This window comes from Pseudomonas alkylphenolica (assembly GCF_000746525.1).
In the GTDB taxonomy this organism is placed as follows: domain Bacteria; phylum Pseudomonadota; class Gammaproteobacteria; order Pseudomonadales; family Pseudomonadaceae; genus Aquipseudomonas; species Aquipseudomonas alkylphenolica.
This window is the reverse complement of the sequence record NZ_CP009048.1, coordinates 4,639,681-4,865,422: the sequence shown is the minus strand read 5'-3', so window position 1 is coordinate 4,865,422 and position 225,742 is coordinate 4,639,681. Positions and strand designations below refer to the sequence as shown.

216 protein-coding genes, 1 tRNA gene and 4 pseudogenes (2 of these 221 running past the window's edge) are annotated in these 225,742 nt (G+C 59.2%); 114 read left to right on the top strand and 107 right to left on the bottom strand.

Translation table 11 applies throughout. The annotated features are described in order from the left end of the window. Both PSAKL28_RS22315 and PSAKL28_RS22310 read left to right on the top strand, forming a co-directional pair. Nucleotides 1-342 carry the final stretch of a c-type cytochrome gene (locus PSAKL28_RS22315; RefSeq protein ID WP_038614598.1) on the top strand. Its footprint begins 450 nt before the window's first position, so only the last 342 of its 792 coding nucleotides appear in the window; the start codon falls outside the window, past its left edge; its stop codon occupies nt 340-342. Further along, nucleotides 332-787 carry a DUF411 domain-containing protein gene (locus PSAKL28_RS22310; protein ID WP_038614597.1) on the top strand — a complete coding sequence of 152 codons (456 nt, stop codon included), beginning with the start codon at nt 332-334 and terminating at the stop codon, nt 785-787. The genes PSAKL28_RS22315 and PSAKL28_RS22310 overlap by 11 nt, the downstream gene beginning before the upstream one ends. A gap of 71 nt (nt 788-858) precedes the next feature. On the opposite strand, the gene PSAKL28_RS22305 is transcribed toward PSAKL28_RS22310, so the two are convergent. From PSAKL28_RS22305 to PSAKL28_RS22290, 4 genes are all read right to left on the bottom strand, one after another. Next, on the bottom strand, nt 859-1,191 hold the full coding sequence (locus tag PSAKL28_RS22305; protein WP_038614596.1) for a DUF2790 domain-containing protein: 333 nt from the start codon (nt 1,189-1,191) through the stop codon (nt 859-861). A 435-nt stretch (nt 1,192-1,626) separates the two neighbouring features. Then, a complete protein-coding gene (locus PSAKL28_RS22300) occupies nt 1,627-2,754 on the bottom strand; it encodes a Fic family protein (protein ID WP_257011828.1) in 1,128 nt (375 codons plus the stop codon). Between the two features lie 333 nt (nt 2,755-3,087). Then, the gene (locus PSAKL28_RS22295) at nt 3,088-3,744 is read right to left on the bottom strand and encodes a hypothetical protein (RefSeq protein ID WP_038614593.1); all 657 of its coding nucleotides are present in this window, start codon (nt 3,742-3,744) and stop codon (nt 3,088-3,090) included. A 12-nt stretch (nt 3,745-3,756) separates the two neighbouring features. Beyond that, nucleotides 3,757-4,494: a HupE/UreJ family protein gene (locus tag PSAKL28_RS22290; RefSeq protein WP_038614592.1), complete on the bottom strand. Its 738-nt coding sequence runs from the start codon at nt 4,492-4,494 to the stop codon at nt 3,757-3,759. Between the two features lie 511 nt (nt 4,495-5,005). Between PSAKL28_RS22290 and PSAKL28_RS22285 the strand changes: the two genes are divergently transcribed. The 5 genes from PSAKL28_RS22285 (at nt 5,006) to PSAKL28_RS28620 (ending at nt 7,919) form a co-directional block, all read left to right on the top strand. Continuing rightward, nucleotides 5,006-5,323, top strand: a complete 318-nt coding sequence (locus tag PSAKL28_RS22285; protein WP_038614591.1) for a metal-sensing transcriptional repressor — start codon at nt 5,006-5,008, stop codon at nt 5,321-5,323. 7 nt (nt 5,324-5,330) lie between these two features. Next, complete coding sequence (locus tag PSAKL28_RS22280; protein ID WP_038614590.1) at nt 5,331-6,467, top strand: nickel/cobalt efflux protein RcnA; 1,137 nt, start codon at nt 5,331-5,333, stop codon at nt 6,465-6,467. 12 nt (nt 6,468-6,479) lie between these two features. Next, a complete protein-coding gene (locus tag PSAKL28_RS22275; protein ID WP_038614589.1) occupies nt 6,480-6,917 on the top strand; it encodes a YqaA family protein in 438 nt (145 codons plus the stop codon). Then, nucleotides 6,917-7,657: a TraX family protein gene (locus PSAKL28_RS22270; protein WP_051939532.1), complete on the top strand. Its 741-nt coding sequence runs from the start codon at nt 6,917-6,919 to the stop codon at nt 7,655-7,657. The genes PSAKL28_RS22275 and PSAKL28_RS22270 overlap by 1 nt, the downstream gene beginning before the upstream one ends. Nucleotides 7,658-7,787: 130 nt before the next feature. Beyond that, complete coding sequence (locus tag PSAKL28_RS28620) at nt 7,788-7,919, top strand: YHYH domain-containing protein (RefSeq protein WP_096335688.1); 132 nt, start codon at nt 7,788-7,790, stop codon at nt 7,917-7,919. A gap of 44 nt (nt 7,920-7,963) precedes the next feature. On the opposite strand, the gene chrA is transcribed toward PSAKL28_RS28620, so the two are convergent. From chrA to PSAKL28_RS22240, 6 genes are all read right to left on the bottom strand, one after another. Further along, the gene (gene chrA / locus PSAKL28_RS22265) at nt 7,964-9,319 is read right to left on the bottom strand and encodes a chromate efflux transporter (RefSeq protein WP_257011912.1); all 1,356 of its coding nucleotides are present in this window, start codon (nt 9,317-9,319) and stop codon (nt 7,964-7,966) included. A 193-nt stretch (nt 9,320-9,512) separates the two neighbouring features. Then, a complete protein-coding gene (locus PSAKL28_RS22260; protein ID WP_038614588.1) occupies nt 9,513-9,974 on the bottom strand; it encodes a methyltransferase family protein in 462 nt (153 codons plus the stop codon). Nucleotides 9,975-9,978: 4 nt separating this feature from the next. Next, on the bottom strand, nt 9,979-10,647 hold the full coding sequence (locus PSAKL28_RS22255) for a DsbA family protein (RefSeq protein WP_038614587.1): 669 nt from the start codon (nt 10,645-10,647) through the stop codon (nt 9,979-9,981). Continuing rightward, a complete protein-coding gene (locus PSAKL28_RS22250) occupies nt 10,644-11,078 on the bottom strand; it encodes a disulfide bond formation protein B (protein WP_038614586.1) in 435 nt (144 codons plus the stop codon). The genes PSAKL28_RS22255 and PSAKL28_RS22250 overlap by 4 nt, the downstream gene beginning before the upstream one ends. A gap of 9 nt (nt 11,079-11,087) precedes the next feature. Then, nucleotides 11,088-11,519: a copper chaperone PCu(A)C gene (locus PSAKL28_RS22245; protein WP_038614584.1), complete on the bottom strand. Its 432-nt coding sequence runs from the start codon at nt 11,517-11,519 to the stop codon at nt 11,088-11,090. A 26-nt stretch (nt 11,520-11,545) separates the two neighbouring features. Then, nucleotides 11,546-12,364: a cation efflux transmembrane domain-containing protein gene (locus tag PSAKL28_RS22240; RefSeq protein WP_084589139.1), complete on the bottom strand. Its 819-nt coding sequence runs from the start codon at nt 12,362-12,364 to the stop codon at nt 11,546-11,548. Nucleotides 12,365-12,431: 67 nt separating this feature from the next. On the opposite strand from PSAKL28_RS22240, the gene PSAKL28_RS22235 reads away from it, so the two are divergent. After that, nucleotides 12,432-12,875, top strand: a complete 444-nt coding sequence (locus PSAKL28_RS22235) for a MerR family transcriptional regulator (protein ID WP_051939528.1) — start codon at nt 12,432-12,434, stop codon at nt 12,873-12,875. Between the two features lie 4 nt (nt 12,876-12,879). Here the strand turns inward: PSAKL28_RS22235 and PSAKL28_RS28335 are convergent, their stop codons facing one another. The 3 genes from PSAKL28_RS28335 to PSAKL28_RS22220 all read right to left on the bottom strand — a co-directional run bounded on the left by PSAKL28_RS28335 (nt 12,880) and on the right by PSAKL28_RS22220 (nt 16,128). Beyond that, on the bottom strand, nt 12,880-13,059 hold the full coding sequence (locus tag PSAKL28_RS28335; protein WP_038614583.1) for an ATP-binding protein: 180 nt from the start codon (nt 13,057-13,059) through the stop codon (nt 12,880-12,882). 545 nt (nt 13,060-13,604) lie between these two features. Continuing rightward, a complete protein-coding gene (locus PSAKL28_RS22225) occupies nt 13,605-14,279 on the bottom strand; it encodes a heavy metal response regulator transcription factor (RefSeq protein ID WP_038614581.1) in 675 nt (224 codons plus the stop codon). 505 nt (nt 14,280-14,784) lie between these two features. Continuing rightward, entirely contained in the window at nt 14,785-16,128 is a 1,344-nt protein-coding gene (locus PSAKL28_RS22220; protein WP_038614579.1) for an OprD family porin, read from the bottom strand. Nucleotides 16,129-16,527: 399 nt separating this feature from the next. Between PSAKL28_RS22220 and PSAKL28_RS22215 the strand changes: the two genes are divergently transcribed. The 5 genes from PSAKL28_RS22215 (at nt 16,528) to PSAKL28_RS22195 (ending at nt 23,665) form a co-directional block, all read left to right on the top strand. Beyond that, a complete protein-coding gene (locus PSAKL28_RS22215; protein WP_084589138.1) occupies nt 16,528-17,808 on the top strand; it encodes a TolC family protein in 1,281 nt (426 codons plus the stop codon). A gap of 217 nt (nt 17,809-18,025) precedes the next feature. Further along, complete coding sequence (locus tag PSAKL28_RS22210; RefSeq protein ID WP_038614578.1) at nt 18,026-19,615, top strand: efflux RND transporter periplasmic adaptor subunit; 1,590 nt, start codon at nt 18,026-18,028, stop codon at nt 19,613-19,615. A gap of 14 nt (nt 19,616-19,629) precedes the next feature. After that, complete coding sequence (locus PSAKL28_RS22205) at nt 19,630-19,971, top strand: P-II family nitrogen regulator (protein ID WP_038614576.1); 342 nt, start codon at nt 19,630-19,632, stop codon at nt 19,969-19,971. 11 nt (nt 19,972-19,982) lie between these two features. After that, complete coding sequence (locus PSAKL28_RS22200; RefSeq protein ID WP_038614575.1) at nt 19,983-23,105, top strand: efflux RND transporter permease subunit; 3,123 nt, start codon at nt 19,983-19,985, stop codon at nt 23,103-23,105. A gap of 236 nt (nt 23,106-23,341) precedes the next feature. Further along, nucleotides 23,342-23,665, top strand: a complete 324-nt coding sequence (locus PSAKL28_RS22195; protein WP_038614574.1) for a DUF2790 domain-containing protein — start codon at nt 23,342-23,344, stop codon at nt 23,663-23,665. Between the two features lie 733 nt (nt 23,666-24,398). On the opposite strand, the gene PSAKL28_RS22190 is transcribed toward PSAKL28_RS22195, so the two are convergent. The 9 genes and pseudogenes from PSAKL28_RS22190 to PSAKL28_RS27530 all read right to left on the bottom strand — a co-directional run. Further along, nucleotides 24,399-24,614: a hypothetical protein gene (locus tag PSAKL28_RS22190; protein WP_038614573.1), complete on the bottom strand. Its 216-nt coding sequence runs from the start codon at nt 24,612-24,614 to the stop codon at nt 24,399-24,401. Between the two features lie 600 nt (nt 24,615-25,214). Then, a complete protein-coding gene (locus PSAKL28_RS22185) occupies nt 25,215-26,633 on the bottom strand; it encodes a heavy metal sensor histidine kinase (protein ID WP_038614572.1) in 1,419 nt (472 codons plus the stop codon). Further along, complete coding sequence (locus tag PSAKL28_RS22180) at nt 26,630-27,304, bottom strand: heavy metal response regulator transcription factor (RefSeq protein WP_038614571.1); 675 nt, start codon at nt 27,302-27,304, stop codon at nt 26,630-26,632. Before PSAKL28_RS22180 ends, PSAKL28_RS22185 begins: the two co-directional genes overlap by 4 nt. A gap of 908 nt (nt 27,305-28,212) precedes the next feature. Continuing rightward, entirely contained in the window at nt 28,213-28,467 is a 255-nt protein-coding gene (locus PSAKL28_RS22175; RefSeq protein ID WP_038614569.1) for a YebG family protein, read from the bottom strand. Nucleotides 28,468-28,578: 111 nt separating this feature from the next. After that, nucleotides 28,579-29,937 (bottom strand): tyrosine-type recombinase/integrase, encoded by a 1,359-nt coding sequence (locus PSAKL28_RS27435; protein WP_084589136.1) that lies wholly within the window; start codon nt 29,935-29,937, stop codon nt 28,579-28,581. Next, on the bottom strand, nt 29,930-30,448 hold the full coding sequence (locus PSAKL28_RS27805; RefSeq protein WP_157687067.1) for a hypothetical protein: 519 nt from the start codon (nt 30,446-30,448) through the stop codon (nt 29,930-29,932). The genes PSAKL28_RS27435 and PSAKL28_RS27805 overlap by 8 nt, the downstream gene beginning before the upstream one ends. Then, nucleotides 30,445-32,553, bottom strand: coding sequence for a hypothetical protein (locus PSAKL28_RS27800; protein WP_157687066.1), 2,109 nt, complete (start codon nt 32,551-32,553; stop codon nt 30,445-30,447). The genes PSAKL28_RS27805 and PSAKL28_RS27800 overlap by 4 nt, the downstream gene beginning before the upstream one ends. Further along, nucleotides 32,546-34,822: a hypothetical protein gene (locus PSAKL28_RS27795; RefSeq protein WP_157687065.1), complete on the bottom strand. Its 2,277-nt coding sequence runs from the start codon at nt 34,820-34,822 to the stop codon at nt 32,546-32,548. Before PSAKL28_RS27795 ends, PSAKL28_RS27800 begins: the two co-directional genes overlap by 8 nt. Nucleotides 34,823-34,903: 81 nt before the next feature. Next, nucleotides 34,904-34,999: pseudogene (locus PSAKL28_RS27530) on the bottom strand (YebG family protein); the annotation flags it as partial. A gap of 237 nt (nt 35,000-35,236) precedes the next feature. On the opposite strand from PSAKL28_RS27530, the gene PSAKL28_RS22160 reads away from it, so the two are divergent. The 8 genes from PSAKL28_RS22160 (at nt 35,237) to alaC (ending at nt 43,777) form a co-directional block, all read left to right on the top strand. Further along, nucleotides 35,237-35,743, top strand: coding sequence for a disulfide bond formation protein B (locus tag PSAKL28_RS22160; protein WP_038614565.1), 507 nt, complete (start codon nt 35,237-35,239; stop codon nt 35,741-35,743). A 564-nt stretch (nt 35,744-36,307) separates the two neighbouring features. Then, nucleotides 36,308-37,252, top strand: coding sequence for a ubiquinol oxidase subunit II (cyoA, locus tag PSAKL28_RS22155; protein WP_038614564.1), 945 nt, complete (start codon nt 36,308-36,310; stop codon nt 37,250-37,252). A gap of 3 nt (nt 37,253-37,255) precedes the next feature. After that, the gene (gene cyoB, locus PSAKL28_RS22150) at nt 37,256-39,274 is read left to right on the top strand and encodes a cytochrome o ubiquinol oxidase subunit I (RefSeq protein ID WP_038614563.1); all 2,019 of its coding nucleotides are present in this window, start codon (nt 37,256-37,258) and stop codon (nt 39,272-39,274) included. A 3-nt stretch (nt 39,275-39,277) separates the two neighbouring features. After that, complete coding sequence (locus PSAKL28_RS22145; RefSeq protein ID WP_026001353.1) at nt 39,278-39,907, top strand: cytochrome o ubiquinol oxidase subunit III; 630 nt, start codon at nt 39,278-39,280, stop codon at nt 39,905-39,907. Further along, nucleotides 39,908-40,240 (top strand): cytochrome o ubiquinol oxidase subunit IV, encoded by a 333-nt coding sequence (gene cyoD, locus PSAKL28_RS22140; RefSeq protein ID WP_038614561.1) that lies wholly within the window; start codon nt 39,908-39,910, stop codon nt 40,238-40,240. Between the two features lie 11 nt (nt 40,241-40,251). Further along, a complete protein-coding gene (cyoE, locus tag PSAKL28_RS22135; RefSeq protein ID WP_038614560.1) occupies nt 40,252-41,139 on the top strand; it encodes a heme o synthase in 888 nt (295 codons plus the stop codon). A gap of 150 nt (nt 41,140-41,289) precedes the next feature. Then, nucleotides 41,290-42,417 carry a hypothetical protein gene (locus PSAKL28_RS22130; protein WP_038614558.1) on the top strand — a complete coding sequence of 376 codons (1,128 nt, stop codon included), beginning with the start codon at nt 41,290-41,292 and terminating at the stop codon, nt 42,415-42,417. A gap of 145 nt (nt 42,418-42,562) precedes the next feature. Next, nucleotides 42,563-43,777, top strand: coding sequence for an alanine transaminase (alaC, locus tag PSAKL28_RS22125; RefSeq protein ID WP_038616947.1), 1,215 nt, complete (start codon nt 42,563-42,565; stop codon nt 43,775-43,777). 211 nt (nt 43,778-43,988) lie between these two features. On the opposite strand, the gene PSAKL28_RS27790 is transcribed toward alaC, so the two are convergent. The 7 genes from PSAKL28_RS27790 to PSAKL28_RS22090 form a co-directional block, all read right to left on the bottom strand. Beyond that, nucleotides 43,989-44,972 (bottom strand): hypothetical protein, encoded by a 984-nt coding sequence (locus tag PSAKL28_RS27790; protein WP_157687064.1) that lies wholly within the window; start codon nt 44,970-44,972, stop codon nt 43,989-43,991. Next, nucleotides 44,969-45,901, bottom strand: a complete 933-nt coding sequence (locus tag PSAKL28_RS26570; protein ID WP_257011827.1) for a hypothetical protein — start codon at nt 45,899-45,901, stop codon at nt 44,969-44,971. The genes PSAKL28_RS27790 and PSAKL28_RS26570 overlap by 4 nt, the downstream gene beginning before the upstream one ends. An 81-nt stretch (nt 45,902-45,982) precedes the next feature. Further along, nucleotides 45,983-46,912: a hypothetical protein gene (locus PSAKL28_RS26565; protein ID WP_257011826.1), complete on the bottom strand. Its 930-nt coding sequence runs from the start codon at nt 46,910-46,912 to the stop codon at nt 45,983-45,985. 81 nt (nt 46,913-46,993) lie between these two features. After that, the gene (locus PSAKL28_RS27430; protein ID WP_084589135.1) at nt 46,994-47,932 is read right to left on the bottom strand and encodes a hypothetical protein; all 939 of its coding nucleotides are present in this window, start codon (nt 47,930-47,932) and stop codon (nt 46,994-46,996) included. Continuing rightward, nucleotides 47,923-50,616: a toxin VasX gene (locus PSAKL28_RS22100; protein ID WP_038614555.1), complete on the bottom strand. Its 2,694-nt coding sequence runs from the start codon at nt 50,614-50,616 to the stop codon at nt 47,923-47,925. Before PSAKL28_RS22100 ends, PSAKL28_RS27430 begins: the two co-directional genes overlap by 10 nt. Next, a complete protein-coding gene (locus PSAKL28_RS22095; RefSeq protein WP_051939521.1) occupies nt 50,613-51,179 on the bottom strand; it encodes a DUF4123 domain-containing protein in 567 nt (188 codons plus the stop codon). Before PSAKL28_RS22095 ends, PSAKL28_RS22100 begins: the two co-directional genes overlap by 4 nt. Next, complete coding sequence (locus tag PSAKL28_RS22090; protein WP_038614554.1) at nt 51,176-53,215, bottom strand: type VI secretion system Vgr family protein; 2,040 nt, start codon at nt 53,213-53,215, stop codon at nt 51,176-51,178. The genes PSAKL28_RS22095 and PSAKL28_RS22090 overlap by 4 nt, the downstream gene beginning before the upstream one ends. A 315-nt stretch (nt 53,216-53,530) precedes the next feature. Between PSAKL28_RS22090 and PSAKL28_RS22085 the strand changes: the two genes are divergently transcribed. The 3 genes from PSAKL28_RS22085 (at nt 53,531) to PSAKL28_RS22075 (ending at nt 55,118) form a co-directional block, all read left to right on the top strand. Beyond that, nucleotides 53,531-53,908 (top strand): YkgJ family cysteine cluster protein, encoded by a 378-nt coding sequence (locus tag PSAKL28_RS22085; protein WP_038614553.1) that lies wholly within the window; start codon nt 53,531-53,533, stop codon nt 53,906-53,908. A 92-nt stretch (nt 53,909-54,000) separates the two neighbouring features. Then, complete coding sequence (locus tag PSAKL28_RS22080) at nt 54,001-54,561, top strand: GNAT family N-acetyltransferase (protein ID WP_038614551.1); 561 nt, start codon at nt 54,001-54,003, stop codon at nt 54,559-54,561. Nucleotides 54,562-54,563: 2 nt separating this feature from the next. Beyond that, complete coding sequence (locus PSAKL28_RS22075) at nt 54,564-55,118, top strand: hypothetical protein (protein WP_038616937.1); 555 nt, start codon at nt 54,564-54,566, stop codon at nt 55,116-55,118. Here the strand turns inward: PSAKL28_RS22075 and PSAKL28_RS22070 are convergent. Beyond that, complete coding sequence (locus tag PSAKL28_RS22070; RefSeq protein WP_038614550.1) at nt 55,115-55,594, bottom strand: DMT family transporter; 480 nt, start codon at nt 55,592-55,594, stop codon at nt 55,115-55,117. The two genes, PSAKL28_RS22075 and PSAKL28_RS22070, sit on opposite strands and share 4 nt — an antisense overlap. 89 nt (nt 55,595-55,683) lie before the next feature. Between PSAKL28_RS22070 and PSAKL28_RS22065 the strand changes: the two genes are divergently transcribed. Together PSAKL28_RS22065 and PSAKL28_RS22060 are read left to right on the top strand one after the other, a co-directional pair. Beyond that, nucleotides 55,684-56,586, top strand: coding sequence for a LysR family transcriptional regulator (locus PSAKL28_RS22065; RefSeq protein ID WP_038614549.1), 903 nt, complete (start codon nt 55,684-55,686; stop codon nt 56,584-56,586). Between the two features lie 165 nt (nt 56,587-56,751). Next, nucleotides 56,752-57,135 carry a lysozyme inhibitor LprI family protein gene (locus tag PSAKL28_RS22060; protein WP_084589134.1) on the top strand — a complete coding sequence of 128 codons (384 nt, stop codon included), beginning with the start codon at nt 56,752-56,754 and terminating at the stop codon, nt 57,133-57,135. Nucleotides 57,136-57,141: 6 nt separating this feature from the next. Here the strand turns inward: PSAKL28_RS22060 and mnmH are convergent, their stop codons facing one another. After that, nucleotides 57,142-58,248 carry a tRNA 2-selenouridine(34) synthase MnmH gene (mnmH, locus tag PSAKL28_RS22055; RefSeq protein ID WP_038614548.1) on the bottom strand — a complete coding sequence of 369 codons (1,107 nt, stop codon included), beginning with the start codon at nt 58,246-58,248 and terminating at the stop codon, nt 57,142-57,144. Next, nucleotides 58,248-59,282 carry a selenide, water dikinase SelD gene (gene selD, locus PSAKL28_RS22050; RefSeq protein WP_038614547.1) on the bottom strand — a complete coding sequence of 345 codons (1,035 nt, stop codon included), beginning with the start codon at nt 59,280-59,282 and terminating at the stop codon, nt 58,248-58,250. The genes mnmH and selD overlap by 1 nt, the downstream gene beginning before the upstream one ends. A 123-nt stretch (nt 59,283-59,405) precedes the next feature. On the opposite strand from selD, the gene PSAKL28_RS22045 reads away from it, so the two are divergent. Genes PSAKL28_RS22045 through phnE form a run of 4 tightly spaced genes read left to right on the top strand, consistent with a single transcriptional unit; the run spans nt 59,406 to nt 62,636 of the window. Continuing rightward, nucleotides 59,406-60,260 carry a putative selenate ABC transporter substrate-binding protein gene (locus PSAKL28_RS22045; RefSeq protein ID WP_038614546.1) on the top strand — a complete coding sequence of 285 codons (855 nt, stop codon included), beginning with the start codon at nt 59,406-59,408 and terminating at the stop codon, nt 60,258-60,260. Next, nucleotides 60,257-61,051, top strand: coding sequence for a phosphonate ABC transporter ATP-binding protein (locus PSAKL28_RS22040; RefSeq protein ID WP_038614545.1), 795 nt, complete (start codon nt 60,257-60,259; stop codon nt 61,049-61,051). Before PSAKL28_RS22045 ends, PSAKL28_RS22040 begins: the two co-directional genes overlap by 4 nt. Continuing rightward, the gene (locus PSAKL28_RS22035) at nt 61,045-61,872 is read left to right on the top strand and encodes a PhnE/PtxC family ABC transporter permease (RefSeq protein WP_038614544.1); all 828 of its coding nucleotides are present in this window, start codon (nt 61,045-61,047) and stop codon (nt 61,870-61,872) included. Before PSAKL28_RS22040 ends, PSAKL28_RS22035 begins: the two co-directional genes overlap by 7 nt. Then, a complete protein-coding gene (gene phnE, locus PSAKL28_RS22030; protein ID WP_038614543.1) occupies nt 61,869-62,636 on the top strand; it encodes a phosphonate ABC transporter, permease protein PhnE in 768 nt (255 codons plus the stop codon). Before PSAKL28_RS22035 ends, phnE begins: the two co-directional genes overlap by 4 nt. Nucleotides 62,637-62,733: 97 nt before the next feature. Here phnE and PSAKL28_RS22025 read toward each other — a convergent pair whose 3' ends face one another. From PSAKL28_RS22025 to PSAKL28_RS22015, 3 genes are all read right to left on the bottom strand, one after another. Continuing rightward, nucleotides 62,734-63,210: a GNAT family N-acetyltransferase gene (locus PSAKL28_RS22025; RefSeq protein WP_038614541.1), complete on the bottom strand. Its 477-nt coding sequence runs from the start codon at nt 63,208-63,210 to the stop codon at nt 62,734-62,736. 36 nt (nt 63,211-63,246) lie between these two features. Continuing rightward, entirely contained in the window at nt 63,247-63,507 is a 261-nt protein-coding gene (locus PSAKL28_RS22020; protein WP_051939519.1) for a DUF3077 domain-containing protein, read from the bottom strand. 93 nt (nt 63,508-63,600) lie between these two features. After that, nucleotides 63,601-63,822, bottom strand: a complete 222-nt coding sequence (locus tag PSAKL28_RS22015) for a hypothetical protein (RefSeq protein WP_038614540.1) — start codon at nt 63,820-63,822, stop codon at nt 63,601-63,603. 380 nt (nt 63,823-64,202) lie between these two features. Here PSAKL28_RS22015 and PSAKL28_RS27785 point away from each other — a divergent pair. After that, nucleotides 64,203-64,334: pseudogene (locus PSAKL28_RS27785) on the top strand (helix-turn-helix domain-containing transcriptional regulator); the annotation flags it as partial. Nucleotides 64,335-64,405: 71 nt separating this feature from the next. Here PSAKL28_RS27785 and PSAKL28_RS22010 read toward each other — a convergent pair. The 5 genes from PSAKL28_RS22010 to PSAKL28_RS21990 all read right to left on the bottom strand — a co-directional run bounded on the left by PSAKL28_RS22010 (nt 64,406) and on the right by PSAKL28_RS21990 (nt 68,028). Beyond that, nucleotides 64,406-64,792, bottom strand: a complete 387-nt coding sequence (locus tag PSAKL28_RS22010) for a hypothetical protein (protein WP_038614539.1) — start codon at nt 64,790-64,792, stop codon at nt 64,406-64,408. Between the two features lie 47 nt (nt 64,793-64,839). After that, the gene (locus PSAKL28_RS22005; RefSeq protein ID WP_038614538.1) at nt 64,840-65,229 is read right to left on the bottom strand and encodes a hypothetical protein; all 390 of its coding nucleotides are present in this window, start codon (nt 65,227-65,229) and stop codon (nt 64,840-64,842) included. A 23-nt stretch (nt 65,230-65,252) separates the two neighbouring features. Then, nucleotides 65,253-65,642, bottom strand: coding sequence for a hypothetical protein (locus tag PSAKL28_RS22000; protein ID WP_038614537.1), 390 nt, complete (start codon nt 65,640-65,642; stop codon nt 65,253-65,255). Continuing rightward, nucleotides 65,639-66,994, bottom strand: a complete 1,356-nt coding sequence (locus PSAKL28_RS21995) for a hypothetical protein (protein WP_038614536.1) — start codon at nt 66,992-66,994, stop codon at nt 65,639-65,641. The genes PSAKL28_RS22000 and PSAKL28_RS21995 overlap by 4 nt, the downstream gene beginning before the upstream one ends. A 164-nt stretch (nt 66,995-67,158) precedes the next feature. After that, on the bottom strand, nt 67,159-68,028 hold the full coding sequence (locus PSAKL28_RS21990) for a LysR substrate-binding domain-containing protein (protein ID WP_038614535.1): 870 nt from the start codon (nt 68,026-68,028) through the stop codon (nt 67,159-67,161). A gap of 132 nt (nt 68,029-68,160) precedes the next feature. Between PSAKL28_RS21990 and PSAKL28_RS21985 the strand changes: the two genes are divergently transcribed. Genes PSAKL28_RS21985 through PSAKL28_RS21970 form a run of 4 tightly spaced genes read left to right on the top strand, consistent with a single transcriptional unit; the run spans nt 68,161 to nt 72,394 of the window. Next, on the top strand, nt 68,161-69,213 hold the full coding sequence (locus PSAKL28_RS21985; protein WP_038614534.1) for an agmatine deiminase family protein: 1,053 nt from the start codon (nt 68,161-68,163) through the stop codon (nt 69,211-69,213). A 4-nt stretch (nt 69,214-69,217) separates the two neighbouring features. After that, on the top strand, nt 69,218-70,126 hold the full coding sequence (gene aguB / locus PSAKL28_RS21980; RefSeq protein ID WP_038614533.1) for an N-carbamoylputrescine amidase: 909 nt from the start codon (nt 69,218-69,220) through the stop codon (nt 70,124-70,126). 1 nt (nt 70,127) lies between these two features. Next, entirely contained in the window at nt 70,128-71,231 is a 1,104-nt protein-coding gene (locus PSAKL28_RS21975; RefSeq protein ID WP_038614532.1) for an extracellular solute-binding protein, read from the top strand. Nucleotides 71,232-71,272: 41 nt separating this feature from the next. Further along, on the top strand, nt 71,273-72,394 hold the full coding sequence (locus PSAKL28_RS21970; protein ID WP_038614531.1) for an agmatine deiminase family protein: 1,122 nt from the start codon (nt 71,273-71,275) through the stop codon (nt 72,392-72,394). Nucleotides 72,395-72,396: 2 nt separating this feature from the next. Here PSAKL28_RS21970 and gabP read toward each other — a convergent pair whose 3' ends face one another. Continuing rightward, nucleotides 72,397-73,806, bottom strand: a complete 1,410-nt coding sequence (gabP, locus tag PSAKL28_RS21965; RefSeq protein ID WP_038614530.1) for a GABA permease — start codon at nt 73,804-73,806, stop codon at nt 72,397-72,399. Between the two features lie 362 nt (nt 73,807-74,168). Here gabP and PSAKL28_RS27190 point away from each other — a divergent pair, with 362 nt between their 5' ends. Next, on the top strand, nt 74,169-74,360 hold the full coding sequence (locus tag PSAKL28_RS27190) for a DUF4223 family protein (protein ID WP_075226586.1): 192 nt from the start codon (nt 74,169-74,171) through the stop codon (nt 74,358-74,360). Nucleotides 74,361-74,573: 213 nt separating this feature from the next. Here the strand turns inward: PSAKL28_RS27190 and PSAKL28_RS21960 are convergent. After that, nucleotides 74,574-74,658 (bottom strand) — tRNA-Leu (locus PSAKL28_RS21960). A 108-nt stretch (nt 74,659-74,766) separates the two neighbouring features. Between PSAKL28_RS21960 and queA the strand changes: the two genes are divergently transcribed. The 6 genes from queA to PSAKL28_RS21930 all read left to right on the top strand — a co-directional run bounded on the left by queA (nt 74,767) and on the right by PSAKL28_RS21930 (nt 80,848). Further along, nucleotides 74,767-75,816: a tRNA preQ1(34) S-adenosylmethionine ribosyltransferase-isomerase QueA gene (gene queA, locus PSAKL28_RS21955; protein ID WP_038614529.1), complete on the top strand. Its 1,050-nt coding sequence runs from the start codon at nt 74,767-74,769 to the stop codon at nt 75,814-75,816. Between the two features lie 14 nt (nt 75,817-75,830). Continuing rightward, a complete protein-coding gene (tgt, locus tag PSAKL28_RS21950) occupies nt 75,831-76,946 on the top strand; it encodes a tRNA guanosine(34) transglycosylase Tgt (protein WP_167335154.1) in 1,116 nt (371 codons plus the stop codon). A gap of 46 nt (nt 76,947-76,992) precedes the next feature. Beyond that, nucleotides 76,993-77,328: a preprotein translocase subunit YajC gene (gene yajC / locus PSAKL28_RS21945; protein ID WP_010223473.1), complete on the top strand. Its 336-nt coding sequence runs from the start codon at nt 76,993-76,995 to the stop codon at nt 77,326-77,328. A gap of 63 nt (nt 77,329-77,391) precedes the next feature. Beyond that, the gene (gene secD / locus PSAKL28_RS21940; RefSeq protein ID WP_038614527.1) at nt 77,392-79,257 is read left to right on the top strand and encodes a protein translocase subunit SecD; all 1,866 of its coding nucleotides are present in this window, start codon (nt 77,392-77,394) and stop codon (nt 79,255-79,257) included. Nucleotides 79,258-79,266: 9 nt separating this feature from the next. Beyond that, on the top strand, nt 79,267-80,178 hold the full coding sequence (gene secF, locus PSAKL28_RS21935) for a protein translocase subunit SecF (RefSeq protein WP_038614525.1): 912 nt from the start codon (nt 79,267-79,269) through the stop codon (nt 80,176-80,178). Between the two features lie 121 nt (nt 80,179-80,299). Next, complete coding sequence (locus PSAKL28_RS21930; protein WP_038614524.1) at nt 80,300-80,848, top strand: glycine zipper 2TM domain-containing protein; 549 nt, start codon at nt 80,300-80,302, stop codon at nt 80,846-80,848. A 149-nt stretch (nt 80,849-80,997) separates the two neighbouring features. Here PSAKL28_RS21930 and suhB read toward each other — a convergent pair whose 3' ends face one another. Then, nucleotides 80,998-81,816 carry a type III secretion system regulator SuhB gene (gene suhB / locus PSAKL28_RS21925; RefSeq protein WP_038614523.1) on the bottom strand — a complete coding sequence of 273 codons (819 nt, stop codon included), beginning with the start codon at nt 81,814-81,816 and terminating at the stop codon, nt 80,998-81,000. 145 nt (nt 81,817-81,961) lie between these two features. Here suhB and trmJ point away from each other — a divergent pair, with 145 nt between their 5' ends. The 22 genes from trmJ to PSAKL28_RS21815 all read left to right on the top strand — a co-directional run bounded on the left by trmJ (nt 81,962) and on the right by PSAKL28_RS21815 (nt 101,537). Continuing rightward, complete coding sequence (gene trmJ, locus PSAKL28_RS21920; protein WP_038614521.1) at nt 81,962-82,735, top strand: tRNA (cytosine(32)/uridine(32)-2'-O)-methyltransferase TrmJ; 774 nt, start codon at nt 81,962-81,964, stop codon at nt 82,733-82,735. Continuing rightward, nucleotides 82,736-83,518, top strand: a complete 783-nt coding sequence (gene cysE / locus PSAKL28_RS21915; RefSeq protein ID WP_038614520.1) for a serine O-acetyltransferase — start codon at nt 82,736-82,738, stop codon at nt 83,516-83,518. 153 nt (nt 83,519-83,671) lie between these two features. Next, complete coding sequence (gene iscR, locus PSAKL28_RS21910; protein WP_038614519.1) at nt 83,672-84,163, top strand: Fe-S cluster assembly transcriptional regulator IscR; 492 nt, start codon at nt 83,672-83,674, stop codon at nt 84,161-84,163. Nucleotides 84,164-84,205: 42 nt separating this feature from the next. After that, nucleotides 84,206-85,420 carry an IscS subfamily cysteine desulfurase gene (locus PSAKL28_RS21905; RefSeq protein WP_038614518.1) on the top strand — a complete coding sequence of 405 codons (1,215 nt, stop codon included), beginning with the start codon at nt 84,206-84,208 and terminating at the stop codon, nt 85,418-85,420. A gap of 46 nt (nt 85,421-85,466) precedes the next feature. Beyond that, nucleotides 85,467-85,853: a Fe-S cluster assembly scaffold IscU gene (gene iscU / locus PSAKL28_RS21900; RefSeq protein WP_002552476.1), complete on the top strand. Its 387-nt coding sequence runs from the start codon at nt 85,467-85,469 to the stop codon at nt 85,851-85,853. Between the two features lie 28 nt (nt 85,854-85,881). Then, a complete protein-coding gene (gene iscA / locus PSAKL28_RS21895) occupies nt 85,882-86,205 on the top strand; it encodes an iron-sulfur cluster assembly protein IscA (RefSeq protein ID WP_038614517.1) in 324 nt (107 codons plus the stop codon). 8 nt (nt 86,206-86,213) lie between these two features. Further along, a complete protein-coding gene (gene hscB / locus PSAKL28_RS21890) occupies nt 86,214-86,735 on the top strand; it encodes a co-chaperone HscB (RefSeq protein ID WP_038614515.1) in 522 nt (173 codons plus the stop codon). Between the two features lie 42 nt (nt 86,736-86,777). Next, on the top strand, nt 86,778-88,640 hold the full coding sequence (gene hscA / locus PSAKL28_RS21885) for a Fe-S protein assembly chaperone HscA (RefSeq protein ID WP_038614514.1): 1,863 nt from the start codon (nt 86,778-86,780) through the stop codon (nt 88,638-88,640). Between the two features lie 3 nt (nt 88,641-88,643). After that, nucleotides 88,644-88,985, top strand: coding sequence for an ISC system 2Fe-2S type ferredoxin (fdx, locus tag PSAKL28_RS21880; RefSeq protein WP_038614513.1), 342 nt, complete (start codon nt 88,644-88,646; stop codon nt 88,983-88,985). 12 nt (nt 88,986-88,997) lie between these two features. Next, a complete protein-coding gene (gene iscX / locus PSAKL28_RS21875) occupies nt 88,998-89,198 on the top strand; it encodes a Fe-S cluster assembly protein IscX (protein WP_010223458.1) in 201 nt (66 codons plus the stop codon). Nucleotides 89,199-89,289: 91 nt separating this feature from the next. After that, the gene (gene ndk, locus PSAKL28_RS21870) at nt 89,290-89,715 is read left to right on the top strand and encodes a nucleoside-diphosphate kinase (RefSeq protein WP_038614512.1); all 426 of its coding nucleotides are present in this window, start codon (nt 89,290-89,292) and stop codon (nt 89,713-89,715) included. A gap of 28 nt (nt 89,716-89,743) precedes the next feature. Then, nucleotides 89,744-90,889, top strand: coding sequence for a dual-specificity RNA methyltransferase RlmN (rlmN, locus tag PSAKL28_RS21865; protein WP_038614511.1), 1,146 nt, complete (start codon nt 89,744-89,746; stop codon nt 90,887-90,889). 13 nt (nt 90,890-90,902) lie between these two features. Beyond that, the gene (gene pilW / locus PSAKL28_RS21860; protein WP_038614510.1) at nt 90,903-91,661 is read left to right on the top strand and encodes a type IV pilus biogenesis/stability protein PilW; all 759 of its coding nucleotides are present in this window, start codon (nt 90,903-90,905) and stop codon (nt 91,659-91,661) included. Then, nucleotides 91,661-92,698 (top strand): RodZ domain-containing protein, encoded by a 1,038-nt coding sequence (locus PSAKL28_RS21855; RefSeq protein WP_038614508.1) that lies wholly within the window; start codon nt 91,661-91,663, stop codon nt 92,696-92,698. Before pilW ends, PSAKL28_RS21855 begins: the two co-directional genes overlap by 1 nt. Nucleotides 92,699-92,701: 3 nt before the next feature. Continuing rightward, a complete protein-coding gene (gene ispG, locus PSAKL28_RS21850) occupies nt 92,702-93,811 on the top strand; it encodes a flavodoxin-dependent (E)-4-hydroxy-3-methylbut-2-enyl-diphosphate synthase (protein WP_038614506.1) in 1,110 nt (369 codons plus the stop codon). A 24-nt stretch (nt 93,812-93,835) separates the two neighbouring features. Next, nucleotides 93,836-95,125, top strand: a complete 1,290-nt coding sequence (hisS, locus tag PSAKL28_RS21845) for a histidine--tRNA ligase (protein WP_038614504.1) — start codon at nt 93,836-93,838, stop codon at nt 95,123-95,125. Nucleotides 95,126-95,164: 39 nt separating this feature from the next. Continuing rightward, entirely contained in the window at nt 95,165-95,806 is a 642-nt protein-coding gene (locus PSAKL28_RS21840; protein ID WP_038614502.1) for a YfgM family protein, read from the top strand. Further along, nucleotides 95,799-96,950 (top strand): outer membrane protein assembly factor BamB, encoded by a 1,152-nt coding sequence (bamB, locus tag PSAKL28_RS21835; RefSeq protein ID WP_174446949.1) that lies wholly within the window; start codon nt 95,799-95,801, stop codon nt 96,948-96,950. Before PSAKL28_RS21840 ends, bamB begins: the two co-directional genes overlap by 8 nt. Before the next feature lie 116 nt (nt 96,951-97,066). After that, nucleotides 97,067-98,527, top strand: a complete 1,461-nt coding sequence (gene der, locus PSAKL28_RS21830; protein ID WP_038614501.1) for a ribosome biogenesis GTPase Der — start codon at nt 97,067-97,069, stop codon at nt 98,525-98,527. Nucleotides 98,528-98,674: 147 nt separating this feature from the next. Beyond that, the gene (locus PSAKL28_RS21825) at nt 98,675-99,823 is read left to right on the top strand and encodes a pyridoxal phosphate-dependent aminotransferase (protein WP_038614499.1); all 1,149 of its coding nucleotides are present in this window, start codon (nt 98,675-98,677) and stop codon (nt 99,821-99,823) included. Beyond that, complete coding sequence (locus tag PSAKL28_RS21820) at nt 99,811-100,602, top strand: amidohydrolase (protein ID WP_038614498.1); 792 nt, start codon at nt 99,811-99,813, stop codon at nt 100,600-100,602. The genes PSAKL28_RS21825 and PSAKL28_RS21820 overlap by 13 nt, the downstream gene beginning before the upstream one ends. A 281-nt stretch (nt 100,603-100,883) precedes the next feature. Further along, complete coding sequence (locus tag PSAKL28_RS21815; protein WP_038614497.1) at nt 100,884-101,537, top strand: hypothetical protein; 654 nt, start codon at nt 100,884-100,886, stop codon at nt 101,535-101,537. Nucleotides 101,538-101,631: 94 nt separating this feature from the next. On the opposite strand, the gene PSAKL28_RS21810 is transcribed toward PSAKL28_RS21815, so the two are convergent. Further along, nucleotides 101,632-104,184, bottom strand: coding sequence for a PepSY domain-containing protein (locus PSAKL28_RS21810; RefSeq protein ID WP_038616929.1), 2,553 nt, complete (start codon nt 104,182-104,184; stop codon nt 101,632-101,634). A gap of 105 nt (nt 104,185-104,289) precedes the next feature. Then, the gene (locus tag PSAKL28_RS21805) at nt 104,290-106,581 is read right to left on the bottom strand and encodes a TonB-dependent receptor (protein ID WP_038614495.1); all 2,292 of its coding nucleotides are present in this window, start codon (nt 106,579-106,581) and stop codon (nt 104,290-104,292) included. Nucleotides 106,582-106,801: 220 nt separating this feature from the next. Between PSAKL28_RS21805 and PSAKL28_RS21800 the strand changes: the two genes are divergently transcribed. Together PSAKL28_RS21800 and PSAKL28_RS21795 are read left to right on the top strand one after the other, a co-directional pair. Next, nucleotides 106,802-107,482: a Fe2+-dependent dioxygenase gene (locus tag PSAKL28_RS21800; protein WP_038614493.1), complete on the top strand. Its 681-nt coding sequence runs from the start codon at nt 106,802-106,804 to the stop codon at nt 107,480-107,482. A gap of 3 nt (nt 107,483-107,485) precedes the next feature. Then, the gene (locus tag PSAKL28_RS21795) at nt 107,486-108,244 is read left to right on the top strand and encodes a tetratricopeptide repeat protein (protein WP_038614492.1); all 759 of its coding nucleotides are present in this window, start codon (nt 107,486-107,488) and stop codon (nt 108,242-108,244) included. A gap of 72 nt (nt 108,245-108,316) precedes the next feature. Here the strand turns inward: PSAKL28_RS21795 and PSAKL28_RS21790 are convergent, their stop codons facing one another. Next, entirely contained in the window at nt 108,317-109,480 is a 1,164-nt protein-coding gene (locus PSAKL28_RS21790) for a type III PLP-dependent enzyme (RefSeq protein WP_036993923.1), read from the bottom strand. Between the two features lie 658 nt (nt 109,481-110,138). Here PSAKL28_RS21790 and PSAKL28_RS21785 point away from each other — a divergent pair. From PSAKL28_RS21785 to PSAKL28_RS21775, 3 genes are all read left to right on the top strand, one after another. After that, nucleotides 110,139-110,627, top strand: a complete 489-nt coding sequence (locus PSAKL28_RS21785) for an RNA polymerase sigma factor (protein ID WP_038614490.1) — start codon at nt 110,139-110,141, stop codon at nt 110,625-110,627. A gap of 17 nt (nt 110,628-110,644) precedes the next feature. After that, a complete protein-coding gene (locus tag PSAKL28_RS21780; protein WP_038616927.1) occupies nt 110,645-111,619 on the top strand; it encodes a FecR family protein in 975 nt (324 codons plus the stop codon). 109 nt (nt 111,620-111,728) lie between these two features. Next, a complete protein-coding gene (locus tag PSAKL28_RS21775; RefSeq protein ID WP_038614489.1) occupies nt 111,729-114,182 on the top strand; it encodes a TonB-dependent siderophore receptor in 2,454 nt (817 codons plus the stop codon). Nucleotides 114,183-114,281: 99 nt separating this feature from the next. Here PSAKL28_RS21775 and PSAKL28_RS21770 read toward each other — a convergent pair whose 3' ends face one another. From PSAKL28_RS21770 to PSAKL28_RS21755, 4 genes are read right to left on the bottom strand one after another with little or no spacing between them, the layout of a single operon-like run. Then, nucleotides 114,282-115,436: an osmoprotectant ABC transporter ATP-binding protein OsmV gene (locus PSAKL28_RS21770; RefSeq protein ID WP_038614488.1), complete on the bottom strand. Its 1,155-nt coding sequence runs from the start codon at nt 115,434-115,436 to the stop codon at nt 114,282-114,284. Then, nucleotides 115,433-116,086, bottom strand: coding sequence for an ABC transporter permease (locus tag PSAKL28_RS21765; RefSeq protein ID WP_038614486.1), 654 nt, complete (start codon nt 116,084-116,086; stop codon nt 115,433-115,435). Before PSAKL28_RS21765 ends, PSAKL28_RS21770 begins: the two co-directional genes overlap by 4 nt. After that, nucleotides 116,083-116,991, bottom strand: a complete 909-nt coding sequence (locus PSAKL28_RS21760) for a glycine betaine ABC transporter substrate-binding protein (RefSeq protein WP_038614484.1) — start codon at nt 116,989-116,991, stop codon at nt 116,083-116,085. Before PSAKL28_RS21760 ends, PSAKL28_RS21765 begins: the two co-directional genes overlap by 4 nt. A 14-nt stretch (nt 116,992-117,005) precedes the next feature. Next, nucleotides 117,006-117,692: an ABC transporter permease gene (locus PSAKL28_RS21755; protein WP_167335153.1), complete on the bottom strand. Its 687-nt coding sequence runs from the start codon at nt 117,690-117,692 to the stop codon at nt 117,006-117,008. Between the two features lie 487 nt (nt 117,693-118,179). Here PSAKL28_RS21755 and PSAKL28_RS21750 point away from each other — a divergent pair, with 487 nt between their 5' ends. The 3 genes from PSAKL28_RS21750 to PSAKL28_RS21740 all read left to right on the top strand — a co-directional run bounded on the left by PSAKL28_RS21750 (nt 118,180) and on the right by PSAKL28_RS21740 (nt 120,499). Beyond that, complete coding sequence (locus PSAKL28_RS21750) at nt 118,180-118,497, top strand: type II toxin-antitoxin system RelE/ParE family toxin (RefSeq protein ID WP_257011825.1); 318 nt, start codon at nt 118,180-118,182, stop codon at nt 118,495-118,497. Beyond that, the gene (locus tag PSAKL28_RS21745; RefSeq protein ID WP_038614479.1) at nt 118,481-118,810 is read left to right on the top strand and encodes an XRE family transcriptional regulator; all 330 of its coding nucleotides are present in this window, start codon (nt 118,481-118,483) and stop codon (nt 118,808-118,810) included. The genes PSAKL28_RS21750 and PSAKL28_RS21745 overlap by 17 nt, the downstream gene beginning before the upstream one ends. A 105-nt stretch (nt 118,811-118,915) precedes the next feature. Continuing rightward, the gene (locus PSAKL28_RS21740) at nt 118,916-120,499 is read left to right on the top strand and encodes a peptide chain release factor 3 (RefSeq protein WP_038614477.1); all 1,584 of its coding nucleotides are present in this window, start codon (nt 118,916-118,918) and stop codon (nt 120,497-120,499) included. A gap of 61 nt (nt 120,500-120,560) precedes the next feature. On the opposite strand, the gene PSAKL28_RS21735 is transcribed toward PSAKL28_RS21740, so the two are convergent. The 13 genes from PSAKL28_RS21735 to PSAKL28_RS21675 form a co-directional block, all read right to left on the bottom strand. Continuing rightward, a complete protein-coding gene (locus PSAKL28_RS21735) occupies nt 120,561-121,637 on the bottom strand; it encodes a polyamine ABC transporter substrate-binding protein (RefSeq protein ID WP_038614475.1) in 1,077 nt (358 codons plus the stop codon). A 54-nt stretch (nt 121,638-121,691) separates the two neighbouring features. Then, nucleotides 121,692-122,033 (bottom strand): cupin domain-containing protein, encoded by a 342-nt coding sequence (locus tag PSAKL28_RS21730; protein WP_038614473.1) that lies wholly within the window; start codon nt 122,031-122,033, stop codon nt 121,692-121,694. 32 nt (nt 122,034-122,065) lie between these two features. Further along, nucleotides 122,066-123,472, bottom strand: coding sequence for an NAD(P)/FAD-dependent oxidoreductase (locus PSAKL28_RS21725; RefSeq protein ID WP_038614471.1), 1,407 nt, complete (start codon nt 123,470-123,472; stop codon nt 122,066-122,068). Nucleotides 123,473-123,536: 64 nt separating this feature from the next. Then, on the bottom strand, nt 123,537-124,346 hold the full coding sequence (locus PSAKL28_RS21720; RefSeq protein WP_038614469.1) for a helix-turn-helix domain-containing protein: 810 nt from the start codon (nt 124,344-124,346) through the stop codon (nt 123,537-123,539). An 88-nt stretch (nt 124,347-124,434) separates the two neighbouring features. Further along, nucleotides 124,435-125,403 (bottom strand): peptide ABC transporter ATP-binding protein, encoded by a 969-nt coding sequence (locus PSAKL28_RS21715; RefSeq protein ID WP_038614467.1) that lies wholly within the window; start codon nt 125,401-125,403, stop codon nt 124,435-124,437. Then, nucleotides 125,403-126,371 (bottom strand): ABC transporter ATP-binding protein, encoded by a 969-nt coding sequence (locus PSAKL28_RS21710; RefSeq protein ID WP_038614465.1) that lies wholly within the window; start codon nt 126,369-126,371, stop codon nt 125,403-125,405. Before PSAKL28_RS21710 ends, PSAKL28_RS21715 begins: the two co-directional genes overlap by 1 nt. Nucleotides 126,372-126,381: 10 nt before the next feature. Beyond that, nucleotides 126,382-127,311 (bottom strand): ABC transporter permease subunit, encoded by a 930-nt coding sequence (locus tag PSAKL28_RS21705; RefSeq protein WP_038614462.1) that lies wholly within the window; start codon nt 127,309-127,311, stop codon nt 126,382-126,384. Between the two features lie 10 nt (nt 127,312-127,321). After that, nucleotides 127,322-128,332 (bottom strand): ABC transporter permease subunit, encoded by a 1,011-nt coding sequence (locus tag PSAKL28_RS21700; RefSeq protein ID WP_038614460.1) that lies wholly within the window; start codon nt 128,330-128,332, stop codon nt 127,322-127,324. A gap of 74 nt (nt 128,333-128,406) precedes the next feature. Continuing rightward, nucleotides 128,407-130,002: an ABC transporter substrate-binding protein gene (locus tag PSAKL28_RS21695; RefSeq protein WP_038614458.1), complete on the bottom strand. Its 1,596-nt coding sequence runs from the start codon at nt 130,000-130,002 to the stop codon at nt 128,407-128,409. Nucleotides 130,003-130,077: 75 nt separating this feature from the next. After that, nucleotides 130,078-131,403 carry an OprD family porin gene (locus PSAKL28_RS21690; protein WP_051939517.1) on the bottom strand — a complete coding sequence of 442 codons (1,326 nt, stop codon included), beginning with the start codon at nt 131,401-131,403 and terminating at the stop codon, nt 130,078-130,080. Nucleotides 131,404-131,623: 220 nt separating this feature from the next. Then, nucleotides 131,624-133,216, bottom strand: coding sequence for an ABC transporter substrate-binding protein (locus PSAKL28_RS21685; RefSeq protein WP_038614453.1), 1,593 nt, complete (start codon nt 133,214-133,216; stop codon nt 131,624-131,626). 251 nt (nt 133,217-133,467) lie between these two features. Next, a complete protein-coding gene (locus PSAKL28_RS21680; RefSeq protein WP_038614450.1) occupies nt 133,468-135,093 on the bottom strand; it encodes an ABC transporter substrate-binding protein in 1,626 nt (541 codons plus the stop codon). Between the two features lie 310 nt (nt 135,094-135,403). Beyond that, nucleotides 135,404-136,114 (bottom strand): SIMPL domain-containing protein, encoded by a 711-nt coding sequence (locus tag PSAKL28_RS21675; protein ID WP_038614448.1) that lies wholly within the window; start codon nt 136,112-136,114, stop codon nt 135,404-135,406. A gap of 202 nt (nt 136,115-136,316) precedes the next feature. Between PSAKL28_RS21675 and PSAKL28_RS21670 the strand changes: the two genes are divergently transcribed. The 4 genes from PSAKL28_RS21670 (at nt 136,317) to PSAKL28_RS21655 (ending at nt 140,672) form a co-directional block, all read left to right on the top strand. Next, nucleotides 136,317-137,573, top strand: coding sequence for an ATP-binding protein (locus tag PSAKL28_RS21670; RefSeq protein WP_038614446.1), 1,257 nt, complete (start codon nt 136,317-136,319; stop codon nt 137,571-137,573). Beyond that, complete coding sequence (locus PSAKL28_RS21665) at nt 137,573-138,133, top strand: response regulator transcription factor (RefSeq protein ID WP_038614443.1); 561 nt, start codon at nt 137,573-137,575, stop codon at nt 138,131-138,133. Before PSAKL28_RS21670 ends, PSAKL28_RS21665 begins: the two co-directional genes overlap by 1 nt. Before the next feature lie 172 nt (nt 138,134-138,305). After that, on the top strand, nt 138,306-139,247 hold the full coding sequence (locus tag PSAKL28_RS21660; protein ID WP_038614441.1) for an AEC family transporter: 942 nt from the start codon (nt 138,306-138,308) through the stop codon (nt 139,245-139,247). A gap of 51 nt (nt 139,248-139,298) precedes the next feature. Then, a complete protein-coding gene (locus tag PSAKL28_RS21655; RefSeq protein WP_038614439.1) occupies nt 139,299-140,672 on the top strand; it encodes an amino acid permease in 1,374 nt (457 codons plus the stop codon). A gap of 22 nt (nt 140,673-140,694) precedes the next feature. Here PSAKL28_RS21655 and PSAKL28_RS21650 read toward each other — a convergent pair whose 3' ends face one another. From PSAKL28_RS21650 to gatC, 6 genes are all read right to left on the bottom strand, one after another. Beyond that, complete coding sequence (locus tag PSAKL28_RS21650) at nt 140,695-141,072, bottom strand: carboxymuconolactone decarboxylase family protein (RefSeq protein ID WP_038614437.1); 378 nt, start codon at nt 141,070-141,072, stop codon at nt 140,695-140,697. A 10-nt stretch (nt 141,073-141,082) separates the two neighbouring features. Beyond that, nucleotides 141,083-142,126 carry a calcium/sodium antiporter gene (locus PSAKL28_RS21645; RefSeq protein WP_084589133.1) on the bottom strand — a complete coding sequence of 348 codons (1,044 nt, stop codon included), beginning with the start codon at nt 142,124-142,126 and terminating at the stop codon, nt 141,083-141,085. Nucleotides 142,127-142,188: 62 nt separating this feature from the next. Continuing rightward, complete coding sequence (locus tag PSAKL28_RS21640; protein ID WP_038614435.1) at nt 142,189-142,560, bottom strand: septal ring lytic transglycosylase RlpA family protein; 372 nt, start codon at nt 142,558-142,560, stop codon at nt 142,189-142,191. A gap of 101 nt (nt 142,561-142,661) precedes the next feature. Beyond that, on the bottom strand, nt 142,662-144,107 hold the full coding sequence (gene gatB / locus PSAKL28_RS21635) for an Asp-tRNA(Asn)/Glu-tRNA(Gln) amidotransferase subunit GatB (protein WP_038614433.1): 1,446 nt from the start codon (nt 144,105-144,107) through the stop codon (nt 142,662-142,664). A gap of 11 nt (nt 144,108-144,118) precedes the next feature. Continuing rightward, nucleotides 144,119-145,570, bottom strand: a complete 1,452-nt coding sequence (gene gatA, locus PSAKL28_RS21630; RefSeq protein ID WP_038614431.1) for an Asp-tRNA(Asn)/Glu-tRNA(Gln) amidotransferase subunit GatA — start codon at nt 145,568-145,570, stop codon at nt 144,119-144,121. A 16-nt stretch (nt 145,571-145,586) separates the two neighbouring features. Next, the gene (gene gatC / locus PSAKL28_RS21625; protein ID WP_038614429.1) at nt 145,587-145,874 is read right to left on the bottom strand and encodes an Asp-tRNA(Asn)/Glu-tRNA(Gln) amidotransferase subunit GatC; all 288 of its coding nucleotides are present in this window, start codon (nt 145,872-145,874) and stop codon (nt 145,587-145,589) included. A 203-nt stretch (nt 145,875-146,077) separates the two neighbouring features. On the opposite strand from gatC, the gene mreB reads away from it, so the two are divergent. From mreB to tldD, 8 genes and pseudogenes are all read left to right on the top strand, one after another. Then, entirely contained in the window at nt 146,078-147,115 is a 1,038-nt protein-coding gene (gene mreB, locus PSAKL28_RS21620) for a rod shape-determining protein MreB (RefSeq protein WP_008371426.1), read from the top strand. A 214-nt stretch (nt 147,116-147,329) separates the two neighbouring features. Beyond that, nucleotides 147,330-148,355 (top strand): rod shape-determining protein MreC, encoded by a 1,026-nt coding sequence (mreC, locus tag PSAKL28_RS21615; protein ID WP_371262008.1) that lies wholly within the window; start codon nt 147,330-147,332, stop codon nt 148,353-148,355. Next, nucleotides 148,355-148,843 carry a rod shape-determining protein MreD gene (gene mreD / locus PSAKL28_RS21610; RefSeq protein WP_038614423.1) on the top strand — a complete coding sequence of 163 codons (489 nt, stop codon included), beginning with the start codon at nt 148,355-148,357 and terminating at the stop codon, nt 148,841-148,843. The genes mreC and mreD overlap by 1 nt, the downstream gene beginning before the upstream one ends. A gap of 34 nt (nt 148,844-148,877) precedes the next feature. Continuing rightward, nucleotides 148,878-149,483, top strand: a complete 606-nt coding sequence (locus PSAKL28_RS21605) for a Maf family protein (protein ID WP_038614420.1) — start codon at nt 148,878-148,880, stop codon at nt 149,481-149,483. 81 nt (nt 149,484-149,564) lie between these two features. Further along, a complete protein-coding gene (gene rng, locus PSAKL28_RS21600) occupies nt 149,565-151,022 on the top strand; it encodes a ribonuclease G (RefSeq protein ID WP_038614418.1) in 1,458 nt (485 codons plus the stop codon). Nucleotides 151,023-151,107: 85 nt separating this feature from the next. Next, nucleotides 151,108-154,917: a YhdP family protein gene (locus PSAKL28_RS21595; RefSeq protein WP_038614416.1), complete on the top strand. Its 3,810-nt coding sequence runs from the start codon at nt 151,108-151,110 to the stop codon at nt 154,915-154,917. 14 nt (nt 154,918-154,931) lie between these two features. After that, nucleotides 154,932-155,783: pseudogene (locus PSAKL28_RS21590) on the top strand (carbon-nitrogen hydrolase family protein). A gap of 2 nt (nt 155,784-155,785) precedes the next feature. Further along, nucleotides 155,786-157,225 carry a metalloprotease TldD gene (tldD, locus tag PSAKL28_RS21585; RefSeq protein WP_038614414.1) on the top strand — a complete coding sequence of 480 codons (1,440 nt, stop codon included), beginning with the start codon at nt 155,786-155,788 and terminating at the stop codon, nt 157,223-157,225. 42 nt (nt 157,226-157,267) lie between these two features. On the opposite strand, the gene yjgA is transcribed toward tldD, so the two are convergent. Beyond that, the gene (yjgA, locus tag PSAKL28_RS21580) at nt 157,268-157,789 is read right to left on the bottom strand and encodes a ribosome biogenesis factor YjgA (protein ID WP_038614412.1); all 522 of its coding nucleotides are present in this window, start codon (nt 157,787-157,789) and stop codon (nt 157,268-157,270) included. A gap of 108 nt (nt 157,790-157,897) precedes the next feature. On the opposite strand from yjgA, the gene pmbA reads away from it, so the two are divergent. The 6 genes from pmbA (at nt 157,898) to PSAKL28_RS21550 (ending at nt 163,206) form a co-directional block, all read left to right on the top strand. Next, the gene (pmbA, locus tag PSAKL28_RS21575; RefSeq protein WP_038614409.1) at nt 157,898-159,244 is read left to right on the top strand and encodes a metalloprotease PmbA; all 1,347 of its coding nucleotides are present in this window, start codon (nt 157,898-157,900) and stop codon (nt 159,242-159,244) included. A 190-nt stretch (nt 159,245-159,434) separates the two neighbouring features. After that, entirely contained in the window at nt 159,435-159,836 is a 402-nt protein-coding gene (locus PSAKL28_RS21570; protein WP_038614407.1) for a hypothetical protein, read from the top strand. Then, complete coding sequence (gene fumC / locus PSAKL28_RS21565) at nt 159,829-161,205, top strand: class II fumarate hydratase FumC (RefSeq protein WP_038614403.1); 1,377 nt, start codon at nt 159,829-159,831, stop codon at nt 161,203-161,205. The genes PSAKL28_RS21570 and fumC overlap by 8 nt, the downstream gene beginning before the upstream one ends. Before the next feature lie 20 nt (nt 161,206-161,225). Next, on the top strand, nt 161,226-161,687 hold the full coding sequence (locus tag PSAKL28_RS21560) for a DUF2753 family protein (RefSeq protein WP_038614401.1): 462 nt from the start codon (nt 161,226-161,228) through the stop codon (nt 161,685-161,687). 2 nt (nt 161,688-161,689) lie between these two features. Further along, entirely contained in the window at nt 161,690-162,301 is a 612-nt protein-coding gene (locus tag PSAKL28_RS21555; RefSeq protein ID WP_038614399.1) for a superoxide dismutase, read from the top strand. A gap of 11 nt (nt 162,302-162,312) precedes the next feature. Further along, nucleotides 162,313-163,206 (top strand): ZIP family metal transporter, encoded by an 894-nt coding sequence (locus tag PSAKL28_RS21550; protein ID WP_038614397.1) that lies wholly within the window; start codon nt 162,313-162,315, stop codon nt 163,204-163,206. Nucleotides 163,207-163,224: 18 nt separating this feature from the next. On the opposite strand, the gene PSAKL28_RS21545 is transcribed toward PSAKL28_RS21550, so the two are convergent. The 10 genes from PSAKL28_RS21545 to PSAKL28_RS21500 all read right to left on the bottom strand — a co-directional run bounded on the left by PSAKL28_RS21545 (nt 163,225) and on the right by PSAKL28_RS21500 (nt 170,228). Continuing rightward, a complete protein-coding gene (locus tag PSAKL28_RS21545; RefSeq protein ID WP_038614394.1) occupies nt 163,225-163,497 on the bottom strand; it encodes an HPr family phosphocarrier protein in 273 nt (90 codons plus the stop codon). Between the two features lie 20 nt (nt 163,498-163,517). Continuing rightward, the gene (gene rapZ, locus PSAKL28_RS21540; RefSeq protein WP_038614390.1) at nt 163,518-164,372 is read right to left on the bottom strand and encodes an RNase adapter RapZ; all 855 of its coding nucleotides are present in this window, start codon (nt 164,370-164,372) and stop codon (nt 163,518-163,520) included. Between the two features lie 2 nt (nt 164,373-164,374). After that, nucleotides 164,375-164,839: a PTS IIA-like nitrogen regulatory protein PtsN gene (ptsN, locus tag PSAKL28_RS21535; RefSeq protein ID WP_038614388.1), complete on the bottom strand. Its 465-nt coding sequence runs from the start codon at nt 164,837-164,839 to the stop codon at nt 164,375-164,377. A 12-nt stretch (nt 164,840-164,851) separates the two neighbouring features. Continuing rightward, a complete protein-coding gene (gene hpf / locus PSAKL28_RS21530; protein WP_028942831.1) occupies nt 164,852-165,160 on the bottom strand; it encodes a ribosome hibernation-promoting factor, HPF/YfiA family in 309 nt (102 codons plus the stop codon). Between the two features lie 77 nt (nt 165,161-165,237). Then, nucleotides 165,238-166,731 (bottom strand): RNA polymerase factor sigma-54, encoded by a 1,494-nt coding sequence (locus PSAKL28_RS21525; protein WP_038614385.1) that lies wholly within the window; start codon nt 166,729-166,731, stop codon nt 165,238-165,240. 179 nt (nt 166,732-166,910) lie between these two features. Beyond that, nucleotides 166,911-167,636: an LPS export ABC transporter ATP-binding protein gene (gene lptB / locus PSAKL28_RS21520; protein ID WP_038614382.1), complete on the bottom strand. Its 726-nt coding sequence runs from the start codon at nt 167,634-167,636 to the stop codon at nt 166,911-166,913. Further along, a complete protein-coding gene (gene lptA, locus PSAKL28_RS21515) occupies nt 167,637-168,161 on the bottom strand; it encodes a lipopolysaccharide transport periplasmic protein LptA (protein WP_038614380.1) in 525 nt (174 codons plus the stop codon). Further along, on the bottom strand, nt 168,148-168,720 hold the full coding sequence (gene lptC, locus PSAKL28_RS21510; RefSeq protein ID WP_038614378.1) for an LPS export ABC transporter periplasmic protein LptC: 573 nt from the start codon (nt 168,718-168,720) through the stop codon (nt 168,148-168,150). Before lptC ends, lptA begins: the two co-directional genes overlap by 14 nt. Before the next feature lie 8 nt (nt 168,721-168,728). Continuing rightward, entirely contained in the window at nt 168,729-169,253 is a 525-nt protein-coding gene (locus PSAKL28_RS21505; protein WP_038614375.1) for a KdsC family phosphatase, read from the bottom strand. Next, complete coding sequence (locus PSAKL28_RS21500; protein WP_038616920.1) at nt 169,254-170,228, bottom strand: KpsF/GutQ family sugar-phosphate isomerase; 975 nt, start codon at nt 170,226-170,228, stop codon at nt 169,254-169,256. It lies immediately after the preceding gene. Between the two features lie 245 nt (nt 170,229-170,473). Between PSAKL28_RS21500 and PSAKL28_RS21495 the strand changes: the two genes are divergently transcribed. The 14 genes from PSAKL28_RS21495 (at nt 170,474) to PSAKL28_RS21430 (ending at nt 181,396) form a co-directional block, all read left to right on the top strand. Then, the gene (locus PSAKL28_RS21495) at nt 170,474-171,283 is read left to right on the top strand and encodes an ATP-binding cassette domain-containing protein (protein ID WP_038614373.1); all 810 of its coding nucleotides are present in this window, start codon (nt 170,474-170,476) and stop codon (nt 171,281-171,283) included. Then, nucleotides 171,283-172,080 (top strand): lipid asymmetry maintenance ABC transporter permease subunit MlaE, encoded by a 798-nt coding sequence (gene mlaE, locus PSAKL28_RS21490; protein WP_038614371.1) that lies wholly within the window; start codon nt 171,283-171,285, stop codon nt 172,078-172,080. The genes PSAKL28_RS21495 and mlaE overlap by 1 nt, the downstream gene beginning before the upstream one ends. Then, entirely contained in the window at nt 172,080-172,547 is a 468-nt protein-coding gene (mlaD, locus tag PSAKL28_RS21485; RefSeq protein WP_038614369.1) for an outer membrane lipid asymmetry maintenance protein MlaD, read from the top strand. Before mlaE ends, mlaD begins: the two co-directional genes overlap by 1 nt. Nucleotides 172,548-172,556: 9 nt before the next feature. Further along, entirely contained in the window at nt 172,557-173,195 is a 639-nt protein-coding gene (locus tag PSAKL28_RS21480; RefSeq protein WP_038614367.1) for an MlaC/ttg2D family ABC transporter substrate-binding protein, read from the top strand. Continuing rightward, nucleotides 173,192-173,497, top strand: a complete 306-nt coding sequence (locus tag PSAKL28_RS21475; RefSeq protein WP_038614366.1) for an STAS domain-containing protein — start codon at nt 173,192-173,194, stop codon at nt 173,495-173,497. The genes PSAKL28_RS21480 and PSAKL28_RS21475 overlap by 4 nt, the downstream gene beginning before the upstream one ends. A 115-nt stretch (nt 173,498-173,612) precedes the next feature. Beyond that, nucleotides 173,613-173,852: a BolA family protein gene (locus PSAKL28_RS21470; protein ID WP_028942843.1), complete on the top strand. Its 240-nt coding sequence runs from the start codon at nt 173,613-173,615 to the stop codon at nt 173,850-173,852. 24 nt (nt 173,853-173,876) lie between these two features. Continuing rightward, on the top strand, nt 173,877-175,142 hold the full coding sequence (murA, locus tag PSAKL28_RS21465) for a UDP-N-acetylglucosamine 1-carboxyvinyltransferase (protein ID WP_038614363.1): 1,266 nt from the start codon (nt 173,877-173,879) through the stop codon (nt 175,140-175,142). A gap of 107 nt (nt 175,143-175,249) precedes the next feature. Beyond that, the gene (hisG, locus tag PSAKL28_RS21460; protein WP_028942845.1) at nt 175,250-175,885 is read left to right on the top strand and encodes an ATP phosphoribosyltransferase; all 636 of its coding nucleotides are present in this window, start codon (nt 175,250-175,252) and stop codon (nt 175,883-175,885) included. 126 nt (nt 175,886-176,011) lie between these two features. Then, nucleotides 176,012-177,337 carry a histidinol dehydrogenase gene (hisD, locus tag PSAKL28_RS21455; protein ID WP_038614359.1) on the top strand — a complete coding sequence of 442 codons (1,326 nt, stop codon included), beginning with the start codon at nt 176,012-176,014 and terminating at the stop codon, nt 177,335-177,337. A 2-nt stretch (nt 177,338-177,339) separates the two neighbouring features. Next, nucleotides 177,340-178,386: a histidinol-phosphate transaminase gene (gene hisC / locus PSAKL28_RS21450; protein WP_038614357.1), complete on the top strand. Its 1,047-nt coding sequence runs from the start codon at nt 177,340-177,342 to the stop codon at nt 178,384-178,386. 138 nt (nt 178,387-178,524) lie between these two features. Next, nucleotides 178,525-179,175 (top strand): FadR/GntR family transcriptional regulator, encoded by a 651-nt coding sequence (locus tag PSAKL28_RS21445; protein ID WP_038614356.1) that lies wholly within the window; start codon nt 178,525-178,527, stop codon nt 179,173-179,175. Nucleotides 179,176-179,190: 15 nt separating this feature from the next. Beyond that, nucleotides 179,191-180,474, top strand: coding sequence for a CynX/NimT family MFS transporter (locus PSAKL28_RS21440; protein ID WP_038614354.1), 1,284 nt, complete (start codon nt 179,191-179,193; stop codon nt 180,472-180,474). A 111-nt stretch (nt 180,475-180,585) separates the two neighbouring features. Next, nucleotides 180,586-181,056, top strand: coding sequence for a nuclear transport factor 2 family protein (locus PSAKL28_RS21435; protein WP_038614351.1), 471 nt, complete (start codon nt 180,586-180,588; stop codon nt 181,054-181,056). A 67-nt stretch (nt 181,057-181,123) separates the two neighbouring features. Next, nucleotides 181,124-181,396, top strand: a complete 273-nt coding sequence (locus tag PSAKL28_RS21430) for a GIY-YIG nuclease family protein (protein ID WP_232478209.1) — start codon at nt 181,124-181,126, stop codon at nt 181,394-181,396. On the opposite strand, the gene yejK is transcribed toward PSAKL28_RS21430, so the two are convergent. Continuing rightward, a complete protein-coding gene (yejK, locus tag PSAKL28_RS21425) occupies nt 181,377-182,384 on the bottom strand; it encodes a nucleoid-associated protein YejK (RefSeq protein ID WP_038614347.1) in 1,008 nt (335 codons plus the stop codon). The genes PSAKL28_RS21430 and yejK overlap by 20 nt on opposite strands. A 408-nt stretch (nt 182,385-182,792) precedes the next feature. On the opposite strand from yejK, the gene PSAKL28_RS21420 reads away from it, so the two are divergent. Continuing rightward, entirely contained in the window at nt 182,793-183,074 is a 282-nt protein-coding gene (locus PSAKL28_RS21420) for an HU family DNA-binding protein (RefSeq protein WP_009398256.1), read from the top strand. 98 nt (nt 183,075-183,172) lie between these two features. On the opposite strand, the gene rlmF is transcribed toward PSAKL28_RS21420, so the two are convergent. From rlmF to PSAKL28_RS21395, 5 genes are all read right to left on the bottom strand, one after another. After that, nucleotides 183,173-184,159 (bottom strand): 23S rRNA (adenine(1618)-N(6))-methyltransferase RlmF, encoded by a 987-nt coding sequence (rlmF, locus tag PSAKL28_RS21415; protein WP_051939515.1) that lies wholly within the window; start codon nt 184,157-184,159, stop codon nt 183,173-183,175. 99 nt (nt 184,160-184,258) lie between these two features. Beyond that, nucleotides 184,259-187,105 (bottom strand): valine--tRNA ligase, encoded by a 2,847-nt coding sequence (locus tag PSAKL28_RS21410; RefSeq protein ID WP_038614344.1) that lies wholly within the window; start codon nt 187,103-187,105, stop codon nt 184,259-184,261. 164 nt (nt 187,106-187,269) lie between these two features. Continuing rightward, complete coding sequence (locus PSAKL28_RS21405; protein ID WP_038614342.1) at nt 187,270-187,638, bottom strand: hypothetical protein; 369 nt, start codon at nt 187,636-187,638, stop codon at nt 187,270-187,272. A 5-nt stretch (nt 187,639-187,643) separates the two neighbouring features. Further along, nucleotides 187,644-188,072 (bottom strand): DNA polymerase III subunit chi, encoded by a 429-nt coding sequence (locus PSAKL28_RS21400; protein ID WP_038614340.1) that lies wholly within the window; start codon nt 188,070-188,072, stop codon nt 187,644-187,646. A 51-nt stretch (nt 188,073-188,123) separates the two neighbouring features. Next, nucleotides 188,124-189,617, bottom strand: coding sequence for a leucyl aminopeptidase (locus PSAKL28_RS21395; protein ID WP_038614338.1), 1,494 nt, complete (start codon nt 189,615-189,617; stop codon nt 188,124-188,126). 286 nt (nt 189,618-189,903) lie between these two features. Here PSAKL28_RS21395 and lptF point away from each other — a divergent pair, with 286 nt between their 5' ends. Beyond that, a complete protein-coding gene (gene lptF, locus PSAKL28_RS21390) occupies nt 189,904-191,019 on the top strand; it encodes an LPS export ABC transporter permease LptF (RefSeq protein WP_038614335.1) in 1,116 nt (371 codons plus the stop codon). Next, nucleotides 191,012-192,073, top strand: coding sequence for an LPS export ABC transporter permease LptG (gene lptG / locus PSAKL28_RS21385; protein WP_038614333.1), 1,062 nt, complete (start codon nt 191,012-191,014; stop codon nt 192,071-192,073). Before lptF ends, lptG begins: the two co-directional genes overlap by 8 nt. Before the next feature lie 700 nt (nt 192,074-192,773). Here the strand turns inward: lptG and PSAKL28_RS21380 are convergent. From PSAKL28_RS21380 to arcD (PSAKL28_RS21320), 13 genes are all read right to left on the bottom strand, one after another. After that, on the bottom strand, nt 192,774-193,262 hold the full coding sequence (locus PSAKL28_RS21380) for an RDD family protein (RefSeq protein ID WP_038614331.1): 489 nt from the start codon (nt 193,260-193,262) through the stop codon (nt 192,774-192,776). 164 nt (nt 193,263-193,426) lie between these two features. Continuing rightward, nucleotides 193,427-193,639 carry a cold-shock protein gene (locus PSAKL28_RS21375; RefSeq protein WP_010220199.1) on the bottom strand — a complete coding sequence of 71 codons (213 nt, stop codon included), beginning with the start codon at nt 193,637-193,639 and terminating at the stop codon, nt 193,427-193,429. 350 nt (nt 193,640-193,989) lie between these two features. Then, complete coding sequence (gene gcvT, locus PSAKL28_RS21370) at nt 193,990-195,114, bottom strand: glycine cleavage system aminomethyltransferase GcvT (RefSeq protein WP_038614329.1); 1,125 nt, start codon at nt 195,112-195,114, stop codon at nt 193,990-193,992. A 28-nt stretch (nt 195,115-195,142) separates the two neighbouring features. Continuing rightward, complete coding sequence (locus PSAKL28_RS21365; protein WP_038614326.1) at nt 195,143-196,519, bottom strand: L-serine ammonia-lyase; 1,377 nt, start codon at nt 196,517-196,519, stop codon at nt 195,143-195,145. A gap of 92 nt (nt 196,520-196,611) precedes the next feature. Next, nucleotides 196,612-199,467 (bottom strand): aminomethyl-transferring glycine dehydrogenase, encoded by a 2,856-nt coding sequence (gcvP, locus tag PSAKL28_RS21360; RefSeq protein WP_038614324.1) that lies wholly within the window; start codon nt 199,465-199,467, stop codon nt 196,612-196,614. A 9-nt stretch (nt 199,468-199,476) separates the two neighbouring features. Further along, the gene (gene gcvH, locus PSAKL28_RS21355; protein WP_038614322.1) at nt 199,477-199,860 is read right to left on the bottom strand and encodes a glycine cleavage system protein GcvH; all 384 of its coding nucleotides are present in this window, start codon (nt 199,858-199,860) and stop codon (nt 199,477-199,479) included. Between the two features lie 313 nt (nt 199,861-200,173). Continuing rightward, entirely contained in the window at nt 200,174-201,379 is a 1,206-nt protein-coding gene (gltS, locus tag PSAKL28_RS21350) for a sodium/glutamate symporter (protein WP_038614320.1), read from the bottom strand. 155 nt (nt 201,380-201,534) lie between these two features. Continuing rightward, entirely contained in the window at nt 201,535-203,043 is a 1,509-nt protein-coding gene (gene gcsR, locus PSAKL28_RS21345) for a transcriptional regulator GcsR (RefSeq protein ID WP_038614317.1), read from the bottom strand. Nucleotides 203,044-203,161: 118 nt separating this feature from the next. After that, complete coding sequence (locus tag PSAKL28_RS21340) at nt 203,162-203,524, bottom strand: DUF5064 family protein (RefSeq protein WP_038614314.1); 363 nt, start codon at nt 203,522-203,524, stop codon at nt 203,162-203,164. A 54-nt stretch (nt 203,525-203,578) separates the two neighbouring features. Next, a complete protein-coding gene (arcC, locus tag PSAKL28_RS21335) occupies nt 203,579-204,511 on the bottom strand; it encodes a carbamate kinase (RefSeq protein WP_038614312.1) in 933 nt (310 codons plus the stop codon). A 100-nt stretch (nt 204,512-204,611) separates the two neighbouring features. Beyond that, nucleotides 204,612-205,622 carry an ornithine carbamoyltransferase gene (locus PSAKL28_RS21330; protein ID WP_038614310.1) on the bottom strand — a complete coding sequence of 337 codons (1,011 nt, stop codon included), beginning with the start codon at nt 205,620-205,622 and terminating at the stop codon, nt 204,612-204,614. Nucleotides 205,623-205,692: 70 nt separating this feature from the next. Continuing rightward, nucleotides 205,693-206,949, bottom strand: coding sequence for an arginine deiminase (arcA, locus tag PSAKL28_RS21325; RefSeq protein ID WP_038614307.1), 1,257 nt, complete (start codon nt 206,947-206,949; stop codon nt 205,693-205,695). A gap of 31 nt (nt 206,950-206,980) precedes the next feature. Then, nucleotides 206,981-208,408: an arginine-ornithine antiporter gene (arcD, locus tag PSAKL28_RS21320; RefSeq protein WP_038614305.1), complete on the bottom strand. Its 1,428-nt coding sequence runs from the start codon at nt 208,406-208,408 to the stop codon at nt 206,981-206,983. Between the two features lie 440 nt (nt 208,409-208,848). On the opposite strand from arcD (PSAKL28_RS21320), the gene arcD (PSAKL28_RS21315) reads away from it, so the two are divergent. After that, a complete protein-coding gene (arcD, locus tag PSAKL28_RS21315) occupies nt 208,849-210,276 on the top strand; it encodes an arginine-ornithine antiporter (protein WP_038614302.1) in 1,428 nt (475 codons plus the stop codon). 133 nt (nt 210,277-210,409) lie between these two features. Continuing rightward, nucleotides 210,410-211,192: a hypothetical protein gene (locus tag PSAKL28_RS21310; RefSeq protein WP_038614300.1), complete on the top strand. Its 783-nt coding sequence runs from the start codon at nt 210,410-210,412 to the stop codon at nt 211,190-211,192. A gap of 42 nt (nt 211,193-211,234) precedes the next feature. On the opposite strand, the gene PSAKL28_RS28615 is transcribed toward PSAKL28_RS21310, so the two are convergent. The 8 genes and pseudogenes from PSAKL28_RS28615 to gap all read right to left on the bottom strand — a co-directional run bounded on the left by PSAKL28_RS28615 (nt 211,235) and on the right by gap (nt 220,134). Beyond that, complete coding sequence (locus PSAKL28_RS28615) at nt 211,235-211,990, bottom strand: methyl-accepting chemotaxis protein (protein ID WP_410457952.1); 756 nt, start codon at nt 211,988-211,990, stop codon at nt 211,235-211,237. A gap of 102 nt (nt 211,991-212,092) precedes the next feature. Then, nucleotides 212,093-213,175 (bottom strand): annotated as a pseudogene (locus tag PSAKL28_RS28610) (methyl-accepting chemotaxis protein); the annotation flags it as partial. 298 nt (nt 213,176-213,473) lie between these two features. Further along, the gene (locus PSAKL28_RS21300; protein ID WP_038614296.1) at nt 213,474-213,899 is read right to left on the bottom strand and encodes a YbaN family protein; all 426 of its coding nucleotides are present in this window, start codon (nt 213,897-213,899) and stop codon (nt 213,474-213,476) included. A 59-nt stretch (nt 213,900-213,958) separates the two neighbouring features. Beyond that, a complete protein-coding gene (locus PSAKL28_RS21295) occupies nt 213,959-214,573 on the bottom strand; it encodes a biliverdin-producing heme oxygenase (RefSeq protein ID WP_038614293.1) in 615 nt (204 codons plus the stop codon). 131 nt (nt 214,574-214,704) lie between these two features. Then, entirely contained in the window at nt 214,705-217,299 is a 2,595-nt protein-coding gene (locus PSAKL28_RS21290; protein ID WP_038614291.1) for a TonB-dependent receptor, read from the bottom strand. Nucleotides 217,300-217,418: 119 nt separating this feature from the next. After that, nucleotides 217,419-218,381, bottom strand: a complete 963-nt coding sequence (locus PSAKL28_RS21285) for a FecR family protein (RefSeq protein WP_038614289.1) — start codon at nt 218,379-218,381, stop codon at nt 217,419-217,421. A gap of 68 nt (nt 218,382-218,449) precedes the next feature. Beyond that, nucleotides 218,450-218,968 (bottom strand): RNA polymerase sigma factor, encoded by a 519-nt coding sequence (locus PSAKL28_RS21280; protein WP_038614287.1) that lies wholly within the window; start codon nt 218,966-218,968, stop codon nt 218,450-218,452. A 164-nt stretch (nt 218,969-219,132) separates the two neighbouring features. Next, entirely contained in the window at nt 219,133-220,134 is a 1,002-nt protein-coding gene (gene gap, locus PSAKL28_RS21275; RefSeq protein WP_038614285.1) for a type I glyceraldehyde-3-phosphate dehydrogenase, read from the bottom strand. 267 nt (nt 220,135-220,401) lie between these two features. On the opposite strand from gap, the gene edd reads away from it, so the two are divergent. From edd to PSAKL28_RS21250, 5 genes are all read left to right on the top strand, one after another. Beyond that, on the top strand, nt 220,402-222,228 hold the full coding sequence (edd, locus tag PSAKL28_RS21270; protein ID WP_038614283.1) for a phosphogluconate dehydratase: 1,827 nt from the start codon (nt 220,402-220,404) through the stop codon (nt 222,226-222,228). Then, nucleotides 222,225-223,187 carry a glucokinase gene (locus PSAKL28_RS21265; RefSeq protein ID WP_038614281.1) on the top strand — a complete coding sequence of 321 codons (963 nt, stop codon included), beginning with the start codon at nt 222,225-222,227 and terminating at the stop codon, nt 223,185-223,187. Before edd ends, PSAKL28_RS21265 begins: the two co-directional genes overlap by 4 nt. An 87-nt stretch (nt 223,188-223,274) precedes the next feature. Further along, nucleotides 223,275-223,994 (top strand): response regulator, encoded by a 720-nt coding sequence (locus tag PSAKL28_RS21260; protein ID WP_038614279.1) that lies wholly within the window; start codon nt 223,275-223,277, stop codon nt 223,992-223,994. A gap of 43 nt (nt 223,995-224,037) precedes the next feature. After that, nucleotides 224,038-225,432, top strand: coding sequence for a sensor histidine kinase (locus PSAKL28_RS21255; protein WP_084589166.1), 1,395 nt, complete (start codon nt 224,038-224,040; stop codon nt 225,430-225,432). A gap of 144 nt (nt 225,433-225,576) precedes the next feature. Next, nucleotides 225,577-225,742, top strand: partial view of an ABC transporter substrate-binding protein gene (locus PSAKL28_RS21250; protein ID WP_038614269.1) — the start only. 1,097 nt of this gene lie beyond the right edge of the window; only the first 166 of its 1,263 coding nucleotides appear in the window; its start codon is at nt 225,577-225,579; the stop codon falls past the right edge of the window.

The window sequence follows — 225,742 nt, the reverse complement described above, 5'->3', positions numbered from 1 at the left end:
GACCAGCTACCGCAGATGAACGCTGAGCAGTACAAAGCGCTGGTAGCAACCAGTGGCGGGCACCAGCACGGCGGTGGGGAAAGTGAGATGCACAATCATGAAGGTCAGCATGGCAGGAATGAGCCTGGCCACAACAGCAAGCCTGCCTCCACAGGAGGCCATCACGATATGGGGCAAGCAGAGGCGCATCATTCACCTTCCGCTGATCCCGCCAGCGCCAAGCCTGACACCGACCATCATGGCGGTCATGACGCGGCCGAAGCTGATAGTGATCATCACTCCAAGCCGACTCCGAAGACTCATACGCACAGTGATGGAAAGGAGCATCCCCATGAAAGTTAAAAGCCGCTTCCTGAGGTTGACCGCCCTTGCTGCATTTCTCACGCTACCGCCGGTTTACGCAGCCGTGCCAACCGCGATCGATGTGCACCGAGATGCAAACTGCGGGTGTTGTACAAAGTGGGTTGCATACATGGAACAGAATGGTTTCAAGGTCATCGATCACGTTGAAACCGATATGAGTGCTGTAAAGCAGAATCTCGGGGTCGTGCCACGTTTAGCGTCCTGTCACACCGCAGTGATCGACGGAAAGTTTGTCGAGGGACATGTCCCAGCTGAACAAGTTCGAGAGCTGGCAAAGCGAAGTGACCTGCTGGGCATTGCTGTGCCAGGGATGCCCGCAGGCTCTCCAGGGATAGAGGTGGATGGCGTTACGCATGCTTATCAGGTCATCGGCCTCACCAAGAGCGGAGGTGATGAAGTGGTTGCAGAATATCCAGGCCACTAACCCTTCCTTAGACCAATAAAAACGGCGCATTGTAGGCGCCGTTTTTATTGTGGGGAGGGCATCCTGATCAGTCAACTCTGACCTCGGCAACCTATGCCGGCTGTGCGGTACTCAAGAATGTTGAGCTTTCCAGTCGAGTCTTCATAGGTCATTTGCGCCGGCATCACGTCACAGGTGTCCCGGTTCGAGGTCATACTGATCACTTTCGCAATGTCGAGTTTCATCCCGTAGCGATAGTGGGTTACCTCTGGTGGTTTTTTTCCATTGGCAGCGGCATAAGCGCGCATAGCTTGTTCATTCGCCTGAATCATCTTTCCGTGCAATCGGTCGGATCCGCCCTCAGCCAATGCTGTCGAGGATGCGGTCAGGATCAGCAAAGCGGCAATTCCTTTAAAAATTCTCATGTTCATCACTCCTATTTGACGTGACTGAATCTTATGGGAATGGACCTGTCGTTCGAATGATGGGCCGATTACATCTTCGTAAGTCGCGCTCAGGCATAGCTGAAGGGTACCCACATCACGCACAAGATACCGACAACCTTAGCAAGGCCGCTATCAAGCCATGTACGAAGCCAAGCAGCGCGGCAGAAACGAAGTGATGCTGTTCAGCTGTGAGAGCTGATCTGCTCACCTGCGCCCAGATTGACATCCCTTCTCTGCCAGTAGCAATCAGCGCTCCGTTTCATGGGGTGACTTAGGAAGGTCTGCTTTGGGGGGGAAAGCAGTCGCTCATGATTGACCGCTCTCGGCTCAGAAAGTGGGGCTCAAAGGGATCAGACTTGAGGTCAGGGGGCGGCGGCGATTAAGTCTCAGCTTATGACGTTCAAGGCCAATCGATTACCAGAGGGACGGGAACAGGAACTCGATAGAGTAAGGGGACAGGCTTAGAGAAACCGACTTGAGTCCCTCCCATTTGATCAACCCCTCGTCGGCCATCTGCGAAAGAAGGGTTCGGGTTGTACTTTCGCTTAAGCCCATTTTGATTTGGATAGCGACGTTCGACTGATCACCGTGGCACAGCAAATCCTTGTAGATTTCGCAAGCCTTGATGCTGAACTCCGGCAACACCTCACCTTTTATGGTGTAGAAAGCTTCCTGATGCCGCTGTTGGAAGTAGTTGTCGATCCGCTGATTCAGCATCCGGGGTTCTAGTATGGAGCTGAAATAATTCACCTGATCGAGAGCGGTCTCGACGAAGTAGCGAGTGAATTTCAGCAACCCTGCATCGGAGAGCTCGCCACGTCCGTCGAGATCGCCTTTGCGAACATGGTCAGCAGCATTCAGCGCTGCATAGTACGCCTCGGCGTTGCGGCCGAAGCCTCGGGACATTGACCACAGGTCTGAACCACCCAGACCACTGGCCTTGAGATACTGGTCGGTGAATAGGCGACCCGTGCGGCCATTACCATCCACGAATGGGTGAATCCACATCAGTCGGTGATGCGCAGCTGCAGCAGCCAGAATTGGTGAGATGCCGTGGTGCCGGTCCAACCGGTAGGCGGTTTCGAACCAATTCATGTAGGACATAAGTTTCTCGGCAGTTGGCGGGATGTGCTTGCCGACCCTAACACCCCGATCCCTGAACTGCCCCGGGACCATACGGATGCTCTCACCATCGTCGTTGACTTTCATGTCCAGTAGCACGTCGGGTATGCCTTTGTAGAGCTCCCGGTGCATACGTGCGACTGCGTCCCTGGTACAGATTAGCGAATCTGCGATTGGGTCATCCGCCAGGCGTTTCTGCGCTTCAATGTGGCATTTAATCTCCTCCAACTCACTTGCGACTTTGACGTCGGTTGGCATTTCATGGGTGCTTAACACGTCTGCCGGTAGAGCGGAGTTACCCTCAATTTTGTTGCTGTAATACGAGTTTACCTTATGAAGATGCTCTATCAGAGGGAGCCGTAGCGGTGGGGGGACGTTGATGCGAAGTGCTGCGTCGAGCCGCATGGTATCAACGACCATATCCTGTAGGTCACCTGGGATACGGTCTTGAGTGATGAGGGGAGTAAGTGCCATTTGCGGGATGATTACTTTGTCGTAAGCCTAGGCTCTGTTCGAAAGAGATGTTGCAGACATTGTGAATTGCACGGATGGGGTGTACTCACATACCAGACCGAAGGTCTCGAAATTCTGTAGATCCTATTCATTGTGGACAGGCGTAGCGTTGGAGTCTATGAGTTCGAGAATAGGTCTTGCTCCCTGGGAGCAGCGCAGCTGGGAACTTCATAAGATTCTTTTCCTAAGGGAAGTGATGAAGCGCGCCCCAACGATTCGTTGGAGCGCGGTATCAGCGGGTTACTTTTTGACAGTGAGATAGTCGCCAGAGGTTTTCAACGAGACGGTCACGTCGCTGTTGGTGCGGTTACGCCAGAACCAACCATGGGTGCCGTCAAATAGAGCAGTGATCTCTCCTGCGTCGCCCTTTACCTGCTTGGCTTTGCTGTAGCTGTGGAAGTCGCCTTGGGCTGCGTTGTAGGTCTCTCCATGAGTGTCATGGTTGACCGGGCCAGTCGCGGTCCACTCGTAGCTGGCTGTACTGCCTTTGCGCATCTCCAGCTTGATTTCTCGGCCTTCGCCTGGTTTGAGCGTCAAGGTCATGTAGTCCGTTTTTGCCGCAGGTGCTGCTGTGGTGGGTTGTGCAGCCGGGGTGGCCACAGGCTGCACTTGAGCCACTGGTTGCGGCGCTGGGGCGACCACGGACGTGGAAATAGCAGCGGTTGGTTGTGGTGGCGCAGCATCGGCCAATGCCTCTTGCGCTAAGATGATTTTCAGCTCACCCATTTGTGTCAGCCCCAAAGCTCGACCGACCCCAGTGGGATCAATGGCGTATTCCGAAGGCATCACCACCGTCACCAGCAGGCCCAAGGCAGTTGCCAAAGCGATCACGGTAGAACGGACGAGCTGACGGCTGCTGGGCAGTTCACTTGCAGTTGGAAGCGGGGTATTGAACATAGTCAGAATTCCTTACGAGGAAACAAGCAGGCCGGTTAACTGGTAACCCATAAGTAGGAAGCCGGCACTCATCATGGCGACATTGGCGATGTAGGCATGGCGCCAGAAGCTGGCTGTCCGCCGCCAATAGCCGATCAGGATGAGAATGCTGCCAAGCGCCAACAGCTGACCGATTTCAACGCCAACGTTGAAGGCAATCAGATTGGGAATTAGGCCATCTGAAGAGATCTCGTACTCTTGGATCTTAGTCGCCAGGCCGAAACCATGCAGCAGGCCAAACACCAGCGTGGCTACCTTGGTGTTCGGCTGGAAGTCAAACCAGCGTTGAAACGCGCCCAGGTTGTCGAGCGCCTTGTACACCACGGAGAAACCGATGATGGCGTCGATGACATACGAGCTGATGCTGATTTCCGTGAGCACGCCTAGTAACAGGGTGACCGAATGCCCGGCGGCAAACAGCGTTACGTAGAGCCCGACATCCTTCATTCGGTACAGGAAGAAGATCACCCCGAACAGAAACAACAGGTGGTCGTACCCCGTCATCATGTGCTTGGCGCCCATGTAGATGAACGGCAAGAGCATCACGCCCGAGCTTTCCTGAATAAAGCCTTTATCCCCCTCGGCGACGGCATGAGCCAACGCCTCGGGCATGCCTAAACAAAGCGATGCGACAAGTAAAAAGAGCAGCAATAGCGGTCGATGTGGGCGCATAGCGAACACATCCCCGCCACTTGTTGGGTACAAGTGCATGGATCAATCCTACGTTGCAATGATCTTGAGCCGCTGTGCGGCCATGGTCAGGAAACAATCGGAGGACGGGGAGGGCGCTCGATCAGGAATATTGGAGATCGGGGGAGATAATGCGCTGGAGCGGTGAGCCGCACGAGAGGCTTCTGCTGTGCAGAAAGCTGCAGCGTAGAGCTCAGCTGAGGGGTCTCGTGCTGGTGGTCAGGGGTTAATGGCGAGTGGTAATGGTCGGAGCACTGTGTACAAGTCGATGCGCCATGGCTGTGATCATGCTCAGCTCCTTGCACCACCTCTGCTACAGGATGTTTGCCGGGCACTGACAACGTATAGGCATGTCCCGCCCACGCCGAGATAACGGCCAGAGCGAGAGCAAGAATCACCATCGTTGATAGAGAACGACTAAACATCACAGGTGCCTTTCAGGCCAATTCCAAGGAATTTGAAGCGTGCTTGATATATCCCCCCTGGGGGGATACGATGCCAGCGTAATCCATCGAATCCAGAGACTCAAGTCATGACTGAGAATGTGCACCTCGATGTCCATGACCACCCACATGGTCATACACATATCCATCAAAGCCACGAAGCGATCATCAAGCGCCTCAAGCGTGCGGACGGCCACTTGCGAAGCATCATTGCAATGATCGAGGAGGGCCGTGAGTGCGTCGACATCGCACAGCAGCTGCATGCGGTTGAAAAAGCGGTTTGCCAAGCCAAGCGGACGCTCATTCAGGATCACATCGACCACTGCCTGGAAGACACCGTCGTGGCATTGAGTAACGGGGATCGCTCATCGCTTGAAGAATTCAAGCAAATCACCAAGTACCTTTAGGTTCCCCATGCCGAACTTCGCAGAATTGCTACAGCAGGGTGGAGCCCACGCCTGGCTGTATTTTCCCAGTGCAATCTTGCTGGGTGCTCTCCACGGGCTTGAGCCTGGCCATTCCAAAACCATGATGGCTGCATTCATCGTTGCGATTCGTGGCTCTGTGAAGCAGGCAATCCTGTTGGGCCTTGCCGCCACGATTTCCCACACGCTGGTGGTCTGGCTGGTCGCAATCGGTGGCATGTACCTGGGTAAGGGGCTGGATGCTCAGACTACAGAGCCTTACTTCCAGCTCGCATCTTCTGCCCTGATCATTGTGATTGCCCTGTGGATGCTTTGGCGGACGTGGCGTGGCGAGCAGATGTTCAAGTTCGAGCAAGGCGATGATCACCATCATAGTGATCATGACCACGGGCATCATGATGAGACTCACCGTATTGATACCGGCCATGGCCGGATCGAGCTTTCAATCTTCGAAGACGGTATGCCCCCGCACTGGCGGATGAAAGTGCTGAGTGGCCATGCCTGGCCGGCTGCTCAAGTTCTATTGACCACCACCAGGTCCGACGGGAAGATCCAGCAATTCGCCTTTGTCGAGCGGGAAGGGTATCTCCAATCCACGGTTGATATTCCTGAACCCCATGAATTCAGCGCTCGGCTCAGTCTCGGGCATGCTGGCCATTCGCATGACTATGATCTCGATTACCGCGAGCACGATCATGGCCACATCCATTCCGAGCGGGAGGGCTTGGAGCTGTCCGTCGATGGCTACCAGGACGCGCATGAGCGTGCTCATGCCAACGACATCCGTAAGCGCTTTACCAATCGGGAAGTGACAACTGGGCAGATCATCATGTTTGGCCTGACCGGTGGCCTTATTCCATGCCCTGCAGCCATCACGGTATTGCTGCTCTGCCTCCAGGTTAAAGAAGTCGCACTTGGCGCCATATTGGTTCTGTGCTTCAGCATTGGCTTGGCGCTTACTCTAGTGGCAGTAGGGAGCGCAGCAGCGATTGGTGCAAGACAAGCGTCCAATCGCTGGCCATGGCTGGGTACCGTGGCGCGGCGTGCACCCTACCTCTCCAGCGTCCTGATTATCGGTGTCGGCCTCTATGTAGGCTTCCATGGCTGGATCGGACTGAACAGCTGAGGGGCCTGCTCAGTGTTCGAACTGACCAGCTACATCGGCCTATTTCTGGCGGCACTCGGTGCCGCCACCTTGCTGCCCATGCAGTCAGAGGCAGTACTCGCCGGCATGCTGGTTTCCGAGAAATATTTGCCCCTTACTCTGCTACTGGTGGCCACAACCGGTAACGTTTTGGGCTCGTTGTTTAACTGGGTGCTCGGGCGCAGCATCGAGCACTTCCGGCACAAACGTTGGTTTCCGGTTAGTGAGAGCAAGCTCGAAAAAGCCCAGCAGTCCTATCAACGCTACGGCCACTGGTCCTTGCTACTCAGCTGGGCCCCCATCATTGGCGATCCACTTACCTTGGTCGCGGGCATTATGCGTGAGCCCTTGTGGCGCTTCCTTTTGATCGTCACCCTGGCCAAGGGAGGACGTTATCTACTGCTCACAGTGCTCGTCCTGGGAGGCTCGTGATGAGCGCGTATGAGCTAACCGCACCGGTCATCAAGAATCGCAATGCCGGCCAGGACCTGATCAAGTGGTTAGCCATGGTCACAATGGTCATCGATCACCTGCGCTTGGTGTGGCCCGAAATGGGCGACCTGTTTATCGTTGGACGGCTCGCCTTTCCGCTGTTTTGCGTAGCGATTGCCGCCAATGTGGCGCGTACGGGCCCCGGCGAGCTACTGACAGCCGCCAATGGTCGATACCTCATCTTGATGATCCTGTTCGCGATCATTTCCGAGGTTCCCTATCGCTACATCAGCACTTCTGGACTATTCAATGTCTTGGTGACTCTGACACTGGGGCTGCTGGTCACGTGGGGGATTCATCATCGCACGTGGTTGGCTGGGGCCCTGGCAATCACCGCAGGGGCGCTTGCCTATCTGCTCAACGATACGCTGATGTACGGGTTCTATGGCGTCCTTGTACCAGCGACAGTGCTTATTGCGATCAAACGGCCAGGCATACTGTGGTTACTGCCTGCACTCCTGTGCGTATTGATCAATACTCGCAGCAGCATCGTCGCCCGGGCTCTGGATCTAAACACTCCGTCGATCCTAGCCTTGGGCACTGCCTGCGCCGCTCCGCTTCTAGGCTTGTGGCTCCTGCGCCAGAGTCTGCATTTCAATGTACAACCGGTACGCCAGTGGGGGTATTGGTTCTATCCAGGCCACTTGGTCGCATTGCTAGCTCTCCGCTTGTGTCTGTGAGGCATAAGAATGCCTTTCATCGGCTTACCCACAACTGAACCCGCAAGCTCTTGTTTGATGAAGGCAAATAGCCATACTCTGTGCGTGGTGGAAGATTCCGCCTATAAAAACTACGCATGGAGTTAGCCTGATGAAAGTTGTTTCTCTCGTTATTGCTGCTGTCCTTTCGTTCTCTTCGGTTGCTGCGTTTGCGCACAGTGGTGGTACCGATTCCAAGGGTTGCCACACCAACCACAAAACTGGCAGCTACCACTGTCACTAAGCGGCAAAGCCCAGCGGTTGCTGGGCCATTCCCAATGGTGGTCATCAGGACCACAGTTGAAAGAATGCTCCCCAATGTCCATTGCGCACCACGTACACCAGCAAACCGACTATACCGCAGCTGAGTAGTACCTGAATGACACCGCGCTTGAAGTGAAACAGTGCAATGGCAGCGGCTATCGCAATCACCAGCGACGGCCAGTCCAGACCTGCTCCAAATCCATTGGGCCAGAGTACGTGGTAACCGAAAAACATCGCCAGGTTCAGGATCACTCCGACCACGGCAGCTGTGATGCCGATGAGTGGCGCAGTGTATTTCAGTTCGTTATGGGTCGACTCGACCAAGGGCCCACCGACCAGAATGAACAGGAAGGAAGGCAGAAAAGTGAACCAGGTCACCAAGCTCGCCGCTACGGCACCGGCTAGGAACGTCTGCTCAGGACCAAAAACCTGCTGGACATAAGCGCCGACGAAGCCAACGAACGCCACGACCATGATCAACGGACCAGGTGTGGTTTCACCTAAGGCCAGGCCATCGATCATTTGGGTCGGGGTCAGCCAGCCGTAGTGTCCCACAGCGCCTTGATAGACATAGGGCAGCACCGCATACGCACCACCGAACGTCAGTAACGCTGCCTTGGTAAAGAACCAGCTCATTTGGGTGAACGTCCCGTTCCAGCCAAACATCGCGGTCAGGAGGCCCATGGGTAACAACCACAGCAGGACGCCTACCAGAATCAGCAGCATTAGCCGAGACCAGCGAAACCGGGCGTGTGCAGGCGTTGGGGTGTCATCATCGATCAGAGCCGTGCCATAGGATTTCTTCGCGGTACCGTGGCCACCGGTGCGAAATTTTTCTGGGGCAAGGCGGCCGCCCAGATAACCCAGCAGTGCCGCGACCAGGACAATGACGGGGAAAGGAACATTCAAGGCGAAAATCGCGACGAACGAAGCGGCAGAAATGGCCCACAGCCATCCGTTTTTGAGTGCTCTTGAACCGATTCTATGAGCGGCATGGACCACGATGGCGGTGACTGCAGGCTTGATGCCATAGAACAGTCCAGCCACGATGGGAACGTCACCGAAGGCAATATAGACCCATGACAGCACAATTAGAATGAACAGCGAAGGGAGCACAAACAGCCCACCCGCAATCACCCCACCCCAAGTGCGATGCATCAGCCAGCCGATATAGGTCGCCAACTGCTGTGCCTCTGGCCCAGGAAGCAGCATGCAGTAATTCAATGCATGGAGAAAACGCCGTTCTGATATCCAACGCCGACGTTCTACCAGCTCCTGGTGCATGATCGAGATCTGACCCGCAGGCCCGCCGAAGCTGATAAAGCCGAGCTTCAGCCAGAACCACAGTGCTTGTGCCAAGCTAACAGGCGCTGGTCGCATCAAGTCAGGCGCATCCACCGGTAGGGTGTCCTTAGTCATCGGTGTTGCCCTCCGATGGGCGCTCGAGCGAGCAGCTGGCGAAAGTACATGCTCATGAAACGATTGTCTCGTGATGTTCGGACTTTGGTGTTTTGGTGGTACTCGCGAAGCAGCTTGCGATCATTAGCTTTTTGTAGGGGCGCAAAACTGAACTTCAAATCCAGCGGCGAACACGAGCGCAATACTTATCCAGATCGTCACCAAACAACCGACGCAAGGCACGTTCTTCCGGCAGGATCTGAAAACGATTGATGTACAGGACGAACGCCGCAACTCCCAGCAAAGCGAAGGGTGAAGCAAGAAACACCGCCCACGCCGCCAAGGCCAATGCAAAGCCCAGGTACATGGGGTTTCGAGTCACGCGATAGATACCTGAAGTAACCAGGGCTGAAGCCGATGCTGGTTTCAACGGATTGACCGTTGTTTTGGCCTGATGGAAGCAAATTACGCCTGCCAAACAAACACCGGCGCCAATCACTGATAGCACAAGGGAGCCGACAAGGCGCCAACTCAGAGGCGCCTCTACGGCCGGCCATTGCGCTGCACTGAGCCACATCAACAACGCGCAAATCGCCGCCACCAAGGGGGGCGGGACACGGTTCTCGAACCAGTGCATGACATTACTCCTTGGTTTTGGCGACCTCATCACGGACCAATTGACGCAGTGCCTGCGGGCTGAACTCGTTCAGGCTTTGACCATTTACGAAGAACGTCGGAGTGCCCTGTACGGCTAAGGCTTTAACATCCTGCATGTCGACTTTAAGCGCCGCATCAACCCCCGCAGACCGCATGTCTGAACGGGCTTTATCCAGATCGAGACCGACCTCTTGCGCAGCCTCCCACGCCTTGGCTACTTGAGGATCATCATGCCAACCTGGTTGGGCCTCCAAAACCGCCTCCAGCACTTGCTGGTAGAGATTCTGCTTTCGCGATGCCTCGAGCAGACGGGCAACCTCTTCTGAACCTTGGTGTAAAAGCGTATAGCGCAAGACCAGACGAACATCGTCAGGATGCTCCGCGAGAATCTTTTTGACGTAGGGATAGAAAGCCCGGCACGCCTCACAAGAAGGATCAAAGAATTCGACAATGGTGACCGGGGCGTTTGCCTTACCGAACGCAGGTGAATGGAAGCGCACCAGATTGGCCGTAGCCCTGACAGGCGGTTCGGCAGGGGGCATCGTTGAAGTTTGAGCTGGTGGGGTCGGTGTTGGTTGATACAACATGACAGCCGCACCAAAGGCAGCCAGCACCAGAATGCTGATGGTCAGGACCAGGGTACGACGATTCATGTGGTAGAGCTCCGACGGATGATAAGCAGCAGGACAGAAATGGACATAAAGGCAGCTAGTGCTAACAGAGGCAGCGGAACAACGCCAAACAGCGTCATGCCAGCGTCAGTGCAGGATGGACCGGTCGCAGTACAGGGCACAATTGGCTGCGGAAGCAGGCCTGCATAGAGCAGGCTGTGCCCCAGCGCAACCAACCCACCACCGATCGCGAGTGGTAACGCATAGCGCCAGACCGCAAAATCTGAGCGATAGCAAGCAATAGCCAAAATGATCGCAAGCGGGAACATAAAGGCTCGCTGGAACCAGCACAGCACACAAGGCTCCTGGCCCATCACCTCTCCAACAAATAGCACCGCTAGTGTGGAAGCTAGCGCGAGCAGCCAGGCCAGCAGTAACAACATCCAAGAGCTGGGGGTAACGCCGTGGTTCATATGCGTTCCTCAGTTAGCGCCTGGAGGCACTGCAGTAAAGGTCACCGGGAGCGTCTGACCATCAGCAAATTGAAGCGTTATCGCAATCTGATCACCGAGGGCCAGCGGCTTCTGGCGCTGCATCAGCATCAAGTGATAACCACCGGGAGCAAAGGCCAAGGTGCCTGACGCAGGTACCTGTACCTGATCAATATGCTGCATTCTAGCCATGCCATTTTCCTGGATACTTCGATGAATCATGACTTGGCCGAACATGTCGCTTTGCGCACCATTCAGCGCAACCGGCTCAGCACCGGTGTTCGTCAACGTAAAGTAACCTGCGGCCGGTAAGTCACCGGGTAGCAGCCGAAGCTGCGCGTTCTGTACTTGCACTTGGGCCATTGCAGCATTTGCTGTTAGCAGCAATAGCGCAGCAGCCAGCTGTCGTCCGATCCGTTGCATCATGACTATCCTTGTGTTGAAGCCAGTTAGTTGGAGTGTTTGGGCCCACAGCACGACTTGACCTCAGTCGGCTCTGCCGGGGATTGTCCGGGCTCACAGAGGCTTACCAGCATAGGCTTTGACCCTTCGCGCGTTGAGACCGCATTGGATACCGGGGCGCAGCAGGAAGCAGCAGGTTTAGTAGACTCCACTGCGCAACATTCAGCAGGTTCAGCGACCACCTCCGGCTGCGGATTGAGCTTCCACTCATGCCAGGCTTCGCGAAGGACCTGTCCAGCGGAATGCAGGAACAGTGCAGCAATCGCCAGACCCACCGCGATATCAGGCCACAGGCTGCCAGTTAGAGCCACCAAACCAGCCGCGATAATCACACTGGTATTGGCAATCAGGTCGTTACGTGAACACAGCCAGGTCGAGCGCATGTTCAAGTCATCACTGCGGTGGCTAAACAGCAGATAGAAGCAGATGCCATTGGCAGCCAATGCGATAAACCCGACCACCCCCATCCAATCCGCTTCAGGCACTTCTTGCATGATCAACTTGCGAGCAGCGTCGGCGACCACCACAAGCCCGAAGAGCAGCATAAAGCCGCCTTTGAACAAGGCCGCCCCGGCGCGCGCTCGGACGCTTCGGTGCAGTACAAACAGCGTCACCGCGTAAACCGAGGCGTCCCCAAACATGTCCAGCGAGTCGCCCAGCAATGCGGTAGAGCTCGCAATCAAACCGGCGGCAAACTCCACCACGAACATCACCGCATTGATGGCCAGAACGATGTAGAGAATGCGGCTTTGTCGGGCGCGCAACTGCGCTAGTTCGCCGGCTTTGTTTTCGCAGCAGCTGTCCATTTTCCCATCCTCACGCATGACCGATTGCGATAGCATGAAGGTTCTAGCAACTATAAGGTCAAGCACCATGACTGTACCGAACTACACCGTAGGTCAGTTGGCCAAGGCCACAGACACCAAGGCAGTGACTATCCGCTACTACGAACAGCAGGGGTTGCTGCCTTCAGCCACCAGAACACCTGCAGGCTACCGCCTCTACACGGAGATCGAGCGCGATCGTCTGCTGTTTATTCGACGCAGCCGGGGGCTGGGTTTCAGCCTTGACGATGTGCGCGAACTGCTCGGCCTGGCTGATCGGAAGGAACACTCCTGCGCAGCAGTCGATGCCAAAGTCGAGCTACAGCTTGCTCAAGTACGAGAGCGCATCCGAGATCTACAAGGCCTGGAAAGTGAGCTGACACGGTTGATCGCGTGTTGCCAAGGTGGCGTGATTGAAGAGTGCCGGATTATCGAGTCCCTATCGAATCGATCTGCTGTACGTCCAGAGTCGACTGGCACGGCTTCACAGTAAGAGATCAGCTCGCGACTTTGAAACAGAGACAAACACTGGTCCCCGCCTGCTCTTGGCTACTGAGACTGACTTCCCCGCCAAAGCGCTCCATGATCTGCTTGACCATGATCAAACCGATACCCAACCCACCCAGTTTGATGGTGTAGAAGGATTTGAACGCCATCATCTCTTGCTGGCGGGTCATGCCTTTACCGGTATCGTTGATCGAGAGTGGAGCTTTAGCCCATCGGCAGACAGTGTGGTACTGATATCTAGCTGGCCACCCTCCGGCATCGCTTCAATGGCGTTGGCAATCACACTTTGATTCATTTTTGCAATACGTGTGCTGTCCGTGTCTCAACTGCTTTCCCTGACATGGGTAGAAATAATATAAGATCAGTGGTGAGGCATATTGTTTCATCTGTGAGGGCTGAGAATCCCTACCTCGAAAAAGAACGTTCACTTGAAGGTTCTAGCTTGCAGAAGATGATCAATCGTATCGCTGAAGCGCTATGATAGCTCATCTAGTTATAGCGATATATCAGCTGGTGTGTTATTAAATTTTGAAAGTGGGTGTCCGAAAAATACCCAAAAATATAGAGTTTTTGAAGATGCTGTTGGTGAAGTTGTAGGCGAAATTAAGCTTTGAATAGAGCATTATAAGCTGCAAGATTTCTCACGCTAAATAAATCCCGCTTTGACGGGGTTTTTAGTGTGCTAAGGGTGGCGTATGGTTTGTGGTGTAAGTTTTCAACGTTTATCTAGCACGTATCCTACACCTCTCAGTGTATGGATGAGCTTGGTTTCAAAGGGGTCATCTATTTTGGCTCGGAGTCTGCGAATTGAGACCTCCACTACATTCGTGTCGCAGTCGAAGTTCATGTCCCATACCTGCGAGATTATTTGTGTGCGACTTAAGACCACGCCGGAGTTGCGCATCAGGTAATGCAGCAGAGCAAACTCTTTCGTAGTTAAATCAATACGTTGGCCGTCTCGGAAGGCTCTATGGCGGCTCTGGTCCAGCTCCAGATCTGCTACTTGAATGATCTCAACCGAGGCAGGATGATCCGCTCTACGCATCAAGGCTCGTACGCGGGCTAAGAGCTCCGGAAACTCAAACGGCTTGACCAAGTAGTCATCCGCACCATTTTCCAATCCTCTGACTTTATCTGCAAGGCGACTTCTTGCGGTCAGCATCATAATGCGCGAAGGGCAGTTTTTTCGCCGTAGCAGCTCGAGCACTTGCCAACCATCCATCTCTGGCAAGTTAATATCGAGGATGATAAGTTCGTATTCATGCTGCTTGGCTAGGAAGAGGCCATCAGGGCCGTTGTGCACGAAATCTACAACATAACCACTTTCCGTAAGCCCTTGTCGCACGTACTCCGCTGTTTTTACCTCGTCCTCAATTACCAGAATTCGCATGGGGTTTTGTCTCGATATCGCTGAGCAATTAAATAGCGCCTGTGCGCCGGTAGTATTTAGTAAAATAGTAAATCAATTTTTGGCACTCAGGGTCTAAATAACGCATTTGTAATTTATTGGTAATATGGCTGATAGCCTGGCGATATATTGTGTCGCAGCTTGGCTTGGAGGTGATATCAGCCGCTATTATGGTTCGCAGCATGACAGTATGAAGTATTTTTTATTTCTGGTTTTTGTGTTGGGTGCGTTGAGGTCTGATTACAAAGAGACCTCACTCGATGAGGAGGCGGAACATTGGTGCAGCCACGAGTTGCATCGTCATGTGATGGTGAAAGTTGGACGGCTTCTCGAATTTTAACCACGAAAAAAAAGGCGCCCAGAGGGCGCCAAATATTCACCTCTAACCAAAGGAGCAATTAAGCTTCTTAAGGTGAATTAGTGGAACGAGTGGTGCTCAACGGCCTAATAGAATTAGTGCTCAGGGATCACTGATCCTATGAGGTATTTACAGAATAGAGAGTGGGTATTCGACGATCAGGCGGACCTCATCTAGGTCCGATTCAAATGCCGTGGCGCGAGTGTTAGCCTGGCGTACCCGGAAAGAAAGGTCTTTGGCGGTCCCAGTCTGCACTACGTACTTGACTTCGATGTCACGTTCCCATCGCTTCTGGTCGGTAAGTGGATTGCCGTTATCATCGGTCCGCATGTAAAACTGGTTAGCGTTGGAGTAGTCGGCGTCAGTGCCCTTGCCATAGCGAGTCATGAACGAAAGACCAGGGATACCGTAGCTGGTCATGTTCAGGTCGTAGCGTAGCATCCACGAGCGCTCATTCGGCGAGTTGAAGTCGCTGTACTGGATTGAGTTATCGAGGAAGATGGAGTCAGACTGGCGCAGATAGTCGAAGTCATCGTCGCCGTTGTTGCGCTGATGAGAAAGAGCCAGCGTATGGCCGCCGAAGCGAACGCCGACCTTAGCGCTCCAGATGCTGTTGTCGAAATCGCCCAGCAACTGTTTGCCTTCATCGAGCGCACGGTAGTAGTTCAGGCCACCAATCAGCGCGACGTCGTCATTGAGGGGGTAGCTGAAGCTGGAACCAGCATAATACTGGTTCCAGACGTCCTTCAGGCGGCTGGCATAGAGGCTCACGCTGATATTCTCGTTGACGTCATAGTCAGCACCGCCGTATCCAACCCAAGGTGAGTCAACTGGGCCACCATAGAAGGTCGCAAACTTATCGCGCATATCGCTAGAGACTGGCTGGCTCATCGAATGCAGACGACCGGCCTGGATGGTGAGGCCCTCAAAGCTAGTGTTCTCGGCAGTAACGCCGCGGAAGCTTTCCGGCAGCAGGCGTGAATCGCCGAAAGCAACCACCGGAGTGAGAGGGAACACGTCCCCGACTTTCACCACGGTGTCCAAGAATCGAACTTTAGCGGCGCCACCCAGCTTGGTGTATTCATCGCGCGCTTCGCCCTCGCTGTTGACCGGGAGTACGTCAAAGGAGCTGCGGCCGCCATTTCGGCCGTCACCGGTGTCAAGCTTGAGGCCGATCATTGCGAAGGCATCTATGCCAAAACCAACGGTGCCTTGGGTAAAGCCCGAATTAAAATTGGTGATGATTGCATGAGCCCATGCTTCGGAGTAGCCGTTCGTGTTGCCCTTGCCACTGTTGTAAGTGGGGGCGGAGCTGTCACGGTTATCACGATTGAAATAGAAGTTTCGGTTCAAAACGGTGAGGCTGCTGCCCTCAATAAAACCTTCTGCTTTTTCCTCTGCCTGGGCTGTAACTGCATAACTGCCGGCGAGCGCAGAACATGCGGCCAGGTAAAGCGACAATTTACTTCTCATTCAATGCTCCTTCGATTGCGGCAGCTTTTATTATGATTGTCCGACTCGGGTGTTTAGGTGATTGTTCTGACCCGGCGGCGCGCGTAGCGAAGCGCCTTGCGCAATACTTACAGGCGGAAGATAACGGGAGGGTGATAAGATAATTACAATTTTGTCATGTTGTTGTTATTCACTGTATAGGGTGCTCGCGCTGCCATGTACAGCCCTTCCTTAAACCCCATTGGATACGCAGTTTCTACAAGGTTTACGGGCAAAGCTTCGATTTATTACGAAATTGTAATTTTCCAGCCACCCCTCTGATAGCTATCGCTGATTAGAGTGCCATCACCTAATCCAGTGGGGCTTGGCAGCTATTTCTGCATTCTCGCCAAGCTTTATCGAAGTTTGCGCACGAGGATCATGAAAGTGCCCCGGTACAATAGAAATGTCTTGTTAAAGACCTCACAGTCTCCTTGGAGGCTACTTGCGCTCTGTGCGCTAATTACGGGCCTGATTACACCTGCAGCACTCGCTGGGCAAAGCATTAACCTCTCCCAAGCACTTTCCACTGCGATGGATTCCAACCCTGATATGGCCGCTGCACGGCAGGAAATTGGCATTGCCGACGGGGCTCGTAAGCAGGCTGGTCTCATCCCTAACCCGGAGATTTCATACGAGGTTGAAGACACCCAGCGAGACACCAGTACCACCTCCGTATCGATTGCCCAACCCTTGGAACTTGGTGGAAAACGGGCCGCCAGAATCGAAGTTGCTACGCTCGGCCAGGGGATCGCACAGATGGAGCTGGAGCGTCGTGTGAACGGTCTGCGAGCCGATGTTGTGCAAGCGTTCTACGCAGCCCTGCGAGCCCAGACGGGGCTCGACCTGGCCAAGCAGTCTCTTGACTTGACCGAGCGCGGACTGCGTATCGTGGATGGCCGCGTGCGGGCGGGTAAATCCTCACCGGTAGAGGCTACACGAGCTCAAGTGCAGTTAGCCGAGGCCAAGCTGCAGGTGCGTCGTGCCGAAACGGAGAAATCTACGGCATATCAGCAGTTGGCTCAGATCACTGGCAGCGCAGTTACGGTCTTCGACCGCCTTGAGTCACCCACCTTGTCTCCGGGCACACCGCCACGGCCAGCGGAGTTGTTGGCCAGGTTGGATCAAACTCCTGAGATGCGTCAGGCCGTGGCGAAAATCGACCAAAATGACGCTTCGCTCGGCTCGGAGAAGGCCCAGCGTATTCCGAACCTGACAGTTAGCATTGGTAGCCAGTACGACCGTTCAGAACGGGAAAGAGTCAATTTAGTTGGATTATCGATGCCACTTCCGCTGTTCGACCGTAACCAGGGCAACATCCTTTCTGCTGCTCGCCGGGCTGATCAGGCCCGTGATCAACGTAATGCTGTGGAGTTGAGGTTGCGTAGCGAAACTCAAACTGCTTTGAACCAGTGGGCTACCGCCATGCAGGAAGTTGAGTCCTATGACCAGACCATCCTGCCCTCTGCCCAACAAGCTGTGGATACCGCCACTCGCGGATTCGAGATGGGCAAATTCGGTTTCATCGAGGTACTGGATGCCCAGCGCACCTTGATCGTTTCTCGTGGCCAGTACCTCGACTCGTTGGCTGCGGCAACCAATGCGCGTGCTCAGGTGGAACGGGTTTACGGCTACGTCGGTTCGGATGCCGGCGTTCGTTGAGCCTGCCAGACATTTTCTTCGTCATGCGGCAATCATTGAGTCGGGCACCAATGAAGCGCGCCGCGAGATTAGCAGGGCTGTGTGCGAAGGCTGAGCAACTCGGGCATACGGCATGACGCCTCGCCTGGTTACAGAACAACTTCATGTTTATCGAGTGTGTTTTGTCACCTTCGGGACATGAGTCAAGTTCAATATTTTTGATAATTTGGAGTTACCAATGGCATCAACAACTCCCCGAAAGCAGCGGCTGATGATTGCGGCCGTTGTCGTAATCGGTTTGGCCGCGGCGGGTCTAATTCTAAGTGGAAACCCGGGTCAGTCCGGGGAAAAAGGCCATGGTCATGGTGAAAGTCATGAGGAAGCGTCAGCTCACTCAGATCCCGAGCACCACGGCGAAGCTTCGGCGGAGGTGCATGAAGATGCCGACGAACATGCAGATGAAGAGCATCATGAGATCGAAGAGGCCACCAAGGGCGAGCATGGCGGCAAGCTTTTCACTGAGGGTAATTACGCGCTTGAAGTGACGATTTTTGAGGAAGGCGTAGAGCCTCAGTTCCGGCTCTATACCTACCTGGACGGAAAGCTTCTAGACCCAGCTGCCAGTACTGCGCAAGTGACTTTGTCGCGTCTTGGTCAGGCTCCACAACTCATCAGCTTCAGCAAAGAGAATGACTATCTTCGTGGCGATGCCGTTGTCGTAGAGCCTCATTCTTTCCAGGTTTCCATCAGCGCCAAGCACAAAGGCAAAAGTTACTCGTTTGGTTACGAGCAGGTTGAGGCCCGCGTGACCATGACGGATGTGCAGCTTGAGCAGGGTGGCGTCACGCTCGCCACTGCTGGTCCCGCGAAAATTGCTTCCACGCTGCAGGTGCTCGGTGAGGTTCGCTATAACGGCGACCGTACGGTTCAGGTGACCCCGCAACTTGCCGGTCGGGTCGATTCGGTGGCAGTTAGTGCTGGCGATACGGTCCGCAAGGGCCAGGTGCTGGCCAAGATATCCAGCCAAGCGCTTGCCGAACTGCGTGGCGAGCTGCTTGCTGCACAGCAGCGTTCGGCGCTTGCCCGCACGACCTACTCGCGTGAAAAGCAATTGTGGGAAGAGAAAATTTCTGCCGAACAGGACTTCCTACAGGCGCAGGTTGCCATGCAGGAAGCCGCTATCGCGGTGCAGCGCGTCCAGCAACAAATCGCCTCGCTGGGCGGTACTCCAGCCAAAGGCCAGAACCTCACCGAGTTCGAGATTCGCTCTCCTATTGATGGCGTGATAACCAGCAAAAGCATATCGGTTGGTGAAGTTCTCAAAGAGGACTCTGCGGTCTTTACCGTTTCGGATTTGTCGACTGTGTGGGTGGATTCCACCATCGCGGCAAAGGACCTGGGCGTAATCGCCGAAGGGCAAAAAGTTGTAGTGAGCTCCAGTGCATTCGTAGCCAAGGCGGAGGGTACCATTTCGTATGTCAGCGCTCTGGTTGGGGCACAAACCCGCTCCGCAACGGCTCGCATCGTTCTTGCTAATCCAGATCGGGTATGGCGTCCCGGTTTGCCGGTGACCGTCGAGGTGGTTGCTGCGGAGAGCGATGTTCCCGTTGCTGTGGCGGTCGAGGCGATCCAGACCGTTCGAGACTGGCAGGTGGTATTCGGCCGCTTCGATAACCAGTTGGAAGCTCGGCCTGTTGAACTTGGCAAGTCCGACGGACGCTTCGTAGAAGTTATCTCGGGTCTGAAGGTGGGTGATCGTTACGCACTGAAGAACAGTTTTCTGATCAAAGCTGAGCTAGGCAAAGCCGGCGCGAGCCATGACCACTAATTCGGAGTTGAGCTATGAAACAAGTTACTGCCATTTTTCGCCCGGTTCGGCTTGAGGCCGTCGAGCAAGCGTTGCACGCATTGCCGCATCTGCCTGGGTTTACCATCCTGCCTGCTTATGGTCACCCGCGTGGCCATGGTAAAGATCACAGTTACATCGCAGACGAGTGGAACCCCGACGCCCATCAGCATCTCGTGCTGCTAGCGTTTTGTTCCGACGATGTTGCCGATGAGATCGTCAAGGCCATAGAGAAGGCTGCCCACACAGGTGTACCCGGTGACGGAATCGTCGCCGTATCCCCTTTGACTGACGCATTGCGCATCCGTACTGGAGAGCGCGGTGATGCTGCGCTTTAGGGGAAATTTACATGTACGAACGATTAATTCGCTTCGCCATCGATCAGCGCTGGCTGGTTTTGCTGGCTATTCTCGGCATGGCAGCGTTGGGTGTTTACAGCTACCAGAAACTGCCGATTGATGCGGTTCCCGATATCACCAACGTGCAGGTTCAGATCAATACCGAGGCCAAGGGATATTCGCCGCTGGAGACCGAACAACGTGTGACTTTCCCGATTGAGACGGTCATGGCGGGGCTCCCCAACCTGCAGGAGACGCGCTCCATCTCGCGCTATGGGCTTTCGCAGGTCACTGTCATCTTTGAAGACGGTACGGACATCTACTTCGCTCGTCAGTTGGTGAATGAGCGGATACAAGAAGCCCGTGGCAATCTTCCCAGGGATCTATCACCGAGCATGGGACCCATTGCCTCTGGCCTGGGTGAGATCTACATGTGGACCGTTGAGGCGCAAGAAGGCGCGAAAAAAGCGGATGGCAGCGCCTACACGCCGATGGATCTGCGTGAGATTCAGGACTGGATCGTCAAGCCGCAGCTACGAACTGTCAAAGGTGTTACTGAGATCAACACCATTGGCGGCTATGCCAAGGAGTTCCAGGTTTCACCCAAGCCGGAGCTCTTGGTAGCCCATGGCGTCAGCCTGCAGGACATTGTGGTTGCGTTGGAAAGCAACAATGCCAACGTCGGTGCGGGCTACATCGAACGCAGCGGCGAGCAGTACCTGATCCGAGCTCCAGGGCAAGTTGGCAATATTGCAGACATCGCCAACATAATCATCAAGAACACCGATGGCGTTCCTGTCCGTATCGGTGATGTGGCTGAGGTGGGCCTGGGTAAGGAGCTGCGTACCGGTGCCGCAACTGAAAACGGTCAGGAGGTGGTGCTCGGCACGGCGTTCATGTTGATTGGTGAGAACAGTCGCTATGTATCGCAGGCTGTCGACCAGCGCCTGAGCGAGATCAATCGCAACCTGCCGAAAGGGGTCATGGCGAAGACGGTCTATGACCGCACCGTATTGGTTGACAAAGCCATTAGTACGGTGAAGAAGAACCTGATCGAAGGTGCCCTGCTGGTTATAGCGATCCTGTTCCTGTTCCTAGGCAACATCCGTGCTGCCCTGATCACCGCAATGGTGATCCCGCTGTCGATGCTGTTCACCTTCACGGGCATGGTCAGCAACAAGGTCAGCGCGAACCTGATGAGTCTCGGTGCGCTCGACTTCGGTATCATCATCGATGGTGCCGTGGTGATCGTTGAGAACTGCGTGCGGCGACTGGCCCACGCCCAAGCCGCCGCGGGTCGAGCACTGACCCGTAACGAGCGTTTCCATGAGGTGTTCGCTGCCTCGAAGGAAGCGCGTCGTCCGCTGCTGTTCGGTCAACTGATCATCATGGTGGTGTACCTCCCGATCTTTGCGTTGACTGGTGTGGAAGGCAAAATGTTCCACCCGATGGCGTTTACCGTGGTGACTGCACTGTTGGGGGCTATGATCCTCTCGGTGACGTTCGTCCCGGCGGCTGTTGCGCTGTTCCTCAATGGCAACGTCAGCGAGAAAGAAAACCGCTTGATGATTTGGGTCAAGCAAGGCTACGCGCCGTTGCTGGATTGGGTCATGGTAAGCAAGCCGCTGGTGTTGACCATTGCAGCAGTCATCATGGTGCTTTCAGGCTTGGTTGCTTCGCGGATGGGTAGTGAGTTCGTGCCGAGTCTTGATGAAGGCGATATCGCGCTGCATGCTCTTCGCATTCCAGGCACCAGCCTCTCGCAAGCGATTGACATGCAGGTGCAGCTTGAACAAAGGGTCAAATCCTTTGCCGAGGTTGATACGGTGTTCGCCAAGCTGGGAACTGCTGAAATCGCGACCGATCCAATGCCACCGAACGTGGCGGACAACTTTGTCATGCTCAAACCGCGCGAGCTGTGGCCGGATCCTGATCGCAGCAAAGCCGATCTGGTTGCGGCGATGCAGGAAGCGGTCGAACAGGTTTCCGGCAACAACTACGAATTTACCCAGCCCATCCAGATGCGTTTCAATGAACTGATCTCCGGCGTGCGCAGTGACGTCGCGGTGAAAGTGTTTGGCGACGACATGGACGTGATGAACGAGACCGCCGAGCAAATCGCTGAGGTGCTGGAGGGTATTCCGGGTGCAGCCGATGTGAAGGTTGAGCAGACCACTGGCCTACCGATGCTCAGCATACAAATCGACCGTGAGAAAGCCGCGCGATTTGGTTTGAATGTATCGGAGATTCAGGACGCCATTTCCACCGCCATCGGTGGGCGCGAAGCTGGAGCGCTGTTTGAAGGTGACCGGCGCTTCGATATCCAGGTTCGCCTGGCCGATGAGTGGCGCAATGACGTCGACAAAATCCAGCAGTTGCCTATTCGCCTGGCCAATGGCGATGTTTTAGACGGTCCAGGGTTTGTGCGTTTGGCTGATGTGGCGAGTGTGGTTTTCGCACCAGGTCCGAACCAAATCAGCCGTGAAAGTGGCAAGCGCCGCGTGGTGGTTACCGCGAACGTTCGCGGCCGTGATATCGGCTCTTTTGTCGCCGAGGCTGAGAGCAAAATCGCTGAGGCGGTGAGTGTCCCTGCAGGCTATTGGACTACTTGGGGTGGCACCTTCGAGCAGCTTCAGTCAGCGGCCAAGCGCCTGCAGATTGTCGTGCCAGTATCGCTGTTGCTTGTGTTCACGCTGCTGTTCATGATGTTCGGCAATGTCAAAGATGGCCTGCTGGTATTCACCGGCGTGCCCTTCGCACTGACAGGCGGGATAATGGCGTTGTGGATGCGTGATATTCCGCTCTCGATCTCTGCAGGGGTGGGCTTCATTGCGTTGTCGGGTGTGGCGGTACTCAACGGCCTGGTCATGATTTCCTTCATTCGTAGTTTGCGTGAGAACGGCATGGGGCTGGATGAGGCCATTCGCGAAGGCGCATTGACTCGTCTGAGACCTGTACTGATGACTGCCTTGGTGGCGTCTCTGGGCTTTATTCCGATGGCTACTGCCATTGGCACGGGTGCGGAAGTTCAGCGGCCTCTGGCGACGGTGGTGATTGGTGGAATCCTGTCCTCAACGGCGCTGACGCTGTTGGTTCTGCCATTGCTCTACCGCTTGGCCCATCGCACGCGTTAAGTTCACAGCGCTATTTTTGCGTAAGTAAAAAACTGCTCTTGAGCGCAATGCTGTTTACTTAAAGTCACAAATTGACGATTCGCACTGAATAGCCCACAACACTTGTTGTGGGCTTTTTCTACTTGATTAGAACTAAGTGAATGGCATTACCTTTCAAAATTGTAAGTTTTTTGTCATGTCGGTGATGCCAACGTATTGCTAAGGTACTCTCGAGATGGTTAATTTAAGAGAGCATTATGAAAAAGCTTATTGTCACTGCGGCGCTGGTTATCTTCTCGGTGACTGCGCAAGCCAATACTTATTCCGAGAAACGTCAGCTGCAGTTCATTCAGGAGCATCAGAAGGCCGTAGCTGCCTACGCCGAGAAAAATGGTAAACCAATGCCGGATATTCAAGACTACAAATACGGTATGAAGATCGACGTGGCTAAGTTTGTACGGCAGTCTCAAGACCCTCGAAACTGCTCAGTCTACCCAAGGCTCATGACCTTCGAAGACTCCATGGGTACACTAAAGACTTTTCGATACTCAATGTTTGCTACCTGTATCAATAATAAGTAGGTTATCTTTGATTGCAAAAAATACGAACTCAAAAATGCCAGGCAGTGCCTGGCATTTTTTATTTGAAATCGATTTTAACGATGCGGGTCACGCTTTCTTGAGCTCTTTTGCAGCGCGTTGACCTGGATGGATAGGCCGAAGCTAATCAGTTCAGGATTTGGAACTGTGTAGGGAGTTTTCGTTCACCCTGCCAAAGTAAAGAGTTATGGGGGATCGGTCTGATGGCCCGGAAACCGTATGGTACCAATTCGATTCAGCTTGGTTTGTACCTACTATTCGCGGCGGGGAGCAGTGCTGTGGCGTTACCCAGCAGTGGGGCGGAGCATCATCTCTGTGGGAATTATTGAAGCTTGCCTCAGAACCAGTATGACACTGTATAGGCTTGGCTTGATGTTCGATCAACCAGCACCAGCCATCTGTCTAGGACGTCACTCGTACTCGTCGGAGTTCTACCGTAACGATAACTCCGAGAGCATCAAGGACTCTACAGGGTGGTCGTATGATGTTATGTCTTATCTGGCCCAGACTGTACGCTGATGTGAGTTACAGCAAAATCACTATTCAGCTTCTGTTGTGTAAATGGCATAACATTAAGTTTGAGACGGGCGGCTTGGCTGGAGAGGCCAAGTCTGACCCTGCTAGAAAAGATAAACTAAATTAGAATTAAAAAGCCAGGCAACTACCTGGCTTTTTGCTCGTCAATATTGTCATTAGGAGTCTGGCTCCATTCCGATTAGTTGTCGGACTTTTCCTGGCGTTTTTCAGGTTCTTTCTGTTGCTGTGCGTCTTGCCCATTCTTTTTTTTCGACTGATCGCCCCAGAGACGGGCCTGTTCTGCTCGGAAGTCTTCGGTGAAGCTCTTCGCTCGCTCGAAGCCTCCCTCAGCATAAGCAGTGCCCATGAGACCAAGAAGCAAGCTACCAACAGCGATAAATTTTACAAATCTCATAATGAGCCTCTGTACCTACTAGCAGGCTGGCCAGTGCGGCTGCCTTTGTTGCTTAGCAGTTTAGGAACGAGAAGCTAACGCCATGATGAGTCAATAATTACAATTCCGTCATGTTTCGGAGCGGTACGCAGTCTTTAGCCCTTAAATTCATGCGCGCGGTGTCTATCTCGGTGTTGTTGGGGCGCCGACAGAAACGCACTCTTTTGCTTTGCTCGTTGATGATGAGGTAATTAAACCGCTGATTTTCGAGCTACTCGCTGCTTATCATCAACCAATCAGTAAGTTTCTACTGGTCTGAAGCGTATGTCTGCTTATGCTAAAAAGTATGTGTTGACGGTGCCGACTGAATTATTAATTTTGGCGCTGATATGTGTTCGCCCGGCGATGTATTTGGTCAATAGCTAGGATGTCGTCAGCGCTCAAGAGAAAATGAGCGTATATAAGTTTTTGCACTTATGGGGAAATTTTTTGCGTCTCCATGGTTCCGCGAAAAATGGAGAATTAAGGATCTTTGCTGAATGAGAGAGGCCAGCTTATTGACAGACCCTCTCTTCTACAAGGTGTATAACTGAGTTAAATTCTAAATTGAGTCGTTGGTACTTAAATGACCCCGCTGGCGTTATGTCTCGTATGGTCATCCGGAAAGCTCAGATGGAACCATGTGAAATTCTCATCGATAACTTCTACATCTGCCACGCCGTGGTGCAGGCACATGATTGATTGGACAATGGCTAAGCCTAGCCCTGTGCCGCCTTCGCTCCTTGCACGGCTTTTGTCTACTCGATAAAAGCGTTCGAACAGATGTGGCAGGTGTTCTTTCGGGATTCCACGGCCAGGATTGCCTACGCTCAGTGTAACGCCGCTCGGTCCTCTATGGACTCTGACAAAGACTGTTCTTCCACTTGGGCAGTATCTAATCGCGTTGGAAAGAAGGTTCGAGACTGCACGCTGAATCATCAGCCTGTTCCCTTGCACTACGTCGGCGCAGCCAGAGATCTGCAGTTCGACTTCACTTTCCTCAGCCGTGATGCTGAAAAGGTCGCATACCCGCTGAACTTCGTCCACCAACACAATGGCCTCGAAATCGACCAAGGAAGCGGGATGGCTGACCTGGGCTAGGAAGAGCATGTCTGAAACCATACGGCTCATACGGTCCAGTTCCTCAGTGCAGGATTCGAGCACGTCACGGTATTCTTCAGGTGATCTATCCCTGGTCAGCGCTACCTGGGCCTTGCCCATCAGGTTAGAAAGGGGGGCCCGGAGCTCGTGTGCAAGATCGTCAGAAAACTGCGAGAGCTGCTGCACGCCATCATCCAAGCGAGCGAGCATGATATTGATCCCGTCAGCCAGCTCCTTCAGTTCTGCCGGCATACCATTGGTTGGGAGTCGATGTTCAAGACTTTCGGTGGAGATCTTTGATGCAACTTTCAAGAACTTAGTCAGTGGCAATAAGCCGCGGCGGACGGTCCACCAACCGATGACGAGGATTAGCGCAAGGAGGAGGGGGGATACCATTAGAGCCCAGGTCAACAACGCTTTTAGCAGAGCCTTGTTGGAGCTCTGGTCCATGGTCATGTAGACGCTTACCTCTCTGCCATTTCCTAATTGCATGATGCGCGACGTGCTCAGCATCGGTCTGTCCAGCGAGTCGCGCCACTCATATTCTTCCATTTGTACAGTGGCGCGGAACTGGTGTACCTCTTGGTTGACCTGCTTGGACCCAATCGTGAGTAGCGGGGTCTGACTGTGTGCCGACTGGAAAATGCTCACGTACAGGTTGTTATGGCCCATGACCAGGTCGACAAGCTGATGTGCGTCCGCGGTAACGCCGGAAATGTCCGTAATGCTGGACAGATTGTGAGCCATCCCGCTCATTTTGACGACGAGATCACTTCGTGCCGTCCTTTCAAGAGCTTGGCCCACCATCAGGTAGCCGAAGGTGGCAAACATCAGCAACAAGGTCGCGCTCATCAACCCAACTTTAAGTCCAAGCTTTACGGCCAGGCTGAATGGCCTCATGCACGCACCTCAAAAATGTACCCAACGCCTCGCAGCGTATGAATGAGTTTGGTTTCAAATGGATCATCGATCTTCGAGCGCAGGCGCCTGATAGCGACATCAATGACGTTGGTGTCACAATCGAAATTCATGTCCCAGACCAGCGAGATAATTTGTGAGCGTGTCAGTGCTTCGCCTGTACGGCTCATCAGCAAGCGCAACAAGGCAAACTCCTTCGTGGTGAGGTCAATCCGTGTTCCCCCCCGGAACACCCGGTGACGTTCAGAGTCCAATTCCAGGTCGCCGATCTTGAGTGTGGTCTTTTCTACGAGTTCATCGCCGCGTCGCTGCAGCGATCGAATACGGGCGAGCAGCTCTGGAAACTCGAACGGCTTAACGAGGTAATCATCTGCCCCGCCATCTAGGCCCTTGAGTTTGTCATTGATACGGCCGCGAGCGGTCAGCATGATGATGCGAACACGGCTCGTATGTCTGATTGTTTGGAGAAGATCCCAGCCATCAATGCCAGGTAGGTTCACATCCAAAAGAACTAGCGAGTAGGTGTTGTGACTAAATAAGTGTAGGGCGTCAACACCATTATGCGCTATATCAACGACATACCCGCTTTCGGAGAGGCCCTGCTGAAGATATTCAGCAGTCTTTATTTCGTCTTCCACAACTAGTACGCGCATAATTGATCTCAAGAGGTGAGGGGGTTAGACGTTTGGCTAGGACACCAATAACATCGCTGTGGTTTGCAAAGGTAGGTCGAAGTAGTGCCCGGTACTCAGTAAGTCTCTAATATTAAGAACACCTAATGGTCAGTTTATGGCTGTGAATTTTAACGTGAAGTAAATGGATTTGGCGAAATCCTACAAATTTGTAATATGACTGCAAGCTTTCTGACATCTGTGTAGGCTTACTCACCTGAGCATAGGGGGTTCTATGGTATCCCGCGCTTGATGATGGTCACGGCTGACAGGTAGATTAGGCCGGGAAACGCTGCGTTTGTAGCAAAAAATTGAATGTGCCGAGGGTGTCGGTGACAGTAAACTTATGGTGTAGTTCGCGTTTAAAATTACCTATGACTCTATTAATGAATATTTTATTATAGGGCGCTGGCAGGCTTTGGTGCTATTGCATATGTTTTATGCGTATTTAAAGATACTATTGCTTGTCTAGATTGTAATTGCCTTGCCATTCCTGTTTTAGTCTTCTTTGCCAGCCTATCCGCAGTATCAGATGCAGTGCTTCTTGGGAGTGTCTAATTTCAGAGTGGCATGATGATGGCAATGAGAGCCGGAACCTTAGTGAAGGCTGAACAAGAGTAGCTGGTCACTGGCGCCGCAGGTCTCGTGCAATCGGTTGCTCGCGGCCATCGGAATTTTACTATCGCAGCAGTAGGTAATCTTTACGAAATGAAGGTTCGCTAGGTTGTCGTCGCTGGTACGGTAGCATGATGACAGTTGCGGCTGATATTACGGGCATGAACAGTTGCTCCTAAACGAGCCTCGGGAGTCTGCAGCGTGCTGACACTCATCCTCCCGCGCTCGAACCGGCGTCTGCCGGCAGGGCAGGGGTTACGACGGCGGTAGTTTTGTTATTTTTTAGTATTTAGTTCGTCAAGAGCCGAAATATTATTTTTAAATGCGACGGCAAATATAGCTCGATTCTTAGCCATGAAGATACTCGCTTCCTCAGCAATGTCCTCAGAGATACCAGGAACATTTTTTAATAGAAGCTGGGTCAGTGACTCACTAAGCTCAAGCATATGGTCATGGGCGTCAGCAAGTTTCCTGTCCAAAAAAGTAGTCTCCAAATCACGTGTGCTACGGTAGAGAATTTCTACAGCCATGTCTGGCCCTCATGTGGTGTAGGTTTAGCTGAGCAAGATGCTCAGAATCGATTTTACATGCTGAGTCGCATCTGTGCTGAGGCGATTGTGAGATAAAGCTATAAAAATTAATTAAAGTAGCGCTTCGAATGAAAGCAGCAAGTCGAGTAATGCCTTAGTCTCCTTGGATGGACGCTTTTCTGTAAGGTTAGCCAGCAGCGCCGTTGCTTGCTCCCGTATGGCGTCGATCTCCGTCAATGTTTTGAACTTCGGTGAGGTCTTGGATATGGCCATTGCCTCTTCCCATGCTAGGTGGATGTAGCGCTCTAATGATGCAACGCGTCGATGGCCAGTTAGCTCCTGAATCTTACGCTTTAGAGACTCTGTTTCCAGTATTGCTTGTTTGAAATCCTCAAGGCTGTCGGCTTTCTGTCTAAGAATTTCTGCGACAAATATTTTTGTTATGAAACGGTGGCGAAATAGGTGCGGACTAACAGGGTCCAAAATTTTTCCTAGCTTCGCGATGTGTTGAATTTCAGCTGTGAAAGCGTTCGGTGTCAGAGGGTTCCCAGTTCTTTCGTTCAGAAATAGATAGTCGTGCGTGGTCTTGAGTCTACGTGCTAGGGGAGCTCTCACGTACTCAATGTAGTCCGTAAGTAATTTTAAATCTGCCTGAGATATCGGGATTTCTCTAAATCGCCCAGGGTCTTCCGCAGCCGGGTTTATGCTGCGTCTGACACCACCTTTTAGAGTGACGACCCGCAAATGCTGTGTCTGGACCGCTGCTCTGACGTCTCTTACCCGAAGCTGCCCTACCTCCGCGCGTCTCGCACCTAACATCTCGAAGCAGCGGATCATGACACGTCGTCTTGATCTGACATACGGGGACGCGGATGCGTCTGCAGCTGCGGCAAGGCGAAGACACTTTATTGTCTCACTGTTTATTGGGAAACGCTCTTCGACCCTTGTCATTGGAGGTATCGCCGAGTGAGTTTTTGAGTTTCGAATAAGCTTTGATCCGTCGGGAGTGAAGATCGTTTGTTCTATTACTGCAATGGTTAAACGACTCGGTGAATGGAACTCTCTAGATAAAAAATCGATAAAGTCTACGCAGTTTTTTGCAATGTTTTTAACTGTGTTTTGAGTGCGTAGTTTTGTACCATCCGCTCTACGTTGGCCCAGTAAGGTTTTGACGAAAAAATTGAATTGCAAATCGGTGAGATCAAGAAATTTTGTATTTTGTGCATCGCAATAGCGTATCAGGTGACTAATGTTTGTCGCGTAAGATAGTAGTGAGCCACCTCTGTCGCTTCTTGAAAGCCCCCTATCATAAAGCTCCAAAATCCATATGTTAGCTTCGATGCACCACGAGCCGTTTGGCCATCTAAGTGTCGGGATATTTCCTGCATCACTGAGGATGATCGAGTGATCAGGTTTAACAGCGAACGGAAGTTTTTGATTGATGTTAATATGTTTATAGAGCTTATTCATGAAGTTTACCCGCTAACGCTCCCACAGTTGACAGCATATCAAGCAGCTCCCTTGATTCTTTTGCATAAAGTGCCGATGCTACGCTGTCGTTGCAAAGCTGAGCGAAGGACCGAGTTTGCCGCATGGATAGTCGCAGCAGCTTGGTCATAGCCAATAGGTCCAAATTCAGCTGAGCATTTTCTTGTGTGAGTTTGGCTATTGTGTCTTTTTGACTTCTTCGTTTTACCGAGGTCGGCGTAGTAGCTTGTGTCACTGCACTCAAAGCGCTGGCCCGTAGCTGATCCAAATGAGTAAACCCACCAGAAACGTAATGCTCACAGTGACGTTTCAACGTGTTCAATGATGTTTTGGAAATCCCCAGCTTTTCAGAGTGATAGCTTGACAGCTTTCCCTGGCTTTTGAGCGACGAAAGAAGCACAGAGTCTTGTAAGTATGCGCCCGGATTAACAGAAACTAAAACTAGTAGTTCACACAAGTTTCGGATTGACTGCTCTTGAGTAGCGCTACTCATGTATTATTTCCTTTGTCTCGAATTGTGGCGATGATTCTATAATGGGAGCCGTCAGAGTCAGTCAGAAATTCTGGTTCTATTTTTACTGATCCAGTCGAAATGCAATAGAGCAAATACTCTTCTATCTGTTCTTCTGGTAGTATTGCGAAATCAGACATTTGATAATGTTTTTGTATGAAAATTGTAAGGTTACTCACCTTGTCGGGCTCCGCGCGAAGCATCCGTGCGCCCCACTCTGCTTTCACCTCTCTCAAGACCTGACCTGGTGTGCTTTCTGTAATGTAGTGGTAAATCATCTCGCTATCGCCGTGGCCGAGCACCCACCTCAAAACATCCAAGGTGTCTTCTTTTTCTGTTTGATGCCAAAAGAAAACTTGCGCAAAGAATCGTCGAAGTTGGTGGTTCCGCAAATAAAACCGACGCCCTCTATCGTCTAGGGGAGTTTGAAAGTAATCGCAAAAAATGTCGAACTTCAACTGAGATGTGTGCGGGTGCAAGTTCTCGAGCCTGCCGTTTTTTAATGGCCCGCTCAGTACTTCTCTGTGCCGGTCGAGTAAGCCAAGTTTTATTAGGCTTGCCTGCATGGTCTCTAAGCTTTGAATCATGTCCGCAGCGATATGGGGTATTGGTCGAACAATTTTTACGTTCAGTCCGTAAAGCCCGGTTTTTCGATTGACTGTTTCAAGGGATCGGTGGTCTGAGGAAAGGCATTGGCCTGCGATAATTTTTCTCAGTTCCGAAGCACGGCGAGCCTGCAGGACTCCAAGCGTGACTTGGATCGCCCCCAGTAATACCTGCATGAGTTCGTGGAGTGAAGGGGTTGATCGAAGCGAGTCAAATTTTGCCTTGAAGTTAGGGTCGTTTTTTCTGGCGTGGATAGAAAATTGCTTGTTCCAAACTTTTACATTGAGTGCGCTCAATTTTTCATCTAGGTAGCGGGATATCTCAATAGACTCGCATCGCGTGGATTGATACGGTATTCCCATAATTACCACTGATTCCATTAGCCTTAAGTAGCTTGAAATTATTGCTTTTCCATATTCAAGATAGAATTCAATTGAGTCTCTAAGGCACTTTAGGGTGAGCGCTACAGGCAGCGAGGTGAAACGTCCTACTTTACTTAGATTGAACTGCTCCTCAAGGTATTCCGAGGATGGGATTTCGAGTTCTGATACTGGTGTGAGATTAGAGTTCTGTCGTAACACCCTTAAAACTTCAAATGTTGAAATAATCGCTCCGATTGCAGGCGGAGTCATGCTTGCATGTCTTGCGCGTACGGGAACCCGTGAGAACTCAGGGACTTGATAGTTGCGAGGCTTTAGCACGAAAAAAGTGGGGAGCGGATAGTGTTTTATTCCGCCTAATGTATTCACATATAGGATTCTAGCTATTTTTGTTGTGTCGATAGTGAGCGCTGATCGCGGGCCGCAAATGTAAAATCCTGCAAGCCAAAGCGCCGCTCGCACCGTGCAAATATCTTCGCGTTGCGGGAAGTCGTCACGCAGCGCATCCTCGATTTCTAGGATACTTTGTGATAACTCCTCCCATGGCTCCGTCAAGATTGGGTGGTCTTCGAGTGCTTGATAAATTTCAATTTTTGAGGTTGAGTCAACTAAATCTTTCAGGAAACTTCTAAGTCTTTCTGGCCATTCATACACCACAGTAGAAAGGTTGGGTGAGCGGCCACAGCTTGCAAGCAACCCCTTAAGATTGTTGTTGTTAAGCAATTTTAAGCCATGTTCGTGTATGCGGAAGCTGTCGTTATTAATTAGTAACCAGTCAATTACACCGACCGTATTTGCAACCTTCCTTTGCATTGTCGAATTTGATAGTGTGGACATTGGGTTGTAGTTTGTTCCGGCAGCGCAAATCCACCTTTTAAAAAGTCTGCACAAATCTCCGTCCAAGCAATATGTCAGGGGGACGGTTTCGACCAAGATTCTGAAGTCGATGTGCATAGGTTCGGATAGACCAAAGTCGAGATCCCAAGTTTCCGCTTCAAATTGGTCTCTCAGGAAGGGGGCTGAATCGAATGGTGTGGGTTCGCTTCCGAAATGCTTATCAAAGTACTCAATATTTGCTTTGAGGAAGTCTAGGTTATCCATTTGATGAGATGCCTATGTCGCTCATTGACCCAAGCTCCTTCGCAAGCTTGAATATTTCGAGGGCTTCAAAACTGTTTTCTTTATCAGAATGTAGATGGTCTAGTAAGTGCTCGCAAAACTCTGCCCAATGCATAAGGTTTTCGCTCAATTCGCCTTCTTCTCTACGCTCTTTTAAAGTCAGTAGTATTCTCGCGACGGGTAAACTAATTGATATAAGGAGTTTGGTGTTGCCTGGCCGGGTAGGATCTGGTAAAATAGTTTCAGAGCATTCGCTTATGTCAGGTAGCGTGTGGTTCTCCAGGAATGAGGCGAGCTCATGGTCGTTTGTGAAATTTGTTGCCTCTAGTAGGAACTTGCTGGACCTCATTGCTTGAACTATTACCCCTGTCTGAAAAACTCTAACCCACCGTTCCCGAAAGTAATGCAAGATACTTGTGGGCAAGTAGGTAGCTAGTAATTTTGGGTCGTAGCTAGCGTGACCTAATACCTTTGCCATCGAATGGAGGCTGCCAGTCTCTAGAAAATGCACGACGCCGGATGTGGTTCTCATTTTCGAGGGGCAAAGAATAGCCTTGGCGAAGTGGTTGAGTTCGTCCGGTTTCCAATGGGATAAGTCATGGGTTGTTGTGAGTTCGTTTATTAGGTTCTTTACTCGTCCATCGTCAGTTTTTGCTTTGCACCCGAACTCACATGGAGGGCCCACGAATTGCCTAGAGGTCAGCAGTAGCTTTCGCCATCGGGGGTCGTTTGATTTTTTTAAGGACGCACGCAGTGGTGAAGTTATAGAAACTAGTAGTTGAACTATTTTCTTTGATTCTTCATTCAGTGGAATTCGAATTTCAGATTTGCTGGGGCCGCGCCGATCTTTATGGCCATGCAGGTATTCTATTGTGTCGCCTGAGTCTATACCCCTGCGCTTGTCATTTTTATCAAAGATCGCCACGCTGGTGAGAAAACTTGGGGTGATCTTCGGGTCTAATGAAATAAGTTTTATACATATTGGTATTAAAACGTCAGTGGTTGGTAGTCCTAAGCTTTCAGCAATGGGGCCGTGAGAAACGTTGCAGTTTTTGAGGGCGCGTCGGAGTTCATCGTATCCATATATTTCTAGGGTTGCGGCGAGATTTTTTAGCTGGTCTGGATTATCGTTCGACGCGAGCCAGGCGTTAGGCTCATCGTGTAGTCTGGAGCCCGTAAGTATAGGCTTGCCATCTCGAGCCAAAAGTTCGAGTCTCTCGTTGGCAGTCTGAACCCTTTGAACAACTCTGTTGCACCATTCAATTGCTGCGCTATGGCAGAAAATTATTCGTCTTTTCAGGTGTCGAAATGCTTCGTCATCTGAGATATGGAGAGGGATCTCTGTCAATAGATTGGCTTTTACAATCCCGCCCGGGCGCTCTTTTAGATTTTTGTTTTGTCCGCGTGAATCGGTCGGGGCCGGATCGGCGAGACAATCAGGTTTTGCAAAAAGACCATTCGGAACAAGTTGGGTTTTGATAAACGGCATAATATGATAGCGCCAAGAAACTATGGCGGTCTCATGATGTAGGTTCTTTTCTACGGAGCTAAGATAAAGGTGTTTCCACAGGGCGCTGAAAAAATTAGTGGAGCCATCTTTGTTGCTAAAATCCGCTTCCTTGAACTCATTTGGATATTTAGAAAGGTACGAGCTAAATAAACTGACAAATTGAATATTTGGCAAGCGACGACCTGCAAGATACGTTTCGCATATGTTGTATAGCAGTTGGGTGAATTTTCTACCATATGAGTAATAAACGTTGACGAGAGGTAAGTTGACAATTTTCCCCGCTCCGTTGAGACATGCCCATCCGGACCAGTACCAGACTTTCTCCTCATTCAAATGTAAGCTTTCAAAGGCTGAACGATACTCGATTAATAATGGGTTGGCAGTCGTATCCGAACCAAACGTTGAAAAGGGCAAGGCGTCATGTTGGGATCTGATGCAGTTTACGACAGCCGTAAGTTTTCTAATGATTGTAGAAATCGTCCCTTTAGTTAGGGTGGCGAATTTCGGGCTTGATAGTGCGCCGCAAAACGTGGCGAGAATCTCATCGCTGGCAGTTGACGCGACATCCTGATAGGTAAGCGCTTGATCTGTAATCTGAAGGTAGCATTCGAGATACCGGAGCGTGCTAGTAATGCGCTGCCCCTGAGGAACATGGTCTCTGGCAAAGAGGGAGAGAGGCCGCTCTTCAAGATTTTCAAACGGATGGTCCGCCCTCGCGATTATGTCTTTGATAATTGTCAATGTCATACCTCGCCGAGAAATCAGGCTTGCCAGCAGCTAGCAAGCTGCTTGTGCTAGGTATAGACAAGATTATGCGGAACGCAAAACAAGCATCTTGTCGTGACGGTCAGCTTCAGCTTTATCCATGAACAAGCGCTCCAGATCGCGGCTGCTGCGGTATACCACTTCGACGGCCATTCATCACCTCACATGCCTTTTGAATATCGATGTGTTCGACACTGTTTATTTGTACAGTGTTAATGATAGGGTAATCCACAGGACTAAGATAGTGGCAATTCAGCATTCTGCTTTGCGCCGCTGGCCATGCCAGCCTGAGCAAGTCTGGCGCGGCACTTTTACCGTTCTTAAAGGTCTGGTTGAGCGTGTAGAATTGCGGGCAGGCAGTCGAGCCATTCAGTCAACCAAGGATATGCAATGAACGAGCAAACATCGCGCCTGAACCGGGAACGGCGCTTTCTGGTACTGCTGGGGGTGATCTGCCTGGCCCTGATCGGCGGTGCCTTGTATATGCAGGTGGTGCTCGGCGAAGCGCCTTGCCCGCTGTGTATCCTGCAACGCTATGCGCTGTTGCTGATTGCCGTGTTTGCCTTTATTGGCGCTGCCATGCCCGGGGTGCGCAGCCTGACTGTCCTCGAAGGCCTGGTGGTGCTCAGTGCTATCGGCGGCATCGCTGCCGCCAGCAACCATGTGTATATTCTGGCCAACCCTGCGGTCAGCTGTGGCATCGATACCCTGCAGCCGATCGTCGATGGTTTGCCGCTGGCGTCGGTGTTGCCGCTGGTGTTCCAGGTCGATGGATTCTGTTCCACGCCCTATCCGCCGGTATTGGGTCTGTCACTGGCGCAATGGGCGCTGCTGGCCTTCACCCTCACGGCTGTTCTGGTGCCCCTGGGCATCTACCGCAACCGTCGCAAGCCTTAGACAAAAGTCACGTGTTGATGCAAGTCTGATGTGCAATGGAACTTTCATTCGGTGTCGCACCCGCCTTGATCTAGATCAAGTCTGAGACCTTGTAATACAAGGGCTTCAGGGGTATTGAACGGGGTGCGACAAACTGTCGCGAAACTGATTTTTCAGGCTTGATTATTGTCAATTCTGTAAAAGACTGTTGCTCAATTAGTCATAGTCATTGAATGACGACCTATCTACAATCGCCCCCAATTTCCGTTCGGCACCGCTTGCGAGTCGCAGGATTAAAGGAGCTTCAGGGCTCTTTTTGCTGACTCTGACGAGCATCGCCTGCGGCGATGCCGGGCTGACCCCCCTCCGTGATTTCCCGCACCAAATGGAATTGGTCTGAACACAGGCCTGTTGCCTACGAAGTCAAAACAATAAGCACCGTAATACCCGGTTTATGCCGAGCCGCCGCAGCTGGCCTCAAGGCATGACCGTATTCGATCCCATAAATGCTGACACTTGGCAGGACGAAGTGTTGGCGACCAAAACACAAATTGCATTGAAGCAAGCTGCTCTAGAGGTCGTGAGATGAGTAAAAAGCGTTACCCCAGACTGTTTGGCATTCTGCCCTTTTTAGGCATGCTTTTACTCAGTGGGTGCAACTGGACCCTGCTCGACCCGAAGGGCCAGGTCGGCATTGAGCAAAAGAACCTTATCCTCATCGCTACCGGCTTGATGTTGCTGGTGGTGATTCCTGTCATTTTCATGACCATCGCGTTCGCCTGGAAGTATCGCGCTTCCAACAAGGCTGCCACTTACACCCCTGACTGGTCGCACTCGACCAAGATCGAAGTGGCGGTCTGGACCATCCCGGTTCTGATCATCATCGCCCTGGGCTATGTGACCTACAAGACCACCCACGAGCTGGACCCGTATCGTCCGCTGGTTTCCGATGTGAAGCCGGTGCAGATCGACGTGGTCGCCCTGGACTGGAAATGGCTGTTCATCTACCCGGAACAAGGCATTGCCACGGTCAACAAGATCGTCTTCCCGGCCAACACCCCGGTTAACTTCCGCGTGACCTCCGACTCGGTAATGAACTCGTTCTTCATTCCGGGCCTGGGCGGCCAGATCTACGCAATGGCTGGCATGACCACCAAGCTGCACCTGATCGCCAACGAGAACGGCGAGTTCGACGGTATCTCGGCGAACTACAGCGGTGCTGGCTTCACCGGTATGAAGTTCAAGGCAACTGCCACCTCCCAGGCCGATTTCGAGGCATGGGTGAACGAAGTCAAGCAATCGCCTAAACAGCTGGATGCGGCTGAATATGCGGCATTGGCCAAAACTAGCGAAAACAATCCAGTCGCGCTGTACAGCGTGGCCTCGCCTGAGCAGTTCCAGTCCATCGTCGACAAGTACGAAGGCATGAACCGCGGTCGGCCGGTCCACGAAAAAGAGCAGAGCAAAGAAGCGGCCGGTACCGAAGGGATGGACGTGAGTATGCATTCAGCTGCTGGGGCAGAGGAGTAAGAGATGTTCGGTAAACTAAGTCTGGATGCGATTCCGTATCACGAGCCGATAGTCATGGTGACACTTGCCATGATCGCGCTCGGCGGTATCGCGTTGATCGGTGCAATCACCTATTTCAAAAAATGGACCTACCTGTGGTCCGAGTGGCTGACTTCGGTCGACCACAAGAAAATCGGGGTGATGTACATCATCGTCGCGATGATCATGCTGCTGCGCGGCTTTGCCGACGCCATTATGATGCGCACGCAGCTGGCCATGGCCACCGGCGGCTCCGAGGGCTACCTGCCTCCCGAACACTATGACCAGATCTTCACCGCTCACGGTGTGATCATGATCATCTTCATGGCAATGCCATTCTTCACCGGCCTGATGAACCTGGCCCTGCCTCTGCAGATCGGTGCGCGTGACGTTGCCTTCCCGTTCCTCAACTCCCTGAGCTTCTGGCTGCTGGTGTCCGGCGTCGTGCTGGTCAACGTGTCCCTGGGTGTCGGTGAGTTCGCCAAGACCGGCTGGGTAGCTTACCCACCGCTTGCGGGTATCCAGTACAGTCCTGGCGTGGGTGTCGACTACTACATCTGGGCGCTACAGCTATCGGGTCTAGGTACGACGCTAACGGGTGTCAACTTCCTCGCCACCGTGCTGAAAATGCGCGCGCCTGGCATGAAGCTGATGGACATGCCGATCTTCACCTGGACCTGCACCTGGGCCAACGTCCTGATCGTTGCTTCGTTCCCGATCCTGACCGCCGCTCTGGCACTGCTGACTGTTGACCGTTATCTGGACTTCCACATTTTCACCAACGAGCTTGGTGGGAACCCGATGATGTACGTCAACCTGTTCTGGGCCTGGGGTCACCCTGAGGTTTACATCCTGATCCTGCCGGCCTTCGGTGTGTTCTCGGAAGTCACCTCGACCTTCGCTGGCAAACGCCTGTTCGGCCACAAGTCGATGATCTACGCTTCGGGCGCGATCGCGGTACTGGGCTTTGCGGTATGGCTGCACCACTTCTTCACCATGGGTTCTGGCGCCAGCGTCAACACCTTCTTCGGTCTGGCGACCATGCTGATCTCGATTCCGACCGGGGTTAAGCTGTTCAACTGGCTGTTCACGATCTACCAGGGCCGTCTGCGCTTCACCGCGCCGGTAATGTGGACCCTGGGCTTCATGGTTACCTTCTCGATCGGTGGTATGACCGGCGTACTGCTGGCTGTTCCAGGTGCTGACTTTGTTCTGCACAACAGCCTGTTCGTAATCGCTCACTTCCACAACGTGATCATCGGTGGTGCGGTATTCGGCTACATTGCCGGTTTCGCCTTCTGGTTCCCGAAAGCCTTCGGTTTCACCCTGAACGAGAAGTGGGGCAAAGCTGCCTTCTGGTTCTGGATCTCCGGTTTCTACGTGGCCTTCATGCCACTGTACGCACTGGGCTTCATGGGTATGACCCGTCGTCTGAACCACTCCGACAACCCACTGTGGGAACCCTACCTGTACGTAGCCGTAGTCGGCGCCGTGCTGATCCTGTTCGGTATCGCCTGCCAGCTGATCCAGCTGTACGTGTCGATTCGCGATCGCAAGGACAACATGGACGTGACCGGCGACCCATGGGGCGGCCGTACCCTGGAATGGTCGACTTCGTCGCCACCGCCGTTCTACAACTTCGCCACCATGCCTGAGAACGTCGATCTGGACGCCTGGCACGAAACCAAGCAAGCCGGTAAGGCTTACAAGGTTCCGGCCAAGTACGAAGCGATCCACATGCCGAACAACACCTCGACCGGTGTGTTCATGGGTGCGTTGCTCACCGTATTCGGTTTCGCCTTCATCTGGCACATCTGGTGGCTGGTTGCTGCCAGCCTGGTCGGCACCATCGCTGTCTTCGTTGCTCACGCTGCGCGTGACGACCAGGGCTACATGGTTCCTGCCGAAGAAGTGGCGCGTATCGAAGGTGAGCGCATGAAGGCCCTGGGCCTGGCTACCGGTTCGCCGGCTGGCGCGCGTGTCAAATCGTTTGAGCAGGTTTAATCAATGTCCAGTCATGTAATCAATGCAGACACGCATGCTCATGGTCACGACCATGGGCATGACGATCACCACCACGACTCGGGCCAGATGACCGTCTTCGGTTTCTGGCTGTACCTGATGACCGACTGCATCCTGTTTGCGTCGCTCTTCGCCACCTACGCGGTGCTGTCCGGCAGTTTTGCCGGCGGCCCGTCGGGTCACGACATTTTCCAGCTGGACTTTGTCGCGGTCGAAACCGCACTGCTGCTGTTCTCGAGTATCACCTTCGGCTTCGCCATGTTGCAGATGTTCAAAGGCAACAAGGGCGGCGTGCTGGGCTGGCTGGCTGTCACCTTCCTGTTCGGTGCCGGCTTCATCGCGATGGAAGTCTATGAGTTCCATCACCTGATCGCCGAGGGCTTCGGCCCGCAGCGCAGTGGCTTCCTGTCGGCGTTCTTCGCGCTGGTTGGTACCCACGGTCTGCACGTAACCGCAGGTCTGATCTGGATGGCGGTCATGATGTACCAGATCAACAAGCACGGTATCACTGGTACCGCGAAGACCCGCATGAGCTGCCTGAGCCTGTTCTGGCACTTCCTGGACGTGGTCTGGATCTGTGTGTTCACCGTCGTGTATCTGCTGGGGGTTCTGTAAATGGCTAATGCACATAACAGCCACGCCGAGGGCAACCACGGTAGCGTCAAGTCCTATGCAATCGGCTTCATCCTGTCGGTGATCCTGACTGCAATTCCGTTCGGCCTGGTGATGTTCCCGAGCATGCCGAAGGACATCACCATCATGGTGGTGGTGGCCCTGGCGGTCATTCAGGTAGTGGTACACCTGGTGTACTTCCTGCACATGGACAGCTCCAAAGAACAGAGCTCCAACGTGTCGACCTTCCTGTTCACCGTGATGGTCATTGCACTGTTGGTCGGTCTGTCGCTGTGGATCATGTTCAGCATCCACACCAGCATGATGGCGAAGTGAGGTAAGACGACATGTCCGTTAAGCACTTTATCCAAATCACCAAACCGGGGATCATTTTCGGTAACGTGCTTTCTGTGGCAGGCGGTTTCTTCCTTGCCGCGCAAGGGCATGTCGACTTCATGCTGTTCCTGGCCACGGTGATTGGCACTTCGCTGGTGGTGGCGTCCGGTTGCGTGTTCAACAACTGCATCGACCGTGACATCGACATCAAAATGGAGCGCACCAAGAACCGTGCAATGGTTCAGGGCCAGATCTCGCTGAAAGTCGCGCTGGCCTACGCCACCCTGCTCGGGGTGGTCGGTCTTGGCCTGCTGTATGTGCAGGCCAATGCCCTGGCAGCGTTGTTCGGCCTGATCGGCTTCATCATCTACGTGGGTTTCTACAGCCTGTACCTGAAGCGCAAATCGGTGCACGGCACCCTGGTTGGCAGCCTGTCCGGTGCCATGCCTCCGGTGATCGGCTACTGCGCCGTGAGCAACAGCTTCGACCTGGCTGCCCTGACCCTGCTGGTGATGTTCAGCCTCTGGCAGATGCCGCATTCCTATGCCATCGCGATCTTCCGCTTCAACGACTACCTGGCTGCCTCGATTCCGGTCCTGCCGGTCAAGCGTGGCATCCTGGTGGCCAAGAAGCACATCCTCTGGTACATCGTGGCGTTCCTGGTAGCGACTTTGATGCTGACCCTGGGCGGCTACGCCGGTATGAGCTACATGGCGGTTGCTGCCGCCATGGGCATGTACTGGCTGTACATGGCCTGGACCGGCTACAAGGCTGTCGATGATCGCCTGTGGGCCCGCAAGCTGTTCGTGTTCTCGATCTTCACCATCACTGCCCTGAGCGTGATGATGTCGCTCGACACCAAGGTGCCGACCGAGCTGCTGCTGACCTACGCACATTGATACCGATGTGCTGAAAAAAGCCCCGGGCGCAAACGCCCGGGGCTTTTTTTTGCCTGGAAAACCGCTCTCCAAAAGGCAGGATTGCCGACTGATTGACGCGCTTCGCTGTTGTTAGTGTGCGGCCACTTCAACCCGAGGGAGAGCCCCACCATGAGCGTTTTGACTGTGTACTTCTGCGGCACCGGCTCGCACCGTTTCGACGACCGCAACCCCAATTTCTGGAATGGCGAACTGGTCGCGACCCTGGCCGCCAACGACCAGGGCCGCGAGTTCGCCCACTGGATCGCCATCGATGGCCCCGGCAGCGGCAACATGCAAAGCGACGATCTGTTTATCGAGAACAAGGCGTACGGCCTGAGCGGAACCCTGTTTGGCGCAGGTTGGGAACAGAACGTTGCCCATGCCCTGCAGGTGATCAAGGGACGCTGCAACTGGCAACGGGAAAAGTTGACCGAGGAGCAATACAATCGCCTCAAGTCGGCGGGCGCGCCAATCGAGGATGTGAAAAAGGAGGGCTCCTGGTTCTGGCGTCACTATGATTATGGCGACCGTGGCGTTACGCAGCAGGAGTTGCAGGAAGGCATCATCAAGTTGCACCGCAAGGGTGGGCCGATTCCCACTCAGGTCAATATCGTTGGCTGGAGCCGCGGCGGCATCAGCTGCCATATGCTGGCCAACGCCATGGCCGATGACCCCGAGCTCAGCCAGGTGCCGGTGAACATCTTCGCCATCGACCCCGTTCCGGGAATCAACAACCTGCAAGCGCATCGACTGCACCTGCGCGCCAACGTCAGGGAATATGTGGGCTTCTACTCGCGTGACGAACGCTCCAAGGGCTTTGCCTGCGTGATACCGGCAACCCATCCTGATACCCGTACCCACATCTACCCGCTACCAGGGCGACATGCCACGCTGGTGGGCAACGCCTCCAGGGATGGTGCCAGCGATGGCAAGCACCTGCCTGAACCAGGCTTGCTGGTGCGTCACTTTGCCGAAACCTGCCTGACACGCTGGCAGGTGACCCTGCAAAAACGCCTGGCGCTGAGCGACAAGCAGGTTGCCGATTACCTGGATACGCTGGATCGCGACGATGCGCGATACAAGGCCATGCGCGAGCACTCCTACACGCTGATAAGCGAGTCCGAAGGTGACGATCGTCGCGTTCATCAGGGGGAATTCACCAAACCGTTCAGCTATGTGCGCGGTAGCGATCTGCTGCCGTCAACAGGGCTGGATATAGCCACCTGGCGCGCGCTGGAGTTCGAGCCGATCCGCTGACGAGATAGTGCATCGTGGCCGGGTGCCCGGCCACGAGCAAAAGCGCTTTACAGCCACCCTTGCGACGTTCTATCTTGCCGCCTCGGCCACCGCAGTGGCCAACGTCGCTCGGACGGTTCCGGGCGCTTACGTCTTCGAGGAAGCCATGGCTGACCAAGGTTCGCCGCGCCGCTTTGCGCGCATTGATCGTCTCCCCCCTTACGTCTTCAACATCACCGCCGAACTCAAGATGGCCGCACGCCGTCGTGGCGAGGACATCATCGACCTGAGCATGGGCAACCCCGACGGGGCCACGCCGCCGCACATCGTTGAAAAACTGGTGCAGGTCGCCCAGCGCGATGACACCCATGGCTACTCGACGTCCCGCGGCATTCCACGCCTGCGTCGGGCCATCTCGCGCTGGTACAAAGATCGTTACGAGGTCGAAATCGACCCGGAAAGCGAAGCCATCGTCACCATCGGCTCCAAAGAGGGCCTGGCCCATCTGATGCTGGCCACCCTGGATCATGGCGACACGGTGCTGGTGCCCAATCCCAGCTATCCGATCCATATCTACGGCGCAGTGATTGCCGGTGCCCAGGTGCGTTCGGTGCCGTTGGTGCCGGGGGTGGACTTCTTCAACGAGCTGGAACGGGCTATCCGCGAGTCGATCCCCAAGCCGAAGATGATGATTCTCGGCTTCCCTTCCAACCCGACCGCGCAGTGCGTCGAGCTGGACTTCTTCGAACGGGTGGTGGCGCTGGCCAAGCAATACGACGTGCTGGTGATCCACGACCTGGCCTACGCCGACATCGTCTACGACGGCTGGAAGGCGCCGTCGATCATGCAGGTGCCAGGCGCCAAGGACATCGCGGTGGAGTTTTTCACCCTGTCCAAGAGCTACAACATGGCCGGCTGGCGTATCGGCTTCATGGTCGGCAACCCGGAGCTGGTCAGTGCCCTGGCGCGGATCAAGAGCTATCACGATTACGGTACCTTCACGCCGCTGCAGGTGGCGGCGATTGCTGCCCTGGAAGGTGACCAGCAGTGCGTACGCGACATTGCCGAACAGTATCGCCAGCGCCGCAACGTGCTGGTCAAAGGCCTGCACGAACTGGGCTGGATGGTCGAGAACCCCAAGGCGTCGATGTACGTCTGGGCGAAGATTCCTGAGGAGTACGCGCACCTGGGGTCGCTGGAGTTCTCCAAGAAGCTGCTGGCCGAGGCCAAGGTGTGCGTGTCGCCGGGCATCGGCTTTGGTGACTATGGCGATGATCATGTGCGCTTTGCCCTGATCGAGAACCAGGACCGGATTCGTCAGGCCGTGCGGGGCATTCGTCAGATGTTCCGGGCTGATGGGGTGGGCAAGGTTCAGAAGTGAGTCCATCGCGGGGCAAGCCCGCTCCCACAGTGCCATAGCTGTGGGAGCGGGCTTGCCCCGCGATCTGCCGCAAAGCGGCAGCAAAACCCAGCCACGGCGGTGTGAGTGGTGGCTATCACCACCGGTTTGCGCTTGATTTTGGCCCAACTAAGCGCCCGTCAGGCGCACTACTTTTCCACCTCTACCCCCTTCCGAAAGCGCAGGTGAAGCATTAGACGCGATGTTTCGCTTTCAAAGCGGGGGAATGGCCAAAACCCGTTTTCGGTCCAACGGCGTGCCGCGATCCGGCGACCGGCTCCATCTTCCCGCCGTCACGCACATAATCAATGACCTCTTTGACCCGGCGACTGCGTAGCCAGGCAATCCACTGGACAAGCTCGGCGTGTCCCTGCTGCTCAATCATCTGCAGGAAACGCTCCTTCCAGCGCGTACAGGCGCTTTCGCTAAGTCCAGTGCGCCGCTGCAGATCAACGATGCTCTCGCCATTGATCAGCCCTTGGGCAAAGCCCAGCCAGTGTTCTGGATAGTTCAATCGGCACAGCAACGTGCCTTTAATCAAGCTCACCGTGGTCCAACAGCCAGGACAGACAAAAGTGGGGCGTCGCTCATCGACACGCCGCATATCAGGCGAACCACACTTCGGGCAGACAGCCTGGCGAGTGGTCAGCACGTGCTCTAACCCACCCAGGAACGCCTGGGCTTGAGCCGCAATATGCGCGGGTGGCTCCAGCTCGGTTCGATCTTGTCGCGCAGACCACCAGTGGTACAGCGCCGGAAACTCTTTGGCCATCACGGCACGGCATGGCTTGATCCAGCGCCACGTGGTGGTGTGGCAAACACCCAAGGCTTTGGCAGAAGCATAGATGGACCAACCCGCTAACAAGTAATGAGCATAGGCCGACCACAGGTGCGCAAGTCCATATCTCGAGAACGGATGCTTCGTCAGACAGTTAAAGCCTTTATTGCAGGCAATGCAGCGGTAGTAGGGCAGGCGCAGGTTTCGATGGGCTTCCAGCCTGAAACGTGGATGGCCGCACCTTGGGCACTCGACCGGTGATCTATTGGGTAGCTCATGTAAATGCTGGATAAAGGCATCTGCCTGGCTGTGCAGCTCGACGGGCAGGCACCGGTGATAGTCGGGTGGTGTCTGAGCATCGGGTATCGAACTTGAGTTTTCCATATCACTGTTTTTCACTCAGCGCCTTCCCCCTTTTCACATTCCAGATCAACTAGGCGTGTGGTGGGGCCATTGGCTTTTAAGCGTTCAGTAACAAGGCTCGGCCAGCGGTTGCGGGAGCGGCGTTTTGCAATGCGATAGGTGAATTCCTGGATTCTGGCCATGGGGTAAAACATAGGCTCGAGTATCAGCATCGCAAAATCACTGCCACTTAAGTAATTCTTGCCGCCCGCGTCTTTTTTCGGCTGTTTTATCCGCGCCAGGGTATGTTTGAAACTGTCGCTTATTTTGAATCGCACGGCTAACTGACTTTTTACGAAAGCATCCGACTCGCTGTGATTACCGTGTTCGTCAAAGTAAGGGCCATTGTTCATATAGGAACGGATGTATTCCCAAAAGCCTTTTTGTAATGCCAGTGATTTGCCGAAGGGCGCTCCAAGGCTGACCATTAGCGCTGTCTCCGGTTTTTCAAATTTCCACACCCTGATTTCAAGCGAAGCGTTTTGAATGCTACCGATTTGAGCGCCAACTAGCTGAAATTCATTCGCTACAGCGATAATACCATCCCATGGGGTATGGAATAGTTCACCATCGTGATCGAAGTACACTTCTCGGGTGCGGCGGTTGAACAGAATGGGGAGAGGTAATGGTCGTAGTGTTTCCCATAGAAAGGGTAGGACGGATAAAGGTAAAGCTATGGCGAGCATAATACTTAGCCCTTTAAGATCTCCACTTTGCAAAAAGCTGAACAGCCCCAATGCAATCCCTCCTATCCCTCCTATTCCTGCCAGTACGCCAGTCAACATTCCTCGATCAAAATCGCCGCCTGCTTGCAAGGTCAAATAATTTTCGGTGTGCTCATCGACGATAAACAGCTCCATCGGCTGCTCGCCCGTCGATTTGTCCGCCTCAAGTATTACTGTTGGCGTGGGGGCTGGTGTATTCATGTCCATGCTCGTTCTGTGATATTCGCCGCAGGTAGATTAGGTGGGTAACAGAGAAACTCCTCCTCGATGCAGCGCAAATTTCTAGCACCCTCCTAAGTTGTGCTCACTCTCCAGATCAACAAGGCGCGTGGTGGGGCCATTGGGTTTCAGACGTTCGGTAACAAGGCTGGGCCAGCGGTTGCGAGAGCGGCGTTTTGCAATGCTGTAGGTGAATTCCTGGATTCTGGCCATGGGGTAAAACATAGGCTCGAGTATCAGCATCGCAAAATCACTGCCGCTTAAGTAATTCTTGCCGCCCGCGTATTTTTTCGCCTGTTTTATCCGCGCTAGGGTATGTTTGAAACTGTCGCTCATTTTGAATCGCACGGCTAACTGACTTTTTACGAAAGCATCCGACTCGCTGTGATTACCGTGTTCGTCAAAGTAAGGGCCATTGTTCATATAGGAACGGATGTATTCCCAAAAGCCTTTTTGTAATGCCAGTGATTTGCCGAAGGGCGCTCCAAGGCTGACCATTAGCGCTGTCTCCGGTTTTTCAAATTTCCACACCCTGATTTCAAGCGAAGCGTTTTGAATGCTACCGATTTGAGCGCCAACTAGCTGAAATTCATTCGCTACAGCGATAATACCATCCCATGGGGTATGGAATAGTTCACCATCGTGATCGAAGTACACTTCGTGCGTGCGGCGGTTGAACAGAATGGGGAGAGGTAATGGGCGTAAAGTCTCCCATAGGAATGGTGCCAAAAGTAAAGGTATGCCTGTAGAAAATGCCAAGTAGGTGATGTCGAACTCGCCTTGCAGAGCTCCTATAAGTCCAACCCCAAGCATTGTGCAGCCACCAAATCCACCCAAAATACCTGTCAGCATGCCTCGATCGAAGTCACCGCCCGCTTGCAAAGACAAATAATTATCGGTGTGCTCATCGACGATAAACAACTCCATTGGCTGCTCGCCCGTCGATTTGTTCGCCTCAAGTATTACTGTTGGCGTGGGGCTTGGTGTATTCATATCCATGCTCGTTCTGTGATATTCGCCGTAGGTGGATTATGTGGGTAACAGAGAAACTCCTCCTCGATGCAGCGCAAATTTCTAGCCCCCTCCTAAGTTGCGCTCACTCTCCAGATCAACAAGGCGCGTTGTGGGGCCGTTGGGTTTCAAGCGTTCGGTAACAAGGCCGGGCCAGCGGTTGCGTGAGCGGCGTTTTGCAATGCTGTAGGTGAACTCCTGGATTCTGGCCCAAGGGTAAAGCATGGGCTCGAGTATCAGCATTGCAGCATCACTACCGCTTAAGTAATTCCTGCCACCAGCTTCTTTTTTCGCCTGTTTTATTTTTGCCAGGGTATGTTTGAAACTGTCGCTCATTTTGAATCGCACGGCCAACTGGCTTTTTACGAATGCATCCGACTCGCTGTGATTACCGTGTTCGTCAAAGTAAGGGCCGTTGTTCATGTAGGAACGGATGTACTCCCAAAAGCCTTTTTGTAGCGCCAGTGATTTTCCGAACGGCGCCCCCAGGCTGATCATCAGGGCTGTCTCCGGTTCTTCAAATTTCCACACCCTGATTTCCAGCGAAGCGCTTTCAATGCTGCCGATTTGGGTCCCAACCAGCTGAAACTCGTTGGCTATAGCGGTAATACCATCCCACGGGGTGTGGAACAGTTCGCCATCGTGGTCGAAGTACACTTCTCGGGTGCGGCGATTGAACAGAATGGGTAGAGGCAGTGGACGTAGTGTTTCCCATAGAAAAGGAATGCCACACAAAGGGATAGTTATGGCGAGCATTATATTCAGACCTTCAAGATCCCCACTTTGCAAAAAACTGAATAGCCCAAGCCCTATCCCTCCTATGCCTCCTGTTCCTGCCAACACACCTGTCAACCGTCCTCGGTCAAAGTCACCGCCAGCTTGCAAAGACAAGTAATGGTCGGTGTGTTCTTCGACGATAAACAACTCCATCGGCTGCTCTCCCGTCGATTTGTTCGCCTCAAGTATTACGGTGGGCGTTGGGCTTGGTGCATTCATATCCATGCTCGCTCCGAGATATTCACAGCAGGTAGCGTCAGCCCTTCACGTGGGGAGAAAGTTAATTCACCCTCTATACGACGCAAGCTTCTAACACCGACCTCATGGTAAACACGTCGATAAGGGGTGATGCCCGCTGGCACAGGAATGCGGGTACCGCTGTGTCGAGCAAAATCTTCACCTGTCCATTCAACCTTTATGATTTGTTCCGCGTAATATCCGAGAGTGTCGCTCCAGGTCTCCTGGCCTTTGAAGTGGACCATGCTGTCCAACAGCTCGACGTTTTCGCCGGGCAGTTTCAATAGCAGGTAAGTGGAAAAAACTTGCCCTTGATAAGGGTTAAGTTCTGCTAAGCGATAGGCCTCAATGCTGACCGGAAACAGAATGGGATATAGCCTTTCCATGGACTGGGCGTAGCTATGTGCCCAGTCCTCATTGGTTCTAATGCCGAAATAGCTATTCTTGACCCACTGTTCGAGCGGAGTATCTTTTGTGTAGATCCGAGCAATCACGCCACCGATAATCACTGTGGCCAGTCCAAGTAACTTGGCCCCCAGGTGGGGCACTACGTTGAGCCCCCTGGCAATAGCCGCCGCATCCCCGGCTATCACCGCGGCCCGCGCGGCTCGGAATGCCCGGAATGCGTGGACCTGAATCCTGATACTGGCCAGCGACGCGCCAGCCACTACCAAGTTTGCGGACATGGTGTCAAAGTCGCCCATTTGGTAGGCCTCAAAGGCATCTACCCCGTAAAGCACGACATCGAATGCCAGAAAGATGCTTTGCGCCAAAGAAGTGATGGCGGTGAGTTTCAAGGCATTGGCTAAAAGTAGCCGGGATGAAATTGAGGTGCTACCGCTTTGCCGGGCGACTGATGCCCAATTAACCTCGGCCACACGTTGAATTACCGTAGCAGCAGCTGCAGCAACACCAACTGCAGCACCGGCCATGCTAAACGCGCTCTGGTACGTCCGCTTTTCATAAAACTGATCCGATGCCCATATAAAATTAACGCCCGCCACCAACGTCACAATCGACTTGATCGGCGCCTTGCTCAACGCCCCTTTCAAATCAAACACACTGCTCAGATCAGCGCCCGCTGCGAGGTTGACCGGCAATGGCGGCAGTTTGGTACTCGCCGGTACCAGGTGCATAAACGGGATGCTTTCGCTCACCGCACTGGCCAAGGGGGCAACGTTGAGTCTGGCAGGCAGGGTGTTGCGGGTACCTATCAGGTCGCTGTACCACTCGCCCAGTTGCCGCGGCGTGATGCCCAAGGTCTGAATGCGCTGGCCACTGCGGGCCAATGCGGCGGCCATGTAAATGCGTCCGGCGGTGCTGGCGGCATTTTCCGCTTGATGCAAGTGCAGCCCGGCAACCGGTGCGAGGGCTAGAAACAGGGCTTCAATACTGGAGGCCGGCGCACGTTGACTGAGCTTTTCAGCCGTCTTGTTCATTGCCTCTGCATAACCAAAGGCTTTAGTCAGCTGAGTGACGCCGTCCTTGAGCGATGCGCCATTGTCGTGGGCCGTATCACTCAGATCGATGAGGTATTTGATTTCGCCAACGCCCAGCCTTTTGGGTAACCCCAGCAACGCCCAGAGCAACCAGGGTTTGCCTTGTGTGTTACCTTCAAGGCTTAACGTTATAGCCTTGGCACCGGTACTTGTATTCGCCGGGCCCAGGCAGGCGGCAGCGAAATGCACCTCCAGTGCCTCGCGACTGGCAGGCAGCGTAATGTCGAAGTGGCCACAGGCGGTGTCCATACTGGACGGGCCATTCATCTGCAAGGTGTTGAACCAGTCGACCCAGAGCTGCGCCAGTCGGCGCATGTCGACGGTATAGTTGTATGCCTGCGTGTCCTGATCGTCCCAGACGCGGTTCAGCTCCTCATAGCGAGTGATCAAGCGCAACTGCGCTTTCAGTTGCGCGTCGCTATTCATCAACGACTTTAAAACATCCGCAATAGCCCATTCGTCAGCGTGATGTTCCTGATAGTTGTCAAACCCTGCCTTACGGGCGCGCATCAGTGCGGCAAGATCGAGCAGTACACCCCAGGCATCATCAATGACCGCGTAAGTATGTTGGTCGCAGCGCGCCATCTGCTTTTGCACGTTCAGCCAGTTCATTGCCTGTTCCGTTTCAGGCTCGCTGCTCCAGCCGTAGCGCGTTGCATCGCGGTATTCGCCAATATGCTTTTTGATCGCGTCAATCTGGCCGCTGTACGGTGCCACACCCGGCACAAAGGTGCGCATGATGCGCTGGCGCACGGCGGGGTCTTGTTTGGCAGCCTGATACTGCGGCTCACTCCAGCGCACCGGCGACCACACCAAACCGGCAGGCTCGCCTGCCCTGAGCAGCAGGTGGGGCTGGGTTCGGGTATCAATTACCCGCCCGGCCCGTGAGGTTTGCGTGAGTTGGGCCGATTCGACCTGATATTCCACCAGTTTGGCTGGCGTGCTTTCCCAAACGTAGAGCCAACCATCACGCAGCAAGCGCGAGGTGTAATTAAGCGCTCGCCCGCTGACGTCAGGATGGCGCGGGCCAAGCTCAGGAAATTGACAGTTCAGTGGCGGCAGATCATAGGCGCCGACATCGACAGCCGCCGTAGGCCCCAAGGCATAGCGCAACGGCAATACCGCAGCAAGCAGCGGGCACGATCCGTAAGGGGCTTGATCCTGTTGATTCATGAATGGTGCTCCGTGTGGGCCGGCAAACTGAGCGCGTGCATGAGTGCGTCAGGCAAGGTGGTTTGTGCCGCCAGGCCTTTATCCGCCGGAGCGGCATCACGCTCAGGCGCTTCGTTCGTCCATGCACACACCGAGGTGCCGCCATGGCGCAACCAGACGCTCTCCACGCCACACCAAAAACCAGCCGGCCATTGGGCACCGGCCAGGCGTGCGCGATTGAGCGCGGGGCCATCAGCCAGGCGTAACCACAATTCGCGTTGTTGTTCATCAAGAATGCGTAAGCGGCGTTGCAGGAATGGCAGCAATTGCCAGGCACTTTTCTGCGAGGCCAGCCATACACCGCGCTGCAAGTCAGCGCCGCGCCACCACGCGGCATGGGTGGCACTGCCAAGTGAGGCATTGAGTAGAAATGGCCCAGCCCCGGTAATCGGTTCGTATGGGGTTCCCTTGAAAAGTGGCAGGGGATTGTCGGAGCCGTAGTGTTGATTCAGCCAATTGAAGGCATCGTCATACTGAGCGCCGTCAACCAGGAGGAGTCCCTTGTTCGGGGGCATGGAAGTCATGCTTTAGCCTCCTCGGTTTCCAGCGGTTGTCGGGCGGCATCACACACCGGGCAAATGCCGGAGCTGGTTTCGCGGAAAACCGCGTTTTGTTTGAGCAGGGCTTCCATGGGGATGGCGTTGGTGCTGGTTGTCAGTGCGGCCCCAGGTAGCGCCGAGATTGCAGGCATAGCCGCTGCCGGTGCGCCGCCTACGACTATCGGCACACTGCTGAAAATACCGGCGGGACCGATCACGATGTGCTGGCCGCCACCTTTCAAAGTGATACTGGCGCCGGCATCGAGGATCACCTGGGCACCTGCTTTGACGTGCAGTTGCTGGCCGGCGTCAACCACCAATGCTTGACCGATGCGGGTATGGCTGCTGTCGGCGACGTGCAGATAGTCGTTGGCCTTGAGCTCGACCTTGCGATCCGCCGTCACGGTGCGCTGGTCTTCGCCTTCCAGCACCGCAATACTGTTGCCCTTGATGGTTTCCCGGCGTTCGTTACCCACCTGCAGCCGGCTGTCGTTCTCGATCTTTTGCGCCAGGTCGCGCTGGGCCCGCAGGTAGATCAGCTCCTGCCCGGCCCGGTCCTCGATCGACAGTTCGTTGTAGCCACCACTGGCGGGCGAACTGCGGCTGCGCAACACGGTTTTGGTTTTGTTTGCGGGCAAGGGATAGGGCACCGCCGTGCGCGTGTTGGGCACGCAGCCGGTAATCAACGGCTGGTCAGGATTGCCCTCCAGGTAGGTCACCACCACTTCCATGCCGATGCGCGGGATGGTCACTGCGCCAAATTTTTCCCCAGCCCAGCTGGACGCCACCCGTAACCAGCAACTGCTCTTGTCGCTGTTCAGCTCGGCGCGGTCCCAATGGAACTCGACTTTGACCCGGCCATGTTCATCGCAGAAGATTTCTTCGCCCTCAGGCCCGGTGACCCGAGCGGTCTGGCTGACCAGCACCGATTCGCGGGTGACCAGCGGTGGCCGGTAGAACACGTCCCAGGGGATGGCGCTGAAGCTGTTGCGGTAGCCTTGGCTGAAGCCGTCTTCGGGCTGGTTGTCGTTGGTAACTGATTCCTCAAGCACCTGTGGCTGTTTGCCTTCGTGGCTCACACTGAGCAGCAACCACAAGTCGTTGCAGGCTTTACGCGGGTGCTCGCGCAGGTCGAAGAAATGACCGCTGCGCAGTTCAGGCTGATCGCTTTTGCCTTCGGCCAACCGGTAGTCACTGCGGTGCCGTTCCAGGGCCCGGCGGGCAAGCTGCCTGCCGCGCTCTTCGGTGTCGATCAGCGTGGGGTAGCGGTAATCTTCAAGTACCGGAGTGAACTCGGCGGTGAAGCAGTCTTCCACTAACCGACTTGGGCGTTTGAGGTCGTAGTCTCGGCGGGTGACGGTAGTGGTCCGGGTGCTGAAACGCTGGGAGAACTGGCTGATGACCGGGTGATCGGCCACCAGGCCGGCGCCTTGCTGATACGCGGTTGCCCCCAGTTTGGGAAAAAAGACCTGATCGTCGGTGAACACCAGCCGATGACCGTCCGGGCTGTGCTGGTGATGCCAGGCAATGCCTTCTTCACTGCATAGGCGACCGACTAGTTCAAGGTCAGATTCCCCATATTGCGTGCAGTATTCGCGCACCGGGCGGGGGCTGACATGGAAGCTAAAGGCATCGGCCTGGATGCCATGGCCCTGGAGCACCTGGGCGACGATCTGCGGCACCGTCAACTGCTGGAAAATCCGCTGGTTGTGGCTGAACTGCAAGTAATGCAGGGCCGGGACCAGGGTCAGGTGATAGCGGGTCAGGCGTGTGCCGGGCTCGCCGCCCCTGACATCTTCGATACGGCCGTGGATGCCTTCGCCATTCAGGCCAAACTGAAGGAACGCGGGCTGACTGAGCAGGCTTTCCAGATCGAAGTCAGAGTACTCGCTGACCAGCTCGACCTGGATTGCGTACAAGGTACTGATCGTTTCAGTACCGTCAAAGGCCAGCACCTTGAAATCGTTGTGGACGGAAGGGATCAATAATGCGAAGTGCGCAGCATTGGCCGACGCGAACATACGCTTATCCTTAAGCTGAAAAGTGAAAGCAGAGCGCGATGCCCATGCAATAGCCTGGGCAAGCTCAAATTTCAGCGCACGCTAACAAGGCGGCAAAGGAATTGATGTAAGACGCTTCCTAAAGCTCGTGGGAATTTTCGTTATTTCAGATTTCCGAGCGACCAACGCTCATCCAGCGTCTGCCACAACGCATCCAACCGCCCGTCAGACGCATTATTTTTCTACATCTCCCCCCTTCCCAAAGCCTTGGCGAAGCATAGAATGGCGACGGGTTTTCTCCCAATAACGATAAACTTGCCCCCCCGTTTCCTCATCATGTCCGAACATAATCCTTGTTTGAACTGCGGCGCCTGCTGCGGGTTTTTCCGTGTGTCTTTTTTCTGGGGTGAGTGTCAATCGTCCGGAGGTTTGGTGCCCGACGATCTGGTGGTACAGATCAACCCCACCCGGGTGGCGATGATCGGCACCGACAGCAAACCCTGCCGTTGTATCAGCCTTGAGGGTGAGATCGGCAAAGGTGTCAGCTGCGGCATTTATGAGCAGCGCTCCACCCCTTGCCGCGAATTCGAGGCGGCCTGGGTCGATGGTCAGCCCAACCCGAGTTGCGATGCCGCCCGTGCGGCCTATGGCCTGCCACCGCTGGAAGCCAACGAGCCGATCTGGCCAGACGACGAGGGGGCTGCAGTCGCCTGATGACGGTGACGCCAGGCGCCTGTACCCACGACCAGCGCCTGGCAACCTTGAGGTAGACTGTGCGGCTCTTCGGACAGGACAGGAGTTCTACCGTGCCGCACCCCTACACATTCCCCCAGGACCTTTGCCTGCAAAGCCCGCGTTTGCATTTGCGGCCCATGAGTGCCGAGGATGCCGCTGCATGGCTGGCGATCATGGCCGACCCACAGGTCATGCGTTTCTGGAATCACGCGCCCTGGAGTGATATCGACCAGGCGCAGGCAGCGCTTGCGGCTGATCGCCAGGCCTACGCGCGGGGGCAGTTGCTCAAGCTCGGCATCTATCGCCGCGACAGCGATGAGCTGATCGGCATGTGCCAGTGTTCCAACTTCGACAGCGACTCGCGCCGGGGCGAAATCGGCTACTGCCTGGCCACGGCTGCCCAAGGGCAGGGTTTCATGGGCGAGGCGCTGGAACTCTTCGTCAAGTATCTGTCCCGGGACCTGAACATGCGCCGCCTTGAGGCAGAGATCGATCCCCGTAACAGCGCTTCGGCTCGTACCCTTGAGCGGTTGGGGTTTGTTCTTGAAGGGGTGCTGCGCGAGCGTTGGTGTGTGGCCGGGGAACTGTCTGATTCGGGTCTCTACGGTCTGCTGTTCGAGCGTGCTGCGTGATCTTGGCCAACCGTTATGTTTCGCTGACCCTGCTGCTGTTTCTGGCGAGCCTGTGTTTCAACGCCATGTACATGACCGGCGACGGGCGCCTGCACGCGCTGCAAGCGTTGTTGTATGGCCCTTGGGGCCTGGTGTTCGGTATGTATGGCTGGTTCGCCAATCCCTTGCTGGGATTGGCGATGCTGTTGCACCGTCGTTGGCGCTGGGTATCGCTGGTGCTGGGATTGGCCGCCCTGGGTCTGGCATTGAGCAGTTTCGGGATCGACCGGATGCCCGACAATCGCAGCTACAACTTCGTCAACCTTACCCACTTTGCGCCAGGGTTTTACCTCTGGTTGCTGGCGATCTTCGGCTTTTGCCTGGGGCAAGCCTGGTGGTGTCGTCAGGCTCGTCAGGGCGTGCCGATACCCGGCTGGCACTGGTTGGACGGCGCACTGATTGTAGTGCTGGGCTTGGTGATCCATTTTGCCCTTGAAGCGCCCAGCCTCAGGTTTGAAATGAATCGCGCCCTGGAGCCGCAGCCGAGTATCCAGCCGATTGATCCGGACACCATCTAGCGCGTCGTCGAAGTACCCCATTGCACCACAAACATGCCGAGCACAATCAGGCCAACCCCGGCCAGGCGTAGCCCGTTCACCGGCCGCTGCGCCAGCCCCATCAGCCCCCACTGATCAATCAGCAAGGATGACAGCACCTGACCGGCGATCACGCAGACGATGAAGCCGGCGGCGCCCAGGCGCGGGGTGAGCATCAGCGCCGCGGTGATGTAGGCGACGCCGGCCACGCCGCCGAGCCAGGCCCACCAGGGCGCCTGGACCAGGGCGCCGAGCTGCGGCAGCGGCGCGCGCAACACCAGCAGGGCCGGAATCACCATCAGTACGCTCACCCCCAGCGATACCAGCGTTGCCCACAACGGATGGCCAAGCAAACGCCCCAAAGCGGCATTGCTGCCGGCCTGAAACGGCACCGCCGCACCTGCCAGCAAGGCGATGATCAGCGGTAGCAGGGCGGCGGGGGCGAAAGACAGACTCATGGCAAGACTCCTTGAAAATGGCTTGGTAAAGTCTTGGCTATCCATTGTGTTAATGGAAATTCGAATGCTGCACAGGAGTTATTCGCCTGATGGATGATCTGCGCCGTATTGATCTGAACCTGTTGCTGACCCTGCATGCCTTGCTGGTCGAGCAGCATGTATCACGCGCCGCCATGCGCCTGCATCGCAGCCAGCCGGCGGTCAGCCATGCCCTGGCGCAGCTGCGTGAGCTGTTTGCCGATCCGTTGCTGGTGCGCCGGGGTGGGCGCTTGCAGGCCACTGCGCGCGCTCAAGCCCTGCTCGAGCCGCTGCAGCAGGCCCTGGAGCAGCTCGACGGTTTGCTTGCCCATCCCGGCTTCGATCCGCGCAAGGCGCGCCGCAGTTTTCGCCTGGCCATGTCGGATTACGGTGCGCGGGTGGTATTGCCGGGGCTGATGCGGGTGCTGCGTGACGAAGCACCGGAGATTGATCTGGTTGTCATCCAGGGCAGTCGGGAGGCGATGCTGGGGCATTTGTTCGATGGCGAGGCCGATCTGGCGCTTGGGGTGTTTCCGGAACTGGCCGCCGAACTGCGGGTTGAAACGCTGTTTGAAGAGCGTTTTACCTGTATTGCCGATCGCAGCGGCTTGCCGCCTCGTAGTGGGCTCGATCTGCCTGAGTGGCTGGCGCGCCCACATGTACTGGTGGCGGTGCGAGCAGGCATCGACAACGAAATCGACCTGGCCCTCAGCGCCATCGGCGCCCGTCGCCGCGTCGCCCTGGCATTGCCACACTGGGCCGCGGCACAGGAGGTGATTGCCGGTACCGACCTGATCCTCACCGTTGCCCGGCGTAGCCTCGACAACGGCAAGCTGGATCCGCGTTTGCGTCGTTTTGAGCCACCGCTGGCGATCAAGGCATTCGGCTTTCAGCAGGCATGGCATCAGCGTCGGGAAGTTGAAGCAGGCCATCGCTGGTTGCGCGAGCGCGTGGCCCAGGTGTGTGGCCGGTAACCTGTGGGAGCGGCGGTGCGGCGACCCGACTTGTCCCGCGATTGCGGTCAATCAGTCACATCGCATCGCGGGGCAAGCCCGCTCCCACAGACCTATGTTAGATGTCCTATTGTTGCGGAGGCTTGTGCCCGGCATTCTGAGTCCTCCTTACATGGAGTTCTCCTGATGAAGCATCCTCTTTTAACCATCGCTCTGATGACCGCCATTGCCCCCTTCGCCGTCGCCCGGAACGATTCGCCCGCCTACAGCCAATGTATGCAAACCGCCCAGTCCACCCTGGACATGAACAACTGCAACGGCGCCGAGATCGAGCGTCAGGACGCCCGCCTGAACAGTGCGTACAAGAAGGCCATAGCGGCCCTTGAACCGGCTCAGCAAACTCAGTTGCGCGACGCCCAGCGGCTATGGATCAAATACCGCGACGCCAACTGCAAGCTGTATTTCAGCCTCACCGGCGGCACCATCGATCAGCTCAATGGTGCAGGCTGTGTGCTGGACATGACCAAGGCTCGTGCAGATGAATTGCTCAAGCTGAGCGAGCCTGCATAAACCGGGTTATCGATGCCGGGCAGCGCGGGCCCGCAGGTATTCACGCACTTCGACCTGATTGCCGGAAAACTCGATGCGCTCGGCCTTGCTGTCGCGATGAAAGGCATACATCGGGTCGTAGTATTCGCTGAGCAGGCCGCTGATCCAGGCGCGGTGCAGATCGACGGCGCCGCTGCGTTGCTGCTCTTCCAGGGCTTGTTGCAGCAGCGCTGAAAGACGCTGGTAACGCTCACCGCCCAGGCGCTTGAGGATGTTGCCCATGCTCTGCTGCAGGCGCTCTGCGAACAGCTTGAAGCCTTGTTCGCCACCGTGCAGGGCAACGAATTCGGCGCACAGGTTGGTCACGTAGTCGCCCAGGATGCGCTCGACACGGTTGTCGAAACTGTCTTCCAGCCACACCAGCGGGTAATGCTGCATGCCCTGGTACAGCTCCAGCGGCAGTGAGCAACTGCCGACGATTCGGCCTTCGTCTTCCAGCACGAACTGCTCGATACCGCGAGCGCGCTTTTTCAGCACGTCTATCGCCAGGCGGTTTTCGAAGTCGATCTGCACAGGCTGGCCGGTGGCACGTTTGCCGAAACTGGAGCCACGATGGTTGGCGTGGCCTTCCAGGTCGACCGCGTTTTCCAGCAGCTGCAGCACTTCGGTTTTACCCGTGCCGGTAAGCCCGCCGATCAGTACGAAGTCGCATTCGGCAACCGCTTGCTGGGTGGTTTCAAACAGGAAATTACGCATGGCTTTGTAGCCACCGATCACCTTGGGGTAGTGAATACCGGCTTCATCCTTGAGCCACTGCTGGACGATCTGCGAGCGCAGGCCGCCGCGAAAACAGTAGAGATACCCCTCTGGGTTGGCCCGGGCGAATTCAGCCCAGGCGGCAATACGCTGATCCTTGCTCTGGCCGCTGACCAACTGATGGCCGAGAGCGATGGCGGCCTGCTGGCCCTGCTGCTTGTAGCAGGTGCCAACCTTCTGCCGCTCGAGGTCGTTCATCAGCGGCAGGTTGATCGCGTTGGGAAAGGCGCCCTTGGCAAACTCGATCGGGGCGCGCATGTCCATCATCGGTACATCGTTCAAGAACAGCTGGCGGTAGTCGGTGCTGTTGTCACGCATTACAGCACCTCAACCGCATGGCTCTGTCGCTCAACCAGCTCGCCGATCGGCGCCAGGCTCAGGCCCAGCTCGGCGGCGACAGCGAGAAACTCCGCTTCACCTTCAGGTGCCACGGCGACCAGCAGGCCGCCACTGGTTTGCGGGTCGCACAACAGGTGCTTCTGTTCATCGCTCAGCGGGGCGATTTTCTCGCCGTAGCTGTCGAAGTTGCGCAGGGTGCCGCCCGGCACACAGCCTTCGGCCAGATAGTGCTCGACGCTCGGCAGGCGCGGTACCGCGCTGTAATTCAGGCGCGCACTCAAGCCGCTGCCGTCAGCCAGCTCCACCAAATGGCCGAGCAGGCCGAAACCGGTAACGTCGGTCATCGCCTTGACGCCCGCCAGCTTGCCGAAGCGGCTGCCGGGGGTGTTGAGGGTGCACATCCAGTCGCGGGCCAGGCCCTTGTCCTGGTCGCGCAGCTTGGCTTTTTTCTCGGCGGTGGTGAGGATGCCGATGCCCAGGGGTTTGGTCAGGTACAGGCGGCAGCCTTGGGTAGCGGTATCGTTGCGCTTCATGTGGCGCTTTTGCACCACGCCGGTCACCGCCAGGCCGAAGATCGGCTCGGGGGCATCGATGGAGTGACCGCCGGCCAGCGGAATACCGGCCTCGGCGCACACCGCGCGACCGCCGCGGATCACTTCGCGGGCCACTTCCGGCGCCAGCACGTTGATCGGCCAGCCGAGAATGGCGATGGCCATCAGCGGGTCACCGCCCATGGCGTAGATGTCGCTGATGGCGTTGGTAGCGGCGATGCGGCCGAAGTCGTACGGGTCATCGACAATCGGCATGAAGAAGTCGGTAGTCGAGACCACACCGCGCTCGTCATCGAGGGCGTAGACTGCCGCGTCATCGCGCGAGGCATTGCCGACCCAGAGTTTCGGGTCCAGTGCCTGGGTGCCGCTCTCGGCGAGAATCACCTCGAGCATCTTCGGAGAGATCTTGCAGCCACAACCGGCGCCGTGGCTGTACTGGGTCAGACGAATCGGCTCGCTCATACGCACCTCGAAAAATCGTGAGGCCCGATTGTAGCAAAGCTGGTCTTTGCGCCGATGCCTCTTATAATTCTGGAGCCAGCCTGATGTTGGCTCTTTCCCCGCTATTGAACCGGAGAATCCCTCATGCTCAAACGTCCCCTGGCGCTGTTCGCCGGCCTCGTGCTGTCTTGCTCATCCCTCCTGGCCCAGGCGGCCGATACCCTGAAGGTCAGCGCCATCCCTGACGAGGCGCCAACCGAGCTGCTGCGCAAGTTCAAGCCGTTGGGCGAATACCTGGAACAGAAGCTGGGCATGAAAGTCGAGTTCGTGCCGGTGGCCGACTACCCGGCGGTGGTCGAGGCGCTGGCCACTGATCGTCTGGACATGGCCTGGCTGGGCGGTTTCACCTTTGTTCAAGTGCATCTGAAGAGCCCGACCGCGACGCCACTGGTGCAGCGTGAGCAGGATGCCAAATTCACCAGCAAATTCATCACCGCCAACCCTGAGATCAAGAGCCTGGCTGACCTCAAGGGCAAGACCTTTGCCTTCGGTTCGATTTCCTCCACGTCCGGCAGCCTGATGCCGCGCTACTTCATGCTCAAGGACGACAACATCAAGCCGGAGAGCTACTTCAGCCGGGTTGCCTATTCCGGTGCCCACGACGCCACCGCCGCCTGGGTCCAGGCCGGCAAGGTCGATGCCGGTGTGCTCAACGCCAGTGTCTGGGACAAACTGGTGGCTTCGGGCAAGGTCGACACCAGCAAGGTCAAGGTGTTCGCCACCACCCCGAGCTACTACGACTACAACTGGACCGTACGCGGCAGCCTCGATCCTGCGTTGAAAGAGAAGATCAAGCAGGCGTTCCTGAGCCTCGATCCGGCCAACCCGGCCGACAAGGCGATCCTCGACCTGCAGGCCGCCAGCCGCTTCATCGAAACCAGCCCGGACAACTACAAGGGCATCGAGGAGGCCGCCCGGGCTGCTGAGTTGCTCAAGTGACGATCCAGCTTAACGGTACGAGTCTGCGTCATGGTCAGGTTCAGGCATTGCAGGCGATCGATCTGCGCGTAGAGGTTGGCGAACGGGTGGCGATCATCGGCCCTTCCGGCGCCGGCAAGTCCAGCTTGTTGCAACTGATCGCCAGCGCCCTGGCGCCTACCAGCGGCAGCGTCGAGCTGCTCGGTAAGGCGCCGTGGCGGTTGTCGGCGCGAGCGCGCCAGCGTCTGCGCGCGCGAATCGGGCTGATCCACCAGGCACCGCCGCTGCCACCCCGGCAGCGGGTGGTGACTGCGGTGCTGGCCGGGCGCCTGGGGCAGTGGAGCACCCTGCGCGGGCTGCTCAACCTGTTGCACCCCTCGGATGTACCCGGCGTGCGTGCGGTGCTGGCCAGGCTGGGCATGGCCGACAAGCTCTTCGCCCAGTGCGGGCAGCTGTCTGGCGGGCAATTGCAACGGGTCGGCATCGCCCGCGCCTTGTACCAGCAGCCGGAGATTCTGCTTGCCGACGAGCCGGTCTCGGCGATGGACCCGGTGCTGGCCGAACACAGCCTGAAAACCCTCAACCAGCATGCCAGCGAACGCGGTATCACCCTGGTCGCCAGCCTGCATGCGGTGGAACTGGCGCTGGCGCATTTTCCGCGGGTGATCGGTATCCGCGAAGGGCAGGTGGCATTCGATCGCCCGGCCGCCGAGGTTTCCAGCGACATGCTTGATGCGCTGTATGCCAACGAGCACCTGGGCTCGCCACCCGTGCCGCAGCCGACGCTGAACTTGCAGATCCCACGATGCTGACGGCTGACAAACGCGACCCGGCAGCCCTGCCGAGGCTGTTGCTGACCCTGCTGGCAATTGCCTTGCTGTGGCCCGGCATCCACGTGAGCGAGCTCAATCCCGGTGTGCTGCTGGAGGCTGAAAACCGTCGCCAGATAGGCAATTTCGTCAGCGGCTTCTGGCCGCCTGCGCATGATCCCGAGTTTCTCGCCTTGTTATGGGAAGCGATTCTACAAACCCTGGCGATGGCCACGGCGGGCATGACCCTGGCCTTGTTGCTGGCGATACCGGCCAGTCTGCTCGCCAGCCGGGCGCTGTCGCTGGGCGCCGCCTCGCGTGGCGGTCGCCTGGGGTTCTGGTCGCGCACCGTGCGTCTGCCGGTTCGCGGGCTGCTGATCTTTCTGCGTAGCGTGCCGGAAATCGTCTGGGCGTTGCTGTTCGTTCGTGCCGTAGGCCTGGGCCCGACCGCCGGGGTGCTGGCCATCGCCATCACCTACAGCGGCATGCTCGGCAAGGTTTACGCCGAGATCTTCGAATCGATCAACCAGCGTCCCGCGCACGCGCTGTTGCAGGCCGGCAGCAGTCGCCTGAGCGCTTTCTTCTACGGCATCCTGCCGGATGCGGCGGCGGAGCTGGTGTCCTATACGGTCTATCGCTGGGAGTGTGCGATCCGCGCGTCGGTGGTGATGGGCTTTGTCGGTGCCGGCGGGCTGGGGCAGCAGATCGATTTGTCGCTGCGCATGTTCGCCGGTGCCGAGGTGGCGAGCATGTTGCTGGCCTTCCTGCTGCTGGTGTGGCTGGCCGATCAACTGAGCCGGCTGTTGCGCGGGAGGCTGGCATGAGACGGCTGATCAATGCCGTGCTGATCCTCGCCTTGCTGGCGGCGGTGGCAGGGTCGTTTGCCTACCTGAGTCTCGACTTGCAGGCGCTGTTCGGTAACGGCGGGCTAGGGCAGATGGGTGCCTATGCGGCGCGTTTTCTCAGCCCTGACCTGAGCCCCGAACATTTGCGTGCGGTGGGCAAGGGCGCCCTGGAGACCCTGGCCATGTCCGGCCTGGGCACGCTGCTCGCGGTGATGCTCGGCCTGTTGATAGCCTTGCCGGCGGCCGGGCGTTTCGGTTGGCCGCTGCAGGGGGCTGCGCGTTTGTTGCTCAATGCCCTGCGGGCAATACCGGAATTGGTCTGGGCGGCGCTGACCGTGCTGGCGGCGGGGCTGGGGCCAAATGCCGGAACCCTGGCGCTGGCCTTGCACACCACTGGCGTGCTCGGTCGCCTGTTTGCCGAAGCACTGGAAAATACCCCGCCGGAACCGGCCGCGGCCATCCGCCTGCAGGGCGGCAGCCAGGTGGCTGCGTTCTGTTTCGGCACCTTGCCCAATCTCTGGCCGCAGTTGCTGGCTTACAGCCTGTACCGCTGGGAGAACAACATCCGCATGGCCAGCGTGCTTGGCTTTGTCGGTGCCGGTGGTCTGGGGCAGATGCTCTACACCACCTTGAGCCTGTTCCAGGAAGCCCAGGCCAGCACGGTAATCATTGCCATGTTGGTGCTGGTGTTGCTGGTGGATGCCTTGAGCGACTTGCTCAGGCAACATTTTGTCAGAGCTTGAACCTCACCTGTGGGAGCGGGCTTGCCCCGCGATAGGATGCGACTGATACACCGCAATCGCGGGGCAAGCCCGCTCCCACCCACCGGTTATAGCTGGTTCAGAATGTCTGCTTCATCTGCACCAGCGCTACCCGCGTGTTGCCCGGCCCCTGGCGCTCCTCGATGGCAAAGGGCACAAAACCCAGCTGTGGATAAAGCAACAGCCCGGCGGTATTGCTGTTGAAGCACGACACCCAGACCTCACGCGCATCGAACTGGCTGCGGGCCAGTTCGATCATGCACTTCACCAGATAGCGTGCCACCCCATGGCCACGGGCCGCGGGAGCTACCACCACATTGCCGAGGGCGCAGACACCGCCGTGCTCGGCCTTGTAGAAGTTGGCAAAGGCCAGCAGCGTGCCGTCGCCCTCGACCACCGTCGAGCCCTCGCGTTGCGCGATGGCATCGTTCAGCTGCGCTGGCGTCAGCGGATACTGGGCTTTGGGGAACATGTAGAACAGCTCGTCCGGGCCTTGGGGGAAACAGCAGATAGTGGCGATGTCCGTGGCCTGGACGGGGCGATGGGTCAGCTGCATAACGTGGCTCGCTCAAGGAGGAGGGTGACAGGAATCCTACACTGCCTGGCGGTCTGCGCAGGCACAACTGCCACCCAGGTTTACATCATCGATAATCGCCTTGGCCATTTCGCCTAGAAAATGCGCGGCCCACACCAGGGTCGCGTCTTCCTCTGTTTCCCCCAGTAAGGTCAACTTGTTTACGCAGGCCATGAGCATGGAAGCCTGGTTAAGTGCGTGCTCGGAGGAAATTCCCGGATTGACGCGAAACAGCTGGTAATTGGCGAAGGTTACCGCGCCGGTAGTTACATTGTTCATGAATGCTCCTTACAAGCTGGGGTGGGAGCGGGCTTGCCCCGCGATTGCGTGGTGCCAGTTGCATCGCATCGCGGGGCAAGCCCGCTCCCACCGTCAGTTATGCATCTGAACGCAGGCCAGCGCCTGCTCAACACGGCTGCGTGCCGCCTCCATCTCATGCATCGCAGCGCGCACCAGTACTTGGCCCTGCAGGTCAGGGTGCAGCAACACAGCTAGCGCACAGCTCAGATGCTCGGAGGCATGGACCAAGGCGTCTTCAAGGCAATAAGGGGATTCGGTGGGAAGAAGCGGGGGATCGGGGACGATTTTCAGCATGGTCAACTCCTGTATCAGTGGAGCCGCTACAAACCCGCTGTCAAACAGGAGGGTGGCAGCTGTACGTGGGTTGACAGACCGGTGATACAGGAACCGGCGCACACGAGTGTGCCCCACGCATAGCTGCCATAGAGCAGTGCGGCTGTATCAATGGCGGTCTGTCAAAACCGGTCGTTGAAATAGCAACGACCGGCCAAGACTAGGCAGCTAGCGAGGCAGGCGCAACAGCTGAAGTGCCCGGGGATTATGCTTGGGAAATGGACTACAAGAAATAGTGAAAAGGCTGCACGTGCTACCGTATTCAGCAATGGCATTGTCAGAAAAATCTTCGCACCCGAGGATATTCAACTGGCCAGAATGCTGCTCAAGGACAATTGATCATGAACCTGACACTCAGTACGTTCGATATGCCAGCACTGCTGGATAGCGATGAGGTGATCAGGGAGTACCTTTCTCAAGTGTTGGCTGATGGCGACTATGAAGAACTCATAAGGGCGCTTGGATATGTTGCAAACAGGCCCCACTCAAGACTACTTGAGTAGGCTGGTTTGTCTAGAGGTGAAGGTTTAAGTGCCCGGCCAAACTAAACAAAGCCGAGCTTCACCGCTACTGCAAGAGAAATCATTGTTAGCAGCAGACCTATCCCGAACCACTGCAATACCACTAGCTTGCGTTTAAGCGATGCTGGAAAGTTACGGAGGTCCTCAGCGCTAACACTTCTGCGGTTAAGGTAAAAGCGGGGAAACGTTAGAATGTTTGAAATCCCACCAACCAACAAAAGTTTTCCCCATGGTCCACCGTGTCTGAGCGGGGTTAGCGTTCGAAGCACGGAGCTATTTTTTAGATGCTCCAACATCAGACTCATCTTGGTGTATGTAATGTGCAAATAGACGCCGATCCAAACAAATATTCCGCCAAAATCTATTATTCCAGCAGCTAGAAATATTTTATCCGCAGTATTCAGGCTCATTGAATTATCTGTTTGATTTGTCGTAGTACGGTCGAGGGGCATCAAGACTATTTTAGTGTGCCCGTTTCTCTGAGTAGAAAAAGTAAGATCAGGGTGCCTGAAAGAACTATCGCAGCCCATTTTGTCAGCACCAGTTTTCGCTTCAGAGATCCTGGGAAATTGTTCAGGTCGTTGATGCTGACGCCGCCATGTTTAAGATAAAATCCGGGAAATGTAACAACCCCTGCGATCCACCCGACGAGCAGAAACTTTCCCCAAGGGCCCCCATTCTTGAGAGGAATATGAACCTTGACGGCAGGGCAGTTTTTTAGATGCTCCAACATCACATCCATTTTGGTATAGCCCAAGTGGAGCACTACACCGACCAAAACAGCTATCCCGCTAATGTTTAATAACCCGGCAGCAAGAAATATGCTGTCAGCGATGCTGATAATCATTTGTAGTTCCATGATGTAATTTCTTAGATGTGGTGCGCCTCTATTATTTTGTAAAGCGCTACAAACAACGCCAAGGAAATCAGTAGCCCTATTGCGCACCACTGCAATAATTCCAATTTTCGTTTAAGCTGCTTCGGCATTTTTTCTAAGTCTTCGGTGCTGACTCCCCCGTGCTTAAGGTAAATTCCGGGAAATGTTACAATTCCGGAGATCCCCCCAACCAAAAGCAGCTTGCCCCAAGGCCCGCCATGCCGGAGTGGCGCTCTAGTCATTACGGCTGAGCAGTTTTTCAGGAGCTCCAGCATCAGATCCATCTTGGTGTAGGCCATGTGCAGTGCGACGCCGATCCAAGCAAACATACCAATGATTACTAATCCGCATAGATAACCGACAGCAAAAGCAGCAGTAGTCATTTAACAGTCTCATAAATAACATCGCCGATGATCTCTCCACCCGCTCCGCCAAGCGTGCCTCCTGCAAGCGATCCAACTCCGACCACCACAATGCCACACGCTAAAGTTGCCAAACCGCCAGTTGGTACACCTAACCCAATACAGAGGCTAGTGATTACGGAGCCCGTCAACAGCCCTCCTGCCGTCGCACCACCTGCGACACCGCCGAAAAAACTTCCTGTTTCAGTGAACCTGATTCTTTCGCAAGCCTCAGTTCTACCCGCTGCACACACATCTTGAACCTTCATATAGGAAGCTCCACCACCAATAGCCGTTCCGACCCAGCCACCGTACTTGAGAATTTTCGCCGCTTTGGAAACGCCTTCGATGTGTGTGGCATAGCCGGGGATCTGGTCAACTGCACCGGCCTTTGTCCAGCGATGAACCAGGCTGCGACTAGAGATGCCCAAAGCGCTTTTCAAGTTTGGGTGATCCGGAAAGCCAATGCCTTTTCGAGTCATGGTAGTCAGGTTGATGTTGAGCTGTGCCAACAGCCGCTTTCGTTCGGCAAAAAAATCAGGCGAGCGCAAATGCCCATCGGCCTGGAATGTGCGCTGGTGTAACGCTTCGATATCACGGAAAACGGTCTTAACATCTTCCAGGTTCTTGGCAAACATGGCTTCGCCAATACCGATAGCGGTCGATCCCTGGGCTAGAAAGGTTTCGATTTCGTTACGGTGCCGGGCCATAAAGTCAGCCTGATCCGTGCTGAGCGGTTGGAGCGCATCATTGGTCTTGGCCGCTGCTTCCATCAGCAATGCTTCTTCACGGGTGCATTGCAGGTTGTTTGGATCGCTGAGCACGATCATCGTGCCAGCTTTGATATCGTTAAGATTGGGGTTCAATATCTGGAATTTACGGAGCACGGCTGGATTGTGCTCAGTGAACAAGGTGGCTTCTAACTGCTCGCGAGTCGTGCTTTTGGGTACAACGTAAAAGCCGGGCTCTTGCGGCTGAGGTGTCACTATCGGTTCAGAAGAGGGCTGCGGTGGTTGCTCTTGAACCGGCGGAGTGTTGTGAAAGCGTCCCGTCCAGCCCTTGCCGGTGATGTGCGAATAGTTGCCTAAAGTATCATCGCTTAACGGGCTGAAAGGGCTGCTCTTCACCAACAGCAGATCACCCTTTTCAACGGCATCGAGTATTTCTGCCTGGCTCCAAGCTATGCCATACGAACGGACATCGAGCCCTTCGATCCGCGTAAATGAACGTCCAATGAGAGCTTGTTGAACTTCAAATTTCGCAAAAAAAGGTGATTCAATTTTGCTTAAGCTGATGCCGTGATACTCACGGTCTTGCCGGCGAATCAGACGCATGATTTACAGTCCTTAACGTAAGAAAACCGACCTGGCTATTGGCCAAATCGGTCAATCCATAGGTGAAGAACGAAAATCATCCATCATTTTTGTATGGGTATATGGCGGGCAAATGCTACACAGGCTGTAGGACCTTTCGTTTATTAGGTTCGGCCGCGAGGTAATCAATCAACGCCATCAACCGCCAGACTGGCCTGCAACCAGGTGCTGAAACTTCGCGTCAACGGGCTCTTCTCACTGTCCCGATGTATCAGGCAACTCCAGTCAGGCCCCCTTACCGTTTGCGCACACAACGGCTGTAACAACCCTTGCGTACACGCCTGTGTGGCAAGCAACTGACTGACCAGCGCAATGCCATGGCCAGCACACGCCGCATCGAGCAGTAACCCAGGGTCGGAGAAGTTCAAGCCGTTGCTGCGCTGGCCCACATCCTCACCCCCCTCAACCACCCAATGACTCCAGTCCATTTCCCGTTCGCCATGCAAGGTGGTGCGCTGCGCTGCGGGCACCTTGAGCAAATCAGGATGGCAGGCCGGATACAGACGGTCGCGAAACAGGGTCTGGTGGCTGCACTCGGCCTGGGCGCTGAGGTCGTCGCGCAGGCTCAGGTCGATGGTTTGCGTGGCCATGTCCGGCGGATCGAAGCTGGTGAACAACCACAGATCCACTTCCGGATGCTGACGATGAAAATCCCCAAGGCGCGGCAACAACCAGTGCCGGGCGAACGCCGGGGTGGTGTTGACCACCAGCTGATTGGGCTTGCGGTACTGCTCCAGACGCCGGATGCCAACCGACAACTGCTGCAGCATCGCCTGGGTGGTGCTCTGCAGGTCGTAACCGGCGTCGGTCAGGCTGACGCTACGGCCGTTGCGAAAGAACAGCGGCTGCTCGAGGAAAGTCTCCAGGCTGCGGATCTGCTGGCTGATCGCAGACTGGGTCAGGTGCAGCTCTTCGGCGGCTTTGTGAAAGCTGCCCAGGCGTGCGGCGGCTTCAAAGCCGCGCAGGGCATTCAAGGGAGGCCAGTGCTTTAGCATTGATAAGCTCTACTGATCAGTTGTCGGCTAAATCTATCGTTTGTTCGCGCAATTATGAAGCCATAGCATTGTGTTGATCACCGCAGCAGCGGTTTTCAGTAATAAATATCCCTTAACTGAAAGGTGAGAAGCATGCAGCGCAATGGCGATCTGAGCAGTGGTTGGTTCATGCTCGCAGAGTGGGTGAACCATGCAGCGACCTGGATGGTCTGGCCGCACAACCAGGCGTTGTGGGAGTCTGGCTGGGGCGTGACCCTGGAGCAGGTTCAGGTGGATTTTGCCCGTGTTGCCAATGCCATTGCCCGCTTCGAACCGGTCAAGATGGTGGTGGATCCTTGCGCCCGAGCCAGTGCCAGCGATCTGTGCGGAGCGAACATCGAGCTGATCGAGCTGGCGGTCAACGACAGCTGGTGCCGCGACTCCGGCCCAAGTTTTATCTGCCACCCGCAACAAGGGCTGGCCGGGGTCAGCTGGCGCTTCAACGCCTGGGGCGGCAAGTCGGCGCATGATCTGGACGAAAGCCTGGCGCGGCGCGTGCTCAACCAGCTCGGTCTGGACTGCTTTGGTACTGCCTTGAGCAACGAAGGTGGGGCTATTCATGTTGACGGCGAGGGCACCCTGATTACCACCGAGTCGGTGTTGCTCAATCCCAACCGCAATCCGGGAATGACCAAGGCCGAGATCGAGGAAATTTTCACCCGTTTTCTCGGCGTTAAGAAAACCATCTGGCTGCCGGGCGATCCGGATTATGTCACCGGCGATATGACCGACGGCCACGTTGATGGCGTCTGTGCCTTCGCTCGCCCTGGTGTATTGCTGGTCGATGCTACCCGTGACCAGAGTTCGGTGTATGCCCAGGTTGCGCGAGAGAACCGTCGGGCGCTGGAGCTGGCCACCGATGCGCAAGGCCGGCGTTTTGAAATGCTCGAACTGTATGAAGCCAGCGAGGCGGTGGATGTCGATGCCGAAGTGTTCTGCGCCTCCTACACCAACTTCTACATCGCCAATGGCGCGATCATCATGCCGGCCTATGGCATTGAGGCCGACCAGGTAGCTGCAGACGTATTGGCCAAGGCGTTCCCGGGCCGCGAAGTGGTGCCGGTGCAGATCAACAACCTGGCCCACGGCGGCGGTGGCGTGCATTGCATCACCCAACAGCAGCCCGCCTGGCCAGTGAAGGGGTGATGCCATGACGCTACTGACCGTCGCCAGCACGCAGATGCCGTGTACCTGGAACCTGCAGCACAACTTTGATCGGGCCGAGCAGCTGGTGCGCGAAGCAGCCGCTCAAGGGGCTCAGGTGATTCTGCTGCAGGAACTGTTTGCCACACCGTACTTTTGCATCGAGCAGCATCACAAACATTTGGCACTGGCCGAGGAGTACCAACACAGCCAGGTACTCAAACGCTTCGCCGCGCTGGCGCGGGAGTTGGGTGTGGTATTGCCGTTGAGCTGGTTCGAGAAGGCCGGCAACGCCTACTTCAACTCGCTGAGTGTGGCCGATGCCGATGGCCGCCTGTTGGGGGTGTATCGCAAGACTCACATCCCCAACGCCATCGGCTATCAGGAGAAGGAGTACTTCAGCCCTGGCGACACCGGCTTCCGCGTTTGGGATACGGCCTTCGGGCGCCTGGGTGTGGGTATCTGCTGGGACCAGTGGTTCCCCGAGACTGCACGCTGCCTGGCGCTGATGGGCGCCGAGGTGCTGTTGTTCCCGACCGCTATCGGCTCCGAGCCGGGCGCGGCCGAGCTGGATTCGCGTGATCACTGGCAGATGGCGATGCGCGGTCACGCGGCGGCAAACATCCTGCCAGTCGTGGCCGCCAACCGCGTGGGGCTCGAGGCCGCAACCACAGATCCCGAATTGCAGATGACCTTCTACGGCTCGTCCTTCATCTGCAACCACAAAGGCAAATTGCTGGTCGAGGCCGACCGCAGCACGCCTGGCGTTCTGCTGCAGCAGCTGGACCTGGCAGCGATGCGCGAGGAGCGCCTGACCTGGGGGATCTACCGCGATCGTCGTCCGGAAATGTACGCCGCGCTGCTCGGGCTCGATGGCCGTCAAGTCAATGCATGCTGGAAGACTCAAGGGGTGTGACATGAACATCAGCCACAAGCATTTGCTGCTCACCCTCGGCCTGGCGCTGGGGGCCAGCCTGACCATGGCGCAGGCCGAGGACAAGACCCTGCGCCTGTACAACTGGGCGGATTACTTTGCCGAAGACACGCTGTCCAGGTTCACTGCCGAAACCGGCATCAAGGTGATCTACGACGTCATGGATGGCAGTGAAGTGCTGGAAGCCAAGCTGATGACCGGCGGCAGTGGTTACGACCTGATCTTCCCCGGCGACACCGTGGCCGAACGCCTGATGCGTGCCGGCAGCCTGCAGGCGCTGGACCCTGCGAAGCTTGAGGCGCTGGCCGATGTCGAGCCGGGTTTGCAGAAGCTGCGCACTCATTACCCGCACGCCAGCAAAGCCACGGTGCCCTACACCTGGGGCACCATCGGCCTGACCTACAACGACGAACAGATCCGCCAGCGTATGGCGGATGCGCCGGTGGAGAGCCTGGACCTGCTGTTCAAGCCAGAGCTTGCCGCCAGGTTCGCCGACTGCGGGATCTCGATGATCGATTCACCGGACGAAGTGCTGGCCGTGGTCCTCAACTACCTGGGCCGCGACCCGCGCAGCGCCAAGCGCGAAGACCTGGCTGCCGCCAGCGAACTGTTGCTGAAGATTCGGCCGTACATCCGCAAGTTCCAGTCGCAACCGGTGACTGATCTGGTCAACGGCAACCTGTGCCTGTCGCTCGGCTACAGCGGCGACATGACCCAGGCCCAGCGCACGGCGGACTCAGCCAGCAAGAAAGTCAGCTTCCAGTACCGTATCCCCAAAGAGGGCACCACGGTGTGGATGGACAACATGGCGATTCCGGTGGATGCCAAACACCCGGAGTACGCCTATACCTTCATCAACTTCGTCATGCGCCCGGAGAACATGGCGGCCATCAGCAATTTCACCGGATACCCGACCTCGAACGCCAAGGCGCGTGCGGATGTCGATCCACAGATGCGCAACAACCCGGATATCTACCCGCCAGAAGCCACCTTCGAGCGCCTGGTTACCGGCAAGGATATTCCGCAGTCCGACATGCGTGCGCGGATGCGCGTGTGGACCAAGTTCAAGACCGCCCCGGGCAGTTGATTGCACGGCGCACGTAAACGAATTGAAAGAGAGTCAAACAGATGCCAACGCGTCGTGAGTTCATAAAGCAGGTTTCAGCAACCGCAGGCTTGGGGCTGGTCGCCTCCATGGGTTTTGGTCTGGGCGTACCCCGGTCGCTGGCGGCCGGCGGCAAACAATGGTTCATGCCTGACGAGGGCGACAAGCAGCAGTGCGCCTTCGTCTCCTTTGGCGCGCAGGAGGCCATCTGGGAAGACTTCACCGCCGACGTGCAGGAAGCCATCGGCCTGATCGCCAGCACCATCGCCCGCTACCAGCCGGTCACTGTGCTGTGCCGTGCCAACGAGCGCGATCTGGCGGAAGAACTGTGCGGCAGCAAGAACACCACTTTTGTCACCACCGAACTGGATGACATCTGGATGCGCGACATCGGTGCCAACTTCGTGATTACCGAGCAGGGCGACTTGGGCGCGGTCGATTTCAACTTCAATGGCTGGGGCAACAAGCAGCATAAATATGATGCCCGTGTCGCGCGATTGTTGGCTGACGATGCTGAAGCGACTTACCTGCGCAGCGAACTGGTAGGCGAGGGCGGCGGCATTGAAGTGGATGGCCACGGCACCGCGATCATGACCGAAAGTTGCTGGATCAATGCCAACCGCAATCCCGGCTGGAGCAAGGCTGAAGTTGAAGAAGAGCTGAAGGCGCGCCTGGGATTGCGCAAGATCATCTGGCTGCCGGGTATCAAGGGCAAGGACATCACCGATGCGCATGTCGATTTCTATGCGCGCTTTGTTGAACCAGGTGTGATCATCGCCAACCTCGACACCGATCCCGATTCCTACGATCACGAGGTCACCAAGGCGCACCTGAAAATACTCAGCAATGCGACAGACGCCGATGGCCGCAAGCTCAAGGTGCATACCGTGTCGCCACCGCTGAAGCCGCGCAATAGCAAGTTCAGCAAGAACAACCCGGACTTTGCCGCCGGCTACATCAACTACTTCGTTATCAACGGCGCGGTGATTGCCCCGCAGTTTGGCGACAAGGCCGCTGATGCCAAAGCCTTCGACCTGCTGACCGAGCTGTACCCGGACCGTGAGGTGGTACAGCTCAATATCGATGCCATTGCCGCGGGCGGGGGTGGTATCCACTGCGTGACCCACCAGCTGCCGCTGGTCTGAACTCAGGTTTTACCCAGCTGTTGAGCTGACCGCGCCGGTTGCCCGTGCTGGCGCGTCAGCACAATGCCAAGCAAGGAAATGACTAGCGCCAGGCCGATGGTCGAGGTCACCTCGGAGCGGTGCTCCGGCGTCACCAGCATGACCCCGAGCGCTGCGACGATAAAGGCGATGACGGTGTAGGTCAGCCACGGGAACAGCCACATATGGAAGTTGAGCTGGGTCTTTTGCTGTTGCAGCCTCCGGCGCATGCGCAACTGCGAGATGGCGATCACCAGGTACACCAGCAAGGCGATGGCGCCGGAACTGGCCAGCAGGAACTGGAACAGCCCGGCCGGAGCGAAGTAGCTGACCACAGTGATGATCGCTCCCAGTACGGTACTGGCGATAACTGCCGTCCTCGGTACGCCGACCTTCGAGGTGGCCTTCACCTGCCGTGGCGCCTCGCCGCGCTTGCCCAGCGAATAGAGCATGCGCGAGGCTATGTAGATCGATGAATTCATGCAACTGGCCACAGCCACCAGCACCACCACATCCATCATGAATTTGGCGTGGGGAATGTTCATCAGTTCCAGCGCGCGCTGGTAGGAGCCTACCGATGCCAGCTGCGGGTCATTCCATGGCACGATGGAAATGATCACCGAAATCGACAGCAGGTAGAACACGCCGATCCGCCAGATTACCGAGCGGGTCGCCTTGGCGATGTTCTTCGCCGGGCTTTGCGATTCGGCGGCGGCAATGGTCACCGCTTCAATGCCGATAAAACTGAACATGACGGTGATGAAGGCGCCGACTACTGCAGACACGCCATTGGGGGCGAAGCCGCCATGCTCATCCAGCAGACGACTGAAACCGCTGACTTCCCGATCCGGCACCCAGCCCATCAGCACCGCGGCGCCGAGACTGATGAAGGCGATGATCGCCAGCACTTTGAACATCGCGAACCAGAATTCGAACTCGCCGTACTTGGCCACGCTGAACAGGTTGGTTGCTGCCAGGGCGATGATCGACAGCAGGGCAAACAGCCAGGATTCGACCTGGGGAAACCAGGTGTTCAATACATGCCCGGCGGCCAGTGCTTCGATGGGAATGACCAGCACCCAGAACCACCAGTACATCCAGCCGATGGTAAAGCCCGCCCAAGGCCCGATGGCCTGGTCGGCATAGGTGGAAAATGAACCGGTATCGGGGTTGGCGACAGCCATCTCACCGAGCATGCGCATCACCAGAATGACCAGGATGCCGGAGAGGAAGTAAGCCAGTATCGCTGCGGGCCCGGCGGCGGCAATGGCGTGCCCGGAGCCGACGAACAGCCCGGCACCGATAATCCCGGCAATGGAAAGCATGGTGACATGGCGCGGCTTGAACCCCTGCGCCAACTGACCTTTCGAATCTTCGGAGCCCAAGCTGATCATTATGCTTATTCTCTTTGTATTTGATCTTGGGACGTACTGACTGACCGTTAGGCGAACATCACTCCTTCCCCTTCGAACACCTTTGAAGTTGCATAGCTGAAACGCACAAGTTGTTCTAGTCGATCAGTCATCACGACGAACGCACGGCTAAAAAAGGCCAGGCCACATTACCCAGGAGTATCGATTGGTGTGTTTGTCGATTGCGCCGTGATCGAGTCCGATTGCGCCATCGGGGCGAAGACTTTTTATCGTTCAAGATGGCCTGTAAGCGAGCGCTGCAGCCGACTGGAGAGTTCTACCTGTTTTCCGTATAATCGCGCTTCCGCCATTAAGGCGGTGCTTCATAATTTAAAGGACTTTGTATGAAAAAGCTGTTGAAAGCATCGGTTGCTGTAGCTGTAGTTTCGGGCGTAGCACTGCTCTCGGGTTGCACTGGTCAAGTCTACAACCAGCCAAAGAACTGCTCGTACGACTACCTGTTCCACCCTTCGGTTTCCGTTTCTAAAATTATTGGCGGTTGCGGTCCAATCGACAAGCTGCCACAACAGCAGTAATTTTAGCGCTGCACTGATTAATCCATTCAAGGTTTAATCCAAAGCCCCCTGTTACGGATGTAGCAGGGGGTTTTTGTTTTCTGTTTTCCAAGTGGGAGCGGGCTTGCCCCGCGATGGCGGCTTGTCAGCCGTATCGGATCGCGGGGCAAGCCCGCTCCCACCGGAATAGCGCCCACAAAAAAGCCGACTTTTCAGTCGGCTTTTTCATGCGTTTGGTGCCCCGAGGGAGACTCGAACTCCCACTCCTTTCGAAAACGGATTTTGAATCCGCCGCGTCTACCAATTCCGCCATCAGGGCTTGTGGCGGCGAAGTATAGAGAGGTGCCTACCGTTGGTCAATCAGGTTTCATGGTCAATTTTCGTCTTTTCGGCTAAACTTTGCGGCCCTGTCAAACCGAACACCATCATGCGCGTCGCTGATTTTTCCTTTGAGCTCCCTGATTCCCTGATCGCTCGCCATCCGCTGGCGCAGCGCCACAGCAGCCGGCTATTGACCCTGGACGGGCCGAGCGGGGCACTGGCTCATCGCCAGTTCACCGATCTGCTCGAGCATCTGCGTCCGGGCGATCTGATGGTGTTCAACAATACCCGGGTGATTCCGGCGCGTCTGTTTGGCCAGAAAGCCAGCGGCGGCAAGCTGGAAATCCTCGTTGAGCGCGTGCTCGACAGCCATCGGGTACTGGCGCATGTGCGTTCGAGCAAGTCGCCCAAGCCGGGCACGCAGATTCTCATCGACGGTGGTGGCGAGGCCGAGATGGTTGCCCGTCACGACACACTGTTCGAGCTGCGCTTTGCTGAAGAGGTACTGCCGCTGCTCGACCGCGTCGGGCACATGCCGCTGCCTCCTTATATCGACCGCCCGGACGAAGGCGCCGACCGCGAGCGCTACCAGACGGTGTACGCCGAGCGTGCCGGAGCTGTAGCCGCGCCAACGGCCGGGCTGCACTTTGATGAAGCGCTGATGGCCAGGATTGCCGACAAGGGTGTAGAAACCGCCTTTGTCACCCTGCACGTCGGCGCTGGCACCTTCCAGCCGGTGCGGGTCGAGCGCATCGAAGACCACCACATGCATAAAGAGTGGCTGGAGGTCGGCCAGGACGTGGTCGACGCCGTGGCTGCCTGCCGTGCGCGTGGCGGGCGGGTGATCGCCGTGGGCACCACCAGCGTGCGTTCACTGGAAAGCGCTGCCCGTGACGGCGTGCTCAAGGCGTTCAGTGGCGACACCGACATCTTTATCTACCCGGGCCGGCCATTTCATGTGGTCGATGCCCTGGTCACCAACTTTCATTTGCCTGAATCCACGCTGCTGATGCTGGTTTCGGCCTTCGCCGGTTACCCCGAGACCATGGCTGCCTATGCGGCGGCGGTCGAAAACGGGTACCGCTTCTTCAGTTACGGTGATGCCATGTTCATCACCCGCAATCCGGCGCCGCGCGGCCCCGAGGATCAAGCATGAGTCGCACCTGTCGTATGTCCTTCGAACTGCTGGCCACCGACGGCAAAGCCCGTCGCGGCCGCCTGACGTTCCCCCGTGGTGTGGTGGAAACCCCGGCGTTCATGCCGGTGGGTACCTATGGCACGGTCAAGGGCATGTTGCCGCGCGACATCGAGGCCATCGGCGCGCAGATGATCCTCGGTAACACCTTCCACCTGTGGCTGCGCCCGGGTACCGAGGTGATCAAGGCCCACGGCGACCTGCACGACTTCATGAAGTGGCAGGGCCCGATCCTCACCGACTCCGGCGGCTTCCAGGTGTTCAGCCTGGGTGCCATGCGCAAGATCAAGGAAGAAGGCGTGACCTTCGCCTCGCCAGTCGACGGTTCCAAGGTGTTCATGGGCCCGGAAGAGTCGATGCAGGTCCAGCGTGATCTGGGCTCCGACGTGGTGATGATCTTCGACGAATGCACCCCGTACCCGGCCGACGAAGACGTCGCGCGCATCTCCATGGAGCTGTCGCTGCGCTGGGCCCAGCGTTCGAAGAACGCCCACGGTGACAACACTGCGGCACTGTTCGGTATCGTCCAGGGCGGCATGCACCAGGACCTGCGCATGCGCTCGCTCGAAGGCCTGGACAAGATCGGCTTCGACGGCCTGGCCATTGGCGGCCTGTCGGTGGGCGAGCCCAAGCATGAAATGATCAAGGTGCTGGATTACCTGCCAGGCCAGATGCCGGCTGACAAACCTCGTTACCTTATGGGGGTAGGCAAGCCGGAAGATCTCGTTGAGGGTGTGCGCCGCGGCGTCGACATGTTCGATTGCGTGATGCCCACGCGCAACGCGCGCAACGGCCACCTGTTTATCGATACCGGCGTGCTGAAAATCCGTAACGCGTTCCATCGCCATGATGATTCGCCTCTGGATCCGACCTGTGACTGCTACACCTGCCAGAACTTCTCTCGTGCTTATCTGCACCACCTGGATAAGTGCGGCGAAATGTTGGGCAGTATGTTGAATACGATCCATAACTTGCGCCATTACCAGCGTTTGATGGCTGGTTTACGCGAGGCTATTCAACAAGGTACATTGGCCGCCTTTGTCGATGCCTTTTACGCCAAGCGCGGGCTGCCTGTGCCGCCCTTGGACTGATGTTCTGTCGATCCCTAACAAGTACTGATTGCAACTGGAGTGCTAAATGAGCTTTCTGATCCCCGCCGCTTATGCGGACGCCGCAGCCCCTGCCGCCGGCCCAGCCGGAACCGGTTTTGAGTGGATTTTCCTGGTCGGCTTCCTGGTCATCTTCTACCTGATGATCTGGCGTCCACAGGCCAAACGTGCCAAAGAGCAGAAGAACCTGCTGAGCAACCTGCAAAAAGGTGATGAAGTTGTCACCAACGGCGGTATCGCTGGCAAGATCGTCAAAGTTGCCGACGACTTCGTAGTGCTGGAAGTGTCCGACAATGTTGAGCTGAAGTTCCAGAAGGGCGCCGTTGCCGCGACCCTGCCAAAAGGTACGCTCAAAGCGATCTAAGTTTCAGTTTTTTTCCAATCGACGGGGCGCGCAAGGCGCCCCGCGTCTTGAACGGGCGGCGTGATGCTGAACAAATACCCTCTGTGGAAATACGCACTGATCCTGGTGGTACTGGCGATCGGTTTTATTTATTCCGCTCCCAACCTCTACCCTGATGATCCGGCCGTCCAGGTCAGTGGTGCCAGTACGGCGCTGCAGGTCACTCAGGCGGATCTGGATCGCGCGAGCAAAGCGCTCGTCGACGCCGGTATCCAGGTCAAGGCCGCGAGCCTGGGCGAGAAGGGCAAAGGTGCACTGCTGCGCCTGACCAAGCAGGAAGATCAACTTCCAGCCAAGGATGTAGTGCGCAAGGCACTGGGCGACGACTATGTGGTCGCACTGAACCTGGCCCCGACCACTCCACAATGGTTGCGCAATCTGGGTGCAAGCCCGATGAAGCTGGGTCTGGATCTCTCCGGTGGTGTGCACTTCTTGCTTGAAGTAGACATGGACAAGGCTATGGCGGCCCGTCTGAAAGTCTATGAAGGTGAAGTCAAAAGCCTGCTGCGCAAAGAGCGTGTGCGCTATCGCAGCCTGCCGCAACAAGATGGCGGCATTCAGCTGGGCTTCTCCGATGATGAATCCCGCGAACAGGCGCGCAGCCTGATCCGCAAGAATTTCAATGATTTCGAGTTGACCACCACCGAGCGTAACGGCCTGTCGGTGCTGCGTCTGGCGATTACCCCGGCTAAGGTCGCGGAAATCCGTGAATACTCGATCAAGCAGAACCTGACCACGGTGCGTAACCGGGTCAACGAGCTGGGCGTGGCCGAGCCACTGGTACAGCGCCAGGGTGCCAACCGCATCGTGGTCGAGCTGCCAGGCGTGCAGGACACTGCCGAAGCCAAGCGTATTCTCGGCAAGACCGCCAACCTGGAATTCCGTCTGGGGGCCGAGCCGGGTGCTTCGAAAGCTACCACTGAAACCTTCGAGTTCCGTGAAGGTGGTCGTTCGGCAGCGGTCGAGCGTGGCCTGATCATCACCGGTGACCAGGTAACCGACGCACAGGCCAGCTTCGACGAGCAAGGCCGTCCGCAAGTGAACATCCGTCTGGATGGTCACGGTGGCGAACTGATGAGCCGCGCTACCCGTAGCAACGTCGGTCGCAGCATGGCGGTGATCTTCATCGAGCAGCGTCCAACTACGCGCTACGTGAAGCAGATGGTTGATGGCGTGGAAAAAGACGTCGCCGTCCAGACCTTCACCGAAGAGAAGAAGATCATCAGCCTGGCGACCATCCAGTCGCCGTTGGGTAGTCAGTTCCGCATCACCGGCCTCAACGGTCAGGGTGAGTCGTCCGAGCTGGCCCTGCTGCTGCGTGCTGGTGGCCTGGCTGCACCGATGTACTTTGCTGAAGAGCGCACCATCGGCCCGAGCCTGGGTGCCGACAACATCACCAAGGGTATCGATGCATCGCTGTGGGGCATGCTGTTCGTCTCGCTGTTCATCATGGCTATCTACCGTGCCTTTGGCCTGATCGCTACCATCGCCCTGGCCGGTAACATGGTCATGCTGCTGGCGCTGATGTCGCTGCTGGGGGCAACCCTGACCCTGCCGGGTATCGCCGGTATCGTCCTGACCATGGGTATGGCGGTTGACGCCAACGTGCTGATCTTCTCGCGGATTCGCGAAGAGCTGGCCAATGGCATGTCGATCCAGCGTGCTATCCACGAAGGCTTCAACCGTGCCTATACCGCGATTGTCGACGCCAACCTGACCACCTTGCTGGTCGGCGGCATCCTCTTCGCCATGGGTACCGGCCCGGTCAAGGGCTTCGCGGTTACCATGTCCCTCGGGATTTTCACCTCGATGTTCACGGCCGTCATGGTTACCCGCGCAATGGTCAACCTGACCTGCGGTGGGCGTGATCTCAAGAAGCTGTGGGTTTAAGGGGCTGCCATGTTACGTACCATTAACTTCATGGGTGTGCGCAACGTTGCGTTCGGCGTCACCCTGCTTCTTACCGTGCTGGCGCTGTTCAGCTGGTTCTACAAAGGGCTCAACTTCGGCCTGGACTTCACCGGCGGTACGCTCATCGAGCTGACCTACGAGCGTCCGGCCAACCTTGGCCAGGTGCGTGAGGAGCTGGTCAAGGCCGGCTTCGAAGACGCAGTTGTGCAGAGCTTCGGCGCTACCACCGATTTGCTGGTGCGTATGCCGGGCGATGACCCGATGCTGGGTAACCGCGTTTCCGAGGCGCTGCAGAAAGTCAGCAGCGACAACCCGGCTGTGGTCAAGCGCGTCGAGTTCGTCGGTCCGCAGGTCGGTGAAGAGCTGCGCGACCAGGGTGGTCTGGGCATGTTGCTGGCCCTGGGCGGCATCATGATCTACCTGGCGTTCCGCTTTCAGTGGAAGTTCGCCCTGGGTGCGATCCTTTCGCTGGTGCACGACGTGGTCGTGACCATGGGTATCCTGTCGTTCTTCCAGATCACCTTCGACCTGACGGTGCTGGCGGCGGTGCTGGCGATCATCGGTTACTCGCTCAACGACACCATCGTGGTGTTCGACCGGGTGCGTGAGAACTTCCGCGTGCTGCGCAAGGCTTCGCTGATCGAGAACATCAACATCTCGACCACTCAGACCCTGCTGCGTACCGTGGCCACCTCGGTGTCGACCCTGCTGGCCATCGCTGCACTGTTGTTCTTTGGCGGTGACAACCTGTGGGGCTTCTCGCTGGCGTTGTTCATCGGCGTCATGGCCGGTACCTACTCGTCGATCTACATCGCCAACGTGGTGCTGATCTGGCTGAACCTGAGCAGCGAAGACCTGATTCCTCCGGCCAAGGCCGAAGGCGTGGACGACCGTCCATAAGGGGGGTTCCCACGCTGTTCGTCGTAGAAGAAGGCGCGAGTATTGAACTCGCGCCTTTTTTTATGCTCCAAGGCAGGGAGAAGGCGGGCAAAGTTCCCGCAGGTACGATCAGGAGGTTCACGTGAACAAGTCAATGCTGGTGGGTGCGGTTCTGGGTGCGGTCGGTGTGACTGCCGGAGGTGCTGTAGCCACCTACAACCTGGTCAAGAGTGGGCCGGAATACGCTGAGGTGCTGGCCGTGCAGCCGGTCACGCAGACCGTCAAGACGCCGCGCGAAGTGTGCAAGGATGTGACCGTTACGCGTCAGGCGCCGGTCAAGGACCAGCACCAGATTGCCGGTACCGTGGTCGGTGCTCTGGCCGGTGGCCTGCTGGGTAACCAGATTGGTGGTGGTACCGGTAAAAAGATTGCCACGGTGGCCGGTGCGGTCGGTGGCGGCTATGCCGGTAACAAAGTGCAGGAAGGTATGCAGGAGCGCGATACCTACACGACCACGCAAACTCGCTGCAACACGGTCAATGACCTGAGCGAGAAAGTGGTTGGCTATGACGTGAAGTATTCGATTGGCGAAAAGGTCGGCCAGGTGCGCATGGATCGTGATCCGGGTGCGCAGATCCCGCTGGATAAAGAAGGCAAGCTGGTGCTGAGCCAGGCGCAACCAGGCCAGTGAACTGATCGCCGGTGGGAGCGGGCTTGCCCCGCGATTGCGGTCTGTCAGACGCATCGTGTCGCGGGGCAAGCCCGCTCCCACCGATGGTTGTCCTGCCCAGCCCCAAAAAAAAGCACCCCGAGGGGTGCTTTTTTGTGCCTGATCGAAACTTAGCGTTTGATCGAAGCCGGCAGGTGCGGCTGAATAGCGGTCAGCACGGCTTTGAAGCACTTGATGTTACCGGCAACGATATGACCCTTTTCAAGGAAGTCGTGGCCGCCGGTGAAGTCACTCACCAGGCCGCCAGCTTCCTGGATCAGCAGGGCGCCTGCAGCCATGTCGTATTCCGACAGGCCCGACTCCCAGAAGGCGTCGAAGCGGCCGGCGGCGACGTAGGCCAGGTCCAGGCTGGCAGCGCCAGCGCGGCGGATGCCGGCAGTCTGGCCAACCAGGGCGCGGAACATGCCCAGGTAGTTGTCCAGATCAGCCATCTGGTTGTCGCGGAACGGGAAGCCGGTACCCAGCAGAGCGCCTTCCAGGCTGGTGCGGGCGCTGACGCGCAGGCGACGACCGTTCAGTTGGGCGCCACGGCCACGGCTGGCGGTGAATTCTTCCTGGCGGACAGGGTCCAGAACCACGGCGTGCTCAAGGCGGCCACGGTATTTGCAGGCAATGCTGACAGCAAAGTGCGGAATGCCACGCAGGAAGTTGGTGGTGCCGTCCAGTGGGTCGATGATCCACAGGTAGTCCTTGCCTTCTTCGCCGGTGCCGGCGTGCAGGCCGGTTTCTTCGCCGTAGATGGAGTGGTTCGGGTAGGCCTTGCGCAGGGCATCAATGATTTTCTGCTCTGCGGCGCGATCGACTTCCGAGACGTAATCCTTGGCGTCTTTTTCATCAACCTTGATGGTATCCAGGCGCTCGATGGAGCGGAAAATCAATTCACTGGCGCTGCGGGCGGCGCGCAGCGCGATATTCAGCATGGGCTGCATGGACGTTTCACCTGGGTCGTTAAAGAAAGCCGAACATTCTAGCAGAAAACTTTGCGCGAAGAAGGGTGACATTTGCTTTCGTAGCGTAAAGTCGGTGTGTTCTGTAAGATTTGCTGCCTCTTTCCCGTGTCTGTGAGCGCTCGCCTTGCTGCAAAATATTCGTGTTGTTCTGGTCAATACCAGCCACCCCGGCAATATCGGCGGCGCTGCGCGTGCCATGAAAAACATGGGCTTGTCGCGCCTGGTGCTGGTCGACCCGCAGGATTTTCCGTCGCATGAGGCCGATGCCCGTGCGTCGGGTGCCGATGATGTGCTCGGTGGCGCCCAGATAGTTGCCACCCTCGAAGAGGCGCTGGTCGGTTGCAACCTGGTGTTTGGCACCAGTGCCCGTGAGCGTCGCATCCCCTGGCCGCTGGTCGACCCGCGCGAATGTGGCAGCAAAGTCATCGAGCATGCCGTCCAGGGTGAAGAGATCGCCCTGGTGTTTGGTCGTGAGTACGCCGGCCTGACCAACGAAGAGCTGCAGCGTTGCCATTTTCATGTGCACATCCCCTCCAATCCTGATTTCAGTTCGCTGAATCTGGCGGCGGCGGTGCAGGTGCTGTCTTACGAGGTGCGCATGGCCTGGCTGGCTGCCGAAGGTCAGCCTTCAAAGGTGGAGAAGTTCGAGGTGACGTCGGTGCGCAGTAGCGAGCTGGCGACCATGGATGAAATGGAGCTGTTCTACGAGCACCTGGAAAAGACCCTGGTCGACATCGGCTTTCTCGACCCGGAAAAGCCCAAGCACCTGATGCCGCGTCTGCGCCGGCTGTATGGGCGCAGTTCGGTCAATCGTTCGGAAATGAGTATTTTGCGCGGCATCCTCACGGAAACCCAGAAAGTGGCCCGTGGCGAGCCGCATAAGCGCAAGGATCAATAAATGTTCGAGCGTCTGCGTGAAGATATCCAGAGCGTTTTCCACCGTGACCCGGCGGCGCGCAACGCCTTTGAAGTGCTGACCTGCTATCCGGGCATGCATGCGATCTGGCTGCACCGGGCGGCGCACGCGCTGTGGAAGCGTGACTGGAAATGGCTTGCCCGGCTGGTATCGAACTTCGGGCGCTGGATGACCGGTATCGAGATTCATCCGGGGGCCAAGGTCGGCCGGCGCTTCTTCATCGACCATGGCATGGGTATCGTGATCGGCGAAACGGCCGAGATCGGCGACGATGTCACCTTGTACCAGGGGGTGACCCTGGGTGGCACCAGCTGGAACAAGGGCAAACGCCATCCGACCCTGGAGGATGGTGTGGTGGTGGGTGCCGGAGCCAAGGTGCTGGGACCTTTTACCGTCGGTGCCGGAGCCAAGATCGGCTCCAATGCCGTGGTAACCAAGGCAGTGCCGGCAGGTGCTACTGCCGTGGGGATCCCGGGGCGCATCATCGTCAAGACCGACGCCGAAGTTGAAGCCAAGCGCAAGGCCATGGCCGAGAAGATCGGCTTCGATGCCTACGGTGTCAGTGAAGACATGCCTGACCCGGTCGCGCGTGCCATTGGTCAGTTGCTCGATCACCTGCAGGCAGTCGATGGGCGCCTGGAGGATATGTGCGGTGCGCTGAAGAGTCTGGGCAGTGACTACTGTGCCAAGGAGCTGCCAGCGCTGCGCGAAGAAGACTTCGCCGAGATCAAGGACGAAGCACGTAGCGACGCGTCGACGCATTGACAGAAGGGGCGTGCGCAGGCGCCCCTTAGTTTGCTATCATTCGGCCGCCGTCTTGCGGTAAACCCGACTAAAGCACTAGGTCTTATAGTTGACTTAAATGCTCGGGAATTGCATACTCGCTCCCATCCCGTAACCCCGTGGTACCTACTAGCCATGCGACTGACTACAAAAGGCCGATACGCCGTGACCGCCATGCTCGACCTGGCGTTGCACGCGCAGCATGGGCCGGTGTCTCTGGCCGACATTTCCGAACGCCAAGGCATCTCCCTCTCTTATCTGGAGCAGCTGTTTGCAAAGCTGCGCCGTAGCAGCCTGGTTTCCAGTGTGCGCGGACCTGGCGGCGGCTATCAGCTGTCGCGAAGCATGGAGAGCATTCAGGTAGCCCAGGTTATCGACGCGGTCAATGAATCGGTCGACGCCACGCGCTGCCAGGGCCTGGGTGATTGCCACGCCGGCGACACCTGCCTGACCCACCACTTGTGGTGTGACCTGAGCCAGCAGATTCACGAGTTTCTTAGCGGCATCAGCCTGGCTGACCTTGTTACTCGCCGTGAGGTACAAGAAGTCGCCCAGCGCCAGGACCTGCGTCGTATTGCAGGCCGGGCACCGCAGCTGGACAAGATTGAGACGTCCGCCGTCGAATGACCGTTTCGACGCGCGGCGCGACCGCCTGATAGGAGATATTCAATGAAGTTGCCGATCTACCTCGATTACTCCGCGACCACACCGGTCGACCCACGCGTTGCCCAGAAGATGAGCGACTGCCTGCTGGTCGACGGAAACTTCGGTAACCCGGCGTCGCGCTCCCACGTCTTTGGCTGGAAAGCCGAAGAAGCGGTCGAGAACGCCCGTCGCCAGGTCGCTGACCTGGTCAATGCCGATCCGCGGGAAATTGTCTGGACCAGCGGTGCCACCGAGTCCGACAACCTGGCAATCAAGGGCGTCGCGCACTTCTACAGCACCAAGGGCAAGCACCTGATCACCTCCAAGATCGAGCACAAGGCTGTTCTGGACAGCACTCGTCAGCTGGAGCGTGAAGGCTTCGAAGTCACCTACATCGAGCCAGGCGCCGATGGCCTGATCACCCCGGCCATGGTTGAAGCTGCCCTGCGTGATGACACCATCCTAGTGTCGATCATGCATGTGAACAACGAAATCGGCACCATCAACGACATCGCTGCCATCGGCGAACTGACCCGCGCCCGCGGCGTCATGTTCCACGTTGACGCGGCCCAGTCGACCGGCAAGGTTGAAATCGACCTGCAGAAGCTGAAAGTCGACCTGATGTCGTTCTCTGCACACAAAACCTACGGCCCTAAAGGCATCGGCGCGCTGTACGTCAGCCGCAAGCCTCGTGTGCGCCTGGAAGCCACCATGCACGGCGGTGGTCACGAGCGCGGCATGCGTTCGGGCACCCTAGCGACTCACCAGATCGTCGGCATGGGTGAAGCCTTCGCCATCGCCAAAGAGCTGATGGCCAGCGAAAACGTGCGCATCAAGGCCTTGAGCGACCGCTTCTACAAGCAGGTTGAAGGTCTGGAAGAGCTGTACATCAACGGCTGCATGACCGCACGCATCCCGCACAACCTGAACCTGAGCTTCAACTACGTCGAAGGCGAGTCGCTGATCATGGCGCTCAAGGACCTGGCCGTTTCGTCCGGCTCGGCCTGTACTTCGGCTTCGCTTGAGCCGTCCTACGTGTTGCGCGCCCTGGGCCGCAACGACGAGCTGGCACACAGCTCGATCCGCTTCACCTTCGGTCGTTTCACCACCGAAGAAGAAATCGACTACGCCGCGCAGAAGGTTTGCGAGGCCGTGACCAAGCTGCGCGAACTGTCGCCGCTGTGGGATATGTACAAAGATGGCGTCGACATCTCCAAGATTGAGTGGGCTGCGCACTAAGTAGTCGCCGGCAAGAGCGGCTCTCTGATGAGGAAGGAATTGCACCATGGCATACAGTGAAAAGGTCATCGACCACTACGAAAACCCGCGTAACGTCGGCAAGATGAATGCCGAAGACCCGGATGTCGGCACCGGCATGGTCGGAGCTCCAGCGTGCGGCGACGTAATGCGTCTGCAGATCAAGGTCAACGAGCAGGGCGTCATCGAAGATGCCAAGTTCAAGACCTACGGCTGTGGTTCGGCCATCGCCTCCAGCTCCCTGGCCACCGAGTGGATGAAGGGCAAGACGCTGGACGAAGCCGAAACCATCAAGAACACCCAGCTGGCCGAAGAACTGGCGCTGCCGCCAGTGAAAATCCACTGCTCGGTGCTCGCCGAGGACGCCATCAAGGCGGCCGTACGCGATTACAAGCAGAAGAAAGGTTTGCTCTAAGTTCGCCTGTTGCAGGTAAGGAGTCTCGATGGCTATCAGCATGACAGAAGCCGCCGCCAACCATGTGCGGCGCTCCATTGATGGACGCGGCAAAGGCGTTGGAATTCGCCTCGGCGTGCGCACCACCGGCTGCTCGGGCCTGGCCTATGTGCTGGAGTTCGTCGATGAGCTGGCCGACGAAGACCAGGTCTTCGAAAGCCATGGCCAGAAAGTGATCATCGATCCGAAAAGCCTGACGTACCTCGACGGCACCGAGCTGGATTTCGTCAAGGAAGGGTTGAACGAAGGCTTCAAGTTCAACAACCCCAACGTACGCGGTGAGTGTGGCTGCGGCGAAAGCTTCAACGTCTGAGGCTGCGCGTGGGTACTCCTTGTCATTTCGCCCTGTTTGACCTGCAACCTGGCTTCCGTCTGGATCTCGACAAGTTGGCCGTTCGCTATCGCGAGCTGGCCCGCGAGGTCCATCCGGATCGCTTCGCCGATGCCTCCGAACGTGAACAGCGCATAGCGCTGGAGCGTTCGGCTGCGCTGAACGAGGCCTACCAGACTCTCAAGAGCGCGCCCCGGCGTGCCCGCTACCTGCTGGCGATCGGCGGCCATGAAGTGCCGCAGGAAGTCACCGTCCATGATCCCGAGTTCCTGCTGCAGCAGATGCAATTGCGCGAAGAACTCGAAGACCTGCAGGACAGTGCCGACCTCGATGGCGTGGCCGTTTTCAAGCGTCGCCTGAAAACCGCCCAGGAAGCACTCAACGAGGACTTCGCCGCCTGCTGGGATGATGCTGCGCAGCGCGAACAGGCCGAGCGCCTGATGCGCCGCATGCAGTTTCTCGACAAGCTCGCCTATGAAGTGCGCCAGCTGGAAGAGCGCCTCGACGATTAACCCGGCGCTGCCTCTGGCGGCGCCCCTGGTATTCAGATAAGCATGGCCCTACTGCAGATTGCCGAACCCGGTCAGAGTCCTCAGCCGCACCAGCGCCGCCTGGCGGTGGGTATTGACCTTGGTACCACCAACTCCCTGGTTGCCGCCCTGCGCAGCGGCCGTAGCGAGCCCCTGCCTGACGCTCAAGGCCGGGTCATCCTGCCTTCGGCGGTGCGTTATCACGCGGATCACATCGATGTCGGTCAGGTTGCGCGCGATGCCGCTTCCAGCGATCCGCTCAATACCGTGCTGTCGGTCAAGCGCCTGATGGGCCGTGGCCTGGCGGACGTCAAGCAGCTGGGTGAGCAACTGCCATACCGCTTTGTCGGCGGTGAATCGCACATGCCGTTCATCGACACCATTCAGGGCCCGAAAAGCCCGGTGGAAGTCTCGGCCGATATCCTCAAGGTTCTGCGTCAGCGCGCTGAAGAGACCTTGGGTGGCGAGTTGGTCGGTGCGGTCATTACTGTTCCGGCCTATTTCGACGATGCTCAGCGCCAAGCCACCAAGGACGCTGCGCGCCTGGCCGGTCTGAACGTTTTGCGTCTGCTCAATGAGCCGACTGCAGCGGCCGTGGCCTATGGTCTGGATCAGAACGCCGAAGGCCTGGTAGCCATTTATGACCTGGGCGGCGGGACTTTCGATATCTCGATCCTGCGCCTGACTGGCGGTGTCTTTGAAGTGTTGGCCACTGGTGGCGACAGCGCCCTGGGCGGCGACGACTTCGACCACGCGATCGCCAACTGGATCGTCGAGCAGGCCGGCCTGTCCTCGGACCTTGATCCGGGTGCCCAGCGCCAGCTGCTGCAAACCGCTTGTGCGGCCAAGGAAGCCCTGACCGATGCTGATTCGGTCAGTGTCGCCTATGGCAACTGGCAGGCTGAGCTGACCCGCAGCGCGTTCGATGCGCTGATCGAACCGATGATCTCCCGTAGCCTCAAGGCTTGTCGTCGCGCCGTGCGTGACAGTGGCGTCGAGCTTGAAGAGGTCGGCGCGGTGGTCATGGTCGGTGGTTCGACCCGCGTTCCGCGCGTGCGTGAGGCGGTCGGTGCCCTGTTTGGCCGCACCCCGTTGACCGAAATCGATCCGGATCAGGTGGTCGCCATTGGTGCCGCGATCCAGGCCGATACCCTGGCCGGCAACCGCCGTGATGGTGGCGAACTGCTGCTGCTTGATGTGATCCCGCTGTCCCTGGGGCTTGAAACCATGGGCGGGCTGATGGAGAAGGTGATTCCGCGCAACACCACCATCCCGGTCGCCCGTGCCCAGGAGTTCACCACCTATAAAGACGGCCAGTCGGCGATGATGATCCACGTGCTGCAAGGCGAACGTGAATTGATCAGCGACTGCCGCTCGCTGGCGCGCTTCGAACTGCGGGGTATTCCGGCGATGGTCGCCGGCGCGGCGAAGATTCGCGTGACCTTCCAGGTCGATGCCGACGGCCTGCTCAGCGTTTCGGCGCGCGAGCTGGGTTCGGGCGTCGAATCAAGCATCCAGGTCAAGCCGTCCTACGGTCTGACCGACGGCGAAATCGCCCGCATGCTCAAGGATTCCTTCGAACATGCCGGTTTTGACAAGGTCGCTCGCCAGTTGCGTGAGCACCAGGTTGACGCTGAGCGTCTGCTTGAAGCGGTGCAGGGTGCCCTGGACGCCGATGGCGAGCGCCTGCTGGACGCCGAAGAGCGCTTGGCTATCGAACAACAAATGCAAGACTTGCGTGATTTGATCAACGGCACCGATGGCGCTGCCATCGAGCAACAGACCAAACGTCTGTCGCAGGTGACCGATGCCTTTGCCGCCCGTCGCCTTGATTCGACGGTAAAAGCCGCGTTGGCCGGGCGCAACCTGAATGAGATCGAGGAGTAACAGATGCCGCAGGTGATTTTTCTGCCCCACGAGAAGTTCTGCCCGGATGGCATGGTTGTAGAGGCCGAGACAGGTAAGTCGATCCTCGAAGTGGCGCATGACAACCACATCGAAATCGAAAGCGCCTGCGGCGGCGTCTGCGCTTGCACCACGTGCCACTGCGTGATTCGCGAAGGCTTCGACTCGCTTAACGAGGCCGACGAGCTGGAAGAGGACTATCTTGACCGTGCCTGGGGCCTGGAACCGACGTCGCGCCTGACCTGTCAGGCCAAGGTCGGCACCGAAGACCTGACGGTCGAGATTCCCAAGTACTCCCTCAACCACGCCGCCGAAGCGCCGCATTGATCTGGAGCTGACATGAGCCTGAAATGGGTTGATGTACTTGAAATTGCAATCCAGCTTGCCGAAAGCAAGCCGGAAGTCGATCCTCGTTATGTGAACTTCGTCGATCTGCACCAGTGGGTGCTGGCTTTGCCGGATTTCAGTGACGATCCGCAGCGTGGCGGCGAGAAGGTTCTCGAAGCCATCCAGGCGGCCTGGATCGAAGAAGCCGACTGAGCGCGCTCGGCAGGTTAGGCAATCCCCCGGAACCCGCGTATAATTCGCGGGTTTAATTTTTCGCTTCACTCAACGTTTCTGGAGTTACACCATGGCTGTTCAACGTACTTTCTCGATCATCAAGCCTGACGCCGTTGCCAAGAACGTGATCGGCAAGATCACTTCCCGCTTCGAAGAAGCTGGCCTGAAAATCGTTGCTTCGAAACTGAAGCAACTGTCCAAAGCCGAAGCCGAAGGCTTCTACGCTGAGCACAAAGAGCGCGGTTTCTTCGCTGACCTGGTTGCTTTCATGATCTCCGGTCCAGTAGTTGTTCAGGTTCTGGAAGGCGAAAACGCCATCGCTCTGAACCGTGAGCTGATGGGCGCTACCAACCCTAAAGAAGCTGCTCCAGGCACCATCCGCGCCGACTTCGCTGAATCCATCGACGCCAACGCCGTTCACGGTTCGGACTCCGAAGCCGCTGCTGCTCGCGAAATCGCTTACTTCTTCGCAGCTACCGAGGTAACCACTCGCTAAGCGAAAGCTTACGGGTGAGGGTGAATCCATGACGACATCGACTGGCAAAACTAACCTGTTGGGGCTGACCCAGCCGGAAATGGAAAAATTCTTCGACTCTATCGGGGAGAAGCGTTTCCGTGCCGGTCAGGTAATGAAATGGATTCACCACTTTGGCGTCGATGATTTCGACGCCATGACGAATGTCGGCAAGGCCTTGCGCGAAAAGCTCAAGGCCGTTGCCGAGATTCGCGGTCCGGAAGTGGTCAGCGAGGACATCTCCAGCGACGGCACCCGTAAATGGGTGGTGCGCGTGGCGTCCGGCAGCTGCGTCGAGACCGTGTACATCCCCCAGGGCAAGCGTGGCACCTTGTGTGTCTCGTCTCAGGCCGGTTGCGCCCTGGACTGCAGTTTCTGCTCCACCGGCAAGCAAGGATTCAACAGCAACCTCACCGCCGCCGAAGTCATCGGCCAGGTGTGGATTGCCAACAAATCGTTCGGCAGCATTCCCGCCACCATCGACCGCGCCATCACCAACGTGGTGATGATGGGCATGGGTGAGCCGCTGCTGAACTTCGATAACGTGGTCGCCGCCATGCATTTGATGATGGACGACCTCGGCTACGGCATTTCCAAGCGCCGGGTGACCCTGTCCACCTCCGGCGTGGTACCGATGATCGATGAGCTGGCCAAGCACATCGACGTCTCCCTGGCCCTGTCGCTGCACGCGCCGAACGATGCGCTGCGCAACGAACTGGTGCCGATCAACAAGAAATACCCGCTCAAGCTCCTGCTCGAGTCGTGCATGAACTACATGTCGCAACTCGGTGAAAAGCGTGTATTGACTATTGAGTACACCCTGCTCAAGGACGTCAACGACAAGCTCGAACACGCCGTGGAAATGGCCGAGCTGCTCAAGAACGTGCCGTGCAAGATCAACCTGATCCCGTTCAACCCGTTCCCGCATTCCGGTTACGAGCGGCCGAGCAACAACGCCATCCGCCGTTTCCAGGACCACCTGCATCACGCCGGCTACAACGTGACGGTGCGCACCACCCGTGGTGAAGACATCGACGCCGCCTGTGGTCAGCTGGTAGGGCAGGTGATGGATCGGACCCGCCGCAGCGAGCGCTATATCGCCGTGCGTCAGTTGAACGCTGAAGGCGAAATGCAAGACAGCGCTGTGCGCAACTGAAGAGAGGAACTCCATGACCTTGCGCGTCGCGCTGTCGATTCTGTCGCTCGCCCTGCTTGCAGGCTGCGTGTCCGGCGGGAGTTCGGACACGCTGGCGACGCGCGAAGGGCGCGCGCAGGCCGGGCAGGCCTATGTGCAGTTGGGGCTGGGTTATTTGCAACAAGGTTTGACCGAGCAGGCCAAAGGGCCGCTGAAAAAAGCGCTTGATCTCGATAGCCAGGACGCCGCTGCAAACGGTGCCCTGGCTTTGGTGTATCAGGCCGAAGACGAACCGGAACTGGCGCAGAAGCACTACCGCAAGGCCCTGGCCAGTCGCCCGGACGATACGCGGACCCGTAACAATTACGGCAGTTTCCTTTATGCTCAGGGGCAATACGTCCAGGCGCAGCAGATGTTTGCCCAAGCTGCGGCCGATACCCTGTATCCTGAACGTTCACGCGTATTCGAGAGTCTCGGCCTGACCGCGTTGCGGCTGGGCCAGCGCGACCAGGCGCAGGAATACCTGGTAAAAGCTTTACGGCTCAACCAGCAGCAACCACGCGCGTTGCTGGAAATGGCTGAGTTGTCTTACGAAGACAGGCATTATGTGCCGGCCCGTGACTACTACGATCGTTTCAGCCAGCTGAGCGACCACAGTGCCCGCAGCTTGCTGCTGGGCAGTCGCCTGGCCAGCGTCTTCGAAGAACGGAACAAGGCCACCGATCTGGGCCTGCAATTACAACGACTTTATCCCGGTACGCCGGAATATCAGCAATACCTGTCGGAGCAATGATGAAAGCGGCGCATCCCGAAGTAGCAGCAGCGACTCGCGAGAATCCAGGTGAGACTCTGCGTCAGGCCCGTGAGAACAGGGGCTGGTCGCAAGTCGAAGTGGCTCACAAGCTGAACCTGACCGTGAGTTCCTTGAACAACCTTGAAGCCGGCGCCTTCGACAAGCTGCCTGGTCACACCTTTGCCCGCGGCTACATCCGTGCCTATGCCAAGCTGCTGGACATGGATCAGGCCGCGCTGGTGCAAGCTTTTGACCAATGCACCGGTACCGACGCCCAGGGCAGCGACGTGCACGCGCTGGGTCGCATTGAAGAGCCGGTGCGGTTGTCGCACAACATTCTGCGCGTCGTCAGCCTGTTGCTGTTGGTTGTGGTGATTGGTGGCGGCTTCTTCTGGTGGCAGGAGCAGGGCAGCCAGAGCAGCAAAGACCTGGTCAATATGGCTCTGGAACATGTCGAGGTCGAAAGCGCCGACGGCACCACCCAGATCCATCCGCTGGACGAACCTGAAGACCAGGCGGTCAGCGCCGCGCAGCAACCGGAAAGCACCCCGCTGAGCCTGGAGCAGGCCCCGGCGGCCACTGAGCAGACCGAAACAGCGCCACAAACACCTGGCAGCACTGTGGTCGCGCCGGTAGTTCCGGCCGTCACTGCCCCTGTTGCACCTGTTGCTGCACCCGCCGCTCCGGTAGCTGCAGCGCCGGCACCTGCTCCGGTAGCCCCCGTCGCCCCAGTGGTGGTAGCGGCTGCTCCGGCCGCCACGCCGGCACCTGCGGCCCCGACCCCGGCATCTGCCGGCAGCGGCAAGCTGCACCTGCAATTCACCGCCGATTGCTGGACTTCGGTCACCGACGGCAACGGCAAGGTGCTGTTCAGCGCCATCAAGCGCAAGGGCGACAGCCTGGACCTGACCGGCAAGCCGCCGTTTGCGGTACGCCTGGGCTTTGCCCGGGGCGTGCAGGTCAGCTACAACGGCCAGCCTGTTGACGTTGCGCCGTTCACCAGTGGCGAGACTGCTCGCCTGAAGTTGGGACAATAAGTCATGCACGGCGAATCACCGATCAAACGTCGCGAATCGCGAAAAATCTGGGTAGGTAATGTTCCTGTCGGCGGCGATGCCCCTATCGCCGTACAGAGCATGACCAACACCGACACCAACGATGTCGCGGCCACCGTGGCACAGATCAACCGTCTGGTTGATGCCGGTGTCGATATCGTTCGTGTCTCGGTACCGGACATGGACGCGGCCGAAGCCTTTGGCCGGATCAAGCAGCAGGTCAGCGTGCCGCTGGTCGCCGATATCCACTTCGACTACCGCATTGCCTTGCGCGTTGCCGAACTGGGCGTCGACTGCCTGCGGATCAACCCGGGCAACATCGGCCGTGAAGACCGCGTGCGTGCTGTCGTCGACGCTGCCCGCGACCGCGGCATCCCGATCCGCATCGGCGTCAACGCCGGTTCCCTGGAAAAGGACCTGCAGAAAAAGTACGGCGAGCCAACCCCGGCGGCGCTGGTCGAGTCGGCCATGCGTCACGTCGAACACCTCGATCGCCTGGATTTCCAGGACTTCAAGGTCAGCGTCAAGGCCTCCGACGTGTTCATGGCGGTTGAAGCCTATCGGCTGTTGGCCAAGCAGATCATCCAGCCCCTGCACCTGGGCATCACTGAAGCCGGTGGCCTGCGCTCTGGTACGGTGAAATCCGCAGTCGGCCTCGGTATGCTGCTTGCCGAAGGGATTGGCGATACTATTCGCATCTCCCTGGCGGCAGACCCGGTTGAGGAAGTAAAAGTCGGTTACGACATCCTCAAGTCCCTGCACCTGCGTTCGCGTGGAATCAACTTCATCGCCTGCCCGAGCTGCTCGCGGCAGAATTTCGATGTGGTCAAGACCATGAACGAGCTGGAAGGGCGTCTGGAAGACCTGCTGGTACCGATGGACGTGGCCGTGATCGGCTGCGTGGTCAATGGTCCAGGCGAAGCCAAGGAAGCCCATGTGGGGCTGACCGGCGGTACGCCGAACCTGATCTACATCGATGGCAAGCCTGCGCAGAAGCTGACCAATGACAACCTGGTCGATGAGCTGGAACGGCTCATCCGCCAGAAAGCGGCCGAAAAGGCCGAGGCCGACGCGGCGTTGATCGCCCGTGGCTGATACCCAGATTCGTAAGGATTTTCCGTGAGCAAATCGCTGCAAGCCATCCGTGGCATGAACGACATCCTGCCCGAGCAGACCCCGCTGTGGCGCTATTTCGAGAGCACCGTCGCCGGCCTGCTGGACACCTACGGCTATCGTCAGATCCGTACGCCGATCGTCGAGTTCACCGAGCTGTTCAAACGCTCGATCGGTGAAGTGACCGACATCGTCGAAAAAGAGATGTACACCTTCGCCGACCGAAACGGTGACTCCCTGACCCTGCGTCCGGAAGGCACCGCGGCCTGCGTGCGTGCAGTGCTTGAGCACGGCATCAGCGGCGGTGGCCAGGTGCAGAAACTCTGGTACATCGGCCAGATGTTCCGCCACGAGCGCCCGCAGAAGGGGCGCTATCGCCAGTTCAACCAGATCGGCGTTGAAGTCTTCAACCTCGACGGTCCGGACATCGACGCCGAGTTGATCGTCCTCACCTGGCGCCTGTGGGGCCTGCTGGGTATCCGTGACGCGGTCAAGCTCGAACTCAACAGCCTGGGCACCAGCGAAGCCCGTGCGCGTTACCGTGATGCGCTGGTCGAGTTCCTCTCGGCGCGTCTGGAGCAGCTGGACGAAGACAGCCAGCGTCGCCTGAAAACCAACCCGCTGCGCATCCTCGACAGCAAGGACGCCAACACCCAGGCGGTGCTGGTTGGCGCGCCGAAGCTCGAAGACTACCTGGACGAAGAGTCGCGGGTACATTTCGATGGCCTCAAGGCACGTCTGGACGCCGCCGGTATCCCGTTCGTGATCAACACCAAGCTGGTGCGTGGCCTGGATTACTACAGCAAGACCGTGTTCGAGTGGGTCACCGACAAGCTCGGCTCCCAGGGCACTGTCTGTGCCGGTGGCCGCTATGACGGCCTGGTCGAGCAGATGGGCGGCAAGCCGACCCCGGGCGTTGGTTTCGCCATGGGTATCGAGCGTCTGATCCTGCTGCTGGAAACCCTGGAACAGGTACCCGAGTCGATCAACCGTCAGGTCGATGTCTACCTGTGCGCTTTCGGTGAGCAGGCAGAGCTGGCGGGCCTGGCCCTGACCGAGCGTCTGCGTGACCGCCTGCCGAACCTGCGCCTGCAGGTCAATGCCGGTGCTGGCAGCTTCAAGAGTCAGTTCAAGAAGGCCGACAAGAGCAACGCGCTGTTCGCCTTGATCCTGGGGGACGACGAACTGGCGCAACAAGTGGTAGGTTTCAAACCCCTGCGTGGCCAGGGCGAACAACAAAACATTGCCTGGGATGCTCTGGCAGAGCACCTGGAAGCTTCCCTCGCGCAGGCGTGAAGCGGGTCAACAGCCGATTTGGTGAAAAGGAGTATTGGGGTGTCGAGTACCGATGATGAACAGCTGGCGGCCTTCAAGGACTGGTGGCAGCGTAATGGCAAGCCACTGGTAACCGGCGGCCTGCTGGCACTGGTAATAGTGTTCGGCTGGCAAGCCTTCCAGAAATACCAGGGCAACCAGTCGCAAGGCGCCTCGAACCTTTATCAGGCCCTGCTGGAAACCACCCTGACGCCAAGCGGCGAGCCGGATGCGGCCAAGGTCGCGGAACTGTCCGGCAAGCTCAAGAACGAGTTTGGCGGTAGCGCCTATGCCCAGTACGGCAGCCTGTTCGTGGCCAAGGTCGCGGTCGAGGCCGGCAAGCTCGATGACGCTGCTGCCGAGCTCAAGTCGATCGTCGACAAGCCGGCTGATGACACCTTGGGCGAAATCGCCCGTCAGCGTCTGGCCCGTGTCCTGGCTGCCCAGAACAAGGTTGAAGAAGCGCTGAAACTGCTGGAAGGCGACGCCGACAAAGCGTTCCTGGCCAGCCGTGAAGAGCTCAAGGGCGACCTGCTGGTACAGCTGGGTCGTGCTGCTGATGCCCATGCCGCTTACGAAAAGGCCAAGGCCGCGCTGTCTGACGACGCCGCGATCGGTGGTTTGCAACTCAAGCTCGACGACCTGGCCAAAGGGGATGCGTGACGTGATCGGTTGGAAACATGCAGCAGTGCTGACCCTGGCCATTCTGGCCGCGGGTTGCAGCAGCAACAGCAAAAAGGAATTGCCGCCGGCCGAGCTGACCAAGTTCACCGAAGAGGTGGTCCTGAAGAAGCAATGGAGTCGTTCGATCGGTGACGGTCAGGGCGAGTCCTTCAACATGCTGGTCCCGGCGATCGAGAACGATCGTATCTACGCCGCCGATGTGACCGGCGTGGTGATGGCCATGGATCGCAATACCGGCGACGTGGCCTGGAAAAAGGACCTTGAACTGCCTGTCTCCGGTGCCGTTGGCGTCGGTTACGGCATGGTCATGCTCGGTACCCTGCGCGGCGAAGTGATCGCTCTGGATGCCAGCACCGGTGAACAGCGCTGGCGTTCGCGTGTTACCAGTGAAGTGCTGGCGCCGCCTGCCACCAACGGTGACGTGGTGGTCGTGCAAACCCAGGACGACCGTGTGATCGGCCTGGATGCCAGCACCGGTGATCGCCGCTGGATCTACGAAAGCACTCCAGCGGTACTGACCCTGCGTGGTACCGGTGCGCCGATCGTGACCAATCACCTGGCTGTTGCTGGTTTGTCGACCGGTAAGGTCATCGCGCTGGATACCCGCAACGGCGTGCCGGTCTGGGAACAGCGTGTGGCCATCCCGCAAGGCCGCTCGGAGCTTGACCGGGTTGTCGATATCGACGGCGGCCTGCTGCTGTCTGGCGGTATCCTGTACGTGAGCAGCTACCAGGGCCGGGTTGCCGGTCTGGATCTGGAAAGCGGCCGGGTGTTGTGGCAGCGTGATGCTTCCAGTTACACCGGTGTGGCCCAGGGCTTCGGTAACGTCTACGTGAGCCTGGCTTCGGGTACCGTGGAAGGCATCGACGAGCGTTCTTCGAGCGCCCTGTGGAGCAACGATTCGCTGGCACGTCGTCAATTGTCGGCGCCGGAAGTGTTCTCCAGCTATGTAGCAGTAGGTGACCTGGAAGGCTACCTGCACCTGCTCAGCCAGGTCGACGGTCGCTTCGTCGGTCGTGAGCGTATCGACAGCGATGGCCTGCGTGCCCGTCCGCTGGTGGTGGGTGACACCATCTATGTGTACGGCAACAGCGGCAAGCTCGAGGCGCTGACCATCCGCTGAGGCTATGCTTGAGGCCGTGCAGGCCTCGGGCTGCGGCACTTCGGGTGCCGCCCGAACTCCGGCCGCTGCAGTGCAGCGGCCTTTGTATTTTCTGAATTTATGAAGTGGAGAGCCGCATGGTTCCCGTAATCGCCCTGGTGGGCCGACCGAACGTCGGTAAATCCACCATGTTCAACCGCCTGACCAGGACCCGTGACGCTATCGTCGGCGACCTGTCCGGGCTGACCCGTGACCGCCAATACGGTGAAGCAAGCTGGCAAGGCCGTTCGTACATCCTGGTCGACACCGGTGGTATTTCCGGTGACGAGCATGGCATGGACGAGAAAATGGCCGAGCAGTCGCTGCTGGCCATCGAAGAAGCCGATGTGGTCCTGTTCCTGGTTGACGCCCGCGCCGGCCTGACCGCCGCCGACCAGATGATTTCCGAGCACCTGCGCAAGCGCAACAAGCGCTCGTTCCTGGTCGCCAACAAGATCGACAACATCGATCCGCAGATTGCCATCGCCGAGTTCTCGCCGTTGGGCATGGGCAACGCCATCGGCGTCGCCGGCGCTCAGGGCCGTGGCGTCAACAACCTGCTTGAAGCCGTGCTCAGCGACTTCCCGCGCGACAATGTAGAAGAGATCGATACCGACGTCGCCGAAGGCGAAGAAGCGGTACGCATCCCTGGCCCGAGCGAGAAAGATGGCATCAAGATCGCCATCATCGGTCGTCCGAACGTCGGCAAGTCGACCCTGGTCAACCGCATGCTCGGTGAAGACCGGGTAATCGTTTACGACCAGCCGGGTACCACCCGCGACAGTATCTACATTCCCTTCGAGCGTAACGAAGAGAAGTACACCCTGATCGACACCGCGGGCGTGCGCAAGCGCGGCAAGATCCACGAAGAAGTCGAAAAATTCTCCGTGGTCAAAACCCTGCAGGCGATCAAGGATGCCAACGTGGTCATCTTCGTCATGGATGCCCGCGAAGGCGTGGTTGACCATGACCTGAACCTGCTGGGCTTTGCCCTGGAAGCCGGCCGCGCCATCGTCATCGCCCTGAACAAGTGGGATGGCATGCAGCCAGGTGAACGCGACTACGTGAAAACCGAGCTGGAACGTCGGCTGTTTTTCGTCGACTTCGCCGACATCCACTTCATTTCGGCGCTGCACGGCACTGGCGTGGGCAATCTGTACCAATCGGTGCAGAACTCCTTCAAGTCGGCGGTTACCCGCTGGCCGACCAGCCGCCTGACCCAGATCCTCGAAGACGCGATCAGCGATCACCAGCCGCCGATGGTCAACGGTCGCCGGATCAAGCTGCGCTACGCCCACCTGGGTGGCGCCAACCCGCCGATCATCGTGATCCACGGTAACCAGGTCGAGAAAGTACCCAAGTCCTACTCGCGTTATCTGGAAAACACCTATCGCCGCGTGCTCAAGCTGGTCGGTACGCCGATCCGCATCGAGTACAAGGGTGGTGAGAACCCGTACGAAGGCAACAAGAACGCCTTGACCGACCGCCAGGTCAACAAGAAGCGTCGCTTGATGTCGCACCACAAGAAAGCTGAGAAGAAGCGTAAAGACAAACGCTAAATGCATCGCGGGGCAAGCCCGCTCCCACACTGTGGGAGCGGGCTTGCCCCGCGATTGCCCTGCGACTGTTTCAACCTTTTTCCTGACCACTCAATCCGCTATGCTCGGTCTCTGACCGCCGGATTGTTCAGCAGGAAAGAGGGCTTCATGATCAGTAGCAAGTTGCCGAACGTCGGCACGACCATCTTTACCACCATGTCCCAGCTCGCCGTGCAAACCGGCGCCTTGAACCTGTCCCAGGGTTTTCCCGATTTCAATGGTCCCCAGGCCCTGCTCGATGCGGTAGGCCGGCATGTGAGTGCCGGACACAACCAGTATTGCCCGATGACCGGTTTACCAGCCTTGCGCCAGCAGGTCGCGACCAAGATCGCCCGTAGCTATGGCGTCAGTGTCGATGCCGAGACGGAGGTCACCATCACCCCGGGTGCCACCGAAGCAATCTTTTGTGCCATCCACGCTGTCATTCGTGCTGGTGATGAAGTGATTGTCTTCGACCCGTGCTACGACAGTTACGAGCCTTCGGTCGAACTGGCCGGCGGACGCTGCGTGCATGTACAGCTCACCGACGGTCAATTTGCCATCGACTGGCAGAAGCTCACTGAGGCCCTGAGCCCGCGTACGCGGATGATCATTCTCAACTCGCCGCATAACCCCACGGGCGCGTTGTTCAGCCGCGATGACCTGGACAAGCTGGCACTGTTGATCGCCGACCGCGATATCTACCTGATCAGCGACGAGGTCTATGAACACCTGGTGTTCGACGGCGTACAGCACGCCAGTGTGCTGGCCGTTGAAGCGCTGTACCAGCGTGCCTTTGTCGTCAGCTCGTTCGGCAAGACCTATCACGTTACTGGCTGGAAGACCGGCTATGTAGTTGCTCCACCGGCACTGAGCGCTGAACTGCGCAAGGTCCATCAGTACGTCAACTTCTGTGGTGTGACCCCGCTGCAATGGGCGCTGGCCGATTTCATGGCTGAGCATCCAGAGCACGTCGAAGAACTCCCGGCCTTCTACCAGGCCAAGCGCGACCTGTTCTGCGATCTGCTGGCCACGTCACGCTTTCAGTTCACCCGCACCGCCGGCACTTACTTCCAGCTGGTCGACTACTCAGCCATCCGCCCGGACCTGAACGACGTCGAGATGTCGCTGTGGCTCACCCGTGAACACGGGGTGGCAACCATCCCGGTATCGGTGTTCTACCAGCAACCCATTCCCGAGCAGCGCCTGGTGCGCCTGTGTTTTGCCAAACGCGAGGAGACGCTGCGTCAGGCAGCGGAGAAGTTATGCGCGATCTGAGTGCTCTGCCAAACCTGAAAGTCGCCCTGGTGCAGACAACCCTGGCCTGGCACGACCGGCTGGCCAACTACGAACATTTCGACGGCTTGCTGGAGCAGGCCCGTGGCGCCGATCTGATCATCCTCCCGGAAATGTTCACCACCGGTTTTTCCATGGACTCCGAGAGCCTGGCCGAGCCGGAAAACGGCCCGACCTACAAGTGGCTCAAGAGCCAGGCGAAAAAGCTCGATGCGGTGGTTACTGGCAGTGTGATTATCCAGGCCGCCGACGGCAGCCACCGCAACCGCCTGCTCTGGGCACGCCCGGATGGCGAGATCCTGTTCTACGACAAGCGCCATCTGTTCCGCATGGCCGGCGAACATAAGCATTACACCCCAGGCGAGCGTCAGGTGCAGTTCGAGGTCAAGGGCTGGCGGGTGCGCACGTTGATCTGTTACGACCTGCGCTTCCCGGTATGGAGCCGTGATGCGCAAGATACCGACCTGCTGCTGTACACGGCCAACTGGCCGGCGGCGCGGCGTCAGCACTGGAACCGCCTGTTGCCGGCACGGGGCATTGAAAACCTGTGTTACGTGGCGGCGGTGAACCGGGTCGGTACTGACGGCAAGGGCTTTGCCTATTCTGGCGACAGTCAGGTGCTGGATTTCCAGGGCGAGAGCCTGCTCAGCGCGGGGGAGGCGGATGGGGTCTTTACCGTGATTCTCAATGCGGCTGACCTGGCAGCCTACCGCACGCGTTTTCCGGCCAATCTGGATGCCGATACCTTCGAACTGCACTGACCACCGTTGTCAGGAAGGTTTTCAGGCGGTTGGTTGAGTGTTGAGTGCCAACTGCGCAACTTCAAGCGTGCTTGATCTCCAAGCACGTTAAGCCATAGCAACCCTGCTGGCGGATAGGCCCGGCAACTATCCGCCGCCCCGGAGGAAACCGTTCAGCATTCATTCAGATACAGGCCCAAGTGCATGCTCGTTGTCGCCCTCGCATGGACTTTGAACCGCCCGACATTCGCTTGCGAGGCGTAGGCACGATTCAGCGAATGGCAGGGGCAGGAGTGAATGGTATGTACCCACAAGAGTTGAACAAGAATTTCGTTGCTACGCTGGTGTGCTTGGCCGATCCAGAACATCCGATTCCGGTCAGGGTCTCATGGCACAGATCATCGTCGAAAAAGAAGAACCGGAAGAAGTCGGGTCATCTTGAAAGCCCACTTGCGGCGAGCATCCTGCAAGACATTGGCTTGGACGACTCAGAGGATATTGACGTGGAGGAGCTGGGGCCGGCCAAGACTATTGAGCAGGGTACTCACGCCTTGTTCGCTAATGTCGATTCCGGATGGTTGCAGCTGTCAGCCAACGCTAGCTCTCGACCTGTGAAGCTGGCTTTCGTTTTCATCGAGCAGATAGCTGATCGTATTCACTTCAACGTCGGAAGCCTTGCCCAAGGCCTTTACTTCGGCCAGCAAATTGATTCCAGCCGCAATGGCTTTCTCGGCTTTTACAGCAGTGTGGGTGACGAAGTATTCTGGAAAATAGAACCGGCGGGTTTCTACGAAGGCTTTGGCGATCAGCGGCCCGCGTTTTTTCTGCGTGACCGCAAGGGATATACGGTAAAAGCGCAATCAGAGGAAGGTGTCACTTACCTCTCCACAGGTGGTAACGGGAGCCCCCTTCTCTTTACCCTGGATGACTATGAATTAATTGAGTTCCCTGCGTAAAAACGAGATTACAAGGCGCATGTGCGTTTCCATAAGGGCTTTAGGAACGCACATGCACCGAGAAAAAACCGAATCCTACGCGATTAACGTCTGATCAATACACGTCACGCCGATACCGCCCATCCTCGATCAGTTGTTGAAGCGCTTCATCGCCAAGGATGCCCTTGAGCGCCGCATCCACCCCCGCAGCCATACCTTGCAGGCTTCCGCAGACATACACGCAGGCCCCTGCAGCTACCCAGCGGCGCAGTTCTTCGCCTTGTTGCAGCAACACATCCTGGACATACACCTTCTCTGCCTGATCCCGCGAAAACGCCAGGTCCAGCCGTTGCAGGTCACCGCTGTCCAGCCAGCCCTGCATTTCATCGCCGCACAGCAGGTCGTGTGCTCGGTTACGCTCGCCGAACAACAGCCAGTTTCGCTGCTCGCCCTCGGCGATACGTGCCTTGAGCAAACTCCGCAGGCCCGCAAGGCCAGTGCCATTACCGATCAGAATGATCGGCATCGATGTTTCTGGCAGCTGGAAGCCGCTATTGCGGCGCACGCGCAGGTTGACGCTACCTTGCACCGGCAGGTACTCGGTCAGCCAGCCTGAGCTGAGCCCCAGGTTGCCGTCGGGATGGCGTTCCTGACGAATGATCAGTTCCAGCACGCCATCGCTGGCGATCGAGGCGATTGAATATTCGCGCGCAGCCAGCGGAATCAGCGCATCGATCAGAGCCTGGGCATGCAGGCCGACCAGGTGCTCGCGGCTGTTGGGCAATTGCCGACCGGCCAGGGCCTGGAGCAGGCTTTCCTGCAGGCCGTCGACCTGTACGGCAGATTCGCCATCAAGCCCCAGCCCGCGCAGGAACTGTTCAAGGATTTGCGGGCTGTTGCGCGGCAGAACTTCCACCAGGTCTCCGGCTTGCCATTGCGCCGGTTGCTGTGGCTTGAGGCCAAGCAGATACACCGCTGAGCCCTGACTGCCAGGGTTCATCAAGGTGCGCTCAACCAGGGTCCAGTTGCTGAACTCAGGCGCTTTCCAGGCGGCCAGTGGCTTGCTGCCGGTCAACTGTGCCAGTTGCTGCTGCCAGTGCTGCAGGGCGGTAGGGTCTGCGCTGTCGACTTCCACAGGGGCGAATGCGCTGGTGGCGCCACGTTCGCCAAGCCAGGCCTGCAGGCGTCGGGCAAAGCCACAGAAATGTGGATATTGCCGGTCGCCGAGAGCGAGCAGGGCGTAGTTCAGGTTGCCCAGGGCCCACGGCTGGCCGAGCACTTTGCGTTCGAAGCCGCGGGCACTGTCCGGCGCCTCGCCATCGCCGAAGGTACTGACCACGAACAGCGCGCGTTCAGCCTGGTTGAGGTCACTTTCGGTCAACTCGGCCAGTGAACGCACCTTTACTGGCAAACCGGCGGCTTGCAGTTGTCCGGCACTCTGCCAGGCCAGCTGTTCGGCGAAACCGCTCTGGCTGGCAAAACCAATGAGCCAGCCGTGGCCCTGGGCATTCGATGGCGCCAAGGTGCTGCGTGCGGCCCGCACCTGGCGCTTCTTGCGTCGACGATCAAGGTAGAGCAACCAGCCGGTGACAAAGAACAATGGCATGGTCAGGCTGGCGATGGTCACCAGGATGCGCCCGGTCAGGCCAAAGTAGCTGCCCACGTGCAGTGCATAGACGCTGGCCAGCAGTTGCGCCTTGAACGACTTGTCGGCGTAACGATCGTGCTTTTTCACCTGGCCGTTGGCCGGATCGAGGGTCAGGGTGTTGAGTGCTCGTTCGTGCTCGGCGCCTTCAAGCAGGTAGAAGAGAGTCGCCGGTTGTCCGCCAGCAGGTGGCAGTCGCAGGTTGTAGCTGGCCATGGCCGGGCCTGCGGCGGCTTGCAGGCTACTCCAGACGGCATCGTAGTCGACCACCAGCGGTTTGGCGTCTTTGCCCGGAGCACCACCTGGGCGCCCACGGCCTTCGCCACGCTTGTGCTGCTCGCCGGCAGCGGGGCCATCGGCCAGCAGCTTGTTCAGGCCTTCGCGGTACCACTCATACGACCAGAACAGGCCGGTGAGGGCGAACAGCAGATAGAACAGCAGGCACCAGGTGCCGAATACCGCATGCAGGTCCCAGTTGAAGGCCCGGCCCTTCTTGGCCCAGTCCAGGGTCAGCCAGACCCGCCAGTTCAACGCCTTGCGCGGCCAGCGCAAGTACAGGCCGGAGAGACAGAAGAAAATCAGCATGAGCGTGCAGGCGCCGGTGATCTGCCGCCCGGTGTCACCCATGGCCAGAAAACGGTGCAGCTGCAGCATCAGGTCGAAGAAGCCTTGCCCGGCAACCTCGCCCTGCAACTTGCCGGTATAAGGATCGGCATAGCGCATCAAGCCCCGACGTTCACCAGGAGGCGGGGTGAAGAAGACGCGCGCCGCCTTGTCGCTACGAGGTTGCACCGAGAGCATGGCAACCTTGTCGCCCTGTTCGGCCTCGATCCGCCTGACCAGTTCGGGCATCGGCAACACACCCTCCTGGCGCACTTCGACTTTGAGCTCGTCGGGGTTGAACAGCTGCAGCAGCTCATCCTGGAACGACCAGATTGCCCCGGTGATGCCCATCAACGCCAGCACCAGGCCGGCGGTGATTCCGAAGAACCAGTGCAGTTGAAACAACGATTTCTTCACCACATCGATCACCCTTGTCTTACCGCAAATACGAATGAGTCGCGCATTATGCCTTGATACACAAAAGCCCCGTTCACCGGAATGAACGGGGCTTGCCAGTCAGCGCACTCAGAAGTGGAAGCTGGTGGTCATCAGGGCGGTGCGTCCGGCTGCCTGGTTGGCGTAATGGGCACCGTAGGCCTTGTCGTAGTAGACCTCGTTGGTGAGGTTCTGCACGTTCAACTGCAGATCGACGTTCTTGGTCAGCTTGTAGCTGGCCATGGCGTCGTAGCGCCAGTACGAGTCGACCATAACGGTGTTGTTGACGTTGCCAAATACGTCATCGACATAGAAGGCACCGCCACCGACGGTCAGTTTCGGGGTGACGTTGTAGGTGGTCCACAAGGTCAGGCTGTTATTCGGGGTGTTTGGCATCTGGTTGTCGTTGTTCGGGCTGTCGACGAATACACCCCCCACATTTTGCTTGCCGCCATCGACCAGTTTGGCGTCCATGTAGGTGTAGCCCGCAAAGACTTGCCAGTTATTGGTCAATTTACCGGTGGCTGTCAGTTCCAGACCGTCCACACGGCTTTTGCCGACGTTCTCGTAAGTGTTGCTGCTGACCAGTACCCGGGCGTTTTCCTTCTCGGTGCGGAAAACCGCGGCGGTCAGGGCCAGGCGTTGGTCCAGCAGGTCCCACTTGGTGCCGATTTCGTAGTTGGTGGTTTCTTCCGGTTTCAGTTCGCTGCTGGTCGTGGCCGTCAGCAGCGGGTTACCGTCGCTGCCTTCACCCAGCGAAGCGCCAGCGGGGGTCGCCGAGGTGGCATAGGAAATGTAGATGCTGCCGTTTTCCGCAGGCTTCCACGTCAAGCCCAGTTGGCCGGTGACGAACTCGCTGGTGTCTTCGGTCTTGAAGCTGGTGGCGCCACTGGCGACTTTGGTCTTGGCCTTGGTGTCGAAATGGTCATAGCGCAAGCCCATGGTCAGCAACCAGGCAGGATCCAGTTCCAGGGTGTCGGTCAGGTAGATGGCGCGGGTGTTGCTGGTGGTGTCGGCACCCGCGTTGGTGCGGCTGACGCTACCACCCCATGCCTCATTCGGGTCCGGGTTGGTGAACGAGGTGCACACGCCCGGAATCAGGCCTTCACCTTTGGAACAGTCACCCGACTTGAAGCCGGTAACGTCGTAGCCTTCCTTGGTCGAGGCTTCGCGGCTCAACTCGATACCGGTAGAGAACGTGTTCTTGAACCCGCCGATGTACACCTCGCCGAACAGGTCGGTCTGGTTGGTGGTGGTGCGGGTATTGGCGACACGGTTGTTCGGGCGACGCCAGACTTCACCCTTGAGGATGTTGCCTTTGCTGTCGTCAGGCTGACTGTAGATGTAATCCTGCAGGGTGTTGCCGTGGCGCAGGGTATTCCTGATGGTCAGTGCATCGCTCAGGTCATGTTCCAGAGCGATGGTGGCGATATCTGCGCGGCTCTTGAAGAAGTCGCGGCCAACCAGACCGTAGAAGTTGTCACTGTCGCCGCCATCCGTCGGCTTGTCGGGATTTGCCGACGTACGATTGGCGGAACTGCCGGATTTTAGGCTGTAAGGGATGCCTGAATCTGGCAGGTCATCGCTTTCCATGTGGTAGTAATCCAGGCTCAGGCGGGTTTCGGTACCCAGGCCGAAGACCAGCGACGGTGCTACGCCCCAACGGTCATAGTTGACCTCGTCACGGCCGGCGACGTTGCTTGCGTGACTCATCAGGTTCAGGCGGAACGCGGCGGTGTCGAGGAACTGATAGTTGCCATCGAAGGTGTAGCGTTGGGTCTGGTCCGAGCCCCAGGTGAAGCCAGCGTCGGTGGAGTTGCCCATGTGGGCGCGTTTGCTCACCAGGTTGATGGTACCGCCCGCCGCACCACGGCCGCCGATAGTCGAGTTCGGGCCCTTGGCGACTTCGACCGATTCAATCGCGAAGATCTCACGGGTTTGTGAGCCAGTGTCACGTACACCGTCCAGGTACATCGAGCTTTGCGAGTCGAAGCCACGAATGAAGGGACGGTCGCCTGACGGGTTGCCGCCTTCGCCGGCGCCCATGGTGATGCCTGGCACAGTACGCAGGGCGTCCTGCAGGTTAAGGGCATTGGTGTCCTTGATGACCTGCTGAGGGATTACGGTCACGCTGCGTGGAATATCCACCAGCGGTGCGGTGTACTTCGGCGAAGAGGCACTCTCCACCTTGTAATCAGTGCTTGCCGCGTCGGCCTGGCCGGTAACGCTGGTCGCGTCCAGGGCAATCGCGTCGTTCTTGGCCGACTCAGCTTCTGCGGCATAAGCCAGGTGTGCGGCGGAGGTAGCAGTAAGTGCTACACCAATGGCAGAGGCGAGAAAGCGTGGTGAACTGACAGCGGTTGGCACATAGTGACGCGGCATGGTGGTCCCCTTCCCCAGGTTTTCAAGGCCGCGAAATATAATGTAAACAAATATGAGTAACAATTGAGAAATGTTGCTATTTGCGGGGAATTTACAATATTTACAATTTGTAAGTGCGGGTTTCCATTGCTGAAACGTCGCACCCCTCAGAAAGGGCTTGTGGCGAGTCAATGGGAATAAATATCATTGACATCTTTTTATGCCTTCAGGTGCCCGCGCCATGCTGCTACACATTTCCGGACTGTTCTCCACCGAGGAAGTCACGCGTATCCGTGAGGCGCTGGAGCGGACCGAGTGGGCTGACGGCAAGATCACTGCGGGTTATCAGTCGGCCAAGGCCAAGCACAACCTGCAGCTTCCAGAAGGCCATCCACTGGCCAAGGAAATCGGCACGGCGCTGATCGAGCGTTTGTGGCAGCACCCACAGTTCATGTCGGCGGCGCTGCCGCACAAGGTCTTCCCGCCCTTGATCAACTGCTATCGCGAAGGTGGCAATTTCGGTTTTCACATTGATAACGCTCTGCGCCAGCCCCGCGGCAGCCACGAGCGGGTGCGTACCGACCTGTCCTCGACCCTGTTCCTGAGCAACCCCGAGGACTACGACGGTGGTGAGCTGGTGATCCAGGACACCTACGGTGTGCAGCAAGTGAAGCTGGCGGCAGGGGACCTGGTGCTCTATCCGGGTACCAGCCTGCACAAGGTCAACCCGGTCACGCGTGGCGCACGCTATGCCGCGTTCTTCTGGACCCAGAGCCTGGTTCGCGAAGACAGTCAGCGTGCTTTGCTGTTCGAGATGGATAACGCTATCCAGCAGCTGACAGCAGACATGCCCGATCACCCGGCACTGATCCAGCTGACCGGTACCTATCACAACCTGCTGCGCCGTTGGGTCGAGGTCTGAGGCATGGCTTTCGCAATGCGTAATCGGCAGGAAGTCGACAGCGAGCAGTTCGCCCAGATGCTTGAGCACAGCCCGGCAAAGGCTGCTCAGGCGATATTGGCTGCAGCGGGGCAGGAGGTAGTGGAGGCCCAGTTGCTGCTTGGGCAGATCCTGCTCGACGGGCGTGGCATCGAGCAGGATTCTGGTCTGGCTCGGCGCTGGTTTGCCATAGCGGCCGCGCATGGCAGTGCCATGGCTGACAATATGCTCGGGCGTTGCCTGGAGCATGGTTGGGGCGGGGAAGTGGATCTTGCTCGGGCTGCTCGGCACTATGACCGGGCGGCGCGAGCCGGGCTGGACTGGGGGATGTACAACCGCGCCAATATGCTCGCTACCGGGCGGGGTGTTGCCCTGGACGACGTAGCAGCGCTGGCCTGGTATCGGCAAGCGGCCGAACTCGGCCATGCCAAGTCGATGAACTTGCTGGGGCGCTATCTGGAGGAAGGTCTGCATTGCCCGCTCGATGTGTCAGGCGCACAGCGTTGGTACCAGCGTTCAGCTGAGGCCGGAGATTTTCGCGGACAGTTCAGTCATGCCGGGGTATTGGCGGCTCAGGGGCAGACACAAGAGGCCCTGGCCTGGTTGCAGCGCGCGTTAGTCGCTGGCAACGAGAATTTCCTGAGGGTAGCCGGCCCGGCCTTGGAGCAGGCCGAACAGCCCGAAATCCGTAGCCTGGCAATTACCTACCGAGAACGCTTGGCGCAACTCGAAGCCGGGCGCTGAATGTAACGCGGGGCCGTTGCTGATTTTCAGCAGCGGCCCCGTGATGGTGTGCTCAGCAGCCCGATACCGTCATTACAGGTAGTAGGCTTTCAGGGGCGGAAAGCCATTGAACTCCACCGCGCTGTAGCTGGTGGTATACGCACCGGTCGACAGCCAGTACAGGCGGTCACCGATGGCCAGGTTCAGCGGCAGGCCGTACTTGTAGTGTTCGTACATGATGTCGGCGCTGTCGCAGGTCGGGCCGGCGATCACGACTTCTTCCATCTCGCCTTTCTTCTCGGTCCAGATCGGGAACTTGATCGACTCGTCCATGGTTTCGATCAGGCCGGAGAATTTGCCGACGTCGGTGTAGACCCAACGCTCGACTGCGGTACGCGACTTGCGCGCCACCAATACCACTTCGCTGACCAGGATGCCGGCGTTGGCGATCAGCGAACGGCCTGGTTCGAGGATGATTTCCGGCAGGTCGTCACCGAAGTCTTCCTTGAGGAAGCGGATGATTTCTTCGGCGTAGGTTTCCAGGCTGTTGGTACGGGTGATGTAGTTGGCCGGGAAGCCGCCACCCATGTTGATCAGCTTGAGTTCGATGCCGTCTTCTTCCTTCAGGCGTTCGAAGATCACTTTGACCTTGGCGATCGCCGCGTCCCAGACGCTGATGTCACGCTGCTGCGAACCTACGTGGAAAGACACACCGTAAGGCACCAGGCCCAGGTCGCGGGCGAGGATCAGCAGGTCCATGGCCATGTCGGTCTGGCAGCCGAACTTGCGCGACAGCGGCCAGTCGGCAGTGGTCGAGCCTTCGGTGAGGATACGCACGTAAACCTTCGAACCCGGCGCGGCCTTGGCGATATTGCGCAGGTCGGCTTCGGAGTCGGTGGCATACAGACGCACGCCCTTCTCGTAGAAGTAGCGGATGTCCTTGGATTTTTTGATGGTGTTGCCATAGCTGATGCGATCGGCGCTGACGCCGCGGCCCATCACTTTGTCCAGCTCGTAGATCGAGGCGATGTCGAAGCTCGAGCCTTTTTCCTTGAGCAGGTCGATGATTTCCACGGCCGGGTTGGCCTTGACCGCGTAGTAAACCTTGGCGAATTCGAAACCGGCACGCAGGTCGTCGTAGGCCTGGCTGATCATCTGGGTGTCGATGAGCACGAACGGGGTTTCTTGCTTGTCGGCGAACGCCTTCATTTTTTGAAAGGTATCGCGCGCGAAGTAGTCTTCGACCTGAATCGACATGCTTAGGGACTCCATGGGCAAACTGAATAAAAAAGTGGCTGCAACTGAACGCCCTCCGTATCCCCACTTTGGTTCGCCTACTTCCCAAGGCATGTCGCCGAAAGCAAAAAGGTCACCGTGCGTGATAAAGCGAGCTACGGGTGACCTTGCTGTCTCGTCGTCAGTACTTGAGCCGGATGGATCGTTTCCAGCATGGACGTTCGGCGCGAACTTTAGGACCTGAGGGGCTCAAGATCAACAAAAAATGTCGCGATTTTGCACACGTCTGTCGCCCCATCTTGCACAGCCACTTTTTAACCGACCCAGGTAAACAGTAGATGTTCAATTTGATGACAAAAGCGTTAAAAATACCGAAAAGCCCGCAGATCTTTCAGCTATTCGGTAAGTTTGCTTTCACGCTGTGTGATCGGCGAATTTAGCGACGAAAGTGGCAAAAAAGACCTCAGTTGGCCGCCAGAAATCACGCACGCATTTCAGGGACACAGGGCGATGGCGTTCAATTTTTTTTTCGTGCTCGGCGGCCATCCTGCGCGTTGGCAGCAGTACATTTTTTATCCCGATCACGCTTCGTCGCCTGCAATCATCTTCGATTGCTGCGCTTAATAAGAAACATTACTATTCGCGTCATTCCTCATCGCTTGGCGAAGACCCCCGCATCGTGTCGCGACACAAAGGCTTTCTCGACCACTACCAAGAGCTGATCGGCACCTGGACGCGCAAATTGCGCAATCGCCAGCAGGCCGAGGATCTGGCACATGATGCGTTTGTCCGGGTGCTGGAAAATAACCAGGCCGGAGTCGAGCAACCCCGCGCTTATCTGCACCAGACCGCGCGCAATATTGCGGTGGATGGTTACCGCCGCGAAGATCGCCGCCAGGCCGTCGAGCAAGACATATTCGATCCCGCCAGCGATGCCAGTGGCGACCCGGAGGCCTACATGCATGCCGTCGAGCTGGCTGACAGCGTCGAGCGCGCCCTGGCGCAATTGCCGCTCAATTGTCGCCGGGTATTCATCTGGCAGAAGCTCGAAGGACTGACCCAGGCGGAAATCGCCGAACGCATGGGCTTGACCAAGAACATGGTCGAAAAGTATATGATCCGCACGCTCCGGCATCTGCGTGAGCACCTGGATGTGTCGACGAGATGAGTCAGGCGAATGTTTTCATGAATCATGACGCGTGCCTGTGTGGCACCGAAGCCGTGCGCGAGCAGGCAGCCCAGTGGTTTGCCCGGACCCGTGACGGGGCGTTGGGCGCAGACCAACAGGCGCAATTCGACAGCTGGCTGGCGCAGCACCCACAGCATCAACATGAGTACGATCTGCTCGGTCAGCTCTGGGGCGCCGCAGATGTTTTGCCGCGTGCGCGTCTCGAGGCGTTGTGCCTGGCCGATCCGGTGCGCCCGTTGCCGCGTCGGCGCTTCATTCAGCAGGCGCTGGCCGCGGGTGTCGCAGTCGCGGCCGTGGGGCTTGGCTGGTTCGGCTGGCAACAGCATCAGCTCAACTATCAGGACCAGTTGCAGACGGCCTTGGGCGAACGCCGCCAACTCGAGCTGCCGGACGGCTCACAGCTGGAGCTCAATGGCCGTACGCAACTGAAAGTCGATTTCAGCGCCGGGCAACGGCGAATCGAATTGAGCGCCGGGGAAGCCATGTTCAGTGTCGCCCATGACACGACACGGCCTTTTGTCGTGAGCACCGCCAATGGCACGGTCACGGTCACTGGCACTCGTTTCGACGTGCGCCTGGATCCAGCCCGCACCCGGGTGGCCGTAGAGCAAGGCTCGGTGAGGGTCCAGGGCAGTGGCGCCAGCCAGGCGCTACTCACTGCCGGTCTTGGTTCGCAGATCGATGCCCAGGGTCAGGTCGCCACACCTTATGCGGTGGACGCTGCGGCGCTGACCGCCTGGCGCAAGGGCAAGCTGGTGTTCAATGATGCGCCGCTGAGCGAAGTGGTCGAGGAAGTCTCGCGCTATCGTGGCCAACCCTTGCGCGTAGCCGCGGGCGAGGTGGCGGCGTTGCGCCTGAGCAGCACCTTCAGCAGTGACGATACCGACGCCTTGTTGCGGGCTCTGCCGAGCATCCTGCCGGTGGCCATCAAGACCCATGCCGATGGTTCCAGCGAAATAATTTCAAAATAAATTCAGGTTTTTTTTCAGTTGTTCGTCTTCCTGGCCAACTGCAACTGCCAAGCATTTCCATTTGCATGCAGATGACATCTTATCCGGCCTCTCAGGATTTCTAGAAGACGTGAACAACAACAAGTTTTCCCCGCGTTCTGCCCCACGCCTGCGCACCCGTTTGCTGCCACTGGCGCTGGCCCTGGCAGTCAGTGGCGGTATCGCCAGCAGCTATGCCGACCAGGTGGCGACCAGCATCCAGATCCCGGCCCAGTCGCTGGCTTCGGCCTTGAGCCAACTGGGGCAGCAGACTTCGCTGCAGCTGTTCTTCAGCCCCGAGCTGGTGGCCGGCAAGCAAGCCCCGGCAGTGTCCGGCACCCTGGCGCCGGAGCAGGCTCTGCAGACACTGCTGCAAGGCAGCGGGCTGACTTACGAGATTTCCCAGGGCACCGTGGTGCTCAAGCCTGCGCAGAGTGCAGGTACCCTGACCAGCGGTAGCCTCGAACTGGCACCGACCGACGTCAAAGTCGTCGGTGACTGGCTTGGCAACGCCGAAGAAACCGTGGTCCAGAACCATCCTGGTGCCCGTACTGTGGTGCGCCGCGAGGCGATGGTCGAGCAGGGCGCGATGAACGTGCGCGATGTACTGCGTGGCATTCCGGGTGTGCAGGTGCAGGATTCAAACGGTACCGGTGGCAGCGATATCGCCCTCAACGTTGGCGTGCGCGGTCTGACCTCGCGCTTGTCGCCGCGCTCCACCGTGCTGATCGATGGCATCCCGGCGGCCTTTGCCCCGTATGGTCAGCCGCAGTTGTCGATGGCACCGATCTCCTCTGGCAATCTCGACAGCATCGATGTGGTCCGTGGTGCCGGCTCGGTACGTTATGGTCCGCAGAACGTCGGTGGAGTCATCAACTTCGTGACCCGGGCAATTCCGGAAAAGGCCACCGGCGAGCTGTCCACCACCATGGAAACCTCTCGCCATGGCGGCTGGAAACATATCGAGTCGGCGTTCCTCGGCGGTACCGCTGCCAACGGCCTGGGCGCGGCGCTGCTGTATTCCGGGGTCAACGGTAATGGCTATCGCAGCAGCAACAACGGTAACGACATCGACGATGTGCTGTTGAAGACCCACTGGGCGGTGACTGACAGCGACGAGTTGTGGCTGAACTTTCACTATTACGATGCCAAGGCCGATATGCCCGGCGGCCTGACCCAGGCACAATTCGACGACGATCCGTACCAGTCCGATCGTGACCACGACAACTTCAGCGGCCGCCGCAAAGACGTCTCGCTCAAGTACCTGCGCCAGATCGACGACCTTACCCAGTTCGAAGTGCAGACCTACTACACCGACAGCTTCCGTGGCAGCAGTATCGCCGCCCGCGACCAGGAGACCCTGTCTTCTTACCCGCGCAGCTACCACACCTTTGCGATCGAACCGCGTGTGTCGCGAATCTTCTTCGCCGGTCCGACCACCCAGGAAGTCAGCGTCGGTTATCGCTACCTCAAGGAAGCGATGCACGAACAATCGACGCGCCTGGCCTTGGTCGACAACGTCCCGACTCCGGCGCCAGGCTCTGACGGGCATGTGTTCCAGGATCGTACCGGTGGCACCGAAGCCAGCGCCTACTACATTGACGACAAGATCGATGTCGGCAACTGGACCATCACCCCGGGCGTTCGCTTCGAGCACATCAATACCGATTGGCATGAGCGTCCGGTGATCGGTGCCAACGGCAAGCCGGTGCAGGAGAAAAACCGCAGCGTGACCAGCAACGAGCCGTTGCCAGCGTTGAGCGTGATGTACCACCTGTCCGATGAATGGAAACTGTTCGCCAACTACGAAACCTCGTTCGGCAGCCTGCAGTACTTCCAGCTCGGACAGGGTGGTATCGGTGACCAGACCGCCAATGGCCTGGAACCGGAAAAAGCCAAGACCTATGAAGTGGGTACCCGATACAACAATGGTACCTGGGGCGGCGAGCTGACTGCGTTCTACATCGACTTCGATGACGAACTGCAATACATCAGCAACGATATTGGCTGGACCAATCTTGGTGCGACCAAGCACCAGGGTATCGAGGCCTCGATGCACTATGACCTGTCGGGTCTTGATCCACGTCTACAGGGCTTGAGCGCCAATGCCGCATTCACCTACACCCGCGCCACCTATGAAGGGGAAATTCCCGGTTTCAAAGGCCGAGACCTGCCGTTCTACTCGCGGCAAGTGGTTAACGCCGGGCTGCGTTACCAGATCAATCGCTGGACCTGGAACCTGGATGCCTTTGCCCAATCGAAGCAACGCGCACCGGGCACGGGTATGAATAAAGATGGTAGTTTCAATGGTGACTACATCACCGAGCCGAGTGCCGACGGTCAGTTTGGCGACATTCCTGGCTACGTCACCTGGGCGGCGCGCGGTGGCTACGACTTCGGCCAGGAGCTATCGAACCTGAAGTTGGCAGCAGGGGTTAAGAACATCTTCGACAAGCAGTACTACACCCGTTCCAGCGACAACAACTCGGGGATCTACCTGGGTGAGCCGCGTACCTTCTATGTGCAGGCCAGTGTAGGGTTCTGATCCCTCGGTGGGAGCGGGCTTGCCCCGCGATGCGATGTGCCTGACAGAACGCATCGCGGGGCAAGCCCGCTCCCACCCCTAGACAGTTGCTCCCAGCGGTCAGGCCAAGGCTTCAGCTGGCGACACGATACAGGTCTTGCCCCCTCGCGAACGCCCCGAACTCAGGTAGGCGGCAATCGATTCCTGAGTCACCTCTCCCAAGAACACCTGCTCGGCATCCAGCACCGGCAACCACGAACGATTGAACTCGTACATCCGCGACAACAGGATGCGCAGGTGCTCGTCATGGGACGCGGTGGCATTGAAAGTGCGCAGGAAGTCGGCGCAGCTACCGTGCTGGCGATGCAGGTCGCGCCGACGCACATAGCCCATGGCCTTGTTCTGCGCATCGGTGACCACTACGTAGCGCCGGTCATGCTCGTCCATCAGTTCCAGCGCATCGCTGACCGGCGTTTGCGGGCTGACTGACGGTGCGTTGTCGGCGGCGTCTTCGGCGCGCACCAGCAGCAGGCGTTTGAGCGTGCTGTCCTGACCGACGAAGTTGTTGACAAAATCATCGACCGGGTGCGCCAAGAGCGTATCGGGATGGTCGATCTGGATCAGCTTACCGGCACGGAAAATGGCGATCTTGTCACCCAGTTTGATCGCCTCGTCGATGTCGTGGCTGACCATGATCACGGTCTTGTTCAGCGCCCGCTGCATCTCGAAAAACTCGTTCTGGATCATCTCGCGGTTGATCGGGTCGACCGCGCCGAACGGTTCGTCCATCAGCAGCAAGGGAGCTTCGGCGGCCAGGGCGCGGATCACCCCGATGCGCTGTTGCTGGCCCCCGGACAATTCGCGCGGGTAGCGCTGCAGGTACTGCTTGGGTTCGAGCTTGATCATGCTCATCAGTTCGCGGGCACGCTCATGGCACTTTTGCTTGTCCCAGCCGAGCAGGCGCGGGACCACGGTAATGTTTTCCTCGATGGTCATGTTGGGGAACAGACCGATCTGCTGGATCACATAGCCGATGCGCCGGCGCAGGGTGACTTCGTCCAGTCCCGTGGTGTCTTCGCCATTGATCAGCACCTTGCCGGAGGTTGGCGTGATCAGGCGGTTGATCATTTTCAGCGTGGTGCTTTTGCCGCAACCGGACGGGCCGAGGAACACGCAGATCTCGCCTTCATTGACGGTCAGGCTGACAGCATCGACGGCTTTGACGTCTTTACCGTTGGCGTGAAAGGTCTTGCTCAGGTTCTGGAGTTCGATCATTTGCGCAGTCCTTCTGGAGTCAGGGCACGTTGCAGGGTTTGCAGCAGCAGGTCAGCGAAGATGGCCAGCAGGCTCACCAGCAAGGCACCGACCAGCAGCATCGACATGTCGCTACGGCTGATGGAGGTCAGGATCAGTACGCCCAGGCCGCCGGCGCCGATGGTCGCGGCGATGGTCATGACGCCAATGTTCATCACCACGGCGGTACGTACGCCGGCGAGAATCACCGGTACGGCGATGGGCAGTTCGACCATGCGCAGGCGCTGGCCGAAGGTCATACCGATACCGCGTGCGGCTTCACGAATTCCTGGCTCGACGTTGGTCAGTGCCAGGTAGGTGTTGCGCAGGATCGGCAGCAATGAATAAAGGAACACCGCAGTGATCGCCGGCAATGGTCCCAGGCCCTGGCCGAACTTGGAGTAGAACGGCAACAGCAGGCCGAACAGGGCGATCGAAGGGATGGTCAGCAGCACCGTGGCGCACGCCTGCAAGGGGCCGGCGAGGGCAGGGAAGCGGGTCATGAGGATGCCCAGCGGTACGCCGAACACAATCGCCAGGCTGACGGCGATGCCGACCAGGGTGATGTGCTGCCAGGTCAGGTGCAGGACCTGGGCCCAGTCCAGGTGAGCGAAGGTATCGAGCATGGTCATGGCTGCTCCTGTGCAGGTGGATGCTGGCGCAGGTACTCGGCGGCGACCTTGCCCGGACTCTGGTGCTCGACGTCGACTTTGGCGTTGAGTTCGCGCAGGGTCTGGTCATCCAGTTGCTCGGCCAGCGGCTTGAGCAGGGTGGCCAGTTGCGGGTGGGCGTCGAGGATTTCCTTACGCACCACCGGGGCGGCGGTGTAGTCGGGGAAGTAGTGTTTGTCGTCTTCGAGCAGCTTCAGGTCAAAGGCGCTCAGGCGTCCGTCGGTGGTGTAGACCAGGCCACTGAATACCTGGCCGTTGCGCAGCGCGGTGTAGACCAGGCCGGCGTCCATCTGGCGGATGTTACGGCGGGTCAGTTGCAGGTCGTAGGTTTCGGTGAGGCCGACCAGTCCGTCGGGACGATTGGCGAACTCGGTGTCCAGGGCGATCACATGCGTGCGCTCCTTCTCCTCGCGCAATACCTGGTTCAGCTGGCTGATGGTGTTTACCTGCGGATACTGCTCGGCAATCTTGCGCGGCAGAGCCAGGGCGTAGGTGTTGCTGAATTTCGACGGCGCCAGCCAGATCAGACTTTTCCTGGCATCCAGTTCCTTGACCTTGGCATAAGTGGCTGCGGCGCTGGGCATGCGCTCGTCGATGTGGTTATAGGACACCAGCGACACCCCGGTGTATTCCCAGACCATGTCCAGCTGGCCGGTTTCATGGGCGCTGCGGGCCAGATTGCTGCCCAGTCCGCCGGTGATACGCACATCGAAGCCGTTCTGGTTGAGGTAACGGGCGGTGATTTCCGCCAGCACGGTCTGTTCGGTGAAGACCCGTGCGCCGAGGCGGATCACAGGTTTTGTCGCGGCCTGGGCAAATCCCGAGAACAGCAGGGCCGCGCCCAGTAACAAGGCGATTCTTTTCATTGGAGTTCCTTCGCTTAGTGGGCCAGGCCGCGTTCAAGCCAGCGCCGGCTGCCTTGCGCCACCAGGGCGTCGAGCAAGAGGGCGAGCAAAGCGGTGCAGGCAGCGCCGAGCAGCAGTTGCGGCTGATTGTTCAGGGCGATGCCGGGAAAAATCAGGCTGCCGAGACTGTTGGCGCCGATCAGGAACGACAGCGGTGCGGTGCCGACGTTGATCGCCAGGGCCACCCGTACACCGCCGATGATGATCGGCACCGCATTGGGTAGCTCGACCTGCCACAGCCGTTGACGGGCTGTCATGCCGATACCGGTGGCGGCTTCCTTGAGCGAGGCGGGAACGTTTTTCAGGCCCTCGTAGGTGTTGCGCACGATGGGCAGGAGGGAGGCGAGGAACAGAGCGAAGATCGCGGGACCGGCGCCAATGCCGAGGAAACTCAGGGCAATGGCCAGAACGGCCAAGGGGGGGATGGTGTTGCCAATATTGAAAAGCTGCATGAAACGTTCGGCGCGGTCGACCCGGTGTGGTCGACTCAAGGCAATCCCAGCGGGTATGCCCACGGCTAACGCCGCCACCATCGACAGCAGCACCAGCATCAGGTGCGCTTGCAGGTAGAACCACAGATCGGCGCGGTAGTGCGCGATCGTATCGATGCCGATCCAGTGGATCAGCAGGGCCAGGATGACGAGCGCGAAGGCACATCCCATCAGCCCCTTGCCATAGCGTATAGCCACAGGCGGACTCCTTTTGTTGTCGGCGAACACACTCCCGTGGCGGCCACCATTCCAGGTAGCAGGCAGTGTGATCGCGATAAGCAGCGTGCTGTCCGAAGCGGAGCGGAACACGCCATAAGCGAAGCCTCGTCAGGCTCGTAGTGCCGGTGAAACAACCCCTGACGAACGGTCATGACCGATTGCATATCAGGGGAGTGGACGCCTCCACAGCCGTAAAGGTTCCCATCTGAAGAAGCATTTGGCCAGCGTTAATCCCTGGGGGGTATGAGATTTCACGCGAGAAAACCGGACATTTCCTCCCTGTAGTCATTGAACTACCTGCTATCAGGCCATCCGTCATGAAGTTAAACATTGCAGCTGAAAAATTCATGATAGTCGCTTGAGGGAATATTCCTCTGAGGGTATTTTATTGCCATGGTCAATCAGGTTTTGTACTGAGTTTGTTTCGGACTTCGAGGATTTGACTGAACAGATCCAGGATGAGTTACTCAGCCAGCTGAGGGTGCTGGAGAGCCGCGGACCAGCACTTGGGCGGCCGCGCGTGGATACGTTGAAAGGATCTCGATATCACAACATGAAGGAGCTGCGGTTTGACGCTCAAAATGGTGTCTGGCGAGTGGCTTTTGCATTTGATCCCAAGCGATGCGCCATTATTCTCGTGGCAGGCGACAAGGCTGGAGTGAGCCAGCAACGGTTTTACCGGAATCTGATCCGGCATGCCGATGAGCGTTTTGAAAGGTATTTGTCAGGAGGTGAGGAACATGTCCAAAACACTTGATGAAGTCATCAACAGTCTTTCGCCCGAACGCCGGGCACGCATCGAGCAACGCGGGCGTGAGCTGATTCGCGAAGAAATGACCTTGCAGGCATTGCGCAAACAGCTGGAGCTTACCCAGGAAGGCATGGCCGAGCGTCTGGACATCCGTCAGGCGAATATTTCCAAGGTCGAGAGGCGCAGCGACATGCTGATTTCGACCCTGCGCACCTACGTGGAAGCAATGGGCGGAACACTTGAACTGGTTGCACATATGCCGGGTCGCGGGCCTGTCACCCTTGAAGGTTTCGCTGACGGCTCGGGAGGACATAAATAGCGTGCTCGACATTGCGCGCGACCGGCGGGGGATCAGATTTTGGTCCCTGCCTGACTTCAGGTATGATATCGCCCCTTTTTCAATCCCCCAGTCAGGCGATTTCCCATGACCAACCAGGCCGCCGAAGTCGCGAAGCGCCGCACTTTCGCCATTATTTCCCACCCCGACGCCGGTAAGACCACCATCACCGAGAAGCTTTTGCTGATGGGCAAGGCGATCGCCGTTGCCGGTACGGTGAAGTCGCGTAAATCCGACCGCCATGCCACCTCCGACTGGATGGAAATGGAGAAGCAGCGTGGTATCTCCATCACTACCTCGGTGATGCAGTTCCCGTATCGCGAGCACATGATCAACCTGCTCGACACCCCGGGTCACGAAGACTTCTCCGAAGATACCTACCGCACCCTGACCGCGGTCGACTCGGCGCTGATGGTGCTTGATGGCGGTAAAGGCGTCGAGCCACGGACCATCGCCCTGATGGACGTCTGCCGTCTGCGTGATACGCCGATCGTCAGCTTCATCAACAAACTCGACCGCGATATTCGCGACCCGATCGAGCTGCTCGACGAAATCGAGGCGGTACTGAAGATCAAGGCCGCGCCGATCACCTGGCCGATTGGTTGCTACCGCGACTTCAAAGGCGTGTACCACCTGGCTGGCGACTACATCATCGTTTACACCCCGGGCCACGGCCATGAGCGTACCGAGGTGAAGATCATCGAGAAACTCGACTCCGACGAAGCCCGGGCGCACCTGGGTGACGAGTACGAGCGCTTCCTCGAACAACTGGAACTGGTGCAGGGCGCCTGCCACGAATTCGACCAGGACGAGTTCATGCGCGGCGAGCTGACCCCGGTGTTCTTCGGTACCGCACTGGGCAACTTCGGGGTTGACCATGTGCTCGATGCCGTCGTCGACTGGGCGCCACGTCCGTTGCCGCGCGTCGCCAACGAGCGCAGCGTCGAGCCGGTGGAAGAGAAATTCAGCGGTTTCGTGTTCAAGATCCAGGCGAACATGGACCCCAAGCACCGCGACCGTATTGCCTTCATGCGCATCTGCTCGGGCAAGTACGAGAAGGGCATGAAAATGCGTCACGTGCGTACCGGCAAGGACTTGCGGATCGGCGACGCGCTGACCTTCTTCTCCTCCGAGCGTGAGCAACTGGAAGAGGCCTGGGCCGGTGACATCATCGGTCTGCACAACCATGGCACCATCCAGATCGGTGATACCTTCACCGAAGGCGAGGCGCTGGGCTTCACCGGTATTCCGCACTTCGCTCCGGAACTGTTCCGCCGCGTACGCCTGAAAGACCCGCTCAAGTCCAAGCAGCTGCGTCAGGGCTTGCAGCAGCTGGCCGAAGAGGGCGCGACCCAGGTGTTCTTCCCCGAGCGTAGCAACGACATCATCCTCGGCGCCGTCGGTGTGCTGCAGTTCGATGTGGTCGCCAGCCGCCTGAAGGAAGAATACAAGGTCGAATGCGCCTACGAGCCGATCACCGTCTGGTCCGCGCGCTGGATCAGCTGTGACGACAAGAAGAAGCTTGAGGAATTCAAGAACAAGGCTGTGGAAAACCTGGCCATCGACGGCGGTGGTCACCTGACCTACCTGGCCCCGACCCGGGTCAACCTGGCGCTGATGGAAGAGCGCTGGCCGGATGTGAAGTTCCGCGCTACTCGCGAGCACCACTAAAAACATCGCGGGGCAAGCCCGCTCCCACCGTCTGTGGGAGCGGGCTTGCCCCGCGATTGTCTCAATTCCCCGCTTTAATGCTGGTCCAGATCCGCGTACGAATGCGGTCGATCTTGGCCGGCATCGCCTCCAGTGCATACAGTTTGCCGAGCATCTCGTCGCTCGGGTAGATCATGGTGTTGGCCTTCAGCGCCGGGTCCACCAGGGTGTCAGCCTTGAGGTTGCCGTTGGCGTACTGCACATGGTCGCTGATGTTGGCCATCACGTCTGGTTGCAGCAGGTAATTCATGTAGGCGTAACCGGCTTTCTCGTCCGGTGCATCGGCCGGCATGGCAACCATGTCGAACCACATCGGCGCGCCTTCTTTAGGAATCGAATAGCCGACCTTGACGTTGTTGTTCGCTTCTTCTGCACGGTTCTTGGCCTGCAGCACGTCGCCCGAGAAACCCACCACTACGCAGACATCGCCATTGGCCAGGTCACCGGTGTATTTCGACGAGTGGAAGTAGCTGATATACGGGCGCACCTTCATCAGCAGTTCCTTGGCTTTGTCGTAGTCCTTAGGGTCCTGGCTGTGGTGCGGCAGGCCCAGGTAGTTGAGGGCGATCGGCAGCAGTTCCGGGCCGTTGTCCAGCACTGCCACGCCGCAACTCTTGAGCTTGCTGATGTATTCGGGCTTGAAGATCAGGTCCCAGGAATCCACCGGGGCATCGTCGCCCAGCACCGCTTTGACCTTGTCGATGTTGTAGCCGATCCCGGTACTACCCCACAGATAAGGGAAGCCGTACTGGTTGCCCGGGTCGTTGACCTCCAGCGCCTTGAGCAGCACCGGATTGAGGTTCTGCCAGTTCGGCAGCTGGCTCTTGTCGAGTTTTTTCAGCGCCTTGCCCTGGATCTGCCGGGCCATGAAGTGGTTGGACGGGAATACCACGTCATAGCCGGAGTTACCGGTCATCAGCTTGCCGTCGAGGGTTTCGTTGCTGTCGAACACATCGTAGGTCGTCACGATACCGCTGGCTTGCTGGAAGTTCTTCAGCGTATCGGGAGCGATGTAGCTGGACCAGTTGTAGATTTTCACCGAGTCGGCCTGGGCCACAGCGGTAGCCAGCAACAGGGGGGCGATGAGCAATGCGCGCATGTCTGGATTCCTTGCTTTGTCTGTTTTTATCGAAGGAGGCAGGCGATCAAACGATCAGAAAATCAGTACATAGGTTTTGCGCACGGTCTCCTGGATATCCCAGATACCGGTGCTGTTGGCTGGCAGCATGATGGCGTCGCCCGCTTCGATGGTCAGCGGCTCGCCGCCGTCGGGAGTGAAGGTGCAGCGGCCCTTGATGAAATGGCAGAACTCCTGCTGGACAATCTGCCGCCGCCAGCGCCCCGGGGTGCACTCCCAGATGCCGGTTTCGACGCCGTCGCTGCGCTCGACAGCGGTCACCGAGGCAATCGCCACCGGCTCGCCGAGCGGTACGGCGACCGGATTGGATTCTTGCAACGCGACAGTGTCGGTGTTCTTGAACTGGGTAATGCTCATACCGGTGAATCCTGTTCAGGGGGAACGAAAAATCAGTGCATGAAACCTTCCATGAAGTCCGCTACGCCACTGGCCAGGCGTCGGCGCCAAGGGGCGCTGGACGGGTCGGCGAGGGTCTGGTCTTCATGGACGAAACTCTTGATGATGGCGTTGTAGCCCAGCCAGCGGCACGGCTCCGGCTCCCAGCCTTTGAGGCTGGATAGCGTGCTGCCGGGGTGAACCCAGGGTTGCTCGGTCAGCTCGCTACGGCGTTCAAGGATCAGGTCGGCCAGGGTGCGGCCGCCCAGGTTGCTGGCCCCGACCCCTTCGCCACCGTAGCCACCGGCCAGGGCGATGCCTTGCTTGCGGTCGCAGAGCATGTGCGGCTGGAAACGCCGGGCCATGCCCAGGTTACCGCCCCAGGCATGGGTGATGGCGACGTCTTTGAGCTGCGGAAACAGCTCGCCGAACAGGTAGCGACGCAGCTCTATTTCGCTGTTGGTGAGGTCGAAGTTCTCCCGCAGGCGCCCGGCAAAGCGGTAGCCGCCACGGGCGCCGAATACCAGGCGATTGTCGGCGCTGCGCTGGCCGTAGGTGACCTGGCGGCTGTTTTCGCTGAAAGCCTGGCCACGGTTCAGACCGATCTTTTGCCAGACGTGCTCCGGCAGTGGCTCGGTGGCTACCAGCAGGCTCTGCACTGGCATCTGGTAATGGCCCAGCGGCGGCAGGTTGACCGAGTAGCCTTCGACGGCTGGCACCACCCACTGACACTTGACCCGTGCCTGCGCGGTACGGACTTCGCCTGCACGCCAGTCGAGCACCGGGCTGTTCTCGTACAGGCGCACGCCCATGCGCTCTACTGTACGGGCCAGGCTGCGCACCAGTTTGGCCGGTTGAATGGTTGCCACATTGGGGTTGAAGATCGCCCCATAGGCTTTGCTGACGCGCAACTGGCTGGACAGTTGCTCAGGGCTCAGCCAGCGGTAGTCGTCTTCGTTCAGGCCTTGCTTGTACAGCTTGTCGAGGTAGGCGCGAAGGGTCGCTTTCTGTTCTGGATAACGTGCCGCGCAATACAGCACGCCGCCTTTGCGATAGTCGCAGTCGATGTCTTCGCGCTCGAGTACGCGCTGCACTTCATCGGGAATGCCATGCAGCAGGTCGTAGGAGGCACGGCGTTGCTCTGGCGAGCTGGCCGCGAGCAGACGATCCTCGCCCAGCATATTGCCCATCAGCCAGCCACCGTTGCGGCCGGAGGCGCCGAAGCCGGCGATGTTGGCCTCAATGATGGCGATGTTCAACTGCGGGGCGTGTAGTTTCAGGTAGTAGGCGGTCCACAGCCCGGTATAGCCGGCGCCGATGATGCAAACGTCCACGTCCAGGTCCTGCTGCAGGGCCGCACGCGCGCTCAGCGTCTCATCCAGCTGGTCCATCCAAAGGCTGATCTTGCGCCATGCCTGCATTGTCTTCGGCTCCACATCCGTTACGGTCTGTGGGCGATCCTAGAAGCTGGCGGGGGGCGTTGTCTTAGCTGCGTGCACGCAGAGAATTCTGCTTGACCCAGGCCTTGGGTGAGAGCCCGGTGTGCTGGCGGAAACACTTGTAAAAGGCCGACAGCGAATTGAAACCGGCGGCGAACGCCAGGTCGTCGATCTTGGCGTTGCCCGGCGCGTGTTCCAGGCCATTGAGCAGGTGCTGCAGGCGCGCCTGGTTGACGTAGCGGTAGAAGCTCTGGCCGAGTACCTGGTTGAGCAGGTAGGAGATTTGGTTGCGGCTGTAGCCGCTCTCGCGCGCTACCCGTTGCAGGTCCAGCTCCGGGTCGAGGTAAGGTTGCTGGCGCTGGAAGTACTGTTCCAGATCCTGAGCCATGGAGCTCAACTGCCGGGGTGACAGGCCCAGGCGGCTCATGGTCGGGCGCACATCACCCTGGCCGGATTGCGGCTTGGCTTCGCGAACCAGCGAGGCATATTCATTGACCCGCCAGATCAGCCCGTCGCGCACGGTGATCGCTTCGCTGGACTGGAACGCCACCAGTCCTTCACCACCGCGCAGGGTGACCTGGTACTGGATGAAGGCGGTGCAGCCATCGACGCGGATGCGGTCGCTGTGGACGATGTCTTCATCGGCCTCGCGAGGCATGCTCACGCGCACGTATTCGCGCAGCTCGGCGAAGTGCATCACGCGGTTCAGGAAGAAATCGTTGTACTGGATATCCGGATGGAACAAGGCCATCACTCCGTCCAGGTCGCGATGCTTCCAGCACAGGTGGTAGCGAAGAACGGTGGCGGCGGTTTCCGGGGTTTGTTCCGGGCCGTCGAGGAGAGGGTTTGAGGTCATAGCAGGATAGTGATGGAGGGGCTAATCGCGGGTCAAGCCCGCTCCCACAGTGTCGACTCTGTGGGAGCGGGCTTGACCCGCGATGGACTTAGAGGAACTGCTCGGCGTAGTGACACGCCACCTGCCGCGTCCCCACCTGCCGGAACGCCGGCTCCTCCGAAGCGCAGCGCTCGGTGGCATACGGGCAGCGCTTGTGGAATGCGCAACCCGGTGGTGGGTTCAACGGGTTGGGCAGCTCGCCGGCGATCTTGATCTTCGGCTTGAGCGGGTCCGGGTGAATGGTCGGGGTGGCCGACAGCAGCGCCTGGGTATAGGGGTGCAGCGGCTTGTTGTAGATGTCTTCCTTGGGCCCCATTTCCGCCGGGCGACCCAGGTACATCACCAGCACCTGATCGGCGACATGACGCACCACTGCCAGGTTGTGCGAGATAAACACGTAGGCGGTGTTGAATTCCTTTTGCAGGTCCATGAACAGGTTCAGCACCTGGGCCTGGATCGACACGTCGAGGGCCGAGGTCGGTTCATCGGCTACCAGCACTTTCGGTTGCAGCATCATCGCCCGGGCCAGGGCGATACGCTGGCGCTGACCACCGGAAAACATGTGTGGATAACGCTGGTAATGCTCCGGACGCAGGCCGACCTGTTGCATCATGGCCTGAACTTTTTCCCGCCGTTCGCTCTTCGACAGGTTGGTGTTGATCAGCAGCGGCTCGGCCAGCTGGTCACCGATCTTCTGCCGTGGGTTGAGCGAGGCGTAGGGGCTCTGGAACACCATCTGCACGTCTTTGCGCAGTTGCTTGCGCTCGGCTTTGTTGGCCCCGGCGACTTCCTGGCCGGCAATTTTCAGCGAGCCGGAAGAGGGCTCTTCGATCAGGGTCAGGGCCCGCGCCAGGGTCGATTTGCCACAACCCGATTCGCCGACCACGGCCAGGGTTTTACCGGCCTCAAGTTCAAAGGACACGCCGTTGAGTGCACGGACCAGGGCATGGCCCTTGAACAGGCCACGGGAAACTTCGTAGTGACGGGTCAGTTCACGGGCGGTAAGGACGACGGTCATTACGCCACCTCCTGGTTCAACGGGTAGAAACAACGGACCTGGCTATGGGCCTGGGGATCGAGGGTTGGACGCTGGCGACGGCAGTTTTCCTGAACATATGGGCAACGCGGCGACAGCAGGCAGCCTTCAGGACGGTCGTAGCGGCCGGGAACGATACCGGGCAGGGTCGCTAGGCGCTCGGCGCCTTCGCTGTGTTCGGGAATCGCCGCCAGCAGTGCTTCGCTGTACGGGTGCGCCGGTACATCGAACAGTTCCGGCACCTGACCGACTTCCACGGCTTGCCCGGCATACATCACACAGACCCGTTTGGCGGTCTCGGCGACCACGGCCAGGTCGTGGGTAATCAGGATCAGCGCCATGTTCTGCTCTTTCTGCAGATTGAGCAGCAGCTCCATGATCTGCGCCTGAATGGTCACGTCCAGGGCGGTGGTCGGTTCGTCGGCGATCAGCAGCTTGGGTTCACCGGCGATGGCCATGGCGATGGCCACGCGCTGGCTCATGCCGCCCGAGAGTTGGTGAGGGTAAGCGTCCAGGCGGCTTTCGGCTGCTGGAATCTCGACTTTCTTGAGCAGCTCCAGGGCACGTTGGCGGGCTGCCTTGCCACGCAGGCCGAGGTGTTGGCGCAGGACTTCCTCGATCTGGAAGCCCACGGTGTAGCTAGGATTGAGGGCGGTCATCGGGTCCTGGAAGACCATCGCCATATCCTTGCCGACTACCTTGCGCCGTTGCCGGCCGCTGAGCTTGAGCATGTTGGTGCCGTCGAAGGTGAGGGCGTCGGCAGTGATCCGCCCGGGGGCGTCGATCAGGCCCATCAGTGCCATCATGGTCACCGACTTGCCCGAACCGGACTCGCCGACAATCGCCAGGACTTCACCTTCGTTCACCGTCAGGTCGAGGCCATCGACCACCGGTACCGCGCTGGCATCGCCGAAGCGCACATTCAGATTCTTGATTTCTAGAAGTGACATGGCGATCTCCTCAGGCGGCATTCTTGAGTTTCGGGTCCAGCGCATCGCGCAGTCCGTCACCCATCAGGTTGATTGCCAGCACGCTGAGCAAAATGGTCAGACCCGGCAGGCTCACTACCCACCAGGCGCGTTCGATGTAGTCGCGGGCCGAGGCCAGCATGGTGCCCCACTCCGGGGTCGGCGGCTGCACACCCAGGCCAAGGAAGCCCAGGGCCGCGGCATCGAGAATCGCCGAGGAGAAACTCAAGGTCGCCTGGACGATCAGTGGCGCCATGCAGTTGGGCAGCACGGTGACGAACATCAGCCGCGGCAGGCTGGCACCGGCCAGGCGTGCGGCAGTGACGTAGTCACGGTTCAGTTCACCCATCACCGCAGCGCGGGTCAGACGTACATAGGACGGCAGCGACACGATGGCAATGGCGATTACTGTGTTGATCAGGCCTGGGCCGAGGATGGCGACGATGGCCACCGCCAGCAGCAACGATGGCAGCGCCAGCATCACGTCCATCAGGCGCATGATCGACGGGCCGAGGATACGCGGGAAGAACCCGGCCAGCAGGCCGAGGAAGATCCCCGGAATCAGCGAGATCACCACCGACGACAGGCCGATCAGCAACGACAGGCGCGAGCCCTGGATCAGGCGCGAGAGCAGGTCGCGGCCCAGTTCGTCGGTGCCGAGAATGAACTGCCAGTTACCGCCTTCGAGCCACACCGGTGGGGTCAGCAGGAAGTCACGGTATTGCTCGCTGGGGTTGTGTGGCGCCACCCAGGGCGCGAACAGCGCGCAGAACACGATCAGGCTCATGAACATCAGCCCGGCGACCGCGCCTTTGTTGCGCGAAAAAGCCTGCCAGAACTCCTTGTAGGGCGAGGGGTAGAGCAGGCTCTGGTCGACAGCGGTGGCCGGGGTGGTGACAGATTTTGCAAGTGGGGTATTCATGACTAGGCCCTCAGCGCTGATGACGGATGCGTGGGTTGGCCAGGCCGTAGAGGATATCCACGACGAAGTTGACCAGGATCACCAGGCAGGCAATCAACAGGATGCCGTTCTGTACCACGGGGTAATCACGGGCGCCGATGGCTTCGATCAGCCATTTGCCGATGCCCGGCCAGGAAAAGATGGTTTCGGTCAGCACCGCGCCGGCCAGCAAGGTGCCGACCTGCAGGCCGAATACGGTGAGGACCGGGATCAAGGCATTGCGCAGACCATGCACGAACACTACCCGCGCAGGCGACAGGCCTTTGGCCCGGGCGGTGCGGATGTAGTCTTCGCGCAGCACTTCGAGCATTGACGAGCGGGTCATCCGGGCGATCACCGCCAGTGGAATGGTACCGAGGACGATGGCCGGCAGAATCAGGTGCATCAGGGCGTCCTTGAAGGCGCCTTCTTCATCGCTGAGCAGGGTGTCGATGAGCATGAAGCCGGTTTTCGGCTCAATGTCGTACAGCAGGTCGATGCGCCCGGAAACCGGGGTCCAGCCCAGGCTTACGGAGAAGAACATGATCAGGATCAGGCCCCACCAGAAGATCGGCATCGAATAGCCGGCCAGAGAAATGCCCATGACGCCATGATCGAACAATGATCCGCGCTTGAGGGCGGCAATTACCCCGGCCAGCAGGCCGATCACCCCGGCGAAAAACAACGCCGCGATGGCCAGTTCCAGGGTCGCCGGGAACAGCGCGAGGAACTCGGTCCAGACGCTTTCGCGGGTACGCAGCGATTCGCCAAGGTCACCCTGAGCGAGCTTGCCGATATAGTCCAGGTATTGCGCTGGCAGCGGCTTGTTCAAGCCGAGGCGCTCCATGGCCTGGGCGTGCATCTCGGGGTCCACCCGGCGCTCACCCATCATGACTTCCACCGGGTCACCGGGTATCAGCCGTATGAGTGCGAACGTCAGCAAGGTGATGCCGAAAAAGGTCGGGATCAGTAATCCCAGGCGCCGGGCAATAAAACTAAACATCTTCTGGTGTACCTCATCAGCCGCTCAGGCATGTCCGCCAGCACCCGGGTAGGGCGCCGGCGGCCGTTCTTGTTCTACTTCACCTGGGTAGTGGCGAAGTTGTTATTGGTGAGGGGGTTGATGTGGTACCCCTCAACGTTGTTGCGCATGGCGGTGAACATCTTCGGATGCGCCATGCTGATCCACGGTTGGTCTTCATCGTACACCGCCAGCGCCTTTACATAGAGCGCTGCGCGCTCATCCGTGTCGGTTACCTTGCGGGCGTCGTCGATCAACGTCTGGAATTTCTGGTTGCACCAGCGGGCATAGTTCTCGCCGCTTTTCACTGCATCGCAGCTGAGCAGCGGGGTGAGGAAGTTGTCCGGGTCGCCGTTGTCACCGGCCCAGCCGGTAGACACCATGTCGGGCTCGCCCTTCTTGGCCCGGCGCAGCATTTCGGCCCATTCCATCACGCGGATGTCGACTTTCAGGCCGATCTTGGCCAGGTCGGCCTGGAGCATCTGGGCGCTCAACTGCGGGTTGGGGTTGGTCGGGCCACCGCCGTTGCGGGTGAACAGGGTCAGCACCGCTCCCTCCGGTACCCCGGCTTCCTTGAGCAGGGCGCGGGCCTTGTCGAGGTCGCGGGGCGGGTTCTGGTTGGCGGTGTTGTAGCCCATCAGGGTCGGTGGGTAGGGATTGACGCCGACCAGTGCATTACCCTTGCCGAACAACTGGTCGACGTGGGTCTGGCGGTCGAAGGCCATGTTGATGGCTTTGCGCACACGCACGTCGCTCAGGTATTTGTGCTCGGTGTTGAGCGAGATGTAACCGGTGGTCAGGGCTTCCATCTCGGCGACTTTCAGCTTGGGGTCGTTCTTGATGCTGGGGATGTCGTCGGGCTTGGGATACAGCGCCACCTGGCATTCGTTGGCCTTGAGCTTCTGCAGGCGCACATTGTTGTCGCTGGCGATGGCGAAGATCAGCGCATCGGCCGGTGGCTTGCCACGGAAGTAGTCGGGGTTGGGCTTGTAGCGGACCTGGGCGTCCTTGACGTAGCGCTGGAAAATGAACGGGCCGGTGCCGATCGGCTTGCTGTTGAGTTCGGCGGTCTTGTTGGTCTTGAGCAGCTGATCGCCGTACTCGGCGGAATAGATCGAGGTGAAGGCCATGGCCAGGTCAGGCAGGAACGGCGCTTCCGGGCGGGTGAGAGTGAAGACCACGGTGTGATCGTCGGTTTTCTCGACGCTCTTGAGCAGGTCCTTGAAACCCATGCTCTCGAAATACGGGAAGCCAATGCTGGTCTTGTTGTGCCACGGGTGGTTCGGGTCGAGCTGGCGTCGGAAACTCCACAGCACGTCGTCGGCATTCATCTCGCGGGTCGGCGTGAAGTAGTCGGTGCTGTGGAACTTCACCCCTTTGCGCAGATGGAAGGTGTAGGTCAGGCCGTCGTCGCTGATCTCCCAGCGTTCGGCCAGGGCCGGCTGGATGGTAGTGGTGCCGGGCTTGAAGTCTACCAGGCGGTTGAACACGGTTTCGGCCGATGCGTCGGCGGTTACCGCGGTGGTGTACTGGACGATATCGAAGCCTTCCGGGCTGGCCTCGGTACACACCACCAGCGGCTTGGCCGCCAGGCCCGCCGCGGTGCTCAACAGGATGGCTGCCAGGGCAGCCTGAAGCGGTAGCAATTTCATGAAACCTCCCTGCTATCAATTAAGCCAGCGTAGTCGCCACGACCGGTTCGGTGAACCGGCCGCGACAACTGACGCTTAGAGAATGTTGAATGGAATGGTGGTCACGATACGCAGCTCGTCCAGGCTGCCGTCACCCTGGTTCTTGCTGGCGCGGTGCGCGGTGTAGGTGGCGCGGATGGTGGTGTCCTTGAGTGAGCCGCTTTGTACCGCGTAAGTGGTACCGATACCCCACTCATAGTGGTTCTCGTCGTCCAGCTTCTTCACGTCATAGCCGGTGCCGGTGTAGTGGGTGCCGTCGATACCCCAGCCACGGGCGTTGTACAGGTTGAACTTGAGGCCGGGTACGCCGTACTGGGCCATGTTCAGTACATAGGCGATCTGCATCGATTTCTCGTTCGGGCCGTTGAAGTCCGAAAGCAGGGAGTTGGCCAGGTAGATCGCATTGGTGTCGTGCAGGTAATCGAAGTATTCGTTACCGTTGACCTGCTGGTAGGAGAAGCTCAGGTTGTGCGCCTGGTGCGTCAGGCCGAACGACAGACTGTAGGTGTCGTTGTCGATCTCACCGAGTTGGCTTTTGCCTTCATCTTTGGTCTTGTAGTAGTTCAAGCCGGTGGTAAGGCTCAATACCGAACTATCGCCCAGCACGTGGTTGGCACCGAAATAGTACTGGTTCCACAAGTCTTCGACGTTGGACACGTAGAAGCTGGTATTCAAACTCTTCAGTGGCTGGTAGTTCACACCGGCGATATTGACGTGATCGGCCTCAAAGGCGCGATCACCGTACTCGGCGACAAATTTGCTGGTGCCTTGTTCGGTCCGCTGTGAAAGCCGGTCGAAAGTGCCGATATCGAAGGCCAGGTTGTCGAATTCTTCGCTGCGGATGGTCACGCCCTCGAAGCTCGACGGCAAGGCACGGTTGCCGATGTAGGCGATGACCGGGGTGTCGATGGACTGGCGACCGGCGGTCAAGGTGGTGTTGGAGACGCGGGCCTTGACGTTGGCCAGGCCCATCTTGCTCCATTGGCCGATGACGTCACCGTCACTGTGGGTCAGGGTACGGTTGTTCGGTCCGGCCACCGCTGCGCGGCCCTGCTCGAGGGCGATGGCGTTGTAGGCAGCGACTTCGGTGGCGAAACCGATGGCACCCTCGGTGAAGCCCGAGCTGTAGTTGAGGATGGTGCCTTGCACCCAGTTGTCGCGGCTGTGTGTGTCGTGGCGAGTGCCGTCGCTTTTGTAGTACTTCCATAGCGGTGCACGGGTGGCGCGTTCGCGGGCATACCAGTTGCGGGTCGAGCCGGACAGGCTCTGGCCTTCGATAAAGCCTTTGGCTTCACTCTGGGCGCTGGTGGATTTGACGCTGACCGGAACAAAGTCCTGGCTCACGGGTTCGGCCTGGGCCATGGCTGACAGGCCACTCAAGGACAATGCCAGTACTGCGGTTTTGGTTGGTCTCAAGGTAAAGCTCCCTTTCTTTTCTTTTTTTAGTTGCCGCCTGGCCTTGTGAGCCGGGCGTCTTTCTGGGTGGAACAAGGGTTGCAAACGTTTGCACGACGACAATCGGGCATATTCAGGCTGCAAGCGCCCGCGGGAGTGGGTTGCACTCCCTTGGGCGTTGCAGGGGTTAATCGAGGCTTACGCCAGAAAAGACGTTGCGCCCGAAGGGGCTTACCTTGAAGTCCTCGACCTTGGCACTGAGCGGCTGGTTGACCGTCGAGTGGGCGATCGGGGTAATTGGCACCTGCTGCTTGAGGCGCTGCTGGGCCTGTTGATAAAGCACGCTGCGCTGCTCACGGTCGGTGATGGTCTTGGCTTTCTTGACCAGCGCGTCGTATTGCGGGTCGCACCACATGGAGTAGTTGTTGCTGCCGATGGCGTCGCAGCTGTACAGCGTGCCCAGCCAGTTGTCCGGGTCGCCGTTGTCGCCGGTCCAGCCGATCAGCGAGATATCGTGTTCGCCGTCCTTGGTGCGCTTGAGGTATTCGCCCCATTCGTAGCTGACGATCTTCACCTTCAACCCGACCTTGCCCCAGTCGGCCTGAAGCATCTCGGCCATCAGTTTGGCGTTGGGGTTGTAGGGGCGTTGCACGGGCATGGCCCAGAGGGTGATTTCAGTGCCTTCCTTGACCCCGGCAGCCTTGAGCAACTCGCGGGCCTTGTCCGGGTTGTAGCCGGCGTCCTTGATGCTTTCGTCATAGGACCACTGGGTCGGCGGCATGCTGCCCACCGCCAGTTGTCCGGCCTGTTGGTACACCGCCTTGACGATGGCCGGTTTGTTCACCGCCATGTCCATCGCCTGGCGTACTTCAAGCTGGTCGAAGGGTTTGTGCCGGACGTTGTAAGCGATGTAGCCAAGGTTGAAACCGGGCTTTTCGATAACCTGCAACTGCGGGTCATTCTTCAGCGCATCGAGGTCGGCCGGGCGTGGATGCAGGGTGATCTGGCACTCGTTCTTGCGCAGCTTCTGGATACGCACCGAAGGGTCGATGTTGATCGAAAAGATCAGCTGGTCGAGCTTGACCTGAGCCGGGTCCCAGTAGTCCTTGTTGCCGCGATAGCGGATCTGCGAGTCCTTCTGGTAACGCTGGAACACGAACGGGCCGGTACCGATCGGTTTCTGGTTGATGTCGCTGGGGCGTCCGGAGGTCATCAACTGGTGGGCGTACTCGGCTGAAAGGATGGCGGCGAAACTCATCGCCAGGTTCTGCACGAATGCGGCGTCAACGCTGTTGAGGGTGAACACCACGGTCATCGGCGCGGTCTTCTCGACCCGGGCAATGTTCTTGTCCAGGCTCATGCCGACGAAGTAGGGGAACTCGGTGGGGTAGGCCTTGCGAAACGGGTGCTCCCTGTCGAGCATTCGATTGAAGGTGAACAGCACGTCGTCGGCGTTCATCTCCCGGCTGGGGGTGAAGTCCTTGTTGCTGTGAAACTTGACCCCTTCACGCAGGTGGAAGGTGTAGGTCAGGCCGTCAGCGGACACTTCCCAGCTTTTGGCCAGGGCCGGTTTGACCGCAGTGGCGCCGCGTTCGAATTCGACCAGGCGATTGTAGATCGGCTCGGCGGCGTCGTTGTCGGTGGCGCTGGTGTACTGGGCGGTGTCGAAACCACCGGGGCTGCCCTCGGAGCAGAACACCAGGTTCTTGGCCAGGCTCACGGGGGCCTGAGCGAGCAGGCCGAGGCCCAGTAGTGCTGCAAAAATTGGCGTATGGCGCATGACGATCCTTGATTTCTTGTTGTTTTGAGCGGTCCATGGCGCACAGCGGTACGCATCGCGCCGACTACGACACTGCCTTGACGGTAGAGCCGTCACGGCGTTGTCGATAGGTGCGATTACGCAACGATGTGTAGGAGGTGTCCGAAAGGGCGTGCGACGTTTCCATGTCGATGCGCTAGCGGCTGACCTGCCAGGCCATCAGGTTAAGGTCCCGGACGCCATGTGGTGTCCGGGACCAGCGCTGGCGGCTGCTATTTGGTCACGCTTACCCCATAGAAGGAGTTCAAGCCGAACGGACTGATTTTGAAGTCCTGTACGGTGCTGCGCATGGGTTGATACACCGTCGAGTGGGCGATCGGTGTCATCGGCACCTGGTCTTTGAGGCGGTGCTGGGCCTGCTTGTACAGCTCGGTACGCTTGGCCTGGTCGGAGGTGGCCTTGGCCTGCTTGATCAGGTCGTCGTAGGGCTTGTCGCACCATTTGGAGAAGTTGTTACCGGCGATGGCATCGCAACCGAACAGGGTGCCGAGCCAGTTGTCCGGGTCACCGTTGTCACCGCTCCAGCCAATCAGCATGGCGCCGTTCTCGCCACCTTTGGAGCGCTTGATGTACTCACCCCACTCGTAGCTGACGATCTTGGCGTTGATGCCGATCTTCTTCCAGTCGGACTGGAGCATCTCGGCCATCAGCTTGGCGTTGGGGTTATACGGGCGTTGCACCGGCATGGCCCAGAGGGTGATCTCGGTACCTTCCTTGACCCCGGCTTCCTTGAGCAGTTGCTTGGCCTTTTCCGGGTCGAACGGTGCGTCCTTGATCGTGGTGTCGTAGGACCATTGGGTCGGCGGCATGGCGTTGACCGCCAGCTGACCGGCGCCCTGGTACACCGATTTGATGATTTCAGGCTTGTTCACCGCCATGTCCAGGGCCTGACGGACCTTGAGCTGAGCCATCGGGTTGGCTTCGTTGCTGCCCTTGATCTTGTCCATCACGTTGTAGGCGATGTAACCGAGGTTGAAGCCGGCCTGGTCGGGCATCTTCAGGTTCGGGTCAGCCTTGAGCGGCTCGATGTCGGCCGGGCGTGGGAACAGGGTGACCTGGCACTCGTTTTTCTTCAGCTTCTGCATGCGCACCGAGGCGTCGGTGGTGATGGCGAAGATCAGGTTGTCGATCTTCACATCATCGGGCTGCCAGTATTCCTTGTTGCCCTTGAAGCGGATCTGCGCGTCTTTCTGGTATTTGCTGAACACGAACGGCCCGGTGCCGATCGGCTTCTGGTTGATGTCGGCGGGCTTGCCTTGCTTGAGCAACTGATCGGCATATTCGGCCGACTGGATCGAGGCGAAGCTCATGGCCAGGTTCTGGATGAATGCGGCATCGACGCCATTGAGGGTGAACTTGACCGTGTGATCGTCGAGCTTCTCCACCTTGGCGATGTTCTTGTCCATGCCCATGTCGGTGAAGTATGGGAATTCAGTCGGGTAGGCCTTACGGAACGGCATGTCCTTGTCGAGCATGCGATTGAAGGTGAACAGGACGTCGTCGGCGTTGAATTCGCGAGTCGGCTTGAAGAAGTCGGTGGTGTGGAACTTGACCCCTTCACGCAGGTGGAAGGTGTAGGTCAGGCCGTCATCGGAAATGTCCCAGCTGGTGGCCAGGCCCGGAATCACAGCAGTACCGCCGCGCTCGAACTGGCTCAGGCGGTTGAAGACAGTCTCGGCTGAGGCATCGAAGTCGGTTCCGGTGGTGTACTGGCCCGGGTCGAAGCCAGCGGGGCTGCCTTCGGAGCAGAACACCAGGTTAGTCGCCGCGAGGGCAGAAGGTGCGCCGGCAAGCAAGCCTGCGCCGACTAGAAACGGAATGACCGCGTGTTTGAGCATGGTGGCCTCATTGTTGTCATTTTTGATTTGAGGGGGCCTTGTGAGCCGTCCTGCGGATACTTATGCAGGGCCCATACCCAATGCAACACTCAAAGGGATGTGTGACAACAAACAGTGGGACGAACGTACAGGAATGTCGCATCCGTATAATTTTTTACGGAGTTGATCGTTTGCGAGGGGTATTTCAGTATGTTTCGGGGACGTTGCGCTTCAATCTGGTCACGCCTGGCACCAAAATGGTGCGGCGAGTTGCTACGCGTAACAAGCGTCGTGGCAGCCGCAGCTGCCACGAATCTGCACAACAGTAACGTTACATCTGTACTTCGATGGTACCGTCGGCGCTGAGGCTGACCTGGCTGGTGCCGGCTTCGATATCCGGCGCAGGCGCAGCGTCTTCGGCCATGCCGGCTTTCATCATCATAGGTGCGCTTCGCGCGTAAGGGTGCGGGTAGCCGCTGCTGTTGAGGTTGAGGTTGACCACTTTGTAGCTTTTGCCACCCAGGGCTTCAGTGGCCAGCTGGGCGCGGGTCTTGAAGGCATTGACGGCGTCCTTGAGCAGTTCGTCCTCGCTGGTTTTGCGTGTGGCCGGGGCAATGGAAAAGTCCATGCCGCCCATTTTCAGGTCCTGCAGCAAGGTCCCGGTGAGTTTCGACAAGGCCGGGAAGTCGGCACTTTCCAGGCGCAGTTCGGCGCGTTCACGCCAACCGGTGATCTTCTGACCCTTGTTGTCATAGATCGGGTAGCTGTTGCGGCTGCCCTGGCTGATTTTCACTTCCTTGACCTCGCGGGCCTGTTGCACGGCCTTGTTCATGGTCTCGGTGATTTCCTTGGCCAGCTTGCCCGGATCGGTGTTCTGCGCTTCGCTGTACAGGGTCACGATCATCAGGTCGCGCGCCACTTCCTTGCTGACTTCGGCACGCAGCGAGATCTGGTTGTAGCGTGGTTCTTCTGCCAGCGCGGGCAGGCTGGCGAACAGGCTGGTGGCCATGACGAGGGCGGCGCTGCGGCGGGTGTTAAGCATGTATGACTCCTTGAAAATGAGGCGTGGACGCTGTGAAATCCATTCCACGCAGGCCCATGTGACTCGCAGGAGTGTAGTGAGGTTCAAAAAGGCCATCATTGTTATGTAAAAAAGTGTGGCGCTTTGCCGCATGCCTGCAGAGCAGAGCACAGCTTCGGTATACTCGCCACGATTCGCCCTGGAGCACTCATCAGGAGAGCTCATGCTCGCCCCCGTACAACTGCTGTCCGCAACCCGTCAGAACCTCTGGCGCCTGACCTTCATCCGCATTCTGGTATTGGCCGCCCAGGCCGGCTCGGTGGGCGTTGCCTACTGGACCGAACTGCTGCCGCTGCCGTGGCTGTCACTGGTGATCACCCTGGGGCTGTCGAGCCTGCTGTGTGCGTTCACTGCCTTGCGCCTGCGCCTGTCATTGCCGGTCACTGAGCTGGAGTATGCGTTCCAGCTGGCCTGTGACCTGCTGATCCACAGTGCCTTGCTGTATTACTCCGGGGGCTCGACCAACCCCTTCGTTTCCTATTACCTGGTGCCGCTGGCGATTGCCGCGGTGACCTTGCCCTGGGTCTATTCACTGGTCCTCTCGGGCATCGCCCTGGCGGCTTACAGTTTGCTGCTGGTGCAGTTCTACCCGTTGGAGACCTTCCCCATGGCGCGGGAGAAAATGCAGGTCTACGGCATGTGGTTGAGTATTGCCCTGGCGGCGGCGGTGATCACCTTCTTTGCGGCGAAAATGGCCGAAGAACTGCGCCGTCAGGAGCAGCTGCGTGCCGAACGGCGCGAAGAGGGGCTGCGCGACGAACAGTTACTGGCGGTCGCGACCCAGGCCGCTGGTGCTGCCCATGAACTGGGTACGCCGTTGGCGACCATGAGCGTGCTGATCAAGGAAATGCGCCAGGACCACCACGATCCGCTGCTGCAGGAAGACCTGGCGGTGCTGCAGGACCAGGTCAAGCTGTGCAAGGAAACCTTGCAGAATCTGGTGCGGGCCGCCGAAGCCAACCGGCGCATGGCAGTGGAAGATCAGGAGGTCACGGCCTGGCTGGATGAAGCCCTGAACCGCTGGCACCTGATGCGTCCTGAAGCCAGCTACCGTTTCCAGCGCCTGGGGCAGGGCAGCGTGCCGCGCCTGGCTCCACCGCCTGATCTGACCCAGGCCCTGCTGAATCTGTTGAACAATGCAGCCGATGCCTTTCCGGACGATCTGGAAGTGCGCCTGGACTGGGATGCACAAGATATGGTGATCAGCATCCGTGACCATGGTCCTGGTGTGCCGGCGGCCATTGCTGAATCGATTGGCAAACCCTTTTTTACCACCAAGGGTAAAGGCTTCGGCCTGGGCCTGTTCTTGAGCAAGGCCAGCGTGACCCGTGCTGGCGGCTCGGTAAAACTCTATAGTCATGAGGAAGGCGGTACGCTCACCGAGCTGCGCCTGCCGCGTGACGCGCGAGGAGATGTGTGATGAGTGATGAAATCCAGGTTGAAGGCGAAGAGCTCCCGCACCTGTTGCTGGTAGATGATGACGCCACCTTTACCCGCGTCATGGCCCGGGCCATGAGCCGCCGTGGTTTTCGCGTGAGTACGGCGGGGTCCGCTGAAGAGGGATTGTTGCTGGCTCAACAGGATGTGCCGGACTACGCCACCCTCGACCTGAAGATGGATGGTGACTCGGGCCTGGTGTTGTTGCCCAAGCTGCTCGAGCTCGACCCGGAAATGCGCGTAGTGATCCTCACCGGTTACTCAAGCATCGCCACCGCCGTGGAAGCCATCAAGCGCGGTGCCTGCAACTACCTGTGCAAACCGGCCGATGCCGATGACGTATTGGCCGCGTTGCTGTCCGAGCATGCTGACCTCGACAGCCTGGTACCGGAGAACCCGATGTCGGTCGACCGCCTGCAGTGGGAGCACATCCAGCGGGTGCTGACCGAGCACGAAGGCAACATCTCCGCTACAGCCCGTGCGCTGGGCATGCACCGGCGTACTTTGCAGCGCAAATTGCAGAAGCGCCCGGTTCGCCGCTGAGGGACTCGGTGGGAGCGGGCTTGACCCGCGATTGCGGTTTTTCAGTCACATCGCATCGCGGGGCAAGCCCGCTCCCACCGGGGATGGCAATTACAACCAGCGGGATAGACCCACGATTGTCGTTGTCGGCGTATCATTAGCCCCCTAACGACAGCCAACGGGACCGCCCTGCATGCTCGCCCTTTTTCTTCAGACGCTGAACATCACGGCACCGGTGTTTGCCATGTTGTTCATGGGCGTGCTGCTCAAACGCATCAACGCGATCAACGACGGCTTCATCCATACCGCTTCGGCGCTGGTGTTCAACGTCTGCATGCCGGCGTTGCTGTTCCTGGGGATCTATCACGCCGATCTGACGTCTGCCGTGCAACCGGGGCTGTTGCTCTACTTCGCCATTGCCACCCTGATCGGCTTTGGCCTGGCCTGGGGCCTGGCGATCTGGCGCTGTCCACGGCAAGACCGCGGGATCTATACCCAGGGCGCGTTTCGTGGCAACAACGGGGTGATTGGCCTGGCGCTGGCCGCCAGCATGTATGGCGACTACGGCATCTCGCTGGGGGCGATCCTCGCCGGCCTGGTGATCCTGCTCTACAACTCGTTGTCGGTTGTGGTGCTGGCGGTGTACAGCCCCAGCGCCAAGTCCGACCCCTGGAGTATCTGCAAGAGCATTCTGCGCAACCCGCTGATTATCAGCGTGCTGCTGGCGGCGGCGCTGGCCTATGGGCAGGTGGCCTTGCCGAACTGGCTGCTGACTTCCGGCGACTATCTGGCGCAGATGACGCTGCCGCTGGCGCTGATCTGTATTGGTGGCACCCTGTCGCTCGCCTCGTTGCGCCAGAGTGGCGGACTGGCCGTCAGTGTCAGCCTGCTGAAAATGGTCTGGCTGCCGTTGTTCGCTACCCTTGGCGCCTTTGTCTGTGGTTTTCGCGGGGCCGAGCTGGGTATCTTGTTTCTTTACTTCGGCAGCCCGACGGCGGCGGCCAGCTATGTCATGGCCAGGTCCAGCAATGGCAACCACGAGTTGGCGGCGGCAATCATCGTCATAACCACCCTGATGGCCGCCATTACCACCAATATCGGCATCTTTTTCTTGCAGTGGGGCGGCTGGATCTAGATTCTGTAAGAAAATAATTCCAACACTGCCTCTTACCTTCGAGGACACTTCATGCAAGACGAGATCACCCCAGAGCGGTTACACCGCGGGCTGAAAAATCGCCATATCCAGTTGATTGCGCTGGGTGGCGCGATTGGCACCGGTCTGTTCCTCGGTATTGCCCAGACCATCCAGCTGGCCGGCCCGTCCGTGCTGCTGGGTTACGCCATTGCCGGTCTGATTGCCTTTTTCATCATGCGCCAGTTGGGTGAAATGGTGGTTGAAGAGCCGGTGTCCGGTACCTTCAGTCACTTTGCCCACAGCTATTGGAGCGAGTTCGCCGGGTTCATGTCCGGCTGGAACTACTGGGTGCTTTATGTGCTGGTCGGCATGGCTGAGCTGACGGCGGTGGGCATCTACATCAAGTATTGGTGGCCAGACTTCCCGACCTGGGCGACGGCGGCGATATTCTTCGTGGTGATCAACCTGATCAATCTCAGTCAGGTGAAAGTCTACGGCGAAATGGAGTTCTGGTTTGCCCTGATCAAGGTGGTGGCCATCGTCAGCATGATCGCCTTTGGTGGCTACCTGCTGATCAGCGGTAACGGTGGGCCGGATGCCAGCGTGGCCAACCTGTGGCAATACGGCGGCTTCTTTCCCAATGGCATCAGCGGCCTGATGATGGCGCTGGCGGTGATCATGTTTTCCTTTGGTGGCCTGGAACTGGTGGGGATCACCGCCGCCGAAGCCGACAACCCCAAGTACAGCATTCCGCGCGCCACCAATCAGGTGATCTACCGCATCCTGATTTTCTACATCGGCGCCCTGGCAGTGCTGCTGTCGCTGTATCCGTGGCAGAAAGTGGTGCAGGGCGGCAGCCCGTTCGTGATGATCTTCCATGCCCTGGACAGCAACCTGGTGGCCACCATCCTCAACCTGGTGGTGCTGACGGCGGCATTGTCGGTTTACAACAGCTGCGTGTACTGCAACAGCCGCATGCTCTTCGGCCTGGCCGTACAGGGTGATGCGCCCAAGCGTCTGCTCAAGGTCAACGACCGCGGTGTACCGCTGGCGGCGCTGGGAATCTCGGCGCTGGCGACCGGACTGTGCGTGCTGATCAACTACCTGATGCCGGCCGAAGCCTTCGGCCTGTTGATGGCGCTGGTGGTGTCGTCGCTGGTAATCAACTGGGGCATCATCAGCATTACCCACCTGAAGTTCCGTCGTGCCAAGCAAGCGGCTGGCGAGACGACGTTCTACAAAAGCTGGGGCTACCCGCTGACCAACTATGTCTGCCTGGCCTTCCTCGCGCTGATTCTGGTCATCATGTACCTGACGCCGGGCATCCGCATTTCGGTGCTGTTGATCCCCGTGTGGCTGGCCGTGCTGGGCGTGGCTTACTGGCTGAAGAAAAAGGGCCACAAGGCCGCCGTCGCTGCCGACTGACGGCCCGTGCGCAAGTGATCGATCAGCCTTGCTGGTAGCTGTCGATCACTTCCTGGGCCGCGCGAAACGCGTCAATGGCCGCAGGGACGCCGGCGTACACCGCGCAATGCAATAGCGCTTCGCGAATCTCTTCGACACTGCAGCCATTGTTCAAGGCGCCACGGACGTGGCCCTTGAGCTCCTGTGGGCACTTGAGCGCGGTCAGTGCGGCCAGGGTAATCAGGCTGCGGGTTTTCAGCGGCAAGCCTTCACGGCTCCAGACACTGCCCCAGGCATGTTCATTGACGAAGTCCTGCAGCGGCTGAGTGAACTCGGTGGCATTGCCCAGTGCGCGATCGACAAACGCATCGCCCATGACCTGGCGGCGGACCTGTTCGCCGGTTTTGGTGGTGTCGCCCATATTGTTTTCCTTAGTGTTGGCGGCGCCAGGCGCGCAGGGTCGTATACAGCAGCAACGCCCCGAGCACTGGCAGTGCATAGAACAGCATCAGTTTTTCCAGGCGGGTGGCCAACGGCATGCCGGTGGTGAAGGCCACCACATGCAGACCATAAGCCAGGTACAAGCCAAGAAACACCAGACCTTCGGCGCGGGTTATCCGGTAGCCGGAGTAGAACACCGGCAGGCTCAAGGCGGCGACACCGAGCATTACCGGCAGGTCAAAATCCAGGGCGTTGGGCGAGATCGACAGCGGCTCTGGCGCCACCAGCGCAGTCAAGCCAAGCACGGCCAGCAAGTTGAAGAGATTGCTGCCGATGACGTTGCCCACGGCGATTTCACGTTCGCCGCGCAGGGCAGCAATCAGCGAGGTGGCCAGTTCCGGCAACGAGGTACAGACCGCGACCACGGTCAGGCCGATGACCCGTTCAGACAGGCCCAGGTCAACCGCCACCTCGACTGCGGCCTCAAGTAACAGGTGTCCTGCCAGACTCAACAAGCCCAATCCGGACAGCATCAGCAGCAGGCTGGTAATCCAGAATCCGCTGCCTTGTTGCGGTCGTGGGCCGGGGGCAGGGAAGGTACGGGCATAGTGACGTGACTGGTGCCAGAGGATTGCCAGGTAGGCGAGCAATCCAAGCAGCAGCAGTGCGCCTTCAAGGCGCCCGAGTAGCTCGTTGAATGCCAGCAGGTAGACAAGCAGGCTGGCGCCGATCATTACCGGGATGTCCAGGCGTACCAACTGGCGTGAAACGCGCAAAGGAATGATCAATGCGGCGAGGCCCAACGTGACCAGGATGTTGAAAATGTTGCTGCCAATCACGCTGCCGACTGCCACATCCGGAGCGCCGGTGTAGGCCGCTTGCAGGCTGACGGTCAGCTGCGGCGCACTGCTGCCGAAGGCCACCAGGCTCAAGCCGATGATCAGCGGACGGACCTGCAGGCTGGACGCCACGCGCAGGGCGGAGCGCACCAATAGCTCGGCGCCGCTGACGAGCAGCAGCAAGCCAAAAGCCAGTTGCAGCAGGCTGAAGGTGGGTAAGGCGGCCAGGTCGAAAATGGTCGTGCTCCGTTGCAGGGTCAGTCGCTGAGACTTTGTACCCGTACGCGCGCCGTTCCGCTACGGATCATGCCGAGTTTTTCTGCTGCAGCACGGGACAGGTCAATCAATCGGCCGCGGGTGTGCGGACCACGGTCGTTGATGCGCACCACCACGCTACGGTCATTGTTCAGGTTGGTGACTTTGACCCGGGTGCCGAAGGGCAGGCTACGGTGGGCAGCGGTCATGGCATTTTGATTGAAGGGCTCGCCACTGGCGGTGCGTTTGCCGTGGTGACGGGAGCCGTAATAGGAGGCGGTGCCGGATTTGTCGTAACCGCGAGGATCGATATCGTGACTGGCGCAGCCGGCCAGCAGGGTAAAGAGCGCGAGTGCGCTGAGGGGACGCCACATGGGGGTAGATGCTCCGTGGGGTGGCTATCGCGGGGCAAGCCCGCTCCCACAGAGATTGTCTGTGGGAGCGGGCTTGCCCCGCGATAAGCAGGCGACGCGAATTACCCTTCGAGCTTGCTCTTGAGCAATTGGTTCACTTGCTGCGGGTTGGCCTTGCCCTTGGAGGCTTTCATGGCCTGGCCGACAAAGAAGCCGAACATCTTGCCGCGCTTGGCTTCATCGGCGGCGCGGTACTGCTCGACCTGCTCGGCGTTGGCCGCGAGCATCTCATCCAGCACCTTCTCGATCGCACCCGTGTCAGTCACCTGTTTGAGGCCTTCGGCCTCGATGATCTGGTCGGCATCGCCTTCACCGGCTGCCATCTTCTCGAACACCACCTTGGCGATCTTGCCGCTGATGGTGTTGTCGAGGATGCGCTGCAGCATGCCGCCCAGTTGGGCAGCGGTCACCGGTGCCTGATCGATTTCCAGGCCCAGCTTGTTGAGCAGGCTGCCCAGTTCGACCATGACCCAGTTGGCGGCCAGTTTGGCATCGCCACACACCGCAACCACTTGTTCGAAGTAGTCGGCTTGTTCACGGCTCGAAGCCAGCACGTTGGCGTCATAGGCCGACAGGCCGAACTGGCTCTGGAAGCGCTCGCGCTTCTGCGGTGGCAGCTCCGGCAGGGTGGTGCGGATGGTGTCGAGATAAGCGCCTTCGATCACCACTGGCAGCAGGTCCGGATCGGGGAAGTAACGGTAGTCGTTGGCTTCCTCTTTGCTGCGCATCGAGCGCGTCTCGTCCTTGTTCGGGTCGTACAGGCGAGTTTCCTGAACAACCTTGCCGCCGTCTTCGATCAGCTCGATCTGACGCTGAATTTCAGTGTTGATCGCGCGCTCGATGAAGCGGAACGAGTTGACGTTCTTGATCTCGCAGCGGGTACCGAACTCGACCTGGCCTTTTGGTCGCACCGAGACGTTGCAGTCGCAACGCAGCGAGCCTTCGGCCATGTTGCCGTCGCAGATGCCCAGGTAACGCACCAGGGCGTGGATCGCCTTGACGTAGGCCACGGCTTCCTTGGCGTTGCGCATGTCCGGCTCGGAAACGATTTCCAGCAGCGGCGTGCCGGCACGGTTCAGGTCGATCCCGGTGGAACCGCTGAAGTCTTCGTGCAGGCTCTTGCCGGCATCTTCTTCCAGGTGTGCACGGGTGATACCGACGCGTTTGACCGTGCCGTCTTCGAGGGCGATGTCCAGGTGGCCCTTGCCGACGATCGGCAGTTCCATCTGGCTGATCTGGTAACCCTTGGGCAGGTCGGGATAGAAGTAGTTCTTGCGCGCGAACACGTTGTGCTGGCCGATCTCGGCGTCAATCGCCAGACCGAACATGCAGGCCATGCGCACCGCTTCCTGGTTGAGCACCGGCAGTACGCCGGGCATGCCCAGATCGATCAGGCTGGCCTGGGTGTTCGGCTCGGAACCGAACGTGGTGGCGCTGCCGGAGAAAATCTTCGACTGGGTGGCGAGCTGGGTGTGAATCTCCAGCCCGATGACAACTTCCCATTGCATGTGGTGATCCCTCAGAAGCCGGTAGGTGCGCGGGTGTGCCAATCAGTCACTTGCTGATAGCGGTGCGCGACGTTGAGCAGGCGGCCTTCCTGGAAATACGGGGCGAGCAGCTGCACGCCAACCGGCAGACCATCGACAAAACCGGCCGGCATCGACAGCCCTGGCAGGCCAGCGAGGTTGGCGGTAATGGTGTAGACGTCTTCCAGGTATTCCGCGACCGGGTCGTTGTTCTTGGCGCCGATCTTCCAGGCCAGGTTTGGCGTGGTCGGGCCGAGAATCACGTCGACCTCGTTGAAGGCGGCCATGAAGTCGTTCTTGATCAGGCGGCGGATCTTCTGCGCCTGCAGGTAGTAGGCGTCGTAGTAACCGGCCGAGAGGGCGTAGGCGCCGACCATGATCCGGCGTTGTACTTCGATACCGAAGCCTTCGCCGCGGGAGCGCTTGTACAGGTCGGTGAGATCGACCGGGTTCTCGCAGCGGTAGCCGAAGCGCACGCCATCAAAGCGCGACAGGTTCGACGAGGCTTCCGCCGGGGCGATCACGTAGTAGGCCGGAATCGCGTGCTGCATGTTCGGCAGGCTGATTTCCTTGACTACGGCACCGAGCTTTTCCAGCTCTTTGACGCTGGCCTGGACCAGGTCGGCAATACGAGGGTCGAGGCCGGCACCGAAGTATTCCTTCGGCAGGCCGATGCGCAGGCCTTCCAGCGAATTGTTCAGGCTGGCGCTGTAATCCGGCACCGGCTCATCGATGCAGGTGGAGTCCTTGGCGTCGAAACCGGCCATGCCTTGCAGCAGCAGTGCGCAGTCTTCGGCGGTGCGGGCGAGCGGGCCGCCTTGGTCGAGGCTCGAGGCGTAGGCAATCATGCCCCAGCGCGAAACCCGGCCATACGTCGGTTTCAGCCCGGTCAGGCTGGTCAGCGCCGCTGGCTGGCGGATCGAGCCGCCGGTGTCGGTGGCAGTGGCCGCTGGCAGCAGGCGCGCCGCAACGGCCGCCGCCGAGCCACCGGACGAACCGCCCGGTACGTGCTCAAGGTTCCACGGGTTCTTCACCGGGCCGTAGTGGCTGGATTCGTTGGCAGAACCCATGGCGAATTCGTCCATGTTGGTCTTGCCCAGGGTCACCGTGCCGGCTTCGGCCAGCTTGCTGACCACGGTGGCATCGTACGGCGCCTTGAAGTTGTCGAGCATCTTCGAGCCGCAGCTGGTGCGGATGCCCTGGGTGCAGAACAGGTCCTTGTGGGCGATTGGCGCGCCGAGCAGGGGACCGTTCTCACCGGCGGCGCGACGGGCGTCGGCGGCGCGGGCCTGGCTGATGGCCAGCTCTTCGGTGACGCTGATGAAACTGTTGAGTTGCGGGTCGAGCTGGTTGATCCGCGCCAGCAGGGTGCGGGTCAGCTCTTCGGAAGAAAACTTTTTGTCGGCGAGTCCGCGGGCGATCTCGGCCAGGGTCAGTTGATGCATGGCAGGCTCTATTCCCTTACTCGATGACTTTCGGAACCAGGTACAGGCCGTTCTCCGTCGCCGGGGCGATGGCCTGGTAGCTGTCTCGATGGTTACTTTCTGTTACCACGTCGGCGCGCAAGCGCTGGTTGGCTTCCAGCGGGTGCGCCAGTGGCTCGATGCCAGTGGTGTCGACGGCTTGCATCTGGTCGACCAGTCCCAGAATACTGTTCAGGGCATCGGTAGTGCGTGGCAGATCGGCTTCATTCAGGCCCAGTCGGGCCAGATGGGCGATCTTTTCCACGTCGCAGCGTTCAAGCGCCATGGGGATCTCCTGGGGAAACAAAAAACGGATTTGGTCCGCGATGAGGAACATGCTGGCAGATTTACGGTCATAAGGCCGCGATTGTGTGCTGGCTTGCTCGGAAAAACTGCCAATTTAACATATTGGCGCCTTGCCCAAAATCCCCGCCGTTGTTAGAGTTTGCCGCACTTTTTTACCCACGCGTTGCCTAGGGTCACTTTCCCATGTTCAAGAAACTGCGTGGCATGTTTTCCAGCGATCTTTCCATCGACCTGGGCACTGCCAACACCCTTATTTACGTGCGTGAGCGCGGTATCGTCCTGAATGAGCCCTCTGTTGTGGCCATTCGTACTCACGGCAACCAGAAAAGTGTCGTCGCGGTAGGTACCGAAGCCAAGCGCATGCTGGGCCGTACGCCCGGCAACATTGCTGCCATTCGTCCGATGAAGGACGGCGTGATCGCCGACTTCAGCGTTTGCGAAAAAATGCTGCAGTACTTCATCAACAAGGTTCACGAGAACAGCTTCCTGCAGCCAAGCCCGCGCGTGCTGATCTGTGTGCCGTGCAAATCGACCCAGGTCGAGCGTCGCGCCATCCGTGAATCGGCGCTGGGCGCCGGTGCCCGCGAAGTGTTCCTGATCGAAGAGCCAATGGCCGCCGCTATCGGTGCCGGCCTGCCGGTCGAGGAAGCCCGTGGTTCGATGGTCGTCGATATCGGCGGCGGTACCACTGAAATTGCACTGATCTCCCTCAATGGTGTGGTCTATGCCGAATCCGTGCGTGTCGGTGGTGACCGCTTCGACGAAGCGATCGTGACCTACGTGCGCCGTAACTACGGCAGCCTGATCGGCGAATCCACCGCCGAGCGCATCAAGCAGGAAATCGGTACCGCCTACCCAGGTGGCGAAGTGCGTGAAGTCGATGTTCGCGGTCGTAACCTGGCCGAGGGCGTACCACGTGCCTTCACCCTCAATTCCAACGAAGTGCTCGAAGCCCTGCAGGAATCCCTGGCGACCATCGTTCAGGCGGTCAAGAGCGCCCTGGAGCAATCGCCTCCCGAGCTGGCTTCGGACATCGCCGAGCGTGGCCTGGTGCTGACCGGTGGTGGCGCCCTGCTGCGCGACCTCGACAAGCTGCTGGCCCAGGAAACCGGCCTGCCGGTGATCGTTGCCGAAGACCCGCTGACCTGTGTTGCCCGTGGCGGTGGCCGCGCCCTGGAAATGATGGACAAACACACCATGGACCTGCTCTCCAGCGAGTAAGCTGGCTGCAGTAAACATGCCGCCCGGTTTACAGGTAGTGCTCACAGTGCTACCTGTATGCGCTGGGCTGACGTCCGTGTGGGCGTCATTTTCCGTCAATCCACAAGCAGGCCGGTGCGTTGCCGTATGAATGACCTCTTGAATCGTCGTCCACGAGGAGCGGCTTATTAAACCGCTTTTCGCCAAGGGCCCTTCGCTGGGCGTGCGCCTGCTCGTGCTGGTTGTGCTGTCGATCACCCTGATGGTGGTCGATGCGCGCTTTACCCTGCTCAAACCGGTACGCAGCCAGATGGGGCTGGTGCTGATGGAGTCCTATCACATCACCGACTTGCCGCAGAGCCTGTGGCAGGGTGTCGCCAGCCAGTTCGGCAGTCGTACCGAACTGATCGCCGAGAACGAAAAACTCAAGACCGAAGCCTTGCTGATGCAGGGGCGCGTACAGAAACTGGCGGCCCTGACCGAACAGAACGTGCGCCTGCGCGAGCTGCTCAATTCGTCGGCGTTGGTCAATGAGAAGGTCGAGGTCGCCGAGCTGATCGGCGTCGATCCCAACCCGTTCACCCACCGCATCCTGATCAACAAGGGCGAGCGCGATGGCGTGGTGCTTGGCCAGCCGGTGCTCGATGCCCGCGGCCTGATGGGCCAGGTGGTCGAGCTGATGCCTTATACCGCGCGGGTGCTGTTGCTGACCGACACTACTCACAGCATTCCGGTGCAGGTAAACCGCAACGGCCTGCGGGCGATTGCCAGCGGTACCGGCAACCCGGAGCGCCTGGAATTGCGCCATGTCGCCGATACTGCGGACATCAAGGAAGGCGACCTGCTGGTCAGCTCTGGCCTGGGCCAGCGCTTCCCGGCCGGCTATCCGGTGGCCACGGTAAAAGAAGTGATTCACGACTCCGGTCAGCCGTTCGCCATTGTTCGCGCGGTTCCGACTGCGGCTCTCAATCGCAGTCGCTACCTGCTGCTGGTGTTTACCGACAGCCGTACCCCCGAACAGCGTGCCACCGATGCCGCCATGGCCCAGGAGGCTGCTGATCGTCAGGGCTTGCCTGGCAGTGCTGAGGCCGCACAGCCTGGCGCGACGACTGTCACGCCAGCTCCAGCGCCCGGAACGGCTCCGGCGACGCCTGCCAACCCGGCTCCAGTCGCCTCGCCAGCGGCCGCACCCGCAGCCCCGGCGCCAGCTCCGGCTGCTGCCAGCGGCGCTGCTACGACCCCTTCGCGGGAGAGACACTAATGGTGAGTACTCGCAGTCGAAACGGCTGGGTGGTCTGGCTGACGTTCGCGCTTGGCCTGCTGCTCAGCGTTTCACCGTTGCCGCAGTTCATGGAAGTCTTCCGGCCCATGTGGCTGGCCTTGCTCCTGGCTTTCTGGACCTTGGCCCTGCCGCACAAGGTCGGCATGACCACGGCGTTTGTCCTGGGCCTGGCCGAGGATGTGTTGTACGGCACGCTATTGGGGCAGAACGCCCTGGTGCTGACCCTGATCACCTTCCTGGTGCTGACCTTGCAACAGCGCCTGCGGATGTTCCCGATGTGGCAGCAAAGCCTGGTGATCCTGGTGGTCTTCGGTCTGGCCCAGCTGGTGCAGCTATGGCTGAGTGCACTGACCGGCAACCGCTTGCCGACCCTGGCGCTGATCTGGTCGGCGGTCATCAGCGCCTTGCTCTGGCCGTGGATCAGCTTCGCCCTGCGTGGGCTGCGCTTGCGTCTGAGCATCAACTGAGCCCGCTTCCCGACGTTGACAGGGAGAAGTCACGATGACCCCGCTGTACCTGGCCTCTGGTTCACCCCGCCGCCGGGAATTGCTGACCCAGATCGGCGTTCCCTTCACCACGCTCAGTGCTTCGGTCGACGAAAGCCCGCTGCCGAATGAGGCCGCGCCGGTTTACGTCGAGCGCCTGGCGCGGGCCAAGGCCAGCGCCGGGCTGGCTGCGCTGCTGCCGCGTGAGACGAATGCGGCCCTGGCGGTGCTTGGCGCCGACACCGCGGTGGTACTCGATGGGCAGATCCTGGGCAAACCCGTCGATCGCGATGATGCCCTGGCCATGCTTGCGGCGCTGTCGGGCCGCGAGCATCAGGTGCTGACGGCCGTTGCGGTCGCCGATCAGCAGCGTTGCCTGAGTGTCTGTGTCGCCAGTCAGGTCCGTTTTCGCCCGATTTCCAGCGAAGAAGCTCAAGCTTACTGGGCCAGCGGCGAGCCGATGGACAAAGCCGGCGCCTATGCCATCCAGGGCCTGGGTGCGGTGTTCGTGCAACGTATCGAAGGCAGCTATTCGGCAGTGGTGGGCTTGCCGCTCCGCGAGACCGCCGAGCTGCTCGGACGATTCGCCATTCCCTGTTGGCAACCGTTGTCGGCCCGTTGAGCGAGGACAGGACAAGACTGCTGCTAGCCAGTCGCCCACGAGCGATCCATCATTACTGAAGTCCTTTGACGAGAGCCTGCCATGAGTGAAGAGATTCTGATCAATATCACACCGATGGAATCACGCGTGGCGGTGGTGGAGAACGGTGTTCTTCAGGAAGTGCATGTTGAGCGCACCCAGCGGCGTGGCATCGTCGGCAACATCTACAAGGGTAAAGTGGTTCGCGTGTTGCCGGGGATGCAGGCAGCCTTCGTCGACATCGGCCTGGATCGCGCCGCCTTTATCCACGCCTCGGAAATCTCCCTGCGCGAAGGCTCGTCGGTGGAAAGCATCAGCGCCCTGGTACATGAGGGGCAGAGTCTGGTGGTTCAGGTCACCAAAGATCCGATCGGTTCCAAAGGCGCGCGGCTGACGACCCAGCTGTCGATTCCTTCGCGTTACCTGGTGTACATGCCGCGCACCAGTCATGTCGGCATTTCCCTGAAGATCGAAGACGAAGCCGAACGAGAGCGCCTGAAACAGGTGGTGACCGACTGTGTCGCCCAGGAAAACATCCAGGATGCCGGCGGCTTCATCCTGCGTACCGCCGCCGAAGGTGCCGGGGCCGATGAGATCCTCATGGACATCCGCTACCTGCGCAGGCTTTGGGATCAGATCGGTGCGCAGATCAAGACGGTCGGCGCGCCAACGGAAATCTATGAGGACCTGGGCCTGGCCTTGCGTACCCTGCGCGATCTGGTCAACCCGAAAATCGAGAAGATCCGCATCGACTCGCGGGAAACTTTCCAGAAAACCACGCAGTTCGTCGGCGAACTGATGCCGGAAATCGCCGACCGCCTCGAACACTACCCGGGCGAACGGCCGATCTTTGATCTGTATGGCGTCGAAGACGAGATCCAGCGGGCGCTGGACCGCAAGGTGCCGCTCAAATCCGGCGGCTACCTGGTGGTCGATCCGGCTGAGGCGATGACGACCATCGACGTCAACACCGGCGCATTCGTTGGTCACCGCAACCTGGAAGAGACGATCTTCAAGACCAACCTGGAAGCGGCCACCGCCATTGCCCGGCAACTACGCCTGCGCAATATCGGCGGCATCATCATCATCGACTTCATCGATATGGAAGACGAGGAGCACCAGCGTCAGGTGTTGCGCACCCTGGAAAAGCAGCTCGAACGCGACCACGCCAAAACCAACATCATTGGTATTACCGAGCTCGGTCTGGTGCAGATGACGCGCAAGCGCACCCGCGAAAGCCTTGAGCAGGTGCTGTGCGAGCCCTGCCTGTGCTGCCAGGGGCGCGGCAAGCTGAAAACCCCGGAGACAGTTTGTTACGAGATTTTCCGCGAAATTCTGCGCGAAGCCCGTGCCTACCAGGCCGAAGGCTATAGAGTGCTGGCCAATCAAAAGGTGGTCGACAGGCTGCTGGATGAAGAATCGGGCAACGTCGCCGAGCTTGAGGCGTTCATCGGCCGAACCATTCGTTTTCAGGTCGAGTCGATGTACTCCCAGGAACAGTACGATGTGGTGTTGCTCTGAGGTCTGAACGTACCGGGCTGCTGCAAGGGCTGGCAAAGCGCCCGGTTGCGGCCATAGTTAAGGCTCGAGTTGGAGGGCCATTGCCATGGAGCGTCTGATCCGCGTTCTGGGCGCGATGACCCGCTGGGGCCTGGGAATCTGTGCCTTGCTGGCTGTGCTGGTCGCGCTGTATGTCAGCCTGGGCCGGCAACTGGTGCCGTTGGTGGCCGAATACCGCGCCGAAGTCGAAGACAAAGCCGAGCAGGCTTTGGGCATGCCTGTGCACATTGGCAGCCTGCAAGGGCACTGGAGCGGCCTGGCACCGGTGCTGGTGCTCAACGATATCCAGGTGGGCGAGGGTGTCACCGCGTTACGCCTGGACGGGGTCAAGGTGGTACCGGATCTGTGGGCCAGCCTCAGCGAGCGTCAGTTGCGCCTGGCCAACCTGGAAGTGGGTGGCCTGCACCTGAGCCTGCATGAAGATGAACAGGGCGCCTGGACCCTCGACGGTCTGCCGAAAACCGACGACAAGCCGCTGGATCCGCAGCAGTTGCTGGAGCAAATGCAGGCGGTGGCGAAGATCACCGTGCTCGACAGTCAGGTCACCCTCGAGCCGTTCCAGCGCGATCCGATGACTCTCACTTATGTCAGCCTCGGCTTGCAGACCGGCAGCATCCGTCAGCGTCTGGATCTGCGCCTGACCTTGCCTGACGGTCAGCCCGTGGCCATGAGTGTGCGCAGCCGCGTGCGTCCGGCGCACTGGCGTGATGGCCAGCTCGATGCCTACCTCAGCTTGCCCCAGAGTGACTGGGCGCGCTGGTTGCCGCCGCGGTTGCTGGGGCAATGGCAGGCCAAGGAACTTAAAGCCGGGGGCGAGTTCTGGCTGAACTGGAGCAAGGGCCAGCTACAGAGCAGTGTGGTTCGCCTGAATGCACCGCAGTTACGTGGCGCCTATGCCGGTCGTGAAGAGGCCAAGGTGGAAAACCTAGCGCTTAACGCTTGGTTCCAGCGCCGCGAACAAGGTTTTGATGTGCAACTCGATTCGCTGGCCATGAGCCTGGGCAAGACCCGTTGGGAATCGCACCTGCAACTGAATCAGAACGCTGCCAGTGAGAAGGGTGAAGAAACCTGGAAAATCCAGGCCGATCGCCTCGACCTGACCCCGCTCACGCCGCTGATCCAGTCGCTGGCACCGTTGCCGGACAAGGTCATGGCGGTGGTCGAGGGGCTGAAGGTCAAGGGCAGCCTGCGCAATGTCCTGTTGGATATCCGCCCGAAAGCAACCGGAGACCAGCGTCTGAGCTTTGCTGCCAATCTGGAACGGGTGGGCTTCAGTGCCTATCACGGTGCTCCGGCGGCGGGGAACGTCAGCGGTAGCATCAGTGGTGACCTCGGCCATGGCGAATTGCGCCTGGACACTGATGCTTTCATGCTCCATCTCTACCCGATCTTCGCCAAACCCTGGAATTACCAGAAGGCCAATGCGCGCCTGACCTGGCGCCTCGACCAGGAAGGTTTCACCCTCATTGCCCCCTATCTGAAGGTGCTGGGCGAAGAGGGCAAGATTGCCGGTGACTTCCTCATCCGTCTGCTGTTCGATGAAACACGTGAAGACTACATGGACTTGCGTGTCGGCCTGGTCGATGGCGATGGTCGCTACACCGCCAAGTACCTGCCTGAAGTCCTCAGCCCGGCGCTGGATGAATGGCTGCGTACCGCCATTCTCAAGGGCGCGGTCGACGAAGGCTATTTCCAGTACCAGGGCTCGCTCAATCACGGTGCATCCGAACAGGCGCGCAGCATCAGCCTGTTTTTCAAGGTCCATGATGCCGCGCTCGACTTCCAGCCTGGCTGGCCGCAGGTGCAGCAGGTCGATGGTGATGTGTACATCGACGATGATGGTGTGCGCGTCAACGCCAGGCATGGACAGTTGCTCGATACCAAGGTCAGCGATGTGCAGGTCAACATTCCCCACGTTGCCAGTGGTGAACACACGCATATGTACCTGGATGGGGCATTCGATGGCGGCTTGGGCGATGGCCTGAAAATCCTCCAGGAAGCGCCGATTGGTACGGCGGCGATGTTCGCGGGCTGGGAAGGTGAGGGTAGCCTCAAGGGCAAGCTCAAGCTGGATATCCCCTTGGCCAAGGGCCAGCAACCGCAGGTGGTGGTGGATTTCGACACCAGCGATGCGCGTCTGAAAATTGCCGCCCCGGTGATCGAGCTGAACCAGCTCAAGGGCGCGTTCCGCTTCGACTACGGCAAGGGCCTCAGCGGCCAGAACATCAGCGCACGGGTATTCGACAAGCCGATCACCGCGCAGATCTTTGCCGAGGGCAAACCCGGTGAGCTGCAAACGCGGGTCCAGGCCAAGGGTCAGGTGGCGCTCGGCGCCCTGACCCAATGGTTGCAGGTCAAGCAGGCCTTGCCGTTATCCGGCGAGCTGCCGTATCAGCTACAGCTCAATCTGGGTAGCCGAGACAATCAGCTCAAGGTCGACTCCAGTCTCAAAGGTCTGGCCATCAACCTGCCTGCACCCTTCGGCAAGGCAGCCGAAGAAACCCGCAACAGCCAGTTCGGCATGACCCTGCAAGGGCCTGAACGGCGGTTCAGCGCCAGCTACGCCGATGTCGCCAACATGCTCTATGCCGCGCCCATGGACAAACTCGACCAGGGTCGTGGCGAACTGGTGCTTGGCGGTGGTAGCGCGCAATTGCCCAGCGCTCAGGGTGTGCAGGTGCGCGGCAAACTGGCTGAGCTTGACCTCGCACCGTGGCAGCAGCAAATGGACAGCCTGGCCGGCAATGACCCGGGCGGCAGTGCCCGCCAGCTATTGCGCGGTGTCGACTTGAGCATCGCCCGGCTCAAGGGTGCCGGCCTTGACCTGAACCAGGCAGTGGTGCGTCTGCAGCGCAATCCGAACAACTGGGCATTGCGCCTGGACAGCAAGGAAGTCATCGGCAACGCGCGTCTGCCGGACGCCAAGGGCGCGCCGCTGGTGGTGAACCTGCAGACCCTTCACCTGCCGCCACAAGATCCGGCTGAGGTGACCGTACCCAACGCGCCTGATCCGATGGCCAAGATCGATCCGCGCAAGATTCCATCCATCGATCTGAGTATCGACAAGTTGTACCGCGGCGATGACCTGCTCGGCAGCGCGGCGGTCAAGGTGCGCTCGACCGCCAAGGGTATCGCCCTGAATGACCTGGACCTCAGCCTCAAAGGCCTGCAGATCGACGGCAATGGCGGTTGGGAAGGCGCTCCGGGCGCCAGCGGCAGTTGGTACAAGGGGCGCATCGAGGGCAAGAACCTGGCCGACGTGCTCAAAGCGTGGAATTTTGCCCCGACCGTCACCAGCCGCGACTTTCGCATGGATGTCGATGCGCGCTGGCCGGGATCGCCGGCCTGGGTCAGCCTTGGCCGTCTCTCCGGCAGCCTCGATGCCGCCCTGCGTAAAGGCCAGTTTGTTGAAGTCGAGGGCGGCGCCCAGGCCCTGCGGGTGTTTGGCCTGCTCAACTTCAACTCGATTGGCCGGCGTTTGCGCCTGGACTTCTCCGACCTGTTCGACAAGGGCCTGAGTTACGACCGGGTCAAAGGTCTGCTGGTGGCCAGCGAAGGCGTTTATGTAACCCGCGAACCGATCACCGTGACCGGGCCCTCAAGCAATTTCGAACTCGACGGCACGCTAGACATGGTGCGTGACCGGGTTGACGCGAAACTGCAGGTGACCTTGCCGGTGACCAACAACCTGCCGCTGGCAGCCTTGATTGTCGGAGCACCGGCGGTCGGTGGCGCGTTGTTCCTGGTTGATCGCCTGCTGGGTGACCGCGTGGCGCGCTATGCCAGCGTGCACTATCGCGTCGAAGGTCCGTGGAAAGAGCCTAAAATCAGCTTTATCAAACCGTTCGACAAATAGCCTCGGGAGCGCCAATGAAGTCAGCAGTGATCCAGATGGTCAGCCAGAGCGATATCCCGGCCAACCTGGAGCAGGCTCGGCGTTTGCTTGAGCAGGCGGCTGCCGGCGGTGCGCGCCTGGCGGTGCTGCCGGAAAACTTCGCCGCCATGGGCCGCCGCGACAGCGCCGCCATCGGTCGCGCCGAGGCGCTGGGCGAAGGGCCGATACTGCCGTGGTTGAAACAGGTCGCCCGCGACCTCAAGTTATGGGTGGTGGCTGGCACCTTGCCTTTGCCGCCGGCCGGGTAGCCTGACGCCAAGTCTCATGCCTGTTCGTTGTTGATCGATGAACATGGCGAAACCGTTGCGCGCTACGACAAGCTGCACCTGTTCGATGTCGATGTTGCCGACAACCGCGGCCGCTATCGGGAGTCTGATGACTATGCCCATGGCAGCCAGGTGGTGGTGGCCGATACCCCGGTCGGACGTCTGGGCTTGAGCGTATGCTATGACTTGCGCTTCCCTGAACTGTACAGCGCCTTGCGCGCTGCCGGGGCCGAACTGATCAGTGCTCCGGCAGCGTTCACCGCCGTAACCGGCGCGGCGCATTGGCAAGTGCTGATCCGCGCGCGGGCGATTGAAACCCAGTGTTATGTCCTGGCCGCCGCGCAGGGCGGTACCCACCCGGGGCCACGGGAAACTTACGGTCATGCGGCGATCGTCGATCCCTGGGGGCGGATTATCGCCGAACAGGCCAGCGGCGAGGCCGTGCTGCTGGGCGAACGCGACAGCAGCGAACAGGCGTCCATCCGGGCGCGGATGCCGGTGACCTTGCACCGGCGCTTTTTCTCGCAGGACGCTTTGCGGCCTGCGCACACCTCGGAGTGACTATGAGCGAGATGTTATCCACTGTCAGCGAGCATCTGCTGGCGCCGGGCGGGCTGACCCTCGACAGCCTGCAGTCTGTGCTGGGTGAGTTGGCCGGGCCGGGCATCGATGCCGCCGACCTGTATTTCCAAGGGCAGATTTCCGAATCCTGGGCGCTTGAAGACGGGATCGTCAAAGAAGGCAGTTTCAACCTCGACCAGGGCGTGGGCGTACGAGCACAGTCTGGCGAAAAAACCGGTTTCGCCTACAGCAACGCCATCAACCTCGAAGCCCTGACTTCAGCTGCGCGTGCGGCCCGCTCGATTTCCCGCGCCGGGCAGAACGGTAGTGTCCAGGCGTTCAAAAGCCAGGATGTCGTTCAGCTGTATGGCACCGACAACCCGTTGGACGTGCTCAGCCGCGCCGAAAAGGTCGAGCTGCTCAAGCGTGTCGATGTGGCCACGCGTGCCCTGGATCCGCGCATCCAGCAAGTCACCGTGAGCATGGCCGGGGTCTGGGAGCGCATTCTGATCGCCGCAGCCGATGGCAGCCTGGCCGCGGATGTGCGTCCGCTGGTGCGTTTCAACGTCAGCGTGATCGTCGAGCAGAACGGTCGGCGTGAGCGCGGTGGCCATGGCGGTGGCGGGCGTACCGACTACCGCTATTTCACCGACGAGCGGGTCATGGGCTTTGCCCGTGAGGCCCTGCGTCAGGCTTTGGTCAACCTGGAAGCGATTCCGGCCCCGGCCGGCACCTTGCCGGTGGTCCTCGGTTCGGGTTGGTCCGGCGTATTGCTGCATGAGGCAGTCGGCCATGGCCTGGAGGGTGACTTCAACCGCAAGGGCAGCTCGGCCTACAGCGGCCACATGGGCGAAAAGGTTGCCTCGAGCCTGTGCACCATCGTCGATGATGGCACCCTGGAAGGTCGCCGCGGTTCGTTGAGCGTGGATGACGAAGGCACGCCCACCGAGTGCACCACGCTGATCGAGAACGGCATTCTCAAGGGCTACATGCAGGACAAGCTCAACGCCCGGTTGATGGGCATGGCGGTCACCGGTAACGGGCGCCGCGAGTCTTACGCGCACCTGCCAATGCCACGCATGACCAACACCTATATGCGTGCCGGGGAAAGCGATCCGGAAGAAATCATCAAGTCGGTCAAGCGCGGCCTCTACTGCGCCAATCTGGGCGGCGGCCAGGTGGATATCACCAGCGGCAAGTTTGTCTTCTCCACCAGCGAAGCCTATCTGATCGAAGACGGCAAAATCACTGCACCGGTCAAAGGCGCGACGCTGATCGGTAACGGTCCGGAAGCCATGAGCCGGGTATCGATGGTCGGTAACGACCTGTCCCTGGACAGTGGTGTGGGCACCTGTGGCAAGGATGGTCAGTCGGTGCCGGTTGGCGTCGGCCAGCCGACCTTGAAGATCGATGCGATCACCGTGGGTGGCACGGGCGCATGAAGTTGAAACCGGGCGGGCAGGGCGCCTGCCCGGTCGCGGGGCTCAACGCAGGCCGCGTTGAACCTCGTCGAGGGTGCGAATGTACTTGAAGATCTTGCGGCTGGCGCTAGGCGGCTTGTTGGTTTTCAGCTCGTGCTGGGCCTGGCGGATCAGCGAACGCAGCTGCTGGCGGTCGGCTTCCGGGTATTCCTGGACGAATTTTTCCAGGACTTCGTCGGTGCCGTCGATCAGCCGGTCGCGCCAGCGTTCGAGGCCGTGGAAGCGCTCGTTGTACTGGCGCGAGGAGGCGTCGAGCTGGTCAAGAAGGGCAGTGATTGCGTCGATGTCCTGGTCACGCATCAGCTTGCCGATGAATGACTTGTGACGTCTTTTCGCTTCGTTGGCCGTGTGCTTCTTGTGCTCTTCCAGGGCCGCACGAAGTTCGTCGGTCAAAGGAAGTTTGGCCAGGATGTCGGGCTTGAGCAATGTGAGGCGCTCGCCCATATCGACCAGCGCCTGCATTTCGCGCTTGATCTGGGTTTTGCTTTTTTCGCCGTCGAAGGCGGTGTCGTAAGAATCAACCATGGGGGCAGTCCGCTGAGAATCGCCGCCATGATAACCAGTCGGGGGCCGCTTGTCCGGCCCGGTCGTAGATTGACCCGTGCCGAACGCAGAATTTGAGTGGAGAAAACCATGAATGCAGTCCAGAGCGTAGGTCCACAGGCCCTGCCGGCGTTGCAGGAGCAGGTTGAGCAGATCATCGCCGAAGCCAAACGCCAAGGGGCCAGCGCCTGTGAAGTAGCGGTATCGCTGGAGCAGGGCCTGTCGACCTCGGTACGCCAGCGTGAAGTGGAAACCGTGGAGTTCAACCGCGACCAGGGTTTTGGTATCACCCTGTACGTTGGCCAGCGCAAAGGTTCGGCCAGCACCTCGGCCAGCGGCAGCGAGGCCATTCGCGAGACCGTCGCCGCGGCACTGGCGATTGCCAAGCACACTTCCGAAGATGATTGCGCAGGGCTTGCCGATCCGGCGTTGATGGCCCGTGATCTGCCTGACTTCGATCTGTATCACGCCTGGGACATTACCCCGGAACAGGCGATCGAAAAGGCGCTGGCTTGCGAAGCGGCAGCCTTTGATGCCGATGCGCGGATCAAGAACGCTGACGGCACCACGCTCAATACCCATCAGGGCTGCCGCGTGTATGGCAACAGCAACGGCTTTATCGGTGGCTACGCGTCGACCCGTCACAGCCTGAGCTGCGTGATGATCGCCGAAGCCGACGGGCAGATGCAGCGTGACTACTGGTATGACGTCAATCGCCAGGGCGAGTTGCTGGCCGATCCTCGCAGCATCGGCCAGCGCGCCGCGCAGCGGGCCGCCAGTCGCCTGGGCGCGCGACCGGTGCCGACCTGCGAGGTGCCGGTGCTGTTCTCGGCAGAGCTGGCCGGGGGGCTGTTCGGCAGTTTCCTGTCGGCGATCTCCGGCGGCAACCTGTACCGCAAGTCATCGTTCCTTGAGGGCACCATGGGGCAGCGCCTGTTCCCGAGCTGGTTGACCCTGGATGAGCGTCCACACCTGATGCGCGCGCTGGGCAGTGCGGCCTTCGATGGCGATGGTCTGGCCACCTACGCAAAACCGTTCGTCGAAAAAGGCGAGTTGGTCTCCTACGTACTGGGTACTTATTCCGGACGCAAACTTGGCCTGCCGAGCACCGCCAATGCCGGTGGCGTGCATAACCTGTACGTCACCCACGGGGTTGAGGATCAGGCCGCGCTGATCCGGCGCATGGGGCGTGGATTGTTGGTCACCGAGTTGATGGGGCATGGCTTGAACATGGTGACCGGCGACTACTCCCGTGGCGCCGCCGGGTATTGGGTCGAGAATGGCGAGATTCAGTTCGCTGTTCAGGAAGTGACCATCGCCGGCAATATGAAGGACATGTTCCAGCAGATTGTCGCGATCGGTAATGATCTTGAGACCCGTAGCAACATTCACACCGGCTCGGTACTGATTGAGCGGATGACTGTGGCGGGTAGCTGATTGCTGTAGGAGCGGGCTTGCCCCGCGATATCGCCTAGTCAGTCACACTGTATCGCGGGGCAAGCCCGCTCCTACCGAGAGAGTGTTCCCCCTGAAGCCCGGCCATGTGCCGGGCTTTTGTGTTTTTCTACTTTCGTCCTCTTGAATTGATTCTAATTATCACTTAATAATGAATATCATTATCTAGGCGATGATGTTCATGAAACCCGTCCTTCACGAATTGCCCTACCTCGAAAACTGGCGCTGGCTCAGCCGCCGTATCCGTTGTGCGATGGAGCCGGACGAACCACGCTTGATCGACCACTACCTGGCCGAAGGCCGGTATCTGGTGTGCTGCACTGAAACTTCGGCCTGGACCGTCGCCCTGACCTCATTTCGCCTGCTCCTGGATACCGCTTGCGACCGCATGCTGCCCTGGCATTGGCGCTGCCTGTGCCTGGATCAGGCCTGGAAGCCGCTGTTGCAGCTGCGCAAGCTCGACGGTGGCGAGCACGGCCAGCGTTGGCAGCCTCTCGCCCTGCAACTGGCGAACTGCACGCTACTGCCTTCGATTTCTTTCGCTGAACTGATGCAAGGACTTGATGATGAGTAATACCCGTATCGAGCGTGACAGCATGGGTGAGCTGCAGGTGCCGGCCGAGGCCCTGTATGGCGCTCAGACCCAGCGCGCGGTGAACAACTTCCCGATCAGCCAGCAGCGCATGCCTACCCAGTTCATTCGTGCGCTGCTGCTGGCCAAGGCTGCAGCGGCCAAGGCCAACATCGAACTCAAGCAATTGCAGGAAGGGCAGGGCACGGCCATCGTCAAGGCGGTCGAGCAGCTGCTGGCTGGCGATTTCATTCAGCACTTCCCGGTGGATATCTTCCAGACCGGTTCCGGCACCAGCTCGAACATGAACGCCAACGAAGTGATTGCCACCCTGGCAAGCCGCATTCTCGGCGATACGGTCAACCCGAACGATCACGTCAACTGCGGGCAAAGCAGTAACGACATCATTCCGACCACTATTCATGTCAGTGCTGCCCTGGCCTTGCATGAGCAACTGCTGCCGGCGCTCAAGCACCTGGTGCAGGTGATCGAGCGCAAGGCGCTCGAGGTACATCCCTTCATCAAGACTGGCCGCACCCACCTGATGGACGCCATGCCGGTGCGCATGAGCCAGGTGCTCGGCGGTTGGGCGGCGCAGATCTCGGCTGCCATCGCGCACATTGAGTCGACCTTGCCGGCTTTGCAGTCGCTGGCCCAGGGCGGTACAGCCGTAGGGACCGGAATCAATGCCCATCCCGAATTCGCCGGGCGATTCAGCCAGCAGCTGTCTGAACTCACCAAGGTGCCATTCACCCCGGGGCAGAATCTGTTCGCCCTGATCGGTTCCCAGGACACTGCCGTTGCCTTGTCGGGTCAGCTCAAGACCGCTGCCGTTGCCTTGATGAAGATCGCCAACGACCTGCGCTGGATGAACTCCGGTCCGCTAGCTGGTCTGGGTGAGATCGAACTGGAAGGCTTGCAGCCGGGTTCTTCGATCATGCCGGGCAAGGTCAACCCGGTAATTCCGGAAGCCACCGCCATGGTCGCCGCGCAGGTCATCGGTAACGACGCGACTATCGCCGTGGCCGGTCAGTCGGGCAATTTCGAACTCAACGTGATGTTGCCGATCATCGCTCAGAACCTGCTGAGCAGCATCGAGCTGATGGCCAATGTCAGCCGCTTGCTGGCCGACAAGGCGATCGCCAGTTTCAAGGTCAACGAAGCCAAGCTCAAGGAAGCGCTGGCGCGTAACCCGATCCTGGTAACGGCGCTGAACCCGATCATTGGCTACCAGAAGGCCGCCGAGATTGCCAAAACCGCCTACAAACAAGGGCGGCCGATCATTGATGTAGCCCTGGAGCACACCGACTTGCCGCGCAGCCAGCTGGAAGTGCTGCTCGACCCGGAAAAGCTTACTGCTGGCGGTATCTGATAACGCCCTGGAGGTTTGTCATGCAGCACTGGAAACGCACCACCGAAATTGCCAATCGCCTGTTCGACCAGGGCGAGCTGGTCGATGCCCGCGAGCTGTATCTGCAGGCCCTGGCCCTGGCCCAGGTGTTGTTCGAGCGCTGGCATGACGCCGATGAAGCGGTGGCCGTGTGCGTGATTGCTCACCACAACCTGGCCGACCTGCACCTGCGTTTGAATCAGCCTCAGGAGAGCGCGGAGTACCTTTGTGCCATCCATCAGCGGCTGTTGCAGGCCATGCAGGATCAACGTCTGACGCCAGCGCTGCGCGAAGCGGCGCTGCGTCACAGCGGCAAGACCTACACCGAGTTGCTCAATTTCATCAGTGAGTACGGCCAGTACCCACGAACCGAACGCCTGCTCCACAGCCATGGCCCGCAACCGGCGGTACTTGCCGGTCAGGAAAGGGCCGGGTCTTCTGCTCATCAATACGGAATCCATTGAGAATGCCTTATACCTTGCCTGCATTGCCTTACGCCTACGATGCGCTGGAACCGCACATCGATACCCAGACCATGCAGATTCACCACAGCAAGCACCATCAGACCTACATCAATAACCTCAATGCTGCCGTCGAGGGCAGCGAATGGGCCGAATGGCCGGTCGAACAACTGGTGGCCGCGGTCAAGCAGTTGCCATCGAACCTACAGGCGGCAGTGATCAACCAGGGTGGCGGGCATGCCAACCACTCGTTGTTCTGGACGGTCATGTCGCCCCTGGGCGGTGGTCAGCCCCAGGGCACGGTTGGCAAGGCTATCGATCAGCAATTGGGTGGCTTCGACGCCTTCAAGGATGCCTTCACCAAGGCGGCGTTGACCCGTTTCGGCAGCGGTTGGGCCTGGCTCAGCGTGACGCCGGAGAAAAAGCTGGTGGTGGAGAGCAGTGGTAACCAGGACAGCCCGCTGATGCACGGCAACACGCCGATTCTGGGGCTGGATGTCTGGGAACATGCCTACTACCTGCTGTACCAGAACCGCCGTCCTGAATACATCAATGCCTTCTACAACGTGATCGACTGGTCCGAAGTAGAACGCCGTTATGTAGCCGCCCTGGTGTGAGTCGTCCCGGTATGCGTACGGATGTGATGTCCATCAGCAGCGTGCGTTTGTTTCGCCTGGCGCTGGGTACCTTGTTGCTGCTGGTCGGCTGCGCTTTGCTGGTAGCGCAGGGGTTGGCCTGGCTGGACCTTGAGCCGCGCATGATGCGTGCGCTCGAAGGGGGTGCCCTGTGTGCATTGGGGACCGCGCTGGGTGCAGTGCCGGTGCTGGTAATCCGCAGCATGCCGGTAGCGTTGGCTGATACGTTGCTGGGTTTCGGGGCAGGGGTGATGCTGGCGGCAACGGCGTTTTCCCTGATTATTCCCGGGCTCGATGCTGCCCAGGCCATTGGCCTGGGCAAATGGGGCGCGGGAGGACTGGTCAGTTTCGGCTTGCTGTTCGGCGCTTTCTGTCTCTACCTGGTCGATCTCAAGGTGTCTGGCGCTTCGCCGGAGGCTTTGGTCGGCACTGCCCAGCAGCCGGTGATTGCCGCACGGATCTGGGTGTTTGTCATCGCCATCATCGCCCACAACATCCCGGAAGGCATGGCCATCGGTGTGTCGGCCGGTGGTGGAATGGCTGATGCAGACAGTCTGGCCATGGGCATCGCCTTGCAGGATGTGCCCGAAGGTCTGGTCATTGCGCTGGTGCTGGCCGGGGCCGGGATGGCGCGATTCAAGGCCTTTGCCATCGGTGCGGCGTCTGGTCTGGTCGAGCCGGTGGCGGCAGTGATTTGCGCCTGGCTGGTGACGGTGGCGGAGTTGTTGTTGCCGTTGGGCCTGGCTTGCGCGGCTGGGGCGATGTTGCTGGTGGTGACCCAGGAGATCATTCCTGAATCACGCAGCAACGGCCATCATCGCTTGGCCAGCCTGGGTTTGTGCGTCGGCTTCTGCCTGATGATGGTGATGGATACGGCGTTGTCTTGAGCAGGAAACAGAGGGCGGTTACTCGCCCTCGTCAAAGTAGTTGTTGATCAGCTCGATCAACGCTTCCAGGGCTTCGTCCTGTTGCTCGCCTTCAGTATGCAGGTGTACCTGAGTGCCTTTGCCCGCTGCCAGCATCATCACGGCCATGATGCTTTTACCGTCGATCAGTTTGTCAGGCGCGCGACCTACGCGCACGGTGCAAGGGAAGCGTCCGGCCACGCCGACAAACTTTGCCGCAGCCCGGGCGTGTAGCCCCAGCTTGTTGATGATGGTGATTTCACGAGCGGGCATCGCGGCGGTGGTCCTGTGGGCTAGAGGTCGCGGTGGCGAACCTGGACATTCTTCAGGGATTGCTGCAGCAACTGGCCCAGGCGTTCGGTAAGGTAAACCGAACGGTGGTGTCCACCGGTACAGCCAATGGCAATGGTGACGTAAGCGCGGTTGCTGGCGGCAAAGCGCGGCAACCATTTGAGCAGGTAGCTGGAGATGTCCTGGAACATTTCTTCGACGTCCGGCTGGGCTGCCAGGTAATCGATAACCGGCTGTTCCAGGCCGGAGTGTTCACGTAGCTCCGGCTTCCAGTAAGGGTTGGGCAGGCAGCGCACGTCGAACACCAGGTCGGCGTCCACCGGCATGCCCCGCTTGAAACCGAAGGATTCGACCAGGAACGCGGTACCGGGTTCCGGCTGGTTAAGCAGGCGCAGCTTGATCGAGTCCCGCAACTGGTAGAGGTTCAGTTTGGTGGTGTCGATCTTCAGGTCGGCGAGGTCGGCGATCGGCCCCAGCAGGTCGGTCTCGACCTTGATCGCTTCGGCCAGCGAACGATTGGCGTTGGTCAGCGGGTGACGCCTGCGGGTTTCCGAGAAGCGCTTGAGCAGGGTCTCTTCGTCGGCGTCCAGGTACAGCACATCACACTGGATATGTTTGCTCCGGGCATCTTCGAGCAGCTCGGGGAAACGTGTCAGATGGCTGGGCAGGTTGCGCGCATCGATGGATACCGCCACTTTAGGCTGCATCAGCTCGGTGTTGATCAGGGCATTTTCCGCCAGCTGCGGTAGCAGCCCGGCAGGCAGGTTATCGATGCAGTAGTAGCCGTTGTCCTCCAGGACTGCGAGGGCGGTACTCTTGCCGGAGCCGGATCGGCCACTGACGATAATCAGGCGCATGTTCAGGACTCGTTCTGTACGTCCAGTACGACCTGGTACAAGGCTTCACTGCTACTGGCGGCACGCAGCCGGTCACGCACGTCCTTGCGGTCGAGCATGCTGGCAATTTGGCGCAACAGTTCAAGGTGCGCATCGGTGGCCGCTTCGGGAACCAGCAGGACAAACAGCAAATCGACCGGGGCGCCATCAATGGCGTCATAGTCAATCGGTGCATCCAGGTGTATCAGGGCGCTGATGGGGGATGAGCAGCCTTTCAGGCGGCAGTGTGGAATGGCAATGCCATTACCAAAACCGGTCGACCCGAGTTTCTCCCGGGCAAACAGGGCTTCAAAAACGTCTTGCATCTCCAGGTCTGGAACCTCCCGGTCGATCAGGGTGGCGATTTCCTGGAGTGCACGCTTTTTACTGCCTCCCGGCGCGTTCACCAGGGAACGGCCGGGGGTCAGGATGGTTTCAAGTCGGATCATGGATGAGGGGGATCAGCGGGCCGCTGCACCTTGCAGCAGGCTTTGCTGTTTTTCCTTGTGTTTTTTCAGTTGGCGGTCGAGCTTGTCGGTCAAGGCATCGATCGCTGCATACATGTCTGTGTGTTCGGCATTTGCAACCACTTCGCCGCCGGGAATAAACAGCGTCGCTTCAATTTTCTGCTGCAGCTTCTCGACCTTCATGATTACCGTCACATTGGTAATCTTGTCGAAGTGCCCTTCCAGCCGTTTCAGTTTCTGTTCGACGTACTCGCGCAGCGGCTGGGTGACTTCTACATGCTGTCCACTGATATTGACTTGCATACAGCTTCTCCTTTGTTGCCCGTGCATAAGAGGCAGGTGTTGCGCCTGCCACTGAACTGCTATGGCTATCTCAGGGGCTACATCAGTCGCTTACGCTCACTCGACGGTGCAATGCCGAGGGACTCGCGGTACTTGGCGACGGTGCGACGGGCTACCTGGATACCTTGTGCCTCCAGTAAACCAGCGATCTTGCTGTCACTCAATGGCTTTTTCTGATTTTCCGCTGCAACCAGTTTTTTGATGATCGCGCGAATCGCTGTGGACGAGCATTCACCGCCTTCGGAGGTGCTGACGTGGCTGGAGAAAAAGTACTTCAGCTCGTAAATCCCACGCGGTGTATGCATGTATTTCTGGGTGGTGACCCGGGAAATGGTCGACTCGTGCATGCCCACCGCTTCGGCGATGTCGTGCAATACCAGCGGCTTCATTGCTTCGTCGCCGTGATCGAGGAAACCACGTTGGTGCTCGACGATCTGGGTGGCGACCTTCATCAGGGTTTCGTTGCGGCTCTGCAGGCTCTTGATGAACCAGCGGGCTTCCTGCAACTGGTTGCGCATGAAGGTGTTGTCGGCGCTGGTGTCGGCGCGGCGGACGAATCCGGCGTATTGCGGATTGACCCGCAGGCGCGGCACGGCTTCCTGGTTGAGTTCGACCAGCCAGCGTTCGTTGTCCTTGCGCACGATCACGTCAGGGACCACGTATTCGGCTTCGCTGGATTCGATCTGCGAGCCGGGGCGCGGGTTGAGGCTCTGGACCAGTTCGATGACCTGGCGCAGTTCGTCTTCCTTGAGCTTCATCCGCCGCATCAGCTGGCTGTAGTCACGGCTGCCAAGCAGGTCGATGTAATCGCGGACCAGGCGCTGGGCTTCGGCCATCCAGGGGGTGCTGGCGGGCAGTTGACGCAGCTGCAGCAGCAGGCACTCGCTGAGGTTACGGGCGCCGATGCCGGCCGGTTCGAATTGCTGGATGCGGTGCAGCACGGCTTCGACTTCGTCGAGCTCGATATCCAGCTCCGGGTCGAAGGACTCGCAGACTTCTTCGAGGGTTTCGTCGAGATAGCCCTGGTTGTTGATGCAGTCGATCAGGGTGACCGCGATCAGCCGGTCGGTGTCGGACATCGGCGCCAGGTTCAACTGCCAGAGCAGGTGGCTTTGCAGGCTTTCGCCAGCCGAGGTGCGGGTGGTGAAATCCCACTCGTCATCGTCGTTGCTGGGCAGGCTGCTGGCGCTGGTCTGGTAGATGTCTTCCCAGGCCGTATCGACCGGTAGCTCGTTGGGGATGCGCTCGTTCCATTCGCCGTCTTCCAGGCTGTCCACGGTTGGCGTGGCTTCCTGGAAACTGGTGTCCTGGACTTCGGCGACCGGCTTGCTTTCGGCGTTGTCCGCCATCGGGTCGCTGTTGTCGAAGTCGTCGCCTTCTTCCTGGCGTTCGAGCATCGGGTTCGATTCCAGCGCTTCCTGGATTTCCTGCTGGAGGTCCAGGGTAGAAAGCTGGAGCAGACGGATGGCCTGTTGCAACTGCGGTGTCATCGTCAGTTGCTGGCCCATTCTTAGGACGAGCGATGGTTTCATGGCAGGGGCTTAACACCTTTTTCGCCGGCGCACATGCGCCATCCACTACAAGGGCACCGAAGCGCCAACTTTAAGCAAATTATATGCCTGAAATTGGAGCGTTTGCCTAGGGTGCTGTAACAATTAAGCCGGATTTCACCGGTACAGTTGCCCCTGGCAAGCGCTTTGTCGCCTCGAACTTACAAGCGGAACTCGTGGCCCAAGTACACCTCTTTGACAAGGTCGTTGGCCAGGATGGTCTCTGCATCGCCTTCGGCAATCAGTTGGCCATCGTTGACGATGTAAGCGGTTTCGCAGATATCCAGGGTCTCGCGGACGTTGTGGTCGGTGATCAGTACACCGATGCCCTTGGCCTTGAGGTGATGGATGATCTGCTTGATGTCGCCGACCGAAATCGGGTCGACACCGGCAAAGGGTTCGTCGAGCAGGATGAATTTCGGTGCGGTGGCCAGGGCCCGAGCAATCTCCACGCGGCGACGTTCGCCGCCGGACAGGCTCATGCCGAGGTTGTCGCGAATGTGGCTGATGTGAAATTCCTGCAGCAGGCTTTCCAGTTCCTTGCGACGTCCGGCGGTGTCGAGGTCCTTGCGGGTCTCGAGGATCGCCATGATGTTGTCGGCAACCGAAAGCTTGCGAAAGATCGAGGCTTCCTGGGGCAGGTAACCAATACCGGCACGGGCACGGCCGTGCATCGGCTGGTGGCTGACATCCAGGTCGTCGATCAGGACACGGCCCTGATCGGCCTGGACCAGGCCGACGATCATGTAGAAGCAGGTGGTTTTGCCGGCGCCGTTAGGGCCGAGCAGGCCGACGATCTGGCCGCTGTCGATCGACAGGCTGACGTCGCGGACCACTTGTCGGCTCTTGTAGCTCTTGGCCAGGTGCTGGGCTTTGAGGGTCGCCATTTACTCGGCCTTCTTCTTAGGCTGGATCACCATGTCGATACGCTGGCGCGGTGTGGTCACATTGCCGCCACGACCGGCAGTCGCTACCTGGGTCTTGGTGTTGTAGACGATCTTCTCGCCTTCGGTGGTATTGCCTTCGTTGACCACTTTGGCGCGGTCGGTCAGCACCACCAGGTCTTTTTGCGCCTGGTACTGGATGGTCACGGCGTAGCCTTGCATCTTGTCCGGCTTGGCAGCGCTCTGTTGCTGCTCGAAGTAGGCCAGGTTGCCCACCGAGGTCACCACATCGATGTCGCCGGAGGCGGCGCGGGTGATGGTCACGGTGTTGCCTTTGATCATCATCGAGCCTTGGGTGATGATGACGTCGCCGGTATAGGTGGCGACCCCTTTCTTGTCATCCAGGTGCGCGTTGTCGGCCTGAATGCGGATAGGCTGGTCACGGTCGTTCGGCAGGGCCCAGGCGCTCGCGCTTCCCAGTGCTGCGCTCAGGCTGAGCAAAAAGGGGAGGGTTTTAACGAGCCTCATACTGTCCTCTTACGTTGGACAGCAGGTCCATCCTGCCGTCTTTCAAATACGCTTTCATTCCATTGCCCGTAGTGACGCCACCGGCGCCGTCGATTTTAACGGCTTGTGCGGTTTGCGCATATTGCTTCTGCGGGAATACCGTCATGCGGCTGGTGGTAATGATCATGGTGCGGTTCTTTTCATCGGTGCGGGCAACCCGTACCGAGTCAATCAATTCCACTTCCGAGCCATCCGGATTGACCTCGCCCTTTTCGCTCTGCACGTGCCAGGGGTAGGTGGTGCCACGGTACAGTTGCAGGTCCGGCTTGGTCAGCAGGGTCACTTCGCTGACCTTGAGGTGTTCGACCTTGTCGGCGGTCATCTCGTACTGCATCTTGCCGTCTGGCAGGAACTGTACGCTGTGGGCATTGGTGGCGTAATAGTCGATAGCGTTGTTGTCGACGCTGACCACCGGCTTGTCGAGAAAGCTCTCGGGGCCGATGTTCCAGTAGCCAACTGCCGCCAGCAAGGCGGCAATCACACTGTACAGCGCAGCGGTGCGGAATTTTTTACTGAACATGTGGCGCTCTACAGGTAATGGGCATTGGCCGCGTCGAGATTGCCCTGGGCTTGCAGGATCAACTCGCAGAATTCGCGGGCTGCGCCTTCACCGCCACGGGCCTTGGTGATCCCGTGGGCGTGCTCGCGGACAAAGGCTGCGGCATTGGCCACCGCCATGCCCAGGCCGACGCGACGGATCACCGGCAGGTCAGGCAGGTCGTCACCCAGATAGGCAACTTGTTCATAGCTTAGGTTGAGTTGGCCAAGAAGTTCGTCCAATACCACCAATTTATCTTCGCGCCCCTGATACAGGTGCGGGATGCCGAGGTTTTTGGCCCGGCGCTCGACCACCGGGGTCTTGCGCCCGCTGATGATCGCCGTGGTCACGCCCGAGGCCATGAGCATTTTGATGCCCTGGCCGTCGAGGGTATTGAAGGTCTTGAATTCGCTGCCATCTTCGAGAAAGTACAAGCGGCCGTCAGTCAGTACGCCGTCAACATCGAATACCGCAAGCTTGATCGCCTTGCCGCGCTGGAGCAGGTCCTGGCTCATTTACATCACTCCCGCACGCAACAGGTCGTGCATGTTCAGGGCGCCAACCGGGCGCTCGTCCTTGTCGATCACCACTAGGGCGCTGATCTTGTGGTCTTCCATGATTTTCAGGGCTTCGGCGGCGAGCATTTCGGCGCGGGCGGTCTTGCCGTGAGCGGTCATGACCTCTTCGATCAGGGTGGTGTGTACATCAATGTTGCGATCCAGGCTGCGGCGCAAGTCACCGTCGGTGAAGATCCCGGCCAACCGCCCGTCGGCTTCAAGCACCACGGTCATGCCCAATCCCTTGCGAGACATTTCAAGGAGTGCGTCCTTGAGCAGGGTTCCGCGCTGCACCTGCGGCAGCTCTTCACCGGCGTGCATGACGTTCTCGACTTTCAACAGCAGGCGGCGGCCGAGGGCGCCACCAGGGTGCGAAAAAGCGAAATCTTCAGCGGTAAAGCCGCGAGCTTCGAGCAAGGCAATGGCCAGGGCGTCGCCCAGGACCAGTGCGGCGGTAGTCGAGGAGGTCGGTGCCAGATTCAGCGGGCAGGCTTCCTGGGCAACGCGGGCATCGAGGTTGACTTCGGCGGCCTTGGCCAGCGGCGAGTCCGGGTTGCCGGTCAGGCTGATCAGCTGGATACCCAGGCGCTTGATCAACGGCAGCAGGGTAACGATCTCGGCGGTCGAACCGGAGTTGGACAGGGCGAGGATGACATCGTCGCGGGTGATCATGCCCATGTCGCCATGGCTGGCTTCGGCCGGATGAACGAAGAAGGCCGGCGTGCCGGTGCTGGCCAGGGTCGCGGCGATTTTGTTGCCGATATGCCCGGACTTGCCCATGCCGACCACCACCACGCGGCCCTTGCTGGCCAGGATCAGCTCGCACGCCTTGACGAAATCGGCGTCGATGTGGGCTAGCAAGCCCTCAACCGCCTCGAGTTCGAAACGGATGGTGCGTTGCGCGGATTGGATCAGGTCGCTGGATTGGCTCATGTCGAAAATCGGATTGCCTGATGAAAAGGCGGCGATTATAGCGGTAATGCGCAAAACCCTCACCTTGTGATTGTCATACAGTCGCTCGCCAACCTTAACCCTGGCTGAACAAGCACTGCTACGGCCTTGGGGCGTCGCTATCAGCGATGATATAGTTCGCCGCCTGTTCGGCCCGCTCAGGGCGTGCGTGCCTCCATGAAGGGGGCGCGCGTCTGAGTGAGATGGCTGCATCGCAAGGAGTCTAGATGAGCGTTGATAACGCCTACGCGGTCGAGTTGAAGGGTGTGTCCTTCAAGCGCGGTTCGCGCAGCATCTTCAATAATGTCGATATACGCATTCCCCGCGGCAAGGTCACCGGCATCATGGGGCCTTCCGGGTGCGGCAAGACCACACTGTTGCGTCTGATGGGCGCACAGCTGCGTCCGGCCAGCGGCGAGGTCTGGGTCGCCGGGCAGAACCTGCCGACGCTGTCGCGTAGCGATCTGTTCGATGCGCGCAAACAGATGGGGGTGTTGTTCCAGAGTGGCGCACTGTTCACCGATCTCGACGTGTTCGAGAACGTGGCATTCCCGCTGCGGGTGCATACCCAGCTGTCCGACGAAATGATCCGTGACATTGTTCTGATGAAACTGCAGGCCGTCGGCCTGCGCGGTGCCATCGAACTGATGCCTGACGAACTGTCCGGGGGCATGAAGCGTCGCGTGGCACTGGCCCGGGCCATTGCCCTGGACCCGCAGATCCTCATGTACGACGAGCCCTTCGTCGGTCAGGACCCTATCGCCATGGGCGTTCTGGTGCGGCTGATCCGCCTGCTCAATGATGCCCTGGGCATCACCAGCATCGTGGTCTCCCACGACCTGGCCGAAACCGCCAGTATTGCCGACTACATCTATGTGGTCGGTGATGGCCAGGTCCTCGGCCAGGGTACGCCGGACGAGCTGATGGGCTCCGACAATCCGCGCATTCGTCAATTCATGAAAGGTGATCCGGACGGACCGGTACCCTTTCACTTTCCTGCGCCGGATTACCGCGCCGATCTTCTGGGGAAGCGTTGATGCGCAGAAAATCCTTGCTCGAACGTATTCGTCGTTTTGGCCGTTCGGCCATCGACGTGCTGGCCGTGCTCGGCCGCTCGTTTCTGTTCCTGCTGCACTCGCTGGTCGGGCGCAGCGGTACTGGCGGCGGCTTTCAGCTGCTGGTCAGGCAACTCTATTCGGTTGGCGTGCTGTCGCTGGCGATCATCGTTGTTTCCGGGGTCTTTATCGGTATGGTGCTGGCCCTGCAGGGTTTCAGCATCCTGACCAAATACGGCTCGGAACAGGCCGTCGGGCAGATGGTTGCCTTGACCTTGCTGCGTGAGCTGGGGCCTGTGGTTACCGCATTGCTGTTCGCCGGGCGTGCAGGTTCGGCGCTGACCGCCGAAATCGGCAACATGAAGTCCACTGAGCAGCTTTCCAGCCTGGAAATGATCGGTGTCGATCCACTCAAATACATCGTTGCCCCGCGTCTGTGGGCTGGTTTCATCTCATTGCCGATGCTGGCGCTGATTTTCAGCGTGGTGGGCATCTGGGGTGGGTCCTGGGTGGCGGTGGACTGGCTGGGCGTCTATGAAGGCTCGTTCTGGGCCAACATGCAGAACAGTGTGTCGTTCACCGACGATGTGCTCAATGGCGTGATCAAGAGCCTGGTTTTTGCTTTTGTTGTTACCTGGATTGCCGTATTCCAAGGCTATGACTGCGAGCCCACTTCAGAGGGGATCAGCCGTGCCACCACCAAGACCGTGGTCTATGCCTCATTGGCAGTCCTGGGTCTGGACTTTATTCTGACCGCCTTGATGTTTGGAGATTTCTGATGCAAAACCGCACCCTGGAAATCGGTGTCGGCCTGTTCCTCCTGGCCGGGATCCTGGCGCTGATCCTGCTGGCCCTGCGCGTCAGCGGCCTGTCGGCGAGCCCGAGCAGCGATACCTATAAAATTTACGCATACTTCGACAATATCGCCGGTTTGACGGTCAGAGCTAAAGTGACCATGGCCGGTGTGACCATCGGCAAGGTCACAGCCATCGATCTGGACCGTGACACTTACACCGGTCGGGTGACGTTGCAGCTGGAAAAACGCGTAGACAACCTGCCTACCGACTCCACTGCATCTATCCTCACCGCTGGGTTGCTCGGCGAGAAGTACATCGGTATCAGCGTGGGCGGAGAAGAAACGGTGCTCAAGGATGGTGCAACCATTCACGACACCCAGTCGGCGCTGGTGCTGGAAGATCTGATTGGCAAGTTCCTGCTCAATACCGTTGGCAAAGAAGCTAAATAAGGAGTTTCCATGATTTCTATCCTGCGACGCGGCTTGCTGGTACTGCTGGCTGCGCTGCCGTTGATGGCTGGCGCAGCTGCTCAGTCCCCCAAAGAGGTGATTCAGGGGACAACCACCCAGTTGCTGGCCGACCTGAAGGCCAACAAAGAGCAATACAAGGCCAACCCGAGTGCGTTCTACGATGCCTTGAACGCCAATCTGGGGCCGGTGGTCGATGCCGATGGCATCTCGAAAAGCATCATGACCGTCAAGTATTCGCGCAAGGCCACCCCGGAGCAGATGCAGCGCTTCCAGGAAAACTTCAAGCGCAGCCTGATGCAGTTCTATGGCAACGCCTTGCTCGAGTACAACAACCAGGGCATCACTGTCGGCGCCGAGAAAAAGGACGGTGATGACCGTGCCAGCGTCGACATGACCGTCAAGGGCAACAACGGCGCCATCTACCCGGTTCAGTACACCATGACCAAGCTGGGCGATGAATGGAAAGTACGTAACGTCATCGTCAACGGCATCAACATCGGCAAACTGTTCCGTGACCAGTTCGCTGACGCCATGAACCGCAATGGCAACGACCTGGACAAGACCATCGACGGCTGGGCCGGCGAAGTGGCCAAGGCCAAGGAAACTGCCGAGAAGCAAGAGCAATGAGTGATAGCGCCGTGACCATGAACGAGCCAGGTGTGTTGCGCCTGGCCGGGGTGCTGGACTACCGCAGCGGGCCCGCCTTGCGCAAGGAAGGTAAAGCCTTGATCGCGGCGTGCAAGGCCGGCGCCCTGGTGCTCGATTGCTCGCAGGTGGAGAAATCCAGCAGCGTCGGCTTGTCCCTGTTGCTGGCATTCATGCGCGATGGCAAGGCGGCCGGCAAGGCTGTCGAGGTTCGCGCAATGCCTCAGGATATGCGTGAAATCGCCGAGGTTTATGACCTCGACGAGGTGCTGGCCGGTCAATGACCGCCAGCCAGCGACTGGCCCCTCTGTCAGAGTCTCCGTTTACGGGGTTCGCAGGCGAGGGGCTTTTTTGTATGATGGCCGACCCGCGCGCACAGGGCGCCGATTGAGGTTGAGCATGCAGGCCGTAGAAGTTAAGAACTTCCTTGAAGAAAAGTTGCCGGGAACCCGGGTCGAAGTTGAAGGCGAAGGCTGCAACTTCCAGTTGAACGTGATCAGTGACGAATTGGCGGCCCTGAGCCCGGTCAAGCGTCAACAGCAGATCTATGCTCACCTTAACCCGTGGATCACCGATGGCAGCATCCATGCGGTAACCATGAAATTTTTCAGCAGCGCAGCCTGGGCTGAGCGCAACTGAGCCTAAATTGGCGGCGAGACACAAATGGACAAACTGATTATTACTGGCGGCGTTCGTCTTGATGGCGAAATCCGCATTTCCGGTGCCAAGAACGCGGCCCTGCCGATTCTTGCCGCTACCCTGCTTTGCGATGGTCCGGTCACGGTCGGCAACTTGCCGCACCTGCACGACATTACCACCATGATCGAGCTGTTCGGCCGCATGGGCATTGAGCCGGTGATCGACGAGAAGCTCGCGGTAGAGATCGATCCACGCACCATCAAGACCCTGGTCGCGCCGTACGAGCTGGTGAAAACCATGCGCGCCTCGATCCTGGTACTGGGCCCGATGGTTGCCCGCTTTGGCGAAGCCGAAGTGGCACTGCCTGGCGGTTGCGCCATTGGTTCGCGTCCGGTCGACCTGCACATCCGTGGCCTGGAAGCCATGGGCGCAAAAATCGAAGTCGAAGGTGGCTACATCAAAGCCAAGGCGCCTGAAGGCGGCCTGCTCGGTGCGCACTTCTTCTTCGACACCGTCAGTGTGACCGGTACCGAGAACATCATGATGGCCGCTGCCCTGGCCAAGGGCCGCAGCGTGCTGCAGAACGCCGCGCGTGAGCCGGAAGTGGTCGATCTGGCCAACTTCCTCAACGCCATGGGCGCCAAGGTTCAGGGTGCCGGCACCGACACCATCACCATCGATGGCGTCGAGCGTCTGGGTTCTGCGACCTACCGGGTCATGCCGGACCGCATCGAAACCGGTACCTACCTGGTTGCCGCTGCCGTCACCGGTGGCCGGGTCAAGGTCAAGGACACCGATCCGACCATCCTCGAAGCCGTCCTTGAAAAACTCAAGGAAGCGGGCGCCGAAGTCACCACCGGTGAAGACTGGATCGAGCTGGACATGCACGGCAAACGGCCAAAAGCCGTGAACCTGCGTACCGCTCCGTATCCGGCATTCCCGACCGACATGCAGGCGCAGTTCATCTCGCTCAACGCCATTGCCGAAGGCACCGGTGCGGTGATCGAGACGATCTTCGAAAACCGTTTCATGCACGTTTACGAAATGCACCGCATGGGCGCGCATATCCAGGTCGAAGGCAACACCGCCATCGTCACCGGCACCAAAACCCTCAAGGGCGCGCCAGTCATGGCCACCGACCTGAGGGCTTCGGCGAGCCTGGTGCTGTCGGCCCTGGTGGCCGAAGGCGACACCCTGATCGACCGCATCTACCACATCGACCGTGGTTACGAGTGCATCGAAGAAAAACTGCAGATGCTGGGCGCGAAGATCCGTCGCGTACCGGGCTAGTCTGTGACCGGCGCAGGGACGCGCCAGCCAATTGCTGCACCGAATTGAATGCGGTCGGGCCACATCAGGCCCGGCCGGCTGTAGCCGCATAAGGACCGACGTTTCCCATGTTGACCATCGCGCTATCCAAAGGTCGGATTCTCGACGATACCCTGCCGCTGCTGGCGGAAGCCGGTATCGTGCCGACCGAGAACCCGGACAAGAGCCGCAAACTGATCATCCCGACGACTCAGGACGACGTACGTCTGCTGATCGTCCGGGCTACCGACGTGCCGACCTATGTCGAGCATGGCGCCGCCGATCTGGGTGTGGCGGGCAAGGACGTGCTGATGGAGTACGGCGGCCAGGGCCTTTACGAGCCGCTGGACCTGCAGATTGCCCAGTGCAAGCTGATGACCGCCGGTGCCATTGGCGCCGCTGAGCCCAAGGGCCGTCTGCGCGTGGCGACCAAGTTCGTCAATGTCGCCAAGCGTTACTACGCCGAACAGGGCCGTCAGGTCGATATCATCAAGTTGTACGGTTCGATGGAGCTGGCGCCGCTGATCGGTCTGGCCGACAAGATCATCGACGTCGTCGACACCGGCAACACCTTGCGTGCCAATGGCCTGGAACCCCAGGAACTGATTGCCACCATCAGCTCCCGGCTGGTGGTCAACAAGGCTTCGATGAAGATGCAGCATGCGCGCATCCAGAGTCTGATCGACACCCTGCGCCAGGCTGTCGAATCGCGACACCGCGGCTGATTCCTGCGCGCGACCTTCGCTGTCGCGCCCATCTATCCGCGTCATAGCCAATTTTCTCGGGTGCCCGCGCGGATGGACTGGTAGCTTAGGGCGCCTGAGCATTCGCCATTTATTGAGGCCCTCGCTATGACCACGTCCACTGCAATTGCCCGACTCAATGCCGCTGACCCGGATTTCGCCCGACATCTGGATCATCTGTTGAGCTGGGAAAGTGTGTCTGACGATGCGGTCAACCAGCGTGTGCTCGACATCATCAAAGCCGTGCGCGAGCGCGGTGACGCGGCACTGGTGGAGTTCACCCAGCGTTTCGATGGCGTTGAAGCCAAGTCGATCGACGACCTGATCCTGGGGCGTGAGCGCCTGGAGCTGGCCCTGACCCGCATCACCGCAGCCCAGCGCGAAGCCCTGGAAAAGGCTGCCAGTCGCGTGCGCAGTTACCACGAGCGGCAGAAGCAGGACTCCTGGAGCTACACCGAAGCTGACGGTACGGTGCTGGGCCAGAAGGTCACCCCGCTGGATCGTGCCGGCTTGTACGTGCCGGGCGGCAAAGCGTCCTACCCTTCGTCGGTACTGATGAACGCGATTCCGGCCAAGGTTGCCGGCGTCGGTGAAGTGGTGATGGTGGTGCCAACCCCGCGTGGTGAGGTCAACGAGCTGGTGCTCGCGGCCGCCTGCATTGCCGGTGTCGACCGGGTGTTCACCATCGGTGGCGCCCAGGCGGTAGCGGCGCTGGCCTATGGCACCGAGAGCGTGCCGCAGGTCGACAAGGTGGTCGGCCCCGGCAACATCTACGTCGCCACGGCCAAGCGTCACGTGTTCGGCCAGGTCGGTATCGACATGATTGCCGGTCCTTCGGAAATCCTCGTGGTCTGTGACGGCCAGACCGATCCGGACTGGATCGCCATGGACCTGTTCTCCCAAGCCGAGCACGACGAAGATGCCCAGGCGATCCTGGTCAGCCCGGATGCAGCGTTCCTCGACAAGGTGGCGGCCAGCATCGACAAGCTGCTGCCGACCATGGAGCGTGCCGAAATCATCAAGACTTCGATCAATGCTCGTGGTGCGCTGATCCAGGTGCGTGACATGCAGCAGGCCATGGAAGTCGCCAACCGTATCGCGCCTGAGCACCTGGAGCTGTCGGTGGCTGATCCACAGGCCTGGCTGCCGCAGATTCGTCACGCCGGCGCGATCTTCATGGGTCGCCACACCAGCGAAGCCCTGGGTGACTACTGCGCAGGTCCGAACCACGTGTTGCCAACCTCCGGTACCGCGCGCTTCTCCTCGCCGCTGGGGGTATATGACTTCCAGAAACGTTCGTCGATCATCTTCTGCTCCGAGCAGGGCGCATCGGAGCTGGGCCACACCGCCTCGATCCTCGCCCGTGGCGAATCGCTGACCGCCCACGCCCGTAGCGCCGAATACCGCATTGTTGCCGACAAGAAGGGGAACTGAGCATGAGTAAATTCTGGAGCCCCTTCGTCAAGGACCTGGTGCCTTACGTTCCGGGTGAGCAACCGAAACTGGCCAGGCTGGTCAAGCTCAACACCAACGAGAACCCCTATGGCCCTTCGCCCAAGGCGCTGGAGGCCATGCGCGGCGAGTTGAATGACAATCTGCGTCTGTACCCGGACCCCAACAGTGACCTGCTCAAGCAGGCAGTGGCGGAGTATTACGGGGTCAACGGCAACCAGGTGTTCCTCGGCAATGGTTCGGACGAAGTGCTCGCGCACATTTTCCACGGCCTGTTCCAGCACGGCGCACCGCTGTTGTTCCCGGATATCAGCTACAGCTTCTATCCGGTGTATTGCGGCCTGTATGGCATTCCTTACGAGGCGGTAGCGCTGGACGAGCAGTTCCAGATCCGTGTCGAGGACTACGCCAGGCCCAATGGCGGCATCATCTTCCCCAACCCCAACGCCCCGACCGGCTGCCTGTTGGCGCTGGAGGCCATCGAGCAACTGCTCAAGGCCAACCCGGAGACAGTGGTGGTGGTCGATGAGGCCTACATTGATTTTGGCGGGCAGACGGCAATCAGCCTGGTGGATCGTTATGACAACCTGCTGGTTACCCAGACCTTGTCCAAATCGCGCTCGCTGGCGGGCTTGCGGGTCGGTCTGGCGGTGGGTCACCCGGACCTGATCGAGGCACTGGAGCGGATCAAGAACAGCTTCAACTCCTATCCGCTCGATCGCATGGCCATCGTCGGTGCGGCTGCGGCGTTTGCGGATCGGGCCTACTTCGACGAAACCTGCCGCAAGGTCATCGACAGTCGCGAGAAGCTGGTGGCTGAGCTTACTGCGCGTGGCTTCGAAGTACTGCCTTCGGCAGCCAACTTCATCTTCGCCCGTCATCCGCAGCAGGATGCCGGCGAACTGGCAGCCAGGTTGCGTGAGCAAGGGGTGATCGTGCGTCACTTCAAGCAACCACGCATTGCCCAGTTCCTGCGTATCACCATTGGTACTCCGGAGATGAATCAGGCATTGGTTGATGCTTTGAACTGATTCCGGCTTGTATTCATCGCGGGGCAAGCCCGCTCCCACCGATCTGTGGGAGCGGGCTTGCCCCGCGATTGCTTTTACACAATTTTGGGGAGTATTCTCTCTCGTCTAAATTCATCCGATGATTGGATGTAAGCTCAAATGACCTTGCTAATCAAACGTTCTCTGGTCGAACAGGCTGTCGATCAACTGCGCCAGCGCATCGCCAACGGCGCCTGGGCGGTAGGGCAACGCTTGCCAACCGAGCCGGAGCTGGCCACGGAACTGGGCATCAGCCGTAATACCGTGCGCGAAGCCATGCGCGTGCTCGCCTTCAGTGGCCTGGTCGAAGTCCGCCAGGGTGATGGCAGTTATCTACGCACCGCGGTCGACCCCTTGCAGGCAGTCCAGGCGTTGTCCCGCTGTAATCTTGAACAGGCACGGGAAACGCGGCACATCCTCGAAGCCGAGGCAATTGGCCTGGCTGCGCTACGTCGCACCGACGAGGACCTGCAAGGTCTGCGTGAAGCGCTGGCCCATAGCAGCGAGCATTTTCACGCTGACCTGGAGCGTTATGTCAGCTGCGACCTGATCTTCCACCAACGCCTGGTGGATGCCGCGCACAACCCGGCATTGAGCGAGTTGTACCGCTATTTCTCCGGGGTAGTGGCCGCTACCGTGCACCACAACCTGAGCCAAGCGCCGCGCTGCCAGATGGTTTTCGACCTGCATGGCCAGATTCTCGACGCTATCGAACAACGCGATTCGGACAAGGCCAAAGCCCTGAGCCGGACCCTGATCAACGAATCCTGACCTTGCGAGGCAGCCATGGCGCATGACACTGCTCGAAACACCCAGCCGGCCAACGGGCCGGAGCTGGAAGAACTGCTGATCGACGCCGAAGCCGACGACGAACAGGTGCAACAACAATCGGTGCTGCTCACGCGCCCTTGGTTGTTGCTGCTTGGCCTGGTACTGGTGGCGCTGAACTTGCGCCCGGCGCTGTCGAGCATGGCGCCGTTGCTCAGCCAGGTCTCCGATAGCCTCGGCCTGACCGCCTCTCAGGCTGGCTTGCTGACGACGCTGCCGGTGCTTTGCCTGGGGCTGTTTGCGCCCTTGGCACCAATCCTGGCGCGGCGCTTTGGCAGCGAGCGGGTGATCCTCGGCATCCTCCTGACCCTGGCGGCCGGCATCGCCGTGCGTAGCGCCTTCGGCAGCACCGGTGTATTCGTTGGCAGCATCATGGCTGGCGCGAGCATTGGCGTGATCGGGGTCTTGTTGCCGGGTATCGTAAAGCGCGATTTTCCCAAGCATGCGGGCACGTTGACCGGGGTTTACACCATGGCGCTGTGCCTGGGAGCCGCCATGGCCGCAGGGGCCACGGTACCGTTGAGCGAGCATTTCGGCGACAGCTGGTCGCTGGGCCTGGGCTTCTGGTTGATACCGGCGCTGCTGGCGGCGCTGATCTGGTTGCCGCAAGCGCGCCAGGGTCACGGAGCACATCATGTGGCTTATCGGGTACGCGGCCTGCTGCGCGATCCACTGGCCTGGCAGGTAACCCTGTACATGGGGCTGCAGTCGTCGCTGGCGTACATTGTCTTCGGTTGGTTGCCGTCGATCCTCATCGGTCGTGGCCTGTCCCCGACCCAGGCGGGTCTGGTGTTGTCGGGTTCGGTGATCGTGCAGTTGATCAGCTCGCTCAGCGCGCCATGGCTGGCAACGCGTGGCAAGGATCAGCGTCTGGCCATTGTCGTGGTCATGCTGCTGGCGCTGGCCGGTCTGTTCGGCTGCCTGTATGCGCCGCTCGATGGTCTGTGGGGCTGGGCAATCGTGCTCGGACTGGGGCAGGGCGGCACCTTTGCCCTGGCGCTGACCTTGATCGTGTTGCGCTCCAAGGATGCCCATGTGGCCGCCAACCTGTCGAGCATGGCCCAGGGCGTCGGCTACACCCTGGCATCCATGGGGCCGTTTGCCGTGGGGCTGGTGCACGACCTGACCGGAGGCTGGAATGCGGTCGGCTGGATTTTTGCGTTGTTGGGTATCGGCGCCATCGGTTTTGGCTTGAAGGCCGGGCGCAATCTGCATGTGCAGGTGGTCAGCGAGCGGGTTTGAGGCCATCGCGGGGCAAGCCCGCTCCCACCGGGCCCGGTAGGAGCGGGCTTGCCCCGCGATTGTTTTTGCCACTATGGTGCGGGTCTATTCCATCGGAAACGGACCCGCCTCATGAGCGATGCCCACAGTGCTTTGATCACCCGCTTCTACGAGGCTTTCCAGCGCCTGGACGCTGAAGCGATGGTTGCCTGCTATAGCGATGATATCGTCTTCAGCGACCCGGCCTTCGGCACCTTGCGCGGCAAGGATGCCGGCGACATGTGGCGAATGCTCACCACCCGTGCCAAGGACTTTTCCCTGACCTTCGACAGCGTGTCTGCCGATGAGCGCAGCGGCGCAGCGCACTGGGTCGCGACCTACCTGTTCAGCCAGACCGGGCGCACGGTGGTCAACGATATCCAGGCGCGCTTTGTTTTTCGCGACGACAAGATCTGCGAGCATCACGACAGCTTCGACCTGTGGCGCTGGTCGCGGCAGGCGCTGGGCAGGACAGGGCTGTTGCTGGGCTGGACACCGATGGTCCAGGGCAAGGTTCGCCAGCAGGCATTGAAAGGCCTGCGCGCGTTTCAGGCCGGTCGCTGAACGGGTAAGCTGTGGGCTTTGTCGTCGAATAGTCCGCACCGTGCCCGAAGCTGCCGTCGAACCTCCCGTGAAACCCTGGTATGTCTACCTGGTGCGTGCCGCCAACGGCTCGTTGTACTGCGGAATCAGTGATAACCCGCAACGGCGTTTCATCGCCCACCAGAAGGGCCAGGGCGCGCGCTATTTCAGTACCAGTCCGGCAGTGGCGCTGGTCTACGTCGAGGCCTGGCCGGACAAGGCCGAGGCGCTGCGCCAGGAGCGGCTGGTGAAGAAGCTGCGCAAAAGCGCCAAGGAGGCCCTGGTGGCCTCCTGGCAGGGACTCAGTCCTTGCGACGCTTGAGCTGATCGGTCAGCTGCGTCGGCAGGCCTTTGATGATCAGCGTGCCGGCCTCTTCGTCGTATTCGATCTTCGAGCCCAGCAGGTGTGCCTCGAAGCTGATCGACAGTCCTTCAGCGCGGCCAGTGAAACGGCGGAACTGGTTCAGGGTGCGCTTGTCGGCAGGGATCTCCGGCGACAGGCCGTAGTCCTTGTTGCGGATGTGTTCGTAGAAGGCCCGTGGACGGTCCTCGTCGATCAGCCCGGAAAGCTCCTCCAGGGTTACTGGTTCACCGGCCTTGGTCTGGCTGGTGGCGTAGTCGACCAGGGTCTGGGTTTTCTCGCGGGCGGCCTCTTCCGGCAGGTCCTCGCTTTCGACGAAATCGCTGAAGGCTTTGAGCAGGGTGCGGGTTTCGCCGGGGCCGTCGACCCCTTCCTGGCAGCCGATGAAGTCGCGGAAGTATTCCGAGACCTTCTTGCCGTTCTTGCCTTTGATGAACGAGATGTACTGCTTTGAGGTTTTGTTGTTCTGCCACTCGGAGAGGTTGATCCGCGCGGCCAGGTGCAGCTGGCCCAGGTCCAGGTGGCGGGACGGGGTAACGTCGAGTTCGGCGTTCACCGCCACGCCTTCACTGTGATGCAGCAGGGCGATGGCCAGGTAGTCGGTCATGCCTTGCTGGTAGTGGGCGAACAGCACGTGACCACCGACCGACAGGTTGGACTCTTCCATCAGTTTTTGCAGGTGCTCGACGGCGACCCGGCTGAAGGCGGTGAAGGTGCTGCCGTCTTCCAGGTACTCTTTCAGCCAGCCGCTGAACGGGTGGGCGCCGGATTCGGCATGGAAGAACCCCCAGGCTTTGCCTTGTTTGGCGTTGTAGCTGTCGTTGAGGTCGGCCAGGAGGTTTTCGATGGCGCTGGACTCGGCCAGCTCGGAGTCGCGTGCGTGCAGCACAGCGGGGCTGCCATCGGGTTTCTTGTCGATCAGGTGGACGATGCAATGACGGATCGGCATGGGATTCTCGGTTGAAAATGGGCGGTGCTGGCCGCGTTGCAAAGTTGCCAAGTGTACCTCAGCCCAGAGGTGATTCAGCGGCCAGATGTTGGCAGAAATGACGGTTGTTCGTTTTTTGTTCAGTTTTTTGCGTTTTTTCGCGCAAAGCCCCGAAAAACCTGCACATTTAGCCGGTCAGCTGCGGATATTTATCCATTCCTGTGGTAGTTTTGCCCGGTCTTGCGCCCCGTGTGTGGCGCATTGCTGGCAGACCGCTCGCGTCACGTCGAACCAAACGCCGTTTTACGTATCTACATACGCGAATGACGTGGCTGTAACACCGGACCGCCGGTTACCCCGCAGGTCTGGCTCGATGACTGACGTAGCACTCTGCATACTCACTGAATTTGATAGGGAAGGAACACCACCATGGCACTGACCAAAGACCAACTGATCGCCGACATCGCCGAAGCTATCGACGCGCCGAAAACCACCGCGCGTAACGCTCTGGAGCAACTGGGTCAGATCGTTGCTGATCAACTGGAAAATGGCAGCGAAATCACTCTGCCAGGCATTGGCAAACTGAAAATCACCGAGCGTCCTGCCCGTACCGGCCGCAACCCTTCGACTGGCGCTGCCATCGAAATCGCTGCCAAGAAAGTCGTCAAGTTCGTTCCAGCCAAAGTGCTGACCGACGCTGTAAACAAGTAATTGTAAGCAGTTTCGAAAAACCGCGTCCGGTGTGAGCCAGACGCGGTTTTTTTGTGCCTCTGTGGGAGCGGGCTTGCCCCGCGATTGCGGCGTGTCAGTTACATCGTATCGCGGGGCAAGCCCGCTCCCACCGGGGAGGACCAGCGGCTCTGGCGCCAGGCCTGGCGGGCATTGGCGTCCTGGAAGGTCCAGGCGACCATGCGGCTCTGTTTCTGCCCTTGGCCCATCTCGACAATTCGTACGTCCTGCGCACCGGCTTTCTTCAGCGCCGCCTGGATGCCGGGCAGGTTGGAGGCTTTGGACACCAGTGAGGTGAACCACAGCACCTGCTGGCCGAGCGAGGCGCTTTCTGCCACCAATTGGCTGACGAAGCGGATTTCGCCGCCTTCGCACCAGAGCTCGTTGTTCTGCCCGCCAAAGTTCAACACCGGCAATTTACGCTTGGGATCGGCCTTGCCCAAGGCTCGCCACTTGCGCTGGCTGCCGCGGGTGGCCTCTTCCCGCGAGGCATGGAAGGGCGGGTTGCACAGGGTCAGGTCGTAACGCTCGTCGTCTTTGAGCAGGCCGAGCAGGATGTGCTTGCGGTTGCCTTGCTGGCGCAGGCTGATGGCTTTATCCAGGCCGTTGGCTTGAACAATGGCTTTGGCAGCGGCCAGGGCCGTGGCATCAATGTCGGAGCCGAGAAAGCGCCAGCGGTAGTCGCTGTGGCCCAGCAGCGGATAGATGCAGTTGGCGCCGACGCCGATATCCAGGGCGCGCACCTGGGCGCCGCGGGGAATCTCGCCGTTGTTGTCTTCGGCGAGCAAGTCGGCGACGACGTGGATGTAGTCAGCGCGACCGGGAATCGGCGGGCACAGGTAGTCGGCCGGGATGTCCCAGTGCTGGATGCCGTACTGGGCCTTGAGCAGGGCGCGGTTGAACACCCGGACAGCGTCGGGGTTGGCAAAGTCGATGCTCGGCTTGCCGTGGGGGTTGGTGATCATGAACGTGCCCAGTTCGGGGCTGCTCTTGATCAGCTCGGGAAAGTTGTAGCGACCCTGGTGGCGGTTGCGCGGGTGCAGGGTCGGTTTGAGTGGTGTGGTCATCTTTGGGTCCGGTGAAAAGCATCGCGGGTCAAGCCCGCTCCCACACAATGCTGTGGGAGCGGGCTTGACCCGCGATAGCGCCACTGAAGTCAGCGATCGTTACAGCGCGGCAATCCGCGCATGCTGCTCGGTGAAGTTGGCCAGGGCCTGTTCGGCCTCGGCCAGCTTGGCGCGTTCCTTGTCGATCACCGCAGGCGGCGCCTTGTCGACGAAGGCGGCATTGGACAGCTTGCCGCCGACACGCTGGACTTCACCCTGCAGACGCTGGATTTCCTTGTTCAGGCGCGCCAGTTCCGCATCTTTATCGATCAGGCCGGCCATCGGCACCAGCACTTGCAAATCACCCACCAGCGCGGTGGCGCTCAGCGGTGCTTCGTCCTGCTCGCCCAGTACGGTGAAGGATTCGATCTTCGCCAGCTTCTTCAGCAGCGCTTCGTTTTCCTGCAGGCGACGCTGGTCTTCGGCGCTGGCGTTCTTGAGGAACAGTTGCAGCGGCTTGCCCGGGCCGATGTTCATCTCGCCGCGGATGTTGCGCACGCCGAGCATCAGCTCCTTGAGCCATTCGATATCGCCTTCGGCAGCGGCATCGATGCGGCTTTCGTTGGCCACCGGCCACGGCTGCAGCATGATGGTCTTGCCTTCGGCACCGGCCAGCGGCGCCAGGCGCTGCCAGATTTCTTCGGTGATGAACGGCATGAACGGATGGGCCAGACGCAGCGCCACTTCCAGCACGCGTACCAGAGTGCGGCGGGTGCCACGGGCACGTTCGACCGGAGCGTTTTCGTCCCACAGCACAGGCTTGGACAGCTCCAGGTACCAGTCGCAGTACTGGTTCCAGATGAACTCGTAGAGCGCCTGGGCGGCCAGGTCGAAGCGGAACTGATCCAGCTGGCGGGTCACTTCGGCTTCGGTGCGTTGCAGCTGCGAGATGATCCAGCGGTCAGCCAGCGACAGTTCATAGGCTTCGCCGTTCTGGCCGCAGTCTTCGCCTTTGTCCAGCACGTAGCGGGCGGCGTTCCAGATCTTGTTGCAGAAGTTGCGATAACCTTCGACGCGACCCATGTCGAACTTGATGTCGCGACCGGTCGAAGCCAGCGAGCAGAAGGTAAAGCGCAGGGCGTCGGTACCGTAGCTGGCGATGCCTTCGGGGAACTCGGCCTTGGTCTGCTTGGCGATTTTCTCGGCCAGTTTCGGCTGCATCATGCCGCTGGTGCGTTTCTCCAGCAGCTCGTCGAGAGTGATGCCGTCGACGATGTCCAGCGGGTCAAGGACGTTGCCCTTGGACTTGGACATCTTCTGGCCCTGGCCGTCGCGGACCAGGCCGTGGACGTAGACAGTCTTGAACGGCACTTGCGGGGTGCCGTCTTCGTTCTTCACCAGGTGCATGGTCAGCATAATCATCCGGGCAACCCAGAAGAAAATGATGTCGAAGCCGGTGACCAGCACGTCGGTGGAGTGGAATTTCTTCAGGAATTCAGTCTGCTGCGGCCAGCCCAGGGTCGAGAAGGTCCACAGGCCCGAGCTGAACCAGGTGTCGAGGACGTCGTTGTCCTGGTTCAGGACCACGTCGGCACCGAGGTTGTGCTTGGTGCGCACTTCTTCTTCGCTGCGGCCGACGTAGACCTTGCCGGACTCGTCGTACCAGGCCGGAATACGGTGGCCCCACCACAGCTGGCGGCTGATGCACCAGTCCTGGATGTCGCGCATCCAGGAGAAGTACATGTTCTCGTACTGCTTGGGTACGAACTGGATGCGGCCGTCTTCGACAGCGGCGATCGCCGGTTCAGCCAGCGGCTTGGTCGAAACGTACCACTGGTCGGTCAGCCACGGCTCGATGACGGTGCCGGAGCGGTCGCCTTTCGGCACTTTCAGGGCGTGGTCGTCGACGCTGACCAGCAGGCCGGCGGCGTCGAAGTCGGCAACGATCTGCTTGCGCGCGACGAAGCGGTCAAGACCGGCGTACTGGGCAGGCAGGGTGGCGTCGACACTTTCGTTGACGCTGCCGTCGAGGTTGAACACCTGGGCGGCCGGCAGGACGAAGGCGTTCTTGTCGAAGATGTTCAGCAGCGGCAGGTTGTGGCGCTTGCCGACTTCGTAGTCATTGAAGTCGTGGGCCGGGGTGATTTTCACACAGCCGGTGCCGAATTCAGGGTCGCAGTAGTCGTCACCGATGATCGGGATGCGGCGGCCAACCAGTGGCAGCTCGACGAACTTGCCGATCAGTGCCTTGTAGCGCTCGTCTTCGGGGTTCACGGCCACAGCAGCGTCGCCGAGCATGGTTTCCGGACGGGTGGTGGCAACGATCAGGTAGTCTTTGCCGTCGGCGGTCTTGGCGCCGTCAGCCAGCGGGTAGCGCAGGTTCCACAGGTGACCTTTCTCGTCGTGGTTTTCCACTTCAAGGTCGGAGATCGCCGTGTGCAGCTTGGTGTCCCAGTTGACCAGGCGCTTGCCGCGGTAGATCAGGCCGTCTTCATGCAGGCGCACGAAGGCTTCCTTGACCGCTTCGGACAGGCCGTCGTCCATGGTGAAACGCTCGCGGCTCCAGTCGACCGAGGAGCCCAGGCGACGGATCTGGCGGCTGATGTTGCCACCGGACTGGTCTTTCCATTCCCAGACTTTTTCCAGGAATTTCTCGCGACCCAGGTCGTGGCGGCTCTGGCCTTTGGCCTCGAGCTGACGCTCAACCAGCATCTGCGTGGCGATACCAGCGTGGTCGGTTCCCGGCTGCCACAGGGTGTTGCGGCCCTGCATGCGGCGGAAACGGATCAGGGCATCCATGATCGCGTTATTGAAACCATGACCCATGTGCAGGCTGCCGGTGACGTTCGGCGGTGGAATCATGATGGTGTAGGAATCGCCCGCGCCTTGCGGAGCGAAGTAATTCTCGGACTCCCAGGTGTTGTACCAGGAAGTTTCAATAGCGTGCGGCTGGTAGGTCTTATCCATGCTCGGCGGGACCCTATGGCAAATATTCAGGAAAGCCGAGCAGTATAACGGGGATAAGTGCCGGGGCGTAGCATGAGGTGATGGCAGGAGGCAAAAACATCGCGGGGCAAGCCCGCTCCCACCGGCAGACTGCAGTCCCGGTGGGAGCGGGCTTGCCCCGCGAATCATTCTGGTAACTGGTTGAGCAAGCGCTCGAGACGGGCATCAAGCCGACGTTTGATCTCATTCTCGATATGCGGGGTGAAGTCATTGATCACGTCCTGCATGATCAACTGAGCGGCAGCGCGCAGTTCGCTATCAAGGTGCAGTAGGGTTTCCTGGCGCTTGGCCTGCGGGTCGGCAGGTGGTTTCGGTGCCGGTTCTGGCGCAACCACAGGCGCAGGCTCAGCCTCTTCAAGCAGCAGCGGAATCTGCTCCTCGACGGTGTCGGTCAGCAGCGGTGGCTCAAGGGATTCGTCGCCCAGCAGCTGACGGATCGACTCAAGGTCGTCCAGCAGGTGTGCGGATTGGGGCAGGGGAGTGGGTTTATCCATCGTCTTCAGAGTCGCTGTAAGCGGTGATCCTGCAGAGCATAGCCCTGTTCGCGGTAGAAACGGAAACTCTCTCGGGCAGCCTGACGAATCGTCGGCTCCTCGACCACGATCTCGGCAATACGGGCAAAGCGGGCGGCGAACGGCGCAACCTTGAGGTCGAGGTTGATCAGCAGGTCCTGGTGACTACCGGGATCGTCTCCCAAACCCAGTACCACGCTGCCCTGAGGCTGTTCTTCGGCAGCATTGTGCGGCACGAAAGCTTCACCCTTGAAGGCCCACAGGCGGGCATCCAGTTCATCGCGCTGGGCGGCGTCGCTGCAGTGCAGGTAGACCTGATGCCCCATGCGCCAAGCCTTTTCGCAGAGCTTGCAGGCAAAATCCAGGCGCGCCGAGGGCGCGTCGCTGGGCAGAATATAGAAGTCAACTTTGCTCATGGTCAGCCTGCCGGCCGTCTACATCCGGGAACGTAGACGGCTGGCACTCACTCAGGCGTTGGCGCGGTCGAGCAGGTACTGGGTCAGCAGCGGCACTGGACGGCCAGTGGCGCCCTTGTCCTTGCCGCCACTGATCCAGGCGGTACCGGCGATATCCAGGTGGGCCCAGTTGTAGGCCTTGGCAAAGCGCGACAGGAAGCAACCGGCGGTGATGCTGCCGGCCTTCGGGCCGCCGATGTTGGCGATGTCGGCGAACGGGCTGTCCAGCTGTTCCTGGTACTCGTCGAACAGCGGCAACTGCCAGGCGCGGTCGTCGGCACGCTTGCCAGCGTCGAGCAACTGGTTGACCAGCTCGTCGTTGTTACCCATCAGGCCCGAGGTGTGGCTGCCCAGGGCGACAATGCAGGCGCCGGTGAGGGTGGCGATGTCGACCACGGCCTGAGGCTTGAAACGCTCGGCATAGGTCAGGGTGTCGCACAGCACCAGACGGCCTTCGGCGTCGGTGTTGAGGATCTCGACGGTCTGCCCGCTCATGGTGGTGACGATATCGCCCGGACGGGTGGCGCCGCCACTTGGCATGTTTTCGGCACAGGCCAGCAGGCACACCAGGTTGATCGGCAGCTGCAGCTCAAGTACCGCGCGCAGGGTACCGAAGACACTGGCTGCACCACCCATGTCGAACTTCATTTCATCCATGCCGGCGCCAGGTTTGAGGCTGATGCCACCGGTGTCGAAAGTGATGCCCTTGCCGACCAGCACGAACGGTTTCTCGCTCTTCTTGCCGCCCTGGTAGTTGAGCACGATCAGGCGTGGCGGCTGGTCGCTGCCCTGGCCAACGGCGTAGAACGCGCCCATGCCCAGATCCTTGATCTTTTTCTCGTCGAGCACTTCGACTTTCAGACCCTTGTAGGCTTTGCCCATACCCTTGGCCTGCTCGGCCAGGTAGCTTGGGTGGCAGACGTTGGGTGGCAGGTTGCCCAGGTCACGGGCAAAGCTCATGCCGGCCGCAATCGCGCTGGCGTGCTTGACCGCGCGCTCGACGTCGGCGGCACCGGCCTTGTCGGCCAGCAGAGTGATTTTCTTCAGGGCACGGGGTTCGGCCTTTTTGCTTTTGAACTGGTCGAAGACGTATTCACCGTCGAGCAGGGTTTCGGCCAGCAGGCGCGACTTGCCATAAAAGGCATCGCGGCCGCTGACGGCGACATCGTCCAGCGCCAGTACCGCGTCGCTGCCGTTGAGACCCTTGAGCACCGCCAGCACGCTGGCAACCACTTTGCGCCAGCTGCGATCGCCCAGTTCGCTGTCTTTGCCGGTGCCGACCAGCAGCACGCGCTCGGCCTTGAGGTTGGGCAGGCTTTGCAGCAGCAGGGTCTGGCCCGGCTTGCCGGTCAGGTCGCCACGCTTGAGCACGGCACTGATGGCACCGCCGCAGGCTTCGTCGATGGCCTTGGCGCTGGCGCCGAGTTTGCGGCCTTCCGCGACTGCGAGCACCAGCGTGGCGGTTTTCAAGGATGCAGCGGCTACGCTTTTTACAACCAGTTCCATGTCAGGTTCCCCGAATGATCTGTCTTTGTGCGCTGTCTGTGCAGGCACTTTAAGCGAGCTGGCCGCGTGGTCGCGTGCCAGTGAGAAAGCCGCCAGTTTGAGCCTGCTCGGACCGACCTGACAACCCCGTTAATGAAGCATTGTGCATCGCCAGTGACAGGCACGGCCAATCACAGGATAATGCGCCAACTTTTGTGCGGGTTCGCTCTGGCGGGTCAGCAACTATCTTGGCTGTTATGGATTCTTTGTTTGGCTGTCCGAGCCTGACAACCCAGGAGTGTCTGGTTTGATCGTCTTCCGATATCTGTCCCGCGAGGTCCTGGTGACCTTGAGTGCCGTCAGCGCCGTGCTGCTGGTGATCATCATGAGCGGGCGCTTCATCAAATACCTGGCCCAGGCGGCCCAGGGCATACTCGACCCGGGTGTGCTGTTTCTGATCATGGGCTATCGCCTGCCGGGGTTCCTGCAGTTGATCCTGCCGCTGGGCCTGTTCCTGGGGATCCTGCTGGCCTACGGTCGGCTGTACCTGGAGAGCGAGATGACCGTGCTGTCGGCCACCGGCATGAGCCAGCAGCGCCTGCTGGGCATGACCATGGCGCCGGCCGCCCTAGTGGCCGTGCTGGTCGCCTGGTTGAGCCTGGGTCTGGCGCCGCAGGGGGTTACCCAGGTAGCGCAGATCATCAACCAGCAGGACGCCCTGACCGAATTCGATACCCTGGTGCCAGGGCGATTCCAGACCCTGCGCGATGGCTCCCGCGTGACCTACACCGAGCAATTGTCCGAAGACCGCGGCAACCTGGCGGGTGTGTTCATTTCCGAGAAACGTTTCTCTCAGGACAAGACCAAGGAGCGTGCACCTTCGGTGCTGGTCGCTGAAAAAGGTCGTCAGGAAATCGGTGCCGACGGCAACCGCTACCTGATTCTGGAGAACGGTTACCGTTATGACGGTAATCCGGGGCAGGCCGATTACCGCGCGATCAAGTACGACACTTATGGCGTGCTGTTGCCCAAGCCTGAAGTCAGTGAAGAAATCACCGATCGCGAGGCAATCCCGACCTCCGAACTGATTGGCAGCGATGGCCGCCGTGAGCGTGCCGAGCTGCAATGGCGTCTGTCGTTGCCGTTGCTGGTGTTCGTGGTAACCCTGCTGGCGGTGCCGCTGTCACGGGTCAATCCCCGTCAAGGCCGTTTCCTCAAGCTGCTGCCGGCCATTCTTCTGTATATGGCGTACCTGACCATGCTGATCGCTGTACGTGGCGCCCTGGAAAAAGGCAAGTTGCCGATCGGTCTGGGGATATGGTGGGTTCACGGCCTGTTCCTGCTCATCGGCCTCGGGCTGATGTATTGGGAGCCACTACGCCTCAAGCGTGCCGCGCGCCGTGCGGAGGTGGCCCATGGTTAAGCTCGACCGTTACATCGGCAAGAGCGTGCTGCTGGCCATTCTTGCCGTGCTCGGGATCATTCTGGGCCTGGCGTCGTTGTTTGCTTTCATCGACGAGATGAGCGATATCAGCGACAGCTACACCCTGTGGGATGCCGGTAATTTCGTGCTGCTGACCGCACCGCGGCGTCTTTACGACATGCTGCCGATGGCCGCCCTGATCGGCTGTCTGATTGGCCTGGGCAGCCTTGCCAGCAGCAGTGAACTGACCATCATGCGCGCTGCCGGGGTGTCGATCGGACGCATCGTCTGGGCGGTGATGAAGCCGATGCTGGTGCTGATGCTGGCCGGTATCCTGATTGGCGAATACCTGGCACCTGTGACCGAGAACAAGGCTCAGGCCGATCGTTCGCTGGCTCAGGGCAGCGGCGAGGCGCAGAGCTCCAAGCGCGGCATGTGGCATCGCCAGGGCGAAGAGTTCGTGCACATCAACTCGGTGCAACCCAACGGCCTGTTGTATGGCGTGACCCGCTATCGTTTCGACAACGAGCGTCACTTGGTCACCTCCAGCTTTGCCCGTCGTGCCCAGTACCAGGAAGATCACTGGCAGCTGAGCGACGTGACCACCACGTATTTCCGTGGCGATCACACCGAAGTGGTCAAGGCGCCTGTAGAGCGCTGGGACGTTACCGTCACGCCGCAACTGCTCAATACCGTGGTGCTGGCACCTGATTCACTGTCGATCAGCGGGCTGTGGCAGTACATCCACTACCTGTCTGACCAGGGTCTGAACAACGCCCGTTACTGGCTGGCATTCTGGACCAAGGTCCTGCAGCCGATGGTGACGGCGGCGCTGGTGCTGATGGCTATCTCGTTCATCTTTGGTCCGCTGCGTTCGGTGACCCTGGGGCAGCGGGTTTTTACCGGTGTGCTGGTGGGCTTCGTGTTCCGTATCGCCCAGGACTTGCTCGGGCCATCGAGCCAGGTGTTCGGCTTCCCGCCATTGCTGGCGGTGGTGATACCGGCGGCGATCTGTGCCGGGGCTGGCTGGTGGATGCTACGACGCGCGGGTTAACTGCTGTAGGCATGAAAAAGCCGACCTTGGGGTCGGCTTTTTTTTGGGGTTCATCACGGAGTCCCGGGGGGGCTTGATCTCGGGACTGGACTGGGGTTGGGATTTTGAGGCTGCGAGCTTATCCAGTTTGTGTGGCGATGCTGCCGGCCCCTTCCGCCTTTACGGCGGCCTACTTTTTTCTTGGAAAAAGTAGGCAAAACCGCTGGCTCCTGCATCCGGCCCTACGCTGCGCTCCGGGTCCCTTCGCTCCGGTGCCTTCCAGGGGCATCGCGGCCTACGACTTGCTTCGCCAAGTCTACGGCTCGCGAACTTCGGCTAAGGCCGAAGGGTGCTGCGCACCAGCCCCCTCCAGACACCTCCACTCAGCCTCCTGAAGTCGCAAAGTTACGGGTGGCGCCTGTGCTGACGTATCTTCGAAATCTGACTCTGGCGGAGCCAGGATGTCATCGCGGGGCAAGCCCGCTCCCACCGGGTTAATTGGTCTCCCGGTGGGAGCGGGCTTGCCCCGCGATATCGACCCGCCAGTTACATCGCATCGCGGGAAAATCCCGATTCAAAGTGTTGATCTTGACCTTCATGCGCGTTAGTTCAGGCGCCGCGGACTGCGACTTCAGGAGGTCGAGCGTGGCCCCGGAAGGTGCCGGCAGCATCGCCACACAAAACGGATAAGCTCACAGCTGAAGAGCCTTTTCTGTGTCGCTTATTTTTTCGCTTTGGGCAATTGCACCAACTGCGTATCGGAGTAAATGTCATGCCAGGCACGCTGGCGCTTGTCGAACAGCGACCAGATAAAACCCAGGCCCAGACACAGCCACGAGGCGATGGCGACGACAAAACGCAGCAGAGCCTGCCACAGGCTGATAGCGCTGCCATCGGCGTTCTGTACACGAATGCGCCACACCTGCATGCCCAGGGTCTGCCCACCGTGGGTCCAGAACTTGGCGAAGAAGCCAAACAGGGCGAACAGCAGAATGGTCGACAGCAGCGGGTCGCCGTCCAGGGCGCCGGCTTCGGTCAGCTGGCGCATGCGCGCTTCACCGATGATCGCCATCTGGATCATCTTGTACACGCCAGCAGTAACGATCAGCAGCGCGGTACACAACAGGAAATCGTAGAACATGGCGGCCAGGCGCCGACCGAGGCCGACAACCGGGAAATCGCCCTGGGGCTGCAACAACTGCTTGGGCATACACGGGCCCTCCTTGGGCAAAACGGCCATTCTACGGAATTACGCGCCCAAGTCGTTGCCCTGTGACACGGTTTGTCTTTCACGCCCTTATCGCGGGGCAAGCCCGCTCCCACAGGCACAAAAAAGCCCCTGCTGTTGTCAGCAGGGGCTTTTTATATCGGGAATCAGGCTTCCGCGATAACTTCGTCAGCCTGCATGCCTTTCTGGCCTTGCACGGCGATGAAGGTCACTTTCTGGCCTTCTTTCAGGCTCTTGAAGCCGTTGCCCTGAATAGCGCGGAAGTGTACGAACAGATCCGGACCGCTTTCTGGAGTGATGAAACCAAAACCTTTCTCGTCGTTAAACCACTTGACGGTACCGCTCTGACGTTGGGACATTGTCTTATTTCCTTTGAAACTTAGAATTAGTAACAGCTTCTTCCAAATGAAAGAGTACTGGGCTGGGTTGCAGGAAAGTAAGAGACGTCGAACGGGTTGTAGCAAATCTCAGCGCTACTGCCCAGGTCACGAACCATAGCGACCCATGCAAACACAGTGCAGTGACTCTACGCTAACTCCGTCGGCAAAAACAAGCCCTCAAAGCCGCTCCCGCTCTACCTTTTAGCAGCCGTTCGGTCGATTTTTTTCTGCTCATTCCAGGGCGTGCTGCGAAGCTTTTCGAAAGTAATAAAACGCGTTCGAATTCGAAAATCCGAACGCGTTCATGACACAAAGTTTCAACTAACGATTCAGCCGCGGTAGTAGCGCTGTGCAACGAATGGCATCTTGCTGACTTTCATTGCAACACGCTTGCCGCGAACAATCGCCCAGACTGCTGTTTCCAGTGCAGTATGGGCAGCATCCAGGTAACCCATTGCCACCGGTGCATTCAGGCTCGGTCCGAAGCCACCGCTGCAAACAGTACCGATGACAGCGCCTGCTTCGTCGACGATTTCTGCGCCTTCACGTACCGGGGTGCGTTCCTGCGGCAGCAGGCCTACGCGTTTGCGCGCAACACCGCTTTGCTGCTGGGCAAAGATCGCTGCGGCACCCGGGAAGCCACCGGCACGTTCGCCATCGGCACGACGCACCTTGGAGATGGCCCAGAGCAGGCTGGCTTCGATCGGTGTGGTCTGCGTGTTCATGTCGTGGCCGTACAGGCACAGGCCGGCTTCCAGGCGCAGCGAGTCGCGAGCGCCAAGGCCGATGGCGGCGACTTCCGGTTCGGCCAGCAGGCGGCGAGCGAGTTCTTCGGCTTTATCGGCGGGAACCGAGATCTCGAAACCGTCTTCGCCGGTGTAGCCCGAGCGGCTCACATAGCAGTCGGCACCCAGCAGTTGCACCGGCTGGAACTGCATGAAGGTCATCTGTGCAACGGCAGGCGCCAGACGCTCCAGCACCTTGACCGCCGCCGGGCCTTGCAGGGCCAGCAGGGCACGCTCTTCGAACAGCGGTTGAATCTGGCATTGCTCGCCGATGTGCTTGCGCAGGTGGGCCAGGTCCTGGTCCTTGCAGGCGGCGTTGACCACCAGGAACAGTTCATCGTTACCCAGGTTGGCGACCATCAGGTCGTCAAGGATGCCGCCCTGTTCATTGGTAAACATCGCGTAGCGCTGCATGCCCACAGGCAAGTCGATGATGTCGACTGGCACCAGGGTTTCCAGGGCCTTGGCTGCATTGGCGCCAGTCAGGCGGATCTGGCCCATGTGCGAGACGTCGAACAGACCGGCCTGATCGCGGCTGTGCAGATGCTCTTTCATCACCCCCAGCGGGTACTGGACCGGCATGTCGTAGCCGGCGAACGGCACCATGCGCGCCCCCAGTTCCAGGTGCAGGGCGTGCAGCGGGGTCTTGAGCAGTGTTTCGGTGGACATTGATGACTCCTTGGGGCTGTAGAGGGTGTCAGCATTCGATGATGTTGACGGCCAGACCGCCGCGGGCGGTCTCCTTGTATTTGCTTTTCATGTCGGCGCCGGTCTGGCGCATGGTGCGAATCACCTTGTCGAGGGAGACGAAGTGCTGACCGTCGCCACGCAGGGCCATGCGCACCGCATTGATGGCCTTGACCGAGCCCATGGCGTTGCGCTCGATGCACGGCACCTGGACCAGCCCGCCGATTGGATCGCAGGTCAGGCCGAGGTTGTGTTCCATACCGATCTCGGCGGCGTTCTCGACCTGCTGCACACTGCCGCCCATCACTTCACACAGGGCGCCGGCTGCCATCGAACACGCCACGCCCACCTCGCCCTGGCAGCCGACTTCGGCACCGGAGATCGAGGCGTTTTCTTTATAAAGAATGCCGATAGCGGCCGCGGTCAGCAGAAAGCGCACCACGCCGTCTTCGTTGGCGCCGGGGATGAAGCGCATGTAGTAGTGCAGCACAGCCGGGACGATGCCGGCGGCGCCATTGGTAGGCGCGGTGACCACCCGTCCGCCAAAGGCGTTTTCTTCATTCACCGCCAGGGCGTAGAGGTTGACCCAGTCCAGCACCGAAAGCGCGTCACGCAAACTCGCCTCCGGATTGCTGCACAGCTGGCGATAGAGTGCAGCGGCGCGGCGCCTGACCTTGAGCCCGCCCGGCAGGATGCCCTCGTTGCGGCAACCGGCAGCGACGCAGTCCTGCATCACTTGCCAGATCCGCAGCAAGCCGCTGCGGGTTTCGCTTTCCGGGCGCCAGGCCGCTTCATTGGTCAGCATGATCTGGCTGATCGACATATTCTGCGCGGCGCAATGGCCGAGCAGTTCCTTGGCGGTCTTGAACGGGAAAGGCAGCACCGTGTTGTCTTCGACGATACGGTCGGCACCGGCGGCATCTTCATCGACGACAAAACCACCGCCCACCGAGTAGTACTCGCGGCTGCGGATTTGCAGGCCCGCGCGGTCGAAGGCGCGGAAGATCATGCCGTTGGGGTGATAGGCCAAAGGCTTGCGAATCATCGCCAGGTGCTGTTTTTCGATGAATCCGATGTCGTGCTCGCCCAGCAGCTTTAGCCGTCCAGTGCTGCGGATGGTGTGCAGGCGGGCGGCAATGCTTTCGGTGTCGACGCTGTCGGGGTGTTCGCCTTCTAGGCCCAGGAGCACGGCCTTGTCGCTGCCATGCCCTTTGCCGGTGGCACCGAGCGAACCATAAAGCTCGGCCTTGACGCTGACCGTTGTAGCCAGCAGGCCGTCGCGACGCAGACCTTCAGCAAAACGCGCAGCGGCGCGCATGGGGCCTACGGTATGGGAACTGGAGGGGCCGATGCCGATCTTGAACAGGTCGAAGACGCTTAGTGACATGGTCGTACCCTCGTTGTGGTGAAGGGTTTCGCGGGGGCAAGCCCGCTCCGGTGGGAGCGGGCTTGCCCCGCGATGAGGCCCTCAAACCGGACTCAGACGTCCTGGTAGCTCTCGATCGACGGGCAGGCGCACACCAGGTTACGGTCGCCAAACACGTTGTCGACACGACCGACCGGCGGCCAGTATTTGCCTTCCACCAGCGTCGCCAGCGGGTACACCGCCTGTTCGCGGCTGTAGGGGTGGCTCCACTCACCGGCAATTTCAGCGGCCGTATGCGGCGCGTTCTTCAGCGGGTTGTCGTCCTTGTCCAGGCTGCCGCTTTCCACCGCGCGGATCTCTTCGCGGATGCGGATCATCGCCTCGCAGAAGCGATCCAGTTCTTCTTTGGACTCGCTTTCGGTCGGTTCGATCATCAACGTACCGGCCACCGGGAACGACATGGTCGGGGCGTGGAAACCGAAGTCGATCAGGCGCTTGGCCACGTCGTCGACGCTGATGCCGCTGCTGTCCTTGAGCGGGCGCAGGTCGAGGATGCACTCGTGTGCCACCAGGCCATTGCTGCCGGTGTACAACACAGGATAGTGCTCTTCCAGGCGGCGGGCGATGTAGTTGGCGTTGAGGATCGCCATCTGCGAAGCACGCTTGAGACCGGCGCCACCCATCATACGAATGTACATCCAGGTGATCGGCAGGATGCTGGCGCTGCCGAACGGTGCGGCACAGACCGCGCCCTGTTTGTTATCCATGTGCGCATGACCCGGCAGGAACGGTGCCAGGTGCGATTTGACGCCGATCGGGCCGACGCCCGGGCCGCCACCGCCATGCGGAATGCAGAAGGTCTTGTGCAGGTTCAGGTGCGAGACGTCGCCACCGAACTTGCCCGGGGCGCAGAGGCCGACCATGGCGTTCATGTTGGCGCCGTCGATGTACACCTGGCCGCCGTTGTCGTGGATGATCGCGCAGATCTCGCCGATGGCTTCTTCGAACACGCCATGGGTCGACGGGTAGGTGATCATCAGCGCCGCGAGGTGCTCGCGGTGCTCGATGGCCTTGGCGCGCAGGTCGTCGATATCGACGTTGCCACGGGCGTCACAGGCGGTCACCACCACGCGCATACCGGCCATATGGGCGGTGGCCGGGTTGGTACCGTGGGCCGAGGACGGGATCAGGCAGATGTCGCGGCGGGCGTCGCCACGGCTCTGGTGGTAGGCGCGGATGGCCAGGAGACCGGCGTACTCGCCCTGGGAACCGGCGTTGGGCTGCAGCGACACGGCGTCATAGCCGGTGGCGGCGCAGAGCATGGCTTCCAGCTCGTCGGTCAGTTGCTGATAGCCCTGGCTCTGTGCGGCAGGCGCGAACGGGTGCAGGTTGCCGAATTCGGCCCAGGTCACCGGGATCATTTCGCTGGCGGCGTTGAGCTTCATGGTGCACGAACCCAGCGGGATCATGGTGCGGTCCAGCGCCAGGTCCTTATCGGCCAGGCGGCGCAGGTAGCGCATCAGCTCGGTTTCGCTGTGGTAGCGGTTGAACACCGGGTGCTCGAGGATTGCCGACTGACGCAGCAGGGCGGCAGGCAGCCGGGCCTGAACGCTGGCAGCCAGGGTGCTGAATGCAGGCACGGCTTTACCGTGGGCAAACAGCTGCCACAGCGCTTCGACGTCAGCCTGGGTGCTGGTTTCATCCAGCGACAGGCCCAGGCGCTGGGCGTCGATCTGGCGCAGGTTCAGGCGCTGAGCCCGGGCCTTGTCGTGCAGGTTGGCGGTAGCGTCGCCGGTGGCCAGGGTCAGGGTGTCGAAGAACGCTGCGTTTTCGACGCTGACGCCGAGTTGCTTGAGGCCGGCAGCGAGGATCGCGGTCAGGGCGTGGGTGCGCTGGGCGATCTGCTTCAGGCCCTGCGGGCCGTGATAGACGGCGTACATGCTGGCGATGTTGGCCAGCAGTACCTGGGCGGTGCAGATGTTGCTGGTGGCTTTCTCGCGACGAATATGTTGCTCGCGGGTCTGCATGGCCAGGCGCAGGGCGGTCTTGCCGAAGCGGTCGATGGACACGCCGACCAGGCGGCCAGGCATGTCACGCTTGAACGCATCACGGGTGGAGAAGTAGGCCGCGTGCGGGCCACCGAAGCCCAGCGGTACACCGAAGCGCTGGGCGCTACCGATGGCGACGTCGGCACCGAACTCGCCGGGCGGGGTCAGCAGGGTCAGGGCCAGCAGATCGGCGGCAACTGCGACCAGAGCGTTGGCAGCGTGCAAGCGCGCGACCAGTTCGCTGTAGTCGAACACTTCACCATTGCTGGCCGGGTATTGCAGCAGGGCGCCAAAGAAGGCGCTGACATCATCGAGTTCGCGCTCGTCACCGACCACCACTTCGATACCCAGCGGCTCGGCACGGGTACGCAAGACGTCGAGGGTTTGCGGGTGGCAATGCACGGAGGCGAAGAAGGCGTGGCTGCTCTTGTTCTTGCTCAGGCGCTTGCAGAAGGTCATCGCTTCAGCGGCGGCGGTGGCTTCGTCGAGCAGCGAGGCGTTGGCGATCGGCAGGCCGGTGAGGTCGCTGATCAGGGTCTGGAAGTTAAGCAGTGCTTCCAGGCGGCCCTGGGAAATCTCTGGCTGATACGGGGTGTAGGCGGTGTACCAGGCCGGGTTTTCCAGCAGGTTGCGCAGAATCGGCGCCGGGGTATGGCAGTTGTAGTAACCCTGGCCGATGAAGCTCTTGAACAGCTGGTTGTTGCCGGCGATGGCCTTGAGCGACGCCAGGGCGTCGGCTTCGCTTTGCCCTTCGCCCAGTTCCAGTACGCTGGTGCCCTTGATGCTGTCAGGGATGACGGCGGCGCTCATGGCTTCCAGGGAGTCGAAACCCAGGGTGGCAAGCATTTGCTGCTCGTCAGCCTGGCGCGGGCCGATATGACGGGCGATGAATTCGTTGGCAGTGCCGAGGTTGATGGTCATGGTGAGTCCTCAGGCGTCAGCGCTGGCTTTGATCAGGCGGTCGTAGGCATCCTGGTCGAGCAGTTGCGCAACGGCACCTGCATCGGCCGGGATGAAGCGGAAGAACCAGCCTTCGCCCAGCGGATCTTCGTTGACCAGTTCAGGGTTGCCTTCGAGTTTGTCGTTGACCGCGACCACTTCGCCAGTCAGCGGCATGTAGACGCCGCTGGCAGCTTTTACCGATTCAACGGTCGACGCTTCGGCGCCCTGGTCGTAGTTCTGCAGCTCCGGCAGTTGCACGTAGACCACATCGCCGAGGGCGTTCTGGGCGTAGGCGGTGATGCCCACGGTGACACTGCCATCGGCTTCGACGCGCAGCCATTCGTGATCTTCGGTGAAACGCAACTCGCTCATGGGGAATCCTCGGGAAGCAGGGCGTTGGGCGCGGTGCGTCCGCGCTCTTGGGTTGAGATTTCCCTAGCAAAAATGCGGCCAGTATAAAAAAGTGCTTACAAATCAGTGTCTTGAAGGATTTCTGTGAAAGTTGGTTCATTCTGATGGAATGAAAACGCTACAGATGGGAGGGTGGCGAAAAGATTCGGAGGATCAACCCCTTGCATATGGGGACCTGGATGGGTGTGTAACAAATTCGCTACGGTGTAGCGTTTTCGTTACGGCCCTTGCGCGGAATGCTTCGCGAAAGGGCCTGAACGCCGAACTCGGGCCTTCAAACGGCGATGAAGAATGGCAACGCCAAGTACAACTTGATCACGATGGCATTGACGATGTCGATGAAGAACGCGCCGACCATCGGTACTGCCAGGAAGGCTATCTGCGACGGCCCGAAGCGTTGTGTCACGGCTTGCATGTTGGCGATGGCCGTTGGCGTTGCACCGAGACCGAACCCGCAATGCCCTGCTGCCAATACTGCCGCATCGTAGTTGCTTCCCATGATTCGGAATGTCACGAATATCGCAAACAGCGCCATGACTAATGTCTGCGCGGCCAGAAGAATGAAGAATGGCAATGCCAGTGCAGCCAGATCCCATAGCTTGAGTGACATCAGCGCGATCGCCAGAAATAGCGACAAGCTGACATTGCCCAATACTGAAACTTCGCGCTCGAATACTTGATACACGCCTAATATTGAAAGCCCGTTGCGCAGCAGGACACCCACAAACAAGACGCAAACAAATGTCGGCAATTCGAAAGCGGTGCCGTGGAGCAGGCTATTCAAGAGGGTGCCAGCCATCAGGCTGACTGCAATCAGCGCGAGGGTTTCGATCATTGTGAATGGCGTAATCAAACGCTCTTTGTTCGGCTGTTCGAAGCCCTTTGGCACGCGGGGCATTTCTTGTTCCATGCCGGGTGTCTGGACACGCTTGATGAGCAGGCGGGCAACAGGCCCGCCAATCAGTCCGCCCAGCACCAGGCCAAACGTGGCAGCGGCCAGTGCCAGCTCACTGGCGGACGCCAGGCCGTGTTTCTCACTGAAGGTCGCGCCCCACGCAGCCCCCGTGCCGTGGCCGCCCGACAAGGAAATCGAGCCGGACAGCAAACCCATCAGGGGATCGAGCCCCAACGCCTTGGCCAGGGCGATACCCATAGCATTCTGGACCAGCAGCAGTCCGGTGACGGCCAGCAGGAAAATACCGACTATGCGTCCGCCTTTCTTCAAACTGGCAATATCGGCACTCAAACCGATGGTGGCAAAAAAAGCCAGCATCAAGGGTGTTTGCAGTGAGGTGTCAAACTGGACTTGCAGCTCCATGGCGCGCAGCCCCAGAAGCAGCAGGGCAACTAGCAGCCCCCCGGCTACCGGTTCGGGAATATTGTAAGTGCGCAAGAAACCAACGCGTGTAACAAGCCCGCGCCCCAGTAAAAGCACCAGGGAAGCGGCCACAAGTGTGCCGTAGAAATCGAGTGCAAGCATTCAGGTTACTCTTTGCTCTGATTAGAGGCGAACATTGCCTGGGGACGCCTTCGGGATGGGCGAGTTTATGGGCAATGTCCGCGCTCTACGGCTAGGAAAATTCTGAATAACCTTGCGATTTCGCCCTGTAGGCAAAAAGGCGTGCGTCAAACAATTCAGGCCTTGTCTGGAATGCCATATTTGCGCAACCGCTGGGCAATGGCGGTGTGCGATGTCTGCAATCTCATCGCCAACTGCCGGGTGGACGGGTAACTGGCATATAGACGCTGCAGCAGCTCGCGTTCGAAATCACCCACGGCCTGTTCCAGGCTCGCCACCTCACCATCCTGGCCGCGTGCTACCGAGGTACCGGCGATGTCCAGGTCGCCGATGTCCACCAGGTTGCTTTCACAGATGGCCGCAGCGCGGAATATCACGTTTTGCAGCTGCCGTACGTTGCCCGGCCAGGGGTTGGCCAGCAGTGCCGAGTGGGTGGCCGGTGTCAGGCGGCAGGCCGGGCGCTGGATCTGCGTGCAGGCTTGCTGCATGAAATAGTGCGCGAGCATGAGGATGTCCTGGCCACGCTCACGCAGTGGAGGCACCTGCAGGTTAAGCACATTGAGGCGGTAGAACAGGTCTTCACGGAAGGTGCCTTCGGCGACCATGCGCTCCAGGTCGCGGTGGGTGGCGCTGATGATGCGCACATCGACCTTGACCTCACGGTCGCCTCCCACGCGGCGGAAGCTGCCGTCACTGAGAAAACGCAGCAGTTTGGCCTGCAGGTAAGGTGACATCTCGCCAATCTCGTCGAGAAACACCGTGCCCTGGTTGGCCAGCTCCATCAGCCCGGGTTTACCACCACGCTGCGCGCCGGTGAACGCGCCGGGTGCATAGCCGAACAGCTCGCTCTCGGCCAGACTCTCGGGCAGCGCAGCGCAGTTGAGGGCGAGGAATGGCGCCGAGTGGCGGCTGCTGGTGGCATGGCAGGCGCGGGCTACCAGCTCCTTGCCGGTGCCTGTCTCGCCATGCACCAGCAGTGGCGCGTCGAGGGCCGCGACACGCAGGGCGCGGACTTTGAGGGTGCGGATCGCCGGGGACTCACCGAGAAGTGCATCGAAGCTTTCGGCATGTTCGTGGTGCAGGGCCGACAGACGTTCGCCCATGCGGTTGGGCGGGTAGAGGGTCAGCAGGCCGCCAGCATTGGTGATAGGAGTGGCATCGAGCAGCAGGCTCTGGCCGTTGAGCTGCATTTCGCGCATCGGCAGGTGGAAGTTGTTGTCCAGTAGGGCCTGCAGCAGGGCGGGGTCATTGAACAGCTCGCCTAGCGAACGCCCGGCCGACTCCCGGCCGCACAGGGCGATCAGCGCGGGGTTGGCCAGCAGCACCTGGCCGGCACTGTCCACGGCCAGCACCGGGTCGCTCATGGCGGCCAGCAGGGCATCGAGCTGTAAGTGGCGGCGTTGGCCGGGGAGGATGTCGACCACGTCCACCGACTGCACGCCACGCACTTCGAACAGCGCGTCGTGCAGTTCTTCGAGCACGGCTGGGCTGAGGGTCGGGGCGTCGATGTAAACGTTGGGCGGGACCATCTCCACCGCATCCAGGTTGAGGTTGCGGGCACCGAGCAGGGCCAGTACTTCCTGGGTGATACCGACGCGGTCGATGAAGCTGACGTGGATGCGCATGGGGAAACGGGTTCAAGGCTGCCGAAGACGGCAAGTATGCCTTAAATCGCGGGGCAAGCCCGCTCCCACTCGATGCTGTATGTGGGAGCGGGCTTGCCCCGCGATGAGGTCCGAGTGGTTACTCGAAATGTTCTGGCTTGATGGGGTCGCCGGATTTCATGTTCAGCTGTGTGCGGATATCTTCGAACATCAGGTCGTAGTGCTTGTGCACGGAGCCGATGTTGCTCAGGTGTTTGGGAATACCGTACTTCTCAGCGATTTTTGTTACGTTGCTGGCGAAGTTATAAGCTTCCTCCTTGGGCAGGAAGAAGGGCTCCTTCAAGTCTTTGCCTTGAATCGAACCATGCATCGTGAACTGAATGCCTTTGCCTTTTTTCGGGTCCGTGGCGACTTCGTAATCGATATGGAGGTTGTAACTGACGTCGTCCTTCGTCAGTGCATGGCGCTCAATGTGTAGATGACCGGGTTCGAACTGGGCCATGACGGGCTCCTCTAGGGGGTTGAAAAGGGCGGACCTGACGGCCGCCCAACTGCATCAACGGTAGCTTATTCCAGGCTTGGCCGTAGTGACACGGGTGCCTTTGGTACCTTGGACGATTCCTTCGATATCGGCCAGTGAACCGATGACCGCGACCTTGCCGGTTTCCCGGGCAAATTCGCACGCGGCCTGAACCTTCGGTCCCATGGAGCCAGCGGCGAAACCGAGGCGTTCAAGTTCGTCAGGATGTGCTTCGGCGACGGCTTTCTGGGTGGGTTTGCCCCAGTCGATGTAAGCGCCGTCGACGTCAGTGGCAATGACCAGCAGATCTGCCTCCAGCTGCTGAGCGAGCAGGGACGAGCACAGGTCCTTGTCGATCACCGCCTCTACGCCACTGAGGACCTTGCCGCTCTGGTCGTAGATGGTCGGAATGCCACCGCCACCGGCGCAGATCACCACGGTGCCTTTTTCCAGCAACCATTTGATCGGACGGATTTCGAAAATCCGCTTTGGTCGAGGGCTGGCCACCACGCGACGGAACTTGTCTCCGTCCGGGGCAATGGCCCAGCCTTTTTCTGCGGCCAGACGCTCGGCATCTTCTTTGGCGTAGACCGGCCCGATCGGCTTGCTCGGCTTCTGGAAAGCCGGGTCTTTGCCATCGACTTCAACCTGGGTCAGCAGGGTGGCGAACGGCACTTCGAAGGCCAGCAGGTTACCCAGCTCTTGCTCGATGATGTAGCCGATCATGCCTTCGGTTTCAGCCCCGAGGACGTCCAGCGGATAGGCTTCGTCCGGCTTGTAGGATTGCGCCTGCAGCGACAGCAGGCCGACTTGCGGGCCATTGCCGTGCGCGATGACCAGTTCGTTGCCCGGATGGATCTTGGCGATCTGCTCGGTGGCGATGCGGATATTGGCGCGCTGATTGTCCGCAGTCATGGGTTCGCCACGGCGCAGCAGGGCGTTACCGCCCAATGCAACAACGATACGCATGATGAGTGTCCTTCTAGGAAAGAGAGAAGCCACCCTGTAGGAGCGGGCTTGCCCCGCGATGAAAGCGCATTCGCGGGTCAAGCCCGCTCCTACAGAGGTGTTACAGATCGGCCAGGGTCGAAACCAGGATTGCCTTGATGGTGTGCATGCGGTTTTCCGCTTGCTCGAAGGCGATGCAGGCTGGCGACTCGAACACGTCGTCGGTGACTTCGATGCCGTTTTTCAGGTGTGGATACTGTTCAGCGATCTGTTTGCCGACCTTGGTGTCGGAGTTGTGGAACGCTGGCAGGCAGTGCATGAACTTGGTCCGTGGGTTGCCGGTGGCTTTCATCAGCTCGGCGTTGACCTGGTACGGCAGCAGTTGCTGGATACGTTCGGCCCAGGCTTCAACCGGTTCGCCCATCGACACCCAGACGTCGGTGTGGATGAAATCAACGCCCTTGACCGCCGCTTTCGGGTCTTCGGTCAGGGTGATGCGGGCGCCGCTTTCTTCGGCGTAGCCCTTGCAGCGGGCAACCAGGTCGTCGTGTGGCCACAGCGCTTTTGGCGCGCAGATACGCACGTCCATACCGAGCTTGGAGCCGACCAGCAGCAGCGAGTTACCCATGTTGTTGCGCGCGTCGCCCAGGTAGGCGTAGCTGATCTCGTGGATCGGCTTGTCGGCGTGCTCACGCATGGTCAGTACGTCGGCGATCATCTGGGTCGGGTGGTATTCATCGGTCAGGCCGTTGAACACCGGGACGCCGGCGAACTTGGCCAGCTCTTCGACGATTTCCTGTTTGAAGCCACGGTACTCGATGGCGTCATACATACGGCCGAGGACCCGTGCGGTGTCCTTCATGCTTTCTTTGTGGCCGATCTGCGAGGAGTTAGGGTCGATGTAGGTGACGTTGGCGCCCTGGTCGTAGGCGGCTACTTCAAAAGCGCAACGGGTGCGGGTCGAGGTTTTCTCGAAAATCAGCGCAATGTTGTTGCCTTTGAGGTGCTGCTGCTCGGTGCCGGTGTACTTGGCACGTTTCAGGTCGCGGGACAGGTCCAGCAGGTAGCGCAACTCGCGAGGGGTGTGGTGTTCCAGGCTCAGCAGGTTACGGTTGTGGATGTTGAACGCCATGATGATTCTCCTTGGATGCGGTGATCGGCCCGGCCGGCGCCTTGTAAGCGCGGCCGGGTTGATGGTCGTTTTAGTAGTCGATAGGGTCGCGAACGATTGGGCAGGTCATGCAGTGACCGCCGCCGCGACCACGGCCCAGTTCGCCGGCGCTGATGGTGATGACTTCGACACCCGCTTTGCGCAGCAGGGTGTTGGTGTAGGTGTTGCGGTCATAACCGATGACCACACCAGGCTCCACGGCCACCACGTTGTTGCCGTCATCCCACTGCTCGCGTTCGGCGGCGAAGCTGTTGCCGCCGGTTTCGACGACGCGCAGTTTCTTCAGGTTGAGAGAGTCGGCGACCACTTCGATGAAGGTCTTGTTCTCGCGGCGCACATCCATGCCATACGGCTTGCTGCTGTCTGGACGGATGACGAACGGTACGATTTCCTTGACCACTTCCGGGAAGATCGTGACCAGGTCGCGATCGCAGAAGCTGAACACGGTGTCCAGGTGCATCGCGGCACGGGATTTCGGCAGACCGGCGACTACGACTTTTTCCACCGCGCCTTTAGCGAACAGCGCTTGCGCCAGCTGGCCAATGGCCTGGCGCGAAGTGCGCTCACCCATACCGATCAGCACTACGCCGTTGCCGATTGGCATGACGTCGCCGCCTTCGAGGGTGGCTTTGCCGTGTTCTACATCCGGGTCGCCGTACCAGACTTCAAAGTCGGCACCGGTGAACTCAGGGTGGAACTTGTAGATGGCGGTGGTCAGCAGGGTTTCCTGACGTCGCGCTGGCCAGTACATCGGGTTCAGCGTCACGCCACCGTAAATCCAGCAGGTGGTGTCACGGGTGAACTGGGTGTTGGGCAGCGGGTCGAGGAGGAAGCTGGAGTGGCCCAGGTAGTCGCGGTACATCTTGATCACGCTGGCACCTTCGCTTTCCGGCAGATCCTCACCGGCCACGCCGCCGATCAAAAACTCGGCCAGCTTGCGTGGCTCCAGGCCTTCGAGCCAGCTGCGCACTTCGTTTTGCAGGCCGATACCGACGGTATCCGGGGTGATCTTGCGGTCGAGGATCCATTTCAACGCTTCAGGGTTTGCAACGATATCGGTCAGCAGATTGTGCATTTCCAGCACTTCGATGCCGCGCTCACGCATTTTGGTGACGAAATCGAAGTGGTCGCGCTTGGCCTGATTGACCCAGATGACGTCGTCGAACAGCAGCTCGTCGCAGTTGCTCGGCGTCAGGCGCTGGTGCGCCAGGCCAGGGGAACAGACCATCACTTTGCGCAGTTTGCCGGCTTCGGAATGTACGCCGTACTTAACTTTTTCCGTGGACATGGTTATTTCCTCCAAGTTGCGAATACGGGGGTTACAGAGTCAGGAAGCCGTCGTAGAGGCCATAGGCAGCCACCAGGGCGCCAATAACCACGGCGGCGAAAAGCAGCTTCTCCACGTTGGTAAAAATCGGTTGGCCGACCTCGCGCTTGGCCTTGGCGAACAGGATCACGCCAGGGGCATAGAGCAGGGCCGAGAGCAGCAGGTATTTGACGCCACCGGCGTACAGCAGCCAGATCGCATAGACCAGGGCGATACCGCCGATGATCAGGTCTTTCTTGCGTTCGGCCAGGGCTTGTTCATAGGTCTCGCTACGCCATGCCAGCAGGAAGGCATAGGCCGCCGACCACAGGTACGGCACCAGGATCATCGAGGTGGCGAGGTAGATCAGTGACAGGTAGGTACTGGCCGAGAACAGGGTGATGACCAGGAAAATCTGCACCATGGCGTTGGTCAGCCACAGGGCATTGGCCGGTACATGGTTGGCGTTCTCGCGGCGCAGGAACTCCGGCATGGTGTGGTCTTTGGCAGCGGCGAACATGATCTCGGCGCACAGCAGTACCCAGGACAGCAGGGCACCGAGCAGCGAGATGATCAGGCCGACGCTGATCAGCACCGCGCCCCAGTGACCGACGACGTGCTCAAGCACGGCGGCCATCGACGGGTTCTGCAGTTTGGCCAGCTCGGGTTGAGTCATGATGCCCAGCGACAGCACGTTGACCAGGACCAGGAACAGCAGCACGGTGATGAAGCCGATGACGGTGGCTTTACCCACGTCCGAACGCTTTTCCGCCCGGGCCGAGAAGATGCTCGCGCCCTCGATACCGATGAATACCCAGACGGTCACCAGCATCATGTTGCGCACCTGGTTCATCACGCTGCCCAGGTCCGGGTTCATGGTGCCCCAGATGTCAGCGGTGAAGATGTCCAGCTTGAAGGCGAACAGCGCGATCAGGATGAACAGCGCCAGAGGCACGACCTTGGCCACGGTGGTGACCAGGTTGATGAAGGCCGCTTCCTTGATCCCGCGCAGCACCAGAAAGTGCACGGCCCAGAGCAATACCGAGGCGCCGATGATTGCGGCCGGGGTGTTGCCCTCGCCAAAGATCGGGAAGAAGTAGCCCAGGGTACTGAACAGCAGGACGAAGTAACCGACGTTGCCCAGCCAGGCACTGATCCAGTACCCCCAGGCGGACGAGAAGCCCATGTAATCGCCGAATCCGGCCTTGGCGTAGGCATACACCCCGCCGTCCAGATCCGGCTTTCGGTTGGCCAGGGTCTGGAACACAAAGGCCAGGGTCAGCATACCGATGGCGGTGATTCCCCAACCGATCAGAACAGCACCTACATCAGCACTGGCAGCCATGTTTTGTGGCAGCGAAAAGATCCCGCCGCCGATCATAGAGCCGACTACAAGTGCGACCAGGGCACCAAGTCGTAGTTTTCCGGGAGCGTCTGACATCGAATAACTCCGTATCAGGAGAAGAGATGGCGCTAGAGTAAATCCAGCGACGTATTCATAAGCTGATTCAGGTCAGTTAATAGGGCAATCCGTTGCTGTCCTTGACTGAAAGAGCTCTCCCGGAGTATGCCGATGGCAATGCTACAAGCCTCGTGCACAGGCACCTCCATGGTGTTTAGAGCATTCGCTCAGACAGCCTGCGAGATATGAAGCTAGCCCGTTTCACAGCTTTCGCAAATTTTTGACGAGATTTTCTCTTATTTACTTGTGGGGGCGGGAATAGTGCACAAAACTCACCATTTAGTATGTCTGGCATAGACGCCATAGTTATGATGGCTATAGTTTTAAAGACGGAATATCTATAAACGCCTAGACTGTGCATATATTTAACTCAGGGTGTGCCTCTGAGGTTACAAAGACAAGACAGAAAGGGGAATTTCATGTCCGAACCTGGACAAAAACTGCGCCTGGGGGCGTTGATCGCCCTGGTGGTCGGTTCGATGATCGGTGGCGGGATTTTCTCCTTGCCGCAGAACATGGCCGCCCGCGCTGACGTGGGTGCAGTGTTGATCGGCTGGGCAATCACGGCGGTGGGCATGCTGGCCCTGGCCTTCGTGTTCCAGACCCTGGCCAATCGCAAACCGGAGCTCGACTCGGGGGTGTATGCCTACGCCAAGGCCGGCTTCGGCGACTACATGGGTTTTTCGTCCGCCTGGGGCTACTGGATCAGTGCCTGGCTGGGCAACGTTGGCTACTTCGTGCTGTTGTTCAGCACCCTGGGCTTTTATTTTCCGGTGTTCGGCGAGGGCAACACGCCGATCGCCATTGCCTGCGCATCGTTGCTGCTGTGGGCCGTGCACTTTCTGGTGCTGCGCGGAATCAAGGAGGCAGCGTTCATCAACCAGGTGACCACCGTGGCCAAGATCGTGCCGCTGGTGATGTTCATCGTCATTGCTGCGGTGGCGTTTCGCGCCGATATCTTCACCCGTGATATCTGGGGGTTGAGCAACCCGAAATTTGGCAGCGTGCTCGATCAGGTGCGCAACATGATGCTGGTGACCGTGTTCGTGTTCATCGGTATCGAAGGCGCCAGTGTCTACTCAGGCCGGGCGCAGCAGCGCTCGGACGTGGGCAAGGCCACGGTGATCGGCTTCATTGGTGTGCTGGCCTTGCTGGTGCTGGTCAACGTGTTGTCGCTGGGGGTCATGACCCAGCCGGAACTGGCGGCGCTGCAGAACCCGTCGCTGGCCTCGGTGCTGGAACATATCGTCGGCCCCTGGGGCGCTTTGCTGATCAGCATCGGCCTGGCGATTTCATTGCTCGGTGCCTTGTTGTCCTGGGCCTTGCTCTGCGCCGAGATCCTCTTTGCCACCGCCCGCGATCAGACCATGCCGCGTTTCCTGGCCAAGGAAAATGCCAACCACGTGCCAGCCAATGCGCTGTGGATGACCAACGTCATGATTCAGCTGTTCTTGCTGATCACGTTGTTCTCGGCCGGCACTTATACCAGCCTGATCTACCTGGCTTCGTCGATGATCCTGGTGCCTTACTTGTGGTCGGCGGCGTATGCGGTGTTGCTGGCGGTGCGCGGCGAGACTTATGAAGGTCATGCCGGCCGGCGGCGCAAGGATTTTTTGATTGCCGGGGTCGCCCTGGTCTACGCGATCTGGCTGTTGTATGCCGGCGGCTTGAAGTACCTGCTGCTTTCGGCCCTGTTGTATGCGCCGGGGGTGATCCTGTTTGCCCGGGCCAAGCATGAGCAGGGGCAGGCGCTGTTTACCCATTGGGAGAAGCTTATTTTTGTGGCAGTGCTGGTGGGGGCGGGCGTGGCAGCCTACGCGCTCTATAGCGGGTTGTTGAGCTTGTAAGCTGCTGCTTTGGTCCACGGGTACCTGGCATTTTTGCCAGTTGTGGGGGTGCAAGCCAAGCGCCTAACGTCGGGTCTCAGGCGGTCGCCATGCGTTGGTGGCCATTGCTAAACGACGATCTGCGAGAGCCCCCATGACAAACACTGATCTGAAGACCGACCTGCCAATCGGTTATGCCACTGCGACACTGGATCTGCCTGGCTCAGTCGCTAAGAATTTCAACGCTACCCACTTTGATGTTTACAAGTTGAACGGCGAGCTTCACATCTGGGCGCAGCAAGGCGGAGCAGGCCGCTACGACGCGATCTTTCTGAGAATTCCCTATGACACCTCAATCAAAACTGGGGCTAAAGGTATCCGAGCTGCTTTCCTCACTGGGGACGCAGGAGGTTATGCCGAAGAAGTGAAGCTGCTCGATTTCAAGTGGGGTGAAAAAAAATGGTCCGTGGAGTTGAAATTCGCGTTCAGCGTTAAATGCGAGCACGGGGAGTACAAAATCACGGACGGAGCGTTGAAACTAAGCTACGGCGAGCTCAGTGACCTGAAGGACCTCAAGGCTGGAACAGTGTCGGCTACCGTGGATCCGCCTGTGTTCCCAGGCTACGGATCGTTTCAAGCCAGCGGGCTCTCATTTCGAGACAGCGGTGCCGGAGTCCATAAGCTGTATGCCTGGCAAACCACCGCTGACTCGGAGCAAGCGATTGTCCTGCATATCTCCAATGAACACCCTGAAACCGTACTCTTCGGATTCTTCGGCATTGGCCATGGAGGCTATATCGCTGAGAACTACAGCCTGAAGAACGTCGAGTGGGACAAGGAAAGTCGCACCTTCAAAGCGCTATTTGAGTTCGATTTCAGCTCAGCCATTGATAAGCCGTATACCGTCCGCGCCGGGACAGTCGACCTGAGTTACTGATCGACTGTCTTGAGCGCTAGGCGCGGGCTTGCCCCGCGATGCTCAAACCCTGAACTGATCCATCAGCGCCATCTGCTGAGACGACAGGGTATTGAGCTGGCTGCTCACCTGCGCCGACTCAGCGGCTTGTCCGGTCAACGTCTCGGTCACCCCACGGATCGCCGAGACATTACGGTTGACCTCTTCGGCCACTGCGCTTTGCTGTTCGGCGGCGCTGGCGATCTGCAGGTTCATGTCGCTGATGACCGTAACCGCCTCGCTGATCCGGTCCAGGGCTTCGACCGCCTGGTGGATCTGTCCGGCGTTTTCCTGGGCCTTGCCGTGGCTTGAATGCATAGTCGCCACCACCTCGCGGGTGTTGCTCTGGATGCGTTCGATCACCTGACGGATTTCTTCGACCGAATCCTGGGTGCGACGGGCCAGGTTGCGCACCTCGTCGGCGACCACGGCAAAGCCGCGTCCGCTTTCTCCGGCGCGGGCCGCTTCGATCGCAGCGTTGAGCGCCAGCAGGTTGGTCTGCTCGGCGATGCTGCGGATTACCTCCAGCACCGAGCCGATCTTTTCGCTGTTCTGCGCCAGCACTTCGACTTCGGTCACGGCTTTGCTCACCTCATCGGCCAGCAAGGTGATATCGCGGGTACTGCGCTCGATGATAGCCATCCCGTCCTTGGCCGAACGGTCGGCGCCGCGCGCGGCGTCGGCGGCACTGGCGGCGCTGTTGGCGACGTCATGGGCAGTGGCGCTCATCTCGTTGGAAGCGGTGGCGACCTGATCGATTTCGCGGAACTGCACCTGCATGCCCTCGCTGGTGCGCTGGGCAATGGCCGAAGACTGGTCTGCAGTGCTGCGGGCCTGGGTGATGCTCTGCTTGATCTGGGCGATGGTCGGCTGCAGCTTGTCGAGGAAGCGGTTGAAGCCCGAGGTCAGGCGGCCCAGTTCGTCCTGGCGGGCGTAGCGCAGGCGCTGGGTGAGGTCGCCGTCACCGCTGGCAATGTCTTCGAGCATGCTGGCCACGGTATTGAGCGGGCGGGTCACGCCGGTTGCGGTCAGCCACATCAACAGCAGGCCGCCAAGACCGGCCAGGGTGGCGAACAGCACCACCTTGAGGGTGCCGCTGGTGCGGGCCTGCTCAAGGGTGTCTTGCAGGCTGATGGCATCCGCCAGCAGTACCTGCCTGGGCAAGTCGATGACGATGCCCCAGGTTTTGCTGTCGGCCGTCGGCTGCACAGGGGTGAGGGCGCGGATGGTTTCGCCCTGCTCAAGGATCAGCGGCTGGTTGGCGGCGAGTTTCTGCACGGCCTGCTGGCCTTCCAGGCCGAGGGTCTGGCCGATGTTTTGGCCGACCTTGGCGGCATCGTCACTATTGGCCGCCAGCAGTCCGCTAGGCGCGACGATCAGCAGATGTCCGGCGCCATTGAACAGTTCCTGCTGGGCCTTGGCGGCAGCAGCCTGGAGTGTATCGAGGGAAATGTCCACACCGGCAATGGCGATCACTTTGCCGTTTTGCAGCAGTGGCACGGTGATGCTGGTCATCAGCACCTGCTTGCCGCCGACGGTGTCGGAGTAGGGTTCGAGCAGGCAAGGGCGGGCACTGTTGCGTGAGCAGGTGTACCAGACGTTGTAGGGCGTGCCGCTGAGGTTGATGTCGGTCTTGTTCAGGTCGGTATCACTGATCACAGTGTTCAGCGACTCGCCTTGCGCCCGGCTCCAGTAGCTGGCGAAACGACCGCTTTCATTGCCCATGTGCTTGGCATCGTTGGCGAAGGCGCTGTCGTCACCTTCCAAGGCCTGGGGTTCGAACGCCAGCCAGATACCGAGCACCTTTGGGTTGCGTTTGAAGCTGCTGGCCAGGCTCTGGTTGATCGCTTCGCGTAGATCGCCTGCGCTCAGGCCACGCTCGCGGGCCAGCCTTTGCAAGTCCTGGACCTGATCGGCGAGGGCGATGATAACGGTCTGGCTATCACTGAAGGTGCGCCGCAGCATTTCGGCTTTTTCCCCGGCGCGGGCCTGCAGCAGCGCCTGGACGTTGCGGGTAAGCATGGTGGTGCTGGCTTCGCCGACCAGCGCATCGCTCTGCTGCGATTGATAGAGGTTGATACCGACGACCAGTGCGACCACGCCGAGCAGGCAAAGGCCGGAGAGCAGGACGATTTTCAGGCGGATGGAGAGCGTGTCGAACATGGACGTACTCGCTAAAGACAGGCCAGAAGGGGACCGAACCGGGAGAAAGGTTCGATTCGCCACGTCCATTTAGCGATATCAGGGCATCGGCCTTATAGCGTTAAAGATGAGTGCTTGCCGATGAGCGGTCGGCGAGGCTCAAGGGCGCGGCTTCTGGCCGTGACCAGATCCACAGGTTGCCCAACGCCATGCCGCCGATGGCGAGAAATACCGGCCAGCGGTGCTCAAGGAACACCAGCATCACACTGGCGCACACCAGCATGCTGACAGTGGCGCTGAGTTTGGCGCGCCGCTGGATGACTTTGCCATTGCGCCAGTTGTGCAGGATCGGGCCGAACAGTCGATGGTTTTCCAGCCAGGCGCTCAGGCGCGGCGAACTGCGGGTCGCGGCCCAGGCGGCGAGGAGAATGAACTCAGTGGTGGGCAAGCCGGGCACGACGATTGCGACCAGGCCGATGGCCAGGCTGACGTAGGCCAGAAGGCCAAACAACACGCGTGAGAGTTTCGAGGCAGAGGGGCGGGTCATGGCGTCGTCGGTAGCACGGGGAAGGCCCGGTTACCACGAGGGTAACCGGGTGCGGCGCGTCAGGCCAGTTCGGCTTTAGGCGCAGTCGCGTAAGCGTGTTTGAGCAGTTCGGTGAAGCGCTCGAATGCAGCCACGGCGCCTTGCTCGGCCTTGGCCTCTTCTTCAGGGCTCAGCTCCAGGCTGTCGAGGATGCGGGTGAACTGTTTCCAGCCTTCGGCACGGCCACCGGCTGGTTCGCCCAGGTGGCGGGCGCCGAAGCTGTCGGACAGACCGAGGCCCACCGCGCGCTTGATCAGGAACGCCGCGCCGAGTTTTGAGCCTTCGGAAACGAAGATCCAGCCCATGGCCTCACCCAGGCTCGGGTTCTGCACGGCGCCAGCGAAGTCGGCGGGGATCTCGGTGTTGAGGTCCGCCAGGTCGAGGCCGGCCTGTTCGGCACGGCAGCGTTCGGCCAGGTCCGGAACGATGGCGATCAGCTCAGGGTTGGTGTACAGCGCCTTGAGTTCGTTCTGAAACAGGTACTGGGCAACGACGAAGCGAGCGAAGCTTTCGCGGGTTTCGAACGGCGCGTGGGATTTGACCAGGGCGTCCAGCTCGGTATGCGGGGCATGGGTCAGCTGGTTCAGGCGTTGCGAACGCAGGCTGGCGCGTTCGGTGGTGGTGGCGGCGGTCATGGTGATTCCTTGCGAAATGGGCGTGTCTAGTGACTAGACGAACAAGGTGACGTGCGACAGTAAAAAATCCTCACCCCATCGCGGGGCAAGCCCGCTCCCACTGTAGGAGCGGGCTTGCCCCGCGATGCTTTTTAAATGTCCCAGATCAGGTTGATGGCAAAGTTGCGGCCAGGCATGGTCAGACGGTCGAGGTTGGCGGGTGAGGTGACAGCCGCTTCACCGAGGCCGTCGTAGCCGCGTACGTCATCCCATTGCCAGTATTTCTTGTCGGTCAGGTTGTACAGGCCGGCGTTGACAGTGATGTCGTCGGTGACCTTGTAGTAACCGGTCAGGTCGAGCACCCCGTAACCCGGCGTGCGGAATTGTTTGCTGGTGCCGTCGGGCGCGAAGAAGGTGGTGTCGTCGACCCGATCCTTGCGCTTGACCAGAGTCCAGCTCAGCAGACCGCCGTACTGTTCCTGCTCATAGCCCAGGCCCATCACTGCAGTCAGCGGGTTGACGCTGTTGAGCGGCTGGCCGGTGTCCTCGTTACGGCCGTAGGCATAGGCCAGCGAGCCCTGGGTGTACAGGCCATGTGGCGCACCAAAGGCATCCAGGTTCAGGCGGCCCTTGAACTCGGCACCCTTGATGATGGCGTGCTTGATGTTGTTGGCCTCGAAGGTCTGGCCCAGGTTGCTGCCTTGCACGGCGTCTTCGTTGATGAAATCGCGGTACTTGTTGTAGAACACCGCCACATCAAAGTTACCGGCATCGAAGTTGCCCCGCAGACCGGTTTCGTAGCTCTTGCTGGTTTCCGGCTCCAGGTTGGAGTTGCCACGGACGCTGTAGCCCAGCCCCGGGTTTTCGAAGCGACCGTAGAGTGCTTTGGCGGTCGGCGTACGGAAGCCTTCGGCGTATTGGCCGTACCAGGTGTAGTTGTCGTTGAACGCATAGGTCACGCCGAACTTGGGCGATACCTGATGCCACTTCTTCTCGCTATCGTCAACCGGGTCGGTGCTCGATGCTTCGACTCCGCGCAGGTACTCGTCGGTCATGTGCGGCTTGAGCTGGGTGTAGTCGTAGCGAACACCCGGCAGGAAGGTCCACTGGTTCCAGCGGATCTCGTCCTGGGCGAACAGGCTGTAGGTGTTGACCGTCGGGTCCGGGAAGTCGCTGACGAGTACCTGGCCATCACGCGGGCTGTCGGCGCCGATAGCTCTACAGGTGCCGCCGACGTTCAGACAGGTACCGGTACCGCTGCGCGAGCCGGTGACTTTCTGTTGCTTGAGGGTGGTGCCATAGGTCAGCAGGTGTTCGGTCTCACCGATGCTGAAGGCCTTGTCCAGCTGGGCATCAAAGACCCACTGGCGATCCTTGTAAGTGGTCTGGCGATCACGGAAGACCTGGCGCCCCCCGGCAACATAGAGCTCTTCGGTGCGCTGGTCTGTCTTGCCGATCTGATAGTTCAGGCTCCATTTCATGTTGTCGGCAAACAGGCTGCCCAAGGCGAACTCGTGGTTGATGCCGAAGCGCTCGCGGGTCACGGTGTCATTGCCGGTACGGTCGCGGTAGGAGTTCATGGCACCGAAGCCAGGAATGAATGGCCCGCCCACGGAGCTCTTCTGATCCAGGTCGCGGTCGTCCTTGTAGTGCTCGTAGGTGAAAGCCAGGCGCGCGTCGTCGGCATAGTTCCAGCCGGCCTTGGCGAGGATGTTGGTGGTGCGCACGTCTTCAGGGTTCGCCTCGGTCCGCTCAAGACCGGTGCCGCCATGGCTGCCGTAGGACTCGGTCTCATGGCCATTGCGTTGGCTCAGGTGAAAAAGGCCGTCGAAGTCGCCCTGGCGTCCGGCAACGGTGGCCGAGTTCAGCCAGCTGTCATCTGCTGAGCTGTAACCGGTCTTCAGGCGCGCGCCGACGTCCTGGCCGGGCTTGATGATGTCGTCCGGGTCGAGGGTGAAATAGCTGACTGCACCGCCGATGGCGTTGCTGCCGTACAGTACCGATGCCGGGCCGCGGAGGATTTCCACGCGCTTGACGATCTCCGGATCGACGTAGTTGCGCTGGGTCTGGGCATAGGGGCCGAAGAAGAAGCTGTCGGGAATTGATACGCCGTCGATCTGGGTCAGTACGCGCTCACCGTCGATACCACGAATGTTGTAACCATTCAGGCCGCTGCGCTGGCCGGTGCCACTCACCGATACGCCTGGCTCGTAACGCACCAGTTCCTTGATGTTGTTGACGTTCTGGCGGTCGAGCTGCTCACGGGTCTGTACCGAGACCGTGCTCGGCACCTGGCTGATGTCCTGGGCGCTGCGAGTAGCAGTAACAGTGATCTGCTGCAGGGCGATGGCGCTGGAGTTGCTGCGCTCGAGCACCACATTGCCAGCACTGAGCGTGCGGTACTTCAGGCCGGTGCCGGCGAGCAGGCGCTGCAAGGCGGCCTCCGGTTTCAGCGAGCCCTGCACGCCTGGCGACGCGACGCCCTCTGCCAGCTCGGCCGACAGCCCGACCTGCCAGCCGGTCACGGCGGTAAACGCGTTGAGCGCCGATACCAGCGGCTGCTGGCCAATTGCAAAGCGATAGTCACCCATGCGCGGGGCGCTGGCCTGGGCCGGCTCGGCGGCCAGTGCCGGCAGGCTGCAGGCGCCGCTGGCGAGCATGGCCAGGGTCAACAGGGAGAGCGTGCAACGCTGCAGGCCAGGTGTACGTGGGGTGTCTGAAGACCGACGAGTGAAACCGGTTGGCATCGAAAGCGCTCCCTGTCGCGCGAATGTTATAGGTGCTGTTTGATTCAAAAATAAGAATCAGTTGCATTGGCTATAACGAGACGTATCGCCTCAGGGGATCGCGTAAAAAAACTTTCCAGTCAGTTAAGAATGACCACGGCGGGGAACTCGTGCAGCTGCGCCGAAGTAATGTGGGCCAGGGCTCGCAAGGTTTCTACGGGTTGGTCGAGGCGGTAGTTGCCGGTGACCGCGACCTGTTCAAGGCGCTCGTTGCCGGAGATGATCAGGCCCGGGTAATAGCGGCGCAGTTCGGCCAGTACCTGGTTCAGCGGGCAGTTCTCGAAGATCAGGCGGCCCTGGACCCAGGCCAGGTCTTTCTGCGGGTCGACGCGCTCGCGATCACCGAAGCCATTGGGGCCGATCCGAATGCTGTCACCACTGGACAGGCGTATGCGCTGGTCGCTGCTGGCTTGCAGGTCGACATCGCCGCGCTGCACCCGCACCTGGGCTTCGCCGTCGAGGTAGCGCACGGCAAAATCGCTGTCGCGCACACTGGCACGCAGTGGGCCTGCCTGCAATTCCAGCGGTTGGTTGCGGCCGGCGGGCACCTCGAAGAACGCTTCGCCCTGGTAGAGGCGAGCGACGCGCTGGCGGGTATTGATGTCGCTGGAGAATGCGCTGTTGGTGTTGAGCAGCACCCTGGAACCGTCCTCAAGCTGCAGGCGCTGGCGCTCACCGACCACAGTCAGGTGATCGGCCTGCAGGCGCAGCGGCAGGTTACCGACGGTAAACACTCCGATCAGCAGTACCGCAGCCGCAGCCAGGGGCTTCCAGTGCGGGCGCAAGCGCGCCAGGCGCGAAGGGCGGTAAGTCTGGGCGATCTGGCTGGCGGCCTGGCGCACGGTGTCGCCTTGCCACAGTGCCTCGGCTTCGACATAGGCCTGGGCATTGGCTGGATCTGCTTCCAGCCAGGCTTCGAAGGCGCGGGTGTCTTCGGCGCTGGCGCATTGCAGGCGGATCAGCCAGTCCAGCGCCTGGTCCATGGCACTGTCGCAGGCAGCCGGGTCTGGCGGCGAAGGGCGGTCAGGGGCGCTTTCGGTCACGGAAAATCCTGGGTGGTCTTGTAATGCTGCTAATGATCAAGCGTAACGGCGCAGGTGGCAAGCCAGGGTCAATCGCGGTTCAGACGATTGGCCACGCCAACACAGATCGCCATGATCAGTTTCAGTTCCTTCTGCACCGTGCTGGCCGAAACGTTGAGCTGTTCGGCAATTTCCAGGTAGCTGGCGCCGTGCAGGCGGCTGAGGATGAAAATACGTTGTTGTCGCGAGGTCAACTGCCCGAGGCTGACGCTCAGGCGCTTGAGCAATTGCTCGGCGTGGGCTGCGTCTTCAGCGCTGCTGCTGGGCGCGGCGACGTTGTGCAAAACCTGCTCGGGCACATCGTCAACCAGGTTGCGCGATTGCGCCCGGCGCGCGCGCAAGTGGTCGAGGGCCAGGTTGCGGGCGGTCTGGAAGACGAAAGGTTCAAGGTGTTCGACCGGCCGTTCGCCCAGCGCCCGGGAAACGCGCAGGTAGGTCTCTTGCAGCAGGTCTTCGGCGGTGCTGGGGTTGTCGACCATGCGCTGTAACGTGCGCAGCAGGCTGACCCGCTGAGCGAGGAATACAGTGTTGAACCGGGACTGACTCACAGCGATACCTGACCAATGCGAAGCGAATGATAATGCTTATCATCAGCACATTGGTCAAGTATTGCATGCTCGGTAGGAGCGGGCTTGCCCCGCGAAGCCTCAATCGCGGGGCAAGCCCGCTCCTACAGCAAGCCCGCTCCCACAGGGTGAGTGTGAGCCTTCATTCACACGGCGTTACACAACGCCAGACAGTTATCCAACATACGGTTGGAGAACCCCCACTCATTGTCATACCAGGCCAGCACTTTGAGCATTCGCCCGTTGGTGCGGGTATGGTTGGCATCGAAGATTGACGACAAAGGGTTGTGATTGAAGTCGCACGACACCAGCGGCAGGCTGTTGTAACCGAGAACCTTGGAGTGACGGCTGGCTTCCTTGAACAGGTTGTTGACCTCTTCGACGCTGGTATCGCGCTTGAGGTTGACGGTCAGGTCGACCAGCGACACGTTGATCACCGGTACCCGCACCGCCATGCCGGTGAGTTTGCCGGCCAGCTCTGGCAGCACCAGGCCGACGGCTTCGGCTGCACCGGTCTTGCTCGGAATCATCGACTGGGTCGCCGAGCGGGCGCGGAACGGGTCGCTGTGGTGGATGTCGGTGAGGCTCTGGTCGTTGGTGTAGGCGTGGATGGTGGTCATCAAGCCCTGCTCGATGCCCAGTTCGCGGTGCAGCACCTGGGCAATCGGCGCCAGGCAGTTGGTGGTGCAGGAGGCGCTGGAGATGATCTGGTGCGAAGGGCGCAGAATGTCGTGGTTGACCCCGTAAACAATGGTCGCGTCGGCGCCTTTGGCCGGTGCCGAGATGATGACTTTGCGCGCCCCGGCAGTAAGATGAGCAGTTGCCTTGGCGCGGTCGGTGAAGTGGCCGGTGCATTCGAACACTACATCGATGGCTTCGGCCTTCCACGGCAGCTCGGCCGGGTTGCGGATGGCACTGACGGCAATGCGGTCGCCATTGACGGTCAGGCTTTCGTGATCGAACTCGACATTGGCAGCAAAGATGCCATGAACACTGTCGTACTTGAGCAGATGCGCATTGATCGCGCTGTCACCCAGATCGTTGATCGCGACGACCTGCAGGTCCTGACGGTAGCCTTGGGTATAGAGTGCGCGAAGGACGTTGCGGCCAATGCGGCCAAAGCCATTGATTGCGATACGAAGGGTCATAGAGCTACCTCTGGTAGACCGGGTGAAGCCCGTGGCACATGGGAAATCGCTTCACTGAATCTGATTTTGTTGTTGGAATTACAAGATTATTCGTAAAAAAATAGAAAACAAGCCTTTTTGCTGGCAGTATTTTGTTCAATCTACAACGAGCGACCGGCCAAGCCGTTCCTCCCGCAACCGTGCCCCTGCCTTTGAGCCTAGGTGGCGATTGTTGATATGGGAAACTGCCGCAGAGGTCGCAACCACCGATAGCCTGGAGTCCAGTACATGCATCCGCGCATTCTTGAGGTCACCCAACGGCTGATCGACCGCAGCCGTGCCACCCGTGAACGCTATTTGCAGTTGATTCGCGGGGCGGCCAGTGACGGGCCGATGCGGGCCAAGCTGCAATGCGCCAACTTCGCTCACGGTGTGGCCGGCTGTGGCACCCAGGACAAGAACAGCCTGCGCATGATGAACGCGGCCAACGTCGCCATCGTCTCCGCCTACAACGATATGCTCTCGGCGCATCAGCCCTACGAGCATTACCCTGAACAGATCAAGCAGGCGCTGCGCGACATCGGCTCGGTGGGCCAGTTCGCCGGTGGCGTGCCGGCCATGTGCGATGGCGTCACCCAGGGCGAGCCGGGCATGGAGCTGGGGATTGCCAGCCGCGAAGTGATTGCCATGTCCACGGCCATCGCCCTGTCGCACAACATGTTCGATGCGGCGTTGATGCTCGGCATCTGCGACAAGATCGTTCCGGGGTTGTTGATGGGCGCGCTGCGCTTCGGTCACTTGCCGACCCTTTTCGTCCCCGGCGGGCCGATGCCTTCAGGTATTTCCAACAAGGAAAAAGCCGATGTGCGTCAGCGCTATGCCGAGGGCAAGGCCAGCCGCGAAGAGCTGCTGGAGTCGGAAATGAAGTCCTACCACAGCCCCGGCACCTGCACCTTTTACGGCACCGCCAACACCAACCAGTTGCTGATGGAAGTGATGGGCCTGCACCTGCCGGGCGCGTCGTTCGTCAATCCCTACACGCCGCTGCGCGATGCCCTCACCGTCGAGGCCGCGCAACAGGTCACGCGCATGACCAAGGCCAGCGGCGACTTCATGCCCTTGGGCGAGATCGTCGACGAAAAGTCCCTGGTCAACTCCATCGTTGCCCTGCACGCCACTGGCGGTTCGACCAACCATACCCTGCACATGCCGGCGATTGCCCAGGCGGCCGGTATCCAGCTGACCTGGCAGGACATGGCCGAGCTGTCCGAGGTGGTGCCGACCCTGTCGCATGTCTACCCGAACGGCAAAGCCGACATCAACCATTTCCAGGCGGCCGGTGGCATGGCCTTCCTGATCCGCGAGCTGCTCGATGCCGGGCTGCTGCACGAAGACGTCAACACCGTGGCCGGCCATGGCCTGCGTCGCTATACCCAGGAGCCGTTCCTGCAGGATGGCAAGCTGGTCTGGCGCGAAGGGCCGCAAGCGAGCCTGGACGAAGCGATCCTGCGTCCGGTCGCGCGGCCGTTCTCCCCGGAAGGCGGGCTGCGGGTGATGGAAGGCAACCTTGGCCGCGGGGTCATGAAGGTGTCTGCGGTCGCGCCTGAGCATCAGGTGGTCGAAGCCCCGGCGCGGGTGTTCCATGACCAGCAGGCGCTCGCCGATGCTTTCCAGGCTGGTGAGCTGGAGTGCGATTTCGTTGCGGTGATGCGCTTCCAGGGCCCGCGTTGCAACGGCATGCCGGAGCTGCACAAGATGACGCCATTCCTGGGCGTGCTGCAGGACCGTGGCTTCAAGGTGGCATTGGTGACTGACGGGCGCATGTCCGGTGCGTCGGGAAAAATTCCGGCGGCCATTCATGTCTGTCCGGAAGCCTTCGACGGCGGCCCGCTGGCACGCGTGCGCGATGGCGATATCGTGCGGGTCGATGGCGTTGCCGGCACCCTGACGGTCAAGCTCGATGCCGCGGAAATGGCCGACCGGGAAATCCCGCCAGCACCGACCGGCAACGATCTGGGCTGCGGGCGTGAACTGTTCGGTTTCCTGCGTATGGCCCTGAGCCCGGCAGAGCAGGGCGCCAGTGCCTTCACTTCAGCCCTGGAAACCCTCAAATGAAGCGCGCCCTGGTCGGTGATATCGGTGGCACCAACGCCCGCTTTGCCCTCTGGGAAAACAACCGGATGCACTCGGTCCAGGTGTTCGCCACCGCCGATTACCCCAGCCCTGAGCAGGCCATCGGCGCCTACCTGCAGGCACAAGGGCTGAGCAAGGGCGACCTTGGCGCAGTCTGCCTGGCGGTGGCGGGGCCGGTCAGCGGCGATGAGTTTCGCTTTACCAACAATCACTGGCGACTCAGTCGGCAGGCCTTCTGCAAGGCCCTGCAGATCGAGCGGCTGCTGCTGATCAATGACTTTACCGCGATGGCGCTGGGCATGACCCGGCTGCAGCCCGATGAGCGCCGCACGGTGTGTGCTGGCGAGTCTGAAGCAGGGCGCCCAGCAGTGGTAATCGGCCCTGGAACCGGCTTGGGCGTGGGCACTTTGCTCGGTCTGGAGGATGGCCGCTGGATGGCATTGCCCGGTGAAGGTGGGCATGTCGACCTGCCGGTGGGCAGCGCCCGCGAGGCGCAGATCCGTGAGCAGATCGCCAGCGAAACCGGTCATGTCAGTGCCGAAACCGTGCTCAGCGGCGGCGGCCTGTTGCGTTTGTACCAAGCCATTTGCGCGCTGGATGGGCAACCGGCAACCTTGCAAAGCCCTGCGGCGATTACCGATGCAGCCCTGGCCGGTGAGCCACTGGCGCTGGCGGTGATCGAGCAGTTCTGTCGCTTTCTTGGGCGGGTGGCCGGCAACAATGTGCTGACCTTGGGTGGGCGTGCTGGGGTATACATTGTCGGCGGCATCATTCCGCGCTTCGCCGAGCTGTTTTTGCGCAGTGGTTTTGCCGACAGCTTTGCCGCGAAAGGCTGCATGAGCGGCTACTTCAAGAATGTCCCGGTGTGGCTGGTGACCGCTGAGTTCTCCGGTTTGCTTGGAGCTGGTGTGGCTCTGCAACAATTGGGGGCAACAGCCTAAGGGTGGGAGCGGGCTTGCCCCGCGATACGATATGACTGACAAGCCTCAATCGCGGGGCAAGCCCGCTCCCACCGACGAAGGAATTACATGGTGAGCAAGTCGATACTGCTGGTCGACGATGACCAGGACATCCGCGAACTGCTGCAAACCTACCTGAGCCGCGCAGGTTTCAGCGTGCAGGCGGTTGCCGATGGCCAGGGCTTTCGCCAGGCCCTGGACGACAGTGACTGCGACCTGGTGATCCTCGACGTGATGCTGCCCGATGAAGACGGTTTCAGCCTGTGCCGCTGGGTGCGTCAGCATCCGCGCCTGGCCCGGGTGCCGATCATCATGCTCACGGCCAGTTCCGATGAAGCCGACCGGGTCATCGGCCTGGAGCTGGGCGCCGATGACTACCTGGGTAAACCCTTTAGTCCGCGTGAGCTGCAGGCACGAATCAAAGCCCTGCTGCGCCGCGCCGGTTTCGGCCAGGAGCGCAATGGCGGCGATGTCTTGGCCTTCGATGACTGGCGCCTGGATACGGTCAGTCACCGCTTGTTTCACCGCGACGGTGAAGAGGTGATTCTTTCCGGCGCCGACTTCGCCTTGCTCAAGTTGTTCCTCGATCACCCGCAGCAAATCCTCGACCGCGACACCATCGGCAACGCCACCCGTGGACGTGAACCGATGCCTCTGGACCGCATTGTCGATATGGCGGTCAGCCGCCTGCGCCAACGCCTGCGCGACACGCACAAGCCGCCGCGGCTGATTCGTACCGTACGTGGCAGTGGTTACCTGTTGGCGGCCAGTGTTGCGCCCGCGCACTGAGGGGCGCTGGCGTCTGCCGCTGCCACGCTCGTTGCTCGGGCGCATGCTGCTGTTGACCCTGCTGGTGGTGTTGCTGGCCCAGGGCCTGTCGAGTCTGATCTGGCTTTCGCAACTGCGCGCCAGCCAGCTCGAAGGGCTGGTGGCCAGCGCCCGCAGCCTGGCCCATTCGATGAGCGCCAGCGTCAGCTACTTTCGCTCGCTGCCGGTGGCCTACCGGCCCATGGTGCTGGACCAGTTACGCAACATGGGCGGCACACGCTTCGTGGTCTCGCTCAACGACAAACCCTTGGACATGCAGGTGCTGCCGATTACCCCGCGCAAGCAGGCGGTGCTCAACGCAGTGGACGAAGTGCTGCGCCAGCACCTCGGCGCGCAGATGGATATTTCCCTCGAGTTTGTCAGCCCCCAGGACCTGCGGATCTTCAACAGCGGCCTGAAGCTCGATGAGCTGCCGCGCTCCTGGGCGCATTACGCGCTGACCCTGGAGCCGGTCAATCCTCCGGTACTGGTGACCCAGATCCGCCTCGGTGAAGGTGAGTGGCTGTACATCGCCTCGCTGATGCCTGAGCCCTATACCAGCCTTGAAGACGAAGGCCTGCCACGTCAGCAGCTGTGGTTCATCGGCCTGACCAGCTTCTTTCTGCTGCTGTTCATCGGCTTGCTGGTGCATTGGCAGAGCCGTCCGCTCAAACGTCTGGCGCGGGCGGCGCGGGAGATGTCGCTGGGCGCTGATGTCGAGCCGGTGCTGGAAGGTGGTGGCAGTGAGGTGGTTGAAGTCGGCCGGGCGTTCAATGCCATGCGTGAGCGCATCAGTCGCTACCTGACCGAACGCAGCCAGTTGTTCAGTGCCATTTCCCATGACTTGCGCACACCGATTACCCGCCTGCGCCTGCGCGTCGAGTTGCTTGAAGACGAGCAGCAGCAGGCGAAATTCAGTCGCGACCTGGACGAGCTGGAGATGCTGGTCAAAGGCGCGCTGCAGTGTGTGAAGGACACGGATATCCACGAGAACATCGAGCCGATCGACCTCAACCATGCCCTCGATTGCCTGGTCGAGCCTTATCTGGCCAGTGCCCGCGTTACCGTGCAGGGCAGGGCGCTAGCCCCGTACCCGGGCAAGCCGCTGGCGCTGCGCCGCTGCATGGGCAACCTGATCGACAATGCCCTGAAGTACGGCGAGCGTGCGCACCTGCGCGTGCTCGACAGCGAATCAGGCTTCGTCCTGCAGGTGGACGATGAAGGCCCGGGGGTGCCCGAGCAGCGTCTGGAGCAGGTTTTCGAACCGCATTTTCGTCTGGCCGGGCAGCAGCAGGGCTACGGCCTGGGCCTGGGAATCGCGCGCAACATTGCCCACAGCCACGGCGGCGAAGTGAGCTTGCGCAACCTGCAGGGCGGCGGTTTGCGGGTGACCTTGAGCCTGCCGCGCAGCAGCGACTGACACCTAGGTCAGGCGAATGTCACCAGCTTGTGACATTCGCACATCCCTTCGTTACCTCGGCCCCTCCAGCGCCTGGTTAGACTCCGATGCAAGCGCAAGCACCACGACTTGCACCTGCATAACAACAAGAAAAGGTTCCGCCCGATGAATGCGATCAATCGCCTCGCCGCTGTTGTTTCTCTCGCCTCCTTGTTGCCGCTGAGCGCTATGGCCGCCGATACCGGTACTGTCGAAGTCCTGCACTGGTGGACTTCCGGTGGCGAAGCCAAGGCTGTTGAAACCCTCAAGGCCCAGGTGCAGAAAGACGGCT

What these genes read in the sequence shown, in the direction of transcription:
- tldD (WP_038614414.1), top strand. Translation starts at nt 155,786, where the DNA reads ATGAGCGAGATGTTATCCACTGTCAGCGAGCATCTGCTGGCGCCGGGC.
- hisC (WP_038614357.1), top strand. Translation starts at nt 177,340, where the DNA reads ATGAGTAAATTCTGGAGCCCCTTCGTCAAGGACCTGGTGCCTTACGTT.
- PSAKL28_RS21550 (WP_038614397.1), top strand. Translation starts at nt 162,313, where the DNA reads ATGCGTACGGATGTGATGTCCATCAGCAGCGTGCGTTTGTTTCGCCTG.
- rlmF (WP_051939515.1), bottom strand. Translation starts at nt 184,159, where the DNA reads ATGACCACACCACTCAAACCGACCCTGCACCCGCGCAACCGCCACCAG.
- PSAKL28_RS21800 (WP_038614493.1), top strand. Translation starts at nt 106,802, where the DNA reads ATGCTGCTACACATTTCCGGACTGTTCTCCACCGAGGAAGTCACGCGT.
- ptsN (WP_038614388.1), bottom strand. Translation starts at nt 164,839, where the DNA reads ATGATCCGACTTGAAACCATCCTGACCCCCGGCCGTTCCCTGGTGAAC.
- PSAKL28_RS22195 (WP_038614574.1), top strand. Translation starts at nt 23,342, where the DNA reads ATGAAAAAGCTTATTGTCACTGCGGCGCTGGTTATCTTCTCGGTGACT.
- PSAKL28_RS22060 (WP_084589134.1), top strand. Translation starts at nt 56,752, where the DNA reads ATGAAGCATCCTCTTTTAACCATCGCTCTGATGACCGCCATTGCCCCC.
- gcsR (WP_038614317.1), bottom strand. Translation starts at nt 203,043, where the DNA reads ATGCGCATCCACGTCAGCTTCATCGACCGCGTCGGTATCACCCAGGAA.
- PSAKL28_RS21265 (WP_038614281.1), top strand. Translation starts at nt 222,225, where the DNA reads ATGAAGCGCGCCCTGGTCGGTGATATCGGTGGCACCAACGCCCGCTTT.
- PSAKL28_RS22255 (WP_038614587.1), bottom strand. Translation starts at nt 10,647, where the DNA reads ATGAATCGTCGTACCCTGGTCCTGACCATCAGCATTCTGGTGCTGGCT.
- chrA (WP_257011912.1), bottom strand. Translation starts at nt 9,319, where the DNA reads ATGCGACCAGCGCCTGTTAGCTTGGCACAAGCACTGTGGTTCTGGCTG.
- PSAKL28_RS21560 (WP_038614401.1), top strand. Translation starts at nt 161,226, where the DNA reads ATGCAGCACTGGAAACGCACCACCGAAATTGCCAATCGCCTGTTCGAC.
- mreD (WP_038614423.1), top strand. Translation starts at nt 148,355, where the DNA reads ATGGTGAGTACTCGCAGTCGAAACGGCTGGGTGGTCTGGCTGACGTTC.
- PSAKL28_RS26570 (WP_257011827.1), bottom strand. Translation starts at nt 45,901, where the DNA reads ATGAATACACCAGCCCCCACGCCAACAGTAATACTTGAGGCGGACAAA.
- PSAKL28_RS22100 (WP_038614555.1), bottom strand. Translation starts at nt 50,616, where the DNA reads ATGAATCAACAGGATCAAGCCCCTTACGGATCGTGCCCGCTGCTTGCT.
- PSAKL28_RS22305 (WP_038614596.1), bottom strand. Translation starts at nt 1,191, where the DNA reads ATGAGAATTTTTAAAGGAATTGCCGCTTTGCTGATCCTGACCGCATCC.
- rng (WP_038614418.1), top strand. Translation starts at nt 149,565, where the DNA reads ATGAGTGAAGAGATTCTGATCAATATCACACCGATGGAATCACGCGTG.
- PSAKL28_RS21700 (WP_038614460.1), bottom strand. Translation starts at nt 128,332, where the DNA reads ATGTTTAGTTTTATTGCCCGGCGCCTGGGATTACTGATCCCGACCTTT.
- iscX (WP_010223458.1), top strand. Translation starts at nt 88,998, where the DNA reads ATGAGCCTGAAATGGGTTGATGTACTTGAAATTGCAATCCAGCTTGCC.
- PSAKL28_RS21815 (WP_038614497.1), top strand. Translation starts at nt 100,884, where the DNA reads ATGTACCCACAAGAGTTGAACAAGAATTTCGTTGCTACGCTGGTGTGC.
- PSAKL28_RS21365 (WP_038614326.1), bottom strand. Translation starts at nt 196,519, where the DNA reads ATGTCACTAAGCGTCTTCGACCTGTTCAAGATCGGCATCGGCCCCTCC.
- tgt (WP_167335154.1), top strand. Translation starts at nt 75,831, where the DNA reads ATGTCCTTCGAACTGCTGGCCACCGACGGCAAAGCCCGTCGCGGCCGC.
- PSAKL28_RS26565 (WP_257011826.1), bottom strand. Translation starts at nt 46,912, where the DNA reads ATGAATACACCAAGCCCCACGCCAACAGTAATACTTGAGGCGAACAAA.
- PSAKL28_RS21765 (WP_038614486.1), bottom strand. Translation starts at nt 116,086, where the DNA reads ATGACCATGCTCGATACCTTCGCTCACCTGGACTGGGCCCAGGTCCTG.
- PSAKL28_RS21780 (WP_038616927.1), top strand. Translation starts at nt 110,645, where the DNA reads ATGAATCATGACGCGTGCCTGTGTGGCACCGAAGCCGTGCGCGAGCAG.
- gatA (WP_038614431.1), bottom strand. Translation starts at nt 145,570, where the DNA reads ATGCATCAACTGACCCTGGCCGAGATCGCCCGCGGACTCGCCGACAAA.
- PSAKL28_RS22130 (WP_038614558.1), top strand. Translation starts at nt 41,290, where the DNA reads ATGAGCGTTTTGACTGTGTACTTCTGCGGCACCGGCTCGCACCGTTTC.
- PSAKL28_RS22025 (WP_038614541.1), bottom strand. Translation starts at nt 63,210, where the DNA reads ATGCAGCTGACCCATCGCCCCGTCCAGGCCACGGACATCGCCACTATC.
- fumC (WP_038614403.1), top strand. Translation starts at nt 159,829, where the DNA reads ATGAGTAATACCCGTATCGAGCGTGACAGCATGGGTGAGCTGCAGGTG.
- cyoD (WP_038614561.1), top strand. Translation starts at nt 39,908, where the DNA reads ATGGCTAATGCACATAACAGCCACGCCGAGGGCAACCACGGTAGCGTC.
- PSAKL28_RS22250 (WP_038614586.1), bottom strand. Translation starts at nt 11,078, where the DNA reads ATGAACCACGGCGTTACCCCCAGCTCTTGGATGTTGTTACTGCTGGCC.
- PSAKL28_RS21745 (WP_038614479.1), top strand. Translation starts at nt 118,481, where the DNA reads ATGTCCAAAACACTTGATGAAGTCATCAACAGTCTTTCGCCCGAACGC.
- PSAKL28_RS22200 (WP_038614575.1), top strand. Translation starts at nt 19,983, where the DNA reads ATGTACGAACGATTAATTCGCTTCGCCATCGATCAGCGCTGGCTGGTT.
- phnE (WP_038614543.1), top strand. Translation starts at nt 61,869, where the DNA reads ATGAGACGGCTGATCAATGCCGTGCTGATCCTCGCCTTGCTGGCGGCG.
- PSAKL28_RS22260 (WP_038614588.1), bottom strand. Translation starts at nt 9,974, where the DNA reads ATGCACTGGTTCGAGAACCGTGTCCCGCCCCCCTTGGTGGCGGCGATT.
- PSAKL28_RS21725 (WP_038614471.1), bottom strand. Translation starts at nt 123,472, where the DNA reads ATGCAGGCATGGCGCAAGATCAGCCTTTGGATGGACCAGCTGGATGAG.
- PSAKL28_RS27805 (WP_157687067.1), bottom strand. Translation starts at nt 30,448, where the DNA reads ATGAGTAGCGCTACTCAAGAGCAGTCAATCCGAAACTTGTGTGAACTA.
- PSAKL28_RS22225 (WP_038614581.1), bottom strand. Translation starts at nt 14,279, where the DNA reads ATGCGAATTCTGGTAATTGAGGACGAGGTAAAAACAGCGGAGTACGTG.
- aguB (WP_038614533.1), top strand. Translation starts at nt 69,218, where the DNA reads ATGACGCTACTGACCGTCGCCAGCACGCAGATGCCGTGTACCTGGAAC.
- PSAKL28_RS21665 (WP_038614443.1), top strand. Translation starts at nt 137,573, where the DNA reads ATGAGTGATGAAATCCAGGTTGAAGGCGAAGAGCTCCCGCACCTGTTG.
- PSAKL28_RS27430 (WP_084589135.1), bottom strand. Translation starts at nt 47,932, where the DNA reads ATGGATATGAATGCACCAAGCCCAACGCCCACCGTAATACTTGAGGCG.
- iscR (WP_038614519.1), top strand. Translation starts at nt 83,672, where the DNA reads ATGCGACTGACTACAAAAGGCCGATACGCCGTGACCGCCATGCTCGAC.
- PSAKL28_RS21690 (WP_051939517.1), bottom strand. Translation starts at nt 131,403, where the DNA reads ATGGCCCAGGCCGAACCCGTGAGCCAGGACTTTGTTCCGGTCAGCGTC.
- cyoE (WP_038614560.1), top strand. Translation starts at nt 40,252, where the DNA reads ATGTCCGTTAAGCACTTTATCCAAATCACCAAACCGGGGATCATTTTC.
- PSAKL28_RS21310 (WP_038614300.1), top strand. Translation starts at nt 210,410, where the DNA reads ATGACAAACACTGATCTGAAGACCGACCTGCCAATCGGTTATGCCACT.
- PSAKL28_RS21660 (WP_038614441.1), top strand. Translation starts at nt 138,306, where the DNA reads ATGCTCGCCCTTTTTCTTCAGACGCTGAACATCACGGCACCGGTGTTT.
- PSAKL28_RS21555 (WP_038614399.1), top strand. Translation starts at nt 161,690, where the DNA reads ATGCCTTATACCTTGCCTGCATTGCCTTACGCCTACGATGCGCTGGAA.
- murA (WP_038614363.1), top strand. Translation starts at nt 173,877, where the DNA reads ATGGACAAACTGATTATTACTGGCGGCGTTCGTCTTGATGGCGAAATC.
- ndk (WP_038614512.1), top strand. Translation starts at nt 89,290, where the DNA reads ATGGCTGTTCAACGTACTTTCTCGATCATCAAGCCTGACGCCGTTGCC.
- PSAKL28_RS21495 (WP_038614373.1), top strand. Translation starts at nt 170,474, where the DNA reads ATGAGCGTTGATAACGCCTACGCGGTCGAGTTGAAGGGTGTGTCCTTC.
- PSAKL28_RS21675 (WP_038614448.1), bottom strand. Translation starts at nt 136,114, where the DNA reads ATGCTTAACACCCGCCGCAGCGCCGCCCTCGTCATGGCCACCAGCCTG.
- lptG (WP_038614333.1), top strand. Translation starts at nt 191,012, where the DNA reads ATGGTTAAGCTCGACCGTTACATCGGCAAGAGCGTGCTGCTGGCCATT.
- PSAKL28_RS21525 (WP_038614385.1), bottom strand. Translation starts at nt 166,731, where the DNA reads ATGAAACCATCGCTCGTCCTAAGAATGGGCCAGCAACTGACGATGACA.
- PSAKL28_RS21795 (WP_038614492.1), top strand. Translation starts at nt 107,486, where the DNA reads ATGGCTTTCGCAATGCGTAATCGGCAGGAAGTCGACAGCGAGCAGTTC.
- PSAKL28_RS21545 (WP_038614394.1), bottom strand. Translation starts at nt 163,497, where the DNA reads ATGCCCGCTCGTGAAATCACCATCATCAACAAGCTGGGGCTACACGCC.
- PSAKL28_RS21295 (WP_038614293.1), bottom strand. Translation starts at nt 214,573, where the DNA reads ATGACCGCCGCCACCACCACCGAACGCGCCAGCCTGCGTTCGCAACGC.
- gatB (WP_038614433.1), bottom strand. Translation starts at nt 144,107, where the DNA reads ATGCAATGGGAAGTTGTCATCGGGCTGGAGATTCACACCCAGCTCGCC.
- lptB (WP_038614382.1), bottom strand. Translation starts at nt 167,636, where the DNA reads ATGGCGACCCTCAAAGCCCAGCACCTGGCCAAGAGCTACAAGAGCCGA.
- PSAKL28_RS21400 (WP_038614340.1), bottom strand. Translation starts at nt 188,072, where the DNA reads ATGAGCAAAGTTGACTTCTATATTCTGCCCAGCGACGCGCCCTCGGCG.
- PSAKL28_RS21730 (WP_038614473.1), bottom strand. Translation starts at nt 122,033, where the DNA reads ATGAGCATTACCCAGTTCAAGAACACCGACACTGTCGCGTTGCAAGAA.
- PSAKL28_RS21705 (WP_038614462.1), bottom strand. Translation starts at nt 127,311, where the DNA reads ATGAATACCCCACTTGCAAAATCTGTCACCACCCCGGCCACCGCTGTC.
- PSAKL28_RS22215 (WP_084589138.1), top strand. Translation starts at nt 16,528, where the DNA reads ATGAAAGTGCCCCGGTACAATAGAAATGTCTTGTTAAAGACCTCACAG.
- PSAKL28_RS21735 (WP_038614475.1), bottom strand. Translation starts at nt 121,637, where the DNA reads ATGCGCGCATTGCTCATCGCCCCCCTGTTGCTGGCTACCGCTGTGGCC.
- arcA (WP_038614307.1), bottom strand. Translation starts at nt 206,949, where the DNA reads ATGTCCACGGAAAAAGTTAAGTACGGCGTACATTCCGAAGCCGGCAAA.
- PSAKL28_RS21410 (WP_038614344.1), bottom strand. Translation starts at nt 187,105, where the DNA reads ATGGATAAGACCTACCAGCCGCACGCTATTGAAACTTCCTGGTACAAC.
- PSAKL28_RS22220 (WP_038614579.1), bottom strand. Translation starts at nt 16,128, where the DNA reads ATGAGAAGTAAATTGTCGCTTTACCTGGCCGCATGTTCTGCGCTCGCC.
- PSAKL28_RS27190 (WP_075226586.1), top strand. Translation starts at nt 74,169, where the DNA reads ATGAAAAAGCTGTTGAAAGCATCGGTTGCTGTAGCTGTAGTTTCGGGC.
- PSAKL28_RS28335 (WP_038614583.1), bottom strand. Translation starts at nt 13,059, where the DNA reads ATGACCCGCCAGCAAGAGATGATGGCGTTCAAATCCTTCTACACCATC.
- PSAKL28_RS21710 (WP_038614465.1), bottom strand. Translation starts at nt 126,371, where the DNA reads ATGTCACTTCTAGAAATCAAGAATCTGAATGTGCGCTTCGGCGATGCC.
- ispG (WP_038614506.1), top strand. Translation starts at nt 92,702, where the DNA reads ATGCACGGCGAATCACCGATCAAACGTCGCGAATCGCGAAAAATCTGG.
- selD (WP_038614547.1), bottom strand. Translation starts at nt 59,282, where the DNA reads ATGAGCGAGCCGATTCGTCTGACCCAGTACAGCCACGGCGCCGGTTGT.
- der (WP_038614501.1), top strand. Translation starts at nt 97,067, where the DNA reads ATGGTTCCCGTAATCGCCCTGGTGGGCCGACCGAACGTCGGTAAATCC.
- PSAKL28_RS22035 (WP_038614544.1), top strand. Translation starts at nt 61,045, where the DNA reads ATGCTGACGGCTGACAAACGCGACCCGGCAGCCCTGCCGAGGCTGTTG.
- PSAKL28_RS28615 (WP_410457952.1), bottom strand. Translation starts at nt 211,990, where the DNA reads ATGCAGGTGCAGTTCCGCGAAATCGATCAGGTCGCCACCGCTTCCAAC.
- mreB (WP_008371426.1), top strand. Translation starts at nt 146,078, where the DNA reads ATGTTCAAGAAACTGCGTGGCATGTTTTCCAGCGATCTTTCCATCGAC.
- PSAKL28_RS22300 (WP_257011828.1), bottom strand. Translation starts at nt 2,754, where the DNA reads ATGGTCGTTGATACCATGCGGCTCGACGCAGCACTTCGCATCAACGTC.
- PSAKL28_RS22015 (WP_038614540.1), bottom strand. Translation starts at nt 63,822, where the DNA reads ATGCTGAAAATCGTCCCCGATCCCCCGCTTCTTCCCACCGAATCCCCT.
- mnmH (WP_038614548.1), bottom strand. Translation starts at nt 58,248, where the DNA reads ATGCGTGACAACAGCACCGACTACCGCCAGCTGTTCTTGAACGATGTA.
- PSAKL28_RS22290 (WP_038614592.1), bottom strand. Translation starts at nt 4,494, where the DNA reads ATGCACTTGTACCCAACAAGTGGCGGGGATGTGTTCGCTATGCGCCCA.
- PSAKL28_RS22285 (WP_038614591.1), top strand. Translation starts at nt 5,006, where the DNA reads ATGACTGAGAATGTGCACCTCGATGTCCATGACCACCCACATGGTCAT.
- gltS (WP_038614320.1), bottom strand. Translation starts at nt 201,379, where the DNA reads ATGCTTGCACTCGATTTCTACGGCACACTTGTGGCCGCTTCCCTGGTG.
- arcD (WP_038614305.1), bottom strand. Translation starts at nt 208,408, where the DNA reads ATGTCAGACGCTCCCGGAAAACTACGACTTGGTGCCCTGGTCGCACTT.
- PSAKL28_RS22005 (WP_038614538.1), bottom strand. Translation starts at nt 65,229, where the DNA reads ATGATTATCAGCATCGCTGACAGCATATTTCTTGCTGCCGGGTTATTA.
- arcC (WP_038614312.1), bottom strand. Translation starts at nt 204,511, where the DNA reads ATGCGTATCGTTGTTGCATTGGGCGGTAACGCCCTGCTGCGCCGTGGC.
- PSAKL28_RS22190 (WP_038614573.1), bottom strand. Translation starts at nt 24,614, where the DNA reads ATGAGATTTGTAAAATTTATCGCTGTTGGTAGCTTGCTTCTTGGTCTC.
- PSAKL28_RS28620 (WP_096335688.1), top strand. Translation starts at nt 7,788, where the DNA reads ATGAAAGTTGTTTCTCTCGTTATTGCTGCTGTCCTTTCGTTCTCTTCG.
- hisG (WP_028942845.1), top strand. Translation starts at nt 175,250, where the DNA reads ATGTTGACCATCGCGCTATCCAAAGGTCGGATTCTCGACGATACCCTG.
- cyoA (WP_038614564.1), top strand. Translation starts at nt 36,308, where the DNA reads ATGAGTAAAAAGCGTTACCCCAGACTGTTTGGCATTCTGCCCTTTTTA.
- PSAKL28_RS21440 (WP_038614354.1), top strand. Translation starts at nt 179,191, where the DNA reads ATGGCGCATGACACTGCTCGAAACACCCAGCCGGCCAACGGGCCGGAG.
- PSAKL28_RS21855 (WP_038614508.1), top strand. Translation starts at nt 91,661, where the DNA reads ATGAAAGCGGCGCATCCCGAAGTAGCAGCAGCGACTCGCGAGAATCCA.
- PSAKL28_RS21720 (WP_038614469.1), bottom strand. Translation starts at nt 124,346, where the DNA reads ATGACCTCAAACCCTCTCCTCGACGGCCCGGAACAAACCCCGGAAACC.
- gatC (WP_038614429.1), bottom strand. Translation starts at nt 145,874, where the DNA reads ATGGCGCTTGAACGCTGCGACGTGGAAAAGATCGCCCATCTGGCCCGA.
- PSAKL28_RS22270 (WP_051939532.1), top strand. Translation starts at nt 6,917, where the DNA reads ATGAGCGCGTATGAGCTAACCGCACCGGTCATCAAGAATCGCAATGCC.
- hscA (WP_038614514.1), top strand. Translation starts at nt 86,778, where the DNA reads ATGGCCCTACTGCAGATTGCCGAACCCGGTCAGAGTCCTCAGCCGCAC.
- PSAKL28_RS21640 (WP_038614435.1), bottom strand. Translation starts at nt 142,560, where the DNA reads ATGTGGCGTCCCCTCAGCGCACTCGCGCTCTTTACCCTGCTGGCCGGC.
- lptC (WP_038614378.1), bottom strand. Translation starts at nt 168,720, where the DNA reads ATGTTCAGTAAAAAATTCCGCACCGCTGCGCTGTACAGTGTGATTGCC.
- PSAKL28_RS22310 (WP_038614597.1), top strand. Translation starts at nt 332, where the DNA reads ATGAAAGTTAAAAGCCGCTTCCTGAGGTTGACCGCCCTTGCTGCATTT.
- PSAKL28_RS21290 (WP_038614291.1), bottom strand. Translation starts at nt 217,299, where the DNA reads ATGCCAACCGGTTTCACTCGTCGGTCTTCAGACACCCCACGTACACCT.
- PSAKL28_RS21395 (WP_038614338.1), bottom strand. Translation starts at nt 189,617, where the DNA reads ATGGAACTGGTTGTAAAAAGCGTAGCCGCTGCATCCTTGAAAACCGCC.
- suhB (WP_038614523.1), bottom strand. Translation starts at nt 81,816, where the DNA reads ATGCAGCCCATGCTGAATATCGCGCTGCGCGCCGCCCGCAGCGCCAGT.
- PSAKL28_RS21500 (WP_038616920.1), bottom strand. Translation starts at nt 170,228, where the DNA reads ATGAGCCAATCCAGCGACCTGATCCAATCCGCGCAACGCACCATCCGT.
- PSAKL28_RS22210 (WP_038614578.1), top strand. Translation starts at nt 18,026, where the DNA reads ATGGCATCAACAACTCCCCGAAAGCAGCGGCTGATGATTGCGGCCGTT.
- PSAKL28_RS22245 (WP_038614584.1), bottom strand. Translation starts at nt 11,519, where the DNA reads ATGCAACGGATCGGACGACAGCTGGCTGCTGCGCTATTGCTGCTAACA.
- secF (WP_038614525.1), top strand. Translation starts at nt 79,267, where the DNA reads ATGTTACGTACCATTAACTTCATGGGTGTGCGCAACGTTGCGTTCGGC.
- PSAKL28_RS21260 (WP_038614279.1), top strand. Translation starts at nt 223,275, where the DNA reads ATGGTGAGCAAGTCGATACTGCTGGTCGACGATGACCAGGACATCCGC.
- PSAKL28_RS21340 (WP_038614314.1), bottom strand. Translation starts at nt 203,524, where the DNA reads ATGGCCCAGTTCGAACCCGGTCATCTACACATTGAGCGCCATGCACTG.
- PSAKL28_RS21605 (WP_038614420.1), top strand. Translation starts at nt 148,878, where the DNA reads ATGACCCCGCTGTACCTGGCCTCTGGTTCACCCCGCCGCCGGGAATTG.
- PSAKL28_RS21300 (WP_038614296.1), bottom strand. Translation starts at nt 213,899, where the DNA reads ATGACCCGCCCCTCTGCCTCGAAACTCTCACGCGTGTTGTTTGGCCTT.
- iscA (WP_038614517.1), top strand. Translation starts at nt 85,882, where the DNA reads ATGGCTATCAGCATGACAGAAGCCGCCGCCAACCATGTGCGGCGCTCC.
- PSAKL28_RS22205 (WP_038614576.1), top strand. Translation starts at nt 19,630, where the DNA reads ATGAAACAAGTTACTGCCATTTTTCGCCCGGTTCGGCTTGAGGCCGTC.
- alaC (WP_038616947.1), top strand. Translation starts at nt 42,563, where the DNA reads ATGGCTGACCAAGGTTCGCCGCGCCGCTTTGCGCGCATTGATCGTCTC.
- mlaD (WP_038614369.1), top strand. Translation starts at nt 172,080, where the DNA reads ATGCAAAACCGCACCCTGGAAATCGGTGTCGGCCTGTTCCTCCTGGCC.
- PSAKL28_RS22280 (WP_038614590.1), top strand. Translation starts at nt 5,331, where the DNA reads ATGCCGAACTTCGCAGAATTGCTACAGCAGGGTGGAGCCCACGCCTGG.
- queA (WP_038614529.1), top strand. Translation starts at nt 74,767, where the DNA reads ATGCGCGTCGCTGATTTTTCCTTTGAGCTCCCTGATTCCCTGATCGCT.
- hisD (WP_038614359.1), top strand. Translation starts at nt 176,012, where the DNA reads ATGACCACGTCCACTGCAATTGCCCGACTCAATGCCGCTGACCCGGAT.
- yejK (WP_038614347.1), bottom strand. Translation starts at nt 182,384, where the DNA reads ATGCCGATCCGTCATTGCATCGTCCACCTGATCGACAAGAAACCCGAT.
- hpf (WP_028942831.1), bottom strand. Translation starts at nt 165,160, where the DNA reads ATGCAAGTCAATATCAGTGGACAGCATGTAGAAGTCACCCAGCCGCTG.
- PSAKL28_RS21825 (WP_038614499.1), top strand. Translation starts at nt 98,675, where the DNA reads ATGATCAGTAGCAAGTTGCCGAACGTCGGCACGACCATCTTTACCACC.
- PSAKL28_RS27435 (WP_084589136.1), bottom strand. Translation starts at nt 29,937, where the DNA reads ATGAATAAGCTCTATAAACATATTAACATCAATCAAAAACTTCCGTTC.
- bamB (WP_174446949.1), top strand. Translation starts at nt 95,799, where the DNA reads ATGCGTGACGTGATCGGTTGGAAACATGCAGCAGTGCTGACCCTGGCC.
- pilW (WP_038614510.1), top strand. Translation starts at nt 90,903, where the DNA reads ATGACCTTGCGCGTCGCGCTGTCGATTCTGTCGCTCGCCCTGCTTGCA.
- cysE (WP_038614520.1), top strand. Translation starts at nt 82,736, where the DNA reads ATGTTCGAGCGTCTGCGTGAAGATATCCAGAGCGTTTTCCACCGTGAC.
- PSAKL28_RS21445 (WP_038614356.1), top strand. Translation starts at nt 178,525, where the DNA reads ATGACCTTGCTAATCAAACGTTCTCTGGTCGAACAGGCTGTCGATCAA.
- PSAKL28_RS21990 (WP_038614535.1), bottom strand. Translation starts at nt 68,028, where the DNA reads ATGCTAAAGCACTGGCCTCCCTTGAATGCCCTGCGCGGCTTTGAAGCC.
- cyoB (WP_038614563.1), top strand. Translation starts at nt 37,256, where the DNA reads ATGTTCGGTAAACTAAGTCTGGATGCGATTCCGTATCACGAGCCGATA.
- PSAKL28_RS21760 (WP_038614484.1), bottom strand. Translation starts at nt 116,991, where the DNA reads ATGAAAAGAATCGCCTTGTTACTGGGCGCGGCCCTGCTGTTCTCGGGA.
- fdx (WP_038614513.1), top strand. Translation starts at nt 88,644, where the DNA reads ATGCCGCAGGTGATTTTTCTGCCCCACGAGAAGTTCTGCCCGGATGGC.
- gabP (WP_038614530.1), bottom strand. Translation starts at nt 73,806, where the DNA reads ATGATCAGCTTGGGCTCCGAAGATTCGAAAGGTCAGTTGGCGCAGGGG.
- yajC (WP_010223473.1), top strand. Translation starts at nt 76,993, where the DNA reads ATGAGCTTTCTGATCCCCGCCGCTTATGCGGACGCCGCAGCCCCTGCC.
- PSAKL28_RS21975 (WP_038614532.1), top strand. Translation starts at nt 70,128, where the DNA reads ATGAACATCAGCCACAAGCATTTGCTGCTCACCCTCGGCCTGGCGCTG.
- gap (WP_038614285.1), bottom strand. Translation starts at nt 220,134, where the DNA reads ATGACCCTTCGTATCGCAATCAATGGCTTTGGCCGCATTGGCCGCAAC.
- PSAKL28_RS22185 (WP_038614572.1), bottom strand. Translation starts at nt 26,633, where the DNA reads ATGAGGCCATTCAGCCTGGCCGTAAAGCTTGGACTTAAAGTTGGGTTG.
- PSAKL28_RS21420 (WP_009398256.1), top strand. Translation starts at nt 182,793, where the DNA reads ATGGCACTGACCAAAGACCAACTGATCGCCGACATCGCCGAAGCTATC.
- PSAKL28_RS21435 (WP_038614351.1), top strand. Translation starts at nt 180,586, where the DNA reads ATGAGCGATGCCCACAGTGCTTTGATCACCCGCTTCTACGAGGCTTTC.
- PSAKL28_RS21755 (WP_167335153.1), bottom strand. Translation starts at nt 117,692, where the DNA reads ATGGGATGTGCCTTCGCGCTCGTCATCCTGGCCCTGCTGATCCACTGG.
- PSAKL28_RS27800 (WP_157687066.1), bottom strand. Translation starts at nt 32,553, where the DNA reads ATGGATAACCTAGACTTCCTCAAAGCAAATATTGAGTACTTTGATAAG.
- PSAKL28_RS22175 (WP_038614569.1), bottom strand. Translation starts at nt 28,467, where the DNA reads ATGGCTGTAGAAATTCTCTACCGTAGCACACGTGATTTGGAGACTACT.
- iscU (WP_002552476.1), top strand. Translation starts at nt 85,467, where the DNA reads ATGGCATACAGTGAAAAGGTCATCGACCACTACGAAAACCCGCGTAAC.
- PSAKL28_RS22095 (WP_051939521.1), bottom strand. Translation starts at nt 51,179, where the DNA reads ATGACTTCCATGCCCCCGAACAAGGGACTCCTCCTGGTTGACGGCGCT.
- PSAKL28_RS21570 (WP_038614407.1), top strand. Translation starts at nt 159,435, where the DNA reads ATGATGTTCATGAAACCCGTCCTTCACGAATTGCCCTACCTCGAAAAC.
- PSAKL28_RS22145 (WP_026001353.1), top strand. Translation starts at nt 39,278, where the DNA reads ATGTCCAGTCATGTAATCAATGCAGACACGCATGCTCATGGTCACGAC.
- PSAKL28_RS22235 (WP_051939528.1), top strand. Translation starts at nt 12,432, where the DNA reads ATGACTGTACCGAACTACACCGTAGGTCAGTTGGCCAAGGCCACAGAC.
- PSAKL28_RS21905 (WP_038614518.1), top strand. Translation starts at nt 84,206, where the DNA reads ATGAAGTTGCCGATCTACCTCGATTACTCCGCGACCACACCGGTCGAC.
- PSAKL28_RS22180 (WP_038614571.1), bottom strand. Translation starts at nt 27,304, where the DNA reads ATGCGCGTACTAGTTGTGGAAGACGAAATAAAGACTGCTGAATATCTT.
- PSAKL28_RS22160 (WP_038614565.1), top strand. Translation starts at nt 35,237, where the DNA reads ATGAACGAGCAAACATCGCGCCTGAACCGGGAACGGCGCTTTCTGGTA.
- PSAKL28_RS21695 (WP_038614458.1), bottom strand. Translation starts at nt 130,002, where the DNA reads ATGAAATTGCTACCGCTTCAGGCTGCCCTGGCAGCCATCCTGTTGAGC.
- PSAKL28_RS21255 (WP_084589166.1), top strand. Translation starts at nt 224,038, where the DNA reads ATGCTGCTGTTGACCCTGCTGGTGGTGTTGCTGGCCCAGGGCCTGTCG.
- PSAKL28_RS21790 (WP_036993923.1), bottom strand. Translation starts at nt 109,480, where the DNA reads ATGTCGATTCAGGTCGAAGACTACTTCGCGCGCGATACCTTTCAAAAA.
- PSAKL28_RS22045 (WP_038614546.1), top strand. Translation starts at nt 59,406, where the DNA reads ATGCTCAAACGTCCCCTGGCGCTGTTCGCCGGCCTCGTGCTGTCTTGC.
- PSAKL28_RS21680 (WP_038614450.1), bottom strand. Translation starts at nt 135,093, where the DNA reads ATGCTCAAACACGCGGTCATTCCGTTTCTAGTCGGCGCAGGCTTGCTT.
- yjgA (WP_038614412.1), bottom strand. Translation starts at nt 157,789, where the DNA reads ATGGTTGATTCTTACGACACCGCCTTCGACGGCGAAAAAAGCAAAACC.
- PSAKL28_RS21820 (WP_038614498.1), top strand. Translation starts at nt 99,811, where the DNA reads ATGCGCGATCTGAGTGCTCTGCCAAACCTGAAAGTCGCCCTGGTGCAG.
- PSAKL28_RS21595 (WP_038614416.1), top strand. Translation starts at nt 151,108, where the DNA reads ATGGAGCGTCTGATCCGCGTTCTGGGCGCGATGACCCGCTGGGGCCTG.
- PSAKL28_RS22295 (WP_038614593.1), bottom strand. Translation starts at nt 3,744, where the DNA reads ATGTTCAATACCCCGCTTCCAACTGCAAGTGAACTGCCCAGCAGCCGT.
- rapZ (WP_038614390.1), bottom strand. Translation starts at nt 164,372, where the DNA reads ATGCGCCTGATTATCGTCAGTGGCCGATCCGGCTCCGGCAAGAGTACC.
- PSAKL28_RS21475 (WP_038614366.1), top strand. Translation starts at nt 173,192, where the DNA reads ATGAGTGATAGCGCCGTGACCATGAACGAGCCAGGTGTGTTGCGCCTG.
- PSAKL28_RS22010 (WP_038614539.1), bottom strand. Translation starts at nt 64,792, where the DNA reads ATGAGCCTGAATACTGCGGATAAAATATTTCTAGCTGCTGGAATAATA.
- PSAKL28_RS22070 (WP_038614550.1), bottom strand. Translation starts at nt 55,594, where the DNA reads ATGAGTCTGTCTTTCGCCCCCGCCGCCCTGCTACCGCTGATCATCGCC.
- arcD (WP_038614302.1), top strand. Translation starts at nt 208,849, where the DNA reads ATGTCCGAACCTGGACAAAAACTGCGCCTGGGGGCGTTGATCGCCCTG.
- PSAKL28_RS21650 (WP_038614437.1), bottom strand. Translation starts at nt 141,072, where the DNA reads ATGGGCGACACCACCAAAACCGGCGAACAGGTCCGCCGCCAGGTCATG.
- PSAKL28_RS21505 (WP_038614375.1), bottom strand. Translation starts at nt 169,253, where the DNA reads ATGAGCCAGGACCTGCTCCAGCGCGGCAAGGCGATCAAGCTTGCGGTA.
- PSAKL28_RS22090 (WP_038614554.1), bottom strand. Translation starts at nt 53,215, where the DNA reads ATGTTCGCGTCGGCCAATGCTGCGCACTTCGCATTATTGATCCCTTCC.
- PSAKL28_RS21805 (WP_038614495.1), bottom strand. Translation starts at nt 106,581, where the DNA reads ATGCCGCGTCACTATGTGCCAACCGCTGTCAGTTCACCACGCTTTCTC.
- secD (WP_038614527.1), top strand. Translation starts at nt 77,392, where the DNA reads ATGCTGAACAAATACCCTCTGTGGAAATACGCACTGATCCTGGTGGTA.
- PSAKL28_RS21375 (WP_010220199.1), bottom strand. Translation starts at nt 193,639, where the DNA reads ATGTCCCAACGTCAGAGCGGTACCGTCAAGTGGTTTAACGACGAGAAA.
- PSAKL28_RS21740 (WP_038614477.1), top strand. Translation starts at nt 118,916, where the DNA reads ATGACCAACCAGGCCGCCGAAGTCGCGAAGCGCCGCACTTTCGCCATT.
- lptA (WP_038614380.1), bottom strand. Translation starts at nt 168,161, where the DNA reads ATGAGGCTCGTTAAAACCCTCCCCTTTTTGCTCAGCCTGAGCGCAGCA.
- PSAKL28_RS21380 (WP_038614331.1), bottom strand. Translation starts at nt 193,262, where the DNA reads ATGCCCAAGCAGTTGTTGCAGCCCCAGGGCGATTTCCCGGTTGTCGGC.
- PSAKL28_RS22020 (WP_051939519.1), bottom strand. Translation starts at nt 63,507, where the DNA reads ATGAACAATGTAACTACCGGCGCGGTAACCTTCGCCAATTACCAGCTG.
- PSAKL28_RS21670 (WP_038614446.1), top strand. Translation starts at nt 136,317, where the DNA reads ATGCTCGCCCCCGTACAACTGCTGTCCGCAACCCGTCAGAACCTCTGG.
- PSAKL28_RS21480 (WP_038614367.1), top strand. Translation starts at nt 172,557, where the DNA reads ATGATTTCTATCCTGCGACGCGGCTTGCTGGTACTGCTGGCTGCGCTG.
- PSAKL28_RS21970 (WP_038614531.1), top strand. Translation starts at nt 71,273, where the DNA reads ATGCCAACGCGTCGTGAGTTCATAAAGCAGGTTTCAGCAACCGCAGGC.
- mlaE (WP_038614371.1), top strand. Translation starts at nt 171,283, where the DNA reads ATGCGCAGAAAATCCTTGCTCGAACGTATTCGTCGTTTTGGCCGTTCG.
- edd (WP_038614283.1), top strand. Translation starts at nt 220,402, where the DNA reads ATGCATCCGCGCATTCTTGAGGTCACCCAACGGCTGATCGACCGCAGC.
- PSAKL28_RS21995 (WP_038614536.1), bottom strand. Translation starts at nt 66,994, where the DNA reads ATGCGTCTGATTCGCCGGCAAGACCGTGAGTATCACGGCATCAGCTTA.
- PSAKL28_RS21405 (WP_038614342.1), bottom strand. Translation starts at nt 187,638, where the DNA reads ATGGATAAACCCACTCCCCTGCCCCAATCCGCACACCTGCTGGACGAC.
- PSAKL28_RS22065 (WP_038614549.1), top strand. Translation starts at nt 55,684, where the DNA reads ATGGATGATCTGCGCCGTATTGATCTGAACCTGTTGCTGACCCTGCAT.
- PSAKL28_RS21770 (WP_038614488.1), bottom strand. Translation starts at nt 115,436, where the DNA reads ATGATCGAACTCCAGAACCTGAGCAAGACCTTTCACGCCAACGGTAAA.
- PSAKL28_RS22240 (WP_084589139.1), bottom strand. Translation starts at nt 12,364, where the DNA reads ATGGACAGCTGCTGCGAAAACAAAGCCGGCGAACTAGCGCAGTTGCGC.
- pmbA (WP_038614409.1), top strand. Translation starts at nt 157,898, where the DNA reads ATGAATGCAGTCCAGAGCGTAGGTCCACAGGCCCTGCCGGCGTTGCAG.
- gcvH (WP_038614322.1), bottom strand. Translation starts at nt 199,860, where the DNA reads ATGAGCGAGTTGCGTTTCACCGAAGATCACGAATGGCTGCGCGTCGAA.
- PSAKL28_RS21470 (WP_028942843.1), top strand. Translation starts at nt 173,613, where the DNA reads ATGCAGGCCGTAGAAGTTAAGAACTTCCTTGAAGAAAAGTTGCCGGGA.
- PSAKL28_RS22085 (WP_038614553.1), top strand. Translation starts at nt 53,531, where the DNA reads ATGTCCGAACATAATCCTTGTTTGAACTGCGGCGCCTGCTGCGGGTTT.
- PSAKL28_RS21715 (WP_038614467.1), bottom strand. Translation starts at nt 125,403, where the DNA reads ATGACCGTCGTCCTTACCGCCCGTGAACTGACCCGTCACTACGAAGTT.
- PSAKL28_RS21330 (WP_038614310.1), bottom strand. Translation starts at nt 205,622, where the DNA reads ATGGCGTTCAACATCCACAACCGTAACCTGCTGAGCCTGGAACACCAC.
- PSAKL28_RS22000 (WP_038614537.1), bottom strand. Translation starts at nt 65,642, where the DNA reads ATGACTACTGCTGCTTTTGCTGTCGGTTATCTATGCGGATTAGTAATC.
- PSAKL28_RS21685 (WP_038614453.1), bottom strand. Translation starts at nt 133,216, where the DNA reads ATGCGCCATACGCCAATTTTTGCAGCACTACTGGGCCTCGGCCTGCTC.
- PSAKL28_RS21655 (WP_038614439.1), top strand. Translation starts at nt 139,299, where the DNA reads ATGCAAGACGAGATCACCCCAGAGCGGTTACACCGCGGGCTGAAAAAT.
- gcvT (WP_038614329.1), bottom strand. Translation starts at nt 195,114, where the DNA reads ATGTCCACCGAAACACTGCTCAAGACCCCGCTGCACGCCCTGCACCTG.
- PSAKL28_RS21985 (WP_038614534.1), top strand. Translation starts at nt 68,161, where the DNA reads ATGCAGCGCAATGGCGATCTGAGCAGTGGTTGGTTCATGCTCGCAGAG.
- gcvP (WP_038614324.1), bottom strand. Translation starts at nt 199,467, where the DNA reads ATGACCATCAACCTCGGCACTGCCAACGAATTCATCGCCCGTCATATC.
- rlmN (WP_038614511.1), top strand. Translation starts at nt 89,744, where the DNA reads ATGACGACATCGACTGGCAAAACTAACCTGTTGGGGCTGACCCAGCCG.